Raw genomic sequence first — 227045 nt, forward strand, 5'->3', positions numbered from 1 at the left:
CTGCGCTGAGCACCCCGTGACCGACCCCGTCGCCCCCGAGGCGAGCGCGCCGCTGCCGCTCCCGCCTGCCCACCCCCGTCGCCTGGTGTACCTCGGCACCCCCGAGATGGCCGTCGCCCCGCTGCGCGCCCTGCACGCCGCGGGCTACGAGGTCGCCCTCGTGGTCACCGGGGCCGACAAGCGGCGGGGCCGCCGGGCCGAGCCCAGCCCCACGCCGGTCAAGCTGGCCGCCATCGAGCTGGGTCTCCAGGTCAGCCACGACCTCGCCGACGTCCCGGCCGTCGGAGCCGACCTCGGCGTGGTCGTCGCCTACGGCCGCATCATCCGCCGGCCCCTGCTCGAGGTGCTGCCGATGGTGAACCTGCACTTCTCGCTGCTGCCCCGCTGGCGGGGGGCCGCCCCGGTGGAGCGGGCCCTGCTCGCCGGCGACGAGCGCACGGGCGTCTGCGTCATGGCCGTGGAGGAGGGGCTCGACACCGGTGGTGTGTACGCCTCGGTCGACCTGGCCATCCGCCGCACCAGCACCGCCGCCGAGCTCGGCGCGCAGCTCACCGACATCGGCAGCCGCCTGCTCGTCGACACGTTGGCGGCCGGCCTGGGAACGGCGGTGCCCCAGGAGGGCGAGCCCACCTACGCCGCCAAGCTCGGCCCGGCCGACCTCCACCTGCCCTGGGAGCGGCCGGCCGTCGAGCTCGATCGCGTCGTCCGGGTGGGCGGGGCGTGGACCACCTTCCGCGGCAAGCGGCTGAAGGTCCTCCGCAGCCGCCCGTGGCCGGCCGACCCCGCGCCCGGCGCCCCGGGCGAGCTGCACGCCGACCGGGCCGCCACCGGCCACGGCACGCTGCAGCTGCTCGACGTCCAACCCGAGGGCAAGGCCGCCACCGCGTTCGGCGACTGGGCCAACGGCGCCCGCCCTGCTGCGGGCGAGCTGCTGGGCGCCGGGGTCGACGCATGACCGACACCGGACCGGCCAAGCGCCCCAGCGGCCAGCAGCGCCGCAAGAACAAGAAGGCCCGCGGCCAGGGCCCGGCGGGGCGCACGCCACCGGGGACCGCCTCGGTCCGCCCGGCGCCCGCCCGTCCCGTTCCCGATGCCCGCAAGGTGGCGGTCGAGGCCTTGTTGCGCATCGAGGCCGACGGCGCCTACGCCAACCTCGTCCTGCCCAAGCTCCTGGAGCGCAGCGGGCTCGCCGACCGCGATCGCGCCTTCGCCACCCAGCTCGTCTACGGCACCACCCGCCACCGCCGGGCGTGCGACTGGTTCGTCGACCGCTACGCCCTCGGCGACCTCGACCCGGCCGTCCGGGCCTCGCTGCGGCTGGGGACCTACCAGCTGCGGATGCTGGGCACCCCGCCCCACGCAGCGGTGTCGGCCACGGTCGACACCGTGCCCCGCAAGGCCCGCGGCCTGGTCAACGCCGTCCTGCGCAAGGTCGCCGACGCCGAGGACGCCTGGCCGTCCGACGCCGTCCGGCTGAGCTACCCCGACTGGTTGGTCGGCCAGCTGCAGGCCGACCTCGGCGCCGAGGCGGCCCTCGCAGCGCTCGAGTCGATGAACGGCGCCGCCAGCACGAGCGAGCGGTCCGACGGCTACGTGCAGGACCCCGCTTCGCAGTGGGTGGCCGAGGCGGTGGGGGCCCGGGCCGGCGAGCGGGTCCTCGACCTCTGCGCCGCCCCGGGCGGCAAGGCCACCGCCCTGGCCCACACCGGCGCCACGGTCGTGGCCGCCGACGCCCGTCCCGCCCGTGCCGGCCTGGTGGCCGACAACCGCGACCGGGTGGGCCTGTCGGCGGCCCAGCTCCAGGTCCTGGTGGCCGACGGCACGGCGCCGCCGTTCGCCCCGGCCTCGTTCGACCGCGTGCTGGTCGACGCTCCGTGCTCTGGCATCGGGTCGCTCCGGCGCCGCGCCGACGCCCGCTGGCGCATCGAAGCCGACGCCCCGGCCCGCCTCGCCGCCCTGCAGGGCCGGCTGCTCGATGCGGCCGCCGCCCTGGTGCGGCCCGGCGGGACGTTGGTGTACTCGGTGTGCACCCTGACGGTGGCGGAGACCACCGGGGTGGCCGAGCCGTTCACCGCCGCCCGCCCGACGTGGACCCCGGCCGAGGTGCCGGGCGATCCGTGGGTGCCGTGGGGGACCGGTGCGCTCCTGTTGCCCCAGGCCGCCGGCACCGACGGCATGGCCCTGTTCCGCTGGACGGCCCCGTCGTGAGCGCCGTCCCCGGCACGCCCGCCGGGCCCGGGTGGCGAGCCCGGATCCTGGTGGTGTCCGACGGCGTCGCCGACGGCTCCCGGGACGATCGCGGCGGTCCGGCCCTGCGGGCTGCGCTGGAGGCGGTCGGCGCGCTGGTCGACCCCGTGACCACCTCGCCCGACGGGGTCGGCGCGGTGGCGGCGGCCCTGCGCGAGCGCACCGAGGGGTTCGCCGGCCTGGTGGTCACGACCGGGGGCACCGGCTTCGGCCCCCGGGACCTCACACCGGAGGGCACCCGCCTGCTGGTGGAGCGCGAGGCTCCCGGCCTCGCCGAGGCCATGCGGCTCGTGAACCCCCTCGGCCGCCTGTCGCGCGGGATCGCCGGCACGGTGGGCACCGCCCTGGTGCTCAACGTGCCCGGCTCCCCGAAGGGCGCCGTCGAGTGCCTCGAGGCCGTCCTCGACGTCGTCCCCCACGCCCTCGCCCTCCTGGCCGGCGACCGCCCCCACTGATCGCCCGCTCCCGCGCCTCCTCGAAGTGGGTGGATCCTGGCCGGCGGAGCGACCAGTTCCCAGCCCGGTTCGGCGGCGGGGCGGGGTGGTCGAACGGGGAACGGTCGGTGTTGTCCGCGACCGGATCGGCCCCGTACACTTCGAGCACAACCTGAACTGAGTGCCCCCTCGCGGGGCTGGGTGCAACTCCCAACCGGCGGTACAGCCCGCGAACCCGGACCTCACGGTCCGGGCCGATCCGGTGAGATCCCGGAGCCGACGGTGATAGTCCGGATGAGAGCGAGGGTGCGCAACGCGCTCCTTCGCGCGTTCGCGTGCCCGTTTCCCCGAACGGAGCACAGGTGGACGACACCGAGGCGATGCAGCAGGCGATGGACCTGGCGGCGTCGGTCCGCGGCGCCACCTCGCCGAACCCGTGGGTCGGGTGCGTCATCGAGGCAACCGATGGCCGCGTGTTCACCGGGGCCACCGAGCCACCCGGTGGCCGCCACGCCGAGGTGGTCGCCCTCGACGCCGCGGGCGAGGCGGCCCGGGGCGCCACGGCCTGGGTCACCCTCGAGCCCTGCGCCCACGTCGGGCGCACCGGACCGTGCGCCGATGCCCTGCTCGCCGCCGGCGTGGCCCGGGTGGTCGTGGCCATCGAGGACCCGGACGCCCGGGTGGCGGGACGGGGCATCGAGCGGCTGCGGGCCGCCGGGGTCGACGTCGAGGTGGGGGAGTCGGCCGACGCCGTGCGCTCGCAGCTGGCGGCCTACGTCAAGCACCGCACCACGGGCCGCCCTTGGGTGGTCCTGAAGCTCGGCGCCAGCCTCGACGGCCGCACCGCGGCCCCCGACGGCTCCAGCCAGTGGATCACGGGCGGGGCCGCCCGCGCCGACGCCCACCGGGTGCGGGCCGAGAGCGACGCCATCGTCGTCGGCGCCGGCACCGTCCGCACCGACGACCCCTCGCTCACGGTCCGCCACGAGGTCGCCGGCCGCGATCCGCTCCGCGTGGTGCTGGGCAAGGCCCCGGCCGAGGCGAAGGTGCAGCCGGCGCTCGAGTTCCAGGGCGAGCTGGAGGACCTCCTCGCCGAGCTCGGCGACCGGGGGGTGCTGCAGGTGCTGGTGGAGGGCGGGGCCACGGTCGCCGGCTCCTTCCACCGCCAGGGGCTGGTCGACCACTACATCGTGTACCTGGCGCCGGCCATCTTCGGCGGCGACGACGCCCGCCCGATCTTCGCCGGCCCCGGCGCCGAGACCATCGCCGAGGTGTGGCGCGGCACCATCACCGGCGTCGCCCACCTCGGTGGTGACCTCCGGATCGACGTGCGGCCCGTCGCGCCGTCGCCCACCACGGGCCAGGTGCCGATCGTGCGGGCCCCCCCCTGGCGCCGCGGCCCATCCCCGAAGTCCCCGAGTCCGCCACCCAGGAGCCGCGCTGATGTTCACCGGGATCGTCGAAGAGCTGGGCACCGTCGTGTCGCGCCAGGGCCCGAAGCTGCGCCTCGGCGCCACCACCGTGCTCGGCGACATCGAGCTCGGCGCCTCGATCGCCGTCAACGGCACCTGCCTGACCGTGGTCGCCTGGGGCGACGACTGGTGGGAGGCCGACGTGGTCGAGGAGTCCTACGCCCGCACCAGCCTCGGCGCGCTGGAGCCGGGCGACCGCGTCAACCTCGAGCGCCCCGTGCGCCTGGAGGACCGGCTCGGCGGCCACCTCGTGCAGGGCCACGTCGACGCCGTCGGCACCATCGTCGACGGCGCCCCGGACCTGCGCATCACGCTCCCCGAGGACCTGCTCCGGTACGTCGTCGAGAAGGGCTCGATCACCGTCGACGGCATCAGCCTCACGGTGGCCCGGGTCCACGACGACGGCTTCTCCGTGGCCGTCATCCCGCACACCACCGAGGTCACCACCCTCGGCACCAAGGGGCCCGGCGACCCCGTCAACCTCGAGCTCGACGTGATCGCGAAGTACGTCGAGTCGCTTCTGGAAGGACACCGATGACCGACACCACCACCCCCGAGGGCACCGTGACGAGCACCAACAACGGGCCGTCCGACGACGGGCCGCTGTCGGAGATCTCCGTGGCCCTGGAGGCCTTCGCCCGGGGCGAGATCCTGGTGGTCGTCGATGACGAGGACCGCGAGAACGAGGGCGACCTCATCATGGCGGCCGAGCACGTGACGCCCGAGAAGGTCGCCTTCTTCCTGCACCACACGTCGGGCTTCATCTGCTCGGTGATCACGTCCGAGCGCGCCGCGGAGCTCGACCTGCGACCCATGGTCGAGCAGAACACCGAGTCCATGCGCACCGCCTTCCTGGTGAGCGTCGACTACCGCCACGGCACCACCACCGGCATCTCGGCGCACGACCGCGCCGCCACGGTGCAGGCGCTCGTCGACCCGACCACCCGTCCCGGTGACCTCGCCCGCCCCGGCCACATCCTCCCGCTGGAGGCCCGCGAGGGCGGCGTGCTGAAGCGGGCCGGCCACACCGAGGCCACCGTCGACCTCGCCCGCATGGCCGGCCTGTACCCGGCCGGCATCCTCTGCGAGATCGTCGACGAGGACAAGATGGGGATGGCCCGCCAGCCCGAGCTGCGCCGCTTCGCCCGCGAGCACGACCTCCACATGATCTCGATCGCGGACCTCATCCGCTACCGCCGCCGCACCGAGAAGCTGGTGCGGCTGGTCTCCGAGGCCCGCATCCCCACCGGCTGGGGCGACTTCCAGGCCTACGTCTACGAGTCGGTCCTCGACGGCGAGCAGCACCTGGCCATGGTCAAGGGCGACCTGTCCGGCAGCGACAACACGCTGGTGCGGGTCCACAGCGAGTGCCTCACCGGCGACGTCTTCGGCTCGATGCGCTGCGACTGCGGCGTGCAGCTCGACGCCGCCATGAAGATGATCGCCGACGAGGGTGCCGGCGTGGTGGTGTACCTGCGGGGCCACGAGGGCCGGGGCATCGGCATCGGCCACAAGATCCGGGCCTACGAGCTCCAGGACGCCGGCGCCGACACCGTCGAGGCCAACGAGATGCAGGGGCTGCCGATCGACTCGCGCGAGTACGGCATCGGCGCCCAGATCCTCGTCGACCTGGGCGTCACGTCCATGCGGGTCATCACCAACAACCCGGCGAAGTACGGCGGCCTCGACGGGTTCGGGCTCGACATCACCGAGCGGGTGCCGTCGATCACCGCGCCGAACCCGGAGAACATCCGCTACCTCAAGACCAAGGCCGAGAAGATGGGCCACCTGCTCGAGGGCCTCGAGGACCTCCCGGCCGACCCGGCCGGCGCCATCACGCCGTCGTCCGCCGACGACGTCGCCGCCGACCAGGCGGAGGTGTAGCCGTGGCCGGCGACCACCAGGGCGAGGGCGCTCCGGAGGCCGTCCTCGACGGCGACGGGCTGCGGGTGGCGGTCGTCGCCGCCCGGTGGAACTCCCACATCACGCTGCGCCTGCTCGACGGCGTGCGCCGTGGGCTGGCGGCGGCGGGGGTCGATGCCGACGACGTCACCGAGGATTGGGTCCCCGGTGCCTTCGAGCTGCCGCTGGCCGCCAAGACCTGGGCCCTCTCGGGCCGCGTCGACGCGGTGATCTGCCTCGGCTGCGTGATCCGCGGCGAGACCACCCACTACGAATCGGTGGCGGGGGAGTGCGCGTCGGGCATCCAGCAGGCGCAGCTCGAGACGGGGGTGCCCATCGCGTTCGGCGCCCTCACGGTCGAGAACCTCCAGCAGGCCCTGGCCCGCTCCGAGGGCCCCGAGGGCCACAACGTGGGTGAGGACGGCGCCAAGGTCGTCGTCGAGATGGCCCGCCTCGTGGCGCGCATCCGCAAGGGCTGAGGAACCGCGCCGGCCGGCGTTTCGTCGGGTGGGGGAGCGGGAACCGTCGCCCCCCCTGCTCACCGGAGGTCCGGCCATGCCCCTCGTGACGAAGCACCGCCACCGGTCGTCCGGGCGGACCTCCCTGCTGGTGGCCCTCGCGGTCGGGCTCAGCGCCGGCCTCGGCGTCGGCGTCGGCGCGGGGCCGGCGGCTGCCCAGGACCCGGCGACGACGACCACCGTGGCCGCGCCGGTCGTCCCCGGGCCGGTCGACGACGGGTGCGACGACCTGGTGCACGACGAGCGGACCGATGCCGCCGCTCCGGTCGGCCAGGACGTGGTGGGCCTCGCGCTCCGCCTCGCCGCTGCCGGCACCGAGGCCCACGTCCGGCTGGTCAGCACCGTTCCCACCTCGGGGGCGATCGCCGAGCTGGAGCAGCGGTGCCGCTGGCTGGGCGATGACGGACGCCGGGCAACCCGGGGCCTGGAGCTGTTCCTCGGCCCGACGGGAAGCGGGGCCGTCCGGTACGGCGCCGAGCTCCGGCCTCGCCTCGGCGCCCGGTTCCCCGCCGTGCTCGAACGGACCGGCGATCGGCTCGGCGTCCTCCAGGGGGTCCTCGGCCTGGTGGTGGCCGATCCGCCGAAGGACCCGCTCGGGTGCGACCAGCTGGTGTGGGACCCTGCTGGCGAGCTGGGCGACGACCCCGCCGTCGAGGACGCGGCCTTCGCCTTCCAGGACGAGGGGGCCGACGTGCGGGTCCGGGTCGAGGGCCCCACCGACGGCGACATCGACGCCCGCCAGCGCGACCTGGAGGCGGCGTGCCCGGGGTGGACCGTCGGCGGCGACCGTCCCGCGAACCGGGTGCTGGTCATGGTCCAGCCGTCGGCCCGCACGACCGGGCTCTGGTACGGCGCCGACTGGGCGAGCGACCTCGAAGGCCGGTGGGAGGCCGTCCAGGAGGACGTGATGAACCCGCGCTTCCGGGCGGGCGACGTCGCGGGCGGCCTGGCGGCGGGCCTGGCCGAGCTGCGCCAGCCGTCCTACCGGTCGAGCCCGGCGGTCGACTTCGGGGACACCCCGTCCGCGTCGCAGGAGCGCAGCGCCTCGTCGTCGTCGTCGGGCAGCTTCCCCGTCGGCTGGATGCTCCTGCTGGTGGTGGCGGCCCTCGCCTCGTGGGGCTTCAGCTACCTCTCTTGGAAGGCCAAGTTCGACGCCGGCGAGACCGAGGAGAGCTTCGGCGAGTACTCCCGCCGGCGAAGCGGCGGACGGCGGGGCTGGGGCGGGAGCGGCGGCTTCGGGGGCGGCGGCTTCGGAGGTGGCGGAGGCCATGCGAGCGGTGGCGGCTCCGGCGGCGGCGGGGGTGGCCACTCGGGCGGCAGCGGCGGGGGCAGCACGTCCTGGTGACGCCCGGTCCGGTCGTGGCCGGTCGAGCCCGCCGGTAGGGTTCCGGGCCATGACCAAGCCAGAGATCACCATCCCCGACGGGCCCCCGCCCACCGAGCTGCTGCTCGAGGACCTGGAGGTCGGCGACGGCCCCGAGGCGGTGGCCGGCCAGCCGGTCGAGGTCCACTACGTGGGCGTGGCCTGGTCCACCAAGGGCCAGTTCGACGCGTCGTGGGACCGCGGCGACACCTTCGGCTTCCGGCTCGGCGCCGGCCAGGTCATCGCCGGCTGGGACGAGGGCGTGGCCGGCATGAAGCTGGGCGGCCGCCGCAAGATCACCATCCCGCCGGAGAAGGGCTACGGCTCGCGCGGCGCCCGGGGCCATCGCTCCCAACGAGACCCTGGTGTTCGTGGTCGACCTGCTCGGCGTCGGCTGACCGTGACCTCGCCCGCAGCCTCACTGGCCGCGGATCCCCACGCTCCCGGCGCGGCCTTCTCGGCCCGTCGGGGCGTGGTGGCCTCCTTCGACGACCAGGTGGGCGCGGGGCTGCTCACCGACTCGGCGTCGGGCGAGGCCTGGTACTTCCACTGCACCCGCATCGCCGACGGGTCCCGCACCATCGCGGTGGGCGCGACCGTGGCCTACCGCGCCGAGCCGGGGCCCACGGGCCTGGAGGCCGTCGCCGTGGCGGCGATCCCGGGCTGAGCCCGGGGACCGCCGCAGCCCACCGGGGCTCAGTCGCCGCCGTCGTCCTCGGTGGTGTCGGGCGTGATCGGCGAGCCGTCGCCCGGGGCCGCGCCCTCCCACGAGGCCTTCACCTGCACGAAGGCCAGGCGGATCTGGGCGAGGGCGTCGGCCAGGGTGGCCTCGTCCGGGCCGAGGCGGCCCTCGATGGCGCCGAGCAGCGCCCCGAAGGCGTCGATGGCCAGCTGCGCCTCCTCCAGCCGGGGCGGCTGGTTCGAGAGGTGGATGGCGGCAAGCTCGTAGCAGCCCATGGCGTGGTTGGCGATGACCACCGCAGCGGGCACCTGGGAGAGCTGGTCGCGGACCTGCTGCATCTCCGCGGCGATCTCGTGGGCCTCCAGCTCCTGGTCCGGGGACAGGCGGGGCTGGTCGCCGGCGGGGCCCGGGCGTCCCGAGCCCCCCGATCCACCGGTCCCGGCGCCGCCGCCGTCGTTGCCGCCAGGGGTCCACAAGCTCATGCGAGGTGCCTTCCGAGACATCAGGGTGCAGGGCATCGGCCGAGGTGCCACGCGCCGGAGTTGCGGGAGCGCCACGATCGGCTGGTACCCTACGACACGCAACAACCAGGGAAGCGGGGCCCAGCCCCCACCCGGCCACCGCCCTCCGGGGCAACCGTGCGCCGGGTCGATGCTGCCAGCGCCTCCGGGCGTCAGCGGATGTCGGCTTCTCCGACATCCGCTTCGTTGCTTTCGGCCTCGTTGCGGGTGTCCGCCCACCAGCCAGAACGCACCTGCGTCAGGGAGGACCTACGCACCGAATGAAGAGCAACCGGCCATAGCTGCGCCAACCCCCAACAACAGCGAGCCACGGATCAACGATCGCATCCGAGCCCGAGAGGTCCGACTCGTCGGCCCCGACGGTGCCCAGATCGGGATCAAGCCGTTGCCCGAGGCGCTCATCTTCGCCCGTGAACTCGATCTCGACCTGGTCGAGGTCGCCGACAAGGCCAACCCACCCGTCTGCCGGGTCATGGACTACGGCAAGTACAAGTACGAGACGGCGCAGAAGGCCAAGGAGTCACGGCGCAAGAGCACCAACGTCGTGATCAAGGAGATGAAGTACCGCCCCAAAATCGGTGGCGGCGACTTCGAGACGAAGACCAAGAAGGTCGAGCGGTTCCTCGCCGAGGGACACAAGGTCAAGGTCACCATCATGTTCCGTGGACGTGAGGTGGCCCACCCCGAGCTCGGCAAGAAGATCCTCGACCGCGTGGCCGAGGAGATCATCAACACCGGACGGGTCGAGGTCTACCCCAAGCTCGACGGCCCCCGGAACATGATCATGGTCCTCGCTCCGGACAAGAAGGCGCAGGCGGCCCACGCCGCCGAGCTGAAGAAGGCAGCCGAGGAAGCAGCGGCCGCCGGCACCCCCATCGACGAAGCTCCCGAGCCCACCGCCCTGGTGGACGAGGCAGCACCCGAAGCCACCGAACCGGTGGCCGAGGCCGAACCCGAGGCGACCGACGAGGTCGTCGAGCCCGAAGCCGAGGACTCCACCGAGCCCGACGCCTCCGAGCCCGACACCGAGCCCGAAGCCTGAACCCCGACGCCGCCCACCGCGGCGGCGCCCAGGAGGAACGAACGCAATGCCCAAGATGAAGACCCACCGCGGCGCGGCCAAGCGCTTCAAGGCCACGGGCACCGGCAAGCTGCGCCGGCGTCGCGCCTTCCGCAACCACATCCTGGAGAAGAAGACCTCCACCGTGAAGCGACGCCTCAAGGACGAGGTCGTCATCGCACCCGGTGACGCCGCCCGCATCAAGCGGATGCTCGGCAAGTAACTCCAACAACCCTCTTCGAAAGGAGCCCACGATGGCCAGGGTCAAGCGCGCCGTCCATTCCAAGAAGCACCGCCGCGCCACGCTCGAAGCGGGCCAAGGGGTACTACGGCAACAAGAGCCGTTCGTACCGCGCCGCCAACGAGCAGGTCATGCACTCCCTGCAGTACGCGTTCCGGGACCGGCGAGCCCGCAAGGGCGAGTTCCGCAAGCTGTGGATCACCCGCATCAACGCCGCGTGCCGCATCAACGGCATCAGCTACAGCCGGTTCATCAACGGCCTCAAGCTGGCCGAGGTCGAGGTGGACCGCAAGGTCCTCGCCGACCTCGCCGTCACCGACGCCGCTGCGTTCGCCGCGCTGGTGAAGGTGGCCGTCGACGCCCAGGCCGCTCCCGCGTCCTGATCGGCGGCCGGCGCCACGCGCCGGCACCAACGAGCCCATGCGCCCGCTGTCGGCCCGCAACCCTCGCATCCAACGTCTGGCCCGTCTGGCCCGGCGGGGCGAGGAGCGGGCTGCGCAGCGGGCGCTGCTCGTGGAGGGGCCGGTCCTGCTGGGCACGGCCCTGGACGCCCAGGTGCCGCTGGTCGACGTGTACGTCGACGAAGCCGCCTGGGACCGGGGCGCGGTGGCGGCCGTGCTCGAGCGCCTGCCTGCCTCCGTCGAGCCCTGGCTGGTGCCCCCCGGGGTGCTCGACCGGGTCGGCGACGCCGCCACGTCGCAGGGCATCACCGCCGTGGTCGAGCGGCGCGAGCCGCCGTGGCCCACGCCGGCCGCCACGCCCTTCGTGCTGGTCCTCGCCGAGGTCAGCGATCCCGGCAACGCCGGCACCCTGATCCGGGCCGCCGCAGCGGCCGGTGCCGGTGCCGTGGTGGTGGGCGGCGGGGTCGACCCGTCGAGCCCCAAGGTCGTCCGGTCCTCGGCCGGGGCCATCTTCGGCATCGACGTCGTCGACACGCTCTCGTCGTTCGACTCCGTCGCCAAGCTCCGGGCCCTCGGCTACCGCACCGCCGGCATGGTCGTGCGCGACGGCACCCCCCACGACGCCGCCGACCTCACCGGACCGCTGGCCGTGGTCCTCGGCAACGAGGCCCACGGGCTGTCGCCGGAGCTGGTGGCGACCCTGGACCAGCAGCTCACCATCGAGATGGCCGGGCCGACGGAGTCCCTGAACGTGGCGATGGCCGGCACCGTGGTGTGCTTCGAGGTCCTGCGCCAGCGCCGCCGCACGTAGGAGACTGCACCGGCCATGAGCGAGCACCCGGTCCGATGAGGTTCCACGACGGCCGGGCAGGCGCGGGCGCCCCGGCGGGCGAATGGGGCACACCATGACGACGGGCAGCACCGGCTCCGGCGCCGGGACCGGGCGCATCGTGGTCGACAGCGGGGGCACCGTCCTCGAGGCCGACGACGCCGCCGCCGAACGGCTCGGTCGGCCGGCGGCCGAGCTCGCCGGGCGGTCCGTCTCCGACGTGCTGGGCTCCGGCGCCGACGGCATCGCGGTGGTGGCCGCGGTCGGCCACGAGCTGCGCAGCCCGTTGACGTCGATCCGGGGCTACACCTCGCTGCTGCTGAACCGGTGGGAGAAGATCGGCGACGCCGACAAGCAGCTCATGCTGGGCCAGATCAACCACGACGCCGAGCGCGTCACCCGGCTCATCAACGAGCTGCTCGACATCAGCCGGCTCGAGACCGGCCGCCTCACGCTCACACCGAGGTGGGTCTCGCTGCCCGAGCTGGCGCAGTCGGTGGTCACGTCCATCCGTGCCACCTCGCCGGACCTCGAGGCCGAGGTCGCCGTCGGCGCCGACGTGCCCGAGGTGCCGGCCGACAGCGACAAGATCGAGCAGGTCCTCACCAACCTCGTCGAGAACGCGGTCAAGTACGGCAGCCCCAAGGGCCTGCGCATCGAGGCCGAGCTGGTGGCGGGGTCGCCGGGCGCGGTGGCGGTGACCGTGCGCGACGCCGGTGAGGGCATCGCCCCGGAGGACCTGCCCCGGGTCTTCGACCGCTGGTTCCAGCGCGAGCACGGCCGCCCGAACGGCACCGGGCTCGGGCTCTGGATCAGCCGCGGCCTCGTGGAGGCCCACGGCGGGCAGCTCACGGTGGCCTCGCCGCCGGGCGAGGGCGCGGCCTTCACCTTCACCCTCCCCCTGGCCAGCCCCTGAGCCCCCTCGGCCCGGTGGTCAGCCGTGGCGCTCGGCGGCCTCGGCCTGCGCCCGAGCCACGATCACGGGGTCTTCGATGCCCCGCACGAAGGCGGCCACCCGGCGCTCGATGTCCCGGCCGAGCAGGGCGTTGCCGATGCAGTGGCTGACGGGCTGCAGCCACGCCGGCCGGCAGTCGTAGCGGTAGCGGTAGACGACCTCCAGGCGGCCTTCGCCCAGGTCCTTGAAGTGCCACGAGCCGCTGAAGGTGCGGAAGAACCAGGGGCCGGTGACCATCTTCATGCCCATGTGGGTGGGCGGCCGGTAGGTGAGGTACTCCGAGACCATGCCCAGGCCGTGGCGGGACCGGGTGAAGGTCCGCACGCCCTTGCCGGGGGTGTCGGTGTTGATGAGGTGCTGGGTGGACACGAACGGGTCCCACTCGAGCCGCACCTGGTACGACGACGCCACCGCGAACGCGTCCTCGGCCGACGCCGTGGCCACCTGGGTGCGCTCCACCACCCCCACGGGGGAGAGCCGGGCCAGCGGTCCTGTGGGCTTCGCCATGGGGCCAGGCTAGGAGGGCCGCTCGTCGGCCCCGGCCCCGGCCTCGGCCCCGGTGGCCGTCGCGCCGTGGCGCCGGCGGACGCGCTCTGCCGGGTCCTGGCGGTAGAAGGCGCCCAGGACGGCGTAGAGCTCGGGCTTGTGCGCCTGGACGTCCACCGGCCGGTTGAAGAAGACCTCGGTGGCCACGGCGAAGAACTCGGCGGGGTCGGCGGCGCCGTAGGGGTCGAGCAGCGGGCCGCCTTGGCCGGTGCGCAGGAGGTGCAGCTCGTGGCTGCACACGTCGACCCACCGCTGGCGGGCGGCGGCGTCCGGCAGGGGCGGGGTGCCGTCGACCACGTGGTCGAGCATGTCGAGCTTGTGGGCGAACTCGTGCAGCACGACGTCGTGGCCCCGCTCCGGGTGGCGGGCGCTGTGGCGCGCCGAGTCCCAGGCGATGACGACGGGCCCCTGGTAGCTGGCCTCGCCGAGCAGGTCGACGTCGCCGTCGACCACGGTGCCGGCGATGGAGCCCTGGCTGGTGCGGCGGAAGCGCATGGTGCTCGGGTGCACGATGATCGCCCCGACGTCTGCGTAGTGGTCGAGGTCGAGGCCCAGGATCAGCAGCCCGGCCTGGGCCGAGATCACCGTGCGGATCTCGTCGGTGAGCTCGAAGCCGTTGGCCGCCTCCCACCGCTTGGTGGTCACCAGCGCCTCGATGTGGCCGGCGAGGGCGTCGCGCTCGTCGTCGTCGAGGTAGGCCCAGTGCGCGACGGCCCGCTCGACGATCTGCTCCCAGTCCTCGGCGAGGGCGGCACGACGGCGGAACCAGGACACGGCGGCGATGGTGCCACAGCCCGGTGGACAAGCCGGATCGGGCCCGTCGGCGTCGGGCTAAGGAGTGGACGCGAGGGGCGGCCAGGCGGCAAGGTTCCCGGCACCATGATCGACGACATCCGCCGCATCGCGGCCGCCGCGACCGACCGCATCGCCGGCGCCGCCACCCTCGATGAGCTGGGCGCGCTCGACCGTGAGCTGCTGGGGAAGACGTCGGAGCTCTCGGGCTTCAAGCGACAGATGGGCGGCCTCGACCACGAGGCCAAGCGCGAGGTCGGCGGGGCGCTCAACGCCGCCCGAGAGGCGATGGCCGCGGCGGTGGCGGCGCGCCGCGCCGAGCTCGACGCCATCGCCCGCCGGGCCCAGGCCGAGGCCGAGCGGCTGGACCTCACCGAGGTCCGCGCCGGGCGCGACGCCGGCCACCTCCACCTGGTCACCCAGACCATCGAGGAGCTCGAGGACGTCTTCGTGGGCCTGGGCTTCACGGTGGCCGAGGGCCCCGAGGTCGAGGACGACTGGCACAACTTCACGGCGCTCAACTTCGGGCGCTACCACCCGGCGCGGGACATGCAGGACACCTTCTTCGTCGACCTGGGCGCCGAGCGCGAGGTGGTCATGCGCACCCACACCTCGCCCGTGCAGATCCGGGTGATGGAGGGCCAGGCGCCGCCGATCTACTCGATCATGCCGGGGCGGGTGTACCGCAACGAGGCCACCGACTCCACCCACCTCGCCGTCTTCCACCAGCTCGAGTGCCTGGTCATCGACCGGGGCATCACGTTCGGCCACCTCGCCGGCACCATCGACATGTTCACCAAGGCCTACTTCGGCCCGGGCTGGAACATGCGCCTGCGCCCGGCCTACTTCCCCTTCACCGAGCCGTCGGCCGAGTTCGACCTGCAACGGCCCGACGGCTCCTGGCTGGAGCTCGGCGGCTGCGGCATGGTCCACCCCAACGTGCTGCGCAACTGCGGCATCGACCCCGAGGAGTTCTCCGGGTTCGCATTCGGCTTCGGCCTCGACCGGCTGGCGGCCACCAAGCACGGGGTCACCGACCTCCGCGAGCTCGCCAGCACCGACATCCGCTTCCTGGAGCAGTTCTGATGAAGGTCCTCAACAGCTGGTTGCACGAGCTGCTCGACGCCCCGGTGGCGCCGGAGGCCGTCGCCGCCGCGTTCGACGACCTCGGCACGCCGGTCGAGGAGGAGGTGCGCCTCGGCGAAGGCCTCGACGGCATCGTGGTGGCCCAGGTCCTGGCGCTCTCGGTCCACCCGAACGCCGACAAGATCCAGCTGGTCGACGTCGACCGGGGCGACGGCGAGCCGCTGCAGATCTGCTGCGGCGCCTTCAACATGGCGGTCGGCGACAAGGTCCCGCTGGCCACCCTGGGCACCACCATGCCGGGCGGCATGAAGATCGAGCGGCGCAAGCTCCGGGGCGAGTGGTCCAACGGCATGCTCTGCTCCTCCCGCGAGCTGGGCCTGGGCGACGAGCACGCCGGCATCAAGGTGCTGCCGCCCGAGCTGGTCGCCGGCACCCCCATCACCGAGGCGCTGGGCATCGAGCCCGACGTGCGCTGGGAGCTTGAGGTCAACCCGAACCGGCCCGACGCCATGTCGGTGGCCGGCCTGGCCCGCGACGTCGCCGCCAAGGTCGGCGTCGGGTTCCACCTGCCTGCCCCGCCGTCGGCGGCCGCCTCCATCGGCGAGCCGGTCACCTGGGCCAGCAGCGGCCCCGGCGGGCGGTCCACCGCGGCCCTGCCCGGTGGTGGGGAGCTCACCATCGACGTGGCGGCGCCCGACGGCTGCGGCCGCTTCGTGGGGCGCGTCCTCCGCGGCGTCGATGCCACGGCGCCGTCGCCGGAGTGGCTCCAGCACCGCCTGACCGAGCTGGGCATGCGCCCGATCTCCGCCCTCGTCGACATCTCGAACTACGTGATGCTCGAGCTGGGCCAGCCCAACCACCCCTACGACCTCGCCAAAGTGGCCGGTGCCACCCTGCGGGCCCGGCGGGCGAAGGACGGCGAGACCCTGGTGACCCTCGACGACGTCGAGCGCACCTTCACCGCCGATGACCTCCTCATCACCGACGGCGACGACGTCGCGGTCGGCATCGCCGGGATCATGGGCGGCGCCGCCTGCGAGATCAGCGACGCCACCACCGACGTGCTGCTGGAGATGGCGTGGTTCGATCCCACCTCCGTCAGCCGGTCGTCGCGCCGGCTGGGCCTCCGCTCGGAGGCCTCGGCCCGGTTCGAGAAGGGCGTCGACCCCGCCATCGCCGACCTCGCGGCCGACCGCTTCTGCCAGCTGGCCGCCGAGATCTGCGGCGCCACCACCGAGCCGGTGCAGGTCGACGTGCGGGGCACCTTGCCCGAGCGTCCGCCGGTGCCGGTGCGCACCGCCCGCGTGAACGCCCTGCTGGGCACCGACCTCAGCTCGGAGCGCATCGCCGAGCTGCTGGCTCCCATCGGCTTCGCCACGTCGCTGCTCGAGGCCGACGTCCAGGTGGTCACCATCCCCACCTGGCGCTACGACTCGGCCACCGAGATCGACGTCGTCGAGGAGGTCGGCCGCCACCACGGCTACCGCAACATCCCCAACCGGGAGCTCACCGAGGCCCGCGCCGGGCGGCTCACCGACCTCCAGAAGGAGCGGCGTGGCGTCCGCCGCCTGTTCTGCGGCCTGGGCCTGGCCGAGTGCCAGCCGCTGCCGTTCCTCGCGCCAGGCCAGCTGGCGGCGGCCGGCCTCGACCCCGGCGGCATCGAGCTGGTCAACCCGCTGGTCGCCGAGGAGTCGGTCCTGCGCACCGCTCTGCTGCCGGGCCTGGTGGCCGCCGTCGCCCACAACCACGCTCGCCGCCAGCTCGCCGTCGGCCTCTGGGAGATCGGCCACGTGTTCCTGCCGGCCCCCGACGGCCAGGTGCTGCCCGACGAGCGCGAGCACGCCGCCGTGGTCCTGGCCGGCCGGGACGCCACCGCGGCGGTCGAGGCGTGGCAGGTCCTGGCGGAGCAGCTCCGCCTGGAGTCCCCCTCGGTCGAGAACGCCGAGGTCCCCGGCCTGCACCCCACCCGCTCGGGCCGCGTGCTGGTCGACGGCGTCCCGTTCGGCATCGTCGGCGAGATCGACCCGGCGGTGCTCGCCCGCCACAGCATCGGCGAGCGGGTGGCCTACCTCGAGGTCGACCTGGGCGCGCTGTTCGGCGCTCCGCGTCGCAGCCCGGCCTACCGGCAGATCTCGCGGTTCCCCTCCAGCGACATCGACCTCGCCTTCGAGGTGCCCGAGGCCGTCTCGGCCGTCGCCGTCGAGCGCACCCTGGCGGCCACCGACCCCCTCGTCTGGTCGGTGAAGCTCTTCGACGCCTACCGCGGCGCCCCCGTGGCGCCCGACCACCGCAGCCTGGCCTTCGGCCTGCGCCTGCAGGCGGTCGACCGCACCCTCACCGATGCCGAGGTGGCCGAGGTCCGCACCCGGCTCATCGCTGCCGTCGAGCAGGCCCACCAGGCCACCCTCCGCGGCTGACCCGGCGCCAGCTCCGGGCCGGCGGCCCTGGGCTCGCCCGTAGGCTCCAGCGGTGACCACGATCGGGCCCCACGCCTTCTCCGAGCGGGACGTCGCCCGGACGCTGCGGCACGGCACCGCGCTCATCGACCTGGTCACCAACGGCCTCCCGTCGAGCGCCGCGGTCGCCGCCGCCCCGCACCGCGACCGAGTCGAGGGCGCGCTCTCGGCGTGGGCGGAGGCCGATCCCGACCGCGCCCTCGGCGTGCTGTGGGCCGAGTGGCGGGCGGCCATGGAGGCCGTGCGGGCCACCGGTGCCTTCGGGCCCTCGGCGGTGGGCACCGTGACCGGCCTCTTCGTGAGCGACGGCGGCGTGCCCAAGCTCGCCGTCCCCGAGGTGGTCGTCGACCACCGCGGGGTGGTGGGCGACCGGCAAGCCGACCGGGACAACCACGGCCGACCGTGGCAGGCGCTGTGCCTCTGGTCCACCGAGTCCGTCGACCACTTCCGGGCCGACGGCCACCCGCTGGCGCCCGGCCTGGCCGGCGAGAACGTCTCGATCACCGGGTTGCCGTGGGCCCGGGTGCGGCCCGGGGTCCGGCTGCAGCTCGGCGACGTGCTGGCCGAGGTCGGGGCCTACGCCATCCCCTGCAAGGAGAACGCCCCGTGGTTCCTCGACGGCCGGTTCGACGCCATGCACCACCGCCACGGCATCCACAGCCGGGTCTACGCCACGGTCCTCGAGCCGGGCACGATCACCCACGGCGCCCCGGTCCTGCTCGAGCCGGGCGCCTGAGGCGAGGTCCGGCGGGTCAGGCTCGCTCGTAGGCGGCGCGGAGGGCGGCGATGGCGTCGGCCTCGTACGCCTTGGCGCTGGGCAGCAGGCGGGTGAAGGCGAACGACGGGTGCACGTGGCCGTCCAGCCGCCGGTAGGCCACGGGCACGCCCGCTGCGGCGAGGGCATCGGCGTAGGCGCGGCCGTCGTCGCGGAGCTTGTCGTGCTCGGCGCTCATGATCCACGCCGGCGGCAGGCCGCGGAGGTCGGGGTCGAGCAGGGGAGAGGCGTAGGGCTCGGTGGCCTGGGCGGGGTCGGTGAGGTAGGCGGCGAGGTAGCGGTCGATCGAGCTGCGGTCGAGCAGGTTGCCGTCGGGCACCGACCGCACCGAGGGCTGGGCCAGGGTGAGGTCGGTGGCCGGCACGTCGAGCCACTGGTGGCAGATGGCCGGGCCCGAGCGATCGCGGGCCATCAGCGTGAGCACCGCCGCCAGGTTGCCGCCGGCCGACTCGCCGCCCACCGAGATCCGGGCGGCGTCGATGTCCAGCTCGGCCGCGTGGGCCACCAGCCACAGCAGGGCGGCGTAGCTGTCCTCGCCGGGTGTGGGGTACGCGTTCTCGGGCGCCAGCCGGTAGTCGACCGAGGCCACCACGCACCCTGCTCCTGCCGAGATCGCCCGGCAGCGGGGGTCGCGCTCGGCGATGGTGCCGACGCACCAGCCGCCGCCGTGCAGGAACACGTGCAGCGGGAACGGCCCCGGGCCGTGCGGTCGGTGGACCCGCACGAGGATCTGGCCGCCGGCGACCGGGACGCTGCGGTCGACGGTGCTGGCGGGGGCGGGGCCCTTCGGCATGACCAGGAAGCCGAGCCGGGTGGCGAAGGCTGCCGAGGCCCGGCGCCGCTGGGCCATGGAGGCGTCGCTGCTGCCCCGGTCCAGCAGGTTCAGCAGCTGGACGATGCGGCGGACGCGGGGTTCGAGCGGCACGGGGGCTCCGGAGGTTCGGGGGGCAGCGCGGAGCGGCTGACGCTACCGGTCGGCCTCAGCTCACGATGGCAGCGACCACGAGGGCGATGACGCCCACGGCGAGCAGGGTGATCCCGGCGTAGAAGAACAGGGCCCAGGCCAGGGTGCGCTCGGCGAAGGTCGAGAGCCGCGCGTTGTGGGGGTCCTCGGGGTCGTAGATGACCCTCGCGGTGTCGTGCTCGGCCGGGTGGTGCAGGGCGTCGGCGAGGCCCTCGTGCTCGATGAACGTGCCGTCCTCGGTCTGGAAGCGCCACACCACGTGGTGGGTGGAGCCATCGGGGGCGGGGGTGTGGAGCTTCGACTGCACGGCGGTCGCGGTGGTGCGCTTCCCCTTGGCCACCAGGCCCTTGACGATCGTGCGCTGCCAGGTGCCGAGCAGGGTGAGCACGGCACCGGCGGCGAGGCACCCGCCGGCGAGCATGCCGGAGACGTAGGTGTCGGCCGCGAACACCGCTGAGGGGAGCGTGGGGTTCGTCATGACGGCCCCGACGCTACCGATTCGGACCGGCCGGGCGTGCCCGGTGGCCGGTCGGGCCCTCCGCAGCCGGGCTCAGCGACGGCGCTCGAAGTGGAAGTCCACGCCGGTCGAGAACTCGGTGAGGGTGACCTCGTCGGCCTGGCGGGCCGGCTCGCCGTCGGGGTCCAGGCGGATGGACCACGTCGCGGCGGCGCCCTCGAGGGGGTCCCGTCGCTCGACGCGGGCCAGCGGAGCGAGGCACTGCACGGCCGATCGGACGCCGGCGTCGTCGCCGTCGACGAGGATCGCCGGCCACGTGAGGCCGTCGTCCTCGGTGGTGGCGGGGGAGGGGGCCAGCGACACCAGCAGCTCCTGGCCCACCCGGTCGAGGCGGAGGTCGACGTAGGCCCGGGGCAGGAACATCGGGTGCAGGGCCAGCACGGCGGCGACGCCGTCGAGGTCCGGCTCGACGGCGAGCAGGGCACCGAGGCGCTTGGCGGTGACGCCGGCGATGCCCGACAGCTGCTTGCCGCCGATGGCCACCGCCTCGCTGCCGTCGGCCCGCTCGGCCACGTGGAGCAGGAAGCCCCGCGAGAGCAGGTGGCCCTGCAGGCACACCTCGTCCATGATCGCCGAGAGGGTGGCCGAGGAGAACCGCTCCATCACCAGGTCCTGGTCCAGCGGGCCCGAGTAGTCGGCCCAGCCGTCGTCGGTGGGCAGGCCGTCGGTGGCACCGGCCAGGGGCAGCTGCGCGGCCGCCGAGTGCGACAGCTGCTCGGCCTGCACGGGGAACGGGAGCGGCTCGGCGTCGGGGACCACGGTGACCGTCCACGCGCAGTGCGGGGCGCGGTCGGCGGGGACGCGGGGCGGGCGGTGGATGGGCCGGACCTGGGCCCGGGCGTTGGTGGCCATGGCGGTGGCGTCGAAGGTGGGGTCCTCGATGTCGTGGCACATGGCCCGGACGTAGTCGTCGCCCATGGGCTCGACGTCCATCAGGGCGCCGCAGTGGTCGAGCCAGAACTCGCCGTGGTCGTCGTCGTGGACCACGTAGCGGAAGTCCATGAACTCCGGTGGGGCGCCCACGTCGAGCTGCATCCCCTTGAAGATGGTCTCGACCCGCTCGCTCTCGAAGCCCAGCAGGCGCTGCATGCGCTTGGTGTAGATCGGGCTGGCGGCCATCCACTCGTCGATGGCGATGGCGGCCATGCCGTCTCGGCCGAAGCGCCCGATGAGGTGGGGCATCCCCGACCGGTCGATGAGGTGGCCGGCGAGCAGCAGCTCGCGAGCCAGCTCGGCCAGCTCGTCGTGGGAGCGGCCGACGTAGGGCGACGGCGCGGCGGTCGGGCCGCCGGTGGGGCTGGTCGTGGTCGGCGCCATCAGTCGACCGGCCCAGCGTCGGTGTCGGCCTCGACCGCCGCGGCCTTGGCGGCCGCCTTGGCCGCTGCCTTCTCGTGGCGGGCGATGAGGTTCTCGACCTCGGTGTTGAGCTTGGCGGCCCGGGGCCAGCCGGCGTAGTGGGCCAGGAACACCACCAGCGTGCGGAGGTCCTCGGCGTCGAGCTCCCCGAGGTCCATGGCGGCGGACAGCTGCAGCGCCGCCACGTCCTCCAGCCCCCCGCCGGCGGCCAGGCCGATGAGCACCAGCCGACGGTCGCGCACCGACAGCTTGCCCTCGGCCCACACCTCGCCGAAGAGGTGGTCCACGGTCTGCACCTCGAAGGGCTTGGTCGGCTCGAAGTCCCACCCGTACACCTGGCGCATCAGCGCCTTGCCCCGGTCCCGCACGTCGTCATCGCTCATGGTTCGCTCCTCGTGGCCGCCCCCACCACCGAACTCGTCGCAGTTGGCCGACGCATCGGTCGACAACTGCGACAAGTTCGTGGGGTGGAGGGGCGGGTGGTCCGGTTCGTCGGGCTCTTGGGGGATCAGGTCGGGGGGATCTGGTGGGGGACGCCGAGGGCGGCCCCGAGCTGCTCGAGGGCCAGGCGGGCGACGGGGAGGTCGACGCCGAGGTCCTGGCCGAGGGACAGGGCGAGCTGGAGGTCCTTCTCGCCGAGGCCCCGGGTGTGCACGAAGACGTCGTGCAGGCCGTCGGTGGGGTCGAGGGCGGCGGCGCTGGTGCGCAGCATGACCGAGCCGGGACCGCCGGTGACCTGGTCGGAGTGGCGGACCACCTTGCCCAGCAGCGCCAGGTCGACCCCGGCGGCGTCGGCCAGGGCGAGGGCTTCGCCCACCGCGGCGAACGCCGCGAACGTGATGAGGTTGCGGGCCAGCTTGGCCCGGGTGCCGGCGCCGACGGGGCCGAGGTGGGCCACCAGGCTGGCGAACGAGGCGAACGGCTCTCGGACCAGCTCGACCGCTTCGTCGCTGCCGCCGACCATGAGGGCGAGGGTGCCGCTGGCGGCGCCCATGCCACCCCCGGAGACGGGGGCGTCGATCAGGTGCACGTCGTGCTCGGCCGCCAGTGCGGCCAGGCGAGCCGGGGTGTCGGCCTCGACGGTGGAGTGCACGGCGACCACGGTCCCGGGCCGGGCGGTCGACAGGATGCCGTCGGTGCCGGTGAGCACCTCGGTGACCTGGGCGTCGTCGCGGACCATGATCGAGATCACCGTGGCCCGCTCGGCCACCTCGGCCGGCGTGGCGGCCACGTGGACCCCCCCGCTCGCCGAACGATCGGGTGGCATCCGGGTTGGCGTCGCACACGGTCAGCCCGCCCGCCCACCCCGTCAACCGCCGCGCCATCGGCTTCCCGATCTGCCCCAACCCGATGAACCCGACCGCCGCGCTCTGCTGGGTCACGAGCCCGCTCCCTGCAGCTCGAGGCGCTGGGGTTCGGGGTTCCGAGCGAAGCGAGCCCGGGGGGGTGTGGGGGGCAGAGCTTGCGGAGCCCCCCCACGACCTGGAGGGCCGGCTCCGCCGGACCTCCAGCGAGGGCGTCGGCCGTCAGGCCGTCCACCAACTCGAGGAACGGAGGGAGCGCAGCGACCGAGTGACGAGACCGGTTCACCGGAACACCTGGCCGCCGTCGACGTTGAAGATCTGGCCGGTGACCCAGGAGGCTTCGTCGGAGAGGAGGAAGAGGCACATGCCGACCATGTCTTCGGGCTGGCCGGGCCGCTTCAGGGCGAGGTCCTTGACGAGGGACTTGATCATGCCCTCGCCGACCTGGTTGCGGGTGGCGGCGGTGTCGGTGGGACCGGGGGCGATGGCGTTGATGCGGATGTTGCGGCCGCCGAGCTCGTGGGCGAGCTGCTGGGTGAGGCCGTTCACCCCGACCTTGGCCAGGCCGTAGAAGCCGGAGTAGAGCCAGGCCGCGGTGGACGACTGGTTGACGATGGAGCCGCCGCCCCGAGCCGTGAGGTGCTCGAAGCAGGCCCGGGTGCACAGCAGGGCGCCGTCCATGTTCACGCCCATGAACTTCCGGTAGTAGTCCCAGTCGACGGTGAGGAGCAGGTCGAACTCCATCCCCCCGTAGATGGCGGCGTTGTTGACCAGGTGGTCGATGCCGCCGAAGTGCTCGACGGTGGCCTCGGCCATGGCCTTGGTCGACTCGACCGACCCGACGTCGACCTTGACGAACATCGCCTCGCCGCCGCCGGCCTCGCTGATGGAGGCGGCGGTGGCCTCGCCCTTGGCCTCGTCGAGGTCGGCGATGACCACGTTGGCCCCCTCGGCGGCGAGCGCCCGGGCGTAGGCCTCCCCGATGCCGCCGGCGGCCCCGGTGACGATGGCCACCTTGTCGTCGAAGCGTCCCATGTGCGTGTCCCCTTGCGTCGTGATCGGTGTGGAGGTGCGAACCGGGCGGAGATCTCGGGGCCAGGGCCCCGTCGATCCCGCCTGGTTCGGGGTTGTCAGAGGCCGACGGCGACGGACTTGGCTTCGAGGTACTCCTCGAAGCCGAGCACGCCGGACTCGCGGCCGATGCCGGACGCCTTGTAGCCGCCGAACGGCACGTCGCCGCCGTACCAGACGCCGCCGTTGACGCCCATGGTCCCGGTGCGGACCTTGCGGGCCACGGCCCAGGCCCGGTCCACGTCGCCGCTCTGCACGGCGCCGGAGAGCCCGTAGGGCGAGTCGTTGGCGATGCGGACCGCGTCGTCGTCGCCGTCGTGGGGGAGGATCACCAGCACCGGGCCGAAGATCTCCTCCTGGGCCACCCGCGAGGAGTTGTCGAGCCCGGTGATCAGGGTGGGCTCGATGAAGAAGCCCTTGTCCCGATCGGCGGGGCGGCCGCCGCCGGTGGCGAACGAGCCGCCCTCCTCCTGGGCGAGGCGCAGGTAGCCCTCGATGCGGTCGCGCTGGCGGGCCGAGATGACGGGTCCGCACACCGTGCCGCTGTCCTGCGGATCCCCGGCGGCGAGCATCGACATGGTGGCGGCGGTGGCTTCCACGGCCTCGTCGTACTGCGCCCGGGGCACGAGCAGTCGCGTCGTGATGGCGCAGCCCTGGCCGGCGTGGGTGCACGCCGTGAACGCCGCGAGGCCGGCAGCGCCGGCGAGGTCGGCGTCGTCGAGCACGATGAACGCCGACTTGCCGCCCAGCTCGAGGAACACCTTCTTGAGCGTCTCGGCGGCCGAGGCCATGACCTTGCGGCCGGTGGCGGTGGAGCCGGTGAAGGACACGAGGTCGACGCGGGGATCGGTGGACAGCTGGGCGCCGATGGCGTGGTCCGAGCTGTTCACCACGTTGAACACGCCGGGTGGGAGGTCGGTCTCCTCCGCGGCGATCCGGGCCAGGGCGGCCGCGATCCAGGGCGTGTCGGGCGGCGGCTTCAGCACCACCGTGCACCCCGAGGCCAGGGCGGGGCCGACCTTGGCCAGGTTGATCTGGTTGGGGAAGTTCCACGGCGTGATGGCGCCGACGACCCCGGTGGCCTCGCGGAGCAGGTACCGGTGGCTGGGCACGCCGGCGGGCTTGGCCGCGCCGAGGTCGGTCTGCCACTCGTAGGACTCGGCCAGGTCGGCCACGTAGCCGAGGTCCGCGATCGGCGCCTCCAGCTGGGCGAACGTGGTGAGGAACCGCGGCGCCCCCACCTCGGCGATGGTGAGCTCGCGCAGCTCCTCGACGTGGGCGGTGAGGCCGGCCTGCAGCTGGCGGAGGCACCGGGCCCGGAACGCGGGGTCGGTCGACCAGTCGGTGGTGTCGAAGGCCCGACGAGCTGCGCCGATGGCGGCGTCCAGGTCGGCGCCCGTGCCGTCGGCGGCGGCGCCCAGCACCTCCTCGGTGGCCGGGTTCAGCGTCTCGAACGTGCCACCGCCGCTGGCGGGGACGAGCTTGCCGTCGATCAGGTTGACGTCGAGGCCGTCGGTGAAGCTGCTCACGAGGCCGGCCCGTCCCAGAGGCCGACGGGCGTGTCGGCGAGCAGGTAGTGGCCGGGGAGCTGGCCGGGCTTGAGCGAGCGGTTCATGCGCTCGGTCATGCCCTCGGACAGCTTGCCGTCGGTGATCATCTCCAGGAAGACCGCTGCGGCGTTGCCGTAGTCGAACCAGTCGCGCTGCCAGCTCCACTGGAAGTTCCCGCCGTAGCGGAACCAGCTGCCGCCGATGCCGGCGACCTCGTAGTGGGTGCCGTCCTCGCGCACCGCGTCGGCCACCTGGCGCCAGAAGCCGATGACGTGGCCCTGCACCTCGTCGATGATGACCTCTTGGTACGGGTACTCCCACCCGCCCAGCCCGCCCATCTCCAGGCCGAGGGCGATGTCGCGGATCTCGTCGCGGCCCACGGCCATGAAGTTCTCCTTCGGCCCGTAGTTCCAGCCGTAGGTGGCGTCCTCGGTGTAGAGGTCGGCGAGCGGCGCCCAGTCGCCGGCGACCTCCACGTCGCGGTTCGCCTGCAGCCAGCGCTGCACCATCTCTTCGAGCTCGGCACGGGGGTAGGCGGGCATCAGTTCGTTCCTTCGTCGGTCTCGTCCACGATGGACAGGGCATGGGTGGGGCAGAACGTGACGGCGGCCTCGGCGGCCGCCCGGGCATCGTCGGGCGGGCGCTGGTCGAGGATCGTGAGGTCGCCGTGCTTGGTCACCGAGAACAGGTCCGGCGCCTCGCCCTCGCACACGGCGTGGCCCTGGCACAGGTCCCGGTCCACCGCGATGCGCCAGCCCGCGGTGCGGGTCTGGGCGGGGTGGGCGACCTCGCCAGCGGCCTCGGTGCGGAGGTCGTCGTCGCCGCCCGCAGCACCGGCGGCGACCGGGCCGCCGTCGGCGTCGCGCCGGCGGTAGGTGGCGAGGCAGGGCTGGGCGAGCTGCACGACCATCTTCGAGTGGTCGTTGCGGTAGCTGTCGAGCGGCTGGGCGGCCTCGATGGTCCAGTCCTTGAGCAGCACCGAGAAGATGGCCTTGAGCTGCATCATGGCGAACTGGGCACCCACGCAGCGGTGGCGGCCGGCGCCGAACGGGATCCAGTTCCAGGGGTTGGCGGCGTCGGCCGCTGGGTCCTCGGCGTAGCGGCCCGGGCGGAAGGCGTCGGGATCGTCGAAGGCCTCGGGGAGTCGGTTCGAGATGGCGGGGGAGGCCCCGACCATCTTCCCGGCCTCGATGTGGCGACCGCCGACGTCGAGGTCGATGTTGGCCACCCGGAGCAGCAGGATCAGCGGGGGGTGGAGGCGCAGCGCCTCCTTGATGGCGCCCTCGAGGCGGGGCATCGAGCGCAGCGCCTGGTAGCTGACCTCGGCGCCGTCGGCGTAGAGCTCGTCGAGCTCGGCCACCACCGCCGCCATCTCCTCGGGGTGGCGGAGCAGCTCGATGAGCGTCCAGGCCGCGGTGCCCGAGGTGGTGTGGTGCCCGGCGAACATCATCGAGATGAACATGCCGGTGACCATGTCGGCGTCGAACCGGGGGTCGCCGTCGTCGCCGGCGATCGACATGAGCACGTCGAGGAGGTCGCGGTCCTCCCGCTCGACGGGCGTGGCGTCGGCGCGACGCTCGTCCATGATCGCCTGGATCAGGGCGACGAGGCCCACGCGGGCCTCGTCCCGGGCGCGGAAGCTGGGGATGTCGGCGTAGGCGTCGACGAAGGCCAGGGCGTCGGTGCCCTGCTCGAGGGCGTGGTAGAGGTGACCGAAGCGCTGGTCGAGCTGCAGGCGGAACTTGCGGCCGATGAGGCAGGTGCTCGACGTGTAGATCGTGAGCTCGCTGAACCAGTCGAGGAGGTCGATCTCGCCCGAGCCGGCGGCCTCCCACGAGGCCACCATCTCCTCCACCTCGTTCTGGATGGTGGCGGCGTGGCCCCGCATCATCTTGTCCCGCAGCGCCATGTTGTGGAGCTGCTCGCGGCGCTGCTCCGGGGTGGCGTCGAACACCACGCCCTCGCCGAAGATCGGCGTCATGAACGGGTACGCGGCGGCCTGGTCCAGGTCTTCGTCCTTGGCCCGGAAGAACACCTCGTTGGCCTCGGCCCCGGTCAGCAGCACGACGTCCTTGTCGGCCAGGCGGAACTGGCCGACGTCGCCGCACTCGTCGCGCACGCGCTGCATGAGGCCGATGGGGTCGGTGCGGAGCTCCTCGAGGTGGCCGGTCCCGCCGTGGTCGCCCGACACCTTCGGCGGGTCGGGGAACGGGCTGGTCTGCGGTTCGTCGGTGATGGTCAACGGTGGCTCCGGTTCGGGGTGACGGGGGCTTCGGGCTGGACCTCGACCAGGGTGAGGTGGGTGCCCTTGGGGGCCGAGACCATGGCGACGATGGCGGCGGCGACGTTCTGGGGGAGGAGGGCGCCGTTGTGGCGCAGGTGGCCCCAGCGCTCCCAGGTCGGGATGATGTGGAGCACCGTCTCCTCGCTCCAGTCGGTGCCCTGCTCGGTGCTGGACGGGCCGGGGCGGACCATGCCGCAGCGCACGCCGGTGCCCTCGAGCTCCATCTGCATGGCGCGGGCCAGGCCCTCGAGGCCGGCCTTGGCCGCCACGTAGGACGCCATGTGGGTCCGCGGCCGGACCACCACGTCGGAGGTGACGAACACCAGGTCGCCGTGGCCCCGCTCCACCATGGCCGGGCCGAGCCGGGCGGCCAGGCGCTGGGTGCCGAGCAGGTTCACGTGGACGTTGCGGGCGAAGTCGTCGGGGTCGTCGGCCAGCGCGGTGGCCGAGGCGATCTGGCCGGCGTTGGCCACCACCACGTCGAGCGGCCCGAGCGCGTCGCCGGCTGCGGCCGCGCAGCGGTCGATCGACGCCGGGTCGGCGAGGTCGAGGGGGAGGGCGACGGCCTCGCCGCCGTCGGCCACCAGCTCGGCGGCGAGGGCGTCGAGCCGGTCGGTGCGGCGGGCCGTCAGCACCACCGGGTGGCCGAGCGCCGAGAGGGCGCGGGCCGTGGCGGCGCCGATGCCCGACGAGGCGCCGGTGACCAGGGCGGGCCGGCGATCGGGGTGGGGGTCGTAGCGGGGCATCAGCGGCGCGTGACCGAGGTCGGGAGGGTCTCGAAGCCCCGCACGTTCACCGAGTGGACCCGCTTGGTGCCGGCAGGGTCGATCTCGTAGGCGCTCACCCGCGCCACCAGCTCCTCCAGCACGATCCGGGCCTCCATGCGGGCGAGGGAGGCGCCCAGGCAGAAGTGGCGCCCGACGCCGAAGCTGGCGATGCCGACGCTCTCGCGATCTCGGTCCAGGTCGAACCGGTCGGGGTCGGCGAAGGCCCGCTCGTCCCGGTTGGCCGAGCCGGCCAGGAGCAGGACGCGGTCGCCCTCGGGGATGGTCTGGCCGTAGTACTCGACGTCGCCCAGCGTCACCCGGGCCAACATCTGGCTCGAGGTGTCGTAGCGCAGCGTCTCCTCCACCCAGTCGGGGATGCGGGCCGGGTCGTCCCAGACCTTGGCCCGCTCGGCGGGGTTCTGCGCCGCCCAGTACCAGGCGTGGGCGAGCAGCTTCGTGGTGGTCTCGTTGCCCGCCACCACCATCAGGAACAGGAAGCTGGTGATCTCGTCGTCGGTGAGCCGGTCGCCGTCGACCTCGGCGGCGCACAGGGCCGACACCAGGTCGTCGCCGGGGTGGGCCCGGCGGTCGGCGATGAGGTCGGCGTAGTAGATCACCAGGGCGAAGGCGGCCTCGACCCCGGCGGGGGGCACGTCGGTGACGCCCTCCTCCCGGTGGATCAGCAGGTCGCTCTGCCGGCGCAGCATGGCCCGGTCGGCCTCGGGCACGCCGAGCAGCTCGGAGATGACGTCCATGGGCACGATGCCGGCCAGGTCGGCCACGAAGTCGAAGTCGCCCTCGGCCAGCGCGGCCTCGAGGTGGCGGACGGTGAGCGCCCGGATGTTCTCCTCCATGCCGGCCACCCGGCGGGGCGTGAAGCCCCGTGAGACCAGGCCCCGCATGCGGGGGTGCTGGGGGGCGTCCATGGCCAGGAACGACATGGTCTTGTGGGCGTGGGGCCCCGAGGCGGCGGGGTCGATCGACACGCCCTCGGCGTTGGAGAACCGCTCGTTGTCGCGGAACGCGGCCAGCACGTCGCCGTGGCGGGACAGGGCCCAGAAGCCCCGCTCCTCGTTGCGGTAGAGCGGCGCCTCGGCCCGCATCCGGGCGTAGGTGGGGTACGGGTCCTCGTGGATCTCGTAGGCGTACGGGTCGTACACGAGCGGGGTCGAGGTGTCGACGGCGGTCATCGGGGGTCCTTCAGGACGAGGGCGGACACCTGGGCCAGCAGGTCGGGGATGGCGCCGTAGGCCAGGTGGCCGGTGCCCACCTGGAGCAGCGCGCCGGAGATGGCCAGCTCGAGCGTGCTGATCGCGGCGGCCGAGGCATCGTCACCGAGGGCCTCGGAGAGCCGCTGGTGCAGCAGGAGGCCGATGCGGCTCCGCAGCTCGCGGACCTCGGGGTCGTCGGCCAGCATGGCGACGGTGACCGCGGCGGCCACCTCGGTCTCGTCGGCCACCACGAGGGCGAAGCCGAGCAGCACGTCGGTGGCCCGGGCGGCGGGGGAGCGCCTCCGGTCGGTGGGCGGCACCTCCTGGGCCTCGAAGCGGCGCCAGAAGACCTCGGCCACGAGGTGCTCCTTGGAGCCGAAGTAGGTGTAGGCGGTGGCCGGGGCCACCCCGGCCCGCTTGGCCACCGTGCGCACCGTCAGCGCCGGGTAGCCGACCTCGATCAGCTCGACGACGGCGGCCTCGGTGAGCTTGTGCACCGTCTTGGCCTGCCGGTCCGACAGGTGCCGGCGGGTGGCGGCCGTCGGAAGTTGGACAGCGCTGCTGGACACGAGTCCAGGTTCTACGCCCGGCCCGCCGAGTTGTCAAGCACCTGACGCCTCGGGCACGGACGGGTGAGGACCGCCCGGGTCGCTCGGTAGCGTGCGCTGATGCGCGATCCCGCCGTCTTCGTCGTGGCCACGGACCCGGAGGGCGGCGCCGCGCTGCTGGCCGAGATGCAGAGCCGGTACGCGCGGGACTACGACCTGGTCCTCGCGTCCTCCACGGACGAGGCCGAGGCGCTGCTCGCCGAGCGGGCCGCCGCCGACGAGCCGGTGGCCATGGTGGTGGTGCGGGCCGACTGCGCCGATCCGGTCGCCCTGTGCAGCGCCATCCGCTCCACCGTGCCCACCGCCAAGCGGCTCGTGGTCCGTCCCACCTGGACCCGGACGGGACCGCTGGTCGAGGCGCTGGCCGCCGCCACCCTCACGGGCGTGGTCGACACGGTGCTGCTCCAGCCGAGCGACCGCCGCGACGAGGAGTTCCACAGCGCCATCTCGGAGTACCTGTCCGACTGGTTCACCGTGGCGGGCACGCCGCTGGTCCAAGCGCTGCGCATCGTGGCCGAGCCCGGCGACGCCCGGGCCGCCGAGCTGGTGCGCTGGTTCGACACCAGCATCATCGACGTGGGCTGGCTCAGTCCCGGCTCCGAGGAGGGTCGGGCGGTCCTCGACCGGGTCGAGGGGACGGTCGCGCTCCCGGTCGTGGAGCTCTTCCACACCGGCGCGGTGCTGGTGGACCCGTCGCCGGCCGACCTGTTCGACCTGCTCGGCCAGTCGGCCGACCTCAGCGAGACCTACGACCTCGCCGTGGTCGGCACCGGCCCGGCCGGCCTGGCGGCGGCCGTCTACGGCGGCTCGGAGGGCCTGCGCACCGTCATGCTCGAGATGCGCAACCCCGGTGGCCAGGCGGGCACCAGCTCGATGATCCGCAACTACCTCGGCTTCCCGCGAGGCATCTCCGGATCCCGCCTGGCGGTGCGGGGCCTGAACCAGGCCAACCGCTTCGGCGCCCGCCTGCACCGAGGCCGCAAGGTCCAGCACCTCGACGCCGGCGGGCCTGGCGTCCCGCACCGGCTGGTGCTCGAGGACGGCGGCGAGGTGCTCGCGCGGGCCGTCGTGCTGGCCACCGGCGCCACCTACCGGCGCCTCGGCGTCCCTGGGATCGAGGAGCTGGTGGGCAACGGCGTCACCTACGGCGCCCCGATGAGCGAAGCCCGGGGCATGGCGGGTCGCTACGCCGTGGTGGTCGGGGGCGGCAACTCCGCGGGCCAGGCCGCCATCCACCTCGCCCGGTTCGCCGAGATGGTGAAGATCGTGGTGCGCCGTCCCGACCTGAGCGCCACCATGTCGAGCTACCTCATCGACGAGATCGACGCCCATCCGCGGATCCGCCTGTTCACCGAGGCGCAGGTGGTCGACGGCGGCGGCGAAGGCCGCCTCGAGTGGGTCACCTACCGCCGCAACGACGTGGGGGAGGACGTGACGGCCCCCTGCGACGGCCTCTTCCTCATGCTCGGCGCCGAGCCCCAGACCAGCTGGCTGCCCGACGAAGTCTGCTGCGACGACAAGGGGTTCATCCTGACCGGCCCGGACGTGCCCGAGGACCGGCGCGTGGCCGGCCACGTCCCCGAGCACCTCGAGACCTGCCTGCCGGGCGTCTACGCCGTGGGCGACGCCCGCTCCGGCTCGGTCAAGCGGGTGGCGGCGGCCGCCGGCGAGGGTGCGGTCGTCGTCCCGTACGTGCACGCCCACCTCGAGGCCTCGGCCGGCGTGGTCGTGGGCGAGACCTCCCCGATGCCGGGCCGGTGAGCGGCCCGGGTGGTCGGCCTCGGGGTCGGCCGGGTCGATCGGGCCGGCCCAAGGGCCCGTCGGTCGGCGCCATCGGGACGGCGATGGTGGTGGGCCAGGCGAAGCGGGGCGTGACCGTGGAGCTGGGCGGCGCCGAGCTGCTCCTGGCCCGGTCGCGCTGGGGCGCAGCGGCCGACCAGATCGAGGCGATGGGCTACGGCGACGCGCTCACGGTCGAGGTGGTGGCCGATCCGGGCGGCGGGACGGGGCTGTCCCGGGTGGCGATCGAGCGCTCGGTCCGCCAGCCCCGGGCCATCGAGGGCGAGCTCCGCCGCGCCGGGCCGGACCTCGAGCTGGTCCCCGCCGACGGCTCGCCGCCCTTTACGGTCGTCCTGCTCGATCGGTTCGCCGTCGAGGCCGAGGCGCTCGCCGGCCGGTCGGGGTCCTGGGCCGTCGGGGCACCGCACCGCGCCGTGCGGTTCGTGGTGGCCGACGCGCGCTGATGGGCGCCGACGACCGTCGCTACTGATTGCATAGTCATGCACGTGGTCGTATAGGGTCACCCACATGGCAACACGGGTCGGCATCGTCGGGGCATCGGGGTTCACCGGGGCCGAGCTGCTGCGCCTGATCGCCGGGCACCCGGACCTCGAGGTGGTGGTCGCCACCGGCGACACCCAGGCCGGCAACGCGGTGGCGGCGCTGTACCCCAGCCTCGCCGGCGCCTACCCGGGCCTCACGTTCGCCGCCTACGGGCCCGGCCTCGCCGATGCCCACGACCTGGACCTGGTCTTCTGCGGCCTGCCCCACGGCACCTCGCAGGAGATCGTCCCGGGGCTGCTCGACGGGAACCGGATCGTCGTCGACCTGGGCGCCGACTTCCGCCTCAAGGACGCCGGGCTCTACCCCACCTGGTACGGGGTGGAGCACACCGTGCCGGAGCTGCTCGAGGAGAGCGTGTACGGCCTGCCCGAGCTGTTCCGGGAGGAGCTGCGCACGGCCAAGCTCATCGCCACGCCGGGCTGCTACGTCACCACCGCCACCCTGGCCCTGGCCCCGCTGCTGCGGGCCGGCCTCGTCGAGCCCACCGGGATCGTGGTCGACGCCGCCAGCGGCGTCTCCGGTGCCGGCCGGGCCCCCAAGCCCGGCAACGCCTTCAACACCGTCGACGAGAACTTCGTGGCCTACGGGATGCTCAGCCACCGGCACACGCCGGAGATCGAGCAGAACCTCACCCACGTCGCCGGTGACGACGTGCAGGTGCTGTTCACCCCGCACCTGGCCCCCATGAACCGGGGCATCCTGGCCACCTGCTACGCCCGGCCCACCCAGGCGGTGACCACCGAGTCGCTGCGCGAGGCGCTGCGGGCCGCCTACGCAGACGAGCCGTTCGTGGTGGTGCTCGACGAGCCGCCGTCCACCAAGGCCACCCTCGGCTCCCAGTCGGTGCACGTCACCGCCTACGCGGACGAGCGCACCGGCTGGGTCGTGGCCCTGGCGGCGCTCGACAACCTCACCAAGGGCGCCTCCGGCGGCGCCCTCCAGTCGGCCAACCTGGCCCTCGGCCTCCCCGAGGCCACCGGCCTCCCCATCGCCGGCCTCTACCCCTGATCCCGACCACGCGAAGAGAGCAGCACCAGACATGAGCGTCACCGCAGCGAAGGGCTTCGTGGCCGCCGGGATCCACTGCGGGGTCAAGCCCTCGGGCGACCTCGACCTGTCCCTGGTCGCCACCGCCGACGGCCGGCCGGTCAGCGCGGCAGCGGTGTTCACCGACAACAAGATGACCGCCGCACCCGTGCTCACCTCCGACGCCCACCTCGGCGCCACGCGGGGTCACGCCGCCGCGGTGATCCTCAACTCCGGCAACGCCAACGCCGCCACCGGCGGTCCGGGCCGGGCCGACGCCGAGGCCATGTGCGCCACCACCGCCACGGCGCTGGGCTGTGCGGCGAACGACGTGCTGGTCTGCTCCACCGGCCTCATCGGCATCCCCCTGCCCATCGACGTGATCCTGGCCGGCATCCCGCAGGTAGCCGCCGCTCGCTCCGCCGACGGCGCCGCCGAGGCCGCCCAGGCCATCTGCACCACCGACACCTACCGCAAGGAGGCCCTGGTCTCCGTCGGCGACACGGGTGCGGTGGTGGGGGGCATGGCGAAGGGGGCGGCCATGCTCAGCCCCAACATGGCCACCATGCTGGCCGTGCTCACCACCGACGCCGAGGTCGAGCCCGACGACCTCCGTGCCATGCTCCGCGCCGCCGTGGCCACCAGCTTCAACGTGCTGATGACCGGCGCGTGCCGCTCAACGAACGACACCGTGATCGTGCTGGCCAGCGGGGCGGCGGGCCCGGTCCCGCTCGAGGAGCTGGCGGCGGCCCTCGCCCAGGCGTGCGCCGAGCTGGCCGGCCAGATGGCGGGTGACGCCGAGGGGGCCACCAAGGTCGTGAAGTTCACCGTGTCGGGCGCAGCGTCCGACGCCGACGCCGAGGCCGGCGCTCGCCAGGTGGCCCGCAGTGCCCTGTGCAAGTGCTCGTGGTTCGGGCAGGACCCGTACTGGGGTCGCCTCGCCAGCGAGATCGGCAGCGCCGGCATCGCCTTCGACCAGGAGCGGGTGTCCTCGACCTACGGCGGCATCCGGGTGGCGGCCCGCGGCGTGTCGATCGCCCACGACGAAGCTGCGGTCGCCGCCCACATGGCCCAGCGCCACCTCGACATCGGCGTCGACCTCGGCCTCGGCACCGGCGCCTTCACCGTCCTCACCAACGACCTCACCCACGCCTACATCGACGAGAACACCGGCGGCAGCTGACCAGTTCACTGGCCCCCCGCCGAAGCGGTGGGGATCGCGGCCCGGTCCGGCCCTGATCGGCCACCAGCTCCACCCGCGCCCCAGAGGTGGTGGGGAACCGTGCCCGCTTCGGGTTGGGTCGCCACCCTGTCGAAGGAATGCGGGCGCTGCGTCTGCTTCGTCCGGTTCGAGCGAGCGCCGACGCCGAGCGCGAGGATCGCTCGCCGGCAACGCAGGAGGCAGGCGTGGAAGCAGATGGCAGCGATGCGGTTGCCGCCGGGGGCGTACGCCGGGCGAACGATGGCGACCGCCCGGCCATGGCCCGGCTCCGATGGGACTGGCGGATCGACGCGGGCGAGGTGCCACCGTCGACGCTGGCGGCGTTCACCGCCGACCTCGGCGATTGGCTCGACGACCACGCCGAGACCCACCTCGGCTTCGTGGCCGAGGTCGACGGTGAGGTCGTCGGCATCGCGTTCCTGGCCGTGGTCGAGCGGGTCCCGGGACCGGGCGTCTGGGATCGACGCTCGGGCTACGTCCAGAGCGTCTACGTCGACCCGGCCCACCGCGGCCACGGCCTCGGGCGGCGCCTGGTCGACGCCGTGGTCGGCGAGGCCGGGACCGGTGGGCTCCAGTACGTCTCGGTGCACCCGAGCGAGCGGTCGTTCCCGCTGTACGAGCGTGCGGGCTTCGTCCGCAACGGCCGCACCCTCCAGCTCCGCTTCTGACCGCAGGAAGCCTCGCGCTCAGGCCAGGCCGGCCAGGCGGTACGCCACGAGCGAGCCGGCCACCGCCACGTTCAGGGAGTGGCCGACGCCGAGCATCGGGATCTGCACGGCGACGTCGCAGAGCTCCATGGCTTCGTCCGACGGGCCTGGGGAGCGAACTCGATTGCATAGTCATGCACGGTGTCGAATACACTTGGCGCATGGCCGATGAGGAGCAGGTGAGCCCGGGGGAGCTGGCGTCGGTGGACCCGGCCACGCGCGCCGCCGTGCTGGTGGAGGCGCTGCCCTACATCCAGGCATTCGCCGACAAGGTCGTGGTGGTGAAGTTCGGCGGCAACGCCATGGTCGACGCCGCCCTGTCCCGCTCGTTCGCCGCCGACATCGTGCTGCTGCGGGCCATCGGCCTGAAGCCGGTGGTGGTGCACGGCGGCGGGCCCCAGATCGGCAAGGTGCTGGCCCAGCTCGGCGTCGAGACCGAGTTCCGCGACGGGCTGCGCGTCACCGATGCCGAGACCCTCGAGGTCGCCCGGATGGTGCTCACCGGCCAGGTGGGGGCCGACATCGTGTCGGCCATCAACCAGCACGACCTGGTGGCCGTCGGCCTCTCCGGTGAGGACGCAGGCCTCATCGTGGCCAGCCAGCGCAGCGAGGCGCTCGGCTACGTGGGCGACGTCGTCGACGTCAACCGCAAGATCGTCGACACGCTCCTGCGCGACGACTTCATCCCGGTGATCTCCACCATCGGTGCCGATGCGACCGGCCAGGCGTTCAACATCAACGCCGACTCCGCCGCCATCGCCATCGCCGAGGCGCTGAGCGCCGAGAAGCTGATCTACCTCACGGATGTCCCCGGGGTCCTCACCGACGTGAGCGACCCGCAGTCGCTGATCTCGCGCCTGTCGGCCAGCCGAGCCCGCCTGCTCATCGCCGACGGCGTGATCAACGGCGGGATGATCCCGAAGGTCCAGGCCTGCCTCGACGCCGTCGACGCCGGCGTCGGCTCGGCCCACATCCTCGACGGGCGCATCGCCCACGTCGCGCTGCTGGAGCTGCTGACCGACTCCGGCGTCGGCACCATGATCACCCGGACCGACGGGGCCGGCTCGTGAGCACCCAGGCCGGCTACGACGCCCACGGCACCGCCATGCACGCCCCCGGCGGGCTGGCCCGCTGCCCGATCATGCCCACCTACGGGCCGCCCCAGGTCCAGTTCGTCCGGGGCGCCGGGACCCGCCTCTGGGACGCCGACGGCAGGGAGTACCTCGACCTCCTCTCCGGCCTGGCCGTGACCTCGCTGGGCCACAGCCACCCGGCGGTCGCCGAGGCGCTGCACGCCCAGGCCCAGACCCTGCTGCACGTGTCGAACCTGTTCGGCACCGAGCCCGGGTGGGACGTGGCGGTCACCCTCGACCGCCTGCTCGGCGGCGGCGGCCAGGTCTTCTTCTGCAACTCCGGGGCCGAGGCCAACGAGGCCGCCCTCAAGCTGGCCCGCAAGTGGGGCGGCCGTGGCCGCCACGTCGTGGTCAGCGCGCTCGGCTCGTTCCACGGCCGGACCCTGGCCACGCTGCACGCCACCGGCCAGCCGGCCAAGCACGAGGCGTTCCAGCCGCTGCCCGAGGGCTTCCGGCACGTGGCCTGGGACGACCTCGAGGCGCTCGAGGCGGCCATCGACCCCACCGTCGCGGCGATCCTGCTGGAGCCGGTCCAGGGCGAGGGCGGCGTCAACCCGGCCACCGCCGAGTACTTCCAGGGCGTGCGCCGCCTGTGCGACGAGCGGGGCCTGCTCTTCATGGTCGACGAGGTGCAGACCGGCCTCGGTCGCACCGGCGAGTGGTTCGGCCACCAGCACTTCGGCGTGGTTCCCGACGTCGTGACCATGGCCAAGGCGCTCGGCAACGGCGTGCCCATCGGGGCGTGCTGGGCGAAGGCCGACGTCGCCGCCACGTTCGAGCCGGGCGACCACGCCACCACCTACGGCGGCCAGCCCCTCGCTGCGGCGGCGGCCAAGGCCGTGCTCGCGGTGATGGAGGCGGAGGACGTGCCCGCCCGGGCCACCAAGGCGGGCGCTGCGCTCAGCGCGGCGCTCGAAGCCATCCCCGGCGTCGCTGCGGTGCGCGGCCTGGGCCTGCTGCTCGCTGCCCAGCTCGACGACGGCATCGACGCCCGGGTGGTGGCGGCCGAGGCGCTGCAGGCCGGCCTGGTCGTCAACGCCGTCACGCCGAGCGCCCTGCGCCTGGCGCCCAGCCTGCTGATCTCCGACGCCGAGGTCGCCGAGGCCGCCCACCGCATCGCCCAGCTCCTGGCCGGCCACGCCGGGACCGTCCCCGAGGACCAGCCGTGACCCGCCACCTGCTCGACATCGACGACCTCTCCCACGAGGAGCTGCTGGCCGTCCTCGACCGCTGCGCCGACCCGGCGACGCCCCCGCAGGTGCTCGCCGGCAAGGGCGCGGCGCTGATCTTCGAGAAGCCATCGAACCGCACCCGCAACTCCACCGAGATGGCCGTGGTGCAGCTCGGTGGCCACCCGATCTACCTGAAGCCCGACGAGGTCGACATCGACGGCCGCGAGTCGGCCGAGGACGTGGCCCGCACCCTGGCCTGCTACCACTCGGTCATCGCCGCCCGGGTCTTCGACCACGGCGTGCTCCAGCGCATGGCCGGGGCGGTCGAGATCCCGATCGTCAACCTGCTGTCCGACCACAGCCACCCGCTGCAGGCCCTGGCCGACGTGCTCACCATGCGAGCCGAGTTCGAGGACCTGGCCGGGCGCACCGTCACCTGGGTCGGCGACTACTCGAACGTGGCTCGGTCCCTGGGGCTGGCGGCGTCGATGCTCGGCATGAAGGTCCGCTTCGCCTGCCCGCTGGGCTACGACCCGCCGGCGGCTGACCTCGTCCGGTTCGCCGAGCTGGGGGCCGACTGGGCCGAGGCCGACGTCGACCCCAAGGGCATGGTCGAAGGGGCCGACGTCGTCGTGACCGATGCCTGGTACTCGATGGGCCAGGAGGCCGAGAAGGCCGTGCGCAAGCCGATCTTCGAGCCGTACCGGGTCGACGCCGCCCTCATGTCGGTGGCGGCCGAGCACGCCATCTTCCTGCACTGCCTGCCCGCCCACCGGGGCGAGGAGGTCACCGACGAGGTCCTCGACGGGCCCCAGAGCCGGGTGTGGCCCGAAGCGGCGAACCGGCTGCCGGCGGCCCGGGGCGCCCTGGAGTGGCTGCTCACCGCCACCGTGAGGGAGGGGTGAGCGTGACCACCCGCAACGGCACCGAGCCCGGGCGGCTGGCCAAGAACCAGCGTCAACACCTCGTGGCCAAGCTGCTCGCCTCGCACCCCGTCGCCAGCCAGGAGCGCCTCGTCGGCCTGCTGGCCGACGAGGGCGTGGCCGCCACCCAGGCCACCGTCAGCCGCGACCTCGACGACCTCGGCGCCATCAAGGTCCGCTCGGCCGGCGGCGAGGCCGTCTACGCCATCCCCGAGCTGCCCAAGGACCAGCTGGCGCCGGTCGACCACCTGCGCCGCGTGTTCGGCGACTGGGTGGTGGAGGTGGCCCACTCGGCCAACCTGGTGGTGCTGCGAACCCCGCCGGGGACGGCCAACGTGGTCGGCTCGGCGCTCGATCGCTCCGGCCTCGCCGAGATCCTCGGCACCGTCGCCGGCGACGACACCCTGATGGTGGTGGTGGCCGAGGGCCACTCCGGCGCCGAGGTCGCCGACCACCTCCGTGAGCTCGCTGGTCTCTGACCAGAACCCCTAGACCTGCACACCGAAACCGTGAACGAAAGAGGAACGACTGTGGCGAAGCGCGTGGTACTGGCCTACTCCGGTGGTCTCGACACCTCCGTGGCCGTGCGCTGGATGATCGAGGAGCTGGGGGTCGAGGTCGTGGCCCTGGCCGTCGACGTCGGCCAGGCCAGCGACGACTGGGACGTGGTCCGCGACCGTGCCCGCGCCGCCGGTGCGGTCGATGCGATCGTCGTCGACGCCCGCAAGGAGTTCGCCGAGGACTTCGTCCTGCCGGCGCTCAAGGCCAACGCCATGTACGAGGGCCGCTACCCGCTGGTCTCGGCCCTGTCGCGGCCGGTCATCGTGAAGCACCTGGTGGAGGCCGCCCGCAAGAGCGGCGCCCAGGCGGTGGCCCACGGTTGCACCGGCAAGGGCAACGACCAGGTCCGCTTCGAGGTGTCCACCCGGGCCCTGGCCCCGGACCTCGAGGTGATCGCCCCGGTGCGGGGCTGGGGGATGACCCGCGAGGACTCCATCCACTACGCCTACGACCACGGCATCCCGATCCAGGCGACGAAGGAGAAGGTGTACTCCATCGACGACAACCTCTGGGGCCGGGCCATCGAGTGCGGCGAGATGGAGGACCCCTGGGCCGTGCCGCCCCAGGGCGTGTGGCTGCTCACCCAGCCCACCGAGACCGAGCCCCGCGACGTCGAGATCGGCTTCGAGCAGGGGATGCCCGTGTCCATCGACGGCGAGCGCCTCGGCATGCTCGAGGTGATCGAGAAGCTCAACACCATCGTCGGCTCCTACGGCTGGGGCCGCATCGACATGGTCGAGAACCGGCGCGTGGGCATCAAGAGCCGTGAGACCTACGAGTGCCCGGCCGCACTGGCGCTGATCATGGCCCACAAGGACCTCGAAGTCGATCTGCCTCGAGCGCGACCTCGACCGGGAGAAGGCGCGCATCGAGCCCCGCTACGCCGAGCTCATCTACGACGGCCTCTGGTTCAGCCCCCTGAAGGAGGCGTTCGACTCCTTCGTCGACAAGAGCCAGGAGTTCGTCACCGGCGAGGTCCGGCTGCGGCTCTCGCCCGGGTCGTGCGTGGTCACCGGTCGGCGCTCCGAGACCAGCCTCTACGACTACGAGCTGGCCACCTACGACGCGGCCGACTCGTTCCGCCACGAGGACTCCGCCGGTTTCGTCCGGCTGTGGGGCCTCGGCATCGAGACGTGGTCGGCCCGGCAGGCCTCCAAGCGGCCGAAGGGCTGAGCCGGGTGAGCGATCCCCGCGCCGAGGGGGCGACCGAGGGCAACACGCTGTGGCACGGCCGGTTCGCCGACGGGCCCAGCGAGGCCCTGCTCGCCTACACCGTCAGCCTCCCGTACGACCAGCGCCTCGCCCCGGACGACCTCGCCGGCTCGCGGGCCCACGTCCGCGGGCTGGTGCGGGGCGGGATCCTCGACGGCGACGAGGCCGCCGCGGTGCTCGGGGCCCTCGACACGGTGGAGGAGGAGCTGGCCGAGGGCCGGTTCCACTTCCTGCCGAGCGACGAGGACATCCACACCGCCGTCGAGCGGCGCGTCACCGAGCTGGCACCGGCAGGCGGCAAGATCCACACCGGTCGCAGCCGCAACGACCAGGTGGCCACCGACCTCCGCCTCTACACCAAGCGCGCACTCGGCCAGGTGGCCGCCGCGGTGCTGGGGCTGCAGGACGTGCTGCGGGCGCGGGCCGTGGAGGCCGACCAGGCCTACCTCCCCGGCTACACCCACCTGCAGCGGGCCCAGCCCGTACTGCTCGCGCACCACCTCCTCGCCCACGCCTGGGCGCTGGCCCGCGACGTCGACCGCCTCCTGGCCACGCGGGATCGGGCCGACGTCTCGCCGCTCGGCGCCGGCGCGCTGGCCGGCAGCTCGCTGCCGCTCGACCCGTCCGGCACCGCCGCCGACCTCGGCTTCGCCGCGGTGTTCGACAACTCGCTCGACGCGGTCAGCGACCGCGACTTCGTGGCCGAGTCCCTCTTCGACCTGGCCCTGCTCGGCATCCACCTCTCCCGCATGGGCGAGGAGGTGTGCCTCTGGGCGTCGGACGAGTTCGGCTTCCTGAAGCTCGACGACGCCTGGTCCACCGGCAGCTCGATGATGCCGCAGAAGAAGAACCCCGACATCGCCGAGCTGGCCCGGGGCAAGAGCGGTCGGCTCATCGGCCACCTCACGGGGCTGCTGACCACCCTCAAGGGCCTGCCGCTCACCTACAACCGCGACCTCCAGGAGGACAAGGAGCCCCTGTTCGACGCCGTCGACCAGGTGCTGCTCGCCCTGGAGGCCATGAGCGGCCTGCTCGCCACCTCGCGGTTCGCCACCGACGTCATGGCCACCGCGGCGGACTCGCCCTACGCCGTCGCGACCGACCTGGCCGAGCTGCTCGTGGAGCGGGGCCTCCCGTTCCGCGAGGCCCACGCCGTGGTGGGGGAGATCGTGCGGACGGCGCTCGACGGCGGGGGAGCGATGGTCGACCTCGTGGCCGCCCACCCCCAGCTGGGGCCCGAGGCCGCCGCCCTCCTGGCTCCCGGCGTGTCGGTCACCCGCCGCACCACCCGCGGCGGCGCCGGGCCGGCCGCGGTGGCCGAGCAGCTCGTGCGCTTCGACGCCCGGCTCGACGCCGATCGGGCGCGGGTCCACGGGAGCTGAGGTGGGCGACGACCCGGGATGGCCGCACCGCGAGCGGATCAAGGTCCGCTACCAGGAGGTCGACCTCCAGAACGTGGTCTTCAACGCCCACTACCTCGGCTACTGCGACATCGCCAGCGCGGCGTGGATGCACGAGGCCATCGGCTGGACGGGCACGAACGACGCGGTCGACTGGATGCTGGTGAAGGCCGTGGTCGAGTGGCAGGGGTCGGCCACGTTCGGCGACACGCTCGACCTCGACTGCGGCGTGGCCCGATGGGGCACCACCTCCTACGACGTCGCGTTCCGGGGCACGGTCGACGGGCGACCCACCTTCACGGCCACCATCACCTACGTCACCATCGAGCCCGGCACGAAGCGGCCCACCCCGGTGCCCGCCGCCATGCGCGACGCGCTCGGCGCCGCGCCGGGCTGAGGCCGCCGACCCGCGACGCGTCGTCCCCGGGGCGCCGGCCCGCGGCTCCTAGGCTCGCCGGGCCATGCTGCTGCTCCACAACACCGTCCAGCGCTACGCGTGGGGCTCTGTCGACGGGCTGGTCCCGATCGTGGGCTCCGACCCGAGCGGCGGTCCCGAGGCCGAGCTGTGGGTGGGCACCCACGCGGCGGCGCCCTCGCTCGTCGCCGACGACCCGCAGGGCCGGACGCTGGCCGAGGTCATCGCAGCGGACCCGGCCCGCTGGCTCGGGCCCGAGCTCGCGGCGACGGGGGCCACGAGCCTGCCGTTCCTGCTGAAGGTGCTCGCCATCGGCTGTCCGCTCTCCCTCCAGGCCCACCCCTCCGCGGCCGAGGCCGAGGCCGGCTTCGCCCGCGAGGAGGCGGCCGGGATCGCCGCCGACGCCCCGGAGCGGACCTACAAGGACGCCAGCCCCAAGCCCGAGTCGCTCGTCGCCCTGTCGGAGACCTGGGCCCTCTGCGGGTTCCGTGAGCCGGTGGAGGCCGCCGAGCTGCTCGCGGGCCTCGACCTGGCGGCGCTCGCCCCGATCGTCGATGCGCTGCGCAGCGGCACGCCCGACGGCCACCAGCGTGCCCTCGCCTGGCTCCTGCACCTCGAGGGAGGAGCGCGCTCGGGGCTGGCCGGTGCGATCGCCGAGGAGGTGGCCGACGCCGACGCCGACGTGCGGGCCGACCCGCGGTCCTGGGTGAAGGCCCTCGCCGCCCAGTTCCCGGGAGACCCCCTGTGCGTCGCCCCGCTCCTGCTCCACGTGGTGCGGTTGGCGCCCGGCGATGCCGTGCACCTGCCGGCCGGGAACCTCCACGCCTACCTCTCGGGCGCCGGCGTCGAGCTCATGGCGGCCTCCGACAACGTCCTGCGAGGCGGCCTGACGCCGAAGCACGTCGACGTCGAGGAGCTGCTCCACGTCCTCCGCTTCGACCCCGGCGTGCCGCCGGCGCCGGTCCACGAAGACCTCGGCGGCGGGGTGGCCACCTACGACTCCGGCGAGTCGGCCTACGCCCTCGCCACGGTCGACGCCGGCGATGCGGTGGTCGAGATCCAGCCGACCGGTCCCTCGCTCCTGCTGGCCACCGGAGGACCGGTCGACGTCGCCGGTCCGGACGGCGGGTGCTCCCTGGCCCACGGCGACGCCGCCTTCGTGGCGCCCGGCTCCGGGCCGCTGTCGGTCAGCGGTGGCGGTCGCCTGTGGTGGGCCACCACCGGCGACGCGCTCCCCACCTGATCCGTGGCCGGACCCCGCCGTGGCCGGCGGCTGCCCCGCAGCTTCTACCGGCGTGACCCGCTGGAGGTGGCCCCGGAGCTGCTGGGCAAGGTCCTCGTGCACGGGCGTCGGGCCGGGCGCATCGTGGAGGTGGAGGCCTACCGGGGCACCGACGACCCCGCCAGCCACGCCTTCCGAGGCCCCACGCCCCGCACCGAGGTGATGTTCGGGCCACCCGGCCACCTGTACGTGTACTTCACCTACGGCATGCACTGGTGCGCCAACGCGGTGACCTCGCAGCCGGGCGAGGCCGGCGCCGTGCTGATCCGGGCCCTGGAGCCCCTCCGCGCCACCGACGAGATGGCGGCGGCCCGCCCGGCGGCGCGGCGAGCGGTCGACCTGGCCAACGGCCCGGCGAAGCTGTGCCAGGCGTTGGGCATCGACGGTGCCCACGACGGGGTCGACCTCGTCCGAGCCGAGGCGGGCGTCACCATCGTCGACGACGGCGTCGCGCCGCCGGCGGTGCCGCTGACCGGTCCCCGGGTGGGCATCTCGGTCGCCACCGAGCGGCCGTGGCGCTTCAGCGTCCCGGGCGACCCCCACCGCTCACGACCGTGGTGACCGCCCAGCGGCGCCATCGGATAGGCAGGAGGGCGTGACCGACCTCGAGCTCCTGGAACCGGACGACCCGCGGCTCGAACGGGCCGACTTCCTCGGTGCCGCCGTGCACCAGCTCCAGATGGCCGACCTCGAGGACCCGGCGGCCGTCGAGCACCGCGACACCGTGCTGGACTTCTTCCTGGACCACCCCGACGCCGCCGAGCGCTCCTGCACCGCCGGCCACCTGACCGGTTCGGCGCTCGTCGTGGACGCGCCGGGGTCGCGGACGCTGCTCATGCTGCACGCCAAGCTCGGCCGCTGGTTCCAGCCCGGCGGCCACGCCGACGGCGACGCCAACCTGGCGGCGGTGGCGTTGCGGGAGGCGGGGGAGGAGACCGGCATCGCCGGGCTGCGGGTGGCCCTGCCGGCCATCGACGTCGACGTGCACCGGGTGGAGCCACCGAAGGAGCCCGCCCACCTGCACCTCGACACCCGGTTCCTGGTCGTGGCGCCGGCCGGCGCCCACGAGCAGGCCAACGAGGAGTCCCTCGCCCTGCGCTGGGTCACCGAGGCCGACCTCGACGCCCTCGACCCGCCGGTCGACGAGAGCACCCGCCGCCTGGTCCGGCGAGGCCTGGCCCTGGCATCGGCCGCGCTCGGCTGACGTCAATCCACCCGCGGGCGCCGACGCGGTGGCTCAGCCGACGTCGCCGGGCGTCGCGCAGTCGGGCATGTCGTTGACGTCCGCGAAGACCTCGATGGTCTTGTCGACGGAGTCGCGGAGCTCCTCGTTCTCGGTGAGGAGGAACTTGGCGTCGGGATCGGTGCGCAGCGCCTGGGCGTAGTCGTCCCGGTCGCCGAGGTAGCGGTGCCAGTCGGTGAACCACAGCCGCAGGCTCTTGCCGTCGTCGCCCGTGGTGGGGGCGCCGGCCTCGATGTCGTCCACCATGGCCCGGACCAGCCCGTTGGCCTGGTCCAGGACGTCGGCCCGCTCGGTGGCCGTCTTCGCCTCCGACGCCGGGGTGAGGGCGTCGAGGTCGGTGAGCAGCTGCTGGCAGCGGTCCTCGGCGCGGCTGACGTAGGCCCGGTCGTCGAGCCGGTCGGGGTTCACCTTCTTGGGCCCGCCGGCGAAGATCCAGATCCAGAACACCGCGATGGCCAGCGCCGCCACGACGGCCACGGCGCGCCACAGCTTCCAGTACATGCCCATCGGCTGGTCGACCTCGGGCTCCGGCGCGGTCTTGATGGGCATGGCGCCAGCCTCGCCCAGCCGGGGCGGCGGGGTCCAACCCGTCCGACGGTCCGCCCGGCCAACGTGTTTGGCGCCGCAGCAGCACGCGGGTGACCATGTGGCCCATGACCGACGCCAGCGTCCTCGCCGACCTGGAGGCCCGTGGCCTGGTGCAGGACTGCACCGACCGCGACGGCCTCGCCGCCCGCCTCGCCGAGGGCCCGCTGTCGCTCTACTACGGCTGCGACCCCACCGCCGACAGCCTCCACGTGGGCAACCTGATCGGCCTGCTGGTGCTGCGGCGGTTCCAGGACGCCGGGCACCGCCCCGTGGCGCTCGCGGGTGGTGCCACGGGGATGGTCGGCGACCCCAGCGGCCGCTCCGAGGAGCGCAACCTCCTCGACGAGGCCACCCTCGAGCACAACGTCGCCGCCATCAAGGCCCAGATCGCCCGCATCGTCGACCTGTCCGGCGAGCCCGGCGGCGGCGAGCTGGTCGACAACCGGGACTGGACCGGCGAGGTGCGGTTCCTGGACTTCCTGCGCGACATCGGCAAGCACGTCACGGTCAACACCATGCTGGCCAGGGAGTCGGTGAAGAACCGCCTGGCCTCCGAGCACGGCATCTCCTTCACCGAGTTCACCTACATGCTGCTCCAGGCCCACGACTTCCTGCGGCTGGAACAGGATCGGGGCGTCCAGCTCCAGATCGGGGGCTCGGACCAGTGGGGCAACATGCTCGGTGGGGTGGACCTCATCCGTCGGGTGCACGCCCGGCCGGCATGGGTCCTGGCCTGGCCACTGCTGACCGCACCCGACGGGACCAAGCTGGGCAAGACCACCGGCGCCCGCATCTGGCTCGATCCCGACCGGACCAGCCCCTACGCCTTCTTCCAGCACTGGATGGGCACCGACGACCGCCAGGTCCGCCAGTTCCTCCTGCAGTTCACCCTGCTCCCGGTCCCCGACGTCGACGCCGCGGTGTCAGCCCACGAGGCCGAGCCGCACCGTCGAGCGGCCCAGCGCCTCCTGGCTCGGGAGGCCACCGCCCTCGTGCACGGTGGGGGCGAGGCGGCCGCCGCCGAGGAGGCCTCGGCCATCCTCTTCGGCGCCCCGCTCGCCGATGCCAGCGACGCTGCCCTCGAGGCGGTCGCTCGCGAGGTGCCCACGACCACGCTGGACCCAGCGGCCCTCGATGCCGGCGTGGACCTGGCCGAGCTCCTGGCCACCGACGCCCTCCTCGCCACCTCGAAGGGCGAAGCGCGCCGGGCGATCGCCCAAGGAGGCGTCTACGTGAACGGCGAGCGGGCAGAAGATGGGCGCCTGGTGGGTCGATCCGACCTGCTCCGAGGCCGCTTCGTGCTGCTCCGCAAGGGCAAGAAGGCTTACGCGATGGCCCTGGCAGCGCTGTGACCTGGCCTTTTGCGGCGTTCCAGACCCGTGAGACGCACGACACACCGCGTCGATTTGGCGTCACCGGCGCGTTACCCGTAAGTTAACTCTCGTCGCCACGGGGACACGCCAGAGAAACTCCAGCGGAAACGCTTGACAGCCTCCAGCAAAGTCCCTAAGGTAACAACTCGCCCCACACGGCCCTAACGGGTCGGAGCGGGCACGACAGGAGCAACGGCAGCCCACGGGCACGACTCCTGCAGCGGCTTCCCTCGGGAAGTGAGCGCACCTTGAGAACGGAATAGAGGACGAAAAAGCTAATGCGGGCGACCGCTGCAGCGCTTCCGAGCAACGCAGCGGCCGTTTAATAATAAAGTATTACGCATCAAGGACAACAAAACTAAGCTAGTTAGTTGAACTGATGCCAGTCACCAACAGGTTCAGGCCTGTCGGTGGCTCTCCGATTTGAGGACGGTCCGACAGTTCGCTGTCGGGCCTTCTGACGATCTCGATGGAGAGTTTGATCCTGGCTCAGGACGAACGCTGGCGGCGTGCCTAACACATGCAAGTCGAACGAGGTTGATCTGGTGGCAACACCAGTGACTACCTAGTGGCGAACGGGTGAGTAACACGTGAGGAACCTGCCCCGAAGACCGGGATAACTCTCCGAAAGGAGTGCTAATACCGGATACCCCCACCTAATCGCATGATCTGGTGAGGAAATGGATTCCGCTTCGGGAGGGCCTCGCGGCCTATCAGCTAGTTGGTGGGGTAACGGCCCACCAAGGCATCGACGGGTAGCTGGTCTGAGAGGACGATCAGCCACACTGGGACTGAGACACGGCCCAGACTCCTACGGGAGGCAGCAGTGGGGAATCTTGCGCAATGGGCGAAAGCCTGACGCAGCAACGCCGCGTGGGGGATGAAGGCTCTCGGGTTGTAAACCCCTTTCAGCAGGGACGAATCAAGACGGTACCTGCAGAAGAAGCCCCGGCTAACTACGTGCCAGCAGCCGCGGTAACACGTAGGGGGCAAGCGTTGTCCGGATTTATTGGGCGTAAAGAGCTCGTAGGCGGCTGAGTAAGTCGGGTGTTAAATCCCCAGGCTCAACCTGGGACACCACCCGATACTGCTCTGGCTAGAGTCCGGTAGGGGAGCGTGGAATTCCTGGTGTAGCGGTGAAATGCGCAGATATCAGGAGGAACACCAGCGGCGAAGGCGGCGCTCTGGGCCGGAACTGACGCTGAGGAGCGAAAGCGTGGGTAGCAAACAGGATTAGATACCCTGGTAGTCCACGCCGTAAACGTTGGGCACTAGGTGTGGGGTCTATTCAACGGACTCCGTGCCGTAGCTAACGCATTAAGTGCCCCGCCTGGGGAGTACGGCCGCAAGGCTAAAACTCAAAGGAATTGACGGGGGCCCGCACAAGCAGCGGAGCATGTTGCTTAATTCGAGGCAACGCGAAGAACCTTACCTGGGTTTGACATGTAGAGAAAAGCCGTAGAGATACGGTGTCCTTCGGGGTTCTACACAGGTGGTGCATGGTTGTCGTCAGCTCGTGTCGTGAGATGTTGGGTTAAGTCCCGCAACGAGCGCAACCCTTGTCCTATGTTGCCAGCACGTCATGGTGGGGACTCGTAGGAGACTGCCGGGGTCAACTCGGAGGAAGGTGGGGACGACGTCAAATCATCATGCCCCTTATATCCAGGGCTGCAAACATGCTACAATGGCCGGTACAAAGGGCTGCTAAACCGCGAGGTGGAGCGAATCCCATAAAGCCGGTCTCAGTTCGGATTGGAGTCTGCAACTCGACTCCATGAAGCTGGAGTTGCTAGTAATCCCGGATCAGCAACGCCGGGGTGAATACGTTCCCGGGCCTTGTACACACCGCCCGTCACACCATGAAAGTTGGAAACGCCCGAAGCCAGTGGCCCAACCCCTCGGGGAGGGAGCTGTCGAAGGTGGAATCAGCGATTAGGGTGAAGTCGTAACAAGGTAGCCGTACCGGAAGGTGCGGCTGGATCACCTCCTTTCTAAGGAGTCTCATCCTGCTCATTCCGAGCAGGGGATTCCCAAGTTGAAGCATTAGCTAGTTGGGTCCTCGAGGTTGGTTCAGTGGTCGCAGGTCAATATTCCCTCCCACCGGCTCAGCACTCGAAGATCGTTCCGTCCTCTGTTCCGTTCTGAAGGGGCGCTCCAATTCGCCCTCGCCCACAAGGCGAGGGCGTTGTTGCGCTCCGGGTCAGGTTCGCCTGGCCGAAGATGTCCCTTGAGAACTGCATAGCGAGCACGAGCATCTTTGTTCTTCCAAGATACAAAGTGCCAACGGTGGATGCCTTGGCGTCTACTACCGATGAAGGACGTGTCTGGCTGCGAAAAGCCACGGTCAGCTGCCTAGAAAGCGTTACGAACCGTGGATGTCCGAATGGGGAAACCCACCACCTTAGCGGGTGGTACTCCGGTGTGAACACATAGCACCGGTAGAGGGAACCAGGGGAATTGAAACATCTCAGTACCCTGAGGAAAAGAAAACAAACGTGACTCCCTGAGTAGCGGCGAGCGAAACGGGAATAGCCCAAACCTGATTGGTGTCAAAGCCTGGTGGCGTTGCCAATTGGGGGTTGTGGGACTCGAGAGACGGAGCACCAGAGCCGTCACAGAGTTACCAAGTTGATGCGTAGTGGAAGTGGTCTGGAAAGCCACGCCGCAGTGGGTAATAGCCCCGTACACGAAACGTATTCAGCCTCTGCTCGATCATCCCAAGTAACGCCGGGACCGTGAAAACTGGCGTGAATCTGTGAGGACCACCTCATAAGGCTAAGTATACGTAGACGACCGATAGTGAACCAGTACCGTGAGGGAAAGGTGAAAAGTACCCCGGGAGGGGAGTGAAATAGTACCTGAAACCGTTGGCATACAATCAGTCAAAGCGTCGTCTTGACTTCGGTCAAGGCCGTGATGGCGTGCCTTTTGAAGAATGAGCCAGCGAGTTACGGTACGTGGCAAGGTTAACCAGTGATGGGAAGCCGGAGCGAAAGCGAGTCTGAATAGGGCGTTCAGTCGCGTGCTGTAGACCCGAAGCCGAGTGATCTATCCATGGGCAGGTTGAAGCGGGGGTAAGACCTCGTGGAGGACCGAACCCACCTAGGTTAAAAACTGGGGGGATGACCTGTGGATAGGGGTGAAAGGCCAATCAAACTCGGTGATAGCTGGTTCTCCCCGAAATGCATTTAGGTGCAGCGTCGTGTGTTCAGTCATGGGGGTAGAGCACTGAATGGGTTAGGGGGCCTACAAGCTTACCGACCCCAATCAAACTCCAAATACCATGACTCCAGAGCACGGCAGTGAGACTGCGGGGGATGAGCTTCGCAGTCGAAAGGGAAACAGCCCAGACCGCCGGCTAAGGCCCCAAATTCTAGACTAAGTGGAAAACGATGTGAGATTGCCCAGACAGCCAGGAGGTTGGCTTAGAAGCAGCCACCCTTGAAAGAGTGCGTAACAGCTCACTGGTCGAGTGATCTTGCGCGGATAATGTAACGGGGCTCAAGTCTAGAGCCGAAGCCGCGGATTCACGATTTATCGTGAGTGGTAGGGGAGCGTTGTATGTGCAGCGAAGCGGCGGTGTGAACCAGTCGTGGAGCGCATACAAGTGAGAATGCTGGCATGAGTAGCGAGAGAGGGGTGAGAAACCCCTCCGCCGTAAGCCCAAGGGTTCCTGGGGAAGGCTAATCCGCCCAGGGTAAGTCGGGAGCTAAGACGAGGCCGATAGGCGTAGTCGATGCACAACTGGTTGATATTCCAGTACTACCGTGTACGCGCCCAAGACAAGTTCTGGTTGCTAAGGGGCTATCTCCTTCGGGAGATGAACCGACCCACCGGAAGGCGTTTAGCAATGAGGGGACGCAGGAGGGTAGGTGAGCCCAGGCGATGGTTGTCCTGGGGTAAGCGCGTAGGGCGAGGTCTAGGCAAATCCGGACCTCATGAAGCCTGAGACGCAATGCCGATCCGTTTAAGGAGAAGTCACTAATCCCATGCTGCCTAGAAAAGCCTCTAGCGAGCTTACATGGTACCCGTACCCCAAACCGACACAGGTGGGCAGGTAGAGAATACCAAGGCGATCGGGAGAACTGTGGTTAAGGAACTCGGCAAAATGCCTCCGTAACTTCGGGAGAAGGAGGACCCCATTAGGGTGAAGGACCTTGCGTCCGGAGCTCGAAGGGGTGGCACAGACCAGGGGAAAGCGACTGTTTACTAAAAACACAGCAGCGTGCGAAGTCGCAAGACGATGTATACGCTGTGACGCCTGCCCAATGCCGGAAGGTTAAAGGGAAAGGTTAGTCCGCAAGGGCGAAGCTTTGAACTGAAGCCCCGGTGAATGGCGGCCGTAACTATAACGGTCCTAAGGTAGCGAAATTCCTTGTCGGGTAAGTTCCGACCTGCACGAATGGCGTAACGACTTTCCTACTGTCTCAACCACAGACCCGGCGAAATTGAAGTACGAGTAAAGATGCTCGTTAGCTACAGAAGGACGGAAAGACCCCGTGGACCTTTACTATAGCTTGATGTTGAGTTTTGTTATGTGTTGTGTAGGATAGGTGGGAGACTGGGAAGCATTGGCGCCAGCCAGTGTGGAGTCAACCTTGAAATACCACCCTGCTCATGACGGAGCTCTAACCCACGTCCCTTATCGGGATGGGGAACAGCGTCAGGTGGGTAGTTTGACTGGGGCGGTCGCCTCCTAAAGAGTAACGGAGGCGCCCAAAGGTTCCCTCAGGCTGGTTGGCAATCAGCCGTCGAGTGCAATGGCACAAGGGAGCTTGACTGCGAGACCTACAAGTCGAGCAGGTGCGAAAGCAGGGCATAGTGATCCGGCGGTTGCGTGTGGAAGCGCCGTCGCTCAACGGATAAAAGGTACCCCGGGGATAACAGGCTCATCTTCCCCAAGAGTCCATATCGACGGGAAGGTTTGGCACCTCGATGTCGGCTCATCGCATCCTGGGGCTGAAGCAGGTCCCAAGGGTTGGGCTGTTCGCCCATTAAAGCGGTACGCGAGCTGGGTTTAGAACGTCGTGAGACAGTTCGGTCCCTATCCTCTGTAGCCGGAAGGAACTTGAGAAAGGCTGTCCCTAGTACGAGAGGACCGGGATGGACGCAGCTCTGGTGTGCCAGTTGTCCTGCCAAGGGCATTGCTGGTTAGCTACCTGCGGAAGGGATAAGCGCTGAAAGCATCTAAGTGCGAAGCCTGTTTCTAGATGAGGTTCCTCACTGGGTTAACCAGGTAAGGCCCGTGATAGACCAACACGTTGATAGGCCGGAGGTGTAAGCGTGGTAACACGTTCAGCCGACCGGTACTAATCGGCCGAGGTCTTGGATTTACTAAGAAGTTCGTGCTCGCTATGGAGTCCTTGAGGGCTTGAGCGCCGTTCGTCGGCGCTCGCTCTTGACAACAGATTTCGGTGACTATCGCGTCTGGGTCACACCCGTTCCCATCCCGAACACGGAAGTTAAGCCAGACTGCGCCGATGGTACTTGGGTGGATTCGCCCTGGGAGAGTAGGTCGTCGCCGGATTTCTCATCAACAGGCCCCGCTTCGGTGGGGCCTGTTGTGCGTTTTCGGCTCGCTCGCGACGTGCCAGCGACGAGGCGGCGGTTGGTGGCTGAGCACGGGGCACGAGCAGGAGCCGAACGGGTCGAGCTGCATCCGAGCAGCGCATGTCACCGTCGGCGGATGGCGAGCGGTCGACGGCCGGCCGGTAGGATCGCCCGATGCCTTCGAACGATGCTCCTTCGCCGCGCCGATCGTCTGGCGGCAGCGGGGGATCGGGCGACGGGGACGACCCGCGGAAGCCCATCCGCAGCAGCGGGCGGTCGGTGCCCGGTGGGACCGGTCGCGCCGCCGATTCGCCTGGTGACGGTCGCAGCACCCGTCCGGTGAGCGGTCGCAGCGGGGGCCAGGGAGCCCGGTCGGGTGCTGGTGGCGCTCGTCGGAGCCCGTCTGGGGGGGCGTGACGATCGGTCGCCGCGCCGTGACGAGGGGCCTGCGGCGCGCTCGGGCCGGCCCGGCGGTTCGGGCGGCGGGCGTCCAGGCGGCTCCGGCCGTCCGAGCTCAGGCTCCGGACGTCCGGGGGCTCCTGCACGCGGGGGCAGCAGCCGGGGAGACGATCGTCGGGCGGGTGGGCGGTCCGGCGGTCGGCCCGCAGATCGGGAGGAGGGTCCGCGCACCGCAGGGCCCAAGACCTGGGGCAGCCTTGGCCGGCGCGGCGCAGGGCGTCTGGGCGACGGGCCGGTCGACAACCGCAACGACGTGGGCGGCTCGGGGCGAGACGAGCGTCCCGATCCGGGCAACAAGCGCGTGGAGTGGGAGCGCGTCGACGACGTCCGCCAGGAGGCCGGTGGCGCGGTGCGACGCGGGCGCAACGCTCGACCGCCTGCGGATCTGGCCCCGAAGGAGCGCCGGGGTCGCCCGGCCCGCAAGCCCGGTGCCGGCACCGCCGGCGCCCTCTCGAAGGACGAGCTGGTGCGTGCCCTGGGGGCGGCTCGGGGCGCACGCGCCAACGAGCGGCTGCGCGACGCCGCCCACGCCTTCGAGCGCGAGCGCTTCGAGGAGTCGCGGAGCCTGCTGCGGCCCATCGCCGAAGCGGCACCGCAGGCGGCCTCGGTCCGTGAGCTGCTGGGGCTCACGTACTACCGGCTGGGCCGTTGGACCGACGCCATCAAGGAGCTCGAGGCCTTCCGCCAGCTCACGTCGTCGACCGAGCAGCACCCCGTGCTCGCCGACTCCTACCGGGCGCTGAAGCGACGTTCCGAGGTGCAAGACCTCTGGGACGAGCTGCGGGAGAGCTCGCCGTCGGCCGACCTCGTCACCGAGGGCCGGATCGTGATGGCCGGTTCGCTGGGCGACCAGGGCAAGCTGAAGGAAGCCATCGCGCTGCTCGAGAAGAGCCAGCGGGCGGTCAAGCGGCCCGAGGTGCACCACCTCCGCCAGGGCTACGCCCTGGCCGACCTCTACGAGCGCGCCGGCGACATCGCCCGGGCTCGGGAGCTGTTCCGCTGGGTGCTCACCTACGAGCCCGACTTCGCCGATGCGGCGGAGCGCGCCGGCGCCCTGGCCTGAGCGCGGCGCCGCTCCGACGGCCTCGGCCTCACGTCGATCCGCCGTGCCGGGCGGCGAAGGCCGACCGGGAGCGGCGATCTCTGGTGGGGGCACCCTGGCGGGCGACCGCCAGGCTCCGCATCGGCGGCATCGTTGTCACACCCCCTCGGTAGGTTCGGTGGCACCTGGACCCCCGGCACGCGATCGCTGCGCAGCTCGGGTGGCTCGGGCTCGCGGCCTCGGCCGCCCGTCCCGTTCGGACAGCCGTCGGCGAGGCGGCTGCCAGCCCAGAGAGGTCCAGCCATGAACATCGTCGTGTTGCAGGGGTCGTTGTCGAGCGCACCCGAATCCCGAGACCTGCCGTCGGGCGATCGGCTCGTCACCTACGAGGTCACCACCCGTGCCGAGGGCCAGCCGGCCGATTCGGTTCCGGTGGTGTGGTTCGACGCCCCGGCGCGCTCGGCCGACCTGGGGGCCGGTACCGAGGTGGTGGTCACCGGTCGGGTCCGGCGCCGGTTCTTCCAGGCCGGCGGGGCTCGGTCCAGCCGCACCGAGGTGGTGGCGGCGTCGGTGATCCCGGCTCGGCAGCGCAAGCGGGTGGCCGGCGCCATCGACGCGGCGGTGGCGGCGCTGGCCGAGCACCCGGAGGGGTGAGCGGCCGGCGGGCCCGGAGGTTGGCCGCGCCGGCGGGCGGTCGGCCAAGATGGGGGCACACAACGGCCACCACAGGATGGGTTCCGCGAGCATGGATCAGGCACAGCTGGAGAAGGTCAGGAACGGCAAGGGGTTCATCGCCGCCCTCGACCAGAGCGGGGGCTCCACGCCCAAGGCGCTGGCGCTCTACGGCGTCGAGGAGGGCAGCTACGAGGGCGAGGCCGCCATGTTCGACCTCATGCACCAGATGCGCAGCCGCATCGTCACCAGCCCGAGCTTCGACGGCGAGCGCGTGCTCGGCGCCATCCTCTTCGAGATGACCATGGACCGTCAGGTCGAGGGGCTCGACACCGCCGAGTACCTCTGGTCGAAGAAGCAGGTCGTGCCCTTCCTGAAGGTCGACAAGGGCCTGGCCGACCAGGCCGACGGCGTCCAGGTCATGAAGCCCATCGATGGCCTCGACGAGCTGCTCGCCCGGGCGGCGGCCAAGGGCGTGTTCGGCACCAAGATGCGTTCGGTCATCAAGCTGGCCGACGCCACCGGCGTGCAGGCCATCGTCGACCAGCAGTTCGAGGTCGGCCGCCAGATCGTCGCCGCAGGCCTGGTGCCCATCATCGAGCCCGAGGTCGACATCCACAGCGCCGAGAAGGCCGAGGCCGAGGCGCTGCTCAAGGCGGCCATCCTCGTCGCCCTCGACGGCCTCGGGGCCGACGAGCTGGTCATGCTGAAGCTCACGCTGCCGGAGGAGCCCGGCTTCTACGCCGAGCTCGTCGCCCACCCCAACGTGGTGCGCGTGGTGGCCCTGTCCGGCGGCTACACCCGCGACGACGCCAACGCCCGCCTGGCCGCCAACCCCGGCGTCATCGCCAGCTTCTCGCGCGCTGACCGAGGGCCTGAGCGCCCAGCAGAGCGACGCCGAGTTCGACGCCACCCTCGACCAGTCGATCAAGGGCATCTACGAGGCCTCGATCACCTGATCGGGACCCGGGCTCGCCGCCCGGTGGTCCACCTGCACGACGACGGAGCCCGGCCCTGCGGCCGGGCTCCGTCGCGCCATGGCCGCGAGGCCACCCGGCGGCGCAGTTCCCCCGTGGGCGGAGGAGCCGCCGACCGCGCTCGCCCGGCCGGGTGATCGGACGCGATCCACCGCATGGCGTGACGGGTGTCGCTACCGTGGCTTCCGGGGAGGGGAATCCCCAGGGGACCAACACGAGGAGGCGATGTGGCCGACCTTGACCAGACCATCGAGCCCGTCGAGCTCGACCGGGTCATCATCCGCTTCGCGGGCGACTCCGGCGACGGCATGCAGCTCACCGGCGATCGCTTCACGAGCGCCAGCGCCGTGTTCGGCAACGACCTGTCGACGCTGCCGGAGTTCCCCGCCGAGATCCGGGCCCCTGCCGGCACGCTGGCCGGCGTCTCGGCCTTCCAGGTCCACATCTCCGACCACGAGATCACCACGCCCGGCGACGAGCCCAACGTGCTGGTCGCCATGAACCCGGCCGCGCTGCGCTCGGAGCTGCACCGCCTCGCCGACGGCGGCACCGTGATCGTGAACACCGACGCCTTCGAGGAGCGCAACCTCACCAAGGCCGGCTACCGCACCGACCCGCTCGGCGACGGCAGCCTCGAAGCGCTACACGGTCTACGAGGTGCCGATGACCACGCTGACCAAGGACGCGGTGGCGCCGCTCGGCGTGAAGCCCCGGGACGCGGAGCGGTCGAAGAACTTCTTCGCCCTGGGCCTGATCAGCTGGATGTACACGCGGCCGTCGGAGCCCACCCTGGTGTGGATCGAGGAGAAGTTCGCCTCGAAGCCGCAGGTGGCGGCGGCCAACCGGGCCGCCTTCGCCGCCGGCCACGCCTTCGGCGAGACCGCCGAGCTGTTCGAGCACCCGTACTCGGTCCGGCCTGCGGAGCACGCGCCGGGGACGTACACGAACATCACCGGCAACACCGCGCTGGCGTGGGGGCTGGTGGCCGCCGGGCAGCTGGCCAAGCTGCCGGTGTTCCTGGGCGGGTACCCGATCACGCCGGCGTCGGACATCCTGCACGAGCTGTCGAAGCACAAGAACTTCGGCATCCGCACCATGCAGGCCGAGGACGAGATCGCCGGCATCGGCGCCGCGCTCGGGGCGGCGTTCGGCGGCCACCTCGCCGTGACCACCACCAGCGGTCCCGGCATCGCCCTCAAGTCCGAGACCATGGGCCTGGCCATCAGCCTGGAGCTCCCGCTGCTCGTGATCGACATCCAGCGGGGTGGCCCGTCGACCGGCCTGCCCACCAAGACCGAGCAGTCCGACCTGCTGCAGGCGATGTACGGCCGCCACGGCGAGTCGCCCATCCCCATCGTGGCCGCCTACACCCCGGCGCAGTGCTTCGACGCCGCCATCGAGGCGGCTCGCATCGCCCTCAAGTACCGAACGCCGGTGATGCTGCTCTCCGACGGGTACCTCGCCAACGGCTCCGAGCCCTGGCTCCTGCCGAGGGTGGAGGACCTGCCCGACATCTCGGTGGCCTTCGCCACCGAGGCCAACCACCTCGACGCGGACGGCCAACCCGAGTTCTGGCCCTACCTCCGGGATCCGGAGACGCTGGCTCGCCCGTGGGCGGTGCCCGGCACGCCGGGGCTCGAGCACCGCATCGGCGGCATCGAGAAGGCCGACGGGTCGGGCAACATCAGCTACGACCCGGCCAACCACGAGCACATGGTCCACCTGCGCGCCGCCAAGGTGGCCGGCATCGCCCAGGACATCCCACCGGTGGCGCTCAACGGCGACGTCGACGACGCCGAGCTGCTGGTGGTGGGCTGGGGCTCCACGTGGGGGGGCCATCGACGGCGCCCTCAACCGGTGTCGGGCCAAGGGCCACAAGGTGGCCCACGCCCACCTCACCCACCTGAACCCGTTCCCCGCCAACCTGGGCGAGGTCCTGCACCGCCATCCCCACGTGGTGGTGCCCGAGATGAACCTCGGCCAGCTCTCGAGGCTGCTGCGCGCCGAGTACCTCGTCGACGCCAAGGCCGTCACCAAGGTCCAGGGCGTCCCGTTCACCGCCGGCGAGCTCGAGACCGCCTTCCTGAAGGAGCTGGGCGCATGACCGACGTCGCCACCCCCACCACCACGCCGCAGGACTGGGCCAGCGACCAGGAGGTCCGCTGGTGCCCGGGCTGCGGCGACTACTCGATCCTCAAGGCCGTCCAGGCGCTCATGCCCACCCTCGGTGGCACCACCGAGAACACGGTGTTCGTCTCCGGCATCGGCTGCGCAGCCCGCTTCCCGTACTACATGGACACCTACGGGATGCACAGCATCCACGGCCGGGCGCCGGCCATCGCCACGGGCCTGGCCCTGGCCCGACCCGACCTCGACGTGTGGGTGGTCGGGGGCGACGGCGACATGCTCTCCATCGGCGGCAACCACCTGATCCACGCCCTGCGCCGCAACGTCGACCTCACGATCCTCATGTTCAACAACCAGATCTACGGGCTCACCAAGGGCCAGTACTCACCCACCAGCGAGGTCGGCAAGGTCACCAAGAGCACGCCGTTCGGCTCCCTCGACCAACCGTTCAACCCCATGAGCGTGGCGCTCGGCGCCGAGGCCAGCTTCGTGGCCCGCACCCACGACCTCGACCGCAAGCACATGGTCGAGACCTTCCGCCGGGCCCGGGAGCACCGCGGAGCGTCCTTCGTCGAGGTGTTCCAGAACTGCAACGTGTTCAACGACGGAGCCTTCGGCGCCATCACCGGCAAGGGGGTGCGCGACGACATGCTCATCCCGCTCGTGCACGGCCAGCCCATCCGCTTCGGCGCCGAGCAGGACAAGGGGGTGGTGGTCGACGAGCGGGGGCGGGCGCAGATCGCAGTCGTGGCCGACGTCGGCGAGGCCGCGCTGCTGGTGCACGACGAGGCGGCGGCCGAGCCGGGCCTGGCCTTCGAGCTGTCCCGCCTGTCGACCGGCCCGTACGAGCCCACGCCGATCGGGGTGTTCCGCGCCGTCGAGCGACCGGACTACGGCAGCGAGACCGACCGCCAGCTGCTCGCCGCCCAGGACAAGTCCGGTCCCGGCGACCTCACCGCCCTGCTCCACAGCCGGCCCACCTGGGACGTGCCGTAGGCCGAGGTCAGGGGAGCGGCAGCTCCACCGGGCCTTCGCCGTCGCCCTCGCCGGCGTCACGACCGGCGTGGCGGGCCAGGGCGTCGACCATGCGGTCGACGTGGTCGCAGAACACCCCGTCGATCCCCATGCGCAGCAGGCCGTCGAGGGTCCGGTCGAACTGGGCGTCCCAGCCGAAGGCGTAGATCCCGAAGCGGTGGAACAGCGTCACCAGGCCACCGGTCCAGTCGCTCTGGTGCAGGTTCACCGCGTCGATGCGGGACGCCTGGAGCCGGGCGCCGAGGCGCTCCGGGCCCTGCTTGAGCTTGGCCAGCCGGGTGGAGTCGACGAGCCGGACGTGGGGCGACACCTCCCGCCAGGTCACCATGCGGTCGAGGTCGTCGTCGCAGAGCCAGAGGCGCGACGCCATGGTGGGGTCGGCCGCGGCGGTCACCGCCACCGTGGGCCCGCCGGCGGCGGGGTCCTTCACGTCGAGCGACAGCTCGAAGTCGGTGCCGAACGAGGCGTAGAGCTCGGCCAGCTCCGGGATGTGCTTGGGCAGCTCGCTGCGGCGCAGGTCCCGGATCCGCTTGCGCCGGAGGAGCGAGCCCACCACGCCGTCGTGGTCGAGCACCGGCACGCCGTCGGCGGTCAGCCAGACGTCGCTCTCGAGCCCGGTGGCCCCGAGGCGCAGGGCCAGCTCGAAGGCCTCGAGGGTGTTCTCGGGCGCATGGGCCCGAGCGCCTCGGTGGGCGAAGCCGATCGGGGGGACCCGGCGGGAGGGGAGGAGCGGTGCCACGGCTGCCATGGTTGCCCACCAGGGAGGCTGGGGGCCACCTCCTCGGCCGGTCCCGGGGCAGGAACCCGTCAGGGGAGCGTCATGCTGGCCGCGCTCGGGCCTCAACTCCCCTGCGCCGGTGCCGATGGACTGGGGCAGCGGATGCGAGGAAGGAACCCATGGCGACCATTCGGGCCAGTTGTGCGACGTGCGGTGACGTGGAGGTCACCTCCCGCGAGGTCACCGTCCGGGTGTGCCGCGACGACAACTCCGGGACCTACGCGTTCGGCTGCCCCACCTGCGGTCTGACCACGGTGAAGGACGCCGAGCCCCGCATCGTCGAGCTGCTGGTCACCTCGGGCGTGCGCCTCGTGACCTGGTCGCTGCCCGACGAGCTCTTCGAGGTCCGCCAGGGCGAGCCCATCGACCACGACGACCTGTTGGACTTCCACGCCCTCCTGCAGACCGACGGGTGGATGGAGACCGTCCACCGGATGACGCCTCGCTGAGGGTGCCGGCCGATCCCCCGGGATCGCCGCTACCATGACCCCGTGGACCTCGCCTGGATCGCCCCTCCCGCCGTGCTGATCGCCGGCGCCGCCGGGGTCGCCGTCCTGCTGCGGCGCATCGCCACCGCACTCGACGAGGTGGCCACCTCGCAGCGCCGCTTCCGCCGCATCGAGGACGCCATGATCCCGATCCGCGTCGAGGCTCGCCGGGCCCGCACGTCGATCGACCGCCTGCCCCGCAGGTAGGGTCGGCACCGTGTTCAACGTCGGAGGGCCCGAGATCGTGGTGATCCTGATCATCGCGCTCCTGGTGCTGGGCCCGGACCAGCTGCCGAAGGCCATGCGCACGTTCGGCAACGTCATGGCCGAGGTGCGCAAGGTGTCCGGTGGGTTCCAGGCCGAGATGAAGAAGGCCATGGACACCATCGAGGGCTCCGGGTCGGAGACCGCCAAGGAGAAGCCCCACTCGGCCAAGCCGATGGACGCATCGAACGGCACCGCCTCCACCATGGCCGAGGCCGACGTCACCGAGGTCGTGGCGCGCAACACCGATCCCGCCCCGTCATCCGAAGGGGCGGCTCCCGCCGTAGATGACGTGGCGGACCGGCCTGCGGTCGACCCCGCCGATCGCGCCGCCGGCTGAGCCCGGCCCCGGCCCATCGGAACCCCATGACCACCAACACCATCCCCGCATCGGACCTCGGCGACGGCATGTCGCTGATGGAGCACCTCGTCGAGCTCCGCAGCCGCGTGTTCAAGTGCGCCATCGCGGTGGCCATCGGCGCCATCGTCGGCTGGCTGGTGTACCCGGCGGTCTTCGACATCCTCATCGAGCCGCTCAAGGAGCTCTCGAAGAACCCGAACGTCAAGGACAAGCTGATCTCGCTCGACCCCCTCGAGATCTTCATGCTCCGGGTGAAGATGTCGGCCTACATCGGCTTGATCCTGGCCATGCCGTTCCTGCTCTGGCAGCTCTGGCAGTTCATCGCCCCGGGCCTCTACCAGAACGAGCGCCGCTACGCCTCGGCCTTCGTGCTGTCGGCCACGCTGCTGTTCCTGCTGGGCGCCTCGATCGCCTACTTCACCCTCCCGGAGGCGCTGAAGTTCCTGCAGTCCCTGGGTGGCGACAACATCGAGTACCAGTACTCCCCGCAGAAGTACCTGATGCTGATCATCTACATGATGGTGGCCTTCGGAGCGGGCTTCCAGTTCCCCATCGTGGTGGTGTTCCTGCAGCTCGTGGGCATCGTCACGCCCAAGCAGCTGTCGTCGTTCCGGCGCTTCGCCATCGTCATCATCTTCGTGGTGGCCGCGGTGATCACGCCCAGCGCCGATCCCATCAGCCTCTTCGCCCTCGCCATCCCGATGACGATCTTCTACGAGATCTCCATCGTCATCGGCCGCCTCATCCACCGGAGCAAGGCGAAGGCCGAGGCCGCAGCCTGACCGGGGAGGCGGTGCCCGTGACCGACGACGCCTTCACGCTCGACCGGTTCCAGCTCGAGGCCATCGCCGCCATCGACGCGGGGCACAACGTCCTGGTCGCCGCCCCGACGGGCTCGGGCAAGACGGTCGTGGCTGAGCACGCGGTGGCCCGGGCGCTGGCCGAGGGGCGCCGGGCGTTCTACACCACGCCCATCAAGGCCCTGTCGAACCAGAAGTACGCCGACCTGGTGCGGCGCCACGGCGCCGACCGGGTGGGCCTGCTCACCGGCGACAACGCGGTGAACCCCGACGCGGGGGTGGTGGTGATGACCACCGAGGTCCTGCGCAACATGATCTACGCCGGCTCGGCCGCCCTCGACGACCTGGCCTGGGTGGTGCTCGACGAGGTCCACTACCTCCAGGACACCTACCGCGGTCCGGTGTGGGAGGAGGTCATCGTCCACGCCCCGACCGAGGTGCGCTTCGTGTGCCTGTCGGCCACGGTGTCGAACGCCGATGAGCTAGCCGGCTGGATCGCGGCGGCGCGGGGCCACACCGAGACGGTGGTCGAGCACGAGCGGCCGGTGGAGCTGGTGAACCACTACCTCGTCTACGAGAAGGCCTCGGGGGACCTGGTGCAGCTGCCCACCCTGGTGGGCGGTCGACCCAACCCCGAAGGCGACCGCTTCGACGCCCCGGCCATGGACGGCCCGAAGCACCTGCGCTACAAGCAGCGCGGCCGCTCCCTCTGGGGTTCGCCGCGGCGCGGCGAGGTCATCGAGCACCTGGCGGGCAGCGACCTCCTGCCGGCGATCTACTTCATCTTCAGCCGCGCCGCGTGCGACGACGCGGCGCGGTCGGTGCTCGAGCTGGGGCTGCGCCTCACCACCCACACCGAGCGGCTCCGGATCCGGGCCATCGCCGAGCACCACGTGGCCCACCTCGGCGCCGAGGACCTGGCGGTGCTGGGCTACGACCGCTGGCTCGCCGGCCTGGAGGCCGGGGTGGCCGCCCACCACGCCGGGATGGTGCCGCCGTTCAAGGAGGCCGTCGAGGCCTGCTTCGTGGAGGGCCTCGTGAAGGCGGTGTTCGCCACCGAGACGCTGGCGCTCGGCATCAACATGCCGGCCCGGTCGGTGGTGGTCGAGACGCTGTCGAAGTTCACCGGCGAGACCCACGAGGACCTCACGCCGTCGCAGTACACGCAGCTCACCGGCCGGGCCGGGCGGCGGGGGCTCGACCCGGTGGGCCACGCCCTGGTGCTCTGGTCCCCCTGGTACGGCTTCGACAAGGTGGCGGCGCTCGCCGCCAGCCGGGAGTTCGTGCTGCGATCGGCCTTCCGGCCCACCTACAACATGGTCGTCAACCTGGTCCGCCGCTACGACCGCGACCAGGCCCACGAGCTGCTCGGCCGGTCCTTCGCCCAGTTCCAGGCCGACCGCTCGCTGGGCAAGCTGGCCCACCGTCGGGCCTCTCGGCAGGCGCTGCTGGCCGAAGCCGAGGCCGCCGCCACGTGCGAGCGCGGCGACGTCGACGAGTACCGCACGCTCCGGCGCGGCGAGCGCCGCGCTGCGCGAGGCCCGGAACCAGCGCGAGGACCGCATCACCGCTGCGGTGGAACGGCTCGTGCCGGGCGACGTGATCCGCTTCGGCACCCACCGGCTGGCGGTCCTGTCGGCGTCGTACCGCAAGGGGGGCATCCGCCTCCGGGTGATCGACCCCGACGCCCACGTGTCGGTGCTCGACCCCGATGACTTCGACGAGCCGCCGCAGCGGGCGGCGGCGCTCACCTATCCCGAGCCGTACGACCCCCGCAACCGCGTGTTCCAGCGCCAGGCCGCCTCGCTGCTGCGCAAGACCCGGCTCCAGCACCGCCCGCTGCCGGGAGACGTCGTGGCCGACCCGGCGCCGGCGGTGGCGTCGGTGCCCCGGGCTGCCGACCTGCCGGTGGCGGCGTGCCCCGACCTCGATCGCCACCTCGCCGCCGCGTCCGAGCGGGACCGGCTCCGCACCCAGCTCGCCGACGTCGAGCGCCGGCTCGAGGAGAAGAGCACCTCGCTGACCCGGCAGTTCGACCAGATCTCCACGCTGCTGGAGCGCTGGGGGTTCCTGCGCGGCTGGACCCTGACCGAGCGTGGCGACGTCCTGGCGCGGGTCTTCCACGAGAGCGACCTGCTGTGCGCCTCGGTGATCTGCGAGGGCCTGCTCGACGGCCTCGACCCGGCGTCGCTCGCCGGGCTGGTGTCGATGCTCACCTACGAGCACCGCTCGAAGGAACCGCCGCCTCCGGCGTGGTTCCCGTCGAAGGAGGTCCGCGAGCGGGCCACCAAGATCGATCGGCTGGCCCGCAAGCTCGGCAACGACGAGCTCAAGGTCGGCCTGTCGGCCACCCGGCTGCCGGACCCCACGTTCCTCGCCCTGGCCTACGCGTGGGCGGCGGGCGAGTCCTTCGACGTCGTCATCGCCGAGGAGGACCTGTCCGGCGGGGACTTCGTGCGCAACATCAAGACCCTCATCGACCTGCTCCGGCAGGTGGGCGAGGTCGCGCCCGACCCCGCCACCCGACGCGCCGCTCGCGCCGCGTCGGACGCGCTGTTCCGCGGGATCATCGCGGCGTCGTCCGAGGTGGGTGCCGAGGTCGGCACCGCGGTCCCCGGAGGGACCTCGGACGGTTCGCCGTGACCATCGAGAAGCACCAGCTGTGGGGCTCGCCCGGGCCGCTGCCGGCCGGTGGCGTGGTGGTCCGCAGCGACGCCGAGGCCCGGAAGGTGGTGGAGTCCGCTCGTCGGGCCGACCAGCCGGTGCCGGCGCTCGGCCTGCTCGGGGGAGACCTCTGCCGCACGGTCGGCGGCAAGGGCGACGAGGCACGGCTCCACGGCCCCGAGGCCATGTCGCTGCCCACCGACCTGGGGGCCGTGCTGGTCGACGGCAGGCTGCACTGGTTCGTCGCCCACCTGGTGGTGCGCCGCAGCTGGTGGCGGGGACGGGTGGTGGCGGTGATGAACGCGCAGTGGATCGGCCGGTGGGACGTCGCCCCCAAGTCCCACCCGAACGACGGCCTGCTCGACGTGCTCGACGGGGACCTGTCGGTGGACGACCGGCTCAAGGCGCGCCGCCGCCTCCTCACCGGCACCCACGTGCCCCACCCCGGCATCTCCCAGCGCCGGGTGGCGGCGGTGCAGCTGGCCTTCGACCGGCCCACGCCGGTGTGGCTCGACGGGGAACGGGTCGGCTCGGCCTCCACCCTGTCGATCCGCGTGGAGCCCGACGCGTTCACCGCCGTCGTCTGAGCGGCGCGCCGGGCGTGGCCCCGTCGCCGGGGGTCGTGCCGGTGGGGCGCCACGGGGTCGCAGCGGTACGGTCGCAGCATGCAGGCCTGGATCCTCGACGAGTCACCCGGCAGCTACCGCTTCGGCGAGGTGCCCGACCCGCCGGTCGGCCCGGGCGACGTGCGGGTCCGCCCGATGGCCTCGGCGCTGAACCACATGGACCTGTGGGTGACCCGCGGCAAGCCGCGGCCCCACCTGCCCCACGTGCCGGGCTGCGACGTCGCCGGGATCGTTGAGTCGGTGGGCTCGGCCGTGCACGGCATCGCGGTGGGCGACGAGGTGGTGGTGAACCCGGCGGTGTCGCCCCTGGAGATGGTGGTCGCGCATGGCGACGACGCCCCCATGTACCCGGGCTTCGAGATCGTGGGGGAGCAGCGCTGGGGCGGGCACGGCGAGCTGGTGTCGGTCCCTGCCCGCAACGTGGTGCCCAAGCCGGCCGGCCGGACCTGGGCGGAGTGCGCGGCGTTCCCGCTGGCCACGCTCACGGCCTACCGCATGCTGCGGCGAGCCCGGGTGCGGGCGGGGGAGCGGGTGCTGATCGTGGGCATCGGCGGCGGCGTCTCGATGGCCGCCCTGTCGCTGGCCCGGGCCATGGGCGCCACCGTCTACGCCACGTCGCGAGACGAGGCCAAGGGGCGGCGCGCCGTCGAGCTCGGCGCAGCCGACGCGTTCCTGTCGGACGAGGACTGGCCGGCCAAGGTCGAGGTCGTCGTCGAGAGCGTCGGGCCCGCCACCTGGGACAAGTCCATCCGCGCCCTGCTGCCGGGTGGTCGGCTGGTGGTGTGCGGCGGGACCTCGGGGCCGGTGGTGGAGGTCAACCTGCCGCGGCTGTTCTTCAAGCAGCACGAGATCATCGGCTCGACGATGGGCGGCTACGGCGAGTTCGCCGAGGTCGCCCGGCTGGTGGAGCAGGGCCTGCCGGTCGCCGTCGACGAGGAGCTGGCCCTGGCCGACTACCCCCGCGCCCTGGCCCGGCTCGAGTCCGGCGAGCAGCTGGGCAAGGTCGTGCTCCGCCACGACTGAGCGGCGGGAGCGGCCCGGCCGCGGGCCGCAGGTAGGTTGCGGGGATGGTTGACCTCGCCGCCGTCAAGGACCGCATCGACCAGGTGGTCGACGACCACGCCGAGGTCCTGCTCGCGGCGTCCCACGACATCCACGCCCACCCCGAGCTGGGCTTCGCGGAGCACCACGCCCACGAGGTCCTGACCCGGATGCTCGAGGACGCCGGGCTGTCGGTCACCCGCCGGGCCTACGGCCTCGAGACCGCCTTCGAGGCGACGGCCGGGTCGTCCGACGGCCCCACCGTCGCCGTGCTCTGCGAGTACGACGCCCTGCCCGGCATCGGCCACGCGTGCGGCCACAACGTGATCGGCACCGCCGGGGTGGGGGCCGGCATCGCGGCGGCGGCGGTGGCCGAGGAGCTCGGCGGCCGCCTCGTGGTCCTCGGGACGCCGGCCGAGGAGGGGGGCGGCGGCAAGATCTTCCTGGCGCAGGAAGGCGCCTTCGAAGGCGTCGACGCCGCCCTGATGGTGCACCCCGCCGGCATGGACCTGTCGCGGTTCGGGGCCATCGCCATCCAGCAGGTCGAGGTGACCTACCACGGGAAGGCGGCCCACGCCGCTGCCGCGCCGCAGGCCGGGCGCAACGCGCTCGACGCCGCGGTGCTCGGCTACGTCAACGTCGCCGCGCTGCGCCAGCACATCCGCCCCGACGAGCGGGTCCACGGCATCTTCACCGAGGCCGGTGAAGCGGCCAACGTGGTGCCCGACCGGGCGGCGGCCACCTGGTACGTGCGCTCGCCCACGGTGCGCGGGCTCGAGAAGCTCAAGGCCCGCGTGCTGGCCTGCCTCGAGGCGGGCGCCAGCGCCAGCGGCTGCACGATGGAGCACCACTGGGTCGACCCGGCGTTCGCCAACATGGTCGACAACGACCCGATGATCGAGCGGTACCGGGCCAACCTGGCCCGCACCGGGCGCACGCTGGTGGACCCCTCCGCCATGGACGCGGTGGTGGGCAGCACCGACATGGGCAACGTGAGCCACATCGTGGCGTCCATCCACCCGATGATCGCGGTGTCACCGCCGGACGTGGCCATCCACACGAAGGACTTCGTCCGCTTCGCCGGTGGCGACGAGGGTGACCGAGCCGTGCTCGACGGCGCCAAGGCCATGGCGGCCACGGTGGCGGACCTCTGGGCCGAGCCCGGCGCGCTCGACGAGGCCAAGGCGGCCTTCGCCGAGGCCCGGGAATCGGGTCGAGCCACCGGCCGGCCCACCATCTAGCCAGGTCCTCGGCGATCCCCGGCCCCGGGCCGACCACGATCTAGCCTCAACCGCCGTGACCACCTATGTCGCCGAGGAGTTCTCGCCCGACGAGAGCGACGTGCTCCGTCGGTACTTCACGAACCTCGACAGCCCCGTCTTCGCGCTGGTCAACCTGCCCGAGGTGGTCAAGGGGGCGCTCTTCGCGCGGTACTCGCGCTCGCCGAAGAGCCTGCGACGGCTCTTCCTGGACGAGTTCGTCGGCGAGCTCGACATCTCCGGCGACCAGACGATCGACGCCACCGTCGGCCTGCGCCGGGCCGAGGAGCTCTACGACAAGGTCTTCTTCGAGTACGGCGACGACTCCGTGGCCCAGCTGGGCGGCGTGCACCTGGCCTGCGAGCAGGCCTCGAACGTGCTCACCAAGGTCCTCGAGTGGGGCCGGCTCATGTCCTACCTGGAGCAGTCCACGCGCTACATCGCGTACGACGCCCGCATCGGCGGGCGCTACCGCTTCTACCGCGATCCCGCCATCCTCGGCTCGCCGCTGGGCACCCGCTACGTCGGCGAGATGGACCGGCTGTTCGACACCTACGCCGAGCTGCTGCCCAAGCTCACCGACTTCTTCCGCGAGCAGTTCCCCAAGGACCCGGCCGACTCCGACTTCGTCTACCGGCAGGCCATCCGGGCCAAGGCCTTCGACTCGCTGCGGGGCCTGCTGCCGGCGGCGTCGCTGTCGAACGTGGGCATCTACGGCACCGGCCAGGCCTACGAGGCGCTCCTGCTGCGCATGCGCTCGCACCCCCTGCCGGAGGCCCGCACCTACGCCGACCTCATGCTCCACGAGCTGCGCAAGGTGATCCCGTCGTTCCTCAAGCGGGTCGACCTCGCCGACCGCGGCGTGGCGTGGAGCACGTACCTCGCCTCCACCCGCAACGCCATGGACGAGATCGCCGAGCGGCTGTTCCCGGCGGCAGAGACCGAGGCCGACGACGCGCCGCTCGTGACGCTCGTGGACTTCGATCCCGACGCCGAGGTGCACCTCGTCGCGTCGATGCTCTACGCCCACACCCACCTGCCCGAGGTGCAGGTGGAGAAGGCCGTGCGAGCCATGTCGGCCGAGGAGCGGCTCCAAGTGGTGCGGGCCTACACCGGCGAGCGGGCCAACCGCCGCCACCGCCCGGGCCGCGCCCTCGAACGGGTCGACTACCGCTTCGACGTGCTGGCCGACTACGGCGCCTTCCGCGACCTGCAGCGCCACCGCATGCTCACCATCGAGTGGCAGCAGCTCGGCCCCCGCCACGGCTACACCCGGCCCGAGGCCATCGACCTCGCCGGCCAGGCACCCACCTTCGACCGGGCCATGGAGCGCTCGGCGGCGCTGCACGACCTCCTGCAGCCGCGGTTCCCGGCCCAGGCCTCCTACGCGGTGGCCCTGGCCTACAAGGTCCGGTTCGTGATGCAGATGAACGCCCGCGAGGCGGTGCACCTGCTGGAGCTGCGCAGCGGGCCCCAGGGCCACACGGTCTACCGAGAGGTGGCCCAGGAGATGCACCGCCAGATCGCCGAGCAGGCCGGCCACCACGCCGTGGCCGAGCTCATGCGCTACGTCGACCACTCGCCGGAGCCGGCGTTGGAGCGGCTCGACGCCGAGCGACGGGCCGAATCCCGCCGCCTCGGCACCCCCAGCCTCTAGCTCCTCGCCACCGTCCCGGGCCCGCTCGGCGGCCGGGCCTCGGGCGCAGATCGGCAGGTCAGGAGGTTCTTCGGGCGTTGGGGAGGACCCTCGGCGCCCGTCGTCGTTCGACGCGGGTGCCCTCCGCTCCTGCTGTTGCTCGTGTTGTTCCAGGGGTTGACGTTGCAGGAGTGGCGCGAGATCGTGGTGGCCCCCCCGACCGCCGAACGCGCAGGAGCCCTGCCGTGCTGCACCGACCCTCCCGATCCCGTTCCCGCACCGCCCGTCCATCCCGCCCCGTCCGCGCCGCCCGCACGAGGCGGGTGGGAGCCGCCGCAGCGCTGGCCGGCCTCCTCGCCGTGCCGGTGCTGGTGACCGTGCGGCCCGTCGATGCCGCCCCGCCCCCCGGGGAGCACCGGATCCGGGCGGGGGAGACCCTGAGCGGGTTGGCCGCCGAGCTGGGGACCTCCGTCGAGGCGCTCGCTGCCGCCAACGGGGTCCGCGACCCGAACCACATCGTCGCCGGTCGCACCTTGCGCGTGCCGGCCACCGCCTCGACCGCAGCGACCGGTGGCGTGCCGGCCTTCGTGAAGGCCAGCCGTCGCCACCTCGGCCCGGTCTTCGACCGGTGGGCCCAGGCCAACGGGGTCAGCCCCTCCCTGCTCAAGGCCATGTGCTTCAACGAGTCGGGGTGGCAGGCCGACGTGGTCTCCTCCACCGGTGCCGATGGGGTGTGCCAGCTGATGCCCAACACCGAGGACCACATGGAAGCGCTGATCGGGCGCGAGCTCGACTCGAGCGACGCCGAGGACAACATCCGGCTGGGCGCCCGCTACCTCCGGTGGCTGCTCGCCCGCACCGACGGCGACGTCCGAGAGGCCGTCGGCGGCTACTACCAGGGGCTGGCGTCGATCCGGCGGGATGGCCCGCTCGACGAGACCGACGCCTACGTCGACACCGTCCTCGCCCTCCAGCGCCGCTTCCGCGCCGCCGCCTGATCGAGTCGGGCGCGGGCAGGGGGTGCGCCCACCTCAGCCCAGGGTGCGGAGCCGATCGATCCGGGGGTCGTCGGCGCCGAGGTAGGTGGTCAGCACGGCGGCCACGCGCTCGACGTCGAGGGTGCCGGCCCCGGCCATCTCCTCGAGGTCGGCCCAGTCCTTGGTGCGGTCGAAGAAGGCCTTGAACACGGCGAGGTCGACGCAGGCGAGGAAGGGGACCTCGGCGCCGGCGAACGGCTGCGAGCGGGTGCGCCCCGCCGCTCGGCGGTGGAACTCGGTGGTGTCGAGGAACAGGTCGACCGGGGTGGCGTCCCACCACAGGCGGGCCTGGCCGTCGCGGCGCAGCAGGTCGAGGTCCGCGGCGCGGCAGGTGACGGCGGGAGGGAGCGCGGCCACCACGGCATCGGCTTCGGCCGCGTCGAGGAAGACGTTCACGTCGATGTCGATGGTGCCGCGAGCCCGCTCGGTGCACCAGGCCAGCGCCAGCGCGCCGCCGAACGCGTGCGGGACCCGAGCCGAGTCCAGGGCGGCGTGGATCGTGACGATCTTGTCGGCGAGCGAGGTCATCGGGGGCGAGCGCCGAACGCCGGGTAGGCGAGCCGCTCGGCGTGGCGGGCGGGGAACTCTGCGGCCAGGGCGAGGACCTCCTCGAGCTCGCGCCCTCGCGCCGCCCGGTCCGGTCCGCCCACGGCGGGCTCGAGCTCCACGGCGAGCTCGAAGCCCGCCGCCCGGACCAGCCGCGCCAGCGTCTCGACGCTGGGGACCTTGCGGCCCTGCTCGTAGGCCGAGATCGTGGCGTGGGACGTGCCGGCGCGCTGGGCGAGGGCTCGAAGGCTCAGGCCGCTGTGGTGCCGGGCGCGGCGGAGGGTCGTGCGGGCATCCATGGCGCCGATGGTATCCGATCGGATGCCATCGTGTCGCCCAAAGGAGGTGGGAGCACCCGTCACACCCCCTCACGCTGCGTGAGAAGTCCGCCTCGCAGCGCACCCCGACACGGTTTGGCGTCAGAAACGGGGCGATTTCGGGAGGTGACAGGGGTCATGGAGGCGAACCTCTGGGTACATCCGGACACCGCCGCCACCTGACGGCCTGTGTTGAAGCAAGGGGACGGTCCTGGACGCCATCATCTCGCTGCGCGACGTCACCAAGTCGTTCGGCTCGCACACCGTGTTGGAGGGCATCTCCTTCGACATCCCCCGTGGCGCCACCAGCGCCATCATGGGCCCTTCGGGCACCGGCAAGTCCGTGCTCCTGAAGAACATCATCGGGCTGCTGCGCCCCGACCGAGGCGAGATCTGGGTCGATGGCGAGGAGACCGTCCGGATGCGCGAGAAGGACATGTACCGCGTGCGCCGCAAGTTCGGGGTGCTGTTCCAGGACGGTGCCCTGTTCGGCTCCATGAACATGTACGACAACATCGCCTTCCCGCTGCGGGAGCACACCCGGAAGTCCGAGGGCGAGATCCGGCGCATCACGCTGGAGAAGGCCGCCATGGTCGGGCTGCTCGACCACATGAAGAAGTTCCCCGGCGAGGTCTCCGGCGGCATGAAGAAGCGAGCCGGCTTCGCCCGGGCGCTGGTGATGGAACCGGAGCTCATCTTCTTCGACGAGCCCGACTCCGGCCTCGACCCGGTCCGCGTCTCCTACCTCGACGAGCTGGTGAAGAAGATCCAGGAGGAGACGGGGGCGACCTTCATCATCATCACCCACAACATCCCGTCGGTGATGCGGGTGGCCGACCACGTCGGCGTCCTCTACCGCTCGGGCCTGGTGCGCTTCGGTTCCAAGGAGGAGATGATCCTCGACGACAACCCGATCATCCGGCAGTTCCTGGCCGGGCGGGCCGACGGGCCGATCGGCATGGACGAGCTGGCCACCGAGGAGAGCGACGTCGAGCGAGACCTCGTGGCCCGGTCGGTCCGGCGCGCCGAGGACAGCAAGGCCCAGCGCGAGCTCGAGCGAGACCGCGATGTCCTGCAGGTCTGACGTGCGGAGCGCCGCCTGATGGCGATGGTGATCCCCGGCGCCTCGAAGGTCGGCAACGTCGTCCGCGAGGTCGGCGCCATGGCCGCGGTCGGCATCGAGGCCGTCCGCAAGGTCTTCAGCCGCCCGTGGCCGCTGGCCGAGTTCCTCGACCAGTGCTGGTTCATCGCCAAGGTCACCACGGTCCCGGTGATCCTGATCTCGATCCCGTTCGGCATGGTGATCTCCCTGCAGGTCGGGGCCCTCATCCGCCAGCTCGGCGCCGACGCCCACCTCGGCTCGGCCCTGGTGCTGGCCGTCGTGCGCGAGCAGGCGCCCATCGCCACCGCGCTGCTCATCGCCGGCGCCGGCGGTTCGGCGATGTGCGCCGACATCGGGTCCCGCAAGATCCGTGACGAGCTGGCCGCCATGGAGGTCATGTCGATCAACCCGATCCAGCGGGTCGTGATGCCTCGGGTCCTGGCCGCCACGGTCATCGCCGTCCTGCTCGACGCCGTCGTGAGCGCGGCCGGCCTGGCCGGCGGGTGGTTCTTCGCCACCCAGGTCCTGGGCGTCTCCTCCAGCAGCTTCTTCGCCTCGTTCAACGAGCTGAGCCAGCTGCCCGACCTCTGGATGGCGCTGCTCAAGGCCGGCATCTTCGGCTTCATCGCCGGCGTGGTGGCTTGCTACAAGGGCCTGTCGTGCAAAGGCGGACCGAAAGGCGTGGGCGACGCCGTGAACCAGGCGGTCGTCATCACCTTCGTCCTGCTCTTCTTCGTGAACTTCGTCCTGACCGCCATCTACTTCAACTTCGTCCCCCAGAAGATCTGACGAATGGCCGCCCCCTCCACCTCCTCGTCGCTCACCGCGTGGCAGCGCGCCGACCAGAGCGCCTCGCGCGGCATCTCCTTCGTGCTCGGCGGCTTCTCGCAGGCGTACGACCAGGTGGTGTTCGCCGGGCGGATCATCCGCCGCATGCCCCAGGCGTTGAAGTACCGCAAGGAGATCCTGTCGCTGATCGCCGACCTCACGATCGGCGCCGGCGCCCTGGTGGTGGGCGGCGGGATGCTGTTCGTGATCTTCTTCCTGGCGTTCTTCACCGGCACCGAGGTCGGCCTCCAGGGCTTCACCGCCCTGCAGCAGATCGGCGCCGAGTCGTTCTCCGGCGTCATCTCGTCGGTGGCCAACACCCGGGAGATCACCCCGCTCATCGCCGGCGTGGCGCTGGCCGCCCAGGTCGGCGCCGGCTTCACCGCCCAGCTCGGCGCCATGCGCATCTCCGACGAGATCGACGCCCTCGAGGTCATGAGCGTCGACTCGTTCGTCTACCTGGTGTGCACCCGGGTCTGGGCGGCGCTCATCACCATGGTGCCGCTGTACCTGGTGGCGCTGTTCTCGAGCTACCTCGCCACCGAGCTCATCGTGACCAAGTTCTTCACCCTGTCGCCCGGCGTGTACCGCCACTACTTCCGGCTCTTCCTGCCGCCGATCGACGTCGTGTACTCGTTCCTGAAGGCGATCCTCTTCGCCGTCGTGGTCACCCTCATCCACTGCTACTACGGGTACTACGCCACGGGCGGGCCGGCCGGGGTGGGCAAGGCCGCCGGCCGCGCCATCCGGCTGTCGATCATCGCCGTGACGGTGCTCAACCTGCTGCTCTCGCTCATCTTCTACGGCGGCAAGGACACGGCCCGGATCGTCGGGTCCATCGGGGCGGTGCGGTTCTGATGGCCAACACCCCCGAGGAGCTCCAGAAGGCCTACCGGGCCATCGCGGCGATCGTCGTCGTGGTCCTCTTCGCCGGCCTCGCCACGGTGGCGGTGCGCACCGCCTACGGCGCCTTCTCCGACGACTTCCACGTCACCACCCGCTTCGCCCGTGCCGGCCAGGCCCTCAAGCCCGGCTCCGACGTCAAGTACCGCGGCGTCACCGTGGGCAAGGTCCGCTCCATCGACCTCGTCGACCGTCGGGTCAAGGTGGTCATGCAGCTCCACAAGGACGTCGAGGTGCCCAAGGCCACCTCTGCCACCGTCCGGCCCAAGACGCTCTTCGGCGAGAAGTACGTCGAGCTGAAGGTGGTGCCCGGGGACCGGGCCCCCTTCCTCGCCGACGGCGACACGGTGAAGGCCGCCGGGACCGGCGAGGAGGTGGAGGAGCTGCTCGACAGCACCGACAAGCTGCTGCGCGCCGTCGACATCGACGAGGTGGCCACGCTCATGGACGAGCTCACCAAGGCCGCCCAGGGCGAGGGCGACAACGTCGCCCACCTCATCGACCGCTCCGTCGGCGCCACTGCGGTGATCCGCGACACCCTCGACGCCCAGCTCAAGGCGATCGACTCGCTGGCGCGGTTCGCCCGCCAGTACCGCGACATCGGTCCTTCGATCAACGACATCTCCGGCAACCTCAACGACCTGCTGCCGACGTTCAACGCGGCGCGCGCCGACTACGAGCGGCTGCTGGTGACCCTGCGGCCCTTCGCCGACCACCTCTCGGACTTCATCGAGGTCAACGAGGCCGACATCGGCAAGCTCCTCGACAACGGCGACAACATCGTGCGCGTCCTCACCGCACGGAAGAAGAACATCTCCGAGACCGTGTACGGCCTCTCGCGCTACATGCAGACCTTCGCCGGCGCCATCGGCGAGGAGCAGCTCCCGGACGGCAGCAGGTTCGGCTACCTCAAGGTGTTCGTGGAGGCGGGCGACCTGAGCGCCCTCATCTGCAACACCCTGGGCCCCACCGGCGCGGTGGCCGACCTCTCGGCGGTCCGTGAAGCGCTCGCCGCCATCGCCCCGGTCCTCGCCTGCAAGGGCGACGGCGCCGCGACCGCCGGCACGCCGGGAGGAACGGCCGCTCCGGGCTCGGCCGGATCGACCGGCGGGGGAGCGGCCACCGACCCGCTGACCGCGCTGACCGACGGCGTGACCGACCAGGTGGCCCAGCCGGACACGGCGACGCCCACCGGCTCGGTCGCCGACATCCTCGCCCCGGCCGTGGGGGGTGGTGGCTGATGCGCTTCGCGTCCCGCCTGCTGAAGGGCCTCCGCGGCCCCGCCGGCCGCAACCTCGTCAAGGTCACCGTGTACTCGCTGGTGTGCCTCGCCGTGCTGGGGGCCCTGGTGGCCCGGATCGGCAACATCGACTTCTTCGCCGACAAGACCAGCTACCAGGCGGTGCTCCCCGACGTCACCGGCCTCCTGGTCAACGACGAGGTGAAGGTGGCCGGCGTGGCCGTGGGCAAGGTCACCAAGATCTCGGTCCAGCGGGGCAAGGCCGTGGTGTCCTTCGAGGTGAAGCCCAGCGTGAAGCTGCGGTCCAGCACCGAGGTGGGCGTCCGGTGGCGCAACGTGCTCGGCCAGAAGTACCTGTACCTGTACCCGGGGACCAGTGGGAAGGCCCTCGAGCCGGGCGACCGCCTGCCCGAGGGCCAGACGGTGAAGTCCGCCGACGTCGGCGAGTTCCTGAACTCGGTGGGCCCGATCCTGCGCGCCATCGACCCCGCCAAGGCCAACGCCTTCATCCGAGCGCTCAACGAAGCGCTCGACGGCAACGAGGACAAGGTGCGCTCGCTGCTCTCGAGCACGGCGAACATCGCCACCGACCTCGGCGGCTCCGACCAGCAGATCGGCGACCTGATCGGCAACCTCGACAAGGTGGTCGGGAAGCTGGCCGACCGCGACGACGACCTCAACACCGCCGTCACCCGGTTCCAGAAGCTGTCGGGCACGCTGGCGGCCAACAACGACGACCTCCAGACGCTGGTGGAGCGCTTCGCCGCCGTGCAGGGCAAGCTCGACACGCTGGTGAGCGAGAACCGCACCGACCTCGACTCGACGATCGACGACCTGGGCACCATCGCCGCGGTGCTGCACGACCACCGGGAGGACCTCGACACCGCGCTGGCCACGCTGCCGGCGGGCCTGCGGCCCTACGACGACGTGTCGTCCTACGGCCAGTGGTTCCAGATCCGGGTGGTCGTGACGTGCCTGGCCAACCAAGGGGTGTGCGCCCAGGAAGGCCTCACCAGCGACCTGCTCTCCGGCGGCGCTCCGGTGGACGTCACCTCGATCCTGGGCTTCGCCCTGACGGGAGCCGGATCGTGAAGTCCTTCACCGAGCGCAACCCGCTCATCATCGGCGTCATCGTGCTGCTGCTGATCGGCGGCGGCACCGCGGCCGCCCTCCTGCTCAACGGCGGGTTCTTCAAGGACCGCTACGAGGTCAAGGCCGTGTTCGTCGACACCGCCGGGCTGCGCAAGGGGGACAAGGTCCGGGTGGCCGGCGTCCTGGTGGGCCAGGTGAAGTCCATCGAACAGCAGGGCACCAAGGTGCAGGCGACGCTGCTGGTGGACAAGAGCATCGAGCTGCCGCGCGACACCGAGGCCGAGATCGTGGTCGAGACCCTGCTGGGCTCGAAGTACGTGCGGCTCAAGGCCGGCAACGACTGGTCGTCCACCCTGCACTCGGGCTCGGTCATCACCGACACCCGCACGCCCACCGAGGTGCTCGACCTCCAGAACGTCGGCACCCCGCTCCTCGAGGACACCGACGGCAAGGCGCTCAACGACCTGCTCGACAAGATCGACCACGTGACCGAGGGCCAGCGGGGCAACGTCGGCGAGATCATCACCGGGCTCAACAAGCTCACCACGGCCATCAACGACCGCCAGAGCGAGGCCCGCCGGCTCATCGACTCGACCAAGACGGTGAGCGCCACCCTCGCCGGCCGGGACCAGGACCTGCTCAACGCGGTCGACGACATCAACGTGGTGCTCGACGGCCTGGCCAAGCGGCGGGTGCAGCTCGTGGCGCTCCTGCAGAAGACCTCGGCCACGGCCAAGGGCACCGCCGACCTGGTGGCCGACAACCGCCCCAAGCTCGACGCCATCCTGGACGAGCTCCACGCCGACCTCGAGATCGTCGGCCGCCGCCAGGGCGAGCTGGCCGCATCGCTCTCGGGGCTCACCAACGCCATCGAGGGGTTCTCGTCCATCGGGTACTCGGGGCCGGACCGGTTCCCGAACACGTGGGCCAACATGTACACCCAGCTGCTCGGGCCCATCGGCCCCGACGCGGTGTTCGGGTCCTGCGGCCTGCTCGACGACGCCTTCGACGTGCTGCTCGGCCCCGACCCCGTCACCGAGTGCGCCGACCGCACCGGTCCGCTGCCCAGCACCGAGGGGGCCACCTCGGCGTCCGCCGACGGTTCCGCGCCGGCGCCGACGTCGGACCCGCTGGCCGCGCTCTACGCCCCGCTCACGGAGGCCGCCGGATGACCGCCCACCGCCTGCGCCGACGCGCCGCCGCCCTCCTCGTGGTGCTCGCCGTCGGCGTCGTGCTGCCCGCCTGCTCGCTGGTCGACGACGGTGGCGGTGGCGCCCGGGTCAGCGCCGACTTCACGCGGGGGACGGGCCTCTACCCGGGCTCGCCGGTGCGCGTCCTGGGCATCGACGTCGGCAAGGTCACCAAGGTCGAGAACCAGGGCGGCCACGTGCACGTGGAGCTCGAGCTCGACGAGGGGGCCAAGGTCCCGAAGGACGCGCACGCCACCATCGTGCCGCTGACCCTGCTGGGCGAGCGCTACATCCAGATGGGCCCGGCCTACACCTCGGGCCCGACGCTGGGCGACGGCGACGACATCCCCCTCGCTCGCACCACCGTCCCGGCGGAGATCGACGAGCTGCTCCGCGGCCTGCAGGACTTCATCGGGGCGATCGACCCGAAGAAGGCGAGCAGCGTGGTCACCAACCTGGCCGAGGTCCTCGACGGCCAGGGCAAGACGCTCAACGACCTGATCGGCAACGCCGCCGGCACCCTCGACCTGCTGGCCGACAAGGGCGACGACCTGCGCTCGATCATCACCTCGCTCGGCGACCTGACCGAGACGCTGCGGGGCCGCACCGACTCGATCGAGAGCCTGATCCAGAACTACGACCTGGTCACACAGGTGCTGATCGACAACAAGGACGACCTCGACGCCACGATCACCCAGCTGGACCGGGCCGCCACCGAGCTCACGGCGCTGCTGCTCGAGCACGAGAAGCCGCTGAAGGCCGACGTCGACGTGGTGACGAAGGCCGGCGCCACGATCGACGCCAACACCACGAACATCAAGACCACCCTGTCGGCCACCGTGGACCTGTTCGCCGCGGCCAAGCGGGCCTACGACGGCGACACCAACTCCCTCGCCCTCAACAACCAGCTCAACCCGGGCCTCACCTCGGACCTGATCGCCGGGCGCTTCCGGGACCGCATCGCCGGGCTGTGCCGCCGCCTCGGGATCGACCTGTGCAGCGACCAGGGCTCCCCGCTGCTGAACGACCTCGTGGGCCTCCTGCCGGGGCTCCTCGGCGACCTCGCCAACGGCACGCCGCTCGGCAGCCCGACCACGCCGGCGGGCAAGAGCCAAGCCCCGGCACCCACCACCACGGCGCCGCCGACCACGCCCACCGTGCCGCCGCTGCCGACGGGCCCGACGCCCGACGAGCTGCTGGCGGCGCTGAGCAAGCAGATCACCGGCGGGCTCGACCAGGCGCAGGCGGACCTGCTCGGGCAGCTCGACCTCACGCGGTTGGGGGACCTGCTCGCCCTCGACCCCGTGCTGCTCCAGGTCCTGCCCGAGCTCGACCAGCAGCAGCTCGACCTCATCCGCACCGTCGACGTGGCCGACCTGCCCCAGACCCTGCTCGACCTGACGAACCTGCTGCACCCGCCCAAGGACCGCCTGACGCCGCTGCTGCCCAGCACCCCGACGACGACCGCGCCGCCCAAGGGCGGCGGCGGCCTCTCGATCGACGGGATCGTCGACACGCTCACCGGCCTGCTCGGTGGAGGGAAGTGACATGAGGACCAGAGCCCTGCTCCTGGCCACCGCCGTGCTGCTCGGCGGGGTGGGCCTCAGCGGCTGCAGCGCCGACGACGACCAGGTGCGCGCCACCGCCACCTTCGACGACGTGGCCGACCTGGCCGACGGCGCGCCCGTGATGATGTCGGACATCTCGATCGGCCACGTCACCCACATCGACCTCGACAAGACCGGGCGGCGGGCCAAGGTTCGGTTCTCGGTCGACGAGAGCGCCCACGTCCCCGCCGACGTGGTGGCCAAGGTGCGCCGCACCACGCCGCTGGGCGAGAAGTTCATCGACCTCGAGCCCCAGACGCAGGCGTCGCACCCGGCCCTGCTGCGCTCGGGCACCGTGATCAAGCGCACCGCCGTGGTCTCGGACCTCGAGCAGCTGGTGTCGAGCGGGACCGCGGCGTTCGGGGCCCTGAGCGCCTCGCAGCTCGCCATCCTGCTCGACGAGGGCTCGCGGGCCTTCGGGGGCAAGGGCCCGCAGCTGCGCCAGGTGCTCGACGACCTCACGAGCGTCGCCGCCGGCTACGAGACCCGGACGGGCAAGGTCACCCAGGTCATCGACGACCTGGACCAGCTCTCCGGCGACCTGGCGCCGAACGTCGACCCGAACGCCGAGGCCCTGAGCAACCTGAACGAGACGCTCGGCACCCTGAACGAGAACGATCGCCGCTTCTTCGACCTGGTGACCTCGCTCAACCGGCTGGCCGACGACGGGAACCGACTGCTCACGAAGCACCTCGACCAGATCCGCACCCAGGTCAAGGGCCTGCGCGACGTCACCGACGCGGTGGCCGACGAGCAGCAGGCGCTGGGCGACGTGCTGCAGTACACGCCCGAGCACAACGAGGCGCTGCCCCAGGGCGTGCGCAACAAGTTCGTGCAGGCGCTGCTCGACGTCGTGGTCTGCGGCGTGCCTGGTGGCGGCGACGTCCCGGGCGACCCGGTGGACGCCTGCTACCCCGGCGCGAAGGGAGGGGGGCGGTGATCAACCGGCGCATCATCGCCAACCTGGTGGTCTTCTTCACCCTCGCCACGCTCCTGGTGGGCTACGGCGTGGTGACCCTGTTCGGCAGCCCGTTCGACCACCAGGACACGCTCGTGGCCGACCTGCCCGACGCTGGCGGCCTCCGGCCCGGCTTCTCCGCCAGCCACGACGGCGTGGTGATCGGCACGGTGTCGAAGGTCGAGCTCCGGCGTGACGAGGTGCGGGTCACGATCCAGCTCGACAAGGGCGTCACGGTGCCCAAGGGCGTCGAGGCGCGGGTGGTCCGGGCCAGCGCCGTGGGCGAGCAGCGGCTCGACCTGGCCTCGGTGGCGGGTGGCTCCCAGGAGCCGCTGCCCGACGGCGCCGAGGTGCCGGTGGGCGCAGACCCGATCCCGCCGGACATCGCCGACGTGCTGGCCACGACCACCGGCCTGATCGAGGCGCTTCCGGCGAAGGACCTCAACACCGTCATCCACGAGGCGGCGGTGGGCGTCGACGGCCGCTCCGACGACCTGCGCAGCATCACCCGCTCGCTCACCACGGTCAGCGACGACGTCGTGGCCGACGACGCCTCGCTGCGCAAGCTCCTCGCCAACGGCCCTCCGGTGCTCGACGACTTCTCCGACATGTCTCCCGAGGTGCACGACGCCCTCGACAACACCCAGCAGCTCACGCGGATCCTCGCCGACCGCAAGGGCGACCTGGTCGACCTGCTCGACAAGGGCGCCGACCTCTCCGAGGTGGGGGACCGGGTGCTGCTCGACAACCGGGCCAACCTGACCTGCCTCGTGGGTGAGCTCACCGACATCACCGGGGAGCTGCAGGGCGCGGCCCTGAAGGACCTGGACACCGCGCTGAAGACGAACACCCAGTTCTTCGGGCTCGTCGACAAGGTCGCCGTGCGCGGCCAGGCGCAGCCGAACCCCTACGGCCCGGGTCGACCCGACCAGCTCTGGCTGCGCACCTCGCTGCTGCTGCCGCCGCAGACCCCGGCGGCCAGCGCCTACGCCCCGCCCCGGGGGCACCTGCCGGTCACGACCGGCGCCGCGTGCACCGGCCCCTACGGCAAGGGGGGCGGGGGCCACGCCGCAGCCGGCCACCGACCTCGGCAAGACCGACACCAGCGCGACCGCCGCCGCCGCAGCCGCCCGGTCCGGCACCGCCGGGTCGGGCGCCCCCACCGGCGTCGTGGACGGGTTGGTCGACCGGCTGGTCCCGGCCCGGCAGGCATCGCCGGCCCCGTCGGCGAAGTCTGACGTCGTTCCCCTCGTCACCCTCGGGGTCGGGATCCTGGTGGCGCTCCTGGCGCTGCTCCCGACCGCTCGCACCCGCCGGAGAGCCAGATGACCACCGACCTCGAACGCGATCGCCCCGATCGGCCCGACCCGTCGGCGGCCACGTCGGCCGCCGACGGCCCCGCCCGGGCGACCGGGGAAGCAGCGCCCGATCGCTCCGCCCGTTCGACGGGCGCGTCCAGCTCGGCGGGCTCGGCTCGCCCGAAGGGCGCCGGCGGCGCCAACGGCGGGAGCGGCGCGTCGAAGCGGACCGGTTCGGCGGGCGGGACCAAGGCTCCGGTCGTCGGCCCCGCTCGCTCGTACCCGGGGTGGTTGCCGTGGCTGCTGGCCCTGCTCGGGCTGATCGGCACCGTGGGCTTCGCCATCGCCTGGCACGAAGCCTCGGACGGCTCGGGGGCCCCGCCCACCGCTTCGGTCGAGGGCGAGTCAGCGGACATGGTCGCCGGGTCGAAGGCCTTCTCCCAAGCCCTCACCAACTTCGACGGGGCCACGATCGACCGGGACTTCGACAAGATCGTAGCGCTGTCCACCGGCGAGTTCCGGGGCCAGGCCGATGAGTTCTTCAGCTCCAAGGTCCGCAAGCAGCTGAAGGAGGCCCAAGCGTCGAGCCGGGGCGAGGTGCGCTCGGCCTACGTCCAGTCCTTCGACGGTGACCGGGGCACGGTGTTCGTGGTCCTCGACCAGACCATCGCCAACAACCAGTCGCCCAAGCCGAAGGCCGACACCCTTCGGATGCAGCTCACCATGGTGCGCGTGCAGGGGCGCTGGAAGGCCTCGCTGGTCGACGTCCTCACGGCGCCGTCGGGCGGTGCGACCACTGGCGACGCGGCCGGGTCCACCACGCCGCTGGGCACCGGCGCCGGCGGCTGAGCGCCCCCGGCGCCCGGTGAGACCGACGTCACCGGCCGCGCCCCGGGGCGGATGCGGAACCTGAGCACGGCGCGCGTAGTATCCGCCCGCGGCACGCTGAGCCCCGCGCACCACACGAATCCGGCTCGACGAAGGATGACATGGCTGACGACGAAGTACTCGACGACGACGCGATCGACGAGGTCGAGGAAGACGAAGAAGACGAGGCGTTCGAGGACGACGAGATCGACGGCGCCGACGACCTCGAGGACGACGAGGTCGCCGTGGACGTCGATGTCGTCGACGTCGACGCCGTCGACGTGGTGGCCGACGAAGACGAAGAGGATGTCGAGACCGAGGCCGAGGCGAAGGCGCGCCGGGCGAAGTCGGGCGACGACGACGAGGACGACGACGACGAGGCCGACCCGGACGACGTCGAGGAGGACCTCGACACCATCCTGCGCGACCGCATCGCGGCCGGCGCGGACGACGAGGACGAGGACGAGGACGAGATCCCGGTCGATCCGGCCGAGGGGGGTGATCGCGTGGCGCCCCGCGCCGCCGAGGAGTACTCCTGCCCGGAGTGCTTCCTGCTGGTGCGCCGCAGCCAGTTCAGCACCAAGCGCACGGACTGCCCGGGCGGCCTCGATGGCGAGGACTGCCCGATGAAGCAACGGTTCGCCTGAGGCGGATCCCCGCCCCGCACGCGTGAAGGCCGCACCATGAGCGACGCGGCCTCCGTCGCCTCCCAGCGGTGCCCGGCCTGCCGGGCGCCGCTGCCTGCCGGCGCCCGCTTCTGCCCCGGCTGCGGCCGGCCGGTCGCGGGCGAGTCGGCCGTCGAGGAGCGCCGGATCGTCACCGTCGTGTTCGCCGACCTGGAGGGCTTCACCGCCCTCGCCGAGCAGCGGGACCCGGAGTCGGTGAAGGAGCTGCTCGACGGCTGCTTCGGCCGGCTGGTCCCGGTGATCGACGCCCACGGCGGCCACGTCGACAAGATCATCGGCGACGAGCTCATGGCGGTGTTCGGCGCGCCCACGGCCCACGAGGACGATCCCGAGCGGGCCGTGCGCGCCGCGCTGGCCCTGGTGCCGGCGCTCGCCGCCGTCGATCCGACCCTGCGGCTCCGGGTGGGCGTCAACACCGGCGAGGTCATGGCCGGGGCCGTCGGCCCCTCGCTCGGCTACACGGTGACGGGCGACGTCGTGAACACCGCGCACCGGCTCTGCACCGCCGCCGCGCCGGGCGAGGTGCTGGTGGGGGAGCGCACCCGCCAGGCCACCGTCGACGGCATCGGCTACGAGCTCCGGGGCGACCTCGACCTCAAGGGCAAGGCCGACCGGGTGCGCGCCTGGGTGGCCGGCGGCACCATCGCCGGCCCGGCCCACCGAGGGCCCGACGGCTCGGTGATGGCGCTGGTGGGTCGGCGCCGGGAGGTGGCCGACCTCCGCGCCACGGTGACCGCCGCCATGGCCGAGCGCCGCACCGAGGTCCTCACCATCGTGGGCGAGCCGGGCGTCGGCAAGACCCGCCTGGCCATGGAGCTGGCGGTGCTCCTCGCCGCGAAGCCGGCCACCGCCCAGGTGCTCTGGGTCTCGTGCCCGCCCTACGGGCCGGGCGGGGACCTGGCACCGCTGGCCGACCTGGTCCGGGCGGGCCTCGGGGTGTCCACCTCGGCCGACCCCGAGGCGCAGGAGGCCCTGCTCGCCGAGCGGGTGCAAGCGCTGGTGGCCACCACCGACGCCGACGCCGGGCTGCTGCGCGCTCGCCTGGCGCTGCTGCTGGGCCTCGGCCACCAGGCGTCGCGGCCGGTGGAGCCCGAGACCGGCCCGAGCCGCGCCGGCGTGGCCGACCAGCAGCTCGGCGCGGTGCGGACGGTGCTGCGCCACCTGGCTCGTGCCCGGCCGCTGCTCGTGGTGGTCGACGACATCCACTGGGCCGGGCCGGGCCTGTTGCGGTTCCTCGCCCAGCTGCCCGAGCAGCTGGCCGACCAGCCCATCGTCGTGCTGGCCCTCGCCCGGGACGACCTGCTGGAGCGGCGTGCGGCGCTGGTCGGCGCCGGGCCGGGGCGCAGCACCCGCACGCTCGACCCGCTGAGCCGGGAGGCGGCCGGCGAGCTGGTCCGCGCGCTGCTGGTGGGCGCCGGCGGCGATCCGGCGACGGTCCACATGGGACCCAGCGCGCTGGACCGGCTGGTCACCGCGTCGGGCGGCAACCCGCTCCTGCTGGACCAGCTCGTGCGCTACCTCGTCGAGTCCGGGGCGTTGGCGGAGCTCGGCGGGCGGTGGCAGTGGACCACCGACGAAGAGGGGAGCGAGGCCAGCCTGCCCGACGGCGTGCGCTCGCTCATCGGCGCACGCCTCGACGCGCTGCCCGCCGACGAGCGGGCGGTGGTGGCCACCGCGGCGGTGTTCGGCCGGCGGTTCTGGCGTGAAGCCCTGGTCGACCTCTCGGGGACGGCCGAGGTGGACGCCCTGCTGGACCGGCTCGGCGCACGCGGCCTGACCCAGCCGATCGAGGACGACGGCTACGGGGACCACGCCTTCCGCCACGTGCTGACCCGCGACGTGGCCTACGCCTCGCTGCCCATCGGCGATCGCGCCTTGCGCCACGCCCGCGTGGCCGGGTGGCTGGAGGCCCACGTCGATCCGGCCGCCTCGCCCGCCGCCCTGGCCCAGCTGGCCCACCACTACGAGCGGGCCGTCGTGCTGGCGCGGTCGGTCGACCACACCGACCCCGGCCTGGCCGGCGCGGCCTTCGCCGCCCTCGTCCGCGCCGCACGCGACGAGCACTCGCGCGAGGGGCTGCGGCGCGCCGACCACTGGTACCGGCGGGCGCGGGACCTCGGGTCCGCCGACCCCGAGGCGGTGGTCCACGCGGTGGCCGAGCACGGCCAGGTGCTGCTCGAGCTGCGCCACCTCGATGCCGCCCAGTCCGCCTTCGAGGAGGTCCAGCGTCGCGCCGCCGGCCGCCACCCCGAGCTGGAGGCCTCCGCCTCGGCCCACCTCGGTGCCGTGGCCCGCCTCCAGGGCGACGGGGACCTGGCGCGAGACCGGTTCGAGCAGGCTGCCGAGCAGTGGCGGGCGCTCGGGGACCTGCAGGGCCAGGTCGACGTCCTCCGCCTGCAGGGCTGGAGCGAGATCACCGCCGGGCGGCCGCGCGCCGCGCCTCCGCGCCTGCAACGAGCGGTGGCCCTCGAGGCGCAGCTCACGGAGCCGCTGCGGCAGGGCGACACCCTCCGCTACCTGGGTTGGTGCGAGTTCCTGTCGGGCGAGATCGAGGCGGCGCTCGAGCACCTGTGGGCGGCCATGTCGCACTGCCACGACGACGGCGACGTGGGGGCCGTCGGCTGGTGCTTCGGGCTGCTGGCCCACATCCTCCTGCAGAGCGGCCAGGTCACCCGGTGCCTGGAGGTCGCCCGCAACCTGCGCGCCGTGGCCCGCCGGACCGGCGACCCGTGGAGCGAGTGGACCTGCGCCAACCTCGAGGCCGCCGCGCTCCTGGCCCTCGGTGAGACCGTCGCCGCCGCGGAGCTGGCCCGCGAGGCCGAGCGGCGGTTCGACGAGCTCGACGAGCCCTGGGGCCTGGCCCTCTCGCGGGTGGTGCGCGGCCAGGCCGCCCGCATCGTCGGTGACGTCGATGAGGCCCGGGCGGTGCTGGTGGAGGCCCTCGCCTCCAGCCGGGCGCTGTCGTACCCGCGCGAGGACGCTCGCCTCCTGGTGGAGCTGGCGCGCGTCGAGCTCGAGGCGGGTCGGCTCCCCGAGGCCGAGCGGCAGGGCCGGGGTGCCCTGGCCCTGGTGCGGGCCGGGATCGGTGACCACGAGAGCGGCCTGCGCGCCCTCGTGGTCCTCGCCGAGGCCGAGCGGGAGCGAGGCGCGGCGGACGTCGCCGAGCTGCTCCTGGAGGAGGCGGCGGCCGACCGGGAGCCGGCCGATCGGACCGACGGCTGGCGGGCCGCGGCGGTGGCCCTGGCCCAGCTCCGGCTGGCCGCCGGCGACGTCGACGGGTGCCGGGAGCTGGTGGCGAGGTGCGAGGACCCACCCACCGAGGAGGTGCGGGTCCGGGCCGCCATCCGCGCCCTGCGCGCCCGGCTCGGCGACACCCGCTCCTGAGGCCCGATCCGATTGGGGGGGCCGCCTCCCAGGTCGGTCAACATGGACAGGTGACCGACGACAAGCGCCCCGTGGACCAGGCCGTCGAGCTGGTGCTCTTCGCCCCGATCGGCTTCGCCCTCGAGGCCCGACGCCTCCTGCCCTCGTTCGTCGAGCGCGGCAAGCAGCAGGTGGCGATGGCCAAGATGATCGGCCAGTTCGCGGTGAAGCAGGGCCAGACCGAGGGCAAGGCCCGCCTGTCCAAGGCCCAAGAGCAGGCCGAGGCGATCCTCACCGAGTTCGGCCTCCGGCCCGCCGATGGCGGGGACGAGCCCGACCCCGTTGCGCCGGTCGCCGCAGCCCCCGCCCCGAGCCCGGCCCCGAAGCCGGCCGCCACGCCCCGGGCGGCCAAGCCCGCCGTGCGGTCGAGCGCCGCCGCCACCGGGCTGGCCATCCCCGACTACGACAGCCTGGCCGCCTCGCAGGTCATCCCCCGCCTCGCCGGGCTGGAAGCCGCCGAGCTGGAAGCGGTGCGCAGCTACGAGGCCGGACACCGGGGTCGCAAGACCATCCTCGGCAAGGTCGCCCAGCTCCAGGGCGAGTAGGCGACGTGGAGGGCGCCCGGGCCGCCAGCGCGGCCGATGCCGTGGTGGTCGCCGCGCTGGCCCGCCAAGGCATCGCCGAGCTGTCGCCGAACCGCGGTGGCTCGCTCTGGAGCCGCCGCGAGGCCCACGCCGAACCGCTCGACGGTGCCATCGCCGCCGCCGTCTCCGGCGCCGACCCCGACGTCCGCGCCGTGGTCGGCACCGTCGACGACACCATCGTCGGCTACGGGATCATGCACGTCGAGCAGCTCCACGACGGTCGGCCGCTCGCCGTGGTCACCGACCTCTACGTCGACCCTGGTGCCCGGGCCATCGGCATCGGCGAGGCGATGATGGACCTGTTGATCGCGGACGCCCGAGCCGTCGGGGCCGTGGGCATCGACGCCATCGCCCTCCCGGGCGATCGCCACACCAAGAACTTCTTCGAGACCTTCGGGCTGACCGCCCGGGCGATCCTGGTGCACCGCTCCCTGGAGGAGCCGGCGGCGGCCGTGCCCGACCCTGATCGGGTGGTGGCGGAGGCGGCCCTGGCGCAAGCCGCGGTCCCGGGAGCTGATCCCGGCGGCGAGGTCGGCTGATGGCCGGGCCCGACCTGGCGGTGGGCGCGGTGGTGGTCGACGACGATCGACTCCTGCTCGTGAAGCGCAGCACGGCGCCGGGGGCTGGCACCTGGGCGGTGCCGGGCGGCCGCGTCGAGCGGGGCGAGACGCTCGCCGAGGCGGTCACCCGGGAGCTGCGGGAGGAGACCGGCCTCGATGGTGCGTGCGGAGCCTTCATCGGCCTGACCGAGCTGCTGCCCGAAGCAGAGGACGAGCCCCATGCGGTCATCCTCGACTTCGAGGTGACGCTGTTCGAGGCCGGGGAGCCGGTGGCCGCCAGCGACGCCACCGAGGCGGCCTGGTTCTTCCTCTCCGACGTCGCCGACCTGCGCCTGGCACCGGGGCTGGCGGAGTTCCTGCACGACCACCAGATCATCGCCACCTTCACCTGAGCGCCCCTGGGCGCCGACGTGCCCCGCTCCGGGAGCGGGGCACGTCGGGTTCAGCGCAGGTGGGGCGAGGCCCCCGGGGTCACTTGCCCTGCCACTCCGGGGCCCGCTTCTCGATGAAGGCGGTGAGGCCCTCGTTGAAGTCCTCGGTGCCGAACATCTTCATGATGCCCTCGCCCGAGAGCTTCCAGCCGACGTCGTCGGGCTGGTCGGTGGCCTCGATCACGATCTTGCGGCTCTCCCGGACGGCCAGCGGCGCGGCCTCGGTGATCTGCTCGGCCAGGGCCAGCGCTCCGGCGAGGGCCTCGCCCTCCTCGGTGAGGGTGTTGACGAGGCCGAAGTGGTAGGCCCGCTCGGCCGGGAAGTCGAGGCGACCGGTGAGGGCCAGCTCCATGGCGATGTTGCGGGGGATCTTGCGGGGGAGGCGGAAGAGGCCACCGGCGGCGGCCACCAGGTTGCGCTTGACCTCGGGGATGCCGAAGACCGCGGTCTTCGACGCCACCACCATGTCGGCGGCGAGCACCAGCTCGGTGCCGCCCGCGAGGGCCGGACCGTCGACGGCGGCGATCACGGGCTTGGTGCGCTCCCGCTGCACGAAGCCGCCGAAGCCACCCTTGGCGGTGGACATGCCGCCCGGGTCGGTGGCCATCTGCTTGAGGTCGGCCCCGGCGCAGAAGATCCAGCCCTTCTCGGTCTGGGCGCCGGTGAGGATGCCGACCCAGGCGGCGTCGTCGGCCTCCAGCTGGTCGATGGCCGCCTCGATGCCCTGGGCGACGTCGGTGTTGACCGCGTTGCGGGCCCCGGGCCGGTTGATGGTGATGACGGCAACGTGGCCGCGCAGTTCGTAGTCGACGCTCATGGCGCGCACGTTACCCAAACTTGACCGATCAGTCAGGTTTGCCGTCGGCGGTGGCTGACGTGAGGGTCACCCAGCGCCGGACCGCCGGTGGATAGCGTCTCGCGTCGATGAGCGCCCCGCCGGCCAGCCACCTCCGGTGCCCCTACTGCGAGGCCTACGCCGTCGGTCGCCTGTACCTCGGCTCGGTGCACCTCGACTCCTGCGAGTGCCTCGCCTGCGGGGCGCGCTGGGACGAAGAGCCTGGCTCCGGCGCGTTCCGAGGCCGGGCCAGCCGTGCCTCGGTGGTGGTGCCCCGGCCCGGTCCGTCCTAGCGACGGCCGGGCCGAGACCTCACTCGTCGGTGGTGCCCGGCGCCGCGGCGGGCGTCGGCTCGGCCTCGGTCGCCTCGGCGGGGACCTCGGGTGCCGCTGCCTCTGGCTCGGGCTCGGGCTCGGCGGGGGACTCGGCCTCGGAGGCCGGTGCCTCGGTCGCCGGAGCGGGCGACTCGACCGCGGGCGGCGGTTCGGTCGCGTCGACCTCGGGGGTCGGGGCGGCCGGTGCGCCGGCCTCGGCGGCGGGCGTCGCCGCAGCCTCGTCGGTGACCGGGGTCTCGCTCGTCGTGGCCTCGGTGGCAGCTGCAGCCGCCGACTCGTGCGCCGGAGCGGGCGCGGCATCGGCGGGAGCATCGGCTGCTGGGGCGTCGGTGGTTGGCGCTGCCCCGTCGGTCGGGGCGGCGGCCGGCTTCGGCGGCTTCGGCGGGCGCGGCGGGCGGCCGCCCCCGGTGGCGGCGCCACCGCCGGTGCCCGGGGCCTTGCGACCACCGCCGGAGCGGGGACCGCGACGGCGAGCGTCGGCAGGAGCGGCGATGCCGAAGGCCTCGGCCACCTTCGGCACCCGGCTGGCGACGCGCGTGATGGCGGCCACCAGCTCCTCGCTGGGGGTCTCCGGCTTGGAGGCGGGGACCACGGTCAGGCGCACCGGCGAGAACGACAGCGCGTCGAGCACGGTGGCCCAGCGATCGCTGACGGTGTCGGCGGTGAGGGCGGCTGAAGCCGCTTCGGCCAGCTTGGCGGCCAGGTCGGCCGGCAGGGGAGCGCCGGCCTTGGGCGGACGGGAGCTCAGGCGCAGGGCCCGGACCACCCGGCCGTCGCCGAGGGTCTCGGCGATCTCGGCCAGCCAGGCGCCCTGCTCGAGGTCGACCCGCAGGGCGAGGCCGTCGCGCAGCTTGGCGGCGAGCTCACGGGTCTCGTCGTCCTTGGCGGCGGTCTCGGCGGCCACGACGACCGAGCGGAGGTCGCGGAGGTCGAGCTCCTCGAGGTCGGCGACGGCGGCCTCGGCGCGGTCGCGCCACTCGGCGGCGCGCAGGGCGGGGAGGAGGCGCTCGGCCACGGCGAGCAGCGGTTCGGCCTTGATCTCGGCGCGACCCTCTTCCTTGGCCTGCTCGTTCATCTTGTCGACGGCCTGGCGGACGGCGGGAACGCCGCCGCGCAGGATCTGCTCGGCGATCACCTGCTCCTCGGGCGCCAGCGCGTCCAGCGCGACCTTGCGGTGGGCGCGCCCGGGGCGGAGGCGCTTGGCCTTCGGCTTCGCCGGCGGGGCCGGGCGCTCGCGGCGGGGACGATCGGGCCGGTCCCCGCCGGGCCGGTCGCCACGCGGGGGACGGTCGCCGCGGGGGCCACCCGTGCGATCGCCACCGGGGCCGCCCGAGCGGCCACCGGGACGGCCGTCGCCGCGCGGGCGATCGCCGTCGCGGCGCGGGCCGCGATCTCGTCGGTCGCCCCGGTCCCCGCGGTCGCCGCGGTCACCACGATCGCCGCGGCCCCGCTTGGCCAGGGTCTGGGTGACGAGCTCGTCGTCCTTCAGGGTCTTGGCGATGAGCTCGATGCGCTCCGGCTCGCGATGCGACTTGCCCTTGGGCGGGAGCACGGCCAGGACGTCGGTCCCGTCCAGGCTGGTCTCCACGTCGGCTCGCAGCTGGTCGCCCACGGCGGCCCCGGCGGGCAGCAGGGCACCATCGAGCACCCCCTTGGGCTGCTTGGCTCCGGCGGCGCGCCAGGTCCACGACCCGTCGTCGCGGGTGCTGGTGAGCTCGATGTCGATCCTGCGGGACATAGGCGAGCCAACCTACTCGGTCGGCCACCACCGCCCGTCCGGCGTTGCGGGCCGGGTGGTGGGGGTTTGCGACCGTTTCGGGGCCTGGGACCGCCAGCGGCCGCCCTCGACGCCGACGGTCGGGGACCCACGCCCGCGCCGCCCCGACGGCCACCCGTCGCGTGGCGGTGGCCGGGCAGGGGAGCGGCCGGTACGGTCGGGCGATGGTGCGAGACGGGCGGTTGCGGGCGCTGGTCGTCGTCGGGGTCCTCGTGGCCTCCGTGTTGGGCGGCGCTTCGAGCCCGGTCCCCGCCGGGGCCGCCCTCGACCGCACGGCCACGCCCGCCTACGCGACCAAGGCGCTCGACCGGGGGTTCGTGGCCGTGTTCGGCCGACACCCCAACGCCGCGTCGAAGGCCTACTGGTACCCCCGCCTCGTGGAGACGCCGAACGCCACCTGGTTCGCCCTCGTCCTCATGGACACCGCCGAGTACCGGGCGGGCCGGGGCGAGCTGGCCGATGCCGCGTTGGTGGATCGGGTGTACCGGGACGGGGCGGCTCGAGCCGCCACCGCAAGCGAGCTCGCGCTGTGGCAGGCGGCGTTCCGCAACGGCTCCCAGGACCGGGCCACGTTCTTCGGGTGGGCGGTGGAGCACCTGTTCGGCGGGACCCTCGCCCGGCCCCGGGCCACGGTGCCGTGCTCGACGTTCCGCAGCGGTGGCCTGGTCCCGCGCTGCGAGGCCGGGGGCGGGGGCACGCAGCGGGACGTCTCGATCGTGCTGGTGCCCGGCACCAACATCTACGTCGATCGGAGCTGGTACCTCGAGGTCGACGGCCTGGTGGCGCTGGCCCGCAAGGCGGGGTGGAACCTGCAGGCCGAGCGCGACCCAGGCACCCCGTCGTGGATGCTCTCGCCGGGGAGCTGGCGCAGCTGGGACGAGCAGCAGTGGCTCTACGACCACGGCTACCCGGCGAACCCCCCCAGGCCGGTCGATGCACGAGTGGGGGCTGGCGATCGACCTCACCTGCAACGGCGTCCGCATCCCCGAGAACCGCGCCTGCTGGGACTGGGTGCGCGCCCACGGCCCGGCGTACCAGGTGCGCCTGTTCACCGGGGCGACGTCGCCGACGCATCCCGAGGCCCCGCACTTCTCCACCAACGGGCGCTGAGCCCGGGGCGGAAGCGGAGCCGATCGCAAGGTGGTCGCGTAGGTTCGTGGCCATGACGCCGGACGAGCTGGCCGACCTCGCGCACCTCCGGCGGGCGCGGGATCTGATGGACCGGGAGTACGCGCGGCCGCTCGACGTGCCCGCCATGGCGCGAGCGGCGCTGATGTCACCGGCCCACTTCTCCCGCAAGTTCCGGGCCGCCTACGGCGAGACGCCCTACTCCTACCTGATGACCCGACGCATCGAGCGGGCGAAGGCGCTGCTCCGCCAGGGCACGTCGGTCACCGGCGCGTGCGTCGCGGTCGGTGCCACCTCGCTCGGCTCCTTCAGCGCGCTTCACCGAGATCGTGGGGGAGACGCCCTCGGCGTACCGGGCGCGGGACCACGGCGGGCTCGAGGCGGTGCCGTCGTGCGCCAGCAAGGTCGGCACGCGGCCGCGTCGGACCCGCGCCTCCTCGTAGCCCGCTGCTCGCGCCACCCCGCCCCACCGAGCAGGATCGGAGAAGCGGCCGGCCGGGGGTGCCCGTACGGTCGAGCCATGGCAACCACCACCGTCTCCCAGATGTTCATCTCCGTCCACGACCCCGAAGAGGCGCTGGCCTTCTACCGGGACGCGCTGGGCTTCGAGGTCCGCATGGACGTGTCCTCCGACGGCTTCCGCTGGGTCACCGTCGGAGCACCGGGCCAGGACGTCGACATCGTGCTCTCGCAGCCCCACGGCGGACGCTCCCAGGCCGAAGGCGACGCCCTCCTCGCCCTGGTCACCCAGGGCTCGCTGCAGGCGGCCATCTTCAAGTCCGACGACCTCGACGCCACCTTCGAGCAGGTCCGCTCCTCGGGCGCCGAGGTCCTCCAGGAGCCGACGTCCCAGCCGTGGGGGGCTCGAGACTGCGCCTTCCGGGACCCGTCGGGCAACCTCGTCCGCATCGCCCAGGCCTGACCCGACCCGACGCGCGAGGAGCGATCGAACGATGAAGACCATGACCTGCGCCCAGCTGGGCGGCCCGTGCGACCACGCCCACCGGGGCGAGACGGCCGACGACGTCATCAACGCCCAGGACCAGCACCTCAAGGACGCCGTCGCCGCCGGCGACGACGCGCACCGGCCGGCCCGCGACGACATGAAGGGGCGGTGGAAGCACCCCATCAAGGGGATGGCGTGGTACAAGGGCGCCAAGCGGGACTTCGCCGCACTCCCCGAGGATTGAGCCCGGCTCGTCCGGGGGGCTGCGTCCGCCGGTCCTCGAACCGCGCTGCCCACACCAGCCCGACGACCGCCCCGGCGGAGGAGACCCGATGACCAAGGCCACCGCGTCCGCCTCGCACCCGGCGGACCAGCACGACCTGATCCGCGTCCAGGGCGCCCGGGTGAACAACCTCAAGGACATCAGCGTCGAGCTGCCGAAGCGCCGCCTGACGGTCTTCACCGGGGTGTCGGGCTCGGGGAAGAGCTCGCTGGTGTTCGGCACCATCGCCGCGGAGTCGCAGCGGATGATCAACGAGACCTACAGCGCGTTCGTGCAGGGCTTCATGCCCACCCAGGCCCGGCCCGACGTCGACGTGATGGACGGGTTGACCACCGCGATCATCGTCGACCAGGAGCGGATGGGCGCCAACGTGCGCTCGACGGTGGGGACCGCCACGGACGCCAACGCCATGCTCCGCATCCTCTTCAGCCGCCTCGGCCAGCCGTACGTGGGGCCGCCCAACGCCTTCTCGTTCAACACCGCGACGGTCAGCGGGGCCGGCGCCATCACCGTCGAGAAGGGTGGCCAGAAGACCCGCGAGAAGCGCACGTTCAGCCGGGCCGGCGGCATGTGCCCGCGCTGCGAGGGCATGGGCTCGGTGACCGACTTCGACCTCATGGCGCTCTACGACGACGCCAAGTCGCTCAACGAGGGCGCCCTCACCATCCCGGGCTACAGCATGGACGGCTGGCAGGGGCGCATCTTCCGAGGCTGCGGGTTCTTCGACCCCGACAAGCCGATCAAGCGGTTCACCAAGAAGGAGATGGCGGACCTCCTCCACAAGGAGCCCACCAAGATCAAGGTGGAGGGCATCAACCTCACCTACGCCGGGCTGATCCCCCAGATCCAGAAGTCATACCTGTCCAAGGACGTCGAGGCCATGCAGCCCCACATCCGGGCCTTCGTGGAGCGGGCGATCACCTTCACCACCTGTCCCGACTGCGACGGCTCCCGGCTCAACGAGGCGGCCCGCTCGTCCAAGGTCGCCGGCATCAGCATCGCCGGCGCGTGCGCCATGCAGATCAGCGACCTGGCCGAGTGGGCGAGCGGGTTGGACGAGCCGTCGATGGCCCCGCTGCTCGCGACGCTCCGCCACTCGCTGGACTCGTTCGTCGAGATCGGGCTGGGCTACCTCTCGCTCGACCGCTCCTCCGGGACCCTGTCGGGCGGCGAGGCGCAGCGCACCAAGATGATCCGCCACCTCGGGTCGTCGCTCACCGACGTCACCTACGTCTTCGACGAGCCCACCATCGGCCTGCACCCCCACGACATCGCCCGCATGAACGAGCTGCTGCTCCAGCTGCGCGACAAGGGCAACACCGTGCTGCTCGTGGAGCACAAGCCCGAAGCCATCGCCATCGCCGACCACGTGGTCGATCTGGGTCCCCGGGCCGGCAGCGACGGGGGAGAGGTGGTGTTCGAGGGCACCGTCGAGGGCCTGCGGGGGGAGCGGCACGCTCACCGGTCGGCACCTGGACGACCGGGCCACGCTGAAGGACGAGGTGCGCGCGCCGTCGGGCGCCCTCGAGGTCCGCAGCGCCAGCACCCACAACCTCCGCGACGTCGACGTCGACATCCCGCTCGGCGTGCTGGTGGTGGTCACCGGCGTCGCCGGCTCGGGCAAGAGCTCGCTGATCCACGGCTCGGTCGCCGGTGGGGAAGGGGTCGTCACCGTCGACCAGGGCGCCATCAAGGGCTCGCGGCGCAGCAACCCGGCCACCTACACCGGCATGTTGGAGCCCATCCGCAAGGCCTTCGCCAAGGCCAACGGCGTGAAGCCGGCGCTGTTCAGCGCCAACTCCGAGGGGGCGTGCCCCGCCTGCAACGGCGCCGGGGTTCTCTACAGCGACCTGGCGATGATGGCCGGCGTGGCCACCGTCTGCGAGGAGTGCGAGGGCAAGCGGTTCCAGGCCGAGGTCCTCGAGCACACCTTCGGCGGCAAGGACATCGACCAGGTGCTGAACCTGTCGGTGGCCGAGGCGGAGGCGTTCTTCGCCCCTGGCGACGCGTCGGTCCCGGCGGCCCACAAGGTCCTCACCCACCTCGCCGACGTCGGCCTCGGGTACCTGAAGGTCGGCCAGCCGCTCACCACCCTCTCGGGGGGCGAGCGCCAGCGGTTGAAGCTGGCCACCCACATGGCCGAGAAGGGCGGCGTCTACGTGCTCGACGAGCCCACCACCGGCCTGCACCTCGCGGATGTCGAGAACCTGCTGGGGCTGCTCGACCGCCTGGTCGACTCGGGGAAGTCGGTGATCGTCATCGAGCACCACCAGGCCGTCATGGCCCACGCCGACTGGATCATCGACCTCGGGCCCGGAGCCGGCCACGAGGGCGGGACCGTCGTGTTCGAGGGCACTCCGGCCGACCTCATCGCCGGTCGGGGCACGCTCACCGGCGAGCACCTCGCCGCCTACGTCGGCGGCTGAGCCGCCCGAACGACCCCGGCCGAAGCGGACAGCCCCTGTCCGCCTCGTGCGCGAAGGTGCGACCCACCGCCGCCTCGAGCGACCACGCCATCGAACGGAGCACCCCGTGACCCGCGAGTTCCAAGTCACCTTCGACGCCCACGACCCCCGAGCGCTGTCGACCTTCTGGCGGGAGGTGCTCGGGTACGTCCACCCTGGCCCGCCGGGGGTCGTGCTGGCCGAGGGAGAGGACCCGCTCGAGGCCTGGGATCGGTTCCTCGCCGGGATCGGCGTGCCGGAGGAGCAGCGCAACAGCCGTTCGGCCATCGAGGACCCGGCCGGCGTGGGCCCGCGGGTCTTCTTCCAGCAGGTGCCGGAGGACAAGGTGGCCAAGAACCGGGTCCACCTCGACGTCCGGGCCGCCCCGGGCCTCCAGGGCGACGAGCGGATGGCCGCCCTGGAGGCCGAGGCCGACCGGCTCGTCGCCCTCGGCGCCACCCGCCTGTACCGGGAGGAGCCGCAGCCGCCCCTGTCGGCCGGCCACCTCACCCTGGCCGACCCCGAGGGCAACGAGCTCTGCCTGGACTGAGGCCCGAGCCGGGCGTGCCCTGACGCGCCTGTCATGGGAGGCGGCGCAGCGGCTCCTCCTCCCTGGCCGGTGCTCGGTGGAAGCAGCGGCGCGACCTCGGAGGAACCGTGTCCCTGCTCCCGCCCTTGCTGCTGCGCCCTCTGCCGGCGCTGCGACCCGTCGGGCGGCGGGCCCTCGCCGTCGCCGCCAGCCTGGTGGTGGTCGCCCTCGGCCTCGTCGGCCCGACCGCGGCGCCGGCCACGCCGACGGGTGCCGGCCGGGTCAGCCAGGCCGCCGCGGGCGGCATGCGGGTGGAGCTGCAGCAGCTGGGCGGCGACGACGGCGACGGGAGCAACCTCGCGCTGTCCGAGGGGGAGGTGGTGTTCCTCGCCCTGGTGGTCCACAACGACGGGGCCGGTGACCTCACCCCGTTCGAGGCGAGCGTCGCCCTGCCGGGCACCGACCCCCAGATCGCCACCACCTGCAGCTGGGTCACGTTGGCGCCGGGCGGCACCGCCGCCTGCCGGGTCCGCTGGGTGGTGCCCGCGGTCCTGGCCTACCCCTCCTACGTCCTGCACGCCGAGGTGCGGGCCCACGACGGCACCGGCGCCGAGCGGTCGGCGGGGGCTGACGCCCTGGCCCAGCACGCCGGGCTGGTCCAGCCGCTGTCGGTCCTCGCCACCGACGCCCGGCTCCTCGATGCCGATGGCGACGGCGCCGCCAGCGTCGGCGACGCGGTGCGGGTCACCTACCACGTGGTCGGCGACACCGGCTCCGGCCTGGTCAGGGTCACCGACCTCGTCGGTGGCGAGCAGCACCCGGCCGACGGCCCGACCGGACCGGTGGTCGACGCCATCGACTTCATCTCGGTGGCCCACGACCTCTCCGCCGCCGACCTGGCGGCGGGCGTGCTGCGGGTCGAGGCCCACGCCACCAACACCCGCTACACCATGCCGTTCGGTCCGGCGTCGGAGGTGCAGAGCGACCTGACGCCGTTCACCATCTCGCTGGCCACGCCGGACCTCCCGGTCCTGCCGCCGACCGCCACGACGTCGACCACCACCGGTGGCCTGCTCGTCGAGGTCCGGGAGGTCGAGACGACCCAGGCGGCGGGCGGGGAGGTGCTCGAGGGCGGCTACGTGCTGCTCACGGCGAAGGTGACCAACGTGGGCGACCGAGACGTGACCCCGTACTCGACCACCCTGACCACGAACGACGGCCGGGACCAGCAGGGCTTCGCCTGCCCGCGCCGGCGGTTGGCGCCCGGCGAGTCCGTCACCTGCTTCCTGCGGGCGACCCTGCCGGCGGCGTCGCTGCCCGCGACCTCGATCCCGGTGCAGGTGGTCTTCAGCGCCGCAGACGACACCGGGGTCGAGCACGTCGCCTGGGGCCGGACCGACGTCGTGGCGATGCCGGGACCGTCGCCTGACCTGTTCGTCGACGCGGCGGGGACCGTGGTCGAGGATCGCGACGGCGACGGCGCCATCAGCGTGGGAGACGCCCTCCTGATGCGCTACCAGGTGGTGGAGGACCACGACGATCGCATCTCGACGCCCTCGCTGGTGGAGCAGCGACCGGACGGGTCCGACCGGGTCGCGGCGCCCTGCGACTCGTACGCGCCCCTGTTCTGCGCCGCCCCGGCCCGGCTCCTGACCGGGGCCGACCTCGCCGCCGGCGCCGTCGAGCTGCTGGTCGAGGCCGAGAAGACCGAGTGGCAGGGCAACCGGGCCTCGCCCACGCACCTGACGTTGCGCAGCGGCCTCGTTGACGTCACCGTCGACCTGGCCACGCTCGCCGCCACCCCCGTGACGACGACCACCTCGACCACCACCCCGGCCACCACGACCTCGACCACCGCGACCTCGACGACGGCGGCCGCGACCACCAGCACCACGGTCCGCCGCGCCACGACCTCCACCAGCACGCCCGACGACGTCGTCCTGGGGCCGAGCACGTCGGTCGACCTGCCCCTGGCCACCACGCCGGCACCGAGCTCGTCGACGACCAGCGAGGTCCGGGTGACCGCGCCGATCTCATCGGTCAGCGGCGCCGGCCCGCGGTCCGGCGGCGAGGGGTCGACCGCCGTCCGGGGGAGCACCCTGGCCCGCACCGGCATCGACCTGCGCTCGCTGCTGTCCTCGGCGGCGGTCCTGGTGGTCAGCGGCACCCTGGTGGTGCGCGGCGCTCGCCGCCGGCACGCCTGAGCGGCCCACCGGAAACCACTGCTCGGCCGGGGGAGGGGGCGCGAGGGTGGCGGCTGTGACCGCCGCCGCCGGAGCCCGCTACGACGCCATCGGACGGACCTACGGCCGAACCCGTCGGGAGGATCCCCACGTGGCGGCGCAGGTCCACGCGGCGCTCGGCGACGCCCGCACCATCGTGAACGTCGGCGCCGGGTCGGGGAGCTACGAGCCGGCCGATCGGGCGGTGGTGGCCGTCGAGCCCTCGGTGCAGATGATCCGCCAGCGAGCTGGCCGGCCGGCTCCCGTGGTCCGGGGAGTGGCCGAAGCGCTGCCGTTCGCCGACGGCTCGTTCGACCTGGCCCTGGCCGTGCTCACCGCCCACCACTGGACCGATGCGGCCGCCGGCTTGGGGGAGCTGGCCCGGGTGGCCGCTCGCCAGGTGGTCCTCTACTTCGAGCCGCTCCGGAACCGCGACTTCTGGGCCATCGAGTACTTCCCCGCCGCCCTCGACCTGCCCAGCGAGATCGACCCACCGGGGGAGCGGCTGCTCGCCGAGCACCTCGATCTCCACGAGGTCCGCCCGGTGCTGGTGCCCCGGGACTGCCTCGACGGGTTCGGCGTGGCGTTCTGGGCCCGCCCCGAGGCCTACCTCGACCCCGACGTGCAGTCCGGTATGTCGTGGCTGGCCATGCTGCCGGCCGACGACCTCGCCCGGGGCACGGCGGCCCTGCGCGCCGACCTGGCCTCGGGCGCCTGGGACCGCCGCCACGGCCACCTCCGCACCGAGGACGTCTACGACGGCGGCTACCGCCTGGCCCTCGCCGGTTGAGCCCTATTGGGCGTTCCCCCGTTCGCCCATAATTTACGTTATGTAATTTCTATGCCAGGTCCGGGAACCAGTGATGGCGGGTGGCGTCACCTTCGACCACCGCTCGAACTTTGGGTCCCACACCCCTGCGGGCGCCGGTGTCGGACCCAAAGTTCCGAATGGGCTCGGCCCATCCACCGAACTTTGGGTCTGAGGCCCGTGCGCGCCCGTGTGGGACCCAAAGTTCCGAGTGGTTCCGTCGATCGGGCGGATCTTGAGCTGCGTTGGCTGGCGGGATCGGGTCGGGCGGCCAGGCGGCGTCGACGGGGCATCGCTTCCCCGCCTCTGCCGTCGGGCTACGTTTCGTCACGTGACGAAAGCACCCGATCCCGAGCCGGCGCTGCTCCGAGCCGAACGGTGCCGGTGGTGCGGCCGGGCGCTGCCGGAGCGGCGGCCCACCGGTCGGCCTCGCCGCTACTGCCGTCCGGGCTGTCGCCAGCAGGCGCACCTCGCCCGCAAGCTGGCCGGGGTGCACGGCCTCGGCGACGGCGACGTGATCGTCGACCGCCTGAAGCTCGAGGAGCTCCAAGGCGCGCTGTACTGCTTGCAGGCCGCCATCGAGGACGTCGATCGCGACCTCACGGGAAGGCCCAGCGCCGCCGAGGTGCGCGAGGCCATGGCCTGGCTGCTCGACAACGCCCGACCGGCGGCTGCCTGCTGGATCGAGCCCCGGACCGCCGAAGCGGGGTGACGCTCGGGGGGGGGTCGCGCTCCCCTGCAGCCGCAGGTCGTGCACTGTTTCGTCACGTGACGAAACGCAGCTCGGTCGGCGGCACCGGCCTCTCCGCTGCCCGGGCACCCGATCGCGGGCGCAGCGCGTGATCTGCTCGCGTCAGCCGACGCCGACGCCGACGCCGGCGCCGACGCCGACGCCACCGCCGGCGCCACCGCCGACGCAGCACGCGGTGCCTCGTGGCTCGAGCACCGCCCGTCGGCTCGCGTCGACGGGACGGCGAGGTCATCCGCCTGCGGCGGTGGGCTGCCGGCAGGCATCCGCGGTCGGGCGCGACACCGCCCGTCGGCTCGCGCCAACCGGGACGGCGAGGTCATTCGCCTGCGGCGGGGCTGCCGGCAGGCCGCCGTGGCCGGGCGCGACACCGCCCGCCGAGGGATCGGCGGGCGGTGCGTCGTGCGGGTGGGCCGAGGCCCGAGGCTCAGCTCTGGTTGCGAGCGACCTGGTGGCGGCGCTCGGCGACCGCCAGGCCGAGGCCCAGGACGATGAGGCCGATGGCGGCCGCGGTGAGCGGCAGGTTGTCGCTGCCGGTGCGGGGCAGCTCACCGCGGTTGACCGCCGCCGGTGCCACCGCCGGGGTGGTGGTGGAGGTCTCCTGCTCGCCGCCGACGCCGGAGTCCTCCGTGGTGGTGGTCTCCCCGACCGCCGTGGTGGTGGTCTCGGCGATCGAGGTGGTGGTGCACGGGCTCACCACGCCGATCGTCGGCCCGCAGGGGTCGACGGTGGTGGTGGTCGAGCAGGGGTCGACGATGACCACGCCCTGGGTCAGGCCACACGTGGTGGTCGTGGTGGTGCAGGGGTCGACGATGATGGCGCCCTGGTTGGGCACGGGGCACCCCGTCGTGGTGGTGGTGCTGCACGGGTCGGGGTTGACGACGCCGGCGACGGGGCCCTGCGTCGTGGTGGTGCACGGCGAGCTCGAGCCGACGTCGATGGCGCTGCCCTGGGCGGGGCCCACGAGCAGGGCGGCCCCGAGGGCCACCATGAGGAAGGGACCGATCAACCGTGCCCGCATGTGCATCTACTCCCGCTAATCGCCCAATACGGACGAAGTGAACAGCGAGACCATAGCCCGCGCCACGATCCGGCGGTGCGACCGCCCGCGCCATCCGGCAGAGGCGCGCCCACCAGCGCCTCGGCGCGGCTACGTTGGCGCCCGTGGCAGCGCGGGCTCGGGCACTGGTCCATCCCCGCCTCGACGGCTGGCTCCTCGGGGGCCTGGGCGTGGTGGCGTGGTTGGTGGTGAGCCGAGGGGGGCGCGTCCATCGGGCCGATCACCGGGGCGCTCTCCGGGGTGTTCATCACCCTGGCGGCCATGCACTTCGGTGCGTCGTACCACCTGGCCTACGGCGACGGCCTGCGCAGCATCAAGCACCACCCCTTCGGCCTCGTGGTCTTCCCCGCCGCCCTCGCCGCGGCTTCGGCGTTCGTCGTCCTGAGCCAGACCACCGGCCACGCCGGCGCCGGCCGGTCGGGCCTCCGCCTGCTGCTGGTGGCGGTCTTCACCCTCACCGGGTGGCACTACATCAAGCAGGCCTACGGGATCGCCATGCTCTCGGCCCGCAGCGCCGGGCTCCGGCCCACCCGCCACGAGGCCCTCCTGCTGCGCTACGCGCTGTACCCGGTGTGGCTCTACGACGTCCTGGAGATCTACGGCCGGGGTCGCTCGGCGAGCTACCAGAGCTACGACGTCACCATGGCGATCGTGCCGCACGGGCTCGACCCGTGGGTGCGGGGCGGCGCCGCCCTCTCGCTGGCCTCGGCGCTCGTGCTGATGGCCGTGCTCGGCGCTCGGGCCCGGCGGGTCCCGCCGCTCGGGCTGTGGGGCACGTACCTCGCCGGTGGCCTGTGGTTCCTGGTGCCGCCCACCTACGTCAGCGCCACCGTGGTGCTCGCCGGCCTCCACGCCGTGCAGTACCTCACGGTGTCGCACCGGGCCGAGGTCGACCTGGCCGTCGAGCGCCGGGAGCCCCACCTGCTCCACCGCTGGCTCTGCGTGTTCGGCGGGGCGGCCGCCGGCGGGCTGCTGCTCACCAACTGGCTGCCGGACCTCGCCTCGCGCTCGGCCACCCCCGGCGTGCCGGCCATGGTGCCGTCGCTGATCTTCGTGGTCTTCAACCTCCACCACTACGCCGTCGACGCCGTGATCTGGCGCTCCGGTGGCGAGCACGTCCTGCGCATGAGCCGAGGCCCGCAGCCGGCGGCGCAGGCCGAGGCGGCCCCGGTGCCTGCCCCCGCCGCTGCGCCGGCGCCCGCCCTCGCCTGACCCTCCGGTCAAGGGCGGCCCTACACTCGGGGTCTGGCCCACCAGGAGGAACCATGCCGTCGAAGCGCACCCCCCACCCGATGTTCGTCGAGCGGAGCACGCCGGACGAGCGCCTCTGGCGCAAGCAGCGCTTGGCCCTGGCCTTCCGGATCTTCGGTCGCCTCGGCTTCGACGAGGGCGTCGCCGGCCACATCACCGCCCGGGACCCCGAGCACGACGACCACTTCTGGGTCAACCCGTTCGGGATGAGCTTCAAGCAGATCACCGCCGACGACCTGATCCTGGTGAACCACGCCGGTGAGGTGGTCGAGGGCTCCTGGCCGGTGAACCAGGCGGCGTTCGCCATCCACTCGGGCATCCACGCCGCCCGTCCCGACGTCGTGGCGGCGGCGCACAGCCACTCCAAGTTCGGGCGGGCCTGGTCCACCCTCGGCGAGACCCTCTCCCCCATCACCCAGGACAGCTGCATCTTCTACGACGACCACGTCCTCTTCGACGACTACACCGGCGTCGTGAACGATCCGGAGGAGGGCAAGCGCATCGCCCACGCCCTCGGCGAGAAGAAGGCGGCCATCCTGCGCAACCACGGCATCCTGACCGTCGGCCAGAGCATCGAGGAGACCGTGTTCTGGTACGTCACCATGGAGCGGACCTGCGAGGTCGAGCTCCTGGCCCGGGCCGCAGGCACGCCGCAGCCCATCGGCGACGAGGTCGCCCGCCAGACCTACGACAACGTCGGCGGCCACCTCGCCGGCTGGTTCAGCGGCCAGCCCCTGTTCGACTGGATCGCCGAGCAGGAGCCCGACGCGTACGGCGACGCCGCGCCCGTCAGCTGAGCGGGCCGGCCTCGAGCGCGGACGGTGCCCGGGCCTCCAGGCCCGGGCACCGTCGCGTTCGGTCCTCGCTCGGTCAGCCCTTCGGGATCACCGACATGATCACGACGGACCCGTCGCTGCCGTCGGAGCCGCCTCCGGTGACGCTGACGCTCACGTCCTTCTGCCCCTTGGTGGCCGTCAGCGAACCGTAGCCGGAGCCCTCGGCCGAGGTGTAGGTGTCGCCGGTGAGCTCGTAGCCGCCGTCCTGGAGCTGGGCCTTGATGCCGTCGTAGACGGCCTTGACCGGGGCGTCGAGGCTCCCGCTCACCGTGAGCGATCCGTCGGACTCGGTGGCGGTCTCGATCTTGGTGCCCTTCGGCGGGGCCAGGTCGTCGGGCCACCCCTTCGGGAGCTCGGTGCCCTCGCCCGAGGTGAACGACGTGCTGCCGTCGTCGCCGGAGATCTTGACGCTGCCGTCGTCGCCCGTCTCGTAGGTGTTGCCGTCCCCGTCGGAGACCTTCACCTTGCCGCCGTCGATGTCGACCTTGGCGTCGCCGCCGCTCTGATCCTCGATGGCCTTCTCGGTGGCCTTCTCGGCCGCCTTCTCGGCGACCTTGCCGCAACCGCTGCCCAGGACCAGCAGCGCCGCCGCGCCGAAGGTCCCGATGATGCGCTTCGCGCTCATGTCTGCTCCTTGCCCGTGCGGCTCACCCGCCGCGGAGGAGGCCGACGCCCGCTGCCCGACCCGCCGCGGAGCGTAGCCGCCTGCGCGCCCACCGGACGCGCCTCGCCGCGGTCGCGGAGCCGCTCCGCTGCCGACGCTCGGGTGACCGGCCCGGGCGGCCGATCCACCCACCACGGCGTCGGCGGGGCGCCCTGGTAGCGTGGCGCCGCCGTCGAGCTCGGACGGGAGAGTGCCCCTCGGGGCACGCCGAAGGAGCAATCCCTCCCCGGAATCTCTCAGGCCCCAGGACCGTCCGAACGAGGCAACGCTGGAAAGCAGGCGCACCGTTGCGCCTCACCGAAGGGGAAAGCCCGGTCCGCCGGGTGAAGCTCTCAGGTTCCACCGACAGCGGGGGAGGTCCATCCGGCGCGCACCGCCCCGGGAGACCTCCAGATGACCGCTCGCCCCCAGCTCCGAGACCTCGAGGGCCTGGCCCCGTTCGAGAGCCGCCACCTCGGGCCGTCGCCCGACGACCAGGCGAAGATGCTGGCTGCGCTGGGCCACCGGTCGCTCGACGACCTGACCGACGCCGCGGTGCCCAGCGGGATCCGCTTCGACGCCGTGCTCGACCTGCCGCCGGCGCGCTCGGAGACCGAGGCCCTGGCCGACCTGCGGGCCCTGGCCGATCGCAACGAGGTGGTGACCTCGATGATCGGTCTCGGCTACCACGCCACGATCACCCCCGGGGTCATCCTGCGCAACGTGCTCGAGAGCCCGGCCTGGTACACGGCCTACACGCCGTACCAGCCGGAGATCTCCCAGGGCCGGCTCGAGGCGCTGCTCAACTTCCAGACGATGGTCACTGAGCTCACCGGCATGGCCCTGTCGAACGCCTCGCTGCTCGACGAGGGCACGGCGGCCGCCGAGGCCATGACGCTCGCCCGCCGGGTGGCGAAGGGCGTGCCCGACGACGCCGTCTTCCTCGTCGACGCCGACTGCCACCCGCAGACCATCGAGGTCGTGCGCACCCGGGCCGAGCCGATCGGCCTGCCCGTCGTGGTGGCCGACCTGCGCGGCGGCCTCCCCGCCGACGTGACGGCCTTCGGCCTGCTGCTGCCCTACCCCGGCTCCTCGGGCGAGGTGGTCGACTGGTCCGCCGTGATCGACGAGGCCCACGCCGCCGGCGCCGTGGTCGCGGTCGACGCCGACCTGCTGTCGCTCTGCCTCCTTCGCTCCCCCGGCTCGCTCGGGGCCGACCTCGTGGTGGGCGTGGCCCAGCGCTTCGGCGTGCCGCTCGGCTTCGGTGGCCCCCACGCCGGCTTCATGGCCGTGCGCGAGGGCCTCCAGCGCTCGCTGCCGGGCCGCCTGGTCGGCGTGTCGGTCGACGCCGACGGCAACCGGGCGTACCGCCTGGCCCTGCAGACCCGCGAGCAGCACATCCGCCGGGAGAAGGCCACGTCGAACATCTGCACCGCCCAAGTGCTGCTGGCCGTCGTGGCCTCGATGTACGCGGTGTACCACGGGCCCGAGGGCCTGACCGACATCGCTGCTCGCACCCACCGCTACGCGGAGCTCCTCGCCGCCGCCCTGCGCGCCGGCGGGGTCGAGGTGGCCCACGAGGCCCTGTTCGACACCGTCACCGCCTCGGTCCCCGGGCGGGCCGACGACGTGCTGGCCGCCGCCCTCGCCAACGGCATCAACCTCCGTCGGGTCGACGCCGACACCGTCGGCATCGCCTGCGACGAGACCACCGGCCGAGCACAGCTCGACGCCGTGGCCGGCGCCTTCGGCCTCGGCTCGGTCGACTGGGACGACCTCGACGGCGCCACCGCCGAGACCATCCCGGAGGCGCTGCGGCGGGACGAGCCGTTCTGCACCCACCCGGTGTTCCACACCCACCGCTCCGAGACCGCCATGCTCCGGTACCTGCGCAAGCTGGCCGACCGCGACCTCGCCCTCGACCGCTCGATGATCCCGCTGGGCTCCTGCACCATGAAGCTCAACGCGACCACCGAGATGGAGCCGATCACCTGGCCCGAGTTCGGCCAGATCCACCCGTTCGCCCCGCTCTCGCAGGCGCACGGCTACCTGCAGCTCATCGGCGAGCTGCAGGACTGGCTGGTGGAGATCACCGGGTACGCGGCGGTCAGCCTGCAGCCCAACGCCGGGTCCCAGGGCGAGCTGGCCGGCCTGTTGGCCATCCGCGGCTACCACCTCGCCAACGGCGACACCGGGCGAGACCTGTGCCTCATCCCGTCGTCGGCCCACGGCACCAACGCCGCCAGCGCCGTCATGGCCGGCATGCGGGTGGTGGTCGTGGCCTGCGACGACGCCGGCAACGTCGACCTGGCCGACCTGCACGCCAAGATCGACGCCAACCGCGACCAGCTCGCCGCGTTGATGGTCACGTACCCGAGCACCCACGGCGTGTTCGAGGAGGCGATCACCGAGATCTGCGCCGCCGTGCACGACGCCGGCGGCCAGGTGTACCTCGACGGCGCCAACCTGAACGCCATGGTCGGCCTGGCCCGGCCCGGCCGCTTCGGCGCCGACGTCTCGCACCTCAACCTCCACAAGACCTTCTGCATCCCCCACGGCGGCGGCGGCCCCGGCGTCGGCCCCATCGGGGTCGGCGCCCACCTCGCTCCGTTCCTGCCCAGCCACCCCCTGACCCCCGAGGCCGGCCCGGCCACCGGTCCCGGCCCCATCTCGGCGGCCCCGTGGGGCTCGGCGGGCATCCTGCCCATCCCGTGGGCCTACGTCCGCATGATGGGTGGCGCCGGGCTCAAGCGGGCCACCCAGGTGGCCATCCTCAACGCCAACTACGTCGCCCACCGCCTCCAGCCGCACTTCCCGGTGCTCTACACGGGCCGCGGCGGCCTGGTGGCCCACGAGTGCATCGTCGACCTGCGCGGGATCACGAAGGACACCGGGGTCACCGTCGACGACGTCGCCAAGCGGCTCATCGACTACGGCTTCCACGCCCCCACCATGAGCTTTCCGGTGGCCGGCACGCTGATGATCGAGCCCACCGAGTCCGAGGACCTCGGCGAGATCGACCGCTTCTGCGACGCCATGATCGCCATCCGCGCCGAGATCGACCGCGTGGCGGCCGGCGAGTGGCCCGGTGACGACAACCCGCTGCACAACGCGCCCCACACCGTCGACTGCCTCACCACCACCGGGTGGGACCACCCCTACGAGCGGGAGCTGGCGGCGTTCCCCGGCACCGGCGAGCGCGGCGACCGCTACTGGCCGCCGGTGCGCCGCATCGACGGCGGCTACGGCGACCGCAACCTGGTCTGCTCTTGCCCGCCCGTGGAGGACCTGGCCCACCCCCTCTAGGCGGTTCCGGACGAGACGGGCAGGGGTACGGTCCAGCGGTGATCCGCCGAACCGGTCCCCTGCTCGTCGTCCTCGCCGTGCTCGTCGCCCTCGCCGGCTGCTCGAGCAGCGACGGCTCCAGCGCCAGCGGCGGCGACGACACGACCTCGACGACCGACTTCGCGACGGGGCAGAAGGCGAGCAACCTCGAGACCTTCGCCCGCGACATCGAGGCGCGCAACGCCTCGTCCATCGCCGTGGACACAGCATCGCCCGCCGGCCGGTGGGCGTCGTTCCTCGACGAGTACGACAACACCGCGCCGCTGACCTTCCGGGAGGTGGAGCCGAACTGGCAGGTGTGCGGCGTCGGCCAGACCGACGGCGGGTGCGCCACCCTCAGCGACTTCACCTTCGACGGCACGAACCGGGTGAACGGGTTCGCCTACGAGGGCCAGCCGATCTCGGACCTGGTCCGGGGCCCCGGGCCGCTGGCGGAGATCAACAGCGGCTCCATCGCCGGGGTGACCTTCCGCGAGGCGTTCCTCAACCCGAAGGACCGCCGCCTGTACGTGGCCATGAGCGTCCTGTGGAACCCGGAGGTCGCTCCCGACACCACGGGCTGCGACCCGACCAAGGCCACCTACAGCCAGGGCGGTCCCGTGGCCGACCCGAAGGGCGGCGGCGAGGGCGACGACCTGTTCTCGACCTGGTTGATGACGATGAGCTTCCCCGACGCCAGCTTCGGCGGCGAGCTCAAGGTGTCGTGCTACCGCAAGGACGGCGCCAGCGAGACCTTCACCTTCACCATCGCCTAGCGGTTCAGGCCACCGGCTCGCTGGGCGTGGCGGTCACGAACGGCGGCTTCACCACGGTCGCGGCCACCGCCTCGCCCCGCACGTCGATGGCGACGGTGTCGCCGATGGCCACCTCGGGCGGGCAGAAGGCCAGGGCGATCCCCTGCTCGAGGATGGGCGAGAAGTTGCCGCTGGTGATGACCCCGGCCGCCTGGCCGTCGACGAGGACGACCTGGTCGGCGCGGGGCGGGCGACGGCCCTCGATGGTGAGGGCCCGGAGGCGGCGGGCCACCCCGGCCTCCCGCTCGGCGTCGAGGGCGGCCCGGCCACGGAAGTCGCCCTTGTCCCAGGCGACCACCCAGCCCAGCCCGGCCTGCAGCGGGGTGATGCCGGCGCCGAGCTCGTGGCCGTGCAGCGGCAGGCCGGCCTCGAGGCGCAGGGTGTCCCGTGCGCCCAGGCCGGCGGGCTCGAAGCCGGCGGCCAGCACGGCGTCCCAGAAGGCACCGGCGTGCTCGGCCGGGACCGCCACCTCCAGCCCGTCCTCGCCGGTGTAGCCGGTGCCGGCCACGGTGCACTCGACGCCGTCCCAGCTGGCGGTGATCACGTGGAAGCGGCCGATGGCGGCGGCCTCGGGCCAGATCGGGGCCAGGAGCCGTCGGGCGGCGGGGCCCTGCAGGGCGATGATCGCCCGCTCGGCGGTGACGTCGACCGCCCCCTCCCCCAGCGCACCCACCACGCCGTCGGTGTTCGACGCGTTGGGCATCACGTCGAAGCGCTCGTCGTCGACCCACCACACGATGATGTCGTCGACCACGGAGGCGTCGGCGGGGTCGAGCAGGTGGGTGTACTGCGCCCGGCCCGGCCCGACCTTGGTGAGGTCGTTGGTGAGGGCGGCCTGCAGGCGGTCGAGGGCCTCGGGCCCGGTGATGCGCACGGTGCCCAGGTGGCTCACGTCGAAGGCGACCGCGCCCTGGCGGCAGCTGCGGTGCTCCGCCAGCGTGCCCGCCGGGTACGACAGCGGCATGTCCCACCCCCCGAAGGGGACCATCTTGGCCCCGAGGGCGCGGTGGGCAGCGTCGAGCGGCGAGGTGCGAAGGGTCACCCTGCGACCCTAGTGGGACGTCCCGGCGCCCCCCCGAGGCCCGACCCCGACCGACCCTGTCCTCCCGTTCCGTCGTGCGCGGACCGGTCCCCCCCAGCGAACTTGTGGGCCGAGGGCGCCGAAAACGGGAGTGTGGGCCCACAAGTTCAGCGGGGTTCGGCGGGGTGGGCGGTCCCCCAGCGAACTTGTGGGCGGAGGGCGCCGAAAACGGAGGCGTGGGCCCACAAGTTCGCCGGGGTCGGCGGTGGGCGGCGGGCTCGGTGGGCGTCGTGAGGCGTCGGGCTCGGCGGGCGGCGGGTCGGGCTCAGGCGGCGGAGGGGCTGCCGCCTGCGGCCGCAACGTCCACGTCGGCGGCGTGGAGGCCGAGGAGGCCCAGGGGCTCGAGGGCCGAGCCCGGGGCGTCGGTGGGCCCGTCCTGCTGCGGGCGCTCGAGGCCGTACTTCACCAGCAGCTGGAGGTAGTCGCGCTGGTAGATGAGGGTGACGTCGATGCCGGGGTGCAGCGCCCGCAGCTGGCGGAGCTTGCGGTTCTTGCGGGTGACGAGCCGCTGCTCCATGGTGGTGACCTCGACGTAGCGGTCGTGGTCGGGCAGCCAGAAGTCCGGGGCGAAGGCGGCGGTGGGGTGGCCATCGGCGCCGCGGGCGAGGACGAAGGTGTGGGGCTCGTACTCCCAGCGCACGGCGTAGAAGTCGAAGAGCCGGGCCAGCTGGCGCTCCGCGTTGTGGGCGAAGGCCACCTGCTCGTAGGGCAGCCCGACGGGCGCCGACGGCGGTTCGGTGCCGGGCAGGGCGATCAGCCCTCGCCCACCGCACGAGGTGCTGGCGGGGCCACGACGGGGATGGCGGTGGGGAACAGCTCGACGAGGGCGTCGTCCACCTCGCGCTGGACGCCGCCGAGCGACAGGACGCCGCTCATGACGAACTGGCCCTGCTTGAGCACGTCGACCAGCTCGTGGTCGTCCCGGACGAGGATGGCGGTGCCGCCGCTGATGACCAGCTGGGCCGAGGCGATGTCCTCGCCGAGCTGCTCGCGGAGGTACTCGAACACCGAGCGCACCGACTCCAGCTTGATGCCGGCGTCCAGGAGGGACTTGATGACCTTGAGCTCCAGCAGGTCCCGGTAGGAGTACTGGCGACGGCTGCCGCTGCCCGCCGCGTCGGTCACCGACGGGCGCACGAGATCGGTGCGAGCCCAGTAGTCGAGCTGGCGGTAGGTGATGCCGACGATCTCGGCGGCCTTCTTGCCGCTGTAGTGCTGGGTCATCCCGGGAGCTCCTCGTGCCGCGGCCGCGGGCCCGAAGGGACCACACGGGTGAAACTACGCTCCTGTCACCCTACGGAACCTCGCGCGGGGTCAACGCCCGCTACCGATGTGGCGCGGAGCCCACCGGCCGCCGCCCAGGGTCAGGCGAAGTCCTCCGGGTTGACGGAGTCGATGAAGGAGCGGAACTCCTCCACCACCTCTTCCTGCTGGGCCTCTTCCTCGGGCTCGTCGTCCTCGAGGTAGCCGGCCTCGGCCAGCACGTCCTCGTTGGCGTAGATGGGCGAACCGGTGCGAGCCGCCAGGGCGATGGCGTCCGAGGGGCGGGAGGAGATGGTGTGGACCCCGTCGCGCCCGTTGAGCTCGAGCTCGGCGTGGAACACGCCTTCCTTCAGCTCGGTCACGGTGATCTTCTCGAGGCTCACGCCGAGGTCGTCGAGGACCTCGCGGAAGAGGTCGTGGGTCATCGGCCGGGGCGTGACGACCTCTTCGAGGGCGAAGGCGATCGCGGTGGCCTCCGGGGCGCCGATGAAGATCGGCAGCACGCGGCGGGCGCCGCCCACCTCTCGCAACAGGGCGATCGGCGAGCTGCTCGGCATCTCGACCCGCACGCCCACCAGTTCCATCTCGGCCACGGGGCGAGCCTACCGTCCGCTGCTGCGGGTGGGGCGGGCAGATGCCCCGGTCAGGGCGCGACCGGGTACAGCTGTGGGACGTACCGGTCGGGATCGTCCTGGAGCGCTCCCCCGTCGACGGTCCAGAGGTCGCGGAGGTTGCGGTACCGGCCCCGGTGGTCGAGCCCGTAGCCGATGAGGAACCGGTCGGGCGCCTCCAGGGCTGCGTAGTCCGGGACCAGCGGCAGGATCCGGCGGACCGGCTTGTCGACCAGGGCGGCCACCCGGACCGACGCCGGCTCGAACGAGGCGAGGTGGCGGCGCAGGAAGTCGGCGGTGAAGCCGGTGTCGACGATGCCGGTCACCAGCACGACGGCCTCGCCGGCGATGGGGTGGTCGAGGTCCTTGACCACGCGTGCGGGCGGCGGCGCCGTCGAACGGGGCCACCGCCACCATGTCGATGCGGGCCGGGACCGTGATGCGGCGAGCCAGGTCGGCCAGGAAGACCACCGACCCCTTCAGCACGGCGACGAGGGTGACGCCGCCGGGGTGGTCGGCGGAGATGGCCTCGGCCACCCGTCGGGCCTCGGCCTGGAGCCGAGCCTCGTCGGCGAGGAGGACCGGGCCGTCCGGGTCGGTCACGCCCGGTCGAGGTGCTGGCGCAGGTTGGCGCGCAGCAGCGCCGAGCGCAGGTCGTGGCCGAGGTCGGAGAGCTCCTCGACCAGCGCCACGGCCTGCCGGCGGGCATCGGGGTTGCGCTGCTTGAGCAGCGGCATGGCCACCTGCTCCAGGAACCCCGCCTCGCGCTCGGCGGCCACCTTGTACATGCGGAGGTGGCGGGCACCGATGCCGTGGCCGAGGAAGGCGGCGGCCTTGGTGGCGATGAGCAGCGCGTCGCCGTCGTAGTACACGTCGTTGCCGTAGGACCGGCCGCTGAGCAGGCCGTACTGCTCGAGCTCGCGGAGCGACTCCAGGGTGAGGCCGGTGGCGGCGGCCAGCTCCTGGAGGCTGAGGCTCACGTCGGAGACGGTGCCGGCTGCGGCGCCGTCCGGGGCGGCCACGGTGGCCGACAGGGTGGCTGCGGTGGCGGTGGCGAGGGCGGCCTCGGTGTCGGCGGCCTGTCGGCTGGCGGCGAGGTCGGCCATCCAGATGGGCTGGGGGGCGCCGGGCGCCTCGCCGGCGGGCATGGAGGCCCGCACGGTGGGGGCGGCGGCGGGAGCGGCGGCCTCGCCGTCGGCCACCGCCGCGGCGGTGCCGGGCTCGTCAGGCGCCGCATCGGGCGGCACCGGGGCGGCGGCTGCGGGCTCGTCGGCGGGCACGCCGTCACCGGAGCCGAGGCGGTCCTTGATCACCTTCAGCGGCAGGAAGTTCTCGCGCTGCTGCACGAGGATCCAGCGCAGCCGGTCGATGTCGCTCTCGTAGAACTTGCGGTAGCCCGACGGGGTGCGCTCCGGGTCGATCAGGCCCTGGCTCTCCAGGAAGCGGATCTTGGAGATGGTGACGTCGGGGAACTCGTCCTGCAACAGGCTGAGGACCTCGCCGATCGAGAGGTGGGCGTCGGCCACGTCAGGCCTCCGACCCGGCCACGAACACCAGCTTGAACCGGCCGACCTGGAGCTCGTCACCGTTGGCCATCGGCTTGTCGCCCTCGATCAGGTCCTGGTTGAGGTAGGTCCCGTTGAGCGAGCCGACGTCGCGGACGACGTAGCCGCTGGTGGTGCGCTCGACCTCCACGTGACGTCGAGACACGGTCACGTCGTCGAGGAAGATGTCGGACTCGGGGTGGCGCCCGATGGTGGTGATGACGTGCTCGAGGGCGAACTCCGAGCCCGAGTTGGGGCCCCGGGTGGCCACCAGCACGCCGCCGGGACCGACGTCGGCCAGCTCGACCTTGATCTCCTCGCCGCCGGGCTGCTGGTCGAGCGAGAAGGTGATGGTGCTGGTGGCGTCCTCGTCGACGCGCTTCGAGCGGCTGGCCGCAGGACGAGCAGAAGTTCGACCCCGCGGTGTTGCGGTGCCCGCAGTTGTTGCAGAAGACGTCGGTCACCGGTGCCACCTCGCCGTACGGTGGATCCGGGCGCGACCCGGATCCAGGGTCATCCCTCGATCAGCTTGCGGTAGGCGTCGGCGTCGAGCAGGGACTCGAGCTCGGCCGGGTCCGACACCTCGATGGTGCAGATCCAGCCCTCGCCGTACGGGTCGGCGTTGATCCGCTCCGGGTTGGCGTCCAGGTCGGCGTTGACCTCGGTGATGGTCCCGGCGACGGGTGCGTAGATGTCCGAGACGGACTTGGTGCTCTCGACCTCGCTGATGCCGGCGCCGCTGGCCACGGCCGAGCCGACGTCGGGGACCTGCACGAAGACGACGTCGCCCAGGGCGTCCTGGGCGTAGTCGGTGATGCCGATGCGGACCGTGTTGCCGTCGACCCGGATCCATTCGTGGTCCGTGGAGTAGCGCAGCTCATCGGGGACGTTCATGGGGGCCGAGGCTACCCGACGGCGCCCCGCGGCGGGACCGGCGACGGGGCCGGCGCCGCCACGGTCAGCGCAGGGTCTGGCGGATGCGGCGGACGTACTCCTGGGCCAGCGAGCGGGCCGCGGCCTGATCGGTGCCCTCGGCCCAGATGTGGGTGACCGGCTCCTCGGGGTCCGGCAGCGCGAGGACCCAGCCGTCGTCGTGGAAGACCTTCACCCCGTCGATGAGCTCGAGGCGGCGGTCCTTGCTGAGCTCCACGAGGGTGCGCATCACCAGGCCCTTCTGCTCCCAGGGGGTCACCACGGTCTCGTGGGCCAGGTGCACCCTCGGCAGGCTCTCGCGCACCGCGGCCAGGGTGGTGCCCGCCTTGGCGAGGAGCTCGAGCAGCTTCACCAGCGCGGCCCCGGCGTCGAAGGCCGGCAGGAAGCCGGGGAGGATGAACCCGCCGTCGCCGCTGGCGGCGAAGCCCACGCCCTTCTCGCTGGCGGCAGCCATGAGGGCGGCGGTGGAGGTCTTGGTGTGCTGGATGCGCACGTCGTAGGGCGCCACCAGCTGCTCGGCCACCGAGCTGACGTTCACCGGTAGGGCGATGCGGTCGCCGAGGAGGTGGCCGGCGACCAGCGACACGAACGCCAGCCGGGCCTCGTCGTCGGTGAGGACCTGCCCGCTGTCGTCGACCAGGGTGAGGTGCTCGCCGTCGGCATCGATCAGCGCGCCGAGGTGGGCGCCGGACGCCTGCACCAGGCGAGACACGTTGGCCTGGGCCTCGGCCTTGTCGACGGTGATGCGCTGGCGGGTGCTGGCGTAGGGGTTCACGCCCAGCACGTCGGCCCCGAGCTTGCCCAGCACGTTGGGCATGACGAAGGCGGTGGCGCCGTAGCCGTAGTCGACCACCAGCTTGAAGCCCTTGTCGCGGACCGAGGCGAGGTCGACGGTCTCGCCGAGGGCGGCGGTGTAGTGCTCCAGCGCCCGCGGGGGAAGCCGATGTCGCCGATCTCGCCGGCGAGGACCCGGCGGAAGTCCTCCCGGGCGAAGAGGCGCTCGATCTTGCGCTGGGCGTCGGTGGTGATGTCGATGCCGTCGCGGTCGAAGAAGCGGATGACGACCGACTGCGAGTCGCCGTCGACGAGGCGGATGGTGGCGCCGGCGGAGGCCTGGGGCTGGCGGGTGAGGTACCGGGTGACCGGAACCGGGGCCACCTCGAGGTCGAGCACGTTGATGCCGCTGGCGTTGAGCCCGGCCATGAACGCCCGCTTGAGCATGCGGGCCGCTCGCGAGGAGTCCCGCGACGTGATGACCGTGGCGTCCTTGCGGAGGGTGGTGGCGAAGGCCATGGCCACCCGGGCCGCCAGCTCGGGGCTGATGTCGACGTTGGCCAGGCCCGAGACGCCGTCGCGCCCGAACAGCTGCCGGGCGCCCTTGGACTCCCAGATGATCGAGGAGTTGATGACCGCCCCGGCCTCGACGGTCTTGAAGGGGTAGATCTTCACATCGGCGGCGATGTGCGCGTTGTCGCCGATGAAGCACTCGTCGCCGATGACCGAACCGTCGTCGCAGCGGGCGCCCCTGCGCAGGTCGCTGGCCCGGCCGATGACCGAGCCCCGCAGCTGCACGCCCTCGCCGAGGTAGGCGTTGTCGTGGACCACGCTGCGCTCGATGTCGGCGCCGCCCCGGACGCGGACGTTGCCGCCGAGCACGGCGTAGTCGCCGATGCGGGCCCCGGCCTCCACCCGGCAGTTCTCGCCGATGACGGCGAAGCCCTCGATCTTGGCGTCGGGGTGGACGTCGGCCCCCTCCCCCAGCCAGACGCCCCGCCCCAGCTCGAAGCCGGGCACGTCGACCTGGACCTTGCCGTCCATGACGTCCTTGTGGGACGAGACGTAGGACTCGAGCGTGCCGACGTCCTCCCAGTAGCCCTCGGCCACGGCGCCGTAGATGGGCTTGCCGTCGGCCAGCAGGGCCGGGAACACCTCGCTGGAGAAGTCGACCGGGCGGTCGGCCGGGATGTAGTCGAACACCTCGGGCTCCAGCACGAAGATGCCGGTGTTGATGGTGTCGCTGAACACCTGGCCCCAGGTGGGCTTCTCGAGGAAGCGCTCGATGGAGCCGTCCTCCTGGGTGATGACGATGCCGAACTTCGAGCGGGTTGTCGACCGCCACCAGGCCGATGGTGGCGAGCGCCTGCTTCTCGTCGTGGAAGGCCAGGATCTTGCCGAGGTCGATGTCGGTGAGCACGTCGCCGGAGATCACGAGGAAGCGCTCGGTGAGCTCGGCCATGGCGTTGCGCACGGAGCCGGCGGTGCCGAGAGGCTGGTCCTCGGTGGCGTAGACGATCTTCACGCCGAACTCGGAGCCGTCGCCGAAGTAGGTGCGGATCTGGTTGGCGAGGAACGCCACCGTGACCACGATCTCGTCGATCCCGTGCTGCTTGAGCAGGTTGACGACGTGCTCCATCATCGGCCGGTTGGCCAACGGGAGCATGGGCTTCGGGCAGTTCGAGGTGAGCGGACGCAGCCGCGTCCCCTCGCCTCCTGCCATGATCACGGCCTTCATGGCCGCCAAGCTACCCCCGGTCAGGTTGCGCCGAACGGGCCGGAGCGGGTTTCCCGGAACCTTCAGGCGGCCTCGGCAGCTGCCCGGTCGGCCCGACCCTCGCGCAGCGCCTTGATGCCGAGCGGCAGGTAGAGGGCCCAGGCGACGTAGCTGAAGGCCAGCCCCGGGATGCCCGTGACCCAGGCGAAGACCCGGCCGGTGTCGGCCCAGCCCATGGTGGACTCCGAGGCCAGGAACAGCGGGAACGCGAACATCAGCCCGAAGGTGCCGGCCTTGCCGAACCAGGTGACGTCGACGCGGCGGGCACCCATGAGGCCGAGCACCACCGTGGTGGCGGCCACCACGAACTCACGGACCAGCACCATCCAGGCGAACCAGACCGGCACGCTGCCGTCGATCAGGATGCAGCCGATCCCGACGAAGAACAGCAGCCGATCGGCCACCGGGTCGAGGATCTTCCCGAGGTCGGAGACCTGGTGGTAGTGGCGGGCGATGTAGCCGTCGATCCAGTCGGTGGCGCCGAGGACGGCCAGGAGGCCCGCCGCCGCCGCCCGGTTGTCGCGGCCGAACATCAGGTAGACGAAGATCGGCAGGCACAGGAGGCGCACCAGCGAGATCACGTTGGGGATGGTGAGGATGGCGCTGCCGTCGACCGGCTCCGGTGCGGTCCCGCCCACCTCGATCGTCGGTTCGCCCACGGTCATCGGCGCCGAGCCTACCGACCGGGCTCCGGCGGGACGGGGTGGGCCACGGGTCGCTCCCTAGGATCGCCGCATGGCTTCGCTCTTCACCGGATCATCGCCGGCGAGATCCCCGGCCGCTTCGTCTGGCGGGACGACCGGGCGGTCGTGTTCCTCACCATCGCCCCCATCAGCACCGGTCACGTGATGGTGGTGCCCATCGAGGAGGTCGACCACTGGCTCGACCTCGACCCGGACCTCGCCGCCCACCTCATGCGGGTGGCCCAGATCGTCGGCCAGGCCCAGGTGGCCGCCTTCTCCCCCGCTCGGGTCGGCCTGATCATCGCCGGCCTGGAGGTGCCCCACACCCACCTCCACGTGATCCCGATCGAGTCCGAGGCGGACCTGTCCTTCGCCAAGGCCGACCCCTCGGTCAGCGATGCCGCCCAGGACGCTGCGGCCGAGGCCCTGCGCGCCGCGCTGCGGGCCGCCGGCCACGCCGAGGTCGCCGACGCCTGAGCGCCGGCGCGCCGAGCGGGTCAGCCCGTGCCGCTGCGGTCAAGCAGGTAGATGCCGGCCGCCTGGTAGGTGGGGTCGTAGCCGCGCTCGGCGAAGCGGTCGAGCACGGTGGCGCGATCGGCGTCGGTCCAGAGCGGGTCGCCGGTGCGGTTGTCGACCTCGGAGGTGTCGAGCAGGACCACCTCGGCCCGCTTGGCCACCAGCCGGATGCGGGCGGCGGTGAGGTTCTCCGGATCGGGAGGCAGCTCGATCAGGTCGGCCCGCTCGGCCACGAGGGCGGTGGTGGTGGGCGAAGACGCCACGGCGGCGTCGGGGTCGATGCGGTCGACCGCCTCCAGGCGGGCACCGTCGACGGCGTCCCGGCTCCCCCACGCCCAAGGCTGGCGGTAGGGCGAGCTCGGAGCCTCGGTCACGAACAGCAGGACCGCGCCCGCCAGCAGGGCGAGCAGCACCCGGCGGTCGACGTTGACCCGGGTGACGCTGACCTCGCCGATCCGCTCGAGCGCGAACACCAGGGCGACGAACACGAAGGCGGTGGCCGGGCCGATGTGGGCGGCGGCCGGCGACAGGTTGAGCACGCCCTCCTGGGCGTTCCGCTGCACGGCTCGGTCGGCGATCATGGCCAGCACGAGGCACGGCATGGCCACGAGGAGCTTGCGGGGCGACACCAGCGGCAGGAAGAGCAGGGGCGCCAGCACCACCACGAGGAACAGGACGCTCGGCTCGGCCAGGAGCTCCCGCAGCTCGAAGAGCGGGTGGAAGACCAGCCGGGGGAACGCCGCCAGCGGCGTGACCGACCGGGCCACGAACTCGCCGGCCGGGGTGAGCGCCCGATCCGGCGCCTTCGGGTGCAGCACCAGCACGGCCGCGATCGACCACGCCAGCCCCACGACGGCGGTGATCACGCCCTTGCGCCGCTGGCCCTGCGTCGCCAGCAGCGCCCCGAGGGCGGCGACGGTGAGGCCGAGGTCGGCTCGGCACAGCAGCACCACCAGGACCAGGGCGGCGTAGCGCTTGTGGTGGCCGCGGCAAGCCTGCAGGTAGGCCCACAGCAGGGCCGGCAGCGCGATCAGCTCGGGGTGGAAGGCGCTCAGGTCGGCCCGGTGCAGCGTCGGCGCCAGCGCGAAGGCGGTGATGACCACGAGCGAGGCCCCCACCCGCAGTCGGGCCTCCTCGCGGGCCAGGCGCCACAGCGGCACGACCGCGGCGGCGATGGCACCGGCCTGGACGGTGGAGAAGACGGCCTCGGCGGGCACGAACCGCGTGGCCCACAGGACCGGCTCGGAGATGAACGACCAGCTGGCCGACGCCGGGTCGAGGCCGCCCACGGGGTGGCCCGCACCGCCGTGCTGGCGGCGCCACGCCGCCTGCAGCCACGGTCCGAGGCCGCTCCCGCCCTCGAGGGCGCGGATGGCGGCGGCGTCGAGCGCCAGGAGGACGGCGAACACCAGCGCCGCACCGATCCACGGCAGCAGGCGGTCGGCCGCCTCGCCGTCGAGGCGGCCCTCGGCCTGGAGGACGAAGCGGTCCCAGCGGCGCCGGATGCTCGGGCTGCGGGTCGGGGCGGTCACCCCCGACCGGGCTCGTCCAGGCCGAGGCCGAGGCCGAGGTCCAGGCTGGTCTGGCCTGGCGCGTCGCCCGGCTCGACCGGGGCGATGAGCTGCGGGCCCTGGTTGCGGACGTTCCCGACCTCGGTGCCCACCGGTCGCAGCGCCAGCACGTCCGGCGGGGCGGGGACCAGGAGCCGACCGAGCGTGTCGAGGTCGGCGTCGGCGGGATCGAGCCACCGGTCCCAAGAGCCCGGCGCCAGGATCACCGGCATCCGGTCGTGGATGGCGGCCATGGCGTCGTTCGCCGTCGTGGTGATGATGGTGGTGGAGCGGAGGACGTCGTCGCTGTCGCGGCTGGGCCGCCACTCCTCCCAGAGGCCGGCGAAGGCCAGCGGCTCGTGGTCCGGGCGGTGCACGAAGTAGGGCTGCTTGGCCTTGGTCCCCTCGAGCTTCTGCCACTCGTAGAAGCCGTCGGCCGGGACGATGCAGCGCCGGGCACGGTAGGCCGCCTTGAACGCGCCCTTGTCGGCCAGGCCCTCGGCGCGGGCGTTGATCATGCGGGCGCCGGCGGCAGGCGACTTGGCCCAGAACGGCACCAGGCCCCAGTGGTGGGCGGCCACCCGACGGACGCCCCCGTCGACCAGGACCACGAACACGTCGTCGGTGGGCGCCACGTTGTAGCGGGGCACGAACGCGTCCTCGACCGGCGGCTCGGCATCGAAGTACCGAGCCACCTCATCCGGAGGCGAGGACGAGACGAACCGGCCGCACATGCGCCGGAGGCTACCGGTGGATCAGGAGGCGGCGGGGCGCAGGCCGGGCCGGTTGACGACCACCACGATGGCGGCGGCGGCCAGGACGGCCGCACCGGCCAGCGGGTGCAGGGCGAGGCCGGCGAGGACGGCGGCGGCCAGCACCTGCACGCCGGCGGCAGCCGCCCGGGCGGCGGGGGCGGCGGCGTCGAGCCGCTCGTGCACCCGGCCGAGGGCGGCGGGCGAGGTGGCCGAGCGGCCGAGGAAGACCGCCGAGCCCCGGACCAGCCCGAAGGTGGCGCCGATGGTGAGGGCCAGCGCCGGTGAAGCCGACACGACGGCGAGGGCGATGGTGAGGAACACCCCGGCGGTCATGATGTAGGTGGCCACGCCGAAGCCGATCTGCCACCCGAAGCCGGCGCCGTAGGCCCAGGACCGGTATTGGCGCAGCCAGGCGTCGTTGACCTGGCGCTTGAAGATCGGCAGCTCGATGCCGAGCACGCCGAGGTCGATCGCGGCGGTGGCGACGGCCACGGCGGCGCCGATGCCGAGGAGTGCGGTGGTGGACGGGCCCAGGGCGGCGAGGCCCGCAGCGCCGGCGGCCGCCAGGAGCCCCAGCGAGAGGCCGCCGAGGAGCCCTCCGAGGACGAACCACGCCGCGGTGGTCCGGAAGCGGTTGCCCCGCCCGGCCTCGGTCATCGGCGTGATGGACGACAACATCGACAGGCCACACGGCGACCAGACGCCGCGGAACGCCGAGACGGCGGCCACGGGGAGGGCGAGCAGCAGGAAGGTGGCGCTCATGGCGCTCCACGGTAGTGGGCCGGCCGCCGCCCCCGAGGTTGGGGCGGGTCACGCCTTTCGCCCGCGTCACCCGACCAGGTAGGAAGGACCGGTGGGCCTGGACCAGCACCTCGACCGCGGCGCGGCCGCCAAGGGCCACGTGGTGGTGCTCAGCGACGTGCACCTGGGGACCGACGGGCCCACGGTCTGGTACCAGCGCGACGTGCACGAGGCGTACCTCGTGCACCTGCTCGACTGGGTGCTGGCCGAGGCCGAGCAGGTCCGCGAGCTGGTCCTGCTGGGCGACGTCGTCGACCTCTGGACCTATCCCGGCCATGAGCGGCCGCCGACCTTCGCCGACATCGTGGCCACCCACCCGGCGGTGCTGGGGCCGGACGGCAAGCTGGGCGAGGTGCTCGACGCGCTCGACGGCGCCGTCACCTACGTGCCCGGCAACCACGACATGGGCGTCACCGCCGAGGAGGTGGCCACCATCGCCAGCCCCGGCGGCCACCACGTGCGCCTCGTGACCGATGCGCCCTACCTGCCCCTCGGCGAGGGCAGCGGGCTGGCCCTCACCCACGGCCACGACTTCACCCTGTTCAACGCCCCGCACCTGCGCAACCCGTGGGCCCCGCTGCCGGTGGGCTACTTCGTGACCCGGGCCGTCTCCACGGGGTGGGCCCGCCGGTTGGCGCCGGGCCAGACCGTGGCCGACCTCGCCGGCCAGGGCGCCCCGAACGGCATCGACCTGGGCTCGCTCGGGGCCATCGCCTCGGGCCTCGGCGCCTGGTCGATCACCGCCAGCCTGCTCGACTTCGTCTGCGCCGCCACGGGCGTCACCGGGGCCGACACCTACCTCCTCCCCGACGGCCGCGTGGTGACGCTCGACGAGGTGCGCGCCGCCTATGCCAACTGCTGGACCGAGTGGGTGGTCGACCACGGCGGGGGCCTGGTGGGCACCGCCAGCGCCGTGCGCTCGGCGCTGGCCGACCTCGACGGCAGCTACCTCGGGTGGTTCGCCCAGCAGCTGGCGTTCACCGAGCAGGTGGAGCTGGTGGTGATGGGTCACACCCACGTGCCGATCGCCGGCATCGACACGTCGCCCATCCGCTACCTCAACACCGGCTTCGACTGCCCGTCGGGCCCCGATCGCGACTCGCCATCCAACCCGCAGCGCACCACCTTCGCCGTGGTCGACGTCGAGGCGCTCGACGGCGAGATCTGGGAGGTCGTCCACGACGACGACGGCGACCTGGTGTGCCGGGCGGCCACGGCGGGGCGGGCCCGGATCGGCCAGAGCACCGGCATGGACTTCTCCACCTACGTCGAGCTCGACAACACCCTCGGCGCCGAGGACCTCGACCTGGTGGCGAGCACGGCGGAGTACGGCTTCTTCGCCGCTCCCCCGCCCGAGCGCGTCGGCGCCGGCGAGGTCGGTCGCTTCTGGATCCAGGACTCGTTCGGGCCATCGGGCTCCACCGGCACGGCCACCTACGTCGGGCGCGACGGCGGGGACGAGCTGGTGCTGCGCTTCGGGTGCCCGACCCTGGGCGCCAACCTGGCCAGCGGCGCGGCGGGGATCGCCACCCGCACCGGCGCCGGGCCGTGGATCGAGGGCGAGGTCGTGCGGCGCGGCCACCCCCTCTTCGTGCGCTTCACGGTCTGAGCGCCGCCGGCCGAGCGGGCCCGCCTCGGCCCGGGCCCCGGGCAGGCTTGGTCGCGTTGTGCGAACATCCGACGCACCCGGGGCGGGCGTGCCGCGCCGGGAGCCAGGGGGCACCATGACCATCGTCGAGCTGGACCGCACCGGGCCCGAACGGGTGGCCTCGCTGGCCGAGGTGGTCATGGCCGAGGCGCCAGCGGCCGAAGCCGCCCGCACCACGACCGCGCCGGTGGTGGCTGCCCTCTGGGACAGCGGGCTGATGAACCTGTTCAACCCGGTGGCCGCGGGCGGGCGGGAGCCGTCGTTCCGCGAGATGGTGGCCACCTGGATCGACATGGCCTACCTCGACGGCTCCTTCGGCTGGATCGGCATCGCCAACCTCCCCTCCGCAGCGGCCACCGCGGCCTACCTGCCGGACGCCGGCTTCGCCGAGGTGTTCACCGCCCACGGCAACCAGGTCACCCTGGGCGGCCAGTTCTTCCCCAACGGCACCGCCGAGGTGGTCGACGGGGGCTACCGGCTCACCGGGGCGTGGAACTTCGGGTCGGGCACCGGGCACGCGGCGTACGTGGCCGCCGGCTTCATGCCCCTGGTCGACGGCGACCTGGTCTGGGCCTCCGAGGGCGTGCCGGAGCTGCGGGTGGCCATCCTCCCCCGGGCCGACGTCACCTTCACCGACGGGTGGCACGTGCAGGGGCTGAAGGGCACCGGGTCCTACGACTACGAGGTCCACGACGTGCTGGTGCCGGCGCACCGGACGTTCGCCCTGTTCACCCGGGAGCCGCTGCGCGGGGCCTCGGCGGCGTTCCACATGGGCCTGATGCCGATCACCGCGGCCGGCCACGCCGCCTGGGCCCTCGGCGTGGCAAAGAGCATGCTCGACGACGTCGAGGAGCTCGCCGCGAGCAAGGTGCGCATGGGCGACCCGGCCCCGCTGGCCAACAAGGCCAGCTTCCAGCGGGGGCTGGCCCACCACCTGTCCATGTGGCGGGCCGCCCGGCTCCTCGTCGACCAGACGTTCGGAGACATCGAGGACGCCGTCGCCGGTGGGGCCCCGCTCACGCCGCTCCAGCGCGCCGACCTGCGGGTCGCCGCCGTCTACGCCACCGACTGCTCGCGCGCCATCGCCGAGTGGGCCCACCTGGCGGCGGGCACCACCGCCATCCGCGAGGGCAGCCGGATCGAGCGGGCCTTCCGCGACCTCTACACCGGCACGCAGCACGCGTTCATCGGCGAGAAGGTCGCCACCGACGCCGCCCAGGTGTGGCTCGGGCTCGAGCCCGATCCCATCGGGCTCTGACCTCGTCGGTCAGCGGGGCGGCGGGGCGGCGCCGCCCTCGACCTCGGCGAGGTGCCAGGTCCCCTTCGTCGACGCCTTGCCCTCGACCAGCGCAGCGTCGGCGCGCCCGACGAGGTGGTCGGTGCTCGTGGGTCGGGTGGCCGCGCTGAGGGCGATGCCGATGGTGGCCCCGATGCGATGCTCCTGGTCGCCGACCGGGATGGGAGCCTCGAGCGCGGCCAGGAGCCGTTCGGCCGTAGCCGTGAGCATGCTGGTGTCGGAGCCGGGCTGGCAGATGCCGAACTCGTCGCCGCCGAGGCGGGCCACCGTCGCGGTGGGCCCGACGCCGGCGTCGAGGCGGACCGCCACTTCCTGGAGGACGCGGTCGCCGTGGCCGTGGCCGAAGGCGTCGTTGACCTCCTTGAAGCGGTCGAGGTCGACGTAGAGCACGCCCACCGGTGCGTGGCGGGCGGCGAGGTGCTCGGCCAGGACGTCGTAGAAGCGGGCCCGGTTGGCCAGCCCTGTCAGGTGGTCGTGGCGGGCCGCGTGCAGGAGCTGGTGGCGGTGCTCGTCGCGATCCAGCGCCAGCTTCCCCAGGCGGACGAGCTGATCGGCCAGCGTGGTGGCGTTGGGCTCGGGCCAGCCCGGCTCCCGGCGCCAGATCACCAGGACCGCGCCCACGCCGTCGTCGTCGACGTGGCCGATGGGGTGCGCCCAACACGCCTCGAACCCCGCCTTGCGCGCCGCAGCACGGGCGGCCGGCGCGAGGGAGCTGACGTCCGGCAGGACGACGGCGCGGCCGGTGGTGGCGGCCACCGCCCACGGCGTGGCGGACGGGTCGTGGCAGCGGGCGCCGATCGGCGCCGCGGCCTCTGGGCTGGAGGCGATGGCCCGGCCGTCGCCGAACACCACGGCCGACTCGGCCCGAAGCGTCGCGCCGCGAGCCACCTGGTGGAGGTGGCCGAAGGAGACCTCGGGGTCGTCGCCGGCCGCCAGCGAGCCCAGGACCCGGTCGAGGGCGGCCCGTTCGTCGTACGGCCCGAGGTGGACCACCAGGGCAGCGATCGACGGCTCGTCGAACTGGTTGTTGGCGATGGCCTCGAGGATGATGGTGGACCCGTCGACGGCACGGAACCCGAGCACGGTGGGCAGCTGCACGCCGGCGTGGTCGAGGGCGTAGCCGATGGACTCCAGCGCCTGCGGGTTGGCGCTCGCGCCGAGGTGGTCGAGCATGTTGGTGCCGATCAGCTCCTCGGGGCGGTGGCCGCTGAAGCTGGTGACGTGCTCGTTGACCCACCGGACGGTGCCGTCCCGTTCGATGAGCACGATGACCCCGGGCACGGCGCCGAGCACCGCTGCGGCGTCCAGCGGCCGCGCTGCTGGTGCGTGCTCCTCCCCCGTCACCCCCCTCCATCGGCAGCAAGGCGCGGATCGGGAGGGCGGGCGCGACGAGGGCCGGCCCTTGCGGACCGGCCCTTCGCAGTTCCCATGGTCGGGCTGAGAGGATTTGAACCTCCGACCCCCTGACCCCCAGTCAGGTGCGCTAACCAAGCTGCGCTACAGCCCGTGGGGAGGATCACCCTAGTACGGGCCCCCGGCGTCCTCCGAACCGGTGCGACGCCTGGCGTTCACCCCGGCCAGTGCCCCGTGACCGCCCAGATCACCACCTGGACGAGCCGCCAGCCGAGGTACAGGACCAGGGCCACGACGAGCACCCAGAAGTGCCACGGGACCTTCGAGTCCTCGGCATCGGGGTCCGGCGGATCGGCGATGAACTGCCCGCAGGTGACGCAGGTGCCGTCGGGGGCGACGTTGCTCGGGTTGTAGAAGCGGCTGCACGTCTCGCACCAGGGCACGTCACACCCTTCCGCCTGGCGCCTGCGTGGAGCAAGCCACGGGGCCGGGGCGGGGCGTGCTCAGGGGCGAGGCGCGGCGAGCCGGGTCCGGGGCCCGTGGTTGGCGACGCCGCTGGCCAGCGGCCGCCCCACCAGCTCGCCCACCAGGGCGGCGGCGGCGATGAGCCGTTCCAGGTCGATGCCGGTGGCCACCTCGAGGTCGTCGAGCACCGCCACCAGCGACTCGGTGGCCAGGTTGCCCCCGGCGCCGTGGGCGAACGGCGAACCGCCGAGCCCGCCGACCGAGGTGTCGAAGCGGGCGATGCCCCGCTCGAGCGCGGCGTAGGCGTTGACCAGCGCCGCGCCCCGCGTGTCGTGCAGGTGCAGGCCCACCCGGTCGACCTCGCCGGCCAGGGCGTCGACGAGGTCGTCGATGCGGCGGGGGGTGGCCATGCCGGTGGTGTCGGCGTAGGTGGTGGTGGCGACCCCGGCGGCCTCGAGGCGGCGGGCGAGCGCCACGACCCCGGCCGGGGCCAGCTCCCCCTCGTAGGGCGAGCCGAACGCGCACGAGATGACGGCGTCGACCGGGACGTCGGCGTGGTCGGCCAGGGCCACGATGGCGGCGATGGCCGCCTCGGACTCGGCGGTCGACATCTTCACGTTGCGCTGGTTGTAGGTCTCCGACGCCGAGATGGTGACGGTGAGCTCGTCGACCCCTGCGGCGAGGGCCAGCTCGGCGCCCTTGGCGTTGGGCACCAGCGCGGCGTAGGTGGTGCCGGCACGACGGGCGATCCCGGCGACGACCTCGGCGGCACCGGCCATGGCGGGCACCGCCTTCGGCGACACGAAGGCCGCCACCTCGATGTGGGCGACACCGGCGTCCTGGAGCGCGTGGACGAGGCGGATGCGCTCGTCCACGGCCACCGGAGCCTCGGGCTGGAGGCCGTCGCGGGGGCCGACGTCGCGGATGGTGACCCGCTCGGGGTAGGCCCGGACCATCAGACGGGGGGCACGCCGTGGCGGCGGTCGGAGAAGTGGCGGTCCTTGCCCTCGGCGAGGGCGAAGCGGCGGATGATGTCGTCGCGCAGGTCCTGGGGCTCGACGATGGCGTCGATGACCAGCTCCGAGGCCAGGCGCAGGATGTCGACGTCCTCCTCGTAGATGCGACGCTGCTCGGCCACGAACGCGTCCCGCTCCTCGGGGTCCTCGATGGCGGCGATCTTGTTGGCGAACACCGCGTTGACCGCGGCCTCGGGGCCCATGACCGCGATCTTGGCGGTGGGCAGGGCGATGGTGGCCTCCGGCTCGAAGGCCGGGCCGGCCATGGCGTAGAGCCCGGCGCCGTAGGCCTTGCGCAGCACCACGCACAGCTTGGGCACGGTGGCCTCCGAGATGGCGGTGACCATCTTGGCGCCGTGGCGGATGATGCCCTCGCGCTCGACGACCGTGCCGATCATGAAGCCCGGCACGTCGGCCAGGAACACCAGCGGGATGTTGAACGCGTCGCAGCACCACACGAACCGGGCGGCCTTGTCGGCGGAGTCGGTGAACAGCGCCCCGCCCTTGGCCTGCGGGTTGTTGGCCACGAAGCCGGTGGGCTTGCCGTCGACGAGGCCCAGGCCGCACACCAGCTCGGGCGCGAACAGCGGCTTGATCTCGAAGAAGCTCTCGGCGTCGACGATGCCGTCGATGATGGTGTGGACGTCGTAGGCCAGCTTGTCGTCGTCCGGGACGCTGGCGGCGTGCAGCGGGGCCGAGGGGCCCATGCTCTCGTAGCGCGGCGGCTGCTCGCGCCAGGTGGTCGGGAAGTAGGTGAACCAGGCCCGGGCCTGGTCGATGGCGTCCGGGTCGTCGAACGCCAGGTTGTCGCCGCAGCCGGAGACGGTGGCGTGCATGCGGGCCCCGCCCATCTCCTCCAGCGTGGTCTTCTCGCCGATCACCATCTCGGCCATGCGGGGCGAGCCCAGGTACATCGAGGCGTTGCCCTCGACCATGATCACGATGTCGCAGAAGCTGGGGATGTAGGCGCCGCCGGCCGCCGACGGGCCGAAGAGGCAGCAGATCTGGGGCACCCGGCCCGACAGCTTCACCTGGTTGTAGAAGATGCGCCCGGCGCCGCGCCGGCCCGGGAACAGCTGCACCTGGTCGGTGATGCGGGCGCCGGCCGAGTCGACCAGCCAGAAGATGGGCAGCTCGTGCTTGAGCGCGTGCTCGGTGAGGCGAACGATCTTCTCGACCGTCCGGGCGCCCCAGGACCCGGCCTTCACCGTGGGGTCGTTGGCCATCACGCACACCGGGCGGCCGTCGACCCGACCCACGCCGGTGACCACGCCGTCGGCCGGCAGGTCGGTGGCCGAGGCGTTGGCCAGCAGCGCCTCCTCGACGAACGACCCGGGGTCGAGCAGGAGGTCCAGGCGGTCCCGGACGAAGAGCTTGCCCTGCTTCTCGAGCTTGTCGCCGACCTTGGCGACGTTGCCGGCGAGCGCCCGCTGGGCGGCGGCAGCGAGGCGCTCGGCCACGGTGGGATCGACGTCGGGCTCGGTGATCGGCGAGCTGGTGGGAGGGGCATCGGTCACGGCGGCCACCCTACCGACCGCCCCGTCGCCGCCCCGGACCCACCCGTTCCGGTGGCGCGTCCCCTGTCGCCGGGGGCGAACCGGCACCCCGGGCGCCGACGGCCTCGGCCAGGATGGGGCCATGTACGAGGTGGAGGCGTTCGCCGTCGGGGAGCCGGGGCCGTTGCTCGCCGGCCTGCTGGGCCAGGTCGCAGCCACCCTGGTGACCACCGGGCCGAGCGGCCTCACGTCGACGGTGCTGCCGCTGCTCTACGACGCCGAGGCAGGTCCACTCGGCACCCTGCTCGGCCACGTGGCTCGGGGGAACCCGATCGTGCGCGAGCACCACGACGGCCCGGCGCTGGTGGTGGCAACGGGCGCCGCCGGCTACGTGAGCCCGTCGTGGTACCCGGCCAAGGCCGAGCACGGCAAGGTCGTGCCCACCTGGGACTACGTCACCGTCGATGCCGGCGGGCCGCTGGTGCTGCACGACGACGCCGCCTGGCTGCTCGACGTGGTCACCCGCCTCACCGACCGCCACGAGGCCGGCCGGCCGGCGCCGTGGGCGGTGACCGACGCGCCCGAGGCCTACGTGGCCGCCATGCTGCGCGGCATCGTCGGCATCGAGCTGCGGCTGGACCGCCTCGTGGGCAAGGCCAAGCTCAGCCAGAACCGCAGCGACGCCGATCGGGCCGGGGTGCTCGCCGGCCTCCGCGCCGAGGGCGATCCTGTGGCCCACCTCCTGGCGACCGCCGTCGCCCGCCCGCCGGCCTGACCCTTCGCCCTATGCGGCGCCGGTGGCCCGCCGGCGACGGACGTGCGCCCCGAGACCCGGGTGAGCCCGACGGCGGGCAGCGCTCGGGTCGTGGGGCTAGTCGCGGCGGATGGCGAGGATGGCGATGTCGTCGGTGATGGGCTCGCAGGAGAAGTCGCGGGCGGCCTCGAGGAGGGCCTTCACCAGCACGCCGGGGTCGGCGCCGGGGTCGCGGCGCAGGGTGTTGGCGATGCGCTCCTCGCCGAAGAGCTGGTCGCCGGCCCGGGCTTCGGAGAGGCCGTCGGTGTAGAGCAGGACGAGGTCGCCGGGGTCGAGGCGCAGCTCTCGGGAGTGGAAGGTGCCGTCGGGGTCGAGCATCAGGAGGGGCCCGGTGGAGCGCAGCGGGCGGACGTCCTTCTCGTGCCACAGCCAGGCGGCGGGGTGGCCGGCCGAGGCGTAGCGGACGGTGCCGGCCTCGGTGTCGAAGACCACGACGCACATGGAGATCATCTCCTCGCCGCGGTCGAGCGCCGAGAGCTGGGCGTTGAGCTCCTCCAGCGCCTGGGCGGGATCGCGGAACTGGCGCAGGAAGACCCGGAGCAGGTACTTGGCCTGGAAGGCGGTGATGGACGGCTCGATGCCGTGGCCGGTCACGTCGCCGATGAGGGCGGCCACGCGGGTGGGCGCCACGCGGAACACGTCGTAGAAGTCGCCGGCCATCATGCCGGTGCCGGCCTGGTACACCCGGCCCACCTCGAAGCCGGTGATGTCGGGCAGGTGCTCCGGCGCCAGGCGCTCCGCCCAGCGGCGGGGGGCGAGGTCCTCTTGGCTGAGGACCTCCTCGGCCCGGCGCTCCAGCTCGAAGCGGCTCTCGGCCAGGCGGGAGTCCCGCACGAAGTCCCGGCCGAACACCAGCGACACGCCCACGGGGATGAGGATGAGGCTGAACAGCCACGTGGAGCCCTGGGCGATGAACGCGCCCCCGCCGGCGGCCAGGGCCAGCACGCCGTAGAGCACGGTGGAGTGGACGTCCTTGCGGAACGCCGAGCGGGCGACGGTGGCGGCGTCGGACGTGCGACCGAACTCGCGCTCGGCGCGGGACGCGACCTTCTGCAGGCGGCGGGCCGAGCGGGCCCACACCCCGGCGGCGATGGCGCAGGCCGCCGCCACGACGAGCAGGAGGGGGTAGTTCATGGTCCGACGATGCTACCGCTGGGGCTCGCCGGGGCACCTGGTCCGCCACCGTCGGCGGCGGCCGCCCGGCGGCGGATCCGTCGAGGCGGCTCGGGGGTGTCGAGGGCCCAACGAGCCAGCAGCTCGACGGCGACGGCGCCGGCGACCCCGAGCCCGAGGGCCTGCGGGAGCAGCTCGGCGGGGATGGAGAGCTCGAACATGCGCTGCACCGGCGGGATCCCCACCGCCGCCACCGCGATGGCCGCCATGGCGCCGACGAGAGCCACCTTCCAGCGGGCCATGGGGCGGGCCAGCACGGCCAGGATCCAGAGCGCCACCACCAGGGCGGCCACGGTGGCGGCGGTGCGGCGCTCGTCCCCGAGGGCGTTCTCGGCCTGGGCCACCCAGTAGGAGGCGAAGACCGCGAGGCCGGTGATGATGCCGGCGGGCACGGCGAAGCGCAGCACCCGCACGAGGAAGCCGGGGCGGTAGCGGGCGGGGTTCGGGCCCAGCGCCAGCACGAAGGCGGGGAAGCCGATGGTGATGAAGCTGATCAGGGTGAGGTGCCGGGGCAGGAACGGGTACGGCAGCCCGGCGATGCTGACCAGCAGGACGAGCATGAGCGAGTAGGCGTTCTTCGAGACGAAGAGGCTGGCCACCCGCTCGATGTTGCCGATGACCCGTCGCCCCTCACCCAGCACGTCGGGCAGGTGGGAGAACTGGCCGTCGAGGAGCACGAGCTGGGCGACGGCCCGGGTGGCCTGGGCCCCGTTGCCCATGGCGACGCCGATGTCGGCGTCCTTGAGGGCCAGGGCGTCGTTCACGCCGTCGCCGGTCATGGCCACGGTGTGGCCGTTGGCCTGCAGGGCGCGCACCATGGCCCGCTTCTGCTGGGGGCTGACCCGCCCGAACACCGTCCGCTCCTCGACGACGTCGAGCAGGTCCTCGGCCTCCTCCCCCAGGGTGCGGGCATCGACCGGTTCCCCGACGTCGAGGCCGACCTGGGTGGCGATCGCCCCGACGGTGGTGGGGTTGTCGCCGGAGATGACCTTGATGGTGACGCCCTGGGAGGCGAAGTACTCGAGGGTGGCGGCGGCATCGGGGCGGACCTGCTCCCCCAGGGTGCACAGCGCCACCGACTCCCGGCGCTCGGGCAGCTGCTCGCCGGCGAGCGGCTCCTCGCTGTGCTGGATCAGGAGGACGCGACGGCCGGTGGCGGCGAGCTCGCCCACCCGGCGGCGCAGGTCGTCGCCGTCGTCGAGGAGCACGTCGGGCGCGCCGAGGAACCACGAGCCGTGGTCGGCGAAGGCCGCTGCGCTCCACTTCCGGGCCGAGGAGAACGGGACCTCGCCGGTGCGCTCCCAGCCGGGCGCGTCGGGGTAGGCGGCGCCCAGGGCCTTGAGGCTGGCGTTGGGGTCGGGCGCATCGGACATGGCGGCGATGGCGCAGCCCACCTCGTCCTCGGTGGCGCCGCCGACCGGTTCGAGGGCGTCGAAGACGATGTCGCCGGCGGTGAGCGTGCCCGTCTTGTCGAGGCACACGACGTCGACCCGGGCCAGGCCCTCGACGGCGGGCAGCTCCTGCACCAGCACCTGCTGGCGGGTGAGCGACAGGGCGGCCAGGAGGAACGCCACGCTGGTGAGCAGCACCAGGCCCTCGGGCACCATGCCCACGAGGGCGGCGACGGTGCCGGTGACGGGCTCGCGCCAGTCGCCGGTGTCGTCGGTGCGGAACTGCGACCACAGCAGCAGCGGCGTGACGCCGAGGATGATCCACGTGATGTAGCGCAGGAGCTTGTCGATCGACTGCTCGATCTCGCTGCGGGTGCGGCTGAAGACCTTGACCTCCGACGCGATGCGACGGGCGTAGGCGTCGGCCCCGACCGCACGGGCCTGGAACGTGCCCCGGCCGGCCACCACGATGGTGCCCGAGAGCACCTGGTCGCCCTGCTCCTTGGCCACCGGGTCGGACTCCCCCGTCAGCGCCGACTCGTCGACCTCGAGGCCGCTGGTGGCCCGGACCTCGCCGTCGGCCGGCACCTGGTCGCCCGAGCGCAGCTCCACGAGGTCGTCCATGACGACCTCGGCGATCTGCACCTCCGCCGTCGACCCGTCCCGCGTGGACGCGGGCCGTGGGGGCGTGCAGCAGGGCGAGGCGGTCGAGGGTCTGCTTGGCCCGGACCTCCTGCCCGATCCCGATGAGCGAGTTCAGCACCAGGACGCCGGCGAAGAGGGCGTCACCGAAGCGCCCGGTGGCGATGACCGCCACCGCCAGCACGGCGAGGATGGCGTTGAACCGGGTGAGCACGTTGGCCCGCACGATGTCGCCGAACGTGCGGGTGGTGCGCTCGTCGACGCCGTTGGCGAGGCCGTCCCGGACCCGGGCGGCCACCTCGGCGGCGGTGAGGCCGCCCTCGGGGGTGTGCACCATCTCGTGCTCGGCGTCGGGCAAGGTCCGCTCTCGTTCGGCTGTCGTCGGACGGGTGGTCGATGGCAGGCGACCGGGGGGACCACCAGTCTGGCCCACCGGTCGGGTCGGTCGACCCGTTCGGGTGAGGGGCCGCCCGGCTAGCCCCGCTGGCGGACCCGGAGCTTGATGGGGGTGGCGCCGAGGTCGAAGGCCTCCCGCAACTTGCGCTCGATGTAGCGCAGGTACGTGGAGTGGAGCTCCTTGTTGGTGAACAAGGTGAACGTCGGCGGGTCGATGGCGCCCTGGGTGGCGTAGAGGATCCGGCCGCCGTGCGGGGCGGGCTGGGCCGACTGGGCCATGGAGATGACCTCGTTGACCCGGCGGGTGGGGACCCGGCGGTGGTACGACTCGATGGCGTCGTGGAGGATCGGCAGCAGGCGGTCGACGTTGCGGCCGGTGAGGGCGGAGATCCGGATGATCTCGCTCTCGCCGAGGAACGACAGCTTCTGGCCGACCTCGTAGGTGACCTGGGCGCGGCGGTCGGTGTCGAGGAGCTCCCACTTGTTGAGCAGCACGACGATCGGGCAGCCGGCGGCGTCGATGCGCTCGGCCAGGCGCTGGTCCTGGTGGGTGATGCCCTCGGTGGCGTCGATGACGAGGAGGGCGATGTCGGAGGTGTCGACGGCCTTCAGGGCCCGGACGAAGGAGTAGTACTCGGTGCCCTCGTCGATGCGGGCCTTGCGGCGCATGCCGGCGGTGTCGACGAACCGGATGGGCCCCTCGGGGGTCTCGACCACGGTGTCGACGGCGTCCCGGGTGGTGCCGGGCATGTCGTGGACCACGGACCGGTCGTCGCCGATGAGCCGGTTGAACAGCGTGCTCTTGCCCACGTTGGGGCGGCCCACGAGGGCGACGGCGAAGACCTTCTCGCCGATCTGGGTGGGCTCGGGGACGTCGTCCTCGACCGGCGAGTCGGGCAGCTCGGCGAGCAGCGCGTCCAGCAGGTCGCCGGTGCCGAGGCCGTGCAGCGAGCTCACCGGCCACGGGTTGCCGAGCCCGAGGGCGAGCAGCTCCCACATGAGCGGCTCGCGGCTGGGGTCGTCGACCTTGTTGGCCATGACGAACACCGGCTGCTTGCTGTTCTTGCGGGTGCGGAGCAGCTCGGCGATGCGAGCGTCCTCCTCGGTCACGCCCATGGTCACGTCGGTCACGAGGATCACCGCGTCGGCCTCGTCGATGGCCTTCTCGCTCTGGCGGCTGACCTTCTCGTCCAGCGAGTCGCCGCCGGGCATCCAGCCCCCGGTGTCGACCAGCAGGAAGCGCTGGCCCTGCCACTCGGCCTGGACCTCCTTGCGGTCCCGGGTCACGCCGGGGCGCTCCTCGACGATGGCTTCGCGACGACCCACGATGCGGTTGAGCAGGGTGGACTTGCCCACGTTGGGTCGGCCGACGATGGCGACCACGGGAAGTTCGGACATGGGCTGGTTCAACTCTCTGACAGGGCCCGGCGGAGCGCGGCTCCGTCGGTGGGGATGATCTCGACCGGCCGGGGCAGGTCGGCGACGGTGGTGCCGTCGAGGAAGCGGTCGCCCGACAGGCACACGTCCGGCAGCAGGTAGCGGTGCCCGACGGGCTCGGCGGCCAACGTTCGGGCTACATCTTCGCCCACGAGCAGCCCCGTCACCGAAGTGGTGCCCCCGAAGAACTCGTTGGCCACCGGGATCACGCGCACGTCGGCGCGGCCCAGCCCGGCCACGAGCGGGCCCACGACCTGGGCCCCGGCGGTGCCGGTGAGGACGCCCACAGGGGCGCTGCGACGAGGCCGGAGGGCCACGCCCACCCCGCCGCCGGTGGCGTCGGAGGGCCCCGCTCCCCCGCTGGCGCGCACGGCGCGGTAGCCGTCGGCCGGTGCGGCGTAGTCGCCGGCCGCCTCGTAGCGGGCCCCGGCGGGGGCGCCGTCGGCCCAGGCGAAGAACCCGGCCTGGGGTGAGGTGGTGGCCTCGGTGCGGCCGGTGAACTCCAGCTCGAAGGTGCGGGCCATGCCCACGCCGTCCTCGTGCATGGCGAAGCCCTCGTAGGCCTCCGGCTCGGGGAAGGGGCGCTCGGCGAGCAGGTAGTACTCGTCCGGCGCGTGCACGAGGCGGTGGCCGAGGACGGTGCGGAACACGTCCTGCCAGCCCTCGACGCACTCGACCACCGCCCGGGCCTCGGCCACGGTGGTGGGGCGCATGCGGGCCTCGGTGTTGTACTTGGAGATCCCCAGCGGGACCACGCACAGGCTGGCCAGCTCGGGGAAGCGGTCGAGCACGCCGGCCAGGGTGTCGTCGAGCACGGCACCGTCGTTGAGGCCGGGGCAGCAGACGATCTGGCCGTGGACCTCGACGCCGTGGTCGAGCAGCGCCCGCAGCCACCGCAGCGTGGGCCCACCACGCCGGTTGCGCAGCATCTCGTTGCGGACTCCGGCGTCGGTGGCGTGGATGCTGACGTTGAGCGGCGAGAGCCCCTCGGTGACCACCCGCTCGAGGTCGGCCTCGGTGAAGCGGGTGAGGGTGGTGAAGTTCCCGTACAGGAAGCTCAGCCGGTAGTCGTCGTCCTTCAGGTACAGGCTCTTCCGGAGGCCGGGCGGCAGCTGGTAGATGAAGCAGAACTCGCAGTGGTTGTCGCACGTGCGCAGCTGGTCGAACAGGGCCGAGTGGACGTCGATGCCCAGCGGCTCGCCGGCGCCCTTCTCCACCTCGAGGGCCAGGTCGAGGCCGCCGCGCCGGATGTCGAGCGTGGGGTCCGCCTCGTCGGTGAGCCAGGTCCAGCGGATGATGTCCCGCGGCGCCTCGCCGTCGACCGCCACCACCTCGTCGCCCACCTCGACCCCGGGCGCGCGGCCGGCGAACCGGGCGCGACGCTGAGGACTCGGGGAGCAGACATGGTCCGCCAGCCTACCGGCGGGGCCGCCGGGGTCCCCCGGTAGGGTGGCCCCATGGCTGTCGACAAGGTGCTGCTCGCCGCCCCGCGGGGCTTCTGCGCCGGCGTGGAGATGGCCATCAAGGCGCTGGCCTGGATGGTGCGGGCCTTCGAGCCGCCGGTGTACTGCTACCACGAGATCGTCCACAACCAGTCGGTGGTGCAGCGCTTCGAGGAGCGCGGCGTGGTCTTCGTCGACGAGGTCTCGGAGGTGCCGCCCGGAGCGCCGCTCATGCTCTCGGCCCACGGCTCGGCGCCGGAGGTCGTGGCCGCCGCCCGGGCCAACGGCGGGTACGTGGTCGACGCGGTGTGCCCGCTCGTCACCAAGGTCCACCACGAGGTCAAGGTGCGGGCCGGCAAGGGCTTCCGCATCGTCTACGTCGGCCACGAGGGCCACGAGGAGGCCGTCGGCACCATGGCGGTGGCGCCGGACGCCATCCACCGGGTGGAGAGCGTGGCCGAGGTCGCCGCGCTGCCCGAGTTCGACGAGCCGGTGGCCATGCTGGCCCAGACCACCCTCAGCCACGCCGACTGGAAGGGCGTGCTCGACGCCACCCGGGACCGCTGGCCCGAGCTCTGGACGCCGGGCCGCTCCGACCTGTGCTTCGCCACCACCAACCGCCAGGGCGCGCTGGCCGAGATCGCGCCCCGCTGCGACGCCGTCGTGGTCATCGGCTCACCGAACTCGTCCAACACGGTGGCGCTCCAGAAGCTCGCGGTCGAGGCCGGGACGCCCCGCGTGCTGCGGATCAACTCCGCCGCCGAGCTCCCCGACGACCTCACCGGCACCGTTGGCGTCACCGCCGGCGCCTCGGCCCCGGAGTCCCTGGTGGAGGAGGTCCTGGCGGCCCTCGCCCCCACCCAGGGCGTCGAGGAGGTGCGGATGACCGAGGAGGACGAGTACTTCCCCCCGCCCCGCAACCTGCGAGACCTGCTCAGCGGCATCGACCTGCTCGCCACCCTCACCCTCGGCGGACCGGTGCAGGACCGCCCCACCGTCAACGAGCGCAGCGTCCACGCCGCCGACGTGCTCGCCGGCCTCTAGCTGTAGTGACCACGGACCTTGTTGACACCGGTCCGAGCATGAAGTGAGCCCCCTGGGCGAGTGTGGAGCTGTCTAGGACCCACGCTCGAACCAGGAGGCTCGAAGTGCACGGTAACGCTCGGCTCACGCCCGTTGGCCGGCTCACGTTGGTGATGCGGATCGAATCTGGCCGACCAGTCGCCCATGTGGCTGCGGAGATGGGGATCTCCCGCCCGACCGCGTACAAGTGGTGGCGGCGGTGGCAAGACGACGGCGAAGCCGGCCTCATCGACCGTTCGAGCCGGCCCCGGTCGTGTCCGCATCGCAGCCCCGTCGAGCTCGAGTCCGCAATCGAGGACCTCCGGCGGACACTGAAGCTCGGTCCGGTGCGCATCGCCGCCCGGCTCGGGGTCCCGGCGTCGACGGTCCACCGGGTGCTGTGTCGGCTCGGTCTGAACCGCCTCGCGTGGATGGACCGGCCGACAGGTCGGGTGATCCGTCGCTATGAACGGAGCGTGCCGGGCGAGCTGGTGCATGTCGACGTGAAGAAGCTTGGCCGGGTTCCCGACGGCGGCGGTTGGCGGGTCCACGGCCGAGAGAGCCGCCCGAACCGCAAGCGTGGCCCAGGATGGGACTTCATCCACTCAGCGGTCGATGACCAGTCCCGGCTCGCCTACAGCGAGATCCACCCTGACGAGAAGGCCGACACCTGCGTCGCGTTCTGGCGCAGGGCGAGAGCCTTCTACGCGGACCACGGCATCGATGTCACCGGGGTCATGACCGACAACGCCAAGGCGTACCTCTGCGCCCGCTTCCAAGACGCGATCGGCGAGGCCGGTGCTCGGCACTGGTCGATCCCGCCCTACTCGCCTCAGATCAACGGCAAGGTCGAGCGGTTCAACCGCACCTTCCTAGACGAGTGGGCCTACGTGCAGCCCTGGCCGGACAACGCCACCAGAACCGCAGCCCTGGACGACTGGCTCCACCTCTACAACCATCACCGGCACCACGCCGCCGTCGGCGGCCCACCCATCAGCCGCGTCAACGACCTACCGGGTCACTACATCTAGCGGAGCCGGCCCCGCCCCCGAGCTGCGCACGATCCGAGGCTGACGGGAAGGACACGGGGGGTCCCGGGGCGAACCCAGGAGCATGGCCCCCGACGCACCCCACCGCGACCGCCCGCTCCGGGCCGATCCGCTGTCCGGATCCACCGACGTGCTCGACCGCGAGGAGGACGCCCGCGTGCCGTCCGAAGAGGATCGGGCCGAGGCGGCCCGCCAGGCCGCCCGACGACCGTCGGCCGAGCTGCCCCCGCTCAGCCGCACCGCCAACGTGGCCGACTGGCTCCGGTCCAAGCGCCCCGGCTCCCGGCCCGCTGCCGGGCCGGCGGCCGCGAAGGAGCCCGAGGCCCGCGCCGGAGCCCCGGTGCCGGCCACGCGCACCTCGACGACCGCTGACGCCGCTGGGTCGCAGGGACCGCTCGACCGCCTTCGGGCGCGAGCCGCCGAGGCCCCGGTGCGCGAGCTCGTGGGCGGGATCGCCCTGTGCCTGGTCGGCGTGGGCCTCCTGCTCGGCTGGGTGGTCCACATCTCGTGGACGCCGCTGCTCGACGTCGGCCTCCTGGTCATCGGCGCCGTGCTGGTGGTCCAGGCTCGCCGCTCCACCCCGGCCCGTCCCCTGATCGCCCTCGGCGTCCTGCTGGCACTGATCTCGGTGGCCACCTGGCGGGCCGACGTCACCCTCGACGGCGGCCTCGGCCGGCGGCGAGAGGCGCCGGCGCTCAGCCGGGCCACCCCCTTCGAGTACCAGCTCGGCACCGGTCAGCTCACGATCGACCTGCGCTCGACGATCATCACCGGCGCCCCGTTGGCCATCGACGCCGAGGTCGGCGTCGGCCGGATCGTCGTGCGGGTGCCGAAGGACGCGGTGGTGACCACCCACGCCGTGGCCAGCGGCCAGGTCCTCGTCTTCGGCAAGCGCCACGTGGGCCCCGGCTACGAGGCCACCACGACGGCGGCCAACCTGACGAACAAGCAGATCCAGCTGGACCTCCGGGTCGGGATCGGGAGCGTGGAGGTGCAGCGTGGCTGACAAGGGAACGACCGGACCCCGCTGGGACGCCCAGGGCCTGGGCTTCGGCCTCGTGGTCGGCCTCATCGGCCTCGCGATGCTGCTGGGCCGCAACGGTGGCGGCCTCCGCCCCGTGCACCTGCTCGGCATCGTCATCCTCGGCGCCGGCGCCGCCGTGCTGGTGACGGCGATCGACCGCCCCGCCGGCCACGGCAAGGGCCCCGCCCCCCTCGACTGAGCAGGCCGGGCCGAGCGGACGGCGCCGGAGCACGGCAGACTCGGGTGCATGAGCAGCTTCACGCGGATGGACGAGTCGACGGCCGAGCAGTGGGCGGTCATCGGGGCCGAGACCATGAAGAACCAGCCCCGGGTGGCCGAGGAGGTCCTCGCCATGCTGCGCCGGCTGGAGGGCATCACCGACGGCTTCGGCACGAACCAGCTGGTGCACGCCCTGCAGACGGCCACCTTCGCCGAGCGGGGTGGGGCCGACACCGAGCTCGTGGTGGCCAGCTTGTGCCACGACATCGGCAAGCTGATCAGCGTCTTCAACCACCCGGCCATCGCCGCGGAGATCCTCAAGCCCTACGTGCGCGAGGAGGTCTACTTCGCCATCAAGGCCCACCAGGACTTCCAGGGCAAGCACTACTACCACCACTTCGGTGGCGACGTGAACGCCCGCGACAAGTACGAGGGCGAGGCCTTCTACGAGCTGGCGGCAACCTTCGCCGACGACTGGGACCAGACGGCGTTCGACCCGGACGGCGAGTACCTGCCGCTGGAGCACTTCGAGCCGCTCGTGCGCGAGGTCTTCGCCCAGCCGCGCTCGATGTAGGCGCCTCCGCCGAGCGCGACCACGATCAGGCCATCGGCCCCTCGGCGGGGTCCGGTGCCGTCGGCTCCTCCATCAGCCGGGCCCGGGCGGCGAGGACGGCCAGGCCGGCTGCCACCGCCGAGACGCCGGCGGCGGCCAGCTCCGGGGCGTGCTTCGGGCCGGTGAGGGGCAGCTCGCCCACGATCGGCGTGGCTCTCGGAGCCACCCCCACCGGCGCACCCGGTGCCGGAGCCGGCACGGTGGCAGGTGGGAGGGTGGTGCTGGTGGTCGTGGTCGACGGCGGCGCGGCGGTGGCCGGGAGGATCGTCTTGGGATCGGGCACGTCGGGCTGGCAGGCGCTGCCGGTGGCGGGCAGGCCGGGCTCGGCGAGCTGCGGCGGCTCGGCGAAGGCCTTGGTGGTGAGGTCCAGCGTGTCGAGCAGGTCGTTGGCGTTGGCGTCGCGGTAGGTCAGCGCACCGAGGTTGAACTTGGTCTCGATGAGCTTGAGGATCGAGGTGTGGTCGTAGACCGTGCTCGACACGTGGTTCGGCTTCGACCACGGCGAGATCACGAAGCCGGGCACGCGGAAGCCGTAGCGGTCGAAGGCGCCGGGGAGGTCGGGCGGCACGTCGATGTCGGGCTGGACGGCATCGGGCGCCACCGCAGGCGGCGGCGCCACGTGGTCGTAGTAGCCGCCGTGCTCGTCGTAGGTGAAGACCAGCACCGTCTTCTCCCAGGCCGGGCTGTCGAGCACGGCCTTGATCACCCTCGAGCTGTACGCCTCGCCGAGCTGGATGTCGAAGGGGTTCTCCTCGGTGTAGGTCTCGAACCCGGGGCTGACGATGGAGACCTGGGGCAGCGAACCGGTGGCGCAGTCGGCCAGGAACTGCGGGAACGTGCGCACCTTGTCCTTGTTGGCCGCGTGGACCTCCGGGAACAGCAGGATGTCGGGCAGGTCGAAGGCGTAGTCGGCCCAGCTGATGCCGTGGTCGTTCAGCCGGTCCCAGATGGTGCCGTTCGGCGCTCCCGGGTTGGCCAGGATGGCGTCGGTGTCGGTGGCGACGAGGCCCACCGAGGTGGCGGCCTGCAGGTACCGGCGGTTCGGGTACGTCTGGCAGGGCGCCGAGGCGAACCAGCGGTCGCAGAGCGGGAACGTGCGGGCCAGGTCCCAGTAGAAGGGCAGGTGGCCACCGTCCCAGTACTTCATGGCGTTGGTGTTGCCGTCGGCCAGGAACCCGGTCATGGCACCGCCGGCGTACTGCCGGTGCGTCGAGTTCCAGCTCTGGCTCACGCCTTGGCCGGGCTGGCAGGTCTCGGTGGCCCGGAAGACCGCGAGCGGGTCGAGCCCGCCGCCGCGGGGGTTGGCGTTGGTGGGGGTGCCGGCGCCGTCGAGGGTGTAGCCGTCGCCCACCTCGAGCATCCCGAAGTAGCTGTCGTAGGAGTGGTTCTCTTGCATGTACACGACGATGTGCTCGATCTGCGGGAGCCGGTCGACCCCCTCGGGCTTGGACGGGTCCGGCCGCGACCCCGGCCCCAGCACCCCCGGCGCCGCCCACACCTGCGATCCCCGCAGCCCGCCGGCCAGCGCGTAGCCCGCGCCGGCGGCCATCCCCTGCAGGACCCGTCTCCGACTCACTCCCCTGGTCACGGCGGGCACGGTACGCCTCGGCGTGGTGTCGTGCTCGTCGGCGAGGTGGCCCACCGGCCACGGGCCGGTGAACGCTCGGCGATCAGGTGTTGGGGGTCCCGGCCGCCACCTGGGCTTGGTCGAAGAGGTCCTGGATGATCGGGTGGAGCTCCGCGGTGCGGGCCTTGATGGCGGCACGGCGCGCCTTGGGGCCATCGGCCTCCGGGGCGGCGAGCGCGGGGCCCACCACGAGGCGGATCTTGTGGGGCTTGATGAACTTGGCGCCCTTGGGCATGGCCGTCTCGGAGCCGCCGATGCCCACCGGCACGATCGGCACGCCGGTGCGGCTCTGCACGAAGGCGGCGCCGTCGAAGAGCTCCTGCACCACGGGGCCGCTCTGGCGGGTGCCCTCGGGGAAGATCACCACCGGGTCGCCGGCCTGGAGGACGGTGATGCAGCTCTGGAGCGCCTCTCGGTCTGCCGTCCCTCGGGTGACGGGGATGGCGCCGAGGGCGGTGAAGATCCGGTCCCAGACGCCCACGAAGATCGAGTCCTTCGAGAGGTACCGGATCCGCTTGTCGGTGCAGATGAGCAGCAGCAGGAAGTCGATGTTCGACCGGTGGACGGGCGTGAAGATGAAGGCGCCGTCCTTGGGCACGTGCTCCTTGCCGGTGGCCGACACCCGGAACCAGAGCTTGGCGAAGCCCACCAGCACCACCTTCACCGCGGCGTAGAAGCGCAGCTCGCCCTTGGTGGCGGGGCGGCCGTCGTTGCGGGGCGTGCCCGTCGGGGTGCTCACGGCAGCATCCCGGCGAGGTCGGCCACCAGGTCGTCGATGCTGCGGTCGGTGGTGTCGACCAGCACCGCGCCGTCGGCCAGCTCGAGCGGGCTGGCCTCGCGGCCCTGGTCCAGGGCGTCGCGTCGGGCGAGGTCGGCCGCCACGGTCTCGTAGCTGAGGTCGGAGACCTCCTTGGAGCGCCGGGCGGCACGGACCTCGGGCGAAGCCGTCAGGTACACCTTGAGGGCGGCGTCGGGGAACACCACCGAGCCGATGTCGCGACCCTCGAGCACGCCCCCGCCCCGCTGCTCGGCCCACTCCCGCTGGCGCCGGACCAGCTCGCGGCGCACGTCGGGGTTGGCGGCGACGATGCTGACGGCCCGGGTGACCTCGGGGCCGCGGATCTCGATGGTGGCGTCGGTGCCGTCGACCACCAGCGTGCCGTCGACGAGCGTGAGCTCGACCTGGCGGGCCAGGCGGGCGACCACCTCGGCATCGGCGGGGTCGATGCCCCGGCGCAGCGCGGCGAAGGTGACGCCCCGGTACATGGCCCCGGTGTCGAGGTACTCGAGGCCCAGGTGGGTGGCGAGCCGCCGCCCCACCGTGGACTTCCCCGACCCGGCCGGACCGTCGATGGCGATCACGGTGAAGGGGCGCTCGGGCCCGTCGCTGCTGGCGTCTGACACGAGGGTCGAGCCTAGGCGGTCGGCGCGGCGGCGCCGCTGGCCGCATCGGGCGCGAGGCCGAAGATCGGCAGGTCCCAGTAGCGGGGGAACGTCTTGGCCACGCAACCCGGCTCGGCGATGGCGATGCCCGGCACGGCCAGGCCGAGGAGGGCGAAGCTCATGGCCATGCGGTGGTCGTCGGAGGTCTGGACGACGGTGGGCCGAGGCGTGCCAGGGCGGATGGTCCACCCGTCAGCGTCGATGGCCACCTCGATGCCGCAGCGGGCCAGCTCGGTGGCCACCGCCTCGATCCTGTCGATCTCCTTGCGCCGGATGAAGCCGATGCCGGTGACGGACACGGGACTGCTCGCGAAGGGGGCCACCACCGCCAGGGTCTGGGCGGTGTCGGAGAAGTGGGTGAGGTCGAAGGTGCCACCCGTGAGGCTCCCCCGCTCGGCCCGGACCTCGGTGCCGACGTCGTCCCGGGTGACGGTGGCCCCCATGGCCCCCAGCACGTCGGCGAAGGCGACGTCGCCCTGCAGGGCCTGCTCCGTGAGGCCCAGGACGCGGACCCGGCCCCCGCAGATCGCTGCAGCCGCCAGCGGGTAGGACGCTGCGCTGGCATCGGGCTCCACGGCGTAGGTGCGGGCCGTGTAGCCGCCCGGTGCCACCGCGAAGGTGCGGGGATCGGGCTGCTCGACGGTGGCGCCGAACGCCGCCATGACGGCGATGGTGAGCTCGACGTAGGGGCGCGAGACCAGGTCGGTGGTGAGCTCGACCACCAGGCCATCGGGCAGGCACGGCGCCACGAGGAGCAGGCCCGAGAGGAACTGGCTGGAGGCGTCGCCCGGCACCCGCACCACGCCGGAGCGGAGCCCGCCCCCGGAGACGGTGGCGGGGAGGTGGCCGGCCGGTCCCTGCTCCTCGATGCCGGCGCCGAGGTCGCGCAGCGCGCCGAAGGTGGTTCCCATGGGACGGAGCTGCATCTGCGGGTGCGCCGTCACGCGGTAGGCGCCCCGGCCCAGGGCGAGCAGCGGCGGGACGAAGCGGGCGGTGGTGCCCGACTGGCGCACGTCGATCGGCTCGTCGGTGCTCGGCAGCGAGCCCGCTCCCCCGGTGACGGTGATCTCGGCCGCTGCCTCGTCGGTGCTGACCTCCAGGCCCACGGCGCGCAGGGCGCCGACCATGGCCTCGGTGTCGTCGGCGAAGAGGGCGCCGGTGAGCCGTGAGGTGCCCGTGGCCAGCGCGGCGCAGACGAGGGCCCGGTTGGTGACGGACTTCGAGCCCGGGACCCGGACGTCGACGTCGAGCGGGCCGGGGGCCGGGACGATGGGGTACGGATCGGGCAGGGCCGAGAGGTCGAGCACGGTGCCGGCCTAGCCCAGGTGGTGGACGGCGGGGCGGTAGCCCCGCTCGACCAGCCCGATGCGGAAGGCCTCGGCCCGAGCGGTGTCGACTAGCAGGATGAGCACGCCGCGGTCGCCCTCGCTCGAGTGGGCGACCTCGATGTCGGCGATGTTGATGGACAGGTCGCTGGCCAGGGTGGCCACCTCGGCGATGACCCCGTCGCGGTCGGGCACCGGGATGCGGACCTCGGCGACCTCGGCGGGGCGGACCACGCGGCTGGGCAGGTTGCGCCGCGCGCCTTGAGCCCGCTCGAGGGTGCTCAGCAGCTGGTCTCGCTCCCCGTCGGCGACCATCGCCCGGAGGCGCCCGAGCTCGTCGACGAGGCGGTCGATGACCTCCACGATCGCCGCCTGGTTCTCGGCGCAGATGTCGGGCCAGATGGTGGGGGTGCCCGCGGCGATGCGGGTCATGTCGCGGAAGCCGCCGGCGGCGAGGCGGAGCAGCGCGGCGTGCTCCTCGGCCCGCTCATCCGCGATGCCCATCAGCGCCGCTGCGGTGAGGTGCGGGACGTGGGAGACCACGGCCACCAGCGCGTCGTGGCGCTCCGGGGCCAGGGCCACCACCTCCGCGCCGAGCATGCCGGCCACGCCCGCCACCGCCGTGTAGTGGTCGGAGTCGGTGTCGGCGACGGGGGTGAGCACCCACACCGCCCCCTCGAACAGGTCGGGCGTGGCGCCCTCGACCCCGAGCTGCTCGGACCCGGCCATGGGGTGGCCGCCGACGAAGCGGGGGTCGCCGACCTGGGCGACGACCGAGGCCTTCACCGAGCCGACGTCGGTGACGATGCCGGTGGTCTCGGCCAGGGCGCGGCGGACCTCGGCGGGGATGGCCCGCACCGGGGCGGCCACGAAGGTGATGGTCGACTCGGGATCGATGCCGATGGCGTCGATCGCGCCCAGCTCCAGCGCCCGCTTCTCGACCTCGGGATCGACGTCGGTGCCGGTCACGTGCCACCCGCTGGCTCGCAGGGCCATGCCGATGGACCCGCCGATGAGGCCGGTCCCGATGATCGAGGCGCGGTGGGCGCCGGGGAGCACTGCCATGGGTCGGGCCGGCTCAGCTGGGGAGGTCGTCGCGGAGGGTGACCGCGCCCTCGAGGTAGACGTGGTGCAGCTCGCTGCGGGGCCGGTCGGTGGTGAGGTGGGCCAGGACCCGGACGCAGCGGGGCATGGACCCCGGCACCGGGATCTCCCGGGCGCAGAGGAGCGGCACGTCGCCCAGGCCGATGGCCCGCGCCCCGGTGGCCGGGAACGCCGAGGTCAGGTCCTCCGTCACGGTGAACCAGATGCTGATGAGGTCGTCGTGGTCGACGCCGTTGCGCTCGAACATGGCCTCGAGGAGCGCGACGGTCCGCTCGGCGATCTGCTCGGGGGTGTCGGCGTCGACGGTGGTCGCGCCGCGGAGGGCGCGGACGGCTGCAGGCATCGGAGCGATGCTACTGATCGGCGCCGTCAGCTCCTGCGCCGGCGGACCGGTCGGTGGGCACACCGGGGCCGGGCGTGGTGCCGGGGCCGGCGACGGCCGTCTCGAGCGACCGCAGCTCGGGCAGGGTCAGCTCCCGCCACGCTCCGGGGGCGAGCCGCCGATCGGTGAGCGGGCCCACCTTGGTGCGGATCAGCCGCTGCACCGGGTGGCCCACCGCGTCGAGCATGCGGCGCACCTGGCGGTTGCGGCCCTCGTGGATGGTGAGGCGGACCAGGGTCGGCGCCACCAGGGCGGCCTGGGCCGGGGCGGTGGTGCCGTCTTCCAGCTCGATGCCCTCGCGGAGCCGCCGCAGCGTCGCCCGCGACGGCTCGCCCTGCACCTCGGCCAGGTACTCCTTCTCGACCCCGTGGGACGGGTGGGCGATGCGGTTGGCCAGCTCGCCGTCGTTGGTGAGCAGCAGCAGGCCCTCGGTCTCGAGGTCGAGCCGGCCGACCGGGAACACGCGAGGCTCGGCGGGGACCAGCTCGAGCACGGTGGGCCGCCCCTGCGGGTCCGAGGCCGTGGTGATGACCCCGGCCGGCTTGTTCAGCAGGTAGTACACGAGCCCGGGCCGCACGCCGATGGGGGCGCCGTCGACCTCCACCAGGTCGACGTCGACCTCCACCCGACGGCCGAGCTCGGCCACCTCGCCGTTCACGGTGACGCGCCCCTCGTCGATGAGGTCCTCGCAGACCCGGCGGCTGCCGATGCCCACCCGGGCCAGCACCTTCTGCAGGCGCTCCCCGGTGTGCTCGTCGGAGGCCATCAGGCGTCGTCGGTCGGGGGCTCGGTGTCGGTCGAGGTCGTGGGGTCGGTGTCCGGCTCGGGCGCGGCGACGTCGGCCTCGGGCAGCAGGTCGACCTCGGCCGACAGCTCGCTGCCGGGGGTGGCGAGCGCCTCGGGGCCCGGCGCTCCGGGGGCCGCGTCGGCCATGAAGCCGGGCTCCGGCAGGGGCTCGACCTCGTCGTCGGGCTCGGACCAGTCGACCGGCTCGGCCCAGCCGGCGGGCGCCGCCGCCGAGTGGTCGTCGTCGTGGGCCGCGGCGTCCTCGACCTCGTCGATCGGTGAGCCAGGGACCCCGGCCTGGCCCGTCTCGGCCGGAGCCTCGGGCGCATCGGTCGGAAGCGAGCCCTGGACGGGGCCCGGCGCGGCCGTCGGGCGATCGACCGGGTGGGGCACCAGCGGCTCGGCGCGGAGGCCCTTCTCGAGGGCCTCCATGATGTCGGCGGAGGGGAACAGGTCGGCGATGGGCGGCAGGTCGGCGATGCTCGCCAGCCCGAGGCGTTCGAGGAACTCGTCGCTGGTGCCGAACAGCGTGGCCTGGCCGGGGCCGGGGTCGCGCCCGACCTCGGTGACGTAGCCCCGCTGCTGGAGGGTGCGCATGACGCCGTCGACGTTGACGCCGCGGATGGCGGCCACCTGGGCCCGCGACATGGGCTGCTTGTAGGCCACGATGGCCAGTGTCTCGAGGGCGGCGGCCGACAGTCGGGCGCTCTGCCCCTCGAGCACGAAGCGCTCGACGTAGGCCGACAGGTGGCCGTGGCTCTGGAAGCGGTAGCCGCCGGCCACCTTCACCAGCACGAAGCCGCGGTCCTGGGCCTCGTAGCCGGCGGCCAGCTCGGCGCAGAGCTCCTCGACCCGGGCCGGTGACACCTCGAGCACCTGCGCGAGCAGGTGGGGGTCGACCGGTTCCTGGGCGACCATGAGGATCGCCTCGATGGCCTTCTCGGCCTCGCTCGCCATCCGGCTAGCCCTCGTAGACGTCGATGCGACCGGCGAGGTCCACGAAGACCGAGCGATCGTCGTCGTCGACCTCGCCACCGATCCAGGTGATCGTGAGGTCGCCGAAGGTGGTGGGCTGGTCGAGATCGATCAGGCCCTGCTTGTACATCTCCAGCACGGCGAGGAACCGGATCACGACGTCGAGCCGCTCGACGAACGCATCGGTGAGGTGCCGGAAGGTGATGCGCCCCACCCGGGGCAGCTCGTCGACGAGCTCCGACACGGCCTCGGTGACGCTCAGCCGGGACGGGGCCACGTGGTCGAGCTCGACCCGGAGGACCGGCTTGGGGGTGACGGCCCGGACGAAGGCGGCCGCGATGTCGTCGCCGGTGACGCCGGCCAGCAGGTCCGGGGCCAGGTCGAAGAAGCGCTCGTCCAGCCCGGCCGTGCGGGGGAAGGACCGGCTGGCGTCGTCGGCCAGGGCCGAGAGCAGCAGGGCGGCGTCCTTGAAGGTCTTGCACTCGACCAGGCGGGCGAGCAGCAGGTCCCGCTCCTCCCACAGGCTGAACTCGTCGTCCAGGTCGACCTCGGCGTCCTCCGGCAGGAGCCGGCGGGTCTTGAGTTCCACCAGGGTGGCGGCGATCAGGAGGAACTCGGTGGCGACCTCGAGGTCGAGGTGCTCCATCTTCTCCAGCTCGGCGAGGTAGGCGTCGACGATGCGCGACAGCGAGATCTCGTAGAGGTCGACCTGTTCGCCGATGATGAGGTGCAGCAGGAGGTCGAACGGCCCCTCGAACCCTGTGGTGTGCACCTCGTAGGCCATGGCCGACAACCTAGTTACACCCGTGTGGTTTCGTCCAGGGGTCCGCCACCCGGCGGCCCGAATCGTGTATCGGGGGCTCGGGGCCCGAGCCGTAGGATCGCCGCCATGACCCGCGTGTTCTCCGGAATCCAGCCCACCGGCAACGTCCACCTCGGCAACGTGCTGGGGGCGCTGGTGCCCTGGACCGAGGACCAGCACCGGGCCGACAGCCTCTTCTGCGTCGTCGACCTCCACGCCCTCACCCGGCCCCAGGACCCCGACGAGCTCCGGGCCACCACCCTGCGCCTGACCCAGATCCTCCTGGCCGTCGGCCTCGACCCCGAGGTGTGCACCCTCTTCGTCCAGAGCCACGTGCCCCAGCACGCCGAGCTGGCGTGGCTGATGGAGTGCACGGCGGCCTACGGCGAGCTCAGCCGCATGACCCAGTTCAAGGACAAGTCGGGCAAGGGCGGCTTCGTCTCGGCCGGCCTGTTCACGTACCCGGCGCTGATGGCGTCGGACATCCTCCTGTACGACACCGACCTGGTGCCGGTGGGCGACGACCAGCGCCAGCACGTCGAGCTCACCCGGGACCTCGCCGAGCGCTTCAACTCGCGCTACGGGCCGACCTTCACCGTGCCGCAGGCGACCTTCCCGAAGGCCGGGGCGCGGATCATGGACCTCCAGGACCCCACGGCGAAGATGTCGAAGTCCGAGGACCAGGCGCCGGGCACGATCCTCCTGCTCGACGAGCCCAAGTCCATCGAGAAGAAGATCAAGCGGGCCGTCACCGACACCGAGTCCGAGGTGCGCTTCGACGTCGCCGCCAAGCCCGGCGTGTCGAACCTGCTGTCGATCCTCGGCGCCGCCACCGGCCGCACGCCCGAGGAGGCGGCCGCCGGCTACGAGCAGTACGGCCCGCTCAAGGCCGACACCGCCGCCGCGGTCGTCGAGCGCCTGGCCCCCATCCAGGCCCGCTACGCCGAGCTGGCCGCCGACCCCGGAGAGACCACCCGCCTGCTCGCCGTCGGCGCCGCCAAGGCCACCGAGCTCGCCGCCGCCACCGTCACCCGCGCCAAGGCCAACATCGGCCTCCTCCCCCGCTGACCCCGCCCCGCCCGGCCCTCCCCGCTCGACCGCCCTCCCGCAACTTGTGGGCCGAGAGCGCCAAAAGTGGCGGTGTGGGCCCACAAGTTCGCTGGGGTGGGTCGATCCCTCCGCAACTTGTGGGCTGAGGGTGCCGGAAACGGCGGTGTGGGCCCACAAGTTCGCCGGGGTGGGGCGATCAGTCGTCGTCGGCGTCCTTGAGGGCGTGGCCGACGGCGAGGGGGACGGTCCAGTCCTCGGCGGGGAGGTGGTGCTCGGCGGCCCAGGCCACCGTCAGCGGGGCCGAGCCGGCGAGGCCGAGCAGCTCGGCGCCGAGGCGGGGGTGCTCGAGGTACAGGCCGACCTTGCGGGTGAAGCCACGCGTCTCGGTCCACACCACGGCCTGCTCGCGGCCCGCGATCTTGGCGGAGAGCGTCGCGATGACCCTGCCGTAGGTGCCGAGCCCGGAGACCGTCTTGCCGCAGTCGTGCAGCAGGGCGGCGGCGAGGACCGGGCGGGTGGCCTCCGCTCCGAGGGCGGCCTCGGCGCGCCGGGCGACGCCGGCGGCGTGGCGCCGGTCGACCGCGGTCATGCGCCGCCACACGTCGGCCTCGCCCTCCAGCAGCTGGGCCTGGGCCCACTCGCGGTCGGACGCGCTCGGGCCGATCGGCAGCACCGACCCGAAGAACCGCTTCACCAGGTGCCCGGCACCGGCCACGTCGTCGCCTCCCCGCGCCTGGACTGGCTCAGGCGTGGTCGATGCAGAAGCGCGTGGCGGGCATGGCGTCGAGCCGATCGGCGCCGATGGCCGTGCCGCAGACCTCGCAGGTGCCGTAGGTGCCCTCGTCCAGGCGGCCCATGGCGGCCTCGACCTCGCCGAGCTGCTCGCGGAACTGGGCGGCGAGGGTGAGGTTCTCGCCGTGGCCGGCGGCGACCTGCGCCGAGTCGGCGAAGTTCTCGTCGAAGTCCGGAGCCTCGGAACCGTCCTTCTCCAGCTCGTCGAGCTGGCGCTGGAGGTCGGCGCGCTCGGCGTCGAGGTCGGTGCGCAGCTTGGTCTGGTCGGTCGTGGACATGGGTGACAGGCTACCCAGCACGGGGCCTCCGATGACCCTTCGGTCGGCGCCGGGGTCCCGGCCCGGTCCGGTCCGTGGCCCCGCTGACCAGGGCCGACGGCGTTCAGCGGCGGATCACGGCCCGGGGGTGGGCATCTCGGTAGGCCGAGAGCAGCCGCTCGGTGGAGACGAGCGTGTACACCTGGGTGGTGCTGATGGAGGCGTGGCCGAGCAGCTCCTGCACCGAGCGGATGTCGGCGCCGTGGTCGAGCATGTGGGTGGCGCAGGAGTGGCGCAGCACGTGGGGGCTGATCGAGCGGGCCAGCCCGGCCCGCTCCCCCGCGGCCCGCACCACCAGGTAGGCGCTCTGGCGGGACAGCCGGGCGCCGCGGGTGCTGAGGAAGATCGCCTCGGCGTCGCCGCGCCGGGCCCAGCGCTCCGGTTCGAAGGTGGGTCGCCCGCCGGGTCCGAGCCAGGCCACGAGGGCGCGCAGGGCGTGGCGGCCCAGGGGCACGATGCGCTCCTTGGCGCCCTTGCCGAAGGCCCGGAGCAGCGCGGCGTCGAGGTCGAGGTCCGAGAGCGACAGCCCCACCAGCTCGCCGATGCGCAGGCCCGTGCCGTAGAGCACCTCGAGGATCGCCCGGTCCCGGAGGGCGATCGGCTCGTGGCCGACGACGCTGTCGAGCAGCCGTTCGACCTCGGCCTCGCTCAGCGCCTTGGGCAGGCCGCGGGGCACGCGGGGCACCTCGATCTCGGCGCCCGGGTCGGCGACCCCCTCGGTCTCCTCGGCCAGGAAGCGGTGCAGGCCGCGCACCGACACCAGGGCCCGCTTGACCGACGAGGTGGCTCGACCCTCGGCGCGCAGGTGGCCGACGTAGTCGGTTAGGTCCCGCTCGACCACCGCCGCGATCGCCGTGCCCCGGTCGTCGAGCCAGGCGACGTAGTCGCGGAGGTCTCGGCGGTACGCCGCCAGGGTGTTGGCCGACCGCCCTCGCTCCACCCGGAGCCAGGTGAGCAGGTCCTCGACCTCGACCGGCACGGGGTGGGCGTCGGCTGCGACGTCGAGGGCCACCGGTCGCCGCCCGTCAGGCCAGGGCGTCGCGGGCGCGGAGCAGGCCGATGATGGTCTTGGCGTCGGTCAGCGTGCCGTCGGCGATGGCGGCGTCGAGGTCGGCGAGGTCGAAGGTCTCGACCGTCATGTGGTCCTCTTCGGGGCCCTGCCGGTCGTCGGGCACGTCGGTGAGCTCGGTGGCCAGGTAGATCAGGGCGTGCTCGTCGCTGATGCCGGCGGACTGGTGGACCTTGGCCAGGAGCTGCAGCCGGCCGGCGGCCTTGCCGACCTCCTCGGCGAGCTCGCGCGCTGCGGTGACCTCGGGGTCGTCCTCGCCGTCGACGTCGCAGAGCCCGGCGGGGATCTCCAGGAGCAGCTGGTCGATGGGCCCGCGGTACTGCCGGACGAGGATGACCGTGTGGCCGTCGTCGAGGACCGGGACCATGGCGACCACCCGCTTGTCGCGGATGACCTCGCGCACGAACTCGCGGCCATCGGGCGCCGCGAAGGTGGCGCGGGTGACGGTGATGCGGTGGCCGGAGGCGAGCTCCTCCTCGTGGAGGAGCCGGAAGCCGTGGTCGGCCACTAGAGGGCGCGGTCGGCTTCGGCGTCGACCAGGTCGACCGGGCGGTCGAGGTCGAAGAGGTGGGGCGAACGGCCCTCGGCCCGGCGCAGCGCGGCGCCGACGAACTCGCGGAACAGCGGGTGCGGGTTGGTGGGCCGGCTCTTGAACTCGGGGTGGGCCTGGGTCCCGACCCAGAACGGGTGGGTGCGCAGCTCGATGAACTCCACCAGCCGGTGGTCGGGCGACGAACCGGAGAGCCAGAGGTCCGAGGCGCTGAACTGGCTCTGGTAGCGGGGGTTGAACTCGTAGCGGTGCCGGTGGCGCTCGGAGACGACCGGCTTGCCGTAGGCCGCCGCCACCTTGGAGCCCGGCTCGAGCTCGGCGACGTAGGCGCCCAGGCGCATGGTGCCGCCGAGGTCGGTGACCTCGCGCTGGCTGTCCATCAGGTCGATCACCGGGTGGGGCGAGCTGGCGTCGAACTCCGAGGAGTTGGCGCCGGCCAGGCCGAGCACGTTGCGGGCGAAGTCGATGGTCATGACCTGCATGCCGAGGCAGAGGCCGAGGCACGGGATGTCGTTCTCCCGGGCGTAGCCGGCCGCCGCGATCTTGCCCTCCACCCCCCGCTCGCCGAAGCCGCCGGGGATCACGAGGCCGTCGAGGTCGCGCAGCCGGTCCGCCGCCAGCAGCCCTTCGACCTCTTCCGCCTGGATCCAGACGATCTCGACCTTGGCGCCGTGGTGGAAGCCGCCGTGCTTGGTGGCCTCGACGACCGAGAGGTAGGCGTCGATGAGCGTGACGTACTTGCCGATGAGGCCGATGCGCACCGGCTTGACCGCGGCCTCGACCCGGCTGACGAGCGACTCCCACTCGGTGAGGTCGGGCTCGCCGGCGTCCTCGAGCCGCAGGATCTTGCAGACCTCGGTGTCGAGGCCCTCTTCGTGGAGCACGAGCGGGATCTCGTAGATGTTGCCGGCGTCGGCGCAGTTGACGACCGCCCGCTCCTCCACGTCGCACAGGTTGGAGATCTTGCGCTTCAGCTCGTTGGAGAGGGCGGCCTCGCTGCGACAGACGATGGCGTCGGGCTGGATGCCCCGGCTGCGCAGCTCGGTGACGGAGTGCTGGGTGGGCTTGGTCTTCTGCTCTCCCGACGGGCCGATGAACGGCACCAGCGTGACGTGGACGTAGCAGACGTTGTCCCGGCCGACGTCGAGGCGGAACTGCCGGATGGCCTCGAGGAACGGGAGGATCTCGATGTCGCCGACGGTGCCGCCGACCTCGGTGATGACGACGTCGACGTCGGGCCCGGTGAGGCGGGTGATCCGGCGCTTGATCTCGTCGGTGATGTGCGGGATCACCTGGACGGTCTTCCCGAGGTAGTCGCCGCGGCGCTCGGCGGCGAGCACCGCGGAGTAGATCGAGCCGGTGGTGGCGTTGGAGCCTCGGGACAGGTTCTCGTCGATGAAGCGCTCGTAGTGCCCGAGGTCGAGGTCGGTCTCTCCCCCGTCGTCGGTGACGAACACCTCGCCGTGCTCGAACGGGTTCATGGTCCCGGGATCGACGTTGATGTACGGGTCGAGCTTCTGCATCGTGACCTTGAGGCCCCGCGCCTTGAGCAGCCGGCCCAACGAGGAGGCCGTCAGGCCCTTCCCCAGCGAACTCGCCACGCCACCCGTCACAAAGATGTGTTTCGTCACGGGATCTCACGGTAACCCGTCAAGGCACCTGGACGCGCGGACGGTGGTCCGGAGGCGGAGAAGCCCTGGTCAGCCGGGATCGTCGCCCCGGAGCCGACCGAGCTGGTCGACGGCTCGCAGCGGGCCGACGCGCTCGATCACGGCGCTGAAGGAGGTCCGCTCCCCCGCCACGTTCGCCGCGACCAGCACCGCGAGCACCGCGAGCTGGGCGGCCGTGCCGGTGGTGGCCACCACCCCGAGGCCCAGCGCGGCACCGAGCGGGTTGGCTCCGGCGTCGCCCAGCATGAGCTGCTCGCGCAGGTCGAACGCGAACAGCCCGCCGACCGCGCCGAGCACGGCGGCGACGCCGACCAGCGCCGGCCGCTCGGCTCCCGGCGTGGCGAGGACGAGGAGGAGCAGGGCCACCAGCCCGACCTTGGTGACCCGGCCGGGCGCCCGGTCGAACAGGTTGGCGGTGTTGGCGGCCAGGGCCACCACCGCGGCGCCGAGCAGCAGGCGGCCGAGGCCGACGGTGAGCGGAGCGGCCACGGCGATGCCGATGAGCCCGCCACCGAGCAGCTTGAGCCCACCGGTGGTCAGCCGCCCCTGCGCCAGCGCCCGCAGGTGGCCCCGGAAGCCCTTGTCGCCGTGGTCGCCCACCAGGTCGTCGACGATGCCCAGGAGGCCGAAGCCCAGCGCGGCGGCCAGGGCGAGGAGGAGGCCCAGCTGATCGGGTCCGCCCTCCTGGCCTCGTGCCGCGTCGACCACGGCGAACGACGCCTCGACGGCGACGACGGCGAGCACGGCGAGCACCCCGACACCGACGGGGACGTCGATGCCGCGCACGTTGCGGCGGGCGAAGGTGGTCCCGGCGAACAGGCCCCGAGCGCCCAGCCAGGCGGCCGCGGAGAAGCCGGCGCCGAGCAGCAGCGCGGCCAGGAGCCGCATCACGGCGCGGACCCCGGCGCGGCGCCGACGCCGTCCGGCTCCGAGAGCAGCACGTGGAGGGCGGCGGGCACGAGCACGGTGGCCATCATGGCCGCCACCATCACGCCCGAGTCGTTGAGCGCCGTCCCCAGCAGGGCCAGGGCGAGCCCGCCGGCGACCAGCGTGCGAGCGAGCGGCCGCTCGAGGAGGGCGCGCACCTGCGGGCGGGCGAAGGCCCACAGCAGCCCCGCGAGCAGCGCGGCGGAGATGGGGATCCAGACCAGCGAGGAGGCCCGGAACGAGGCGAGGGCGGCGAGCCCCTTGCGGATCACGACGTCGCCGCCGCCCCCGCCGTCGGTCAGGCGGCGAGCCAGGCGCCCGAGGTGGGTCTGGGATCGCGCCGGTCGGCTCAGGTCGACCAGCGTGAGCAGGCCGAGCACCCCGACGGTGCCGGCGAGGCCGGCAGCGGCCCGGCGCCACGACGTGCGGCGACCCGACAGGGACCACATCGTCAGGGCGGCCACCGGGCCGAGCGCCAGCACGCCGCCGACGTCGGACCCGAGGCCCGGGGCCCCGTCGATGGCGATGGCAACGGCGAAGACGGCGCCGGCGGCGAGCAGCGCCGGTCCCCCCGGGCGACGGCGCTCCACCGCCTGCCAGGCGGCGACGGCGAGCACGAGGGTGGAGGCGGCGAGCAGGCTGAAGGCGTTGTTGCCCATGCCGGCGAAGCGCCCCGCCACGGTGGGCGAGTTGCCCAGCACGGTGCCGAACTGGAGCGCGCCGCCGGTGGCGACGTCGACCACCAGCACGGTCCAGAGCAGCGCGCTCACGGCCAGCACCGAGCGGACCGGCGGGCGGAGCCACCAGGCGGCGCCGCCGATGAGGGCGGCGAGGGTCCAGGCGGCACCGGACCACGCCGGCTGGCCCCAGGTGCGCACCGACACCGCCCCGAGCAGGTAGGTGGTGATCGGCACCACGGCCACCACGAGGCCCATCCACCGCACGAAGCCCCGGGCGGCAGGCCGGAACCTCCCGAGCGGGAGCACCGCTGCCAGCAGGGCGAGCAGGGCCCAGCTCGAGAAGACGATGGGCAGCGTCACCAGGAACACCCCGGTCGCCCGGTCGACGAAGCGGGCCTCGGCGATGGCGCTGCGGAGCGTGGCGATCCGCTCCCGGGCGCCCCCGCCAGCGGCGTCGGCGGTGATGGGCGTCCCGTTCATGGCCGCTGGCACGGGGATGCCGAGGGCGTCGAGGATGGTGGGGGCCACGTCGGGCAGGGTGACGTAGCCGGCGCGGCGGGTGGTGGCCGACTCCGCCAGGCCGGGCCGCACGCCGGGGCCGACGAGCAGGAACGGGGTGGGCTGCTCCCGGCCCGACGGGGCGGTCGAGGCAAGCACGATCAACAGGTCGTTCGGCCCCAACCCCTGGGTCACCGCAGCGAGGGCGACGTCGGCGCCCGCCACGGCGGCGCGACGGGCGGCCCGCCCTGCACCGGCCGCTTCGGCCCAGGCGACGTCGCCGATCTCGACAATGGTTGCCTGGCGGGGTGCGGCGAGCGCGCCGACGGTGACCCCCAGCCCGTGCGGATCGCTGGCGCGGGGGCTGGTGTCGGTCGTCAGGGTGGAGCCGACGCTGCCGCGATCGAGCACCCCGGCCGGGCCGTCGCCGTAGGGGCGGGCGAGGGCCAGCGCCGCCACGCGGTCGACGTGGGCGCCGCGGTCGTGGTCGGCCACCACCGCCGTCTGCCACCCGTGCTCGGCCAGGGCCGTTCCGAGCGCGCCGATCACCGCACCCTGGTGGCGGCCCTCGTTGTCGGCCACGACGGCCCGCAGGTCGGGGACCACGATCGCCGAGCGGAGGTCGATCGACCGATCCGGGTGCGGGGTGCGGCGACCGACCTGTTCCGCCACCGTCACGAGGTTCCCCAGCCGCTCCTCGCCGTAGCGGCCCGACGTGCCCTCCGAGACCGGGGCGACCGCTCGTGCGCCGGCGCCCAGCGTGGCGTAGGCATCGGCGCGGTCGGTCTGGCGCCCGATGGTCTTGAGGCTGATCGCGGCGAGCGCCCCCCCCGCTCGGCCAGGCCGGCAAACGCCGGCATGGCGTGAGGCGTGAGGTCGTCGAACCCAAGGCCCGGGATGGCCACCACCAGCACGCGGCGCACCGGGGCCACCGGCGTGGGGCGGGACGCCTCGGCTGCCGACGGCACCGCTGGCACCGTCGCCAGCAGCAGGCCCAGGACCAGGATCGCCCCGGCGGCGCGGGCCCTCACGACGGCCGCCCCCGCAGCGCGCCCACGAACTCGCTCGGCCGTGGGCCGCCGAGCGCCCACGTCAGCCCCACGTAGGCGACGGCGCCCGCCGAGCCGAGCCCCACCAGCAGCGCGAGGGCCCCGGTGCGCGTCGAGGTGTGGACCACGTTCGTCCCGGCCACCAGCACGAGGGCCACCACGGCCGCACCGAACGCCGGCCCGGAGACGGCCCGGGCGAGGTGGGACCGCCGCTGCGGGGCCTCCTTGGCGACCACGAGGTGCAGGAGCGCGGCGGCACCGGCGAGGTAGGCCAGCGAGTGCCCGACGGCGAGCGCCGCCACCCGGTGCCGGTCGGGCACCACGGCGTAGCCGACCGCCATCGCCACGCTCCCGCCGGCCACCACGGCCAGGTTGACCAGCGCCGGCGTGCGGGTGTCGCCCCGGGCGTAGCTCACCCGGCTGGCGAACAGGAACAGGGAGTAGCCGAGCAGGCCCGGGGCGAACCCGGCGAGCGCCCCCGCCACCTGGGCGGCGCCGCGAGGCGTCGTCTCGCCGAACAGGACGGCGTGGCTGATCGGGCCGCCGAGCGCCCCCAGGAGGGCTGCGGCCCCGGCGACCAGGTAGGCGACGGTGCGCACGCCGCGCTCGGTGGTCTCCACGAAGCCCGTGGCGTCGGCCGCTGCGTGTTGGCGGGCGAGCGTCGGGAACAGCCCCGTGAGCACCGGCAGGGCGAACAGCGCGTAAGGCAGCAGGAAGAACTGGAACGCGACCTGGTAGGCCACGACCCCACCCTCCACCCGGTTGCCGAGGACGAGCACGGTCACGAGGAGCAGCTGGCTGGCGGCCAGGAAGACCGCCGCCCACGCCCCCTGGCGGGCCAACCGGCGCACCTCAGGGTGGTGGCGATCGAGGTTGGGCCGCAGGCGGAACGACGACCGCAGCACCGCCAGGACCGGGAGGCCGCAGAAGGCGAGCACGCCGAGCGTGGTGCCGCCGGCGAGCACGATCGTCTCGAGGGTCGTGAGGTGCAGGGTCGGCGAGGCGCCGTCGCGCAGCCACCAGAACGCCGCGCAGGCGGCGATGACCACCACGTTGTTGGCGAGCGGCGCCACGGCGGGCAGGGCGAACCGGTGGTGGGCGTTCAGCACGCTGGTGGCCACGAGGCCGGCTGCGTAGAAGACGACCTGGGGCAGGAAGAACCAGAGGAAGATCGTCCCGAGGTGGGCCTGGGCGTCCCGGGCCGCGTCGCTGCCACCCCCGCTGAACAGCGCCCGGGCGATCCACGGCGCGGCCAACGCTCCCACCACCGCGACGCCGGTGAGCAGCACCGTGGTGAGCCCGAGGACCGCGCCGGCCACGTGCTCGGCCTCGGCCTGGTCGCCTCGGTCGAGCCGGGCGACCAGCGACGGGATCAGGACCGCCTGCACCAGCCCGGCGACCACCAGCTCGAACACCACGTTCGGGATGGTGTTGGCCGACTGGTACACGTTGCCGAGGAAGGTCGTGCCGAGCACCGCAGCCACCACCACGATGCGGACGAACCCCGTGAGCCTGGACAGCGCGGTGAGCGCGGTCATGGCCGCCATCGAGCGGGCCAGGCCGCTGGCAGGCTCGGCGTCGACGACGTCGGGGGTGGCGCTGCTCACGAGGCGCCGGGCAGCGGGGCCTCGCTCCCCGAGCCCAGGCCGTAGTGGCCGTAGGTCCCGGCGTCGGCGTCGGCGACGGCGTACACCGTGGCGAGCAGCCCGTTGACCGTCTCGAGGTCGTCGACGGTGGAGATCTCGTCGCGCAGGTCGGTCGCGTTGCGCACGGCGCCGACCGCCGCGGTCCGGGTCTCCTCTGCCTGGTCCCCCACCGCCGCGGAGACCAGCACCGATCGGGTGGGCCCGGCCTTGGCCATGGCCGAGAGCACGGGCACGAGGAAGTCGAGGTCCGGCGTGCGCGGGTCGGGGCCGGAGACGAAGACGTAGCGGTAGCCGCCGCCCGCCAGGACGGTGCTGGCGTCTCCCCCGCCGTCGGCCGCCTCGTAGCCCAGGTACTTGGCCTCCAGCAGCTTCTGCACCAGTTCCGGGGACCCGGCCTCGGAGGTCACCGCCCGGTCGGCCGCCTTGCGCAGGTCGGTGGCCACCGCGGTGGTGAGGGCGCTCTGCAGGACCGGGCGGGACTGGCCGGTGGTGCCGAGCAGCTCCGCCAGCTGGTCGTCGTCACCGGCGTCGAGCCGCAGGCGGTCGGTGATGGTGAGGGTGCCGCGCAGGTCGGCCCCGGCGGCCACGAGCAGCTGGCGCAGGCGGTCCAGCGAGTCGCCGTCGATGTTCTCGTTGGCGATCACCAGGACCGGCACGTCGGTGAGGCGATCGCCGACGACGCGGCTGGCCGAGGCGAAGAGGGCCTGTTCGGCGGAGTCGCCTCGGTCGACCTCGTCCTGGAGCTCGGCGTTCTTCTCGTTGGTGGCCTTGATGCCGCCCTCGGCCTTCGAGATCTGGGTGCGGAGCTGGTCGACGGTGGCCTTGTTGAGGAAGCCGGTGCCCATGGCCACCCCGATCGCGAGGGCGAGGAAGACCGCGGTCAGGCTGACCACGTGGTAGCGGAGGTTGATCATGGGTCCCTACCGGAAGCTCAAGAGGAAGCCCCGGAACACGAGGCGGATGGGTTCGCTGACGGCCACGAGCAGCAGGAGCGTGGCCAGGGCGGCGCCCACCAGCAGGAGCAGGTCCCGCTTGCGGACGCGGTGCTGGTACAGCCGGCTCACGCCCCGGGCGTCGACCAGGATCTGGCCGACCTTCATGCGCACGAGGAAGGTGGACGCCATGCCGCCGCGGCCCTTGTCGAAGAAGTCGACCATGGAGTTGTGCGAGCCCACCAGCACGATGAGCTCGGCGCCCTTCTCGAAGGCGAGGAGCATGGCGATGTCCTCGGACGTGCCGGCCGACGCGAAGACGTCGTAGTCCAGCCCGTGCTCGTCGAGCACCTCGGCGCCGGGGGCGTGCCCGTCGACGAAGCCGTGCACGATGAGCCCGGCGCCGCAGCGCAGCGCCGACTCCGAGACCGAGTCCATGTCGCCCAGGATGAGGTCGGGCTTGACACCGGCCTCGATGAGGGCGTCGGCGCCGCCGTCGACGGCGATGACCAGCGGCCGCATCTCCTGGATGTAGCCGGTGCGGCGGAGGAGGTCGAGGTCCTCCTTGTAGTCGGCGCCCCGGACCACCACCAGCACGTGTCGGCCCCGGAAGTCGAGGTCGACGTCGGGGATGTGGGGGTCGTCGACCAGCAGGTGGGCCTCGCGCTGCAGGTAGCTGAGGGTGTTCTCGGCGAAGCGCTCCAGCTCCTCGCCCATGGCCCGGCGGGCCTCCTCGATGACGCCCTCGAGCGAGGCGCTGGTCTGGCGCTGCCCGGTGAGGCGGTGGGCGCCGTCGATCCACAGCTGGTTGCCGACCACGGCGACCTGGGACCCCTCGGCGATGGCCTCGAGCGTCTCGGGCCCGCAGCTGTCGAGCAGCGGGATCCCCGCGCCGACCACGAGGAGCGGGCCCACGTTGGGGTACCGCCCGCTGGCCGACGGCGACGCGTTCACGACCGCGCCGACCTGGGCCGCCACCAGCCCCTCGGCGGCGATGCGATCGAGGTCCTCGTGGTCGATCACCGCGACCTCGCCGGGCCGGATGCGGCGCAGCAGGGCCTTGGTCCGCCGGTCGGCGCGCCGTGCCCGCTGCGTCGGGGCCCTCTCCCAGGGGCGCGGCGGTGGCCTCCATGGCCATCAGCGCCCGCGCTCCTTCGAGGCCAGGGCGAGCAGCTCGGCAGCGGCACCCTGGACCCGCTCGCTGTCGGGCGTGCCCGAGAGCATGCGGGACAGCTCCACCACCCGGTCGTCGCCGTCCAGGGTCGCCGCACCGGCCACGGTGGTGCCGCCGCGGACCGCCTTCCGGACGTGGACCTGCTGGTCGGCGAACGCCGCCACCTGGGGGAGGTGGGTGACCACCAGCACCTGGTGGTCGGCGCCGAGCGCCGCCAGGGAGCGGCCCACGGCCAGGGCCGCCTGGCCGCCGATCCCGGCGTCGACCTCGTCGAAGACCAGCACCGGCGGGGCTTCGCTCAGGACCAGGCGCAGCGCCAGCATCGAGCGAGCGAGCTCGCCACCGGACGCCACCTTGGTGAGCGGGGCGGGATCGACGCCCGGGTTGGCCGCCAACAGGAAGGCGACGTCGTCGCCCGGGTCCTCGGCGCCCACCGCGACCTGGAGGCGGGCGTTGGGCATGGCCAGGTCCCGGAGGTGCCCCTCGACCGCCCGGGCCAGGGCGGGGGCGGCCTTGCGCCGCGCCTTGCCGACGGCGGCCGCGGCCTTGGCCTCGCGCTGGTCGGCTTCGGCCAGCCGGGCTTCGAGCGCGGCGGCTCGGGCGTCGTGGCTCTCCAACCGCTCCAGGCGCTCGGCCACGGCGTCGCGGTAGGCGATGACGTCGTGGAGGGTGCCACCGCCGGTCCGGCGCCCCTCGTCGTCGACCGGGGCGGTGCCGTACTTGCGACGCAGGTCCACCAGCAGCTGGCGGCGCTCGCGGATGCCGGCCAGCCGCTCGGGGTCGTCGTCGATGGCTTCGCCCGAGGCCCGCACCTCGGCGGCCACGTCGGCCAGCTCGGCCTGGGTGGAGCGCAGGCGCTCGACCAGCAGGGCGAAGGGGGCGTGGCCGTCGAGCGCGGCGATCGCCACGCCGACGCCGTCGCCGGCACCGCGCTCCTCGGTGAGGGCCGCCACGGCGAGCCCGGCGACCTCGCGGTGGCTCACGGCCCCGGCCAGCAGGTCCTCGAGCTCGTCGAGCGCCCGGTCCTCGTCGGGGTCCTCGAGGCCGGCGCCGTCGAGCTCGCCGAGCTGGAAGCGCAGCAGGTCTGCCTCGCGGGCCCGCGCACCGGCGTCGCCGCCGAGCGTGCCGAGCTCCTCGGCGATGGATCGCCGCTCCGCCCGGGCAGCTTCGAGCGGCGCGAGGTCGACGCCGGCGAAGCGGTCCAGCGCGTCGCGCTGGGTGCGGGTGGCCAGCAGCGACTGGTGGGCGTGCTGGCCGTGCAGGTCGACCAGGGCCACGGCCTCGTCGGCCAACGCCGCGGCGGTGGCCATCCGGCCGTTCACGTAGGCGCGGGACCGGCCCTCGGCGGGCACGATCCGGGTGAGGATCAGCTCCTCGCCATCGAGGTCGAACCGCCCTTCCACCACCGCCTCGGAGGCTCCGGCGCGCACCAACCCCGCGTCGGCCCGGCCGCCGAGGAGCAGGTCGATGGCCCCCACCACCATGGTCTTGCCGGCGCCCGTCTCCCCGGTGAGCGCGGTCATCCCCGGGCCCAGCACGAGCGACAGGTGGTCGATGATGCCCAGGTCGGTGACGGCGAGCTCCACCAGCCGGCCGCGCGGCGCCACGGGACGGACCGGCGCGCTCATCGGTCGTTCAACCCGAACTTGGCCTTGAGGATGCGGTGGAAGTCCTGGCCGCCGAAGGTGACGAAGCGGGCCGGGCGCGGATCGGCGGCGACGGTGACCGTGGCCCCCGGGGGGAGCACGCGGATGTGCTCGCCATCGACGGCCACCGCCGCGGCCCGGTCGCCCAGCACCTCGACCACGACGGTGCTCGACGGCTCGAGCACCAGCGAGCGGTCGAACAGGGAGTGGGGCGAGACCGCCGTGAGCAGCAGGGCCCGGTGGGTGGGCGCCACGATCGGGCCACGGGCCGAGAGCGAGTAGGCGGTCGAACCGGTGGGCGTGGCGATGATGACGCCGTCGGCCACGTAGTTCGTGAAGAACTCGCCGTCGATGCTCACCCCGAGGCGCACCGTGCGTCCCATGGCCTGCTTCTCGATGACCACCTCGTTGAGCGCCGAGGGCAGCGTGCCCCACAGGCGTTGGCCCTCGGTCTCCTCGTCGGCGCCCGGGCTGGGCGGCGGCGTCAGGTGCGCGGCCACGAGCAGGCGCTCGGTGGTGCTGTGCTCGCCGGCGAAGTAGCCCGCCAGCGCCTGCTCCCAGCCGGTGGGCTCGACCTCGGCGAGGTAGCCCAGCTGGCCGAGGTTGATGCCGAGGACGTGGGCATCGGCCTGCACGGCCCGGCGCGTGGCGCAACATGGTGCCGTCGCCGCCCACCGACACCACCAGGTCGATCCCGAGCACGCCGTCGTCGTGCTCGGGGCGGGGCCCGGCGCCCGGCACCAGGGCGGCTTCGTCCGGCGAGGCGACCACGCGGTGGCCCCGGTCGACGAGCCACCGGGCGAGGTCGGCGCCCAGGTCGAGGGCGTCGGGCCGGCCGCCGTGCAGGAACAGCGCCACCGTGCTCACCGTGTGCCTGCCTCGTCCAGCGCCGCGGCCACGAGGGCCTCGAGGTCCGGGCGCGGCGCCGCCTCGGGCCCGGGGGCCCGGGCGTGGAGGAGGAACTCGACGTTGCCGTCGGCCCCGCGCAGCGGTGAGGTCATCAACCCCATGATGGCGGTTCCGCGCTCGTCGAGCGTGCCGGCCACGTCGCGCAGCACGCGCGCCCAGATCTCGGGGTCGGTGATGACGCCCCGTCCCTCGGCCGCTTCGGCCTTGGCCGCCTCGAACTGCGGCTTGACCAGCCACACCAGGTCGGCGCCGGGCCGGACCAGCGCGAGGAGCGCGTCGGCCACCGTCCGCAGCGAGATGAAGGACAGGTCGGCGACCAGGACGTCGGCGAGGTCCCCGAGCTGGCCGGGCTCGACGTGGCGGACGTTGGTCCGCTCGTGGACCTCCACGCGCGGGTCGGTGAGCAGCCGCTGGTGCAGCTGTCCCCGGCCCACGTCCACCGCGACGACCGCCGCGGCCCCGGCCTGCAGCGCGCAGTCGGTGAAGCCACCGGTGGACGACCCGGCGTCGAGGACGCGGCGACCGGTCAGGTCGAGGCCGAAGCGCTCGAGCGCGGCGGCCAGCTTCTCGCCGCCGCGTCCCACGAACCGCGCGTGGGCCCGCGACGACGAGGGGCTCGTCGGCGGCGACCTGCCGCGAGGCGTTGGTGGCGGGTGCGCCGCCGACCAGCACCTCGCCGCGCTCGATGGCCTGTCGGGCCTGCTCTCGGTCGGGCGTCAGGCCCCGGCGGACCAGCTCGGCGTCGAGCCTCCGGCGGGGAGCCGTGGGAGCCTCAGCTCGCGGTCTTCTTGGCCGCGGGGGCCTTCTTGGCGACCGTCTTCTTGGCGGCGGCGGCCTTCTTGGCCGGGGCCTTCTTCGCCGCGGCCTTCTTGGCGGCCGGCGCCTTCTTGGCGGGGGCCTTCTTGGCGACCGTCTTCTTGGCGGCGGTGGCCTTCTTGGCCGGCGCGCTCTTCTTGGCGGCGGTGGCGGCCTGCTTGGCGCCGGGCTTGATGGCCTCGATCAGCTTCTCGACCCGCGTGATGTCGGCGATGGTGGCGAGCCCGAGGGACTCGGCGGAGGAGGAGATCTCCTGGCGCACCTGGTCGATGAAGGCCTCGGTGTTCTTGCGGCTGCGCTCGACCAGGTCGGCGACGACGGCCTGGGCCTGCTCGGTCTGGACCTCGCCGGTCTTGACGAGATCCTTGACCAGCGCCTCGGCCTTGGCCTGGGTGATCGCGGTGAACGCCATGCCGGCGTCGAGGTACCTCTTGAGGACGTTGCTCTGAGCCATGAGGGCGAGGTTACCTGGAGTACGCAACTGCTTGCAAAAGTTTGCACCCTGAACCTGACGCAGGCGACGGGCCCGTCCACCGGGGCCCGAGCACGCTCACAGGCCGCCGGTGTGCGAGGGCGGCCAGATGATGAACATGGCCCGGCCCACGATGAGGTCCTCGTCGATGGGACCGAAGCAGCGCCCGTCGTGGGAGTGGGTGCGGTTGTCCCCCAGCACCAGGACGTGGCCGGCGGGGATCTTCAGGCCCTCGGCGGTGTTGAGGCCGGTCACCTCGCCCGGCCCGCATGCCACGCTGGCGTCGGTGGGCTGGCCGCTGGTGTAGGGCTCGTCGAGCTCCTTGCCGTCGATCTTCACGCTGCCCTCGGTGATCGACACCCGGTCGCCGGGCAGGCCGATGACCCGCTTGATCAGGTCCTTCTCCGTCAGGGCGGGGTCGTTGCCCGGTCGCTCGAACACCACCACGTCGCCTCGCTCGACGTCGCCGAACTTGTAGGACAGCTTGTTCACGACCACGCGGTCGTTGATCTGCAGCGTCTCGGTCATCGACTCCGACGGGATGTAGAAGGTCTGGAACAGGAAGGTCCGGACGATCACCGCCACGATGATCGCCCCGAACAGCACGGCGGCCCACTCGACCATGTTCCGGGTCTGGGACTTGGGCGGCTTGTCCTTGCGGCGGCGTCGCCCGCCGCGCTCGGGAGCGGCGGCGTCGCCGTCGTCGCGGGGTCGTTTGCGGACGCGCTCGCCGGTGGCCCCGGCGACGGAGGCGTCGGGGATGGTCGGTTCGTCGGGCGGCACCATCACAGCCCTCCCATCTTCGAAGGGGGCCAGATGATCACGAAGGCCCGCCCCACGATGGAGTCCTCGTCGATGGGGCCGAAGCAGCGGCCGTCCTGGGAGTTCACGCGGTTGTCGCCGAGCACCAGGACGTGGCCGGCCGGGATGCGCAGGCCCGCTTCGGTGTCGATGCCCTTGGTGTCGCCCAGCCCGCAGCCGACGTTGGCCTCGGTCTCGAGGCCGTCGGTGTAGGGCTCGTCGAGCACGCGCCCGTCGATGCGGACGGTGCCGCCCATGATCGACACGTGCTCACCGGGGAGGCCGACGACCCGCTTGATCAGGTCCTTGATCGTGCCCTCCTGGTTCTTCGGCCGTTCGAAGACCACGACGTCGCCGCGGTGCACCCCGTGGACCTCGTAGGCCAGCTTGTTGACCAGCACCCGGTCGTTGCGCACCAGGGTGTTCGACATGGACGGAGACGGGATCCAGAACTGCTCGAAGGCGAAGGTGCGGACGAGGACCGCCACCACCAGCGCACCCACGACGACCACGCCCCAGCGCAGCGCGCTGCGTCGGCGGGGCGCCGCCTTGGCGGCGTTGCGGGCGGCTCGGGCCCGTCGGGCTGCGGCGACGTCCTCGTCGGTGACCTCGACGACCGCCGCCGACCGGTCACCCTCGGTGGCGCGTCGGACCGAGTCGGTGGCGAGGGCGGTGTCGCCGTCGCCGGAGGGGGCATCGGGCGAGCGCTCGCTCGGGGGGGTCGCCTGCCTCGGATGCCACGACGGGCGACGCTAGCGCGGCGCCCCCGAGGGTCGGTCGCGTCGAGGAGCGCCGGCGCGCGGCTCAGCGGTAGCGGGCCAGGACGCGGGCCGCCGCGTCCGCGAGGACGTCGCCCTCGCCGAGCTCCGGGTCGATGCGCACCACGTGAGCCGTCGGTCCCAGGCGGAGCAGGAGCCGCTCGAGCCAGGACCGGCCGGCCACCGCGAGGGTCACCACCAGGCGGCCGTCGGTGCTCGGCTCGACGGCGACGACCGGGTAGGCCTCGGCCACCCAGCGGGCATCGGCCGGCAGGTCGAGCACGATCTGGGGCAGGCGGTCGGGGATGCGCACGGTGGCGGCCAGGTCGGCGGGGGCGGGCTTTGCAGGCTCGTCGAGCTGCTGGACGGCCTCCATGCGGTCGAGGCGGAAGCGGCGGGGCTCGTCGCGCTCGACGGCGCGCCCGGCGAGGTACCAGAGGCCCTGCACCGCGAAGACCCGCCACGGGTCGACGACCCGGTCCTCGACGACGTCGCGGCCGTAGCTCCAGTAGGTGAAGCGCACCTGCCGACCGGCCGCGATGGCCTCGGCGAGCAGGCGGCCCGTGGCCCCGCCCTCCGGATCGAGGTCGACGTCGACGGCCTCCCCCGGCTCGATGCCCAGCAGCGCCGCCAGCTTCGACAGCGCCCGCCACAGCGGCGAGTCGTCCGCCGCGTCGTCGGCGACGAGGGCGTCGGCGGCGGCGACCAGGGCCAGCCCCTCGGCCGGGGTGAGCCGGAGCGGGCGGTCGAAGGAGAACAGGCGCACCCACACGCGACCGTCCTCGACGATGACCTCGAAGGGCATCTCGTCGTAGTGCAGCGAGTCGGCGCCGATCATGGCGGCCATCTCGAGCTCCTTCACCAGCTCGGGGCGGGCCAGCCCGAAGCGGTCGCACAGCTCGGTGATGGGCACGCCGTCGGGTTGGCCGGCCGCCCACTGGAGGATGGCCAGCAGGCGCTGGATGCGGGTGCCCGCGGTGACCCGGCTCATCGGGCCGCCACCTCCTCGAGCCAGCCCACCAGCTCGGCGCGCAGCTCGGGGGGCGACCGCAGCTCGGCCCGGTCCAGGAAGGCCAGCAGCCAGGACCTGAAGCCCTCGCGGTTCGTCACCACGAGCGACACCACCAGGCCCGAGTCGTCGTCGCTCACCACCTGCGCATCGCCCAACTCGGCGCGCACCGCGGCGGCCACGGCGGGATCGAACCACACCTCGGCCGTCACGGGGTCGGTGTGGCCACCCAGGACCCACGGATCGAGGCGCAGGCCGGGCACCGCTTCGACCGGCCGCTCGAACGCGCTCGGCGGCGTGTCGAGGGCCACGCCGCCCTCCACCCGGCTCATCCGGTACCAGCGCTCCTCGCCGCGGACGTGGTCGAAGCCGTTGAGGTACCAGCGGCCCCGCAGGAACTCGAGGCGGTACGGGTTCACGACCCGTTCCACCCCGTGGTACCCGAAGCGCAGGGACCGCCGCTCCGCCACCCCGGTGAAGGCGGCCACCAGGTCCGGGTCGGCAGGGATCTCGGCCACCGGCGCGGTTGCGGCCGCCACGCCACCGAGCTTGAAGAGGGCGCGCTGGCCCATGCCGCCGTCGGACGCCACCACGGCGGCGGCCAGGTTCAGGGCCTCGAGCTCCTCGGCGTCGAGGCCCGGGTCGCGCAGCTCGTAGTCCCGCGGGCGGATGCGGTAGCCCAGGATCGGCGGGTCGGTGCCCGGCACGCTCTCGACCAGGAGCGGCACCCCCATCTCCCGCAGCTCGTCCTTGTCCCGCTCGAACGCCCGCTTGAAGGACGCGTCCTCGTCCGGGTAGCCGGGGACCCGACGGCGCAGCTCGGCGGCGGTGACGGGCCGAGGCGCGCCGAGCAGCGCGTTCATGAGGGTGATGAGCCGCTCGATCTTCGCCTGGGCCATGGCGACCGATCCTACGGGGCGCCCGCGTCGCCCCGTCCGGGCTCACCGACCGCTCGGGCGGCGAGGATGCCGGCCGCGGCCGCTGCGGCGAAGTACAGGGGGTCCTGGTCCGGGCTGCGTCCCATGGTGGTGACGGCGAGGTCGGCGGCACGGAGCAGGGCTGCCGGGTCGCCCGGGTCGACGGGCACCCAGCGGTGCCGGTGGGTGGCCGGGGGGTCGACGCCGGGCGGGACGGCCACCTGCACGTCGGAGCGCACGGCGTCGAGGGCGGTGAGCGAGTGGTGGCTGATCCCCTGGTGGCGGGGCCGGGGGTCCGCCGAGGAGCAGCGGAGGCAGGCCAGCGGGGTGGCCCCGAGCCAGGCTGCGGCATCGAGCACGCCGGCCACCTCGAGGGCGGTGTAGCCGAGGCGGCTCCCGGTGCCGGCGCCCCCGGGGCCCATCGCGACGACGACCACCTCGGCGTCTAGGCGGTGCCGGGCCAGCGACAGGGCCGAAGCCACGTTCAGCGCCTCGACGTCGCCGCCGAAGGCGTGCCCGGCGGTGACCGTGGCGTGCAGCAGGCCCCGCTCGACGAGGGCCGCCACCTGGTCGCTGAGGGCCAGCGGCAGGGCGGCGCCGTCGGTCATCACGTACACCACCCGGGTGCCGGGTCGGGTGGCGGCGATGGCGGCGGCGATCACGGGCAGCTGGCTGTGGACGCCGGCCGCCACCACCGGCAGGCCGTCGAGCCGCTCGGGGAGCGAGCCGGGTTGCTCCTCCCCCGCCCCGCTGTCGACCTGGAGGCTGGTGTAGCGCAGCTTCATCAGGTGCCCGGGGCCCGCTTCGGCCCAGGGTCCGCGTGAGGTTCCAGTGGACGACGTGCCACCCGCCGCTGCCGAGGCCGAGGCCGACGGCGGTGGTGTTGCAGACCACCCGGTCGCCCACCGCGATGGGCCCGGTGAGCTGGGTCAGGGCGTAGGCGCGGTCACCGTCGTCCAAGCGGGCCCGGACGAGCCCGGGACGACGCTCGATGATCTCGGCGACGGTGGCCTCGCGGAACGCGGGCACCGGCTCAGCCCGCCGTCACAGCGAGGCGATGAGCTTCTCGACCCGCTCGTCGTGGGCCTTGAACGGGTCCTTGCACAGCACGGTGCGCTGGGCCTGGTCGTTGAGCTTCAGGTGCACCCAGTCGACCGTGTAGTCCCGCTTCTTCTCCTTGGCCTTCCGGATGAACTCGCCGCGCAGGCGGGCCCGGGTGGTCTGCGGCGGCTGGTCGGTGGCCAGGTCGATCTCGTCGTCGTCGCACACCCGGTCGACCATGCCGCGGTCCTGCAGCCGGTAGAAGAGGCCACGGTCGCGGTTGATGTCGTGGTACTGCAGGTCGACCAGCGCCACGCGGGGATCGCTCAGGGGCAGGTCGTGGCGGTCCCGGTACTGCTCGATCAGGTTGTGCTTGATCACCCAGTCGCACTCCCGATCGAGTGACAGCGGGTCTCGCTCGATGGTGGTGATGGCGTGCTCCCACGCGCCGAGCGCCATCTTCTCCTCGGGGCTGAGGCCCCGGGTCTCGGCGTAGCGGATGGCGCGAGAGAGGTACTCGCTCTGGATGTCGAGCGCCGAGACCTCGCGGCCGTTGGCCAGCCGCACCCGGCGGGTGCAGGTGATGTCGTGGCTGATCTCGCGGATGGCCCGGATGGGGTTCTCCAACGTCATGTCCCGCAGGACCACGTTGGGCTCCTCGAGCATGCGCAGCAGCAGGCTGGTGGCCCCGACCTTGAGGAACGTGGCCTGCTCGCTCATGTTGGAGTCGCCCACGATGACGTGCAGCCGCCGGAACCGCTCGGCGTCGGCGTGGGGCTCGTCCCGGGTGTTGATGATCGGGCGGGACCGGGTGGTGGCGCTGGAGACGCCCTCCCAGATGTGCTCGGCCCGCTGGCTGATGGAGAACATGGCGCCGCGGGCGGTCTGGAGGACCTTGCCGGCGCCGGCGTAGATCTGCCGGCTCACCAGGAACGGGATCAGCACCTCGGCGTAGTGGCCGAAGTCGTCGCGGCGGCTGGTGAGGTAGTTCTCGTGGCAGCCGTAGGAGTTGCCCGCCGAGTCGGTGTTGTTCTTGAAGAGGTAGATGGTGCCCCGGATGCCCTCCTCGTGGAGGCGCTGCTCGGCGCTCACCAGGAGCTGCTCGAGGATCCGCTCGCCGGCCTTGTCGTGGATGACCAGCTCCCGCACGGAGTCGCACTCGGGGGTGGCGTACTCGGGGTGGCTGCCGACGTCGAGGTAGAGGCGGGCGCCGTTGGCCAGGAAGACGTTGGAGCTGCGGCCCCAGGACACCACCCGGCGGAACAGGTATCGGGCCACCTCGTCCGGGCTCAGGCGGCGCTGGCCCCGAGAGGTGCAGGTGACGCCGTACTCGTTCTCGAGACCGAAGATGCGGCGTTCCACGGCGTCACCGTACCGGCGGGCCGCGCCCCTGCGATGCCACCCGGTGCGGCGGCGTCGGCGATCACCCGGTCAGGACGAGCAGCGCGCTTCGAGTGCGGCGCGCAGCTCGGGCGAGGGGTACTTGGCGTCGATGCGCTCGAACGAGCGGCCCACCTCGGTCAGCTGCGCCTCCACGCCGCTGACCAGGGCCGCCACCTGGCGCTGGAACGCGTCGGCGTCGTCGGTGGGCAGCGCAGCTGCGGTCTTGCCGGCATCGGCGATGGCCTGGCGGTAGTCGGTGAAGCGATCGGCCAGGTCGTCGACCAGCGCGTCGCCGTCGACGACGTCGGGCACGCCGCCGCGGCGGAGCTCGGCGAGGAGGGCATCGGTGTCGCGCTCGGCCCGGGCGAAGAGGTCCTCGATGGCGGCCTTGGCGCCGGGGACGTCGCCCGGGTCGACGCTGCCCGCCACCCCTGCTCCGGCCTGGGCGACCTTCACCGACCACGCGCCGAACGCCGAGCAGAACCCCGTGGCCCAGCGGTCGATCGGCACGGCGTCGGCGGGGTGGCCGTCGGTGGTCGTGGTGGTGGTGGCGAGGCGGGTGGTCGAGCTCGGCGCGGCCTCGGAGCCCGTTCCGCTGGTGCACGCCGCCGCCACGAGGGCGGCGGCGAGCGCCAACGCGGCGAGCGAGGTGCGCACGGCCCTTCGGCTCAGGCCGGCTCGTCCGTCGCCGGGGCGTCCGGAGCGGCGTCCTCGACCGGGGCGTCGGCGCCGGGCAGCGCCGGTGGCTCGACGGCGAGGGCCACCGAGACCTCGGCGTCGTCCAGGCGGCGGAAGCAACGGCGGGCCGCGGCGCGGTCGAGCAGGGCGACCTCCAGGTCGGCGGCCACCAGGGTGCGGTCCGGGCCGGAGAGGGCCGACGCCGCCACGCGCAGGGCGGTGCCCAGGTCGGGCCCGTCGCCCAGGCCGGCCTTGACCCGCTCGGCCACCGTCTCGGCGTCGCCGCCGAGCACGGCGAAGGCCGTCTCGTCGATCACGGTGCCGTCGTAGAGCAGGTGGAAGAGCTGGTCCTCGGCGGCCTCGGCGCCCACCTCGGCCACCAGGATCTCGACCTCGAGCGGCTTCATCTCGTGGGTGAAGACCTGGCCGAGGATCTGGGCGTACTGGTTGGCCAGGCTGCGGGCGTCGACGTCCTCCCGGCTGAACGAGTAGCCCTTGAGGTCGGCGGCGCGGACGCCGGAGATGCGGAGCTGGTCGAACTCGTTGTACTTGCCGACGCCGGCGAAGGCGATGCGGTCGTAGATCTCGGAGACCTTCCGCAGCGTGCTCGACGGGTTCTCGGCGCACACGACGATCCCCTCCACGCAGATGGCGGCCACCAGGCTGCGGCCGCGCGAGATGCCCTTCCGGGCGTAGTCGGCGCGGTCCTTCATGACCTGCTCGGGGGCGACGTAGAAGGGCATGCTCATCGGAGGGCTCCGGCGGTGGAGAGGGAGGGGCGGGCGGTGCGGGGGCGCATCAGGCGACGCTCGCCCCGGTGCTGTCCTCGGTGCCGGCGACCAGGCGGGCGTAGGCCGACGCGAGGTCGGCGTCGGGGACCCGGGTGAAGCCGACGGCGTCGATGGTGGCCACCACCGGCCAGATGCCGCGCACCGGGTCGGGGCCGCCCGTGGCGGAGTCCTCGTCGGCCGCGGTGACCAGCGCCTTCAGGGCCAGGTCGATGGTGGCCCCGCTGTCGAGGCCTTCGGCGAAGCCGAGCTTCACGACCGTGGCGGCGTGCAGGCCGCCCGAGCCGGAGGTGGCGTAGTCGTTCTCCTCGTACCGGCCGCCCGTGACGTCGTACTGGAAGAGCCGCCCGGCCTCGCGCCGCGTGTCGTAGCCGGCGAAGAGCGGCACGACGGCCAGGCCCTGCATGGCGGCGGGCAGGTGGTTGCGGACCATCTGCGAGAGCTGGTTGGCCTTGCCCTCCAGCGAGAGGGCGCCGCCCTCGACCTTCTCGTAGTGCTCCAACTGCAGCTGGAACAGCTTCACCATCTCCATGGCGGGGCCGGCGGCACCGGCGATGGCCACGCCCGACCAGCGATCGGCGGCGAAGACCTTCTCGATCGACCGGTGGCTGATGAAGTTCCCCGACGTGGCCCGGCGGTCGCCAGCCATGACGACGCCGTCGGCGTAGCGGATGGCCACCACCGTGGTGCCGTGGGTGATCGATCCGGCGGCGCTCACGGGACCGGACGGTGCGGCGGGGACGAGGCCCTGGCGACGCAGCAGCGCTGCGAAGTCCGGGCCCGGGTCGTCGCCGGGAGAGAAGGTCGGGATCTGCACGCGGCCGAGGGTACCGGACCGCCACCCGCCCCCGACCCCGGCTCCTCGGCGCGCCGCGCCCGGTCTCTGGCGAAGGGCCGAGGCGGCTACTCGCCGCCCTTCTGGACGTAGGAGCGGACGAAGTCCTCGGCGTTGGACTCCAGGACCTCGTCGATCTCGTCGAGGAGGTCGTCGATCTCGGACTTCAGCTTCTCGCCGGTCTCGGTGTTGACCGGGGCCTCGGCGACCTCTTCGGCCTTCCGGGCGGGGGCGACCTTGCGCTTCTGTTCCTGTTCAGCCATCTGGGACCCTCCGTGTCAGGCGCCGCTCAGCCGGGCCAGGAGCTCGGCTGGAGTGGCGCTTTCGTCCACCAAGGTACCGACGTGGGCGCGCGTCCCGCGCAATGGTTCCATCATCGGCACGCGACGCAGCGAGTCCTCCCCCACGTCGAACACGATCGAGTCCCAGTTGGCCGCCACCACCTGGTCGGCCCAGCGCTGGAGGCAGCGGCCGCGGAAGTAGGCCCGGGTGTCGGTGGGCGGGTCGGTCATGGCGCGCGTGGCCTCGTCGTCGGTGGTGAGGCGGACCAGGCCGGCGCGGGCCGAGAGCGACCGCTCCGGTCGCACGTCGTGGTACTGGAGGGCGAGGGCGGCGAGCCGCGGGTCGTCCCAGCCGACGCCGTGGCGATCGCGGTAGCCGTTCAGGATGCGGTACTTCGCCACCCAGTCGAGCCGGTCGGCCAGCGCCATCGGGTCGGACTCGAGGCCGGTCAGGACCTGCTCCCAGGTGTCGAGGACCTGGGCGCCGACCTCGCCGCCCACGGTCTCGAGCCCGCGCTCCTCGCCCCACTTGCGGGCTCGGTCGAGCAGCTCCCACTGCACCTCCAGCGCGGTGACGGTGGTGCCGTCGACCAGCTCGAGCGGCCGGTGGAGGCCGAGGTCGTAGGAGACCTGGCGCATGGCCTGGACGGGGCTGCGGAACGCGAAGGTGCGGGGCAGGGCGTCGTCCTCGACCATGGCGAGCACGAAGGCGGTGGCCCCCACCTTCAGGAAGGTGGCCGTCTCGGAGCAGTTGGCGTCACCGGTGATGACGTGGAGCCGCCGGTACCTCTGGGCATCGGCGTGGGGCTCGTCACGGGTGTTGATGATGGGCCGCTTCAGCGTGGTCTCGAGGCCGACCTCGGCCTCGAAGAAGTCGGCGCGCTGGGTGAGCTGGAAGGGGACGTCCTTGATCCCCAGCCCCGGCGCCTCGGAGCCGATCTTCCCGCTCCCGGTGTAGAGCTGGCGGCTGATGAAGTGGGCGGTGGCATGGGTGATGATCTTGCCGAAGGGGACGGCGCGATCCATGAGGTAGTTCTCGTGGCAGCCGTAGGAGTTGCCCTTGCCGTCGGAGTTGTTCTTGTGGACGACCAGCTCCTGGCCCTCGGGCAGGAGGCGGTTGGCCGCCACGATGGAGCGCTGCAGGATCTGCTCGGCCGCCCGGTCGAAGACCACCACGCTGCGGGCGTCGGCGCACTCGGGGGTGGAGCACTCGGGGTGGGCGTGGTCGACGTAGTAGCGGGCCCCGTTGGTGAGCACCGCGTTGACCAGGTGGGTCTCGACCTCCGGGGGCGACGACGGTCCGGCGGGGCCCCGCGCGTCGTTGCCGGGCGACTCGTCCTCGAAGTCCCAGCCGACCTTCGGCCCGCCCTCCTGGGCCCGCGCCAGGTCGCCCAGGTAGGCGTTGATCAGCATCGACGATGCCGTGACCGGGTTGGACTCGCCCGCGCCGCGGTGCACGATCCCGAACTCGGTCTCGATCCCGATCACCTTGTGCACGGCCATGGGCGGACCCTACCCGTGCCCTGCGCAGAGGCGACCGGCGCTGGGGCCTAGAGGTACTGGCCGGTGGCCACCCGCTCGATGGACCGGCCACCCTCCGGCTCGGCCTCGTCCGGGCGCTTGATGAGCGTGCGGATGTAGACGATCCGCTCGCCCTTCTTGCCCGAGATCTTGGCCCAGTCGTCCGGGTTGGTGGTGTTGGGCAGGTCCTCGTGCTCCTTGTACTCCTGGTGGATGGAGTCGATGAGGTCGGAGGTCTTGATGCCCCGAGGACCGCCCCCGATGAGGCGCTTGATGGCCAGCTTCTTGGCGCGCCGGACGATGTTCTCGATCATGGCCCCGGACGCGAAGTCCTTGAAGAACATGATCTCCTTGTCGCCGTTCTGGTACGTGACCTCGAGGAACTGGTTGTCCTCGTCGTCGCGGTACATCTCCTCGACGGTGGCCTCGATGATCGAGCGCACGCACTTCTCGGGATCGCCCCCGCCCAGAGACTCGACCTCGGCCGCGCTCAGCGGCAGGTCGCTGGTGAGGTAGCGGGAGAAGATCTGCGCCGCCGCCGTGGCGTTGGGCCGCTCGATCTTGATCTTCACGTCCAGCCGGCCGGGCCGCAGGATGGCCGGGTCGATGAGGTCCTCCCGGTTCGAGGCGCCGATGACGATCACGTTCTTCAGCGTCTCGACGCCGTCGATCTCGGCCAGCAGCTGCGGGACGATGGTGCTCTCCATGTCGGAGGAGATGCCGGTGCCACGGGTCCGGAACATCGAGTCCATCTCGTCGAAGAAGACGATGACCGGCCAGCCCTCCTCGGACTTCTCCCGGGCCCGCTGGAACACCAGGCGGATCTGGCGCTCGGTCTCGCCGACGTACTTGTTGAGCAGCTCCGGGCCCTTGATGTTGAGGAAGTAGCTCTTGGCGTGCTCGTCTCCGGACACGAGGGCGACCTTCTTGGCCAGCGAGTTGGCCACCGCCTTGGCGATGAGGGTCTTGCCGCAGCCGGGAGGGCCGTAGAGGAGGATGCCCTTGGGGGCGGGCAGCTTGTGCTCGGCGAAGAGCTCGGCGTGCACGAACGGCAGCTCGACCGCATCGGCGATCTGCTCGATCTGGCCGTCGAGGCCGCCGACGTCGTCGTAGGAGATGTCCGGCACCTCCTCGAGGACCAGCTCCTCGACCTCGGGGCGGGCCAGCTTCTCGATGAGCAGGCCGGATCGGCCGTCCATGAGGACGGTGTCGCCGGCGCGGATGCCCAGCTCGATGAGCTCGTCGGACAGCTCGCAGACCCGCTCGTCGTCGGCCCGGCCCACGATGAGGGCCCGGCCGCCGCCCATGGCGTCCTTGACCGTGACCACCTCGCCCGTGCGGTCGTTGGCCCGGTTGAGGATGACGCTGAAGCTCTCGTTGAGGGCGACCTCGTCGCCCTGGTTGAGCTGGTCGGCCAGCTCCGGCATGACGGCCACCCGCATCTTGCGGCCGCCGGCGTGCACGTCGACGGTGCCGTCGTCGTTGGTGCCGAGGACCGTGCCGTAGGCGGCGGGAGGTTGGGTGAGCTTCTCGACCTCCTCGCGCAGCGCCGCGATGTGGTCGCGCGCCTCGCGGAGGGTGTAGGTGAGCTTCTCGTTCTGGCTCACGGCCTGCTGGAGCTGGCCCTTCGTCTCGAGCAACCGCTCCTCGAGGGTGCGCACCCGCTTGGGCGCGTCCTGGATGCGCCGGCGGAGCGTGACCACCTCTTCTTCGAGGGCTCCGGCGGTGTCGCGGAGCTCGGCGAGCTCGGCCTCCTGCTCGGACAACCGCTGCTGGAACTCGTCGGTGCTGACGGGAACCACCTCCTCGGGGATCGGGGCGACGGTGCCGCCGGCCGGGGCCGGTGGCGCCTCGTGGTCGACGCTACACACGCCCACCCGGGGTGCGCGCCACCCCTTCTGAGGGTTCACGACGGCGAAACACCCCCGCGACAGCTCCGCCGCCGAGCCCGCCCCCGCCCACCCCACCCCGGCGAACTTGTGGGCCCACGCTGCCGGAAACGGCGGTGTGGGCCCACAAGTTCGAGGGGATGGGGCCGATGGGGTGGGGCGGTGCGCCGCGGTGACGGACGACCTCGGGGAGCCACCCGGGTGGGTTCACGGATCACCGGGGTGGTCCGCTACCATCCGAACCACGGCTCGACGGCCACCCACGAAGGGTGGCGCCACCCGATGAAAGAGGCAACCGCACCATGAAGGTCTGGATCGACCAGGATCTCTGCACCGGCGACGGGCTCTGCGAGGAGATCGCCCCCGACGTCTTCACCCTCCTCGACGATGGCCTCGCCTACGTCAAGGAAGGCGCCAAGGTCTTCTCCGACCCGGGTGGCCCCGAGGGCCTCGCCGTGGTGCCCGCCGGCCAGGAAGAGGCCACGATCGAGTCCGCCGAGGAGTGCCCCGGCGAGTGCATCTTCATCGAGCTCTGAGCTTGCAGCACCTGCGTGCCGTCCGGATGGGGCCCTACGGGGCCCCATCGGTCGTTTTGGGCCGCGGTCGCGCACCGGTCCGGTCCGGCGCTCGCCCCTGAGGCGAGCCCGTCGTCGGCAGCCGGCCGGCGGCGCGGGGCGGTCAGCCGATGCAGCCGCCGGCGGAGACGGTCTCCGTGCCCACCGTGCGCAACACCGCCTGCAGCTCGCGGGTGCTGAGGGCGTAGGCCACCCCGGGGCGGTCCGGGGCGATGGCGAAGGCCACGCCCACCACGTCGCCGTCGGGAGAGACCAGGGCCGAGCCCGAGTCGCCCGGGCGCAGGGCGGCGGCGAGCACCAGGACCTGGCGGGTGACCCCGGGGTTGTCGTAGATGTCGGAGCCGGTGGCGTCGATGCGCTGGCCCACCTCGAACGGCGCCAGGCGCAGCGGGCCGCCGCCCGGGTGGCCGAACACGGCGCCGCGGTCGCCCTCGGCGGCGGCACCCAGCGGGAGCGCGGGCCGGTCGAGGCCCTCCACGTGGATGATGGCGAGGTCGCGGTCGGGGTCGAAGGCCACCACGCTGCCGGTGCGGCGGCGCCCGTCGGTGGTCACCACCTCGGTCTCGGACTCCCCCGCCACGACGTGGGCGTTGGTGGCCACCAGGTCGTCGCCCACCACGAAGCCGCTCCCCTCCTGGATCTGGTCGCAGGCCTGGCCGGCGACGAGCACGGTGGAGGCGGTGACCTTCGCGGTGAGGGCGTCGGACAGCCCGCCCGACGCCGGGGGCGGGCCCAGCTCGGGTGCCGGCCGCATGGCGTCGAAGACCCTCGGGTACCGGTCGCCGAGGAGCCGGCGCACGCTCTTGCTGGGGTCGGGCGCCTCCGGGAAGATGCGGTCGACCGCGCGCACCACCACCGAGCCCCGGGCCTGGCGGGCCGGCCAGTCGGGGACGTCGGCCATGGCGGGGACCACCAGCCACACGGTGACCGCCACGCCCACGATGCCGGCCACGGCGCCGACCACCGCGTCGACCCGCCGAGCTCGCCCGGCGGGGATGGCGAGGTGCAGGCGAGAGCCGACGAAGAGCCCGAGCGCCTGGCCGAGGAGCCCGCCGCCGATGACCACGCCGGCGGCCACGAACACGAGGTCGGCCCGGTCGATCCGCTGGTCGAGCCGGTCGATGATCGAGGGCAGGGCCAGGCTGCCCGCCACGATGCCGATCAGCATCCCCAGCCAGGACGTGGCGCGCGTGACGAAGCCCAGCCGGTACCCGCCGACCGCCGCGGCCGCTGCGAGGACGACGAGGACGAGGTCGAGCCCGTTCACGGCGTGGCGCCAGACCTGCCCGTGCCTACTGGCCGGGCAGCAGGCGGGCGTGGGTGAGGAAGCCGGTGTGGGCGACCATGCGGTGGTCGGGCCGGACCGACGTGCCGTCGATGTTCCATCCCCGGTGCAGGACCTCGATGGTCTCGGCCAGCTCGAAGCCGCTCTCGACCATGCGCTCGCGGAGCTGCACGGCCTGGATGATGGTGGGCGTGTAGGCCACGAGGATGCCGCCCGGGCGCAGGGCGGTCTCGGCGTGGGGGACCACCAGCCAGGGCTCCGGGAGGTCGAGCACGATGCGGTCGAGGCTCTCCTCGGAGATGCCCTCGTAGCAGTCCCGCTCCTCGACCCGGTAGTGCTCGGCCAGCTCGGGTCCGCCGAAGGCCAGCACGTTCTTCACGGCCCGGGCGGCGAAGTCGGCCCGGATCTCGTAGCCGGTGACGATGGCCCCGGCGCGCAGCAGCGTCATGGACAGGGCGCCGGAGCCCACGCCGGACTCCAGGACCCGTGCGCCGGGGAAGATGTCGGCCAGCATCAGGATCGGGCCGAGGTCCTTGGGATAGATGACCTGGGCGCCGCGGGGCATCTTGAGCACGAAGTCGCTCAGCGTGGGGCGGAACGCGGTGAACGTGGCGCCACGGGTGGAGCGCAGCGGGGCGCCCTCGGGCTTGCCGATGATGTCGTCGTGCGGGATGAACCCCGAGTGGGTGTGGAACTCGCCGCCCTCGGCCAGGGTCACGAGGTACCGGCGCTTCTTGCGGTCGATGAGCAGGATCTGCTCGTCGGCGCGGAAGGAGCGGTCGGGCAAGGCGGGCGACGGGGCGGCGGTGCCGGCCTCGGCACCCTCGACCTCGACGAGCGCGTCCGGGCACCTCGACCTCCACCTGAGGTGCGGGGTCGGGGGCGGGAGCCCCGGGCTCGTCGGCGGTGGTGCTGGTGGGGTCGTCCATGGGTGCGTCGGTGCTCTCGTGGTCGGGTTCGGTGGGGGCGGTCATGCGTCGACCCGCTTGCCCTTGATGGTCAGGTGCACGGGCTCGGCGCCCTCGGTCTTCTCGAGCAGGCGGCAGAACGCGCAGATCTCGGAGGTGGTGGGCACCCCGCAGCGGGTGCAGGCCGCGGTGTCGCCGGCCTCGGCGTGCTCCGGGGTGGCATCGGCGAAGCGATCGACGGCGCGGGCGAGGAAGCCGAAGTAGAACGCCTGCTTGGCGCCGGGCGAGGTGGCCTCGATCTCGTTGAGCGCCTCCTTGTACCCGATGTGCTTGTTGCCGACGGCCATCGGGCACTCCTCGACGATGTAGTCGATCCCCCGCAGCACGCAGTAGGCCGCCATCTCCCGTTCGCCGAGCCGCACGAGGGGCTTGATCTTGCGGGGGAAGCCGGGGCGGGCGGGCAGGACGGGGCGCTGGCGGGCGAGGTACTCGCTCTGCCAGCGGAGGGTGTTGCCGAAGAGCACCGCGGCCTCGTCGTCGAGGTTGTGGCCGGTGGCCACCGCGGCGTAGCCCCCTCCAGGGCCGCTCGGTCGAAGAGGTGCCGCTTCGAGAGGCCGCACGCCGAGCACGGCACCCGCTTGGTGACCGCGGCGGCGGTGGGCACGTCGTAGCCGTAGGTGTCGCGGAGGTCGACCTGGATGAGGTTGAGCCCGCGCTGGTCGGCGAAGGCCCGCACCTGGTCGCCGGAGCGGTCGCTGTAGCCGCCGATGCCGAGCCCGATGTAGAAGCCGTCGGCCTCGTATCCCAGCTCCACGAGGATGTCCCAGAGGGCGAGGCTGTCCTTGCCGCCCGACACGGCCACGAGCACCCGCTCGTCCGGCGCCAGCATCGAGAAGTCGCCGATGGCCCGGGCGGTCTGGTCACGGACCAGCTTCAGGAAGTGCTCGGAGCAGAAGTTGGCGTTGTGCCGGCGGATGTCGATGACCGCCGGCTCGCGGCACACCTTGCACTTCACGCTGCGCCCCCGGAGATGACGGGGCGGATCTCCACCACGTCGTCGGCCGCCAGGAGGGCGTCGCCCGGCACGAGCGTGCCGCCGCGGATCACCAGGACCGACTCGCGGTTCAGCTCCAGCTTCTGGAGCAGGGCCACGATGCTCATCGGGCCGTCGAACTGGAGGGTGCGGTTGGGGTTGCGGAGGTTGACCTGCACCCCTCCATCCTGCCCGGTGGCGACCACCGGGCCGGATTCCGTCAGCGAGCGGCCCGGCGGGCCTTGCGGCCCTTGGCCTTGCGCCCCGAGCCGGCCGCCGCCGCCGCACCGGGCACGGTGTCGAGCGTCGCCCGGCCGTTGGCGATCACCAGGCGCTGGCCGGGCTTGAGCTCCTCGGACAGGAGCAGCTCGGGCTTGCGCTCGGCCATGCGGCGGACGGTCCGCAGGGTCCAGAGGCCCGTGCCGACGTAGAACCAGCCCTTGGAGCCGCCGAAGAGGCCCCGGCTGATGCCGGCGCGCTCGGCGATGCGCAGCACGCCGCCCCGCTTGCCCTTCGCCGCTCGTCCCCGGGCCATCAGAACCGCCGGACCTCGATGAGGGTGGTCTTCTTGCGGCCTCGGCTCCGTCCGAAGAGGAAGACGCCGAGCACCACGGCCACCGCGACCACGGCCCCGACGGTGACCGCCGTGGTCTTGGCCGCCTCGGCGCGATCGTCGACGTCGCCGGTGAGCTCACGGAACTTCGACTCGATGTCCTCGCGGGTGATCTTCTCTTGCTCGGCCACAGGCCGGCCTCCCTTGGCTTCGGTGGGGCTCACGAACGGGCCTTGGCGGACTTCGACGGCTTGCTGATGGCCTTCACCGCCAGGGCGATCACGACGGCCGAGACCACGAGGGCGACCGCGTAGGGCACCCAGTTCCAGCTCCCGGTGAGGTGGGGCCCGGTCTCGGTCTGGAGCCCGCGCAGGATGGCGAGGGCGGCGAACAGCACGCCCAGGCCGAGCAGCAGGGCGCCCGGGACGCCGTAGGCGAGGAACCGCCCGATCGACTTGAGCGGGTCGACCGTCTCCTGCTTGGCGTAGTCCTTGACGAGCTGCCAGAGGTCGGCGATGACCTCGGCGGTGCCCTTCTCCTCGGACTTCTTCGCACCCGTTGGTGCCACATCGCCTCCAGGCGGTTGGGTCGGACCTTGCTACTGCCCTGCGCCCACCCGCGCAAGAACCCGCAGCTCAGGCCGCACAGGGTAGTCGGACGGCTCCGGGGGCCTGCTCAGCCGCCGGCGAGGCGGGCCCGGCTGACCTGCTCGTCCTCGTCGAGCAGCACGTCCAGCCGGGCCAGGCGCTGCTCGATGCTGGGCGCCGCGAGGAGCTGCTGGCGGTCGAGGTCGCCGAGCGGGGCGACGGTGGCCAGGCGGTGGCTGTCGAGCGACGGTTCGCCCAGCTCCAGGTCGACGGTGGCCGGTGGACCGGGGTCGCCCAGCTCCGCGTGCAGGGCCAGGACGCGCCGCACCCTGGCGCGTCCGGCGGCCAGGGCGTCGGCCACCGCGGCGCCGGCCGGCGGGTCGGGCCAGTCGGAGACCCGGGCGACGGGGTGCGGGGCGTCGTCGTCCCACCCGTCGACCCGGATGCGGCCGGTGCCGACGGCGAGGATGCCCCAGCGCCCGTCGGCCGTCTGCTCGGCCTGCACGATGTGGGCCCGGGTGCCGACCTCGGTGCGCTGCTCGCCGCCGCCGACCTCGCTCCCACGGGAGATGAGCACCACGCCGAAGTCCTCGTCCGCTGCCAGGCAGCGCTCGACCAGGGCCTTGTAGCGGTCCTCGAACACGTGCAGGGGCAGGACGGCGCCGGGCAGCAGGACCGACTGCAGCGGGAACATCGACAGCGTGGCCACCTGCGCAGCGTAGGGAGCGATCGGCGCGACCAGCGGGGCGGCCGCTTGGTCGGTGCACGGCGGCACGTAGGAGCCGAGCACGCGCGAGGAGGTCCTGGGCACCGAGCACGCTGGCGTCGACCGGCTTGCCGTTGGCCACGTAGGCGAAGGTGATGGTGCCGCCCCCGTCGAGGGGCACGAAGCCGGCGAGCGCGGTGACCGTGTTGAGGGTGCCGGTCTTGGCCCGCAGCCGCCCTTCGGCGGGGCTGCCGCGGAACCGGGCGACGAGGGTTCCGGTGCGACCGGCGACGGGGAGCCCGGGCCCGAGGGTGCCGTCGATGCCGCCGCTCTTCGCGAGGACGCCGACCAGCTCGTCGCACGTCACCCGGTTCGCCGGGTCGAGGCCGGAGCCGTCGACCACGTCGGCGCCGGCGGTGCCGACGCCGAGGGCGGCGGCCCGCGCCTCGATGACCGCCGCGCCGGCGACGGTGGTGCCGGCACCGCCCTTCGCGGCTCCCAGCTCCTTGGCCAGCATCTCGGCGGTCTGGTTGTCGCTGTAGGTCAGCATCTGGTGGACGATGTCGAGCAGCGGCTTCGAGCTGACCTTGGCCACCTCGGCGGCCCCGGCGGGGGCGACGCCCGTCGCAGCGGGGGCGCCGATCTGCACGCCCCCGAGCAGCAGCCGGTCGTTGAGGGCGCGGGCGGCGTCGAGCGGCGGGTCTGCCGAGCGGTTGCGCTCGACCGGGGCGTCGCTGCCGAGAGGCGGGAACGCCAGCGTGTAGCCGTCGTCCAGGTCGAGGGCGCTCAGTGGGCCGGACTGCTCCTGGCCCTCGTAGCGCGGGCCAGCTCGGGCCGCTGCGCACGCTGTCGTACCGGCTCTCGTCGCCCAGGATGCGGCCGGTCACCCGGGTGATGCCGGCGGCCCGGACCTCCGAGGCAAGGGCGTCGAACGAGGTGGTGGGCTGGTCGTCGCCGATGCGGCGGACCAGCCGGTAGGCGTCGGTGACGAGCGTCGGGTCGCCGCCGCCCACCAGGACCAGGTCGCCTTGGACCACGCCGCCCGCCACCGGTCCCGTGGCCACGACGCGGGTGTCGAACCGGTGGTCGGCCCCCAGCTGGTCGAGGGCGACCTCGGCGGTCAGCAGCTTCTCGGTGGATGCCGGGACCAGCGGTTGCGCGCTGTCGTGCTGGTAGGCGACCTTGCCGTCGACCCGGACGCTGAGGCAGGTGTCCGGCGGCGAGAAGGCCATGACGGCGTCGAGGTCGCGCTTCAGGGTGTCGGCCGACCCGGGCACCAGCGGCTCGGCCGGCGTCGCCGGCTTCGGCTCGGCCTGGGCCGGGGCAGCGAGGGGGGCCGACGCCGCAGGCTCCGGCGCTGCGGCCCCGGCGCCGGCGGCCGGCCCCGGCACGACGGCACCGGCGACCAGTGCGGTGCAGGCGACGGCCGCCCTCGTCCACCGGCGCGGACGGGTGGAGCTTCGCCGCGGGCATCGGGGGACCCTAGGGGCGGGGGTGGGCCGGCAGCCCGCGGGCCTGGCGCCAGCGGGCGTGCTCCCAGGCGTGGCCCAGCGCCGTCACGGCCCGGTTGGCCGACGGGTAGCAGAGCCGTCCGGTGGCGCGGACGGTGGCCGGCCCGGCGTTGTCGGGGTCGGCGACGGCCAGCTCGGTGGCGAGCAGGATCGGCTTGCCGGTGGCGTCGGAGATGTCGGCGGCCGCCTGGGCGAAGCGGGCGTCCTGGCGCTCGTGGTAGGCGACGATCCGCTCGATCCCGTGGTCGGGGTAGAAGGGGCCGTTGCGCATGAGGCGGGCCTGGTTGGCCTGGATGCCCAGCCCGAGCTGGATGACCGCGTCGACGTCGGGGTGCGAGGCGATGAGCTCCAGCACCTCGGGGATGGTGTCGCGGGTCTCGCCGCCGGCGAGGTCGACCGGGTTGCCCTTGCTCCAGCGCGGCGGGAGCTTGGCGTCGATCAGGGCGAGGAGGTCCTCGGGCAGGGTGAGCAGCTCGAGGTCACTGGACGTGATGGCGTCGGCCGTCACGACGCCCCAGCCGCCGGCGGTGGTCATGACCACCACCCGAGGGCCCTTGGGCATCGGCTGGGTGGCGAAGGTGGCTGCTGCTTCGAAGGCCTCCTCCACCGTGGCGGCGCGGGTGATGCCGGCCTGGCGGCACGCCCCGTCGAACACCCGGTCGTCGGTGGCGAGCGAGCCGGTGTGGCTGGCGGCGGCCTGCTGGCCGCCGGCGGTGGCGCCGCCCTTGACGAGCACGAGCGGCTTGCGCTCGGTCACCGTCGCCATGCGAGCGAGGAAGGTCCGGCCGTCCGGGACGCCTTCGACGTAGGCCAGGCCCACCGCGGTCTCGGCGTCGTCGGCGTAGAAGTCGAGGAAGTCCGCGACGGTGACCGCCGCAGCGTTGCCGGCCGAGACGGCGCGGCTGATGCCGACGCCGGTCTGCACGGCGTAGTTCTGGAACGACGACACGAAGTTGCCGGACTGGGAGGCGACGCCGATCTTCCCGGCAGGCGGGTACGGAGCGACGATCTGGGCGCAGAGCTTCGACGGCGTCGACACCACGCCCTGGCCGTTGGGACCGGCGAGGAGGATGCCGAGCTCGTCGCACAGCGCCACGAGGTCGGCCTGGGCGGCGATGCCCGCCTCGCCGGCCTCGCCGTAGCCGGCCGAGGTGATGAACGCCGCGGTGATCCCCTTGGCCGCCGCGGCGCGGAGCAGGTCGGGGTTCACCGAGGCCGGGGTGCACACGAAGATCAGGTCGAAGGTATCGTCCGGCAGCTCGGCGATGTCGGCCACCGTCTGGATGCCGAGCACCTCGGCCCGCTCGCGGTTCGTGGCCGCGACCGCGCCGGCGTAGCCCGCCGCCAGCACGTTGTGGAGGCTGACGAAGCCGAACTTGCCGGGGTGGCTGGAGGCTCCGGCGACCACCACGCCCTTCGGGTCGAAGAGGGCGCGAAACCCGGCGGTGGCGGGCCGGGCGTCGGCGGACGTCGCCGTGGCCGGCACCCGGTCCGGGTCGACCTCGACGAGGGCGTCGACGGCGATCGGCGTGCCGTCGACCACGATCAGCGGGTTGAGGTCGGCCGACGCGATGCTCGGGTCGGCCTCGGCGGCGGCCGAGAGGCCGAGGATCACGGCGGCCAGGGCATCCCGGTCGACGGCCGGCTCGCCCCGGAAGGCGCCCAGCAGGGCCTGGGTGGCGAGGTCGTCGATCATCTCGGCGGCGTCGACGGCGCTCACCGGCACGGGGCGGACGCTGACGTCGGCGAGGGCCTCGGCGAAGATGCCGCCGATCCCCACCATGACCGTGGTGCCGAACTGCGGGTCGGTCGACAGCCCGGCGATGAGCTCGCGGTTGCCCTTCAGCATCGGCGCCACCAGCAGGCCGACCGGCCCGTCCTCCGGCGTCGCCCTGCCCAGCAGCTCCGCGGCCGCCGCCTCGACGGCCGCGGCGTCGGCCAGCGAGAGCCGCACCAGCCCCCGCTCGGTCTTGTGGGCGATGGCGTCGCCGTTGAGCTTGAGGACCACGGGGAACCCGACCTCGCTCGCCGCCGCGACGGCCTCGGCGGCCGTCGCCACCACGTGCTCCGGCGCGAACGGCACCCCGTGCCCCGCCAGCAGCACCTTCGAATCGGCTTCGCTCAGCGTCCGTGCAGACATGGCCGCCGACTGTAAGCCCCAGGGGGCCACCCACCCACGATCACCCCGGCCCCAGCGGAGCGGTCGGCGAGAGCGCGACGTGGAACAGGTTGCGGATGTGGTTGAGGCGGGCCTCGGTGGCGGCCGGCGCCAGCGGGTCGCCGTCGAGCAGGCCCTCGAGGAACGGGATGTCGCTGAAGTAGCTGAACATCACGCTGTAGCCGGTGATGAGGAGCTGCTCGGTGTCGACGCGCCGGAAGTTGCCCGCGGCGATCTCCCGCTCGAACCAGGCCATGGCCCGCTGGAGGAACGGCCGGAGCGCGGCGCCCAGGTCGATGCCGAGGTTGGCGCCGCCGTCGAGGGCCTCGCGGCGGACGATGCGGACGAACTCGGGGTTCTCCTCGAAGAAGCGGAACCCGGCCGTGATGACGGAGTCGACCTGCTTCCAGCCGTGGCGGTCCTCGCCGACCGCGTCCTCGACCCGGACCGCCCACTCCCCCAGCGAGATGCGGAACACCTCGGCGTACACGGCTTCCTTCGAGGGGAAGTGGTGCAGCAGGCTGGGCCGGCGGATGCCCACCGCCTCGGCGATCACGTTCAGCGAGGTGCCCTCGTAGCCGTGCTCGGCGAAGCAGCGACGGGCCTCGACGATGATCGCCTCGCGGGTGCTCAGCACCGGTTCCGTCGCAGCCATTGGTCCGGAGCCTAGGGCTCCGGTCGGGGCAAATGACCGGACCGGTCGCCAGGCCGCCTGGCCGCGGGCTGCGGCGCGGGTGGCCCGCTGCGGGTGGCTGGAGGGGCGCGGCGGGCGGTGCGGCGGTGCGCCGCCGGACCGCAGACCACCTGGTTAGCGTCGGCCCGTGCCCGCCATCACCGCCCGCCAGGTCGTGCTGCCCGACCGGATCGCCGCCGATGCCGCCGTCGAGGTCGACGACCGTGGGCACGTGGTCGAGGTGCGTCCGGCGGCGGGCCCCGTGGACCACGAGGTCCTGGTGCCCGGCCTCGTCGACCTGCAGGTGAACGGCCACGACGACGTCGACGTCGCCTCGGCCCGGGGCGAGGGGTGGGACCGCCTCGACGACCTGCTGCTTGCCCAGGGGGTCACGGCCTGGTGCCCGACGCTGGTCACCGCGCCGCTCGACGCCTTCGCCCGACCGCTCGCCCGCATCGGTGAGGCCTCGGCCCGTCCCGGCCGGCACCCGGAGGTGCTGGGCGCCCACCTCGAGGGGCCGTTCCTGGGCGGCAAGCCGGGAGCCCACCCGACCGAGCTGATCCGGGCCGTCGACCCGGCGTGGCTCGAGGCGCTGCCCGCCCACGTCGCCCTGGTGACCGCGGCGGCCGAGTGCGAGGGGGTCGACGCCCTGTGGGCCTGGGCCACCGAACGTGGGGTGCTCGCGTCGGTGGGCCACTCGGCGGCGTCGGCCGAGGCGGCGTCGGCCGCCTTCGACCGGGGCGCCCGCATGGTCACGCACCTCTTCAACGGCATGTCGGGGGTCGACCACCGCTCCCCCGGCGTGGCGGTGGCCGCCCTGCTCGACGATCGGGTGGCGGCGGGGCTGATCGCCGACGGCGTCCACGTCCACCCAGACCTGGTCCGCCTCGCGTTCAGGGTGAAGGGTCCGGGTCGCATCGCCCTGGTGACCGATGCGGTGGCGTGGCGGGCCGGGACCATCGGGCGCATCACCATGCACCACGACGGCACCGCGCCCCGCCTCGCCGACGGCACCCTCGCCGGGAGCGCGCTCACGCTCGACCGGGCCGTCGCCAACGTCGTGGCGTGGGGCGCCACCGACCTGGTGGGTGCCGTCCGCGCTGCGGCCACCACGCCGGCGGACCTGCTCGGCCGGTCCGACCTCGGCCGGATCGCTCCCGGCGCCCGGGCGGACCTGGCCGCCCTCGACGCCGACGGGGCCTGCGTGGGCACGTGGCTGGCCGGGACCCGCGTCCGATAGCGGGGGCGACCCGTTACGGTCGACGGCCATGGACATGAACATCGTCGCTGCCGTGTTCATGGAGAACATCGAGCTCCGCCCCGCTCCCGGGCCCTCCACCCGGATCGACCTCACCGGCGTGCACTTCTCCATGGCTGCTCCCTCGCCCGTGCCGGTCACCGTCGAGCCGCACCTGGTGGTGCTCGTCCGGTGCCCGCCCGACGGGAAGGGCGACGGCGCCCTGGAGGCCGTGTACAAGCGCGACGGCGAGCAGGTGGCCCGCAACGTCCAGCCGCTCGTGGTCGAGCCGGGCAAGTTCGCCTACCGCCTGGTGCGGGCCGAGCTGGAGTTCGAGGAGTACGGCACGGTGGAGGTCGAGGTCCGCATCGACCACGGGCCGATCACCACCGTCCCCTACACCCTGCTGCCGCCGGCCTGAGCCTCGCCATGGGCTTCGCCGCGGCCATCTCCGAGCACCCGCTGGCCACCCACGCCATCGGCGAGGTGGTGGGCCAGGTCCTCGACCAGGTCGGCGAAGCCCCGGACCTCGCGGTCCTCTTCGTCACCGGCGCCTTCGCCGGCGCCACCGAGGACCTCGCCCACGCGGTGCGCGAGCTGCTGCACCCGGCGGCGTTCGTGGCCTGCACGGCGGCTTCGGTGCTCGCGGGCGACCACGAGGTGGAGCAGCGACCGGCCGTGGTGCTGTTCACCGCCAGCTGGAGCGGTCGGCTCCGCACCGGAGCCGGCGGCGCTCGGGCGGTCCGCTTCTCGGCCGAGCGCGAAGGCGAGGGCTGGCGCCTCACCGGCACCGACGACGTCGCCGTCGACGGGGCCACCCTCGTCCTGCTGGCCGACCCCTTCTCGTTCCCGGTCGACGGCTTCCTCGAGGAGCTCTCGCGCCGCGCCCCCGGGCTGACGGTGGTGGGCGGCCTGGCGTCGGCCGCCGCCGGTGCCGGCGGCAACCGCCTCGTGGCCGACGACGTCGTGGTCGACCGGGGTGCCGTCGGGATCTACCTGCCGCCCGGGGTGCCGGTCCGCGCGCTGGTGTCGCAGGGCTGCCGTCCGGTGGGCGAGCCGCTCGTCGTCACCCGCAGCAGCGGCACCCTCATCGAGGAGATCGCCGGCCGCCCGGCGCTCGACCGCGTGCTCGAGACCGCCGATGCGGTCAGCCCCGAGGACCGCTCGCTGATGGCTCGCGGGCTGCACCTCGGCGTGGTCATCGACGAGACCCAGGAGTCCTTCGCCCAGGGCGACTTCCTGATCCGCGACGTCCTCGGCGCCGATCGCACCACCCGTGCGGTGGCGGTGGGCACCGAGGTGGCGGTGGGGTCCACCATCCAGTTCCACGTCCGCGACGCCGACTCTGCCGACCTCGACCTGCGCGCCACCCTGGCCGGCGAAGAGGGCCGGGCCGCGCTGGTGTTCACCTGCGACAGCCGGGGCGCCGGGCTCTTCGGCGAGCCCGACCACGACGCCACGGTGGTCAACGACCACCTCGACGGCGGCGCCACGGCGGGGATGTTCTGCGCCGGCGAGATCGGCCCCGTGGGCGACAAGCCCTGGCTCCACGCCTTCACCACGACCCTCCTCCTCTTCGACGACTAGCCCCCTCGCCCTCCCCCCCGAACTCTGGGTCTGACACCCGTGCGCGCAGGGCCCGGGACCCAAAGTTCGCCGGGGTGGAGCGGTGTTCCCGCAACTTTGGGTCTCACACCCATGCGCGCAAGGGTCTGGGACCCAAAGTTCGCCGGGGTGGGGCGGTGTTCCCGGACCTTTGGGTCTGCCACCCGTGCGCGCCGGGGGTCTGGGACCCAAAGTTCGCTGGGGTGGGGCGGGTGGGCGTCTGTTCCGGGCCGGAGGTCGGAGCGGACCTCGCGGGGTCAGACGGTGAGCTCGCCGGGGGCGGGGCGGACGGCGCCGTTGGGCGCCACGGCGGTGTCGCCCGGACCGAAGGGGCGGGTCCAGGCGGCCAGCTCGAGCAGGATCCCGTCGGGGTCCTGGAAGTAGACCGAGCGCACGTAGACCTCGTCGGTCCACTCCGGCGCCAGGCCCCACTCGCTGTCGTCGTGGTTGGCGATCTCGGTGGTCTCGACGCCGGCGGCGCGGAGGCGGTCGCGGTAGGCCTCCATGCGATCGGGCGGCACCGAGAAGGCCACGTGGTTCATCGAGCCGATGGCGCTGGTCAGCGAGCCGCGGTCGGGCCGGGACGCCGGGGCGCTGATGCCGGGCGAGGGCTCGGGCGCGCCGGGGAACCAGAAGAACGCCAGGGTGTCGCCGCCGCCGCACTCGAAGAAGAAGTGCTGGCCCAGGCCGGCGGGCAGCTCGATGGTCTTCACCAGGGGCATGCCGAGCACGCCCTGGTAGAAGTCGACCGTCCGGGCCATGTCGCGGCAGACCAGCGCCAGGTGGTTGATGCCGCCCAGCTCGAAGGGCCGGTCCTCGGACTCGCTCATGTCGCTCCCCTCGGGTTCACCGCCGTGCCCGGACGCTACCGGCGGCGGCCGTCGCTCGCCGGGGCGCCAGCGGGTACCGGGTGCCCGTCCGCCCCCCCGACGGACGGGCACCCGATCTTGGTCGATCCGACCCGCTCAGCCCGCCGCGGGGTCGAGGCTGATCGACTTGGTCTCGAGGTAGGCCTCCATGCCCTCGGGGCCGAGCTCCCGGCCGAGGCCGGACTGCTTGTAGCCGCCGAACGGGGCGCTGAAGGCCATGGCGAAGTGGTTCACGCCGATGGTGCCGGTCTTGATCTGGCGGGCGACGTCGGTGGCGTGGGCGGCATCGGTGCCCCAGACCGTGCCGCACAGGCCGTAGAGCGAGTCGTTGGCCTGCTTGATGGCGTTGGCCTCGTCGGAGTACGGCAGGACCGAGAGCACCGGCCCGAAGATCTCCTCCTGGGCGATGGTCATGGAGTTCTCGACGTCGCCGAACACCGTCGGATCGACGAACCAGCCCTTCTCCTGCTCGGGGCGGCCGCCACCGGTGGTGATGCGGGCGCCCTCGTTCTTGCCCTGGTCGATGAGGCCGAGCACCCGCTCGCGCTGGCGGGCGGCCACGAGCGGGCCGATCTGGGTGGTGGGGTCGAGCGGATCGCCCACCACGAGGGCGGCGACCTTCTCGGTCACGGCCTCGAGCACCTGGTCGTACATGCCCTGTGGGGCGAGGATGCGGGTCTGGGCCACGCACGCCTGGCCGTTGTTCATCACGCCGGCGTCGACGATCTGCGGGATGATCGCATCGAGGTCGGAGCCCTCGAGGATGATGGCGGCGGACTTGCCGCCGAGCTCCAGGGTCACCGGGCGCAGCAGGCCGCCGGCGGCTGCGGCGATCTTCATGCCGGCCGCGCTGGAGCCGGTGAAGGTGACCTTGTCGACGTCCGGGTGGGTCACCAGGTAGGCGCCCACCTCGCGACCGCCGGGGATGATGTTGAGCACGCCCGGCGGGAGGCCGGCCTCGGTGAGGATCTCGTGGAGCACGTAGGCATCGAGCGGGGTCTCCGGCGCCGTCTTCAGGACCACCGTGCACCCGGCGATGATCGCCGGGGCGATCTTGATCACGTTCTCGAACATCGGCACGTTCCACGGCACGATGGCGGCGGCGACGCCGATGGGCTCGCGGCGCACGACCACCGGACCGAACAGGCCGGCGCGGGTCTTCTCGAACTCGTACTCCTGGCCGAGGCCGGCGTAGTAGTCGAGGATCATCGTCGGGGCGAGGACCTGCCCGAAGATGCCCCAGCCCTTGGGGCTGCCCATCTCGGTGGCGATCAGGTCGGCCAGCTCGTCCATGCGCCCGCTGATGAGGGCCGAGGCCTTGGTGAGGATCTCGGCGCGCTCGGAGGCCGGGCGGGTGGACCAGTCGGTGGTGTCGAAGGTGTGCCGGGCGGCGGCGACGGCGCGGTCGACGTCGGCGTTGGTGGCGTCCGGGACGGTGCCCGCGACCTCTTCGGTGAACGGGTTGATGACGTCGATGGTGCCGGTCCCCGCCGGTGCGACGAGCTCCCCACCGATGTACAGACGATCGTGGACGATCACAGCAGACCCCCTGGCCTATCTCGCGTGTGTGCGGAGCGCAGCGTAGCCACGATCTGACGGCCCGTCAGGTGAGTGCCGCGCGTCACGAGAGGCGGGCGGGGCGCCCGGTTCTCGGTGCACCCCCACCTGGGCATTCCGGGGAGGCGGCCCGCTGAGCCGACCGGCCGCAGTCTGTAGGGTGGCCGGGTCCCGGACCCGACCCCGCCGAGCCCACGAATGACCACCGAAGACCTCGAACTCCGCGCGATCAACACGATCCGCGGCCTCGCCATGGACATGCCCCAGGCCGCCAACAGCGGCCACCAGGGCACGGCCATGGCCCTGGCCCCGCTGGCCCACGTCCTCTGGACGCGGATCATGGACTACGACCCCACCGACCCGGAGTGGTTCGACCGGGACCGGTTCGTGCTGTCGGCCGGGCACGCCTCGGTGCTGCTCTACTCGATGCTCCACCTCACGGGCTACGACCTGTCGCTCGACGACCTGAAGGCCTTCCGCCAGTGGGGCTCGAAGACCCCCCGGGCACCCCGAGCGCAACCACACCCCTGGCGTCGAGGTCACCACCGGCCCGCTCGGCCAGGGCGTCGGCAACGGCGTCGGCTTCGGCATCGCCGAGCAGTACCTGCGCAACCTGGTCGGCCCCGACGTCGTCGACCACCACACCTTCGTGATCTGCGGCGACGGCGACCTGTCGGAGGGCATCAGCCACGAGGCCGCCTCGCTGGCCGGCCACCTGGGCCTCGGCCGCCTGGTCTACGTCTACGACGACAACCACATCACCATCGACGGCCCCACCGAGCTGGCCCTGACCGACGATGCGCCCAAGCGCTTCGAGGCCTACGGCTGGCACGTGCAGAACCTGGGGGAGGCCGCCAACGACCTCGACGTGCTCGAGGCGGCCATCCGCACCGCCATGGCGGTCGAGGACCAGCCGTCGCTGATCATGGTGCGCAGCCACATCGCCTACCCCTCGCCCACCCTGACCGACAGCCCCAAGGCCCACGGCAAGGCGTTCTCCGACGACGACGTCCGCGCCACCAAGGAGGTCATGGGCTTCCCGCCCGACGAGACCTTCTTCGTGCCCGACGACGTCGCCGCCTACTACGCGGAGGCCGGCCGGCGCGGCGCCGCGACCCGTGCTGCGTGGCAGGAACGGGTCGACGCCTACACGGGCGACCGGGCCACCCTCGACGCCGTGCTGGCCGACACCGGCCTCCCCGGCTGGACCGACGCCCTCCCGACGTGGGAGGTCGGCGAGAAGGTCGCCACCCGCGTGGCCTCCGGCAAGGTGTTCGCCGCCCTCACGGAGGTCGTGCCCGGCCTCGTCGGCGGCGGCGCCGACCTCACCGGCAACACCGGCACCGAGCTCAAGGGCGCCAAGGTCCTCTCCAAGGAGGAGCGCGCCGGCCGCCAGATCCACTTCGGCATCCGCGAGCACGCCATGGGCGCCTCCATGAACGGCATGGCCGGCCACGGCGGCGTGATCCCCGTCGGCGGCACGTTCTTCGTGTTCAGCGACTACATGCGGCCCGCGGTGCGGCTCGCCTCCATCGCCAACCACAAGGTCATCTACAGCTGGACCCACGACTCCGTGGGCGTCGGCGAGGACGGGCCCACCCACCAGCCCATCGAGCAGCTGGCGTCCATCCGGGCCATCCCCGACCTGCGCGTGGTCCGGCCCGCCGACGCCAACGAGACCGCCACCGCGTGGCGCGACGCCATCGACCACTCGGGCCCCACCGCCCTGGTGCTGAGCCGACAGGACCTCCCCGTCCTCGAGGGCACCGCCGGGAACGACGGCGTGAGCCGGGGCGCCTACGTGCTCGCCGAGTTCGGTCCCGAGGCCGAGGACCTGCCCGACCTCGTGCTGGTCGGCACCGGGTCCGAGGTCTGGGTCTGCGTCGACGCCGCGAAGCGCCTCGCCGAGGACGCCCTCACCGTCCGCGTGGTCTCCATGCCCTGCTGGGAGGACTTCGACGACCAGGACGAGGCCTACCAGGCCGAGGTCCTGCCCGGTGAGGTCCCCACCCTCGCGGTGGAGGCCGGCGTCTCGTTCGGCTGGGACCGCTGGGCCGACGACACCGTGAGCATCGACCGCTTCGGCGCCTCCGCTCCCGGTGGCACCGTGCTGGCCGAGCTCGGCATCAGCCCGGAGAACGTCGTCGAGCGGGCCCAGGCCCTCCTCGACGAGGTCGACTGACCCTCCCCTTCCGCCCGATCCCCCCCACCCCCTTCCGCCGGAGACGCCGACATGACCAAGCTGCAGGACCTGCACGACGAGGGCGGCCAGAGCCCGTGGCTCGACAACCTGCGCCGCGACTGGATCCACGAGGGCGAGCTGGCCCGCTGGATCGAGCGCGGCGTCCGAGGCGTCACCTCGAACCCGTCGATCTTCCAGAAGGCGATGACCGGCCAGGCCGTCTACGACGACCAGTTCCGCTCGCTGTTGGCCGACGGCGCTTCGGTGGAGGACTGCTTCTGGTCCATGGCCGTCACCGACATCGAGGACGCCCTCGCCCTCTTCCGCCCGGTGCACGACGCCAGCGACGGCGTCGACGGCTACGTGTCGATCGAGGTGGCACCCTCGCTGGCCCGGGACACCGAGGGCACCACCGCCTCGGCACTCGACCTGCACGCCCGCATCGACGAGCCGAACCTCTACGTGAAGATCCCCGGCACCGCCGAGGGGCTCCCGGCCATCCAGGCCGTCATCGGCGCCGGCAAGAGCGTGAACGTCACCCTGCTGTTCAGCCTCAGCCGCTACGAAGCTGTGATCGAGGCCTACCTCGCCGGCCTCGAGGCGTTCGACGGCGACCTCGCCCCGGTGTCGAGCGTGGCGTCCTTCTTCGTCAGCCGGGTCGACGCCGAGGTCGACAAGCGGCTGGTGGCCATCGGCACCCCCGAGGCTCTCGCCCTCAAGGGCAAGGCCGCGGTGGCCAACGCCCAGCTCGCCTACGAGCTGTTCCTGGAGAAGTTCTCCGGCCCCCGCTGGGAAGCCCTCGCCGCCAAGGGAGCCAAGGTGCAGCGCCCGCTGTGGGCCAGCACCTCCACCAAGGACCCGAGCTACCCGCCCACCCTCTACGTCGACACGCTGATCGCCCCCGACACGGTGAACACCATGCCCGAGGCCACCCTCGACGCCTTCGACGAGCAGGGCACCGTCGCCCGCACCGCCGACGCCGACCTCGGAGCGGCCCGCCAGGTGCTGGCCGACCTCGCAGGGGTCGGCGTCGACCTCGACGACGTCACCGACCAGCTCGAGGAGGAGGGCGTCGCGTCCTTCACCAAGGCGTTCGACGAGCTCATCGCCTCGCTGGGCGAGAAGGCCGCCGACCTGCGCGGAGAGGCCTAGGCGCCCATGGCCATCCCCGGTGACCTGGTGCTCGTCGACGACGTGGCTGCGGCCTTCTCCGGCCGGGTCATCGACGCGTTCCGCACCCGCCCGCTCGACACCTTCTCCATCGCCCTGTCCGGCGGCAGCACCGCCCGCGACTGCTACGAGCACCTCGCCGGCGCCGCCGGGAGCCAGATCGACTGGTGGAAGGTCGACGTCTACTGGGGCGACGAGCGCTGCGTCCCCCACGACCACGTCGACTCGAACTACCGGCTGGCTCGCGAGGCGCTGCTCGATCGGGTGGGCGCCGCCAACGCCACCCACCTGATGCGCTGCACCGAGGGGCCCGATCCGTACCAGCTGCGCCTCGGTGACCTGGGCCGGATCGACATGGTGCACCTGGGCCTCGGTCCCGACGGCCACACCGCCTCGCTGTTCCCCCACTCTGCGGCCCTCGATGCCGACCCGGGCCGCTTGGTGGCCATGAACGACGACCCGCTCGGGACCAACCCGTACCAGCGCATGACCCTCACCCTGGCCGGCATCGCCCGCGCCAACCTGGTGGTGGTCACAGTCGCCGGCGAGGCGAAGGCCGAGGCGCTGGCTGCCGTCGCCGCGGGCGACGACCTGCCCGCAGCCCGCATCGAGGCCGACCGGGTGGTGTGGCTGGTCGACCACGCCGCAGCGTCCCTGCTCCCGTCCTGAGCGGCGCGGTCGCCGTCCGCGCCGGGGCGCGCCGGTCCGAGCCGGCCCGCCGGTAACGTGCCGTCCATGCCGCTCCCCAGCGACCCCTCCTGGGACCTGCCCCTTCCCGAGCTCATGGCTCGGGCGCGAGCCGTCCGAGACCAGCACCACGGCACCCGGGTGACCTTCTCCCCGAAGGTCTTCATCCCGCTCACCATGTTGTGTCGGGACAAGTGCGGCTACTGCACCTTCGCCCAGCCGCCCGCCCGCCTCGAGGCGCCGTACCTCACGCCCGAGCAGGTGCTGCGCATCGCCCGGCAGGGGGCTGCCGCCGGCTGCCACGAGGCGCTCTTCACCCTGGGCGAGCGCCCCGAGGAGCGCTACCCGATCGCCGCCACCTGGCTGGCCGAGCACGGCTACGCCTCCACGGTCGACTACCTGGCCGCCATGGCCAAGCTGGTCCTCGACGAGACCGGCCTGCTCCCCCACGCCAACGCCGGTGCCCTCTACGAGCCGGAGCTGGCCCAGCTGCGGGCGGTGTCGCCGTCGCAGGGGATGATGCTCGAGTCGCTCAACGCCGAGCTCGCCGCCCACCGCGGCAGCCCCGACAAGGAGCCGGATCGGCGCCTCGCCACCCTCGAGTCGGCCGGCCGCCTGGGCATCCCGTTCACCACCGGGATCCTGGTGGGCATCGGCGAGAGCCGGGCCGACCGCATCGAGGCCCTCGAGGCCATCGCCGCCAGCCACGCCCGCTGGGGCCACGTGCAGGAGGTGATCGTCCAGAACTTCCTGCCGAAGGACGGCACGTCGATGCACGCCGCCGCCCCCTGCCCGCCGGACACCTACCTGGAGGCCATCGCCCTCGCCCGGCTGATCCTGCCGCCCGAGGTCCACCTCCAGGCCCCGCCCAACCTCAGCGACGACTTCGGCTTCCTGCTCGACGCCGGCATCGACGACTGGGGAGGCGTCTCTCCTGTCACGGCCGACCACGTGAACCCCGAGCGGCCCTGGCCCGACCTCGAGCGCCTGCGCTCGGTCACCCAGGAGGCCGGCTTCGAGCTCGCCCCGCGGCTCACGATCTACCCCGACTACGCCACGGAGCCGGTGCGCTGGCTGCACCCGGACCTGCACTTCGCCGTGCAGGACCGCTCCGACGCCGAGGGCCTGGCCCGCGACGACGCCGGCGCCGTGTACCCGCAGAAGGTCGGCGAGATCCAGAACGTCGGCGACGGAGCAGAGGTGATCCTGGTCGGCCGACGCTCGAGCCAGTGGTACGTGGGCACCGAGGGCGAGCCGCCCACGCTCATCCCCATCGCCGGCGCCCGCGCCACCGGCCCCATCGCCGAGGTGCTCGACGGCGTCCGCCTGGGCCAGGTGCCCGACGAGGACCAGATCACCACCTTGTTCAGCGCCCGGGGCCGCGAGGTGGGGGCCGTGGTCGCGCTGGCCGACGAGCTGCGCCGCCAGGTCATCGGCGACGCGGTCACGTGGGTGTCGAACCGCAACATCAACTACACCAACGTCTGCACGTTCAAGTGCAAGTTCTGCGGCTTCTCCAAGGGCCCGCTCTCGCTGAACCTGCGGGGCACGCCGTACCTCCTCACCCTCGACGACATCGCCGAGCGGGCCGTCGAGGCCAAGGCCATGGGCGCCACCGAGGTCTGCCTGCAGGGCGGCATCCACCCCAAGTTCGACGGCGACTACTACATCGACGTCACCCGGGCCGTGAAGGCCGCCGTGCCCGACATGCACGTCCATGGCTTCACCGCCCTGGAGGTCACCGAGGGCGCCAAGCGCCTCGGCGAGCCGCTGGCCGACTACCTGCGTCGGCTCATGGACGTGGGCCTCGCCACGCTGCCCGGCACCGCGGCGGAGATCCTCGACGACGAGGTGCGAGCCGTCCTCTGCGCCGACAAGGTCAACACCGAGGAGTGGCTCGACGCCCACCGCACCGCCCACCAGGTGGGACTGCGCTCGAACGTCACCATCATGTTCGGCTCCATCGAGCACCCCCGCTCCTGGGCCAAGCACATCGTGCGGACCCGGGACCTCCAGGCCGAGACCGGTGGCTTCACCGAGTTCGTGCCGCTGCCCTTCGTCCACATGGCATCGCCGATCTACCTGCAGCGCAACGCCCGCCGGGGCCCCACGTGGCGCGAGGTGGTGCTCATGCACGCCGTGGGCCGCATCGCCTATCACGGCTTCATCGACAACATCCAGGCCTCCTGGGTGAAGCTCGGCGTCGGTGGCGTCCGCCAACTCCTGCAGGCCGGCGTCAACGACCTCGGCGGCACCCTCATCGACGAGAACATCTCCCGGGCCGCCGGCGCCAGCCATGGCCAGGGCATGGACGAGGCGGCCTTCGAGGCGCTGGTCGCCCCGCTCGGGCGTCGCCTGGAGCAGCGCACCACGCTCTACGGCGGCACCCTCGTCGACTGATCGGGGCCCCGAACCCGGCCACGGATCGGGGGCCCCGCGTGCCAGGCTGGCGGGGCCATGAGCGACCCCACCACCCCTGCCACCGACGAGCTCAGCGACGAGGTCGCCGCCAAGGTTCGTGAGCTGCTCGACGCGACCGGCGTCGAGGCCAACCGCGACCAGATCGGCGAGATCCTGGCCACCGCCGTGCGGCTGGCCCACGACGGCACCGACCGCCTGGACCTCAAGATCACCAGCTCGGCGCTGGCCGAGATGCGCAACGCCTTCCGGATCTTCGCCCCGTTCCACGACGTCCCGAAGGTCACCATCTTCGGCTCGGCCCGCACCCGCACCGACGACCCGCTCTACGCCCAGGCCCACGAGGCGGCCAGGGCCCTGGCCGACCAGGGCTGGATGGTGGTGACCGGCGCCGGCCCCGGGATCATGCAGGCGGCCATGGAGGGCGCCGGCGCCGACCGCTCCATCGGCGTGAGCATCCGCCTGCCGTTCGAGACCCGGGCCAACGACGTCATCCACGACGACCCGAAGCACGTCTCCATGAAGTACTTCTTCACCCGCAAGCTCATGCTGGTGAAGGAGTCGCGGGGCTTCCTGTCGGTCCCCGGCGGGTTCGGCACCCTGGACGAGACCTTCGAGCTGCTCACGCTGCAGCAGACCGGGAAGGCCGAGCCCACGCCGATCGTGCTGCTCGACGTCCCCGGGGGCACGTTCTGGCAGGGCTTCCAGCGCTTCGTCGACGAGCAGCTCGTGTCCATCGGCGTGGTCTCCCCCGACGACCTCGACCGCGTGCTCATCACCGACTCCGTCGACGCCGCAGTGGCCGAGATCGTCGGCTTCTGGCGCAACTACGACTCGCTGCGCTGGGTCGGCAAGCGCCTCGTCCTGCGTCTGCGCGCCGAGCCCACCGACGCCGAGGTCGGCGCGCTGAACGAGCAGTTCGGCGACCTGCTCGTCGAGGGCCGCATCGAGCGCTCCGGACCTCTCGGGCCCGAGCGCTCCAGCCACGACCAGGAGCACCTCCCCCGCCTGGTCCTCTCGCTCGACCAGCACCGCGTCGGCGGCCTCCACCGCCTCATCCGGGCCGTCAACGCCCTCGGATCCGCCCCCGACGCCCCCGCCCCACCCGCCGAGGTCGCCCACCCTACCTGACCCTCGGGCGAACAAGGCGGAGATCTCGGGCCCCCGCCCCCGAGGAACCCACCCGGTTCGAAGCCTCGGGCGAACCGGGCGGAGATCTCGGGGCCCCGCCCCGGAAGAACCCACCCGGTTCGAAGCCTCGGGCGAACCGGAACGTCACCGGGGGGCGCGAGACTGGAGCCCATGGCTGGCGAGTTCGAGGACATCAAGGCGCGGTTGGAAGCGATCGAGGAGGAGATGGCCGACCTGGCCATCACCCGGCTGCGCGAGTCGATCGATGCCGGCGGCACCGAGATCCCGGTCGACGAGAAGCGCCTCACGCGGGCCCGCCGGTCGATCGTCAAGGCCATCCAGCTCCTCGAGGAGCCGAACTCCCGCGAGGCCTACGACGACTGAGCGCCGCCCGCCTGCCCTCCCGGCGCTGGTCGGCGGTCCGCGTCAGTAGAAGTCGACGAGGGTGGGGGCGCTGCTCGCCCCGAGGCCGTCGAGCGTGGCCAGCGCCTGCTCGTCGGCCGTGCGGAGGTGGCCGGTGGTGGACAGCGTGCGCGCCGAGGCGTAGCCCGCCCACCAGCTCGACAGGCCCTGGATGCTGATCTCCACGGTGCCGGCGCCGCCCGGGGTGAGGCGAGCCTCGCCACCCTCGACCTCCAGCTGCCAGGGCCCGGCGTTCCAGGGCGCGTGGTCATCGGCGATGGCCAGGTCGACCCGGCCCCGGAGCACGGGGCTCCAGCCCCGTGCCGCCACCGCGCCGGCCGCGTCGACGAGGCGGAGCATCCAGCGGATCTCGCTGCGCACCGACGTGGGGTCGGCGCCGCCCAGGAGCAGGAAGAGCGGGTCCTCGCCGGCGCCGATGACGTCGACGTCGGGCGCCTGCGAGCCGGAGCTGCCCACGGTGCGCCACAGCGCCCGCAGCCCATCGGCGGTGGCCGCCTGCACCTCGGACACCACGACCGAGTAGTCGTACGGCGGGCGGGCCGAGGCCATGCGGTAGCTGGCGTAGCCGTCGAGCTCGCCGGCCTCGGTCGGGTGGTCGATGACGTAGAGCACGGTGTCGGCCAGGTCGGGCGGGAGCCGCCGGGACCACCACGGCCCGTCGCGCGTGACGGCGCCGTCGATGCGTCGGCTGAGGCGGTCGTAGCAGCGGTGGACCGCGGCGACGTCGGCGATGCGGCCCCGGCGCACCGCCGCCGGCTCGGCGGGGCGGAGGGCGCCGAGCAGCGCAGCGGGCAGGCGGCGGTGGACGTAGGAGCCGGCCAGCTCGAAGCCCACGGACCGGTAGAGCTGCACCGAGGCCGGGAAGAGCCCGGCGATCACCTCGCCTCGATCACGGAGGTCGGCGAAGTGGCCGGCGGTGACGGCTCGCCCGAGCCCTTGGCCCCGGTGCTCGGGCAGGACCGCCACCGGCGAGTACCCGGCGAGGGGCACCGCTCGCCCGCCGAACCACTGGCGGAACGGGCGGATGTGCGAGGCGGCGGTGATCGCGCCATGCGCATCGGTGGCCACCAGGGCCCGGCGCGTGTCGAGCCCCGCGGTCCAGAGCTCGCGATCGGCGTCCTTGGCCCCGAAGCCGAGGTGGAACACGTCCCAGATCCCGTCGAGGTCCTCGGGGGTCCCGAACCGCAGCCGCTCGTCCATCGCCGGAGGGTAGTGCCGCACTTCACCCGCCCGGGGTGGTCGGCCCGGCGGTGGCGACCGCTAGCGTCTCGCCGTGCCCGAGCCCGAAGACCTCCATGAATGGGTCTCGTTCGAGGATCCCGACGAGCAGCGCACGTGGGTCTTCGACGTCACCTTCCTCACCAGCAACTGGAGCTGCATCTTCGGCAACGGCTGCAAGGGCGTGCTCACCGAGGACTACTCCGAAGCCGTCCAGGGCTGCTGCTCCTACGGCGCCCACTTCACCGGCCCGGAGGACATCGCCCACACCGAGCAGATGGCCGAGCGCCTCACCGCCAGCCAGTGGCAGTTCCGCGACATCGGGCGGGCCGAGGGCGTGATCGGCACCAACGACGACGGCGACACCACCACCCGCCTCGTCGAGGACGCCTGCATCTTCCTCAACCGGCCCGGCTTCGACGGCGACGGCCTCGGCTGCGCCTTCCACCACGCCGCGGCGGCGGCCGGCCAGCGCCACCTGGACCTCATGCCCGAGGTCTGCTGGCAGCTGCCCCTTCGCCGCAGCGACGAGACCGACGGCAACGGCTGGGTCACCTCGACGATCAGCGAGTGGAAGCGGCGCGACTGGGGCGAGGGCGGCCTGGACTTCCACTGGTGGTGCACCGAGAGCGACGACGCGTTCGGGGGGCACCCAGCCCGTCTACCGCGAGCTGGCCGACGAGCTGCGCACCATCACCAACGAGGCCGCCTTCGAGCTGCTCGCCGCCCACCTCGACCGCCGCACGGCGTCGGCCGGCACGCCGGTCTTCCTCCCCCACCCGGCGGTGCGCAGCCGGTCCTGAGCGGGACGACCCGGGGCCGGGGCCCCGGGTCGTCCGGACAGGTGCTGCCGCGCCGACGGCGCCGGGGCCGCTACCGCTTGGTGCGGCGGCGATCCGATTCCTTGAGGATCCGCTTGCGGATGCGGATGTTCGAGGGGGTGACCTCGACCAGCTCGTCCTCGGCGATGAACTCGATGGCCGACTCGAGCGTGGGGACCTTCGGCGGGACCAGCTTGATGGCCTCGTCGGCCGAGTGGGTCCGGATGTTGGTCTTCTGCTTCTCGCGGACGACGTTGATCATCATGTCGTCCGGGCGGGAGTTCTCGCCCACGACCATGCCCTCGTAGACCGTCTCGCCCGGGCCCACGAACAGGGTGCCGCGCGACTGCAGGTTGTCGAGGGCGTAGGCCGTGGTGGTGCCGGTGCGGTCCGCCATCATGGCGCCGCCCTGGCGGTGCGGCAGGTCCCCCACCCACGGCATCCAGCCGGCGTGGTGGGTGTGCAGCAGGGCGGTGCCGCGGCTGGCGGTGAGCAGGAGGCCACGGAAGCCGATGAGGCCACGGGCCGGCGCCTCGAAGGTGATGACCGTGCGGCCGGCGTCGCCGGGGCGGAGGTCGGTGACCCGGCCCTTCCGCGGCGCCAGGGCCTGGGTGACGGTGCCGACGTGCTCCTCGGGGACGTCGCAGACGCCCCGCTCGAGCGGCTCGTGGCGCTTGCCGTCGATGTCCTTGACGATGACCTCGGGCCGGCTGGTCTGCAGCTCGTAGCCCTCCCGGCGCATCGTCTCGATGAGCACGGCGAGCTGGAGCTCGCCCCGGCCGGCGACCTCGATCACGTCGGGCGAGTCGGTGTCCTCCAGGCGGATGGACACGTTGCCGAGGATCTCGCGGTTGAGGCGGTCGCGCAGGTGGCGCGAGGTGAGGTACTTGCCGTCCTTGCCGGCCTCGGGCGAGGTGTTCACGCCGAAGGTCATGCGCAGCACGGGCTCGTCGACGCTCAGGCGGGGCAGCGGCTCGGGGTTCGACGGATCCGCGATGGTGTCGCCGATCTCGACCTCGGGGAAGCCGGCGACCACGAACAGGTCGCCGGCGACGCGCTCGTCGACGTCGTCGCGGCTGATGCCGGTGAAGCCCATGAGGCTGCCGAGCTTGCGCTCGACGGGCTTGCCGCCCTCGAGCACCTCCTCGTCGAGCAGGGCCACCCGCTCGCCCTTGCGCATGGTGCCGCGCATGACGCGGCCGATGGCGAGGCGGCCGAGGTAGTCCGAGGCGTCCAGGTTGGTGACGATGGCCTGGAGGGGACCGTCCTTGTCGACCTGGGGCTCGGGGACGTTGTCGACGATGCACTGCAGCAGCGGGGTGAGGTCGTCGCCCTCGCCCGGCATGCCGATGCCGACGACGGCCTTGGAGTCCCGGGCGATGGCCGAGATGATCGGGAACTCGATGTCGTCGTCGGAGGCGCCGAGGTCCATGAACAGCTCGTAGACCTCGTCGAGCACCTCTTCGGGGCGGGCGTCCTGCCGGTCGACCTTGTTCAGGACGAGGATGGCGGGGAGGCCGGCGGCCAGGGCCTTCGACAGCACGTATCGGGTCTGGGGCAGCGGCCCCTCGGCGGCGTCGACCAGCAGCACGACGCCGTCGACGAGCTCGAGCGAGCGCTCGACCTCACCGCCGAAGTCGGCGTGGCCCGGGGTGTCGACCAGGTTGATCTTGATGTCGCCCCACTGGACCGAGGCCGCCTTGGCGAGGATGGTGATCCCCCGCTCCCGCTCCTGGTCGTTGGAGTCCATGACCCGATCCACGAGGTGGTCGGACTGGTGGGCGTTGAACACGCCGGTGGAGCGCAGCAGGGCGTCGACCAGGGTGGTTTTGCCATGGTCGACGTGCGCCACGAGGGCGACGTTGCGAAGCGCGGCGAATGACACGGGAAGTACCTTCCAAAACTGACGTTGAAGCGTGCCGCTCGCAGGTGTGCAAGCGGCGGGGGATCAGGGCACGGAGGCGGGGGTCAGCCCCAGCCGTCCGACTCCTTCTCCTTCTGTGCCGATTCGGCCAAGCACCACGACGCATGGTCGTGGCCGGGCGCTGCATCGCACTCGGGGCACGATTGCTCATCGGCCCGATCGATCAGGTCGTTGAACGTTGGCTCCGATGAACGCTTCAGCGACCGAGCTTCTTCGTATCGGCGATGACGACCCTTTTTCACGGGCCACACTCCCGAGAGATGACGTAATCCGAAGGGCAAGTGTAGCGAGAGGAGGTCCCCAACCCACAGTTGGGCCCCGTGACCTCGGAGAACCGTTGTGTGGCCATGAGGTGACACGGCCGCCCATGCCACCCGACGGCGAGGTGGCCCGTCGGTAGGGTGGCCGGCCATGAGCGCTCCGTGGTGGCAGTCCGCCGTCGTCTACCAGATCTACCCCCGGTCCTTCGCCGACGCGACCGGCGACGGGGTGGGCGACCTCCAGGGCATCCGGGCCAAGCTCGACAACCTCGCCTGGCTCGGCGTCGACGCCATCTGGCTGTCGCCCTTCTACCGCTCCCCCATGGCCGACTTCGGCTACGACGTCAGCGACTACTGCGACGTCGACCCGCTCTTCGGCACCCTCGCCGACTTCGACGCCCTGGTGGCCGATGCCCACGAGCGAGGCATCAAGGTCATCGTCGACTGGGTGCCCAACCACACCTCCGACCAGCACCCCTGGTTCCAGGAGGCCCGGGCGTCTCGCGACGCCGAGAAGCGCGACTGGTACGTCTGGCGCGAGCCCACCGCCGACGGCGCACCGCCGAACAACTGGATCCAGACGTGGACCGAGGACGGCCCCACCTGGACCCTCGACCCCGCCACCGACCAGTGGTACCTCCACCTCTTCCTCCCCGAGCAGCCCGACCTGAACTGGCGCAACCCGGAGGTGGTGGCCGCCATGCACGGCGTGCTGCGCTTCTGGCTCGACCGCGGCGTCGACGGGTTCCGGATGGACGTGCTCCACGCGCTGGGCAAGGACCCCGACCTGGTCGACGACGCCCCCGAGCTGCTGCCCATCCCCCACTCGGCGCTCAACCACCACGAGAGCACCTACGAGATCGTGCGCGGCCTGCGCTCGGTGCTCGAGGAGTACGACGGCGACCGCATGATGGTGGGCGAGGTCTTCCTGCTCGACACCGCCCTGGTGGCGTCTTACTACGACGGCGGCCAGGGCCTGCACCTGGCCTTCAACTTCCCCCCGCTGTTCACGCCGTGGGACGCCGGGCTGTGGCGCTACCGCATCGACGAGGTGGTCCGCGAGATCGAGCCCCAGGGCTGGCCGTCGTGGGTGCTCTCGAACCACGACCAGGTCCGGCACCGCACGCGCTACGGCAGCGAGGCGCGGGCCCGGGCCGCCGCCGTGCTCCTGCTCGGCCTGCGCGGCACGCCGTTCCTCTACGCCGGCGAGGAGCTGGGCCTGGAAGACGCCGTGGTGCCGGAGGACCGCGTGGTCGACCCCGGCGGCCGCGACGGCTGCCGGGCGCCGGTGCCGTGGACCGGCGCCGCCGACCACGGGTGGGGCACCCCCGACGCCTGGCTCCCCTGGCCGCCCGACGCCGAGCACCGCAACGCCGAGGCCCTCCGCGCCGACGAGGGCTCGATCCTCCACCTCTACCGGCGCCTCCTCGCCGAGCGCCACGGGTCGACCGCCCTCCAGGTGGGCGACCAGGTCCTGCTCGACGCGCCCGACGGCGTGGTGGCGTGGGACCGCGTCGACGGCGGCGACGCCCGACGCCTCCTGGTGAACTTCACCGACCAGCCCGTCGACGTGGCGGCCCTCGCCGACGGCTGGACCGTCGCCGTGGCCAGCGACGGCACCGGCGAAGGCGCACCCGCTCCGGCCGAGCTCGCCCCCGACCAGGCGCTCGTCCTCCGCCGCCCCTGACCCACCCGGCACCCCGGGCGAAGTGGGTTGGAACGCGGTCGCTGGGACGACCAGGTCCCAACCCGGTTCGACGAGGTGGGCGGTGGCTCGTCGGGTCAGTCGGAGGGCTTGGCGCGGTCCTCGAGGAGGAGGTTGCCCTTGCCGTCGAAGGCGAGGGCGGCTTCGCCCTCGACGAGGCGGCGGATGCGCTCGCCCACCAGCTCGGCCCGCCAGCCCTTGGTGAGGCGGGCGCCGGGGGCGCCGGCGAGGAGCGCCTCGATGTCGTTGCGGGTGGCGACCATGGAGGTCTCGATCTCCAGGTCGCGCGACAGCTGGCTGACCCAGGCCGCCACCAGGGCGACGGCGGGGCGCAGCTTGCGGTCGAGCTCGTGGGACGGGCCGGACGCCTTCGGCGGCTCCTGCTCGCGGCCCTCGGCCACCGCCGCCAGCACGGCCTCGCCGATCTTGCCCTTGGCGTGGCGCTCGTCGACGCCACGGATGCGACCGAGGTCCGCTGCGGTCTTCGGGCGACGCTGGGCGATGCCGACGATGGCGAGGTCCGACAGCACGAAGCGCACCGGCTGGTCGAGCTCGGCGGCCCGACGCTCGCGCCAGGCGGCGAGGGCCTGGGCCACCGCGGCGGTCTCGCCCCGGAGCGATCGGGCTTCCTTGATGCGCAGCCAGGCGTCCTCGGGGTCTCGGATGACCTGGCCCTTCTGCCGGAGGGCCTCGCACTCGTCGAGCGCCCACTGCAGGCGGCCCCGCTCCTCGAGCTCGGCGGTGAGCTTGGCCTGGAGGCCCAGGAGGAACTCGACGTCTGACGCCGCGTAGGTGCGCTGGTCCTCGTTCAGGGGGCGCCGCAGCCAGTCGGTGAGGCGGTCGCCCTTGGGGAGGTGCACGCCGTAGAAGCGGTCGACCAGCGCCGAGAGGGCCGGCAGCGAGTGGCCGACGAAGCTGGCGGCCAGCTGGGTGTCGAACAGGTCCCGGGGCAGCACCCCGCAGGCTCGGTGCAGGACCTCGAGGTCCTGGCTGGCGGCGTGCATGACGACGGTGGCCGGGCTGGTGAGGGCGGCGGCGAACGGCTCGAGCGAGATGGCGAGCGGGTCGACCAGCGCCCGCTCGTCGTTCCACGACAGCTGCACCAGGGCGAGCTGCGGGTAGTAGGTCTTCTCCCGGTGGAACTCGGTGTCGACGCCGAACGCCGGTTGCTCCACCAGCTCGGCGACGATCTCGGCCAGGCCGGCGTCGGTGTCGACCCAGCGGGCCTCGGGCAGCTCGGCCTGCGGGCGGTCGTCGGTGCCCCGGCTCACGCTCCGGCGCCGGCTTCCTCGCCCGTGACGACCGGATGGCCTTCGTCGATCCACGCCATGGTCCCGCCGGCGACGTTCACCGCGTCGACGCCCTGGGCCCGGAGGATCTCGGCCGCCTTCCGGCTCCGGCCGCCGAGCTTGCAGATGATGAGCACCTCTCCGGAGGTCGGGAACTCGCCGACCCGGTCGGCGACGGTGCCCAGCGGGACGAGCGGCGCACCGGGCACGTGGCCCTCGACGTACTCGTCGGGCTCACGCACGTCGAACACCGGGGTGCCCTCGGCGTGGCGACGGGCGGCTTCGGCGATGTCGATCTCGGGGACGTCCACGGTCTGCTCCGGGTGCGGTCGGCTGTCTGCTTGCCGGCCCAGTGTACGGGACCGGTCGTCCCGGAACCGCCCGAACCGGCCGCGACCAGGCAGGGCCAGGCGGCATCGGCCCTGGTCAGCGGCATCGTCCGCCCCGTTCAGCGCCTCCGGGGTTTCGGAGCGGCCGTGCGTCACCGGGGCGCGACCTGCGCTTCAGGACGCCGACGGTGGGGTCTGCTGGAGCTCCGGAGCGCTGCTGCGCCGTCGACGGGGCGACGTGGGCCTCAGGACCTGGGGTCGAGGTCCTCGGGGCGGTCGACGTCCGCCACCACGGCGGCGGCGAGCAGCACCGCCACCGTGGGCACGTCGTCCGTGGCGGCGTCGGCGCGCCGGGCCCCGCCGTCGACCAGCGCCGCCAGCCGTGGGCCCTCGGCGGCGCGCCAGGCGGCGGGGAACGGGTTGCGGCGACCGTCGTCAGGGACGGCCGACAGGGCGGCGACCGCCTCCGGGGCGGCATCCAGGGCCGCCGCCAGCGACTGCAGCGACGGGCCGTCGAGCCACGGCTGGTCGCACGCGGCGACGAGGACCACCAGGTCAGGGGCATCGTCGTGCCCGCCGTCGTGCTCGCAGGCGGCGAGCAGGGCGGTGGCCAGGCCACCGAGCGGGCCCTGGCCGGGCCAGCGGTCCGGCACCTGGTCGAGACCGAGGATGGCCGACCAGGACGGGTCGCCGCCCACCAGCACCACGTGGTGGGCGCCGGCGGCGCGCAGGGCGGCCGCCACCCGCGCCGCCATGGGCACGCCCTCGACCTCGACCAGGGCCTTGTCGGCTCCCATCCGTCGGCTGGCGCCGCCGCACAGGACCGCACCCACCAGGCGGCGTGGCGGGTCGGAGCCTGCTGCGTCGGTCACGCTCGCTGCCCGAGGGTCAGCTGACCCCTCCGTAGGTGGCCTCGACGCCCCGGCTCTCGCCGTGGTTGGCCACCGCGAAGGCCAGGTCCTCCAGGAACTGGTCGACGATGTGGGCGTGGTACGGCGAGACCATGAGGTGCAGGCCGCCCTGCTGGCGATCGAGGTTCCACCCCTTGTCGTCCATGACGTCGGCGACGGCGCCGATGTCGATGTCGAGGGTGTCGGAGCCGAACTCGAACAGGGACAGGTCGGGCTGGTGGGTGATGCGCAAGCCGTCGATGGCGGCGATCCCGGCCTGGAAGCGGTTGCTGGTGGCTCGCACGATCTCGGCGAGGCGCAGGTAGCCGTCGACGCCGAGGTGGTTGATGGCCGCCCAGGCGCCGGCGATGGGCGCCGCCGAGCGGGTGCCGGCTGCGGTGCCCGAGGCGTAGAGGCCGCCGGGCCACTCGTCGTACCAGAAGAACTGGTGCTGGAGCAGGTCCCGGCTCTTGTACAGGACCACCGACGCGCCCTTGAACGTGTAGCCGTACTTGTGCACGTCGGCGCTGATGGAGGTGACGCCGGGGCAGCGGAAGTCCCAGAGGGGCACGTCCTCGCCGAGGCGCTCCCACCAGGGCAGCAGCCAGCCGCCCAGGCAGGCGTCGGTGTGGAAGAGGATGCCCCGATCGAGGGCGAGGCCGGCCAGGGTCTCGATCGGGTCGATGACGCCGTAGGGGTAGCACGGTGCCGAGCCGACGATCAGGCCGGTGCGCTCGGTGATGGCGGCCGCGGTGGCCACCGGGTCGGCCCGCCCGTCGGGGCCGACGGGCACCAGGACCAGCTCCACGTCGAGGTACTTGCAGGCCTTGGCGAACGCCGGGTGGGCGGTGGCGGGCGCCAGGACCTGGGGCTCGGCGATGCCGCGGGTGGCCCGGCTGTGGTCCCGGGCGACCTGGACGGCGAGGAAGATGCTCTCGGTGCCGCCGCTGCTCATGGAGCCGGCGTTGGGCTCGGTGCCGAGCAGATCGGCCGCCATGGCGATGACGTCGAGCTCCATCTGCAGGACGCTCGGGTACTTGAACGGGTTGAGGGCGTTGTCGTGCAGGTAGCGGACGCCGACCTGCTCCAGCAGCTCCTCGTGCTCGTGGTCGTCGACGTTGTAGACGAGGCTGAACGCCCGGCCGCCCCGCCAGTCGATGTCCTCGGCGTGGCGGGCCTCGATGCCCGCCAGCAGCTCCTTGGCATCGCGTCCGTGTTCGGGGATCTTCGCTCCGTCAGCCATCCCGTGAACCTAGGCGGGCCGACCGCCTGCCGCGACCGCCCGCTCCGGGTGCGACCGGCGCTTCAGCCGCCGTAGTTCATGCGGGTGTCCTCCATGCGGAGGACCTCGGTGTCCTCGGGGCCCTGGAAGCCGACGTCGACCACCTCGCCGATGAAGAACGTGTGGCCGCCGAGGTCGACCGCCTGGCGGACCTCGCAGTCGACGAACGCCGGGGCCTGGTCGAGGATCGGCGCGCCGGTGGCGCCGTCGTGCACGGCGAAGCCGTTCAGGGTGGAGGCCGCCGCGTCCCACTCGCAGGGCTTGGTGAACTTCCGCACGATGGCGCGGTCGTCGCGGGCGATGGTGTTCAGGCTGAACACCTGGCCTTCGACGATGAGCTCGTGGGTGAGCGCCGGCTTCTCGACGCCGATGCCGATCAGCTTCGGGTCGAACGACACCTGGGTGACCCAGTTGGTGGTCATGAGGTTGCGCCGCTCCCCCGCCCGGCTCCCCACGGCGTAGAGCCCGTACGGCATCGTCCACAGCACCCGCCGCCGCAGCTTGTCGTACTCGACCCGCTCCTCGTCCCCCTCGCCCACCCGCTCCGGGTACGGCCCGATCGGTCCACTGCCACCAGCTGCTGCCATGCCGCCGACCCTACCGAGGGGCCGACCAGACGCCCTCGGGGCCGAGGAGTGCCCTTGACCTTCGAGCGAAGCGAGCCCGGGGGGTGTCGGGGGGCGGAGCTTGCGGAGCCCCCTGACGACCTGGACCCAGCGGCGCAGCCGGTGGGTCCAGCGAGAGCGCCGGCCGTCAGGCCGTCCTGCAGGAAGCTCGGGGGAACGAGTGAGCGCAGCGAACGAGTGAGCCCGAAGGCCCCTACAACTGCTCGAAGTTGCGGCGGAGCTCCCAATCGGTGACGGCGCGGTTGAAGGCGAGCCACTCCTGCTGGGCGTGGTTGAGGAGGTGGTGGTGCACCTCGGGGCCGAACGCCTCGAGGGCGACCTCGGAGGTGCGGAAGAGCTCGATGGCCTCGACGAGGGTGGAGGGGATGCGCTCCACGTCGGTGTCGGTGTAGGCGTTGCCGACGAACGGGTCGCCCGGCTCCAGCTGGTGCTCGATGCCGTACAGGCCGGCGGCGATGACGCCGGCGAAGGCGAGGTAGCTGTTCACGTCGGCACCAGGGATGCGGCTCTCCACGCGGTAGCCCTGGCCGTGGCCCACGAGGCGCAGGCCGCAGGTGCGGTTGTCGGACCCCCAGGCGATGGCCGTCGGCGCCCACGAGTCGGGCTGGAAGCGCTTGTAGGAGTTGACCGTCGGCGCGAAGAGCAGCGTGAGCTCGCGCGAGCAGTGCACCAGGCCGCCGAGCCAGTGGCGGAAGGTGTCGCTCATGTTGTGGGCGCCCTTGGCGTCCCACATCAGCGACTTCCTGCCGCGCTTGTCCCACAGGCTGGAGTGCACGTGGCACGACGAGCCCACCTCGTCCATGGCGTACTTGGCCATGAAGGTGAGCGACCGGCCGTGCTTGTCGGCGATCTCCTTCGCCCCGTTCTTGTAGATGGTGTTGCGGTCGGCCATCTCGGTGGCATCGGCGTAGACGAGGTTGATCTCGTGCTGGCCCTTGCCGGCCTCGCCCTTGGAGAACTCCACCGGGATGCCGGCGGCCTGGAGCCCGTTGCGGATCTCCCGGATGAGGTACTCGTCTCGGGTGGTCTGGAGGATGTGGTAGTCCTCGACCACGTCGGAGTGCGGGGTGAGGCCGTGGTAGCGCTTCTCGGCGGCCTCGGCGTAGGAGTCCTTGAACAGGAAGAACTCCAGCTCGGCGCCGATCTTCACGGTGAAGCCGAGGTCGGCCGCCCGCTCCTCCTGGCGCTTGAGGATGCGCCGGGGCGACACCTCGATGGGGCCCTTGCCGCCCTCTTCCACCAGGTCGCACAGCACCAGCGCGGTGCGGTCGATCCACGGGACGATGCGCAGCGTGGACAGGTCCGGGACGGCGGAGAAGTCGCCGTAGCCCTGGTCCCAGTTGAAGGTCTTGAACCCGGGCAGCGGGTTCATCTCGACGTCGACGGCGAGCAGGTAGTTGCACGCCTCCACCGAGCCCTCGGCCACGACGTCGAGGAAGTACTGGCCCATGACCCGCTTGCCGACGAGGCGGCCCTGCAGGTCCGGGAACGCCACCAGCACGGTGTCGACCGACCCGTCGCGGATCATCGACCTCAGCTCGTCCAGCTCCAGCGTCACGCGGTCCATGGCTCCCCAACTCTCATCCGGCGGCGGGCGAAGGTTACGGCACCCGTCCAACCCCACCGCGCGCTCACAGCCAGAGGCGCGGTGGGGTTCGAGGGAAGCGAGCCCGGGGGGGTGTCGGGGGGCGGAGCTTGCGGAGCCCCCTGACGACCTGGGACCGGCGGCGAAGCCGGTGGGCCCAGCGAAGGCGCCGGCCGTCAGGCCGTCATGAAGGAAGCTCGATGAAGGGAGCGAGCGCAGCGAGCTCCCTGAAGAGAAGACCTCACTCGGGCGTGGTGTAGGCGGCGGTGATGCCACCGTCGATCAACAAGCTCTGGCCGGTCATGAAGCTGGCCTCGTCGCTGGCCAGGAAGAGGGCGCCGTTGACCATCTCCTCCGAGGTGCCGAAGCGGCCCATGGGGATGTGCACGAGGCGGCGGTTGCGCTTCTCGTCGTCGCTCAGGTACTTGGCCAGCAGCGGGGTCAGCACCGGTCCGGGGCACAGGGCGTTGGCCCGGATGCCCTGGCGGGCGTAGATGACGGCGATCTCGCGGGTCATCGACAGCACGGCGCCCTTGGAGGTGGTGTAGGCGAGCTGCGGCGTGGCGGCACCGAGGTGGGCGACGAACGAGGCCACGTTGATGATCGACCCGCCGCCGCTCTCGAGCATGGCGGGGATGCCGGCCTTGCAGCACAGCCACAGGCCCTTGACGTTGACGTCCATCGTGAGCTCCCACGTGGACTCGGGGGTGGTGACGGCGTCGTCGTCGTCGCCCAGGCTGACCCCGGCGTTGTTGTAGAGGATGCTCAGGCCGCCGAAGGACTCGACCGTGCGGGCCACGGCCGCTTCGACCTGGGCGAAGTCGCGCACGTCAGCGGCGATGGCGATGGCCTCGCCCCCTGCGGCGGCGATGGCCTCGACGACCTCGGGCCGCTCCTCGACGTCGACCACCGCGACCTTGGCGCCCTCGGCGGCGAACCGCTCGGCGGCGACGCGGCCCATGCCGCCTCCCGCTCCCGTGATCAGCGCGACCTTGCCAGCCAGACGGCCCATCGGTGTCTCCCCGTTTCCTCGACCCGGCCCCCGATCGGGGCCAGTGGTGGTCGCCCGTATGATGCCCGTTCCGACCGGTCACCCCGGTCACCCGTCCCGGGAGCGCCCCGGGACCTCCCGGGGAGGGACCAGATGGCTGAGCAGTTGATCATCGCCGGCAAGCGCCAGGACGCCGCCGAGGGGGCCACGTTCAGCGTGACCGAGCCGGCCACCGGCAAGCCGCTGGCCGACGTGGCCAAGGCCAGCGCGGTCGACGTCGACCTCGCCCTCGCCGCCGCCCACGCCGCGTTCGCCGACGGGCGGGGCACCTGGGCCCGCACCAACGCCACCCAGCGCGGCCGCGTCCTGCACCGCGTGGCCGAGCTGCTCCGCGAGCGCGAGGACCTCTTCGCCACCACCGAAGCCCGAGGCGCCGGCCACCCCATGGGCGACGCACGCTGGGAGGTCGGCGCGGCCGCCGGCACCTTCGAGTACTACGCCGGTGCCGCCAACAAGCACTTCGGCCAGGTGGTCCCGGTCCAGGACGCCGGCCTCGACGTCGTGCTGCGCGAGCCGGTCGGCCCGGTGGCGCTGATCGTGCCGTGGAACTTCCCGCTCCTCATCGCCTGCTGGAAGCTGGCTCCGGCCCTGGCCTGCGGCAACCCGGTCATCCTCAAGCCGGCCTCGCTCACGCCCCTGACCGCGCTCCTGCTGGGCGACCTCCTGGTCGACGCCGGGATCCCCGAGGACCAGGTGTACGTGCTGCCCGGCCCGGGCGGCGTCATCGGCGACGCCCTGGTGGCCGACCACCGCACCGCCAAGATCTCCTTCACCGGCGAGACCACCACCGGTGCGTCGATCCTCAAGTCCTCCGCCGACCACATCGCCCGGGTGTCGCTGGAGCTGGGCGGCAAGTCGGCCGCGGTGGTCTTCGCCGACGCCGACGTGGCCGCTGCGGCCGCCGACACCCCCATGGCCGTGTTCGGCAACGCCGGCCAGGACTGCTGCGCCCGCAGCCGGATCCTGGTGGAGCGCCCGGTCTACGACGAGTTCCTGGAGCACTTCACCGCCACCACGAAGGCCATCCGCCTCGGCGACCCGCTCGACGACGCCACCGAGATGGGCCCGATGATCTCCGCCGCCCAGCGCCAGACCTCGCTCGACTACCTGGGCATCGGCACCGGCGAGGGCGCCCGCGTGGTCACCGGCGGCGAGGTCCCCGACCGGGAGGGCTTCTACCTCACGCCCGCCGTGGTGGCCGACGTCGGCAACGACATGCGCATCGCCCGGGAGGAGATCTTCGGGCCCGTGGCCTCGGTCATCCCGTTCGATGGCGAGGAGGAGGCCATCCGCATCTCCAACGACAGCGACTACGGGCTCTCCGGCTCGCTGTGGACGGGGAACGCCACCCGGGCCATTCGCGTGGCCAAGTCGCTGCGCACCGGCACGCTGTCGGTCAACACCAACCGCTCGGTGCGCTTCGAGGCGCCCTTCGGCGGCTACAAGAAGTCCGGCCTCGGCCGGGAGCTCGGCATGGGCGCCATGGACGCCTACACCGAGGTCAAGAACGTCTTCTTCTCCGAGTAGGGCCCGACCCGGGGCCACCGTGGCGGCCGGTACGGTCGGCGGCCATGGTGACCCCGGTGCCCTTCGCCCTGCCCGCCGACCAGCTCGCCGGGCGCGTCGCGGTGGTCACGGGCGCCAGCCGGGGCCTGGGCGCGGGCCTGGCGGCGCGCTTCGCCGAGCACGGCATGGACCTCGCGCTGTGCGCCCGGACCGAGCCGACGCTGCCGGCCGGGGCGACCGGACTGACCGCCGCTGTCGACGTCACCGACGCTGCGGCGGTCGACGCGTTCGCCGACCGGGTGGTCGACGAGGTCGGTCCCGTCGCCCTCTGGGTCAACAACGCCGGCGTCCTCCAGCCGATCGGCCCCCACCGAGACCACGATCCGTCGGAGGTCGACCGGGCCCTGCTGGTCAACGTCGGCGGCGTGGCCAACGGCACCCGGGCCTTCACCCGGGTCGCCAGGGCCGATGCCACGGCTGGCAGCGGTCGGCCGGTGCTGGTGAACGTCACCTCCGGCGCCGCCACCTCGGTCTACGAGGGGTGGTCGATCTACGGAGCGTGCAAGGCGGCCGTCGACCACCTCACCCGCACCGTCGCGGCCGAGGAGCCGGCGCTGGCCTGCTGGGCGGTGGCGCCCGGCATCGTCGAGACCGGCATGCAGGCGCTCATCCGGTCCCAGGACGCGGCGAGCTTCCCGGCGGTGGAGCGGTTCCGCCAGATCCACGCCGACGGCTCGGCCAACGCACCGGCGTGGGTGGCCGACCACCTCGCCGGCCTGGTGGCCGGGACGTGGGCGCCCGACGACGTGGTGGCCCGGATCCCGAACGAGCACGGCTGACGACCGCTTGGATCGCGCCGCGCCGGAGCCCTGCCGGTCCGCCGGGCTCCCGAGCCTCGCTCAGTCGAGGTCGGCGGGCGGCCAGGTGGGATCGCACTGCTTGAGGAAGAACGCGCAGCGCTCCTCTTCGTCGACCTCGCCGATCCGACCGGCGACGGTGGACAGCCCGTGGAGGGCGCGCAGGAAGCCCCGGTTCTCCTCGTGGCGCCAGCGGACGTAGCCGCTGCCCCGCCACCCGTTGGCACGCAGCCGGTCGAGGCCACGGTGGTAGCCGACCCGGAAGGCGGCGTACTGCTCGATGTCGTCCCGACCGAGCTGGCCGAGGCGGGCCCAGCCGTCGAGGAACCGCGGGTGGGCGGCCACCACCGCCGCCACCGCAGCCCGTCGCTCGCCGGCCGGGCGGTCCAGCGCAGCCGCCAGGGCATCCCGGAGCTCGGCCGGCTCGGTGTCGAGCACGGTCTCGGGCGGACCGGTGGGCGTGAGGTGCACGGGGTTGCCCATCTCGACAGGGTACGGGGGCGACCGAGGCCCGGTGCCCGGACGCGTCGAGGGACCGGACCGTGCTCGGCCCGGTCCCTCGACGGCCGCTGCCGTGCGGGCTACTTGTTGATCGAGGAGCCGACCTTGGAGAACTTCGACGAGGCCGAGGTCCCGAGGAAGGTCACCGCGACGATGCAGACGACGGCGATCAGGGCCACGAGGAGGGCGTACTCCACGAGCGAGGCGCCACGCTCGTCGTCACCGAAGCGGGCCCGCAGGTACGAGGCGAGCAGGGTGTAGGTGGTCATGGTTCTGGGGTCTCCGTCAGGTGCGTCGAACGTCTTCTCCCTCTCCATCGGCGCCGGTACCGCTGCCCTGCATGGGTCGATCGGACCGTTTGCACCGATCCCACACAACGCCTCGCGTCGACGGGCTCGGCGGTCGGGAACGCGAAGAGGCCGGGCCCGAAGGCCCGGCCTCTGCGTTCGCTCGGATCGAGCGGCTTGCGTGCCCCAGGGGGCGGGGTGCTAGCCGTTGATCGAGGAGCCGACCTTGGAGAACTTCGACGAGGCCGAGGTGCCGAGGAAGGTCACGGCGACGATGCAGACGACGGCGATGAGGGCCACGAGGAGGGCGTACTCCACCAGCGAGGCGCCACGCTCGTCGTCACCGAAGCGGGCACGGAGGTAGGAGGCGAGCATGTTGTAGGTGTTCAGCATTGGGGTGATCTCCTGAGGGTGTTGGGTTGGCTTGGTCACCCCAGCCGGGGTGGGTACTTCCTGTCCCTACCTGGATCGGCACGGGCCGCCGAGCCCTAAATAGGTCGAACGACCCGTTTGCCGACGGGCTCTCGGCCCGCCCTCCGACGACGAGCCCGCCGGTGCCGGACTGCGACCAGAACCGGCCGTCGTCCTTCCGGTCGCCGACGGTGCTCCCGGCGAACGAGGACCGCGACCAAAGCGCCGACCGAGCACTTTGGTCGCAGCGATGGCGGCGAACGACCCCTGTCGCGACCAGAACCCGCCGTCGTCCTTCCGGTCGCCGACGGTGCTTTCGGCGAACGGGGAACGCGACCAAAGCGCCGACCGAGCGCTTTGGTCGCAGCCACGGCGGCGATCGACCCCTGTCGCGACCAGAACCCGCCGTCGTCCTTCTGGTCGCCGACGGTGCTCGCGCCGAACGGGGAACGCGACCAAAGCGCCGACCGAGCGCTTTGGTCGCAACCGGTGTCGGAGCGGAGGGCGCTCGGCAACCGGTGTCGGGGCGCTCGGCGCTCGGCGCCACCCAGCTGGGGCACGCGGTCGGGAACGCGAAGAGGCCGGGCCCGAAGGCCCGGCCTCTGCGTTCGCTCGGATCGAGCGGCTTGCGTGCCCCGGGGGGGCCAGGTGCTAGCCGTTGATCGAGGAGCCGACCTTGGAGAACTTCGACGAGGCCGAGGTGCCGAGGAAGGTCACGGCGACGATGCAGACGACGGCGATGAGGGCCACGAGGAGGGCGTACTCCACCAGCGAGGCGCCACGCTCGTCGTCACCGAAGCGGGCACGGAGGTAGGAGGCGAGCATGTTGTAGGTGTTCAGCATTGGGGTGATCTCCTGATCATGAGTGGCGTGGTCACCCCAGGGCCGGGGTGGGTACTTCCTGTCCCTGATTGGATCGGACGCAACCCGTCGGTCCTGAATAGGTCGAACGACCCGTTTGCCGAAGATCTCCTGCTCAGCGCCTCACCTCCGGCGCGACGCCCCCTCGTCGGCTCAGGGCCGAGCGAGGTCGCGGGCCAGCGCGACGAGGTCGGCGGTCCGGGCCGGCTGGCCCAGGTGCACGCCGTGGTCGGCCCCCTCGACCGACACGAAGGTGCCGGTCGGCACCGCGGCCGCCAGCTCCTCGCTCCCCCGTCGGTGCCACCAGCTCGATGCGGTGCCCGCCGCCGAGACGAGCGGGACGGGGAACGACGGGAGGTCGACGGGCGGTGCGTCGAGGTCGAGGCTGGCGAGGTCGGCACGCAGCGCACCGCCCTCGGCACGGCGGTCGGCGCGGGTGCGCGCCGGGAGGCGGTCCCAGATCCGGTCGCCGACCATGCGGCGCATGAACCGCTCGGCTTCGTCGGCGGGATCGCCGAGCCCCTGCTCCGGGTCGCGGTGGCGCGACGGCCACCAGGGAGCCCACGGCGTGGGCGCCTCGTAGGCGAGGACGGCGCGGATGGCGTCGGGGCGGCGCTCGGCGGCCACCAGGGCGATCACCCCGCCGACGCTGTGGCCGAACACCACCGTCGGCCGGTCCCCCACGATGGCCAGCAGGTCCGCGACGTGGCCGTCGAGGTCGGTGGGGCCGGCCTCGACGGAGCGCCCGTAGCCCCGGCGGTCGTAGCGGACCACCTCGATCCCGGGCAGGTGGCGCACCACGCGGCCGAACGACGACGCCCGGTCCATGCCGCCGTGCACCACGACCACCACCGGTCCGGCGTCGGGTGCCACGGGCTCCTGGCGCACGACGTGCACGCCCGCCGGCGCGCCGGGTGCTGCGGTGGCCACCGGCTCAGCCGGCGGTGGCGGGGACCACGAGGCGACCGAGGTGCGGCGTCTCGTTCAGGCTCACCAGCTGCCGGTGGGTGGCGCCGGAGATCACCCGGCTGACGCTGGTGTAGGCCGGCTCGAAGAACATGGTGCCCGGGAGGCTGATCACGCTCGACAGGTAGGCGTTGATGACGCCGCCGTGGCAGACGACCGCCACCCGCTCGCCGGGGTGGTCGGTGGCGATCTGGTCGATGGCCGCCACCACGCCGGCGCGAAACGCCTGGCGCTGCTCCTCGGCCTCCGGTGAGAGCCACTCTTCGACTGCGGCCTGCCACGCCACCGGGTCGGCCCGGAGCTCCTCGATGGGGATGTAGGTCGACAGGTGCGAGTCGAACTCCTTCAGGTCCGGCACCGTGGTGATGTCGACGCCGAGGGCAGCCGCCAGGGGCAGGGCCGTCTCCTGGGCCCGCCGCATGGGGCTGGCGTAGACGATGTCGGCGCCGTGCGGCGCCCACCAGTCGGCCAGCTGCCGGGCCTGCTCCAGGCCCTCCTCGGCGAGGCCGGGATCGGCGGGTGCGTCACCGCCGTCGATGCGGATGGGCAGGGCGTGTCGGATCAACCAGAGCTCCACGGGCCAGACCCTACGGGTCCGAGGCCGTGGTCAGTTGAGGTGGGCGCGGAGGCGGGTGGCCTCTTGGTCTGCGGCGGCGGCCGCTTCGCCGGTGCGGGTGTCGCGCTCGCGGCGCCAGAGGTCGGCGGCCTCCTCGAAGCGACCGACCGCGGCGAGGGCGGCGGCGAGGTCGGTGCGCTCGCGCTCGCCGACGCCCGGGATGGCGGCGCGCAGCTCGCGGACGCGGACGAGGCGGTGGATGTCGCCGTCGGCGTTGAAGACGCCCACGAGGTTGGCCAGGAGCCGGGCGACCACCGCGACGTCGGGGAGCGCCGCGAGGTAGCGGGGGTCGAACGGGGCGTGGCGGCCGTGGATGGTGGCGAAGCGAGCGCGGGCGCCGGCGACGTCGAGCCAGGCGCCGCCGTGGAAGCCGTCGACCCAGCGCTCGGGCGGGTCGCCGTCACCGATGAGGACGTGGCCGGGCATCCCGACCACCGAGGCCGACACGCCCAGGCGGCGGGCCACCTCGACGGCGACGATCGCCAGGGTGATCGGGATGCCCTTCCGGCGCTCCAGGACCGCAGGCAGGAGGGAGTTCGCCGGGTCGTAGTAGGCGGTGGTGTCGCCCTTGAAGCCCACCGTCGAGAACAGGTGGTGGGTCACCGCCGCGAGGTCGTCGCCCGGCACGTCGGCGGCGAGGGCGTCGAGCCGGGCCCGTCCGTCGGCCACCGGATCGGGGTGGCCGAGCACGGAGGCCACGACCAGGGCCACCTCGCCGAGCGGGAGCGGCGTGGCGCGGACGAGTTGCCCGAACCGGCCGATGTCGGCCGCCGGCTCCTCAGGGCTCACGCGCCGCTCACCGGTTGATGACCACGAGGCGCTCGTGGGTCATCTCCCGCACGGCGTAGTGGGGGCCTTCCTTGGTGTTGCCGCTGTCACGCACGCCGCCGTAGGGCATCTGGTCGGAGCGGAAGGTCGGGACCTCGTTGACCAGGACGCCGCCGAAGTCGAGCTCGTGGGCGGCGCGGAGCGCGCCGTCGAGCTCGGCGGTGAAGATGGCGGCCTGGAGCCCGTAGCGGGTGTCGTTGGCGAGGGCGAGGGCATCGTCGAGGTCGTCGAACGAGGCGATGCCGACGAGCGGGCCGAAGACCTCGTTGCGGCTCACCTCCATGTCCGCCGTGATGCCGGTGAGGATCGTGGGCGTCAGCAGCCGGTCGTGCTGGTCGCCGCCGGTGGCCACCGTGGCCCCCTCGCCCACCGCCTCGTCGATCCAGGCCTTCACCCGAGCCGTCTCGTCCGGGCTGATGAGCGCCGAGACGTCGGTGGCCTCGTCGAGCGGGTCGCCCACCACGAGCGCCTCGACCTTGGCCACCAGCGCCTCGGTGAAGCGGTCGACCAGGCTCGAGTGCACGTAGATCCGCTGGGTGGAGATGCACGACTGCCCGGCGTGGCTGAACCCGGCGACCGCGATCTTGGCCACCGCCGTCTCCCAGTCTCCCGACGCATCGATGATCACCGGGGCGTTGTTGCCGAGCTCGAGGCCCACCTTCTTCTTGGCGCCCTTGGCGGCGATGGCCCAGCCGACCGGCGGTGAGCCGGTGAAGGTGATGACGGCGACGTCCTCGTGCTCCACGAGGGGGTCGCCGACGGTCCCGCCGGAGCCGGTGACGATGTTGATCCATCCCGCGGGCAGGCCGCACTCGTCCATCAGGAGCTCGTGGAGGCGGATGGCCGAGATGGGCGTCTGGCTGGCGGGCTTGAGGACCACGGCGCAGCCGGCAGCGATGGCCGGGGCCAGCTTGTGCGCCACCAGGTTCAGCGGGAAGTTGAACGGCGAGATGGCGGCCACCACGCCGCGCGGCACCCGGAGCGTGAAGGCCAGCTTGCCGCTGCCGGGCTGGGCGCCGTCGATGGGCACGACGTCGCCGGTGAGCGTCCGGGCCTCGATGGCGGCGGACTGGAAGGTGAGCACCGCCCGCTCGGCCTCGGTGCGCGCCGTCTTGATCGGCTTGGCGGCCTCCTCGGCGATGATCGTGGCCAGCTCGTCGCGGTGGTCGGCCACGGACTGGGCCGCGGCATCCAGTACCTCGGCCCGCTTCCACGGCTCCAGCGGCTCGGCCATGGCGGCCTTGGCGGCGGCGACCGCGGCCTCCACGTGCTCGGGACCGCACTTCGGCACCCGTGCCACCTCGTGGCCGTCGTAGGGCGAGGTGACCACCATGGACTCCTCGGTGGTCACCGACTCGGCGCCGATGCGGACCGGGTGCTGTTCGGGCATGGGTGGCGCTCCTGGGTTGCGAGGGGGCCGCGACGGCCCGCCGACGACCAGTATCCCCGGTACCCTGCCGCCGTGCCGTCAAGTCCCTGGCCCTTCCTCGACCACCCGGGCCCGCTCCCGTTCGCGCACCGCGGCGGCGCCGGGGAGTGGCCGGAGAACACCATGCCCGCCTTCGAGGGCGCGGTGGCCCTCGGCTACCGGTACCTCGAGACCGATGCGCACGTCACCGCCGACGGCATCTGCCTGGCCTTCCACGACGACCGCTTGGACCGGGTCACCGACCAGGTCGGGATCATCGCCGAGCTCCCCTACCGGCTGGTCCGCGACGCCCGGGTCGACGGCCGTGAGCCGATCCCGCTGCTCGAGGACCTGGTGGCGGCGTTCCCCGAGGCCCGCATCAACATCGACACCAAGCACGACGCCTCCGTCGAGGCCGTCGCCAACGTGGTCCGGCGCACCGGGGCCATCGACCGCGTGTGCGTGGGATCGTTCTCCGAGTCCCGCCTCGACCGCATCCGCGGCGAGCTCGGCCCCCAGCTGTGCACGTCGCTCGGCCCGAAGAGCACGGCCAAGCTCCGGGGCAGCTCCTTCCACCTGCCCGGCGCCAACCACCTGCCGGGCGCCTGCGCCCAGGTGCCGCACAAGGTGAAGGGCGTGACCATCGTCGACGAGCGCTTCGTGGCCAGGTCCCACGACCTCGGCCTCCAGGTCCACGTCTGGACCATCGACGACCCCGACGAGATGCACGAGCTGCTCGACCTCGGCGTCGACGGGATCATGACCGACCACCCCGCCGTCCTGAAGGACGTCCTCGTGAGCCGCGGCGCCTGGTACTGACCGCGCCGAGGTGGGTCGGGATCCGGCTGCCGGGACGGCCGGGATCCAACCCGGTTCGTGCGGGCCCGGGGCGGCTGGGCGCTACGGCGGTGGGAGGAGGACGGCGGGGTTGCAGAGGCCGTGCGGATCGAGGGCGGCCTTGATGGCCCGCATGGCGCCGACCTCGGACGGGGTGCGGGCCAGGTGGAGCCAGCGGCGCTTGGCGCGGCCGATGCCGTGCTCGGCCGAGATGGAGCCGCCGAGGTCGGCCACCCGCTGCAGCACGACGTCGGCCACCGCTTCGTCGTCGGGGGCGAGCCCGGTCACGTTCACGTGGACGTTGCCGTCGGCGGCGTGGCCGAAGCACCACGTGCGAGCCGAGGGCGCGACGGCGGCCACCACGTCGGGCACGTCGTCGATGAACGCGGCCAGCGCCGCGGCGGGGAGGGTGACGTCGAACTTGTGGGGCGGGCCGACGGTGCTGATGGCCGACGTGTGCTCCTCGCGGTAGCGCCAGAGCTGGGCGCGACGAGGACCGTCGACCGCCACCGCGGCGTCGAGCACGCCGTCGAGGCCGGCGACGGCCTCGGCCAGACGGCGCTCCGGGTCGACGTGGTCGCCGGCCTCCACGAGCAGCAGGACGGGCGCCTCGGCGGCCAGCGGCGCCGGCAGGCCCGTGACCGAGCGGACCAGCGCGACGCCATCGGCCAGGACCAGCTCGACCGCCTCGAGCCCGGCCAGCGAGCGCCGCAGCACCGACGCCGCCTCGACCGCAGCGGCGGTGGAGGCGAAGCCGACGAGGGCGGTGGCGAGCGGGCCAGCCGGCGGCACGAGGCGCAGGCGGGCGGCGGTCACCAGCCCGAGCGTCCCCTCGCTGCCGCACAGCAGCGCGGCGAGGTCGTAGCCCGTGTTGTCCTTCTCGACCGCCGGCAGGTGGCGGATGGTGGCGCCGGTGCCCAGCACCGCCTCCACCCCGAGAAGCTGCCGACGGGTGCTGCCGTGGCGGACGAAGCGCAGGCCGCCGGCGTCGGTGGCGACCGAGCCGCCGACCGTCGCCGAGTCCCGGGCCGCCCAGTCGACGCCGTACGCCCATCCGGCGCCGCGGGCGGCGGCCTGCACGTCGGCGACGGTGGTGCCGGCCCCTGCGGTCAGCTGGCCGCCGACGGGGTCGACGTCGGTGACGGCAGCGAGCGCTCGAAGGTCGACCACGACCTCGCCGTCGCAGGGCGTCGCACCGCCGACCAGCCCGGTGTTGCCGCCCTGGGGCACCAGGGCGATCCCGTGCTCGATGGCCGTGGCGACGACCGCCGCCACCTCGTCGACGGTGCGGGGTCGGACCACCGCCGGCGGGACGCCGTGGAAGCGGCCGGTCCAGTCGACGGCGTGGGTGGCTGCGACCTCGGGGTCGGTGACCACCCGGTCCGGGCCGAGGTCGGCCCGCAGGGCGGCGACGAAGGCGTCGGCGGCGTGCACCTCAGGCCGGGTCGGTGAAGGCCGCCGGCCGCTTCTCGAAGTAGGCGGTCACGGCCTCGAGCTGGTTCGGCGAGCCGATGACCTGCTTCATGAGGCGCGTCTCCTCGCGGTAGGAGTCGGCGAGCGGCCGGGTGCCGGCGGCGTTCAGGAGCGCCTTCATGCCCCGGATGGCCGCCGGGTTCTTGCCGGCGATCTCGGTGGCCAGCTCGAAGGCGGCGGCCCGGGGGTCGTCGGCGACGTGGGTGGCGAGGCCCAGCTCCTTGGCCTCGACGCCCGACAGCATGCGGCCGGTGAAGGCCAGCTCCTTGGCGACGTCGAGGCCGACCAGGCGCGGCAGGGACTGCAGGCCGGTCATGTCGGGCAGCAGGCCCCAGCGGATCTCGAGCACCGAGAGCTTGGCGTCGGGCGCCACGAACCGGATGTCGGCGCCGAGGGCGATCTGGATGCCGCCGCCGAGCGCCACGCCGTGCACCGCAGCGATGACCGGGACGGGGCACTCGATCCAGGTGTGGGCCACCTGCTGGGCCAGGTTGGCGATGCGGTCGCCCTCGCGGCCACCGAGCAGGTCGAAGGACTCGCCGCCGGGCTCGCCGCCCATGAAGGCGCCGATGTCGAGCCCGGCGCAGAAGCCCCGGCCCTCGCCGGACAGCACGACCACCCGCACGCTCGGGTCGGCCGCCACCTGGTCGCCGGCCTCGGCGATGGCGGCGAACATGGCGCCGTCGAGGGCGTTCATCTTGTCCGGCCGGTTCAGGCGCACGTCGGCGATGCCGTCGCGGACCTCGATGCTGACCCGATCGCTCACTGGTGCTCGCTCCTCGTCGCTCGCCGGGCGCTCCCGGCCGGCGCCCAGTCTGGCCGGGCGGGCCGGCCCCGGGCGGCCCGGGTGCGAAAACGGAGGTGGCCCCGAGTAACCGACCGGCTTGCGCCAGCCAGCTCCTCGGGGCCGACCGAGCCCGACCCCGGTCCCCGCCGACCCCGGAGGGCCTGCGGTCCGTCTGTCGAGCGGGTGCCCGATCCGTGCGCACCACCGACCCGAAGGCCCGCAGTGCTCGGTGTCGAGCGAGCCCGACCCCGGTCCCCGCCGACCCCGGAGGGCCTGCGGTCCGTCTGTCGAGCGGGTGCCCGATCCGTGCGCACCACCGACCCGAAGGCCCGCGGTGCTCGGTGTCGAGCGTGCCCGACCCCGGTCCCCGCCGACCCCGGAGGGCCTGCGGTCCGTCTGTCGAGCGGGTGCCCGATCCGTGCGCACCACCGACCCGAAGGCCCGCAGTGCTCGGTGTCGAGCGAGCCCGACCCCGGTCCCCGCCGACCCCGGAGGGCCTGCGGTCCGTCTGTCGAGCGGGTGCCCGATCCGTGCGCACCACCGACCCGAAGGCCCGCGGTGCTCGGTGTCGAGCTGCCGGCTCCGGTCCCTGCCCCCGACCACCGTGAGGTGGCGGGCGCCGGGTGGACCCGACGCCGTGCCGGTCCCTGCAGCCGACCACCCGGAGGCGGTGGCGCCGGAACCGATCCGGCACCAGGAGCAGTCGAGCGGCACTGCACCGGACCACCTCCGACCGCTCGTTCCGGCGAACCGATCCGTGCTGTCGAGGGCTTCCTGCCCGGTGCCGTCCCGCTCGGTGCGGCCTGGCGAGGGCAACCATGCGCCCGCCGTTCACCGGGGGTCAAGCACAAATCCACCATCCCCAGGGTTGTCCCCCGACCTTTTCCGTTGTCCCCAAGATCGGGCCGGTCGTGCACACCGTCGTCCACAGCGAGCGCCCGCGCCGAGGCGCCGGACGCGGCCGCTCGGGCCCGCTCCCGGCTCAACTCCGGACGGCCAGCGCCGACAGGGGGAGCCATGGGACCCCGCGCCTCGACCTCCTCGCCCCGAACCCCCGCGCTCCGGCGCGCCCTCGCCCTCGGCCTCGCCGTCGGGCTGGTCCTCAGCAGCTGCTCGCTCCTGCACAAGGACGACGGCGACCAGGTGACGAGCGGCGCCGCCCTCGGCCCGGTGCCGGTGGAGAGCGGGCTGCCGGACGAGCCGACGCCGCGCCGCGGCGGCCAGCTCGTCTACGGCCTCGAGGCCGAGTCCGACGGCGGCTGGTGCCTCCCGGAGGCCCAGCTCGCCGCGTCGGGCCTCGAGGTGCTCCGGGCGCTGTACGACCCGCTGACCGTCCCGGACGACAAGGGCGGCTACGCGCCGTACCTCGCGAAGTCGGTGTCCCACGACGACGCCTACAAGACCTGGGTCATCACCCTCCGCTCGGGCATCACCTTCCACGACGGCAGCAAGCTCACCGCCCAGGTGGTCAAGAACAACCTCGACGCCTACCGCGGCGCCTACGACAAGCGCTCGCCGCTGCTCTTCAGCTTCGTCTTCAAGAACATCGCCACCGTCACGGCGGTGAACGAGCTGACCGTCAAGGTGACCACCAAGGTGCCGTGGGTGGCGTTCCCGGCGGCGCTCTACAGCTCGGGCCGGGTGGCGATCGTGGCCCAGGCGCAGCTCGACGCCGACACCGACACCTGCGAGACCGAGCCCATCGGGACCGGGCCGTTCTCGTTCGTGTCGTGGACCAAGGGCGAGAGCCTCAAGGTGAAGCGCAACCCGAAGTACTGGCAGGTGGCTCCCGACAAGAAGCCGTACCCCTACCTGGACGCCATCGACTTCCGCCCGATCCCCAACAGCGACGCCCGCCTGGCGGCGCTCGAGCAGGGCGAGCTCAACATGCTCCACACCTCGACCCCGTCGGACATGGCGCAGAACCTGACCCAGCTCCGCGACGACGGCGCCATCAACCTGTTGATCTCCGAGGAGCGCACCGAGACCAACTACCTGATGATCAACGCCAAGAACCCGGTCCTGAAGGACCGGGCCGCCCGCCTGGCCGTGGCCCAGGCGATCGACAAGGAGACGCTGAACAAGGACGCCAACAAGGGCTTCGCCTCGCTGGCCGACGGGCCCTTCGCGCCGGAGGTGCTGGGCCACCTCGACAAGACGGGGTTCCCCACCTTCGACCTGACGGCGGCCAAGAAGGGCGTCGCGGCGCTCAAGGCCGCCGGCAAGAGCGTGAAGCTCCGCCTCCTCACCTCGACGTCGCTGGCGTCGATCCGGACGGCGTCGATCGAGAAGCAGATGCTGGAGGCGGCGGGCTTCGAGATCGCCCTCGAGGTCACCGACGAGGCCGACGTGATCAACAAGGCGATCAACGGCGACTTCGACCTGGCGGCCTTCCGGAACCAGCCCGGCGACGATCCGGACGCCAACTACAACTGGTGGTACGGCAAGGGCAACCTGGTGAACTTCGGCCGCTTCGACGACCCGGTCATCAACGAGAACCTCGATGTCGGCCGGTCCACCGCCGATCCCGAGAAGCGCCGCGCCGCCTACGAGGCGATCAACGCCCAGTTCGCCAAGGAGGTGTGGAACGTCTACCTCTGGTACGCCCCGTGGGCCGTGGCCGAGGCGAGCAACGTCCACGGCATCCTCGGGCCGGATCTGCCCGACCAGGGCGGCAAGGCGCCCGGCCGGATCGTGACCGGCCACCCCCTGCTCGGCATCTGGATCGACCGCACCTGACCCCAGGGTCAAGTTCTTCCCCGGCGTCATCACCTGGCGCGCGAACGGCCGCTATGGTCTCCGTCACCCCGCATGGCGGCAGTCACAACCGCTGGTCGTGCACGGGGGGGAAACCTGATCCAACAAGGGGACACGATGCGACTTCGAGCTCGACCGATCAGCCGGGGGGCCAAGGCGGCCTTCGCCGGACTCCTGGCCTTCAGCCTCGTGGCCTCCGCCTGTGGCGGCGCCAGCGAGGGCTCCAAGAAGGGCGGCGAGAAGCTCGCCGACAAGAAGCTCGACGCCGCCGCCGGCGAGTCGGGCCTCGACAAGGCCGGTGAGCCCAAGCGTGGCGGCAAGCTGGTCTACGGCCTCGAGGCCGACACCAACGGCGGCTTCTGCCTCTCCGAGGGCCAGCTGGCCATCTCCGGGATGATGATCGTGCGGGCCGTCTACGACACCCTCACCGTGCCGAACTCCAAGGGCGACTACGTGCCCTACCTCGCCAAGGACATCACCCACAACGACGACTACACCGAGTGGAACATCGAGCTGCGCGACGGCATCAAGTTCCACGACGGCTCGCCGCTCACCGCCCAGGTCGTGAAGAACAACCTCGACGCCTACCGCGGCGTCTACCCGGGCCGCAGCTCGCTGCTGTTCGCCTTCGTGCTCAAGAACATCAAGGCCGTCGACGCCGTCGACGACCTCAACGTGAAGGTCACCACCACCAAGCCGTGGGTCGCCTTCCCCAGCTACCTCTACAGCTCGTCCCGCCTCGGGATCATGGCCCAGGCCCAGCTCGACTCGAAGGACCACTGCGCCGACGAACCGATCGGCACCGGCCCCTTCACCTTCCAGAGCTGGACCCCGAACCAGAAGTTCGTGGCCAAGGCCAACCCCGACTACTGGCAGATCGCCCCGGACGGCAAGCCGTACCCCTACGCCTCGTCGATCGAGTTCCGCCCGATCCCCGACGGCCAGGTGCGCAACAACGCCCTGCAGACCGGTGACGTCAACATCATGCACACCTCCAACGGCGACGACATCGGCAACAAGCTGCTGAAGCTCCGCGACAGCGGCAAGGCCAACATGTTCGTCTCCGAGGAGTTCGGCGAGGTGGCGTTCATGCAGCTGAACCACACCACGGCGCCGTTCGACGACCTGCGCATGCGCCAGGCCCTCGCCATGGGCGCGGACCGCAGCGAGATCAACAACCTGATCAACGACGGCCTGCCCACGATCGCCGACGGCCCGTTCGCCCCGGACTCGGTGGCCTACCTCAAGGACCCCGGCTTCCCGAAGTTCGACGCCGCCAAGGCCAAGGCCCTCGTGGCCGACTACGTCAAGGACGGCGGCAAGGCCGAGTTCACCCTCGAGGGCACCACCGACCCCACCGTCAAGAAGCTCTGCGAGCTCATCCAGCAGCGGGCCAAGGCCAGCGGCATCACGGTGAAGATCGTGCTCCGCGACCAGGCGGCGCTCATCAACGACGCCATCGGCAAGAAGTACCAGGCCATGACGTTCCGGAACTACCCCGGTGGTGACCCGGACGCCAACTACGTGTGGTGGTACAGCGGCGACACGGTCGACGGGAAGTTCAGCCCGAACCTGGTGAACTTCGCCGGCTTCCGCGACGACGAGGTCGACAAGCTGCTCGACGAGGGCCGCTCCGAGCCCGACCCGGCCAAGCGCAAGACCATCTACCAGGACCTCAACAAGCGCATGGCCACCCAGGTCCACGGCGTCTGGTCCTGGTTCACCCCCTGGGCGGTCGTGGAAGGCCCGGACGTCCACGGGATCCTCGGCCCGCCGCTGCCCGGCCCCGACGCCAGCAAGCCCAGCGCCGCCGACGACCCGGACCTCCAGCCGAACAAGGGCCTGGCCACCGGCCACTCCCTGCTCGGCCTCTGGGTCAGCTAGTCCCCCTCCGCCTCCCTTCTCTCACCCCGCCGCACCGGCCCGTCGCCGGTCGACAGGAGGAATGCACATGTTGATCCTGGGCCGGAAGCTCTTGCAGCTCGCGGTGGTGTTCGTGGTCGTCACGTTCTTCACCGTGTTCCTGATGTCGCTGGTCCCGGGGAAGCCGGAGAACGTGGTCATCCCGTTCGACGCCTCCCCGGGCCAGCAGCTCACCAAGGACTTCCGGAAGGACAACAACCTCGACCGGCCGCTGCCGGTGCGGTGGGCGAAGTGGGCCGGCAAGTTCCTGACCGGGGACATGGGCGACAAGTACAGCTCGAGCTCCAAGATCCCGGTCAGCAAGGGGGTGAAGGAGGGGGCGCCGGTCTCCGCGCTGCTGATCGTCTACACGCAGATCTTCTCGCTGCTGATCGCGGTCCCCCCTCGCGGTGCTCGCCGCCTACCGATCGGGGAGGTGGATCGACAAGTTGCTCAACACCGTGATGTTCGGCTTCATCTCGTTGCCGA

The 227045-nt window shown here is 72.7% G+C and carries 209 protein-coding genes, 1 tRNA gene, 3 rRNA genes, 20 pseudogenes and 2 riboswitches (2 of these 235 cut by a window edge); of the genes and pseudogenes, 113 read left to right on the plus strand and 120 right to left on the minus strand.

The genetic code is table 11. The annotated features are described in order from the left end of the window. From def to KSP35_RS25520, 11 genes and pseudogenes are all read left to right on the plus strand, one after another. Window positions 1-9, plus strand: partial view of a peptide deformylase gene (gene def, locus KSP35_RS03415; RefSeq protein ID WP_216998945.1) — the final stretch only. Its footprint begins 537 nt before the window's first position; 9 of the gene's 546 nt are visible here — the last part of the coding sequence; its start codon lies off the left edge, out of view; it ends in the stop codon at window positions 7-9. 7 nt (window positions 10-16) lie between these two features. Then, entirely contained in the window at window positions 17-955 is a 939-nt protein-coding gene (locus KSP35_RS03420) for a methionyl-tRNA formyltransferase (RefSeq protein ID WP_216998947.1), read from the plus strand. Further along, a complete protein-coding gene (locus KSP35_RS03425; protein WP_216998948.1) occupies window positions 952-2208 on the plus strand; it encodes a transcription antitermination factor NusB in 1257 nt (418 codons plus the stop codon). Before KSP35_RS03420 ends, KSP35_RS03425 begins: the two co-directional genes overlap by 4 nt. After that, window positions 2205-2702 (plus strand): molybdenum cofactor biosynthesis protein B, encoded by a 498-nt coding sequence (locus tag KSP35_RS03430; RefSeq protein WP_216998950.1) that lies wholly within the window; start codon window positions 2205-2207, stop codon window positions 2700-2702. The genes KSP35_RS03425 and KSP35_RS03430 overlap by 4 nt, the downstream gene beginning before the upstream one ends. A gap of 162 nt (window positions 2703-2864) precedes the next feature. Continuing rightward, window positions 2865-2991: riboswitch (FMN riboswitch) on the plus strand. Window positions 2992-3073: 82 nt separating this feature from the next. Beyond that, window positions 3074-3883: pseudogene (ribD, locus tag KSP35_RS03435) on the plus strand (bifunctional diaminohydroxyphosphoribosylaminopyrimidine deaminase/5-amino-6-(5-phosphoribosylamino)uracil reductase RibD); the annotation flags it as partial. 241 nt (window positions 3884-4124) lie between these two features. Then, complete coding sequence (locus tag KSP35_RS03440) at window positions 4125-4691, plus strand: riboflavin synthase (protein ID WP_217002092.1); 567 nt, start codon at window positions 4125-4127, stop codon at window positions 4689-4691. Beyond that, on the plus strand, window positions 4688-6037 hold the full coding sequence (locus KSP35_RS03445) for a bifunctional 3,4-dihydroxy-2-butanone-4-phosphate synthase/GTP cyclohydrolase II (RefSeq protein ID WP_217002094.1): 1350 nt from the start codon (window positions 4688-4690) through the stop codon (window positions 6035-6037). The genes KSP35_RS03440 and KSP35_RS03445 overlap by 4 nt, the downstream gene beginning before the upstream one ends. 2 nt (window positions 6038-6039) lie before the next feature. After that, window positions 6040-6534 (plus strand): 6,7-dimethyl-8-ribityllumazine synthase, encoded by a 495-nt coding sequence (gene ribH, locus KSP35_RS03450; RefSeq protein ID WP_216998952.1) that lies wholly within the window; start codon window positions 6040-6042, stop codon window positions 6532-6534. A 76-nt stretch (window positions 6535-6610) separates the two neighbouring features. Next, the gene (locus KSP35_RS03455) at window positions 6611-7918 is read left to right on the plus strand and encodes a TPM domain-containing protein (RefSeq protein WP_216998954.1); all 1308 of its coding nucleotides are present in this window, start codon (window positions 6611-6613) and stop codon (window positions 7916-7918) included. 49 nt (window positions 7919-7967) lie between these two features. After that, a pseudogene (locus tag KSP35_RS25515) lies at window positions 7968-8334 on the plus strand (FKBP-type peptidyl-prolyl cis-trans isomerase). A gap of 2 nt (window positions 8335-8336) precedes the next feature. Continuing rightward, window positions 8337-8603: a cold-shock protein gene (locus tag KSP35_RS25520; protein WP_216998956.1), complete on the plus strand. Its 267-nt coding sequence runs from the start codon at window positions 8337-8339 to the stop codon at window positions 8601-8603. 29 nt (window positions 8604-8632) lie between these two features. Here KSP35_RS25520 and KSP35_RS03470 read toward each other — a convergent pair whose 3' ends face one another. Next, the gene (locus tag KSP35_RS03470; protein WP_216998958.1) at window positions 8633-9100 is read right to left on the minus strand and encodes a hypothetical protein; all 468 of its coding nucleotides are present in this window, start codon (window positions 9098-9100) and stop codon (window positions 8633-8635) included. Between the two features lie 364 nt (window positions 9101-9464). Here KSP35_RS03470 and infC point away from each other — a divergent pair, with 364 nt between their 5' ends. The 5 genes and pseudogenes from infC to KSP35_RS03495 all read left to right on the plus strand — a co-directional run bounded on the left by infC (window position 9465) and on the right by KSP35_RS03495 (window position 12586). Beyond that, on the plus strand, window positions 9465-10181 hold the full coding sequence (gene infC / locus KSP35_RS03475) for a translation initiation factor IF-3 (protein ID WP_254127165.1): 717 nt from the start codon (window positions 9465-9467) through the stop codon (window positions 10179-10181). 46 nt (window positions 10182-10227) lie between these two features. Beyond that, complete coding sequence (gene rpmI, locus KSP35_RS03480; protein ID WP_216998960.1) at window positions 10228-10422, plus strand: 50S ribosomal protein L35; 195 nt, start codon at window positions 10228-10230, stop codon at window positions 10420-10422. 31 nt (window positions 10423-10453) lie between these two features. After that, window positions 10454-10823 (plus strand): annotated as a pseudogene (rplT, locus tag KSP35_RS03485) (50S ribosomal protein L20). Window positions 10824-10860: 37 nt separating this feature from the next. Beyond that, on the plus strand, window positions 10861-11652 hold the full coding sequence (locus KSP35_RS03490) for an RNA methyltransferase (protein WP_216998962.1): 792 nt from the start codon (window positions 10861-10863) through the stop codon (window positions 11650-11652). A gap of 94 nt (window positions 11653-11746) precedes the next feature. Beyond that, window positions 11747-12586 carry a PAS domain-containing sensor histidine kinase gene (locus tag KSP35_RS03495; protein ID WP_216998964.1) on the plus strand — a complete coding sequence of 280 codons (840 nt, stop codon included), beginning with the start codon at window positions 11747-11749 and terminating at the stop codon, window positions 12584-12586. A gap of 18 nt (window positions 12587-12604) precedes the next feature. Here KSP35_RS03495 and KSP35_RS03500 read toward each other — a convergent pair whose 3' ends face one another. Both KSP35_RS03500 and KSP35_RS03505 read right to left on the minus strand, forming a co-directional pair. Further along, window positions 12605-13132, minus strand: coding sequence for a type II toxin-antitoxin system RatA family toxin (locus KSP35_RS03500; RefSeq protein WP_216998966.1), 528 nt, complete (start codon window positions 13130-13132; stop codon window positions 12605-12607). 9 nt (window positions 13133-13141) lie between these two features. Then, entirely contained in the window at window positions 13142-13945 is an 804-nt protein-coding gene (locus tag KSP35_RS03505) for a zinc-dependent peptidase (RefSeq protein WP_216998968.1), read from the minus strand. 105 nt (window positions 13946-14050) lie between these two features. Between KSP35_RS03505 and pheS the strand changes: the two genes are divergently transcribed. Genes pheS through KSP35_RS03520 form a run of 3 tightly spaced genes read left to right on the plus strand, consistent with a single transcriptional unit; the run spans window position 14051 to window position 18241 of the window. Further along, on the plus strand, window positions 14051-15049 hold the full coding sequence (pheS, locus tag KSP35_RS03510; RefSeq protein ID WP_216998970.1) for a phenylalanine--tRNA ligase subunit alpha: 999 nt from the start codon (window positions 14051-14053) through the stop codon (window positions 15047-15049). Next, window positions 15049-17466 carry a phenylalanine--tRNA ligase subunit beta gene (pheT, locus tag KSP35_RS03515; RefSeq protein WP_216998972.1) on the plus strand — a complete coding sequence of 806 codons (2418 nt, stop codon included), beginning with the start codon at window positions 15049-15051 and terminating at the stop codon, window positions 17464-17466. Before pheS ends, pheT begins: the two co-directional genes overlap by 1 nt. Window positions 17467-17518: 52 nt before the next feature. Next, complete coding sequence (locus KSP35_RS03520) at window positions 17519-18241, plus strand: MOSC domain-containing protein (RefSeq protein ID WP_216998974.1); 723 nt, start codon at window positions 17519-17521, stop codon at window positions 18239-18241. A 16-nt stretch (window positions 18242-18257) separates the two neighbouring features. Here KSP35_RS03520 and KSP35_RS03525 read toward each other — a convergent pair whose 3' ends face one another. The 13 genes and pseudogenes from KSP35_RS03525 to KSP35_RS03580 all read right to left on the minus strand — a co-directional run bounded on the left by KSP35_RS03525 (window position 18258) and on the right by KSP35_RS03580 (window position 29873). Further along, window positions 18258-19205 carry an alpha/beta hydrolase gene (locus KSP35_RS03525; RefSeq protein WP_216998976.1) on the minus strand — a complete coding sequence of 316 codons (948 nt, stop codon included), beginning with the start codon at window positions 19203-19205 and terminating at the stop codon, window positions 18258-18260. 55 nt (window positions 19206-19260) lie between these two features. Then, window positions 19261-19722 (minus strand): DUF3592 domain-containing protein, encoded by a 462-nt coding sequence (locus tag KSP35_RS03530; RefSeq protein ID WP_216998978.1) that lies wholly within the window; start codon window positions 19720-19722, stop codon window positions 19261-19263. 72 nt (window positions 19723-19794) lie between these two features. Continuing rightward, window positions 19795-21078 carry a hypothetical protein gene (locus KSP35_RS03535; protein ID WP_216998980.1) on the minus strand — a complete coding sequence of 428 codons (1284 nt, stop codon included), beginning with the start codon at window positions 21076-21078 and terminating at the stop codon, window positions 19795-19797. Then, a complete protein-coding gene (locus tag KSP35_RS03540) occupies window positions 21078-21500 on the minus strand; it encodes a carboxymuconolactone decarboxylase family protein (RefSeq protein ID WP_216998981.1) in 423 nt (140 codons plus the stop codon). The genes KSP35_RS03535 and KSP35_RS03540 overlap by 1 nt, the downstream gene beginning before the upstream one ends. Window positions 21501-21625: 125 nt before the next feature. Continuing rightward, window positions 21626-22348 carry an NAD(P)-dependent oxidoreductase gene (locus tag KSP35_RS03545; protein ID WP_254126969.1) on the minus strand — a complete coding sequence of 241 codons (723 nt, stop codon included), beginning with the start codon at window positions 22346-22348 and terminating at the stop codon, window positions 21626-21628. Window positions 22349-22703: 355 nt separating this feature from the next. After that, window positions 22704-23456: an SDR family oxidoreductase gene (locus KSP35_RS03550; RefSeq protein ID WP_216998982.1), complete on the minus strand. Its 753-nt coding sequence runs from the start codon at window positions 23454-23456 to the stop codon at window positions 22704-22706. 95 nt (window positions 23457-23551) lie between these two features. Continuing rightward, a complete protein-coding gene (locus KSP35_RS03555) occupies window positions 23552-25021 on the minus strand; it encodes an aldehyde dehydrogenase (protein WP_254126970.1) in 1470 nt (489 codons plus the stop codon). After that, complete coding sequence (locus KSP35_RS03560) at window positions 25018-25584, minus strand: nuclear transport factor 2 family protein (protein WP_216998983.1); 567 nt, start codon at window positions 25582-25584, stop codon at window positions 25018-25020. Before KSP35_RS03560 ends, KSP35_RS03555 begins: the two co-directional genes overlap by 4 nt. Further along, window positions 25584-25784 carry a ferredoxin gene (locus KSP35_RS25525; RefSeq protein ID WP_371748952.1) on the minus strand — a complete coding sequence of 67 codons (201 nt, stop codon included), beginning with the start codon at window positions 25782-25784 and terminating at the stop codon, window positions 25584-25586. Before KSP35_RS25525 ends, KSP35_RS03560 begins: the two co-directional genes overlap by 1 nt. Before the next feature lie 120 nt (window positions 25785-25904). Then, a pseudogene (locus tag KSP35_RS03565) lies at window positions 25905-27284 on the minus strand (cytochrome P450); the annotation flags it as partial. Further along, window positions 27281-28072 carry an SDR family oxidoreductase gene (locus KSP35_RS03570; RefSeq protein ID WP_216998985.1) on the minus strand — a complete coding sequence of 264 codons (792 nt, stop codon included), beginning with the start codon at window positions 28070-28072 and terminating at the stop codon, window positions 27281-27283. The pseudogene KSP35_RS03565 and the gene KSP35_RS03570, both read right to left, overlap by 4 nt. Beyond that, window positions 28072-29283 (minus strand): cytochrome P450, encoded by a 1212-nt coding sequence (locus KSP35_RS03575; protein ID WP_216998986.1) that lies wholly within the window; start codon window positions 29281-29283, stop codon window positions 28072-28074. Before KSP35_RS03575 ends, KSP35_RS03570 begins: the two co-directional genes overlap by 1 nt. Continuing rightward, window positions 29280-29873, minus strand: a complete 594-nt coding sequence (locus KSP35_RS03580; protein WP_216998988.1) for a TetR/AcrR family transcriptional regulator — start codon at window positions 29871-29873, stop codon at window positions 29280-29282. Before KSP35_RS03580 ends, KSP35_RS03575 begins: the two co-directional genes overlap by 4 nt. Window positions 29874-29972: 99 nt before the next feature. On the opposite strand from KSP35_RS03580, the gene KSP35_RS03585 reads away from it, so the two are divergent. The 5 genes from KSP35_RS03585 to KSP35_RS03605 all read left to right on the plus strand — a co-directional run bounded on the left by KSP35_RS03585 (window position 29973) and on the right by KSP35_RS03605 (window position 35171). Further along, entirely contained in the window at window positions 29973-31673 is a 1701-nt protein-coding gene (locus KSP35_RS03585) for an FAD-dependent oxidoreductase (RefSeq protein ID WP_216998990.1), read from the plus strand. A 110-nt stretch (window positions 31674-31783) separates the two neighbouring features. Continuing rightward, entirely contained in the window at window positions 31784-32155 is a 372-nt protein-coding gene (locus KSP35_RS03590; RefSeq protein ID WP_216998992.1) for a hypothetical protein, read from the plus strand. A gap of 64 nt (window positions 32156-32219) precedes the next feature. Beyond that, window positions 32220-33263 (plus strand): N-acetyl-gamma-glutamyl-phosphate reductase, encoded by a 1044-nt coding sequence (gene argC / locus KSP35_RS03595; protein ID WP_216998994.1) that lies wholly within the window; start codon window positions 32220-32222, stop codon window positions 33261-33263. 31 nt (window positions 33264-33294) lie between these two features. Beyond that, window positions 33295-34464 carry a bifunctional glutamate N-acetyltransferase/amino-acid acetyltransferase ArgJ gene (gene argJ / locus KSP35_RS03600; RefSeq protein WP_216998995.1) on the plus strand — a complete coding sequence of 390 codons (1170 nt, stop codon included), beginning with the start codon at window positions 33295-33297 and terminating at the stop codon, window positions 34462-34464. A gap of 296 nt (window positions 34465-34760) precedes the next feature. Continuing rightward, window positions 34761-35171 carry a GNAT family N-acetyltransferase gene (locus KSP35_RS03605; protein WP_216998997.1) on the plus strand — a complete coding sequence of 137 codons (411 nt, stop codon included), beginning with the start codon at window positions 34761-34763 and terminating at the stop codon, window positions 35169-35171. Between the two features lie 18 nt (window positions 35172-35189). On the opposite strand, the pseudogene KSP35_RS03610 reads toward KSP35_RS03605, so the two are convergent. Continuing rightward, window positions 35190-35315, minus strand: a pseudogene (locus KSP35_RS03610) (TrmH family RNA methyltransferase); the annotation flags it as partial. A 56-nt stretch (window positions 35316-35371) separates the two neighbouring features. Between KSP35_RS03610 and argB the strand changes: the two are divergent. The 10 genes and pseudogenes from argB to KSP35_RS03660 all read left to right on the plus strand — a co-directional run bounded on the left by argB (window position 35372) and on the right by KSP35_RS03660 (window position 44512). Then, on the plus strand, window positions 35372-36280 hold the full coding sequence (argB, locus tag KSP35_RS03615) for an acetylglutamate kinase (protein WP_216999001.1): 909 nt from the start codon (window positions 35372-35374) through the stop codon (window positions 36278-36280). Between the two features lie 35 nt (window positions 36281-36315). Then, window positions 36316-37512, plus strand: a complete 1197-nt coding sequence (locus tag KSP35_RS03620; protein ID WP_371748953.1) for an acetylornithine transaminase — start codon at window positions 36316-36318, stop codon at window positions 37510-37512. Next, a complete protein-coding gene (gene argF / locus KSP35_RS03625; RefSeq protein ID WP_216999003.1) occupies window positions 37509-38420 on the plus strand; it encodes an ornithine carbamoyltransferase in 912 nt (303 codons plus the stop codon). The genes KSP35_RS03620 and argF overlap by 4 nt, the downstream gene beginning before the upstream one ends. After that, the gene (gene argR, locus KSP35_RS03630; protein ID WP_254126972.1) at window positions 38417-38917 is read left to right on the plus strand and encodes an arginine repressor; all 501 of its coding nucleotides are present in this window, start codon (window positions 38417-38419) and stop codon (window positions 38915-38917) included. The genes argF and argR overlap by 4 nt, the downstream gene beginning before the upstream one ends. Window positions 38918-38968: 51 nt before the next feature. After that, window positions 38969-40172, plus strand: a pseudogene (locus KSP35_RS25530) (argininosuccinate synthase). Window positions 40173-40279: 107 nt separating this feature from the next. Then, window positions 40280-41593, plus strand: a pseudogene (argH, locus tag KSP35_RS25535) (argininosuccinate lyase); the annotation flags it as partial. Between the two features lies 1 nt (window position 41594). Continuing rightward, window positions 41595-42008, plus strand: coding sequence for a thioesterase family protein (locus KSP35_RS03645; protein ID WP_216999007.1), 414 nt, complete (start codon window positions 41595-41597; stop codon window positions 42006-42008). 64 nt (window positions 42009-42072) lie between these two features. Beyond that, a complete protein-coding gene (gene manA, locus KSP35_RS03650) occupies window positions 42073-43269 on the plus strand; it encodes a mannose-6-phosphate isomerase, class I (protein ID WP_216999010.1) in 1197 nt (398 codons plus the stop codon). A gap of 3 nt (window positions 43270-43272) precedes the next feature. After that, entirely contained in the window at window positions 43273-43869 is a 597-nt protein-coding gene (locus KSP35_RS03655; protein WP_216999012.1) for a DNA-3-methyladenine glycosylase, read from the plus strand. A gap of 34 nt (window positions 43870-43903) precedes the next feature. Further along, window positions 43904-44512, plus strand: coding sequence for an NUDIX hydrolase (locus KSP35_RS03660; RefSeq protein WP_216999013.1), 609 nt, complete (start codon window positions 43904-43906; stop codon window positions 44510-44512). A gap of 33 nt (window positions 44513-44545) precedes the next feature. Here the strand turns inward: KSP35_RS03660 and KSP35_RS03665 are convergent, their stop codons facing one another. Then, a complete protein-coding gene (locus KSP35_RS03665) occupies window positions 44546-45100 on the minus strand; it encodes a hypothetical protein (protein ID WP_216999015.1) in 555 nt (184 codons plus the stop codon). A 104-nt stretch (window positions 45101-45204) separates the two neighbouring features. Here KSP35_RS03665 and tyrS point away from each other — a divergent pair, with 104 nt between their 5' ends. The 9 genes and pseudogenes from tyrS to KSP35_RS25545 all read left to right on the plus strand — a co-directional run bounded on the left by tyrS (window position 45205) and on the right by KSP35_RS25545 (window position 58335). Beyond that, window positions 45205-46491 (plus strand): tyrosine--tRNA ligase, encoded by a 1287-nt coding sequence (gene tyrS / locus KSP35_RS03670; RefSeq protein ID WP_216999017.1) that lies wholly within the window; start codon window positions 45205-45207, stop codon window positions 46489-46491. A gap of 487 nt (window positions 46492-46978) precedes the next feature. Further along, a 16S ribosomal RNA gene (locus tag KSP35_RS03675) occupies window positions 46979-48503 on the plus strand. Between the two features lie 272 nt (window positions 48504-48775). Then, window positions 48776-51845 (plus strand): 23S ribosomal RNA (locus tag KSP35_RS03680). Window positions 51846-51922: 77 nt separating this feature from the next. After that, window positions 51923-52039: ribosomal RNA gene (gene rrf, locus KSP35_RS03685) — 5S ribosomal RNA — on the plus strand. Together the 16S, 23S and 5S rRNA genes form the textbook arrangement of a ribosomal RNA operon. Before the next feature lie 735 nt (window positions 52040-52774). Continuing rightward, window positions 52775-53584, plus strand: coding sequence for a tetratricopeptide repeat protein (locus tag KSP35_RS03690; RefSeq protein WP_216999019.1), 810 nt, complete (start codon window positions 52775-52777; stop codon window positions 53582-53584). Between the two features lie 282 nt (window positions 53585-53866). Beyond that, window positions 53867-54217 (plus strand): single-stranded DNA-binding protein, encoded by a 351-nt coding sequence (locus KSP35_RS03695; protein WP_216999021.1) that lies wholly within the window; start codon window positions 53867-53869, stop codon window positions 54215-54217. Window positions 54218-54308: 91 nt separating this feature from the next. Continuing rightward, window positions 54309-55194 (plus strand): annotated as a pseudogene (locus tag KSP35_RS03700) (fructose bisphosphate aldolase). A 245-nt stretch (window positions 55195-55439) separates the two neighbouring features. Beyond that, window positions 55440-57316, plus strand: a pseudogene (locus KSP35_RS25540) (2-oxoacid:acceptor oxidoreductase subunit alpha). A gap of 203 nt (window positions 57317-57519) precedes the next feature. Further along, complete coding sequence (locus KSP35_RS25545) at window positions 57520-58335, plus strand: thiamine pyrophosphate-dependent enzyme (RefSeq protein WP_371748954.1); 816 nt, start codon at window positions 57520-57522, stop codon at window positions 58333-58335. Window positions 58336-58342: 7 nt separating this feature from the next. Here the strand turns inward: KSP35_RS25545 and KSP35_RS03715 are convergent, their stop codons facing one another. Further along, window positions 58343-59113, minus strand: coding sequence for a glycerophosphodiester phosphodiesterase (locus tag KSP35_RS03715; RefSeq protein WP_216999025.1), 771 nt, complete (start codon window positions 59111-59113; stop codon window positions 58343-58345). A 158-nt stretch (window positions 59114-59271) separates the two neighbouring features. On the opposite strand from KSP35_RS03715, the gene KSP35_RS03720 reads away from it, so the two are divergent. From KSP35_RS03720 to KSP35_RS03765, 11 genes are all read left to right on the plus strand, one after another. Further along, a complete protein-coding gene (locus tag KSP35_RS03720) occupies window positions 59272-59601 on the plus strand; it encodes a hypothetical protein (RefSeq protein WP_216999027.1) in 330 nt (109 codons plus the stop codon). Window positions 59602-59643: 42 nt separating this feature from the next. Then, on the plus strand, window positions 59644-59847 hold the full coding sequence (locus KSP35_RS03725; protein WP_216999029.1) for a hypothetical protein: 204 nt from the start codon (window positions 59644-59646) through the stop codon (window positions 59845-59847). 10 nt (window positions 59848-59857) lie between these two features. Then, window positions 59858-60244 (plus strand): twin-arginine translocase TatA/TatE family subunit, encoded by a 387-nt coding sequence (locus KSP35_RS03730; protein WP_216999031.1) that lies wholly within the window; start codon window positions 59858-59860, stop codon window positions 60242-60244. A gap of 26 nt (window positions 60245-60270) precedes the next feature. After that, window positions 60271-61047 (plus strand): twin-arginine translocase subunit TatC, encoded by a 777-nt coding sequence (gene tatC / locus KSP35_RS03735; RefSeq protein WP_216999033.1) that lies wholly within the window; start codon window positions 60271-60273, stop codon window positions 61045-61047. Window positions 61048-61064: 17 nt separating this feature from the next. After that, window positions 61065-62780: an RNA helicase gene (locus tag KSP35_RS03740; protein WP_216999035.1), complete on the plus strand. Its 1716-nt coding sequence runs from the start codon at window positions 61065-61067 to the stop codon at window positions 62778-62780. 193 nt (window positions 62781-62973) lie between these two features. After that, window positions 62974-63708, plus strand: a complete 735-nt coding sequence (locus KSP35_RS23975) for a hypothetical protein (protein ID WP_254127175.1) — start codon at window positions 62974-62976, stop codon at window positions 63706-63708. After that, a complete protein-coding gene (locus KSP35_RS03745; RefSeq protein ID WP_216999037.1) occupies window positions 63705-64316 on the plus strand; it encodes a diacylglycerol kinase family protein in 612 nt (203 codons plus the stop codon). Before KSP35_RS23975 ends, KSP35_RS03745 begins: the two co-directional genes overlap by 4 nt. Before the next feature lie 78 nt (window positions 64317-64394). Further along, window positions 64395-65378 (plus strand): zinc-binding dehydrogenase, encoded by a 984-nt coding sequence (locus KSP35_RS03750; RefSeq protein ID WP_216999039.1) that lies wholly within the window; start codon window positions 64395-64397, stop codon window positions 65376-65378. Between the two features lie 44 nt (window positions 65379-65422). Further along, window positions 65423-66637, plus strand: a complete 1215-nt coding sequence (locus KSP35_RS03755) for a M20 family metallopeptidase (protein WP_216999041.1) — start codon at window positions 65423-65425, stop codon at window positions 66635-66637. Window positions 66638-66692: 55 nt separating this feature from the next. Next, entirely contained in the window at window positions 66693-68312 is a 1620-nt protein-coding gene (locus tag KSP35_RS03760) for an FAD-dependent thymidylate synthase (protein WP_216999043.1), read from the plus strand. Window positions 68313-68536: 224 nt separating this feature from the next. After that, a complete protein-coding gene (locus KSP35_RS03765; protein WP_216999045.1) occupies window positions 68537-69289 on the plus strand; it encodes a lytic transglycosylase domain-containing protein in 753 nt (250 codons plus the stop codon). A 33-nt stretch (window positions 69290-69322) separates the two neighbouring features. On the opposite strand, the gene KSP35_RS03770 is transcribed toward KSP35_RS03765, so the two are convergent. After that, the gene (locus tag KSP35_RS03770) at window positions 69323-69856 is read right to left on the minus strand and encodes a hypothetical protein (protein ID WP_216999047.1); all 534 of its coding nucleotides are present in this window, start codon (window positions 69854-69856) and stop codon (window positions 69323-69325) included. Next, the gene (locus KSP35_RS03775) at window positions 69853-70173 is read right to left on the minus strand and encodes a helix-turn-helix domain-containing protein (protein ID WP_216999049.1); all 321 of its coding nucleotides are present in this window, start codon (window positions 70171-70173) and stop codon (window positions 69853-69855) included. Before KSP35_RS03775 ends, KSP35_RS03770 begins: the two co-directional genes overlap by 4 nt. 283 nt (window positions 70174-70456) lie before the next feature. On the opposite strand from KSP35_RS03775, the gene KSP35_RS03780 reads away from it, so the two are divergent. The 15 genes from KSP35_RS03780 to KSP35_RS03850 all read left to right on the plus strand — a co-directional run bounded on the left by KSP35_RS03780 (window position 70457) and on the right by KSP35_RS03850 (window position 86921). After that, window positions 70457-71275, plus strand: a complete 819-nt coding sequence (locus tag KSP35_RS03780) for an ABC transporter ATP-binding protein (RefSeq protein WP_216999051.1) — start codon at window positions 70457-70459, stop codon at window positions 71273-71275. A gap of 18 nt (window positions 71276-71293) precedes the next feature. Then, complete coding sequence (locus KSP35_RS03785) at window positions 71294-72082, plus strand: ABC transporter permease (RefSeq protein ID WP_216999053.1); 789 nt, start codon at window positions 71294-71296, stop codon at window positions 72080-72082. Window positions 72083-72085: 3 nt separating this feature from the next. Beyond that, window positions 72086-72979, plus strand: coding sequence for an ABC transporter permease (locus tag KSP35_RS03790; RefSeq protein WP_216999055.1), 894 nt, complete (start codon window positions 72086-72088; stop codon window positions 72977-72979). After that, window positions 72979-74265 carry an MlaD family protein gene (locus tag KSP35_RS03795; RefSeq protein ID WP_216999057.1) on the plus strand — a complete coding sequence of 429 codons (1287 nt, stop codon included), beginning with the start codon at window positions 72979-72981 and terminating at the stop codon, window positions 74263-74265. Before KSP35_RS03790 ends, KSP35_RS03795 begins: the two co-directional genes overlap by 1 nt. Next, entirely contained in the window at window positions 74265-75356 is a 1092-nt protein-coding gene (locus tag KSP35_RS03800; RefSeq protein WP_216999059.1) for an MCE family protein, read from the plus strand. The genes KSP35_RS03795 and KSP35_RS03800 overlap by 1 nt, the downstream gene beginning before the upstream one ends. Next, on the plus strand, window positions 75353-76528 hold the full coding sequence (locus tag KSP35_RS03805) for an MCE family protein (RefSeq protein ID WP_216999061.1): 1176 nt from the start codon (window positions 75353-75355) through the stop codon (window positions 76526-76528). Before KSP35_RS03800 ends, KSP35_RS03805 begins: the two co-directional genes overlap by 4 nt. Beyond that, the gene (locus KSP35_RS03810) at window positions 76525-78093 is read left to right on the plus strand and encodes an MCE family protein (protein WP_216999063.1); all 1569 of its coding nucleotides are present in this window, start codon (window positions 76525-76527) and stop codon (window positions 78091-78093) included. Before KSP35_RS03805 ends, KSP35_RS03810 begins: the two co-directional genes overlap by 4 nt. A gap of 1 nt (window position 78094) precedes the next feature. After that, window positions 78095-79093 carry an MCE family protein gene (locus tag KSP35_RS03815; protein WP_216999065.1) on the plus strand — a complete coding sequence of 333 codons (999 nt, stop codon included), beginning with the start codon at window positions 78095-78097 and terminating at the stop codon, window positions 79091-79093. Then, a complete protein-coding gene (locus KSP35_RS03820) occupies window positions 79090-80349 on the plus strand; it encodes an MCE family protein (RefSeq protein ID WP_216999067.1) in 1260 nt (419 codons plus the stop codon). Before KSP35_RS03815 ends, KSP35_RS03820 begins: the two co-directional genes overlap by 4 nt. Before the next feature lie 87 nt (window positions 80350-80436). After that, complete coding sequence (locus KSP35_RS03825) at window positions 80437-81258, plus strand: hypothetical protein (RefSeq protein ID WP_216999069.1); 822 nt, start codon at window positions 80437-80439, stop codon at window positions 81256-81258. A 140-nt stretch (window positions 81259-81398) separates the two neighbouring features. Beyond that, on the plus strand, window positions 81399-81923 hold the full coding sequence (locus KSP35_RS03830; protein WP_216999071.1) for a hypothetical protein: 525 nt from the start codon (window positions 81399-81401) through the stop codon (window positions 81921-81923). Between the two features lie 36 nt (window positions 81924-81959). Beyond that, window positions 81960-85346 (plus strand): adenylate/guanylate cyclase domain-containing protein, encoded by a 3387-nt coding sequence (locus tag KSP35_RS03835; RefSeq protein ID WP_216999073.1) that lies wholly within the window; start codon window positions 81960-81962, stop codon window positions 85344-85346. Between the two features lie 50 nt (window positions 85347-85396). After that, on the plus strand, window positions 85397-85930 hold the full coding sequence (locus KSP35_RS03840) for a hypothetical protein (protein WP_216999075.1): 534 nt from the start codon (window positions 85397-85399) through the stop codon (window positions 85928-85930). A 5-nt stretch (window positions 85931-85935) separates the two neighbouring features. After that, window positions 85936-86508: a GNAT family N-acetyltransferase gene (locus KSP35_RS03845; RefSeq protein ID WP_216999076.1), complete on the plus strand. Its 573-nt coding sequence runs from the start codon at window positions 85936-85938 to the stop codon at window positions 86506-86508. Continuing rightward, complete coding sequence (locus KSP35_RS03850) at window positions 86508-86921, plus strand: NUDIX hydrolase (protein WP_216999078.1); 414 nt, start codon at window positions 86508-86510, stop codon at window positions 86919-86921. Before KSP35_RS03845 ends, KSP35_RS03850 begins: the two co-directional genes overlap by 1 nt. Before the next feature lie 79 nt (window positions 86922-87000). Here the strand turns inward: KSP35_RS03850 and KSP35_RS03855 are convergent, their stop codons facing one another. Then, the gene (locus tag KSP35_RS03855) at window positions 87001-87777 is read right to left on the minus strand and encodes a crotonase/enoyl-CoA hydratase family protein (RefSeq protein ID WP_216999080.1); all 777 of its coding nucleotides are present in this window, start codon (window positions 87775-87777) and stop codon (window positions 87001-87003) included. Between the two features lie 107 nt (window positions 87778-87884). Between KSP35_RS03855 and KSP35_RS03860 the strand changes: the two genes are divergently transcribed. Beyond that, on the plus strand, window positions 87885-88088 hold the full coding sequence (locus KSP35_RS03860) for a hypothetical protein (RefSeq protein ID WP_216999082.1): 204 nt from the start codon (window positions 87885-87887) through the stop codon (window positions 88086-88088). 19 nt (window positions 88089-88107) lie between these two features. Here KSP35_RS03860 and KSP35_RS03865 read toward each other — a convergent pair whose 3' ends face one another. Further along, entirely contained in the window at window positions 88108-89868 is a 1761-nt protein-coding gene (locus KSP35_RS03865) for a hypothetical protein (protein WP_216999084.1), read from the minus strand. A gap of 203 nt (window positions 89869-90071) precedes the next feature. On the opposite strand from KSP35_RS03865, the gene KSP35_RS03870 reads away from it, so the two are divergent. The 9 genes and pseudogenes from KSP35_RS03870 (at window position 90072) to KSP35_RS03915 (ending at window position 98979) form a co-directional block, all read left to right on the plus strand. Next, a complete protein-coding gene (locus tag KSP35_RS03870) occupies window positions 90072-91073 on the plus strand; it encodes a hypothetical protein (protein ID WP_216999086.1) in 1002 nt (333 codons plus the stop codon). Next, window positions 91070-91478 (plus strand): annotated as a pseudogene (locus KSP35_RS25550) (helix-turn-helix domain-containing protein). Before KSP35_RS03870 ends, KSP35_RS25550 begins: the two are co-directional and overlap by 4 nt. A gap of 77 nt (window positions 91479-91555) precedes the next feature. Further along, window positions 91556-91957, plus strand: a complete 402-nt coding sequence (locus tag KSP35_RS25555) for a VOC family protein (protein WP_371748632.1) — start codon at window positions 91556-91558, stop codon at window positions 91955-91957. A 31-nt stretch (window positions 91958-91988) separates the two neighbouring features. Continuing rightward, on the plus strand, window positions 91989-92225 hold the full coding sequence (locus KSP35_RS03880) for a hypothetical protein (protein ID WP_216999090.1): 237 nt from the start codon (window positions 91989-91991) through the stop codon (window positions 92223-92225). Window positions 92226-92313: 88 nt separating this feature from the next. Next, window positions 92314-94690: pseudogene (locus tag KSP35_RS25560) on the plus strand (ATP-binding cassette domain-containing protein). A gap of 106 nt (window positions 94691-94796) precedes the next feature. Continuing rightward, window positions 94797-95258 (plus strand): VOC family protein, encoded by a 462-nt coding sequence (locus KSP35_RS03900; protein WP_216999098.1) that lies wholly within the window; start codon window positions 94797-94799, stop codon window positions 95256-95258. Between the two features lie 107 nt (window positions 95259-95365). After that, entirely contained in the window at window positions 95366-97441 is a 2076-nt protein-coding gene (locus tag KSP35_RS03905) for a hypothetical protein (RefSeq protein WP_216999099.1), read from the plus strand. A gap of 55 nt (window positions 97442-97496) precedes the next feature. Beyond that, window positions 97497-98249 (plus strand): class I SAM-dependent methyltransferase, encoded by a 753-nt coding sequence (locus KSP35_RS03910; RefSeq protein ID WP_216999100.1) that lies wholly within the window; start codon window positions 97497-97499, stop codon window positions 98247-98249. A gap of 349 nt (window positions 98250-98598) precedes the next feature. Then, the gene (locus KSP35_RS03915; RefSeq protein WP_216999101.1) at window positions 98599-98979 is read left to right on the plus strand and encodes a hypothetical protein; all 381 of its coding nucleotides are present in this window, start codon (window positions 98599-98601) and stop codon (window positions 98977-98979) included. 463 nt (window positions 98980-99442) lie between these two features. Here the strand turns inward: KSP35_RS03915 and KSP35_RS03920 are convergent, their stop codons facing one another. Beyond that, a complete protein-coding gene (locus KSP35_RS03920) occupies window positions 99443-100036 on the minus strand; it encodes an LPXTG cell wall anchor domain-containing protein (RefSeq protein WP_216999102.1) in 594 nt (197 codons plus the stop codon). Window positions 100037-100315: 279 nt separating this feature from the next. Between KSP35_RS03920 and KSP35_RS03925 the strand changes: the two genes are divergently transcribed. Together KSP35_RS03925 and KSP35_RS03930 are read left to right on the plus strand one after the other, a co-directional pair. Further along, a complete protein-coding gene (locus KSP35_RS03925) occupies window positions 100316-101287 on the plus strand; it encodes a hypothetical protein (protein WP_216999103.1) in 972 nt (323 codons plus the stop codon). Window positions 101288-101340: 53 nt separating this feature from the next. Beyond that, window positions 101341-102123 (plus strand): class II aldolase/adducin family protein, encoded by a 783-nt coding sequence (locus KSP35_RS03930; RefSeq protein ID WP_216999104.1) that lies wholly within the window; start codon window positions 101341-101343, stop codon window positions 102121-102123. 73 nt (window positions 102124-102196) lie between these two features. Here KSP35_RS03930 and KSP35_RS03935 read toward each other — a convergent pair whose 3' ends face one another. Next, the gene (locus KSP35_RS03935; RefSeq protein WP_216999105.1) at window positions 102197-102787 is read right to left on the minus strand and encodes a hypothetical protein; all 591 of its coding nucleotides are present in this window, start codon (window positions 102785-102787) and stop codon (window positions 102197-102199) included. 212 nt (window positions 102788-102999) lie between these two features. Beyond that, a riboswitch (glycine riboswitch) is annotated at window positions 103000-103088 on the plus strand. A gap of 131 nt (window positions 103089-103219) precedes the next feature. On the opposite strand from KSP35_RS03935, the gene gcvP reads away from it, so the two are divergent. Together gcvP and KSP35_RS03945 are read left to right on the plus strand one after the other, a co-directional pair. Next, entirely contained in the window at window positions 103220-106111 is a 2892-nt protein-coding gene (gene gcvP, locus KSP35_RS03940) for an aminomethyl-transferring glycine dehydrogenase (protein ID WP_216999106.1), read from the plus strand. 38 nt (window positions 106112-106149) lie between these two features. Beyond that, the gene (locus tag KSP35_RS03945) at window positions 106150-106905 is read left to right on the plus strand and encodes a hypothetical protein (RefSeq protein WP_216999108.1); all 756 of its coding nucleotides are present in this window, start codon (window positions 106150-106152) and stop codon (window positions 106903-106905) included. A gap of 4 nt (window positions 106906-106909) precedes the next feature. Here the strand turns inward: KSP35_RS03945 and gcvT are convergent, their stop codons facing one another. From gcvT to KSP35_RS04010, 11 genes and pseudogenes are all read right to left on the minus strand, one after another. Next, window positions 106910-107986: a glycine cleavage system aminomethyltransferase GcvT gene (gene gcvT / locus KSP35_RS03950; RefSeq protein ID WP_216999110.1), complete on the minus strand. Its 1077-nt coding sequence runs from the start codon at window positions 107984-107986 to the stop codon at window positions 106910-106912. A gap of 304 nt (window positions 107987-108290) precedes the next feature. Then, window positions 108291-108722, minus strand: a complete 432-nt coding sequence (locus tag KSP35_RS03955; protein WP_216999111.1) for a hypothetical protein — start codon at window positions 108720-108722, stop codon at window positions 108291-108293. Between the two features lie 56 nt (window positions 108723-108778). Beyond that, the gene (locus KSP35_RS03960; protein WP_216999113.1) at window positions 108779-109249 is read right to left on the minus strand and encodes a MerR family transcriptional regulator; all 471 of its coding nucleotides are present in this window, start codon (window positions 109247-109249) and stop codon (window positions 108779-108781) included. Between the two features lie 140 nt (window positions 109250-109389). Beyond that, window positions 109390-109872, minus strand: coding sequence for a bifunctional nuclease family protein (locus tag KSP35_RS03965; RefSeq protein WP_254127176.1), 483 nt, complete (start codon window positions 109870-109872; stop codon window positions 109390-109392). Between the two features lie 59 nt (window positions 109873-109931). Continuing rightward, on the minus strand, window positions 109932-110273 hold the full coding sequence (locus KSP35_RS03970; RefSeq protein ID WP_216999117.1) for a phosphoribosyltransferase: 342 nt from the start codon (window positions 110271-110273) through the stop codon (window positions 109932-109934). A gap of 225 nt (window positions 110274-110498) precedes the next feature. Next, window positions 110499-111425: a MerR family transcriptional regulator gene (locus tag KSP35_RS03975; protein ID WP_216999119.1), complete on the minus strand. Its 927-nt coding sequence runs from the start codon at window positions 111423-111425 to the stop codon at window positions 110499-110501. A 1-nt stretch (window position 111426) separates the two neighbouring features. Next, on the minus strand, window positions 111427-111795 hold the full coding sequence (locus KSP35_RS03980; RefSeq protein WP_371748955.1) for an FHA domain-containing protein: 369 nt from the start codon (window positions 111793-111795) through the stop codon (window positions 111427-111429). 61 nt (window positions 111796-111856) lie between these two features. Beyond that, window positions 111857-111916 (minus strand): annotated as a pseudogene (locus KSP35_RS25565) (hypothetical protein); the annotation flags it as partial. A 40-nt stretch (window positions 111917-111956) separates the two neighbouring features. Next, on the minus strand, window positions 111957-112337 hold the full coding sequence (gene gcvH, locus KSP35_RS03990; RefSeq protein ID WP_216999123.1) for a glycine cleavage system protein GcvH: 381 nt from the start codon (window positions 112335-112337) through the stop codon (window positions 111957-111959). Between the two features lie 64 nt (window positions 112338-112401). Then, a pseudogene (locus KSP35_RS25570) lies at window positions 112402-114888 on the minus strand (sugar phosphate nucleotidyltransferase). Between the two features lie 62 nt (window positions 114889-114950). Beyond that, window positions 114951-115592: a CDP-alcohol phosphatidyltransferase family protein gene (locus KSP35_RS04010; RefSeq protein ID WP_254126976.1), complete on the minus strand. Its 642-nt coding sequence runs from the start codon at window positions 115590-115592 to the stop codon at window positions 114951-114953. A 105-nt stretch (window positions 115593-115697) separates the two neighbouring features. Between KSP35_RS04010 and KSP35_RS04015 the strand changes: the two genes are divergently transcribed. Then, window positions 115698-116087, plus strand: a complete 390-nt coding sequence (locus KSP35_RS04015; protein WP_254127179.1) for an HIT domain-containing protein — start codon at window positions 115698-115700, stop codon at window positions 116085-116087. A gap of 20 nt (window positions 116088-116107) precedes the next feature. Here the strand turns inward: KSP35_RS04015 and KSP35_RS04020 are convergent, their stop codons facing one another. The 3 genes from KSP35_RS04020 to KSP35_RS04030 are packed head-to-tail and all read right to left on the minus strand — an operon-like array spanning window position 116108 to window position 119193. Beyond that, window positions 116108-117658 carry a DUF2079 domain-containing protein gene (locus KSP35_RS04020; RefSeq protein ID WP_216999129.1) on the minus strand — a complete coding sequence of 517 codons (1551 nt, stop codon included), beginning with the start codon at window positions 117656-117658 and terminating at the stop codon, window positions 116108-116110. After that, entirely contained in the window at window positions 117655-118410 is a 756-nt protein-coding gene (locus KSP35_RS04025) for an SOS response-associated peptidase (protein WP_216999131.1), read from the minus strand. The genes KSP35_RS04020 and KSP35_RS04025 overlap by 4 nt, the downstream gene beginning before the upstream one ends. Before the next feature lie 21 nt (window positions 118411-118431). Continuing rightward, window positions 118432-119193 carry a hypothetical protein gene (locus tag KSP35_RS04030; protein ID WP_216999133.1) on the minus strand — a complete coding sequence of 254 codons (762 nt, stop codon included), beginning with the start codon at window positions 119191-119193 and terminating at the stop codon, window positions 118432-118434. A 91-nt stretch (window positions 119194-119284) separates the two neighbouring features. Here KSP35_RS04030 and KSP35_RS04035 point away from each other — a divergent pair, with 91 nt between their 5' ends. Both KSP35_RS04035 and KSP35_RS04040 read left to right on the plus strand, forming a co-directional pair. Beyond that, entirely contained in the window at window positions 119285-120841 is a 1557-nt protein-coding gene (locus KSP35_RS04035; RefSeq protein WP_216999135.1) for a metallophosphoesterase, read from the plus strand. A gap of 115 nt (window positions 120842-120956) precedes the next feature. Further along, a complete protein-coding gene (locus KSP35_RS04040; RefSeq protein WP_216999137.1) occupies window positions 120957-122138 on the plus strand; it encodes an acyl-CoA dehydrogenase family protein in 1182 nt (393 codons plus the stop codon). 9 nt (window positions 122139-122147) lie between these two features. Here the strand turns inward: KSP35_RS04040 and KSP35_RS04045 are convergent, their stop codons facing one another. The 5 genes from KSP35_RS04045 to KSP35_RS04065 all read right to left on the minus strand — a co-directional run bounded on the left by KSP35_RS04045 (window position 122148) and on the right by KSP35_RS04065 (window position 126528). Next, complete coding sequence (locus tag KSP35_RS04045; protein ID WP_216999144.1) at window positions 122148-123521, minus strand: diguanylate cyclase domain-containing protein; 1374 nt, start codon at window positions 123519-123521, stop codon at window positions 122148-122150. Between the two features lie 85 nt (window positions 123522-123606). Further along, window positions 123607-123684 (minus strand) — tRNA-Pro (locus KSP35_RS04050). Window positions 123685-123745: 61 nt separating this feature from the next. Beyond that, window positions 123746-123973, minus strand: a complete 228-nt coding sequence (locus tag KSP35_RS04055) for a hypothetical protein (protein WP_216999146.1) — start codon at window positions 123971-123973, stop codon at window positions 123746-123748. 60 nt (window positions 123974-124033) lie between these two features. Further along, the gene (locus tag KSP35_RS04060; RefSeq protein ID WP_216999149.1) at window positions 124034-124951 is read right to left on the minus strand and encodes a hydroxymethylglutaryl-CoA lyase; all 918 of its coding nucleotides are present in this window, start codon (window positions 124949-124951) and stop codon (window positions 124034-124036) included. Beyond that, the gene (locus tag KSP35_RS04065; protein ID WP_254126977.1) at window positions 124951-126528 is read right to left on the minus strand and encodes an acyl-CoA carboxylase subunit beta; all 1578 of its coding nucleotides are present in this window, start codon (window positions 126526-126528) and stop codon (window positions 124951-124953) included. Before KSP35_RS04065 ends, KSP35_RS04060 begins: the two co-directional genes overlap by 1 nt. 121 nt (window positions 126529-126649) lie before the next feature. Between KSP35_RS04065 and KSP35_RS04070 the strand changes: the two genes are divergently transcribed. Next, window positions 126650-127282 carry an FMN-binding negative transcriptional regulator gene (locus KSP35_RS04070; RefSeq protein ID WP_216999153.1) on the plus strand — a complete coding sequence of 211 codons (633 nt, stop codon included), beginning with the start codon at window positions 126650-126652 and terminating at the stop codon, window positions 127280-127282. 96 nt (window positions 127283-127378) lie between these two features. On the opposite strand, the gene KSP35_RS04075 is transcribed toward KSP35_RS04070, so the two are convergent. Beyond that, the gene (locus tag KSP35_RS04075) at window positions 127379-128455 is read right to left on the minus strand and encodes a PP2C family protein-serine/threonine phosphatase (protein WP_216999155.1); all 1077 of its coding nucleotides are present in this window, start codon (window positions 128453-128455) and stop codon (window positions 127379-127381) included. Next, on the minus strand, window positions 128452-130530 hold the full coding sequence (locus KSP35_RS04080; protein WP_216999157.1) for an HAD-IC family P-type ATPase: 2079 nt from the start codon (window positions 130528-130530) through the stop codon (window positions 128452-128454). Before KSP35_RS04080 ends, KSP35_RS04075 begins: the two co-directional genes overlap by 4 nt. On the opposite strand from KSP35_RS04080, the gene KSP35_RS04085 reads away from it, so the two are divergent. Beyond that, window positions 130508-131005, plus strand: coding sequence for a hypothetical protein (locus KSP35_RS04085; RefSeq protein ID WP_216999159.1), 498 nt, complete (start codon window positions 130508-130510; stop codon window positions 131003-131005). The two genes, KSP35_RS04080 and KSP35_RS04085, sit on opposite strands and share 23 nt — an antisense overlap. On the opposite strand, the gene der is transcribed toward KSP35_RS04085, so the two are convergent. Together der and KSP35_RS04095 are read right to left on the minus strand one after the other, a co-directional pair. After that, complete coding sequence (gene der / locus KSP35_RS04090; RefSeq protein WP_216999160.1) at window positions 131002-132321, minus strand: ribosome biogenesis GTPase Der; 1320 nt, start codon at window positions 132319-132321, stop codon at window positions 131002-131004. The two genes, KSP35_RS04085 and der, sit on opposite strands and share 4 nt — an antisense overlap. 8 nt (window positions 132322-132329) lie before the next feature. Further along, entirely contained in the window at window positions 132330-133703 is a 1374-nt protein-coding gene (locus tag KSP35_RS04095; RefSeq protein WP_254126978.1) for a DUF512 domain-containing protein, read from the minus strand. Between the two features lie 114 nt (window positions 133704-133817). On the opposite strand from KSP35_RS04095, the gene ispH reads away from it, so the two are divergent. From ispH to KSP35_RS04120, 5 genes are all read left to right on the plus strand, one after another. Continuing rightward, the gene (ispH, locus tag KSP35_RS04100) at window positions 133818-134846 is read left to right on the plus strand and encodes a 4-hydroxy-3-methylbut-2-enyl diphosphate reductase (RefSeq protein ID WP_216999162.1); all 1029 of its coding nucleotides are present in this window, start codon (window positions 133818-133820) and stop codon (window positions 134844-134846) included. 152 nt (window positions 134847-134998) lie between these two features. Then, on the plus strand, window positions 134999-135895 hold the full coding sequence (locus KSP35_RS04105; RefSeq protein ID WP_254126979.1) for an IS481 family transposase: 897 nt from the start codon (window positions 134999-135001) through the stop codon (window positions 135893-135895). 82 nt (window positions 135896-135977) lie between these two features. Continuing rightward, complete coding sequence (locus KSP35_RS04110; protein ID WP_216999166.1) at window positions 135978-136919, plus strand: LiaF domain-containing protein; 942 nt, start codon at window positions 135978-135980, stop codon at window positions 136917-136919. After that, window positions 136912-137136 (plus strand): hypothetical protein, encoded by a 225-nt coding sequence (locus KSP35_RS04115; RefSeq protein WP_216999168.1) that lies wholly within the window; start codon window positions 136912-136914, stop codon window positions 137134-137136. Before KSP35_RS04110 ends, KSP35_RS04115 begins: the two co-directional genes overlap by 8 nt. 48 nt (window positions 137137-137184) lie before the next feature. Then, window positions 137185-137730 carry an HD domain-containing protein gene (locus KSP35_RS04120; RefSeq protein ID WP_216999170.1) on the plus strand — a complete coding sequence of 182 codons (546 nt, stop codon included), beginning with the start codon at window positions 137185-137187 and terminating at the stop codon, window positions 137728-137730. 25 nt (window positions 137731-137755) lie between these two features. On the opposite strand, the gene KSP35_RS04125 is transcribed toward KSP35_RS04120, so the two are convergent. From KSP35_RS04125 to KSP35_RS04165, 9 genes are all read right to left on the minus strand, one after another. Next, window positions 137756-139357: an alkaline phosphatase family protein gene (locus KSP35_RS04125; protein ID WP_216999172.1), complete on the minus strand. Its 1602-nt coding sequence runs from the start codon at window positions 139355-139357 to the stop codon at window positions 137756-137758. Window positions 139358-139439: 82 nt separating this feature from the next. After that, a complete protein-coding gene (locus tag KSP35_RS04130; protein WP_216999174.1) occupies window positions 139440-140135 on the minus strand; it encodes a 1-acyl-sn-glycerol-3-phosphate acyltransferase in 696 nt (231 codons plus the stop codon). Next, complete coding sequence (gene cmk / locus KSP35_RS04135) at window positions 140132-140800, minus strand: (d)CMP kinase (protein WP_254126980.1); 669 nt, start codon at window positions 140798-140800, stop codon at window positions 140132-140134. Before cmk ends, KSP35_RS04130 begins: the two co-directional genes overlap by 4 nt. A gap of 11 nt (window positions 140801-140811) precedes the next feature. Next, window positions 140812-142146 carry a 3-phosphoshikimate 1-carboxyvinyltransferase gene (gene aroA, locus KSP35_RS04140; protein ID WP_254126981.1) on the minus strand — a complete coding sequence of 445 codons (1335 nt, stop codon included), beginning with the start codon at window positions 142144-142146 and terminating at the stop codon, window positions 140812-140814. Window positions 142147-142155: 9 nt separating this feature from the next. Continuing rightward, window positions 142156-143229, minus strand: coding sequence for a prephenate dehydrogenase/arogenate dehydrogenase family protein (locus tag KSP35_RS04145; RefSeq protein WP_216999176.1), 1074 nt, complete (start codon window positions 143227-143229; stop codon window positions 142156-142158). Between the two features lie 13 nt (window positions 143230-143242). Next, entirely contained in the window at window positions 143243-143611 is a 369-nt protein-coding gene (gene aroH, locus KSP35_RS04150; RefSeq protein ID WP_216999178.1) for a chorismate mutase, read from the minus strand. Between the two features lie 10 nt (window positions 143612-143621). Beyond that, entirely contained in the window at window positions 143622-144416 is a 795-nt protein-coding gene (locus KSP35_RS04155; RefSeq protein WP_216999180.1) for a pseudouridine synthase, read from the minus strand. Next, entirely contained in the window at window positions 144416-145393 is a 978-nt protein-coding gene (gene scpB / locus KSP35_RS04160; RefSeq protein ID WP_216999182.1) for an SMC-Scp complex subunit ScpB, read from the minus strand. Before scpB ends, KSP35_RS04155 begins: the two co-directional genes overlap by 1 nt. A 4-nt stretch (window positions 145394-145397) precedes the next feature. After that, window positions 145398-146195, minus strand: coding sequence for a ScpA family protein (locus KSP35_RS04165; protein WP_216999184.1), 798 nt, complete (start codon window positions 146193-146195; stop codon window positions 145398-145400). Between the two features lie 105 nt (window positions 146196-146300). Here KSP35_RS04165 and trpS point away from each other — a divergent pair, with 105 nt between their 5' ends. Continuing rightward, a complete protein-coding gene (trpS, locus tag KSP35_RS04170; RefSeq protein WP_254126982.1) occupies window positions 146301-147281 on the plus strand; it encodes a tryptophan--tRNA ligase in 981 nt (326 codons plus the stop codon). Window positions 147282-147459: 178 nt separating this feature from the next. Here the strand turns inward: trpS and KSP35_RS04175 are convergent, their stop codons facing one another. The 28 genes and pseudogenes from KSP35_RS04175 to arc form a co-directional block, all read right to left on the minus strand. Then, window positions 147460-147978, minus strand: coding sequence for an HD domain-containing protein (locus tag KSP35_RS04175; RefSeq protein ID WP_216999186.1), 519 nt, complete (start codon window positions 147976-147978; stop codon window positions 147460-147462). Between the two features lie 28 nt (window positions 147979-148006). Further along, the gene (locus KSP35_RS04180; protein ID WP_216999188.1) at window positions 148007-148333 is read right to left on the minus strand and encodes a TraR/DksA C4-type zinc finger protein; all 327 of its coding nucleotides are present in this window, start codon (window positions 148331-148333) and stop codon (window positions 148007-148009) included. Window positions 148334-148436: 103 nt separating this feature from the next. After that, on the minus strand, window positions 148437-149384 hold the full coding sequence (locus KSP35_RS04185) for a site-specific tyrosine recombinase (protein WP_216999190.1): 948 nt from the start codon (window positions 149382-149384) through the stop codon (window positions 148437-148439). 13 nt (window positions 149385-149397) lie between these two features. Beyond that, complete coding sequence (locus tag KSP35_RS04190; protein WP_216999192.1) at window positions 149398-149949, minus strand: NUDIX hydrolase; 552 nt, start codon at window positions 149947-149949, stop codon at window positions 149398-149400. Beyond that, a complete protein-coding gene (locus KSP35_RS04195) occupies window positions 149949-151622 on the minus strand; it encodes a CTP synthase (RefSeq protein WP_216999194.1) in 1674 nt (557 codons plus the stop codon). The genes KSP35_RS04190 and KSP35_RS04195 overlap by 1 nt, the downstream gene beginning before the upstream one ends. 69 nt (window positions 151623-151691) lie before the next feature. After that, window positions 151692-152552, minus strand: coding sequence for a hypothetical protein (locus KSP35_RS04200; RefSeq protein WP_216999196.1), 861 nt, complete (start codon window positions 152550-152552; stop codon window positions 151692-151694). After that, window positions 152549-154438, minus strand: a complete 1890-nt coding sequence (locus KSP35_RS04205) for a hypothetical protein (RefSeq protein WP_216999198.1) — start codon at window positions 154436-154438, stop codon at window positions 152549-152551. The genes KSP35_RS04200 and KSP35_RS04205 overlap by 4 nt, the downstream gene beginning before the upstream one ends. 355 nt (window positions 154439-154793) lie before the next feature. After that, window positions 154794-156422 carry a murein biosynthesis integral membrane protein MurJ gene (murJ, locus tag KSP35_RS04210; RefSeq protein ID WP_216999200.1) on the minus strand — a complete coding sequence of 543 codons (1629 nt, stop codon included), beginning with the start codon at window positions 156420-156422 and terminating at the stop codon, window positions 154794-154796. Next, a complete protein-coding gene (locus tag KSP35_RS04215) occupies window positions 156419-157375 on the minus strand; it encodes a copper transporter (RefSeq protein WP_216999202.1) in 957 nt (318 codons plus the stop codon). Before KSP35_RS04215 ends, murJ begins: the two co-directional genes overlap by 4 nt. 6 nt (window positions 157376-157381) lie before the next feature. Further along, complete coding sequence (gene steA / locus KSP35_RS04220) at window positions 157382-158416, minus strand: putative cytokinetic ring protein SteA (protein WP_216999204.1); 1035 nt, start codon at window positions 158414-158416, stop codon at window positions 157382-157384. Window positions 158417-158530: 114 nt separating this feature from the next. Next, the gene (gene recN, locus KSP35_RS04225; RefSeq protein WP_216999206.1) at window positions 158531-160195 is read right to left on the minus strand and encodes a DNA repair protein RecN; all 1665 of its coding nucleotides are present in this window, start codon (window positions 160193-160195) and stop codon (window positions 158531-158533) included. Beyond that, window positions 160192-160848, minus strand: a complete 657-nt coding sequence (locus KSP35_RS04230; protein WP_216999208.1) for an NAD(+)/NADH kinase — start codon at window positions 160846-160848, stop codon at window positions 160192-160194. The genes recN and KSP35_RS04230 overlap by 4 nt, the downstream gene beginning before the upstream one ends. A 228-nt stretch (window positions 160849-161076) precedes the next feature. Further along, the gene (locus KSP35_RS04235; protein WP_254126983.1) at window positions 161077-161706 is read right to left on the minus strand and encodes a TlyA family RNA methyltransferase; all 630 of its coding nucleotides are present in this window, start codon (window positions 161704-161706) and stop codon (window positions 161077-161079) included. A 100-nt stretch (window positions 161707-161806) separates the two neighbouring features. Next, window positions 161807-161857, minus strand: a pseudogene (locus tag KSP35_RS25575) (hypothetical protein); the annotation flags it as partial. A gap of 37 nt (window positions 161858-161894) precedes the next feature. After that, complete coding sequence (locus KSP35_RS04240; protein ID WP_216999210.1) at window positions 161895-162392, minus strand: phasin family protein; 498 nt, start codon at window positions 162390-162392, stop codon at window positions 161895-161897. A 96-nt stretch (window positions 162393-162488) separates the two neighbouring features. Beyond that, window positions 162489-163196: a signal peptidase I gene (gene lepB / locus KSP35_RS04245; RefSeq protein WP_216999212.1), complete on the minus strand. Its 708-nt coding sequence runs from the start codon at window positions 163194-163196 to the stop codon at window positions 162489-162491. Further along, the gene (gene lepB / locus KSP35_RS04250) at window positions 163196-163723 is read right to left on the minus strand and encodes a signal peptidase I (protein WP_216999214.1); all 528 of its coding nucleotides are present in this window, start codon (window positions 163721-163723) and stop codon (window positions 163196-163198) included. Before lepB (KSP35_RS04250) ends, lepB (KSP35_RS04245) begins: the two co-directional genes overlap by 1 nt. Before the next feature lie 292 nt (window positions 163724-164015). Beyond that, entirely contained in the window at window positions 164016-164960 is a 945-nt protein-coding gene (locus KSP35_RS04255; protein ID WP_216999216.1) for a transcriptional regulator, read from the minus strand. Beyond that, complete coding sequence (locus tag KSP35_RS04260; RefSeq protein WP_216999217.1) at window positions 164957-165877, minus strand: YafY family protein; 921 nt, start codon at window positions 165875-165877, stop codon at window positions 164957-164959. Before KSP35_RS04260 ends, KSP35_RS04255 begins: the two co-directional genes overlap by 4 nt. Before the next feature lie 11 nt (window positions 165878-165888). Beyond that, window positions 165889-166680: a DUF3866 family protein gene (locus KSP35_RS04265; RefSeq protein WP_216999219.1), complete on the minus strand. Its 792-nt coding sequence runs from the start codon at window positions 166678-166680 to the stop codon at window positions 165889-165891. A gap of 43 nt (window positions 166681-166723) precedes the next feature. Continuing rightward, window positions 166724-166924, minus strand: a pseudogene (locus tag KSP35_RS25580) (DUF3866 family protein); the annotation flags it as partial. A 15-nt stretch (window positions 166925-166939) separates the two neighbouring features. Further along, on the minus strand, window positions 166940-168298 hold the full coding sequence (gene pafA, locus KSP35_RS04275; protein ID WP_216999222.1) for a Pup--protein ligase: 1359 nt from the start codon (window positions 168296-168298) through the stop codon (window positions 166940-166942). Between the two features lie 69 nt (window positions 168299-168367). Further along, the gene (locus KSP35_RS04280; protein WP_216999224.1) at window positions 168368-168976 is read right to left on the minus strand and encodes a hypothetical protein; all 609 of its coding nucleotides are present in this window, start codon (window positions 168974-168976) and stop codon (window positions 168368-168370) included. Between the two features lie 11 nt (window positions 168977-168987). Then, complete coding sequence (gene prcA / locus KSP35_RS04285; protein ID WP_216999233.1) at window positions 168988-169746, minus strand: proteasome subunit alpha; 759 nt, start codon at window positions 169744-169746, stop codon at window positions 168988-168990. A gap of 49 nt (window positions 169747-169795) precedes the next feature. Then, window positions 169796-170602, minus strand: a complete 807-nt coding sequence (prcB, locus tag KSP35_RS04290) for a proteasome subunit beta (protein ID WP_216999234.1) — start codon at window positions 170600-170602, stop codon at window positions 169796-169798. An 86-nt stretch (window positions 170603-170688) separates the two neighbouring features. Next, window positions 170689-170883, minus strand: coding sequence for a ubiquitin-like protein Pup (locus KSP35_RS04295; RefSeq protein ID WP_216999235.1), 195 nt, complete (start codon window positions 170881-170883; stop codon window positions 170689-170691). A 15-nt stretch (window positions 170884-170898) separates the two neighbouring features. Next, window positions 170899-172404, minus strand: a complete 1506-nt coding sequence (dop, locus tag KSP35_RS04300; RefSeq protein WP_216999236.1) for a depupylase/deamidase Dop — start codon at window positions 172402-172404, stop codon at window positions 170899-170901. A 47-nt stretch (window positions 172405-172451) separates the two neighbouring features. After that, the gene (gene arc / locus KSP35_RS04305; RefSeq protein WP_217002115.1) at window positions 172452-174188 is read right to left on the minus strand and encodes a proteasome ATPase; all 1737 of its coding nucleotides are present in this window, start codon (window positions 174186-174188) and stop codon (window positions 172452-172454) included. Between the two features lie 425 nt (window positions 174189-174613). Here arc and KSP35_RS04310 point away from each other — a divergent pair, with 425 nt between their 5' ends. After that, window positions 174614-174847: a ferredoxin gene (locus tag KSP35_RS04310; RefSeq protein WP_216999237.1), complete on the plus strand. Its 234-nt coding sequence runs from the start codon at window positions 174614-174616 to the stop codon at window positions 174845-174847. A gap of 142 nt (window positions 174848-174989) precedes the next feature. On the opposite strand, the gene KSP35_RS04315 is transcribed toward KSP35_RS04310, so the two are convergent. The 13 genes and pseudogenes from KSP35_RS04315 to KSP35_RS04370 all read right to left on the minus strand — a co-directional run bounded on the left by KSP35_RS04315 (window position 174990) and on the right by KSP35_RS04370 (window position 184282). Then, window positions 174990-176153, minus strand: a complete 1164-nt coding sequence (locus KSP35_RS04315; RefSeq protein WP_216999238.1) for a MarP family serine protease — start codon at window positions 176151-176153, stop codon at window positions 174990-174992. A 25-nt stretch (window positions 176154-176178) separates the two neighbouring features. Then, window positions 176179-176958 (minus strand): tRNA (adenine-N1)-methyltransferase, encoded by a 780-nt coding sequence (locus tag KSP35_RS04320; protein ID WP_216999239.1) that lies wholly within the window; start codon window positions 176956-176958, stop codon window positions 176179-176181. A gap of 183 nt (window positions 176959-177141) precedes the next feature. Then, entirely contained in the window at window positions 177142-177699 is a 558-nt protein-coding gene (locus KSP35_RS23985; RefSeq protein ID WP_254126985.1) for a hypothetical protein, read from the minus strand. A gap of 350 nt (window positions 177700-178049) precedes the next feature. Next, a pseudogene (locus KSP35_RS25585) lies at window positions 178050-178094 on the minus strand (hypothetical protein); the annotation flags it as partial. After that, window positions 178091-178291 carry a MoaD/ThiS family protein gene (locus tag KSP35_RS04330; protein WP_216999240.1) on the minus strand — a complete coding sequence of 67 codons (201 nt, stop codon included), beginning with the start codon at window positions 178289-178291 and terminating at the stop codon, window positions 178091-178093. The gene KSP35_RS04330 and the pseudogene KSP35_RS25585, both read right to left, overlap by 4 nt. A 41-nt stretch (window positions 178292-178332) precedes the next feature. After that, window positions 178333-178647, minus strand: a complete 315-nt coding sequence (locus KSP35_RS04335) for a hypothetical protein (RefSeq protein WP_216999241.1) — start codon at window positions 178645-178647, stop codon at window positions 178333-178335. After that, on the minus strand, window positions 178647-178856 hold the full coding sequence (locus KSP35_RS04340) for a hypothetical protein (RefSeq protein WP_216999244.1): 210 nt from the start codon (window positions 178854-178856) through the stop codon (window positions 178647-178649). The genes KSP35_RS04335 and KSP35_RS04340 overlap by 1 nt, the downstream gene beginning before the upstream one ends. A gap of 29 nt (window positions 178857-178885) precedes the next feature. Further along, a complete protein-coding gene (locus tag KSP35_RS04345) occupies window positions 178886-179233 on the minus strand; it encodes a hypothetical protein (RefSeq protein ID WP_216999246.1) in 348 nt (115 codons plus the stop codon). Window positions 179234-179340: 107 nt separating this feature from the next. After that, on the minus strand, window positions 179341-179961 hold the full coding sequence (locus KSP35_RS04350; protein WP_216999248.1) for an LON peptidase substrate-binding domain-containing protein: 621 nt from the start codon (window positions 179959-179961) through the stop codon (window positions 179341-179343). Window positions 179962-180082: 121 nt separating this feature from the next. After that, window positions 180083-180748 (minus strand): annotated as a pseudogene (gene dacB / locus KSP35_RS25590) (D-alanyl-D-alanine carboxypeptidase/D-alanyl-D-alanine-endopeptidase); the annotation flags it as partial. A gap of 91 nt (window positions 180749-180839) precedes the next feature. Continuing rightward, a pseudogene (locus KSP35_RS25595) lies at window positions 180840-181190 on the minus strand (D-alanyl-D-alanine carboxypeptidase); the annotation flags it as partial. Between the two features lie 250 nt (window positions 181191-181440). Further along, entirely contained in the window at window positions 181441-183609 is a 2169-nt protein-coding gene (locus KSP35_RS04365; protein WP_216999250.1) for an acetate--CoA ligase family protein, read from the minus strand. A gap of 40 nt (window positions 183610-183649) precedes the next feature. Then, the gene (locus KSP35_RS04370; RefSeq protein ID WP_216999252.1) at window positions 183650-184282 is read right to left on the minus strand and encodes a TetR/AcrR family transcriptional regulator; all 633 of its coding nucleotides are present in this window, start codon (window positions 184280-184282) and stop codon (window positions 183650-183652) included. 166 nt (window positions 184283-184448) lie between these two features. On the opposite strand from KSP35_RS04370, the gene KSP35_RS04375 reads away from it, so the two are divergent. From KSP35_RS04375 to KSP35_RS04385, 3 genes are read left to right on the plus strand one after another with little or no spacing between them, the layout of a single operon-like run. Further along, window positions 184449-185540, plus strand: coding sequence for an N-acetylglucosamine-6-phosphate deacetylase (locus KSP35_RS04375; RefSeq protein ID WP_216999254.1), 1092 nt, complete (start codon window positions 184449-184451; stop codon window positions 185538-185540). Between the two features lie 28 nt (window positions 185541-185568). After that, window positions 185569-185958, plus strand: coding sequence for a hypothetical protein (locus tag KSP35_RS04380; protein ID WP_216999256.1), 390 nt, complete (start codon window positions 185569-185571; stop codon window positions 185956-185958). Between the two features lie 8 nt (window positions 185959-185966). Then, the gene (locus KSP35_RS04385) at window positions 185967-187124 is read left to right on the plus strand and encodes an FIST N-terminal domain-containing protein (RefSeq protein ID WP_216999258.1); all 1158 of its coding nucleotides are present in this window, start codon (window positions 185967-185969) and stop codon (window positions 187122-187124) included. A 275-nt stretch (window positions 187125-187399) separates the two neighbouring features. Here the strand turns inward: KSP35_RS04385 and KSP35_RS04390 are convergent, their stop codons facing one another. Next, window positions 187400-187972: a VOC family protein gene (locus KSP35_RS04390; RefSeq protein ID WP_216999260.1), complete on the minus strand. Its 573-nt coding sequence runs from the start codon at window positions 187970-187972 to the stop codon at window positions 187400-187402. 135 nt (window positions 187973-188107) lie between these two features. After that, entirely contained in the window at window positions 188108-189550 is a 1443-nt protein-coding gene (locus tag KSP35_RS04395; protein WP_216999262.1) for an aldehyde dehydrogenase, read from the minus strand. A 276-nt stretch (window positions 189551-189826) separates the two neighbouring features. Between KSP35_RS04395 and KSP35_RS23990 the strand changes: the two are divergent. From KSP35_RS23990 to KSP35_RS04425, 8 genes and pseudogenes are all read left to right on the plus strand, one after another. Next, a pseudogene (locus KSP35_RS23990) lies at window positions 189827-190000 on the plus strand (hypothetical protein); the annotation flags it as partial. Window positions 190001-190121: 121 nt separating this feature from the next. Next, window positions 190122-191261, plus strand: a pseudogene (locus KSP35_RS23995) (transketolase); the annotation flags it as partial. Window positions 191262-191414: 153 nt separating this feature from the next. Next, window positions 191415-191750 carry a transketolase C-terminal domain-containing protein gene (locus tag KSP35_RS24000; protein ID WP_254127183.1) on the plus strand — a complete coding sequence of 112 codons (336 nt, stop codon included), beginning with the start codon at window positions 191415-191417 and terminating at the stop codon, window positions 191748-191750. Window positions 191751-191801: 51 nt separating this feature from the next. After that, complete coding sequence (gene tal / locus KSP35_RS04405) at window positions 191802-192902, plus strand: transaldolase (protein WP_216999264.1); 1101 nt, start codon at window positions 191802-191804, stop codon at window positions 192900-192902. A 6-nt stretch (window positions 192903-192908) separates the two neighbouring features. Continuing rightward, complete coding sequence (gene pgl / locus KSP35_RS04410) at window positions 192909-193589, plus strand: 6-phosphogluconolactonase (RefSeq protein WP_216999267.1); 681 nt, start codon at window positions 192909-192911, stop codon at window positions 193587-193589. A 66-nt stretch (window positions 193590-193655) separates the two neighbouring features. After that, the gene (cofH, locus tag KSP35_RS04415) at window positions 193656-196007 is read left to right on the plus strand and encodes a 5-amino-6-(D-ribitylamino)uracil--L-tyrosine 4-hydroxyphenyl transferase CofH (RefSeq protein ID WP_216999269.1); all 2352 of its coding nucleotides are present in this window, start codon (window positions 193656-193658) and stop codon (window positions 196005-196007) included. 57 nt (window positions 196008-196064) lie between these two features. Next, a complete protein-coding gene (locus KSP35_RS04420; RefSeq protein WP_216999271.1) occupies window positions 196065-197156 on the plus strand; it encodes a TIGR00730 family Rossman fold protein in 1092 nt (363 codons plus the stop codon). A 171-nt stretch (window positions 197157-197327) separates the two neighbouring features. Then, window positions 197328-197540: a hypothetical protein gene (locus tag KSP35_RS04425; RefSeq protein ID WP_216999273.1), complete on the plus strand. Its 213-nt coding sequence runs from the start codon at window positions 197328-197330 to the stop codon at window positions 197538-197540. Between the two features lie 42 nt (window positions 197541-197582). On the opposite strand, the gene eis is transcribed toward KSP35_RS04425, so the two are convergent. Then, complete coding sequence (eis, locus tag KSP35_RS04430) at window positions 197583-198779, minus strand: enhanced intracellular survival protein Eis (protein WP_216999275.1); 1197 nt, start codon at window positions 198777-198779, stop codon at window positions 197583-197585. 891 nt (window positions 198780-199670) lie between these two features. After that, window positions 199671-201503 (minus strand): translational GTPase TypA, encoded by a 1833-nt coding sequence (gene typA, locus KSP35_RS04435; protein WP_216999277.1) that lies wholly within the window; start codon window positions 201501-201503, stop codon window positions 199671-199673. A 450-nt stretch (window positions 201504-201953) separates the two neighbouring features. Here typA and KSP35_RS04440 point away from each other — a divergent pair, with 450 nt between their 5' ends. After that, window positions 201954-203489: an alpha-amylase family glycosyl hydrolase gene (locus tag KSP35_RS04440; protein ID WP_216999279.1), complete on the plus strand. Its 1536-nt coding sequence runs from the start codon at window positions 201954-201956 to the stop codon at window positions 203487-203489. Window positions 203490-203584: 95 nt separating this feature from the next. Here KSP35_RS04440 and KSP35_RS04445 read toward each other — a convergent pair whose 3' ends face one another. The 7 genes from KSP35_RS04445 to KSP35_RS04475 form a co-directional block, all read right to left on the minus strand. Beyond that, window positions 203585-204778, minus strand: a complete 1194-nt coding sequence (locus KSP35_RS04445; RefSeq protein WP_216999281.1) for a ribonuclease D — start codon at window positions 204776-204778, stop codon at window positions 203585-203587. Beyond that, the gene (locus KSP35_RS04450) at window positions 204775-205107 is read right to left on the minus strand and encodes a rhodanese-like domain-containing protein (RefSeq protein WP_216999283.1); all 333 of its coding nucleotides are present in this window, start codon (window positions 205105-205107) and stop codon (window positions 204775-204777) included. Before KSP35_RS04450 ends, KSP35_RS04445 begins: the two co-directional genes overlap by 4 nt. Before the next feature lie 263 nt (window positions 205108-205370). Further along, entirely contained in the window at window positions 205371-205997 is a 627-nt protein-coding gene (locus tag KSP35_RS04455) for a molybdenum cofactor guanylyltransferase (RefSeq protein ID WP_216999285.1), read from the minus strand. A gap of 16 nt (window positions 205998-206013) precedes the next feature. Further along, a complete protein-coding gene (locus KSP35_RS04460; protein ID WP_216999287.1) occupies window positions 206014-207258 on the minus strand; it encodes an aminotransferase class V-fold PLP-dependent enzyme in 1245 nt (414 codons plus the stop codon). Window positions 207259-207320: 62 nt separating this feature from the next. Further along, a complete protein-coding gene (locus KSP35_RS04465; protein WP_216999289.1) occupies window positions 207321-207884 on the minus strand; it encodes a flavin reductase family protein in 564 nt (187 codons plus the stop codon). A 232-nt stretch (window positions 207885-208116) separates the two neighbouring features. Beyond that, the gene (locus KSP35_RS04470; protein ID WP_216999291.1) at window positions 208117-209490 is read right to left on the minus strand and encodes a glutamine synthetase family protein; all 1374 of its coding nucleotides are present in this window, start codon (window positions 209488-209490) and stop codon (window positions 208117-208119) included. Between the two features lie 259 nt (window positions 209491-209749). Further along, window positions 209750-210520, minus strand: a complete 771-nt coding sequence (locus KSP35_RS04475; protein WP_216999293.1) for a glucose 1-dehydrogenase — start codon at window positions 210518-210520, stop codon at window positions 209750-209752. A 132-nt stretch (window positions 210521-210652) separates the two neighbouring features. Between KSP35_RS04475 and KSP35_RS04480 the strand changes: the two genes are divergently transcribed. Next, window positions 210653-212086, plus strand: coding sequence for an aldehyde dehydrogenase (locus tag KSP35_RS04480; protein WP_216999295.1), 1434 nt, complete (start codon window positions 210653-210655; stop codon window positions 212084-212086). Window positions 212087-212130: 44 nt separating this feature from the next. Further along, the gene (locus tag KSP35_RS04485; RefSeq protein ID WP_216999297.1) at window positions 212131-212904 is read left to right on the plus strand and encodes an SDR family NAD(P)-dependent oxidoreductase; all 774 of its coding nucleotides are present in this window, start codon (window positions 212131-212133) and stop codon (window positions 212902-212904) included. Between the two features lie 60 nt (window positions 212905-212964). Here KSP35_RS04485 and KSP35_RS04490 read toward each other — a convergent pair whose 3' ends face one another. The 8 genes from KSP35_RS04490 to KSP35_RS04525 all read right to left on the minus strand — a co-directional run bounded on the left by KSP35_RS04490 (window position 212965) and on the right by KSP35_RS04525 (window position 218782). Continuing rightward, window positions 212965-213405: a DUF3151 family protein gene (locus KSP35_RS04490; protein ID WP_216999299.1), complete on the minus strand. Its 441-nt coding sequence runs from the start codon at window positions 213403-213405 to the stop codon at window positions 212965-212967. 98 nt (window positions 213406-213503) lie between these two features. Beyond that, a complete protein-coding gene (locus KSP35_RS04495; protein WP_216999301.1) occupies window positions 213504-213692 on the minus strand; it encodes a Flp family type IVb pilin in 189 nt (62 codons plus the stop codon). 219 nt (window positions 213693-213911) lie between these two features. Next, the gene (locus KSP35_RS04500) at window positions 213912-214103 is read right to left on the minus strand and encodes a Flp family type IVb pilin (protein WP_216999303.1); all 192 of its coding nucleotides are present in this window, start codon (window positions 214101-214103) and stop codon (window positions 213912-213914) included. Window positions 214104-214772: 669 nt separating this feature from the next. Further along, on the minus strand, window positions 214773-214964 hold the full coding sequence (locus KSP35_RS04505) for a Flp family type IVb pilin (protein WP_216999303.1): 192 nt from the start codon (window positions 214962-214964) through the stop codon (window positions 214773-214775). Between the two features lie 171 nt (window positions 214965-215135). Further along, entirely contained in the window at window positions 215136-215912 is a 777-nt protein-coding gene (locus KSP35_RS04510; RefSeq protein ID WP_216999305.1) for an alpha/beta fold hydrolase, read from the minus strand. Between the two features lie 4 nt (window positions 215913-215916). Continuing rightward, window positions 215917-216525, minus strand: a complete 609-nt coding sequence (locus tag KSP35_RS04515; RefSeq protein ID WP_216999307.1) for a histidine phosphatase family protein — start codon at window positions 216523-216525, stop codon at window positions 215917-215919. Window positions 216526-216555: 30 nt separating this feature from the next. Next, the gene (locus tag KSP35_RS04520) at window positions 216556-217353 is read right to left on the minus strand and encodes a transglutaminase-like domain-containing protein (protein ID WP_216999309.1); all 798 of its coding nucleotides are present in this window, start codon (window positions 217351-217353) and stop codon (window positions 216556-216558) included. 7 nt (window positions 217354-217360) lie between these two features. Then, on the minus strand, window positions 217361-218782 hold the full coding sequence (locus KSP35_RS04525; RefSeq protein WP_216999311.1) for an aldehyde dehydrogenase family protein: 1422 nt from the start codon (window positions 218780-218782) through the stop codon (window positions 217361-217363). Between the two features lie 72 nt (window positions 218783-218854). Between KSP35_RS04525 and KSP35_RS04530 the strand changes: the two genes are divergently transcribed. After that, on the plus strand, window positions 218855-219619 hold the full coding sequence (locus tag KSP35_RS04530; RefSeq protein WP_254126986.1) for a glycerophosphodiester phosphodiesterase: 765 nt from the start codon (window positions 218855-218857) through the stop codon (window positions 219617-219619). Window positions 219620-219700: 81 nt separating this feature from the next. On the opposite strand, the gene KSP35_RS04535 is transcribed toward KSP35_RS04530, so the two are convergent. Next, entirely contained in the window at window positions 219701-221071 is a 1371-nt protein-coding gene (locus KSP35_RS04535) for an FAD-binding oxidoreductase (protein ID WP_216999313.1), read from the minus strand. A 1-nt stretch (window position 221072) separates the two neighbouring features. Continuing rightward, a complete protein-coding gene (locus KSP35_RS04540) occupies window positions 221073-221876 on the minus strand; it encodes a crotonase/enoyl-CoA hydratase family protein (protein WP_216999315.1) in 804 nt (267 codons plus the stop codon). A 1038-nt stretch (window positions 221877-222914) separates the two neighbouring features. Here KSP35_RS04540 and KSP35_RS04545 point away from each other — a divergent pair. Together KSP35_RS04545 and KSP35_RS04550 are read left to right on the plus strand one after the other, a co-directional pair. Continuing rightward, window positions 222915-224636 carry an ABC transporter substrate-binding protein gene (locus KSP35_RS04545; RefSeq protein WP_216999317.1) on the plus strand — a complete coding sequence of 574 codons (1722 nt, stop codon included), beginning with the start codon at window positions 222915-222917 and terminating at the stop codon, window positions 224634-224636. Between the two features lie 135 nt (window positions 224637-224771). Next, window positions 224772-226538 carry an ABC transporter substrate-binding protein gene (locus KSP35_RS04550; RefSeq protein ID WP_216999319.1) on the plus strand — a complete coding sequence of 589 codons (1767 nt, stop codon included), beginning with the start codon at window positions 224772-224774 and terminating at the stop codon, window positions 226536-226538. 21 nt (window positions 226539-226559) lie between these two features. Here the strand turns inward: KSP35_RS04550 and KSP35_RS04555 are convergent, their stop codons facing one another. Next, complete coding sequence (locus tag KSP35_RS04555; RefSeq protein ID WP_216999320.1) at window positions 226560-226718, minus strand: hypothetical protein; 159 nt, start codon at window positions 226716-226718, stop codon at window positions 226560-226562. A gap of 287 nt (window positions 226719-227005) precedes the next feature. On the opposite strand from KSP35_RS04555, the gene KSP35_RS04560 reads away from it, so the two are divergent. Continuing rightward, on the plus strand, window positions 227006-227045 hold the beginning of the coding sequence (locus tag KSP35_RS04560) for an ABC transporter permease subunit (protein WP_254126987.1). The gene runs 521 nt beyond the window's last position; 40 of the gene's 561 nt are visible here — the first part of the coding sequence; its start codon is at window positions 227006-227008; its stop codon lies off the right edge, out of view.

Source organism: Aquihabitans sp. G128 (assembly GCF_019048865.1).
Lineage (GTDB): Bacteria > Actinomycetota > Acidimicrobiia > Acidimicrobiales > Iamiaceae > Aquihabitans.

Coding starts and splice junctions, on each gene's coding strand:
- KSP35_RS04085 (WP_216999159.1), top strand. CDS start 130,508: ATGACGACCTCGGCGATCTGCACCTCCGCCGTCGACCCGTCCCGCGTG.
- KSP35_RS03575 (WP_216998986.1), bottom strand. CDS start 29,283: ATGACCGCCGTCGACACCTCGACCCCGCTCGTGTACGACCCGTACGCC.
- KSP35_RS03865 (WP_216999084.1), bottom strand. CDS start 89,868: ATGTCCCGCAGGATCGACATCGAGCTCACCAGCACCCGCGACGACGGG.
- KSP35_RS03785 (WP_216999053.1), top strand. CDS start 71,294: ATGGCGATGGTGATCCCCGGCGCCTCGAAGGTCGGCAACGTCGTCCGC.
- KSP35_RS03770 (WP_216999047.1), bottom strand. CDS start 69,856: ATGACCTCGCTCGCCGACAAGATCGTCACGATCCACGCCGCCCTGGAC.
- KSP35_RS03755 (WP_216999041.1), top strand. CDS start 65,423: ATGGTTGACCTCGCCGCCGTCAAGGACCGCATCGACCAGGTGGTCGAC.
- argJ (WP_216998995.1), top strand. CDS start 33,295: ATGAGCGTCACCGCAGCGAAGGGCTTCGTGGCCGCCGGGATCCACTGC.
- KSP35_RS03720 (WP_216999027.1), top strand. CDS start 59,272: ATGGCGACCATTCGGGCCAGTTGTGCGACGTGCGGTGACGTGGAGGTC.
- KSP35_RS03500 (WP_216998966.1), bottom strand. CDS start 13,132: ATGGCGAAGCCCACAGGACCGCTGGCCCGGCTCTCCCCCGTGGGGGTG.
- der (WP_216999160.1), bottom strand. CDS start 132,321: ATGTCCGAACTTCCCGTGGTCGCCATCGTCGGCCGACCCAACGTGGGC.
- KSP35_RS04460 (WP_216999287.1), bottom strand. CDS start 207,258: ATGGCTGACGGAGCGAAGATCCCCGAACACGGACGCGATGCCAAGGAG.
- argC (WP_216998994.1), top strand. CDS start 32,220: ATGGCAACACGGGTCGGCATCGTCGGGGCATCGGGGTTCACCGGGGCC.
- scpB (WP_216999182.1), bottom strand. CDS start 145,393: ATGGCGAGCGAGGCCGAGAAGGCCATCGAGGCGATCCTCATGGTCGCC.
- KSP35_RS04335 (WP_216999241.1), bottom strand. CDS start 178,647: ATGGCCCGGGGACGAGCGGCGAAGGGCAAGCGGGGCGGCGTGCTGCGC.
- KSP35_RS04465 (WP_216999289.1), bottom strand. CDS start 207,884: ATGGCAGCAGCTGGTGGCAGTGGACCGATCGGGCCGTACCCGGAGCGG.
- KSP35_RS03850 (WP_216999078.1), top strand. CDS start 86,508: ATGGCCGGGCCCGACCTGGCGGTGGGCGCGGTGGTGGTCGACGACGAT.
- KSP35_RS03585 (WP_216998990.1), top strand. CDS start 29,973: ATGCGCGATCCCGCCGTCTTCGTCGTGGCCACGGACCCGGAGGGCGGC.
- KSP35_RS03695 (WP_216999021.1), top strand. CDS start 53,867: ATGAACATCGTCGTGTTGCAGGGGTCGTTGTCGAGCGCACCCGAATCC.
- KSP35_RS04180 (WP_216999188.1), bottom strand. CDS start 148,333: ATGTCCACGACCGACCAGACCAAGCTGCGCACCGACCTCGACGCCGAG.
- KSP35_RS04145 (WP_216999176.1), bottom strand. CDS start 143,229: ATGGCAGTGCTCCCCGGCGCCCACCGCGCCTCGATCATCGGGACCGGC.
- KSP35_RS04120 (WP_216999170.1), top strand. CDS start 137,185: ATGAGCAGCTTCACGCGGATGGACGAGTCGACGGCCGAGCAGTGGGCG.
- KSP35_RS04440 (WP_216999279.1), top strand. CDS start 201,954: ATGAGCGCTCCGTGGTGGCAGTCCGCCGTCGTCTACCAGATCTACCCC.
- pgl (WP_216999267.1), top strand. CDS start 192,909: ATGGCCATCCCCGGTGACCTGGTGCTCGTCGACGACGTGGCTGCGGCC.
- KSP35_RS04495 (WP_216999301.1), bottom strand. CDS start 213,692: ATGACCACCTACACCCTGCTCGCCTCGTACCTGCGGGCCCGCTTCGGT.
- KSP35_RS04500 (WP_216999303.1), bottom strand. CDS start 214,103: ATGCTGAACACCTACAACATGCTCGCCTCCTACCTCCGTGCCCGCTTC.
- KSP35_RS04155 (WP_216999180.1), bottom strand. CDS start 144,416: ATGGCCTCCGACGAGCACACCGGGGAGCGCCTGCAGAAGGTGCTGGCC.
- KSP35_RS03535 (WP_216998980.1), bottom strand. CDS start 21,078: ATGGCGCCGACCACGACCAGCCCCACCGGCGGCCCGACCGCCGCGCCG.
- KSP35_RS03860 (WP_216999082.1), top strand. CDS start 87,885: ATGAGCGCCCCGCCGGCCAGCCACCTCCGGTGCCCCTACTGCGAGGCC.
- KSP35_RS03920 (WP_216999102.1), bottom strand. CDS start 100,036: ATGCGGGCACGGTTGATCGGTCCCTTCCTCATGGTGGCCCTCGGGGCC.
- KSP35_RS03815 (WP_216999065.1), top strand. CDS start 78,095: ATGAGGACCAGAGCCCTGCTCCTGGCCACCGCCGTGCTGCTCGGCGGG.
- KSP35_RS03795 (WP_216999057.1), top strand. CDS start 72,979: ATGGCCAACACCCCCGAGGAGCTCCAGAAGGCCTACCGGGCCATCGCG.
- KSP35_RS04030 (WP_216999133.1), bottom strand. CDS start 119,193: ATGAGCGCCACCTTCCTGCTGCTCGCCCTCCCCGTGGCCGCCGTCTCG.
- KSP35_RS04555 (WP_216999320.1), bottom strand. CDS start 226,718: ATGACCACGTTCTCCGGCTTCCCCGGGACCAGCGACATCAGGAACACG.
- KSP35_RS04380 (WP_216999256.1), top strand. CDS start 185,569: ATGGACATGAACATCGTCGCTGCCGTGTTCATGGAGAACATCGAGCTC.
- KSP35_RS03965 (WP_254127176.1), bottom strand. CDS start 109,872: ATGGAACTGGTGGGCGTGCGGGTCGAGATGCCGAGCAGCTCGCCGATC.
- KSP35_RS04365 (WP_216999250.1), bottom strand. CDS start 183,609: ATGTCTGCACGGACGCTGAGCGAAGCCGATTCGAAGGTGCTGCTGGCG.
- KSP35_RS03490 (WP_216998962.1), top strand. CDS start 10,861: ATGCGCCCGCTGTCGGCCCGCAACCCTCGCATCCAACGTCTGGCCCGT.
- KSP35_RS04025 (WP_216999131.1), bottom strand. CDS start 118,410: ATGTGCGGCCGGTTCGTCTCGTCCTCGCCTCCGGATGAGGTGGCTCGG.
- KSP35_RS04310 (WP_216999237.1), top strand. CDS start 174,614: ATGAAGGTCTGGATCGACCAGGATCTCTGCACCGGCGACGGGCTCTGC.
- cofH (WP_216999269.1), top strand. CDS start 193,656: ATGCCGCTCCCCAGCGACCCCTCCTGGGACCTGCCCCTTCCCGAGCTC.
- KSP35_RS04490 (WP_216999299.1), bottom strand. CDS start 213,405: ATGGGCAACCCCGTGCACCTCACGCCCACCGGTCCGCCCGAGACCGTG.
- KSP35_RS04165 (WP_216999184.1), bottom strand. CDS start 146,195: ATGGCCTACGAGGTGCACACCACAGGGTTCGAGGGGCCGTTCGACCTC.
- KSP35_RS03445 (WP_217002094.1), top strand. CDS start 4,688: ATGACCGACACCACCACCCCCGAGGGCACCGTGACGAGCACCAACAAC.
- trpS (WP_254126982.1), top strand. CDS start 146,301: ATGACCCGCGTGTTCTCCGGAATCCAGCCCACCGGCAACGTCCACCTC.
- KSP35_RS03830 (WP_216999071.1), top strand. CDS start 81,399: ATGGCTGACGACGAAGTACTCGACGACGACGCGATCGACGAGGTCGAG.
- lepB (WP_216999212.1), bottom strand. CDS start 163,196: ATGGTGCCGCCCGACGAACCGACCATCCCCGACGCCTCCGTCGCCGGG.
- pheT (WP_216998972.1), top strand. CDS start 15,049: ATGAAGGTCCTCAACAGCTGGTTGCACGAGCTGCTCGACGCCCCGGTG.
- prcA (WP_216999233.1), bottom strand. CDS start 169,746: ATGAGCATGCCCTTCTACGTCGCCCCCGAGCAGGTCATGAAGGACCGC.
- KSP35_RS03750 (WP_216999039.1), top strand. CDS start 64,395: ATGCAGGCCTGGATCCTCGACGAGTCACCCGGCAGCTACCGCTTCGGC.
- KSP35_RS04420 (WP_216999271.1), top strand. CDS start 196,065: ATGAGCGACCCCACCACCCCTGCCACCGACGAGCTCAGCGACGAGGTC.
- KSP35_RS03775 (WP_216999049.1), bottom strand. CDS start 70,173: ATGGATGCCCGCACGACCCTCCGCCGCGCCCGGCACCACAGCGGCCTG.
- KSP35_RS03935 (WP_216999105.1), bottom strand. CDS start 102,787: ATGAGCGCGAAGCGCATCATCGGGACCTTCGGCGCGGCGGCGCTGCTG.
- tal (WP_216999264.1), top strand. CDS start 191,802: ATGACCAAGCTGCAGGACCTGCACGACGAGGGCGGCCAGAGCCCGTGG.
- KSP35_RS03550 (WP_216998982.1), bottom strand. CDS start 23,456: ATGGGACGCTTCGACGACAAGGTGGCCATCGTCACCGGGGCCGCCGGC.
- KSP35_RS04470 (WP_216999291.1), bottom strand. CDS start 209,490: ATGGACCGCGTGACGCTGGAGCTGGACGAGCTGAGGTCGATGATCCGC.
- KSP35_RS03425 (WP_216998948.1), top strand. CDS start 952: ATGACCGACACCGGACCGGCCAAGCGCCCCAGCGGCCAGCAGCGCCGC.
- KSP35_RS04255 (WP_216999216.1), bottom strand. CDS start 164,960: ATGAGCCGGGTCACCGCGGGCACCCGCATCCAGCGCCTGCTGGCCATC.
- KSP35_RS04425 (WP_216999273.1), top strand. CDS start 197,328: ATGGCTGGCGAGTTCGAGGACATCAAGGCGCGGTTGGAAGCGATCGAG.
- KSP35_RS03540 (WP_216998981.1), bottom strand. CDS start 21,500: ATGAGCGATGACGACGTGCGGGACCGGGGCAAGGCGCTGATGCGCCAG.
- KSP35_RS03800 (WP_216999059.1), top strand. CDS start 74,265: ATGCGCTTCGCGTCCCGCCTGCTGAAGGGCCTCCGCGGCCCCGCCGGC.
- KSP35_RS04525 (WP_216999311.1), bottom strand. CDS start 218,782: ATGCCCGAACAGCACCCGGTCCGCATCGGCGCCGAGTCGGTGACCACC.
- manA (WP_216999010.1), top strand. CDS start 42,073: ATGCTGCTGCTCCACAACACCGTCCAGCGCTACGCGTGGGGCTCTGTC.
- KSP35_RS04040 (WP_216999137.1), top strand. CDS start 120,957: ATGACCATCGTCGAGCTGGACCGCACCGGGCCCGAACGGGTGGCCTCG.
- KSP35_RS03930 (WP_216999104.1), top strand. CDS start 101,341: ATGCCGTCGAAGCGCACCCCCCACCCGATGTTCGTCGAGCGGAGCACG.
- KSP35_RS03835 (WP_216999073.1), top strand. CDS start 81,960: ATGAGCGACGCGGCCTCCGTCGCCTCCCAGCGGTGCCCGGCCTGCCGG.
- KSP35_RS03605 (WP_216998997.1), top strand. CDS start 34,761: ATGGCCCGGCTCCGATGGGACTGGCGGATCGACGCGGGCGAGGTGCCA.
- KSP35_RS04480 (WP_216999295.1), top strand. CDS start 210,653: ATGGCTGAGCAGTTGATCATCGCCGGCAAGCGCCAGGACGCCGCCGAG.
- ispH (WP_216999162.1), top strand. CDS start 133,818: ATGGCTGTCGACAAGGTGCTGCTCGCCGCCCCGCGGGGCTTCTGCGCC.
- KSP35_RS25545 (WP_371748954.1), top strand. CDS start 57,520: ATGCACAGCATCCACGGCCGGGCGCCGGCCATCGCCACGGGCCTGGCC.
- KSP35_RS04215 (WP_216999202.1), bottom strand. CDS start 157,375: ATGATCAACCTCCGCTACCACGTGGTCAGCCTGACCGCGGTCTTCCTC.
- tyrS (WP_216999017.1), top strand. CDS start 45,205: ATGACCGACGCCAGCGTCCTCGCCGACCTGGAGGCCCGTGGCCTGGTG.
- KSP35_RS04390 (WP_216999260.1), bottom strand. CDS start 187,972: ATGAGCGAGTCCGAGGACCGGCCCTTCGAGCTGGGCGGCATCAACCAC.
- KSP35_RS04485 (WP_216999297.1), top strand. CDS start 212,131: ATGGTGACCCCGGTGCCCTTCGCCCTGCCCGCCGACCAGCTCGCCGGG.
- rpmI (WP_216998960.1), top strand. CDS start 10,228: ATGCCCAAGATGAAGACCCACCGCGGCGCGGCCAAGCGCTTCAAGGCC.
- KSP35_RS04550 (WP_216999319.1), top strand. CDS start 224,772: ATGCGACTTCGAGCTCGACCGATCAGCCGGGGGGCCAAGGCGGCCTTC.
- gcvH (WP_216999123.1), bottom strand. CDS start 112,337: ATGAACGTCCCCGATGAGCTGCGCTACTCCACGGACCACGAATGGATC.
- KSP35_RS04370 (WP_216999252.1), bottom strand. CDS start 184,282: ATGGCTGCGACGGAACCGGTGCTGAGCACCCGCGAGGCGATCATCGTC.
- aroH (WP_216999178.1), bottom strand. CDS start 143,611: ATGCCTGCAGCCGTCCGCGCCCTCCGCGGCGCGACCACCGTCGACGCC.
- KSP35_RS03665 (WP_216999015.1), bottom strand. CDS start 45,100: ATGCCCATCAAGACCGCGCCGGAGCCCGAGGTCGACCAGCCGATGGGC.
- KSP35_RS04070 (WP_216999153.1), top strand. CDS start 126,650: ATGTACGAGGTGGAGGCGTTCGCCGTCGGGGAGCCGGGGCCGTTGCTC.
- KSP35_RS04265 (WP_216999219.1), bottom strand. CDS start 166,680: ATGAAGCTGCGCTACACCAGCCTCCAGGTCGACAGCGGGGCGGGGGAG.
- KSP35_RS04110 (WP_216999166.1), top strand. CDS start 135,978: ATGGCCCCCGACGCACCCCACCGCGACCGCCCGCTCCGGGCCGATCCG.
- dop (WP_216999236.1), bottom strand. CDS start 172,404: ATGGCCGTGCACAAGGTGATCGGGATCGAGACCGAGTTCGGGATCGTG.
- KSP35_RS04010 (WP_254126976.1), bottom strand. CDS start 115,592: ATGACCGTGGGCGAACCGACGATCGAGGTGGGCGGGACCGCACCGGAG.
- KSP35_RS03825 (WP_216999069.1), top strand. CDS start 80,437: ATGACCACCGACCTCGAACGCGATCGCCCCGATCGGCCCGACCCGTCG.
- KSP35_RS03855 (WP_216999080.1), bottom strand. CDS start 87,777: ATGAGCGTCGACTACGAACTGCGCGGCCACGTTGCCGTCATCACCATC.
- KSP35_RS04295 (WP_216999235.1), bottom strand. CDS start 170,883: ATGGCTGAACAGGAACAGAAGCGCAAGGTCGCCCCCGCCCGGAAGGCC.
- KSP35_RS04075 (WP_216999155.1), bottom strand. CDS start 128,455: ATGAACTACCCCCTCCTGCTCGTCGTGGCGGCGGCCTGCGCCATCGCC.
- tatC (WP_216999033.1), top strand. CDS start 60,271: ATGACCACCAACACCATCCCCGCATCGGACCTCGGCGACGGCATGTCG.
- eis (WP_216999275.1), bottom strand. CDS start 198,779: ATGGACGAGCGGCTGCGGTTCGGGACCCCCGAGGACCTCGACGGGATC.
- KSP35_RS04545 (WP_216999317.1), top strand. CDS start 222,915: ATGGGACCCCGCGCCTCGACCTCCTCGCCCCGAACCCCCGCGCTCCGG.
- KSP35_RS03570 (WP_216998985.1), bottom strand. CDS start 28,072: ATGCCCCGCTACGACCCCCACCCCGATCGCCGGCCCGCCCTGGTCACC.
- KSP35_RS25555 (WP_371748632.1), top strand. CDS start 91,556: ATGGCAACCACCACCGTCTCCCAGATGTTCATCTCCGTCCACGACCCC.
- KSP35_RS03455 (WP_216998954.1), top strand. CDS start 6,611: ATGCCCCTCGTGACGAAGCACCGCCACCGGTCGTCCGGGCGGACCTCC.
- KSP35_RS03495 (WP_216998964.1), top strand. CDS start 11,747: ATGACGACGGGCAGCACCGGCTCCGGCGCCGGGACCGGGCGCATCGTG.
- recN (WP_216999206.1), bottom strand. CDS start 160,195: ATGAGCGCGCCGGTCCGTCCCGTGGCGCCGCGCGGCCGGCTGGTGGAG.
- KSP35_RS03620 (WP_371748953.1), top strand. CDS start 36,316: ATGCACGCCCCCGGCGGGCTGGCCCGCTGCCCGATCATGCCCACCTAC.
- gcvP (WP_216999106.1), top strand. CDS start 103,220: ATGACCGCTCGCCCCCAGCTCCGAGACCTCGAGGGCCTGGCCCCGTTC.
- KSP35_RS03790 (WP_216999055.1), top strand. CDS start 72,086: ATGGCCGCCCCCTCCACCTCCTCGTCGCTCACCGCGTGGCAGCGCGCC.
- KSP35_RS03880 (WP_216999090.1), top strand. CDS start 91,989: ATGAAGACCATGACCTGCGCCCAGCTGGGCGGCCCGTGCGACCACGCC.
- argB (WP_216999001.1), top strand. CDS start 35,372: ATGGCCGATGAGGAGCAGGTGAGCCCGGGGGAGCTGGCGTCGGTGGAC.
- KSP35_RS04240 (WP_216999210.1), bottom strand. CDS start 162,392: ATGGCTCAGAGCAACGTCCTCAAGAGGTACCTCGACGCCGGCATGGCG.
- KSP35_RS03530 (WP_216998978.1), bottom strand. CDS start 19,722: ATGACGAACCCCACGCTCCCCTCAGCGGTGTTCGCGGCCGACACCTAC.
- KSP35_RS04060 (WP_216999149.1), bottom strand. CDS start 124,951: ATGGTCCGGGCCTACCCCGAGCGGGTCACCATCCGCGACGTCGGCCCC.
- KSP35_RS04105 (WP_254126979.1), top strand. CDS start 134,999: ATGCGGATCGAATCTGGCCGACCAGTCGCCCATGTGGCTGCGGAGATG.
- KSP35_RS04505 (WP_216999303.1), bottom strand. CDS start 214,964: ATGCTGAACACCTACAACATGCTCGCCTCCTACCTCCGTGCCCGCTTC.
- KSP35_RS04385 (WP_216999258.1), top strand. CDS start 185,967: ATGGGCTTCGCCGCGGCCATCTCCGAGCACCCGCTGGCCACCCACGCC.
- KSP35_RS03560 (WP_216998983.1), bottom strand. CDS start 25,584: ATGCCCGCCTACCCCCGTGCCGAGCTCGAAGAGATGGTGCAGCGCTGG.
- KSP35_RS03810 (WP_216999063.1), top strand. CDS start 76,525: ATGACCGCCCACCGCCTGCGCCGACGCGCCGCCGCCCTCCTCGTGGTG.
- KSP35_RS03870 (WP_216999086.1), top strand. CDS start 90,072: ATGGTGCGAGACGGGCGGTTGCGGGCGCTGGTCGTCGTCGGGGTCCTC.
- KSP35_RS04260 (WP_216999217.1), bottom strand. CDS start 165,877: ATGGCCCAGGCGAAGATCGAGCGGCTCATCACCCTCATGAACGCGCTG.
- KSP35_RS03440 (WP_217002092.1), top strand. CDS start 4,125: ATGTTCACCGGGATCGTCGAAGAGCTGGGCACCGTCGTGTCGCGCCAG.
- KSP35_RS04475 (WP_216999293.1), bottom strand. CDS start 210,520: ATGGGCCGTCTGGCTGGCAAGGTCGCGCTGATCACGGGAGCGGGAGGC.
- KSP35_RS03470 (WP_216998958.1), bottom strand. CDS start 9,100: ATGAGCTTGTGGACCCCTGGCGGCAACGACGGCGGCGGCGCCGGGACC.
- KSP35_RS03960 (WP_216999113.1), bottom strand. CDS start 109,249: ATGACCCAGCACTACAGCGGCAAGAAGGCCGCCGAGATCGTCGGCATC.
- pheS (WP_216998970.1), top strand. CDS start 14,051: ATGATCGACGACATCCGCCGCATCGCGGCCGCCGCGACCGACCGCATC.